The following is a 227876-nucleotide window of genomic DNA, read 5'->3' as shown; positions in this document are numbered from 1 at the left end:
GGTGCAGGGCGAGCAGCCCGCTGAAGAACGTGGCGTTGGCCCAGCCGTTGTCGCCGGGGTCCGTGTGGGCGCCGATCCAGTGGTCGGCGACCCGGCGCAGGTCCCGGGTGATCGCGGCTCTGGACGGGAGGGCCGGTGCGAGGGTCGGTGCGAGGTGCGGGGTGGGGGGCGCGGGAGCTTCGGCGGCGGACGCGGACGTGGGGAGCAGAGCGGCGGAGGCCGAGAGAGCGGCACCGCCGGCCAACAACTGACGTCTATCCATGTGAACGACTCCTCTCCATGTGAAAACCATGTGAGGCACATCCTGAACTCCCGCCCCAGCGGTGTCCACGGCCCGGACTCGACTTGGTCAACTTGGCCTGAACCAAGTCGAGTTCACGGCACCGGCCGATGTTCACATCAAGGGACGTCCACCGTGGACGTCCGGTCGCAGCGCAGACTGTCGAGGTCGACCGAGTCGGCCATCGCCTGCATGCCCTTGTCGTTGGGATGCAGCCGGTCGCCGCCGTCGAAGACCGGCATGATGCGCTCGTGGTCGTAGGGGCTGCGGAGGATGCGGTCGAAGTCGGTGACGGCGTCGAACTCCCCGCTGCTCCTGATGAACTGGTTGACCTCCTGCCGTACGGACTCGGCGGCCGTGTCCCATTCGGACCAGCCCTTGAAGGGTGCGACGGTGGCGCCGACGACACATTTCCCCGCCTGATGGGCGCGGGCGATGATCTCGCGGTAACCCGCGATCATGTCGGCGCCCGTGACTCCGGTGTGCGCCTTGATGTCGTTGACCCCCTCGAAGAGGAACACCGTACGGACGCCCGGGTGGGACAGGACGTCACGGTCCAGCCGGTTGAGCGCGCTCTGTCCGGCGCCGTCGGCCAGGACCTTGTTCCCGGAGATCCCTTCGTTGGCAACTCCCCTGACCGGGCTGTTCGTTGCTCCCAGGCGCCGGGCGAGATAGTCGGGCCAGCGGCGGTTCAGGTCGCCGCTGGACTGCCAGCCGTCCGTAATGGAGTCCCCGAGCGCGACGACCGCGCCGACGGCGGCGCTCGTGCGTACGGTGACCGCGTCGAGGTAGAACCAGGAGCCGGTGCGTTCGGTCCAGTTGGCCGCCCCGTCCTCCCCGGTGTGGTCGCCGGTGGCGGCGTACGACGTCTGCATGGCCATGCCGTGACCGGTCGCCGGGCCGCCCCCGGTCCGCGTGTGCACGCTGACGACCAGGTCGGCCGCGGCGGGCAGTCCGCCGGGCAGCGGGTCGCTGTACGCGGTGGCCCCCGCCGGGACGGTGACGGAGCTCGCGCCGCCGAAGGTCAGCCGTTCGTTGGTGCCCGGGACCAGTTCCGCACCCGTCCGGCGAAGACCCGCGTAGGCGCTGTCGAAGGTCAGCGGCCGGTCCCCGAGGGCGTTGGAGAGCCGGACGCGCAGGTTGTCCCCGGCCACGCTGGTGCGCACGACCATGCGGTAGCTGTGGTCGGCGACCGCGTCTCCCACCCGGTCCGCGCTCGCGCCCCAGGTGACCACGTCGTGCCGGTCGGCGGGGGCTGCCGGGGCGGCGGTCGCGGGGGTGACCTGGACGGCGGCGGCGACCACCAGGAGCGCCACCGGAGCCACGAGACGGCCCGCTCGACCCGCCCGAGCCGCCCGGGAGGGGCCGGCCCTCATCGGGTGAAGTCCCGCAGCGTGACGGAGGCGCCCGGCTTCAGGGTCACCGTGCGCGACGAGCGGCCGTACGCGACCGTGGTCGTCCGGCCGCCGACACTGCGGATGCGCGCCTCGGTCGGTCTGCCGTCGCGCCAGCGCAGGTCGACGACGAAGCCGCCCCGGGCGCCGACTCCCGTGACGGAACCCGACTTCGCCCATGCGTCGGGCAGGGCGGGAAGCAGTTCCAGATGTCCCGGACGGGAGTAGAGGAGCATCTCGATCATCGCCGCGGGGGTGCCGAAGTTGGCGTCGATCTGGAAGATGCCACGCCCCTTCTCGACCTCGTAGATGTCGAAGAGGTTCGGCGCGGAACCGTTGCCGCCGTCGGTCGAGGGACGGAGGTTGTTGACGATCAGCTGATAGGCGTTCTCCGCGTTCTTGAGCCGGGCCCAGCACAGGCTGCGCCAGGCGTTCGCCCAGCCGAAGCTCTCCATGCCGCGCGCGGTCAGCAGGGCCGTCGCGCCCTTGACGATCTCGGGCGGGGTGGAGTCGTCGGGCCGGATGCGGTCGCCGGGGAAGAGTCCGATGAGCGGGGACAGATGCCGGTGGGTGGTCTCGCCGAGGTTGTCGGGCGACATCCACTCCTCCAGCCAGCCCGTCCTCTCGCTCACCTTCGGCAGATACAGCCGTTCCTGGAAGCCGCCGATGGTCTTCGCGTAGGCGGTGTCCTTCTTCAACTCCTCAGCCGCCGTGCGGTAGTTGTCGAAGAGCGCCCACACCAGTTCCTGGGCGTAGGTGATGCCCTTGGCGTCCTGCGGGCCGTGCTCGGGCGACCAGTCGCTGTCGTCGACGAGCACTTCCTTCGAGGTGCCGGGGAGTGTCGTGGTGATCAGCCGCGCCTCCCAGAACTCGCAGGCGCTCTTCAGGAGCGGGTAGATCCTCGTCAGATGGGAGCGCGACCGGGTGAACTCGTAGTGCTCCCACAGGCTCGCACACAGCCAGGCGTTGCCCGCCGGATGCCACCACCAGCCGCTGCCGCCATGGATGTTGGTGGAGAACGCGACGGCCCAGCCGGCGACCTTTCCGGTGGAGTTGCGGTAGCGGTTGCGCGGGTCGTTGAAGAGGTCGTGGGTGAGCTTCCGCCACGACGGGAACTGGGCGAGGCAGTAGTCGGTGAGTGCGTCGAAGCTCTGCGACAGGCCCGCCCGGTCGGCCATCCAGTAGTTCATCTGGATGTTGATGTCGGTGTGGTAGTCGCCCATCCAGTCCGGGTCGTTGCCGTCCAGCCACAGCCCCTGGAGGTTCAGCGGCAGACTGCCACGGGACCCGGAGATCATCAGATAGCGGCCGAACTGCAGGTAGGCGGCCTCCAGTTCGGGATCGGGAACGTCGTCGCGGGCGCGCGCCCTGATCCGCTCCCAGGTGTCCAGGGAGCGCTGCTCGGCCGACGAGGTGCCGAGCGAGAGGTCCAGCTGCTCGAACAGCGCCTTGTGGTCGGCCACATGGGTGCGCAGGAGCGTGTCCGCCGGGTGGGCCGCCGCGGTGGCGACCTTGGTGCGGGCCAGTTCCTCCGGGTCGAGGGACGGATCGCGGTAGTGGGCGGAGGCGTCGGGCGCATAGTTGGTGCCGCCGCTCACCACCACGGTGAGGTCCTTGCACCCGGTGAACTCGATCAGCGCGCCCTTCACCCGGACGCTGCCACCGGTCCCGTACGCCTTCACGGCCGCCCCGTAACGCAGCCCGTTCGGGAAGGCGGCGCCGAAGGAGGTGCCCTGGACGGTCTCCTTGTGCGTCCCGTCCAGGGTCACGCTGCCGGTGTAACGGCCGCCGCCGGACTGGGTGAAGTGCAGCACGATCGCGTCGTCGGGGCGGCTGGCGAACACCTGCCGCTCGTAGGTGACTCCGGAGCGGACGTACGACGTGCCGATCACGCCCTGGGCGAGGTCCAGGGTGCGGCGGTAGCCGGAGACGGCGGACAGGTCGTGGTCCGGGATGTCGACGGTGAGACGGCCCATCAGGGTGAAGGAGCCGAAGTTGTCGCGGTCGTAGGGGAATTGACCGTCGGAGTCGAGGGTGTCGTTGAGTCCGCCGGTCCACATCGTGGCATCGGTGATGAGCAGCAGTTCCCGGCCGGGGTCGTTGCTCGCGAGGGCGCCGAGCCGGCCGTTGCCGATGGGCAGGCCCTGCTCGATCATCGAGTGCTCGCCGGCGGGCGCCTGCCACCACAACTGGTTACGCGAATTCCCTTTCAGGGGCGCCGAGTCGGTGGGGCGTTGCGGTGCGGCGGTCGCGGTGAAGGCGGGCAGGCCGCCGAGGGCGGTGGCGACGCCGGTCGCGGCGGCGAGGGAGAGGAGTCTTCGTCTGCTGGGCTCGGCGGGGCGGCTCTTGTCCATGGTGCGGCTCCAGGGGAAGAGAGGTGGGGGGAACGGCGATCAGGACGACTTCGGTACGTCGATGCGGTCGATGTCCGGGGCGTAGCCGGAGCCGCTGTCGAAGGTGATGGTGTTAACGCCGGCCTTGAGCGAGACGGGCACGCTGACGGTCTCGGCGGTCCCCCAGTCCCCGGTGGAGGGGAACTTGTGACTGGTCGAGCCGTTGCCGTTGGCGGACACCTCGACCGAGCGCGGGTCACCGCTGACGTAGGCGACCTTCACCTGGTACGTGCCGGCCTTGGCGACGACGACGTCGTTGAAGCGGAGCGAGCCGCCGACGTAGAGGTTGCCGACCTTCTTGCCGCCCGAGCAGGCGGAGCAGTCGGCCGACGAGGCGTTTCCGCCGAGGGTGTTGGCGGCGGCCTCGGCCTCGAAACCGGTCGTGGTGAGTGCGGTGCCGCGCGGGGTCACGGTGAACAGCCGGGAGCCGTGCGCGGGCAGCGCCTGGGTCACCTTGTCCTTGTAGGTGCCGAGGTTCTCGCGGTTCCACAGGTCCCGTACGGCGGCCTTGCCGGTGAAGCCGAGGGCGGCCCAGTCGGCGGAGACGGCGGCGGGCCTGTCGGCGAGGTTGAACAGGGCCACGGTGTAGCTTCCGTCGGCGTTCTTCGCGGCCCACACCTGCTGCGGGTCGGACGGGGTGATCGGCCGGGCGGGCGGCATGCTGCCCTGGTTGAGGGCGATGACCTCGCGGTTGGTGAGCAGCGACACGCCGTAGGAGTCGAGCTTGGTCAGGTCGTCACCGGTGTACAGCGGGGACTTGGCGATGGCCCACAGGGTCGCGTAGCTCTGGCGCTCCGCCTTGGTGAGGCCGTCCATCTCGCCGTTGCCGACGTCCAGGGAGTCCAGGTCGTTCCAGCCGCCGGGGCCCGCGTGGCGGGTCCAGCCGGGGAGGTCGTCCCAGCGGTCGTCGACCGAGTTCTCCCAGCTGACGAGGGTGTTGCAGTAGCACTCGACGTCGGTGTCGATGCGCCAGCCGTTGGAGTACTTCTTCCAGTCGGCGATCCGGCCTATGTCCAGCGACCAGGACACCTCAAGGTGGATGGGCCGGCCGGTGGCGGCGATGGCCTTGTTCCAGGCGGCGACGTCGGCAACGTTGTCGTACTGGTCGCCGTTCTTGCCGGAACCGGGTCCGACGCCGTCCAGTTTCAGGAAGTCGTAGCCCCAGTCGGCGAAGAGCCGCGCCTGCGAGTCGACGTACTTCTGCGCGCAGGGGTCGGAGAAGTCGAGCTTGTAGGCGCTGTCCCAGCCGTTGGTGGTGCGCAGGTCGCCGTACACGACATCGGCGGTCGTGCAGTCACCGGCGTTCCAGATCGGGACCCTGCCCTCGCCGTACGCCTCCTTCTGCAGACCGACGGGCAGGTAGATGCCCGCTTTGAGGCCCTTGCCGTGGATGTGGTCGGCGACGGGCTTCATCCCGCGCGGGAAGCGTCCCGGGTCCGCCTTCTGGCGGCCGTACGCGTCGAAGCCGGGCTTCCAGGCCTGGTCCATCCACCAGCCCGCGTCGAGGTTGACGTACTCGTAGCCGAACAGCTTGAGCTTGGCGGCCAGCGCGTCCGCCTGCTTGAGGACGTTCTTCTCGGTGAGGTAGCTGTAGTCGCCGTCGGGGTTGAGCCCCGGGTACTTCGAGGACTGCATGCTCCAACTCGACCAGCCCATGTACGGCTTGGCCGCGAGGGCCGACGTACTGGCGGCCGGGGTGACGGTGGGGGTGGCCGTCGGGGTCGGCGTGGCCGCCTGTGCCGACGGGAGGGCGGCGGCCGTCGCGGCGGTCAGCGCCAGGACGAGGAGGGCTCTGAGGGAACGGCGGGCGAGGGCTGTGGGGGCGTTCGAGGATGACCGCATGGGTCGGAACCTCCTGTGAGGGGTCGGGCTGTGCGGGGGTGCGGTGCTGCGGCTCAGCGACCGCGTCGGGGTGGACGGCGTGCACGGCGTGCACGGCTGCGCCAAGAGGGGCGGCGGCTCATCCCGTGCCGTGGGGCGGGCCGCCGATGAAGGACTGGATCGCGGTGGCCGCGGCGCCGCGGGCCCACTCGTCGAAGGCCAGCGGCCGGGTCAGCAGGTCGCAGCGGGCGGCGGTGCCGAACGAGGAGGCCGCGAAGGCGTCGCGGATCTGCTCGGCGAACAGGTCGTACGCCGCCAGGCCCTCACCGGAGATGATCACGCGTTCGGGCCCCATGAGGTTGGCCACGGTCGCGATGGCCCGGCCGATCGCGTCCCCGGCCCGTGCGTAGACCTCGCGGGCGCCGGGGTCGCCCCGGCGGGCCAGTTCGACGGCCTGCGTCGCGTCGGCCACCGGGAGGCCGGTCGCGTCGCGTACCGCGGCGACGATCGCGGGGTCGGCGGCGATCGCCTCGGCGCAGCCCCGGTTCCCGCAGTGGCAGAGCGGGCCCGTGGGGTCGATGACCACGTGCCCGATCTCACCGGCGACGCCGTGGGCCCCCGAGACGACCTTGCCGTGCACGACCAGGCCGCAGCCGATGCCCGCTCCCACCGTGACCACGGCGAAGTCGGACAGGCCGACGCCCGCGCCGAACCACTGCTCGGCGACGGTCAGGGCCCGTACGTCGTTGTCGACGGTGACCGGCAGCCCGGTCGTCATCTCCACCAGCTCGGCGAGCGGCAGATCGCGCCACTCCAGGAAGGGCGACAGACGCACCTCGCCCGCGGCCCGGTCCACGTCGCCGGAGACGGCGACACCGATCCCCTGCACCTGGACACCGAACCCGTCGGCCTCCGCGAGGAGTTCCTGGACGAGGTCGGCGATGGCGGTCAGCACGGTCTGCGGTTCACGGGCCCGCAGGGGCACATGGCGGGCGCCCCGGATCCGGCAGCACAGGTCCGTCAGTACGGCGATGATCTCGTCGCCGGTCACCTTGACACCGATGAACAGGGCCCGGCCGCCGTCCACCCGCACGGAGTTGGCGGGCCGCCCCAGCGCGGGGCGCGCCTCGTCCCCGGCCTCCTCCACCAGGTATCCGGCCTCGATCAGGGGCCGGACCGCCTTGGTGACGGCGGCGGCCGACAGCCCCGCCCGGCCGGCCATGTCGGACCGGGTGAGCGGGCCGTGGGACAGCACGGTGGTGAAGATCTGGGCAGCGGCCGGCGTGTGGGCCGGGAACGCCTCGGTGCGAGGAGTCGAGCGCATGCCCGGAACCTAGGGTGATTCTTTTCCGTCGTCAATGAAAGAAACAAAGATCGTTTTAAGTGAGGCTGTACGACCCATCTGGCTTCTAAGTCTGCGAGCAAGTCGTCGAGTTGCCGGTGGAACGAAGGCGATGACGATGTCCCTATCCGATACGGGTCCGTCGTCGACGTCCGCCTGACATGCTGCCCCCATGCCGACGACACCGACAGGACTCCGCGTTCAGGCTCGTCGGCTCACCCAGCGGGTGCGCGGAGCGGGGCGCGTACTGCACGACGTGTCGGTCGACATCGCCCCCGGGCAGATCGCCGTGATCGCGGGCAGCAGCGGGGCGGGCAAGACGGTCCTGCTGGAGTCACTGGCGGGACTGCGCGCCGCCGACGAAGGAGCAGTACTGCACGACGGCGCACGACCGGGCGCGCCAGGACCGGAGTTCGGGTTCGTCCCGCAGGAGGACGTCCTGCACCGGGACCTGCCACTGCACCGGACCCTGGTGTACGCGGCCGGTCTGCGCATGCCCGTGGGAACCTCCGCCGCGGCGGTCACCGCGGCCGTGGACCGGGTCCTGGTCTCCCTGGGTCTCTCCGACCGGGCGGGCACGCCGGTGCGCGCGCTGAGCGGCGGGGAGCGCAAACGGGCCGCTGTCGCCGCCGAGTTGCTCACCGGCCCGCGGGCGCTCTTCCTCGACGAACCGACCTCCGGGCTCGATCCGGTGACCGGCGCCGCCCTGCTGCGGACCCTGCGTTCGCTGGCCGAGGGCGGCACCACCGTCGTACTGACCACCCATGTCCTCGCCGATCTGCTCCGCGGCGACCACGTCGTGTTCCTCTCCCCCGGCGGGCAGGTCGCGTACGCGGGTGAACCGGGCGACCTGTGCGGGGCGTTCGGGGTGGACACGGTGGAGGACGTGTACGGCGTGGTGGCCGAAGGTTCCGTACGCGTCGGTGCCGTGGCCGCCGGTGGCGTGACCGCCGGAGCCCTGCCCGACGGCGCTGTCTCCGACGGCACGGTCTCCGACGGCGCTGTCCCCGGCGGTGTGCGGGTCGAACCGGTGCCGGGCGAGCCGGTCGTGCCCCTGACCGGCCCGGCTGCGCGGCCCGTCCCACGGCGGCGCGTCGGTGCCGTACGGCAGTGGTCCCTGCTCACGCGGCGCGGCACCGCCCTGCTGCTGCACAGCCGGCTCTCGGTAGCCGTGCTGGCGGGCTCGCCCGTGATGATCGTGGCGATGTTCGCGGTGCTGTTCCGGGCGGGGGCGTTCGACCCGGCGGACCCGGACCCGGGGTCGACCGCGATGATCATGTTCTGGATCGCGTTCGGCGCCTTCTTCTTCGGCCTGACGTATGGGCTGCTGCAGATCTGCACGGAACTTCCCGTGCTGCGCCGCGAATGGCTGGCGGGCCTGCGGATCGGCCCGTACGTCGCCTCGAAGCTCACCATCATGCTGCCGGTGCTCGCCGTCGCGGACGCCCTGCTGCTCGCCGTACTGCGCGTCCTGGACCGGCTGCCCGCGGCGGGCTGGGACACCTACCTCTCCCTGTTCGTGTCGAGCGTGCTGGCCTCCGCCGCCGCGCTCGCGCTGGGCCTGCTCGCCTCGGCCGCGGTGACCGATCCGGGGCAGGCGACGCTGATGCTGCCGCTGCTGTGCTTCCCGCAGGTGCTCTTCTCCGGGGCCTTCGTGCCGGTTCCCCGGATGACGGCGGCCGGGGAGGCGATCAGCTGGGCGATGACGAACCGCTGGGCGTTCGAGGCACTCGGCGCGGGCGTCGGCCTGGAAGCACTGTGGCGCGACGGGGCCTCCCGGCTGGGCCCGCCGCTCCTCGATGCGTACGGCGACTCGTTCGCCGGGCCCGCCCGTCACGGCTGGCTGATCCTGACGGGGTTCACGCTGGTGTTCCTGGCCGCGACCTGGGCCGTCCTGGTGCGCAAGTGCCGGGGCGGTGTGGTGCGCGACCGGGCGGGAGGCTGAGGCGCGCCGCGACCCGCCTCCGGCCCCCGTCCGCTGTCCGCCTGTCCGCCATCCGCTTTCTGCCGCCCGTCTGTCAGCAGCCGGCCCTCGCCTCCAGGCCGGTCGCGCCCGGCACCCGGTCCCGGTAGGTCTCCCGTACGAACCTCAGGAACGTGTCGATGTCCCTGGGCTGTGACGACAGGCCGAGCGAGACCCGGACCGCCCCCGCCGACGGAAGGTGCAGCAGCTCCAAGTAGTCCTCCAGGGAGGTGAGTCGGCGGCGGGCGGCCGAGCGCAGCAGCCGCAGGGGCAGGGCGAAGGCCGCCTCGCCCGCGCCCGGATTGCAGAAGCAGCCCGTGCGCAGCGAGATGCCCCGCGAGGCGCTGTCGCGGGTGACGACCCGTTCGTCGACGACCCGGCCGTCGGCGTCCAGGAGGTTGAGCGCGACGGTCCCGCCGCGGGCCACGAGGTCGCGCGGACCGTACACCCTGACCAGCGGGGAGCCGTCGCTGTGCCGCAACTCCTCTAGCCCCGCCAGGAGTTGGACGGTCAGCGCGGTCACGTGCGCGTGCACCCGTGCCATGCCGACGGCGTCGATCCACTCCAGTCCGGCCGTCACGTCGGGAACGGAGAGGAAGTTGACCGTGCCGTCCTCGAAGGCCGCCTCGTCGTCGGCGAGGACGTGCCACTGCGCCTGGGCACTGACCGCGTAGATCGTGCCGCCGGAGAACCAGGGCCGGCGCAGCCGGGCGAGCGCGTCCCTGCGGGCGATCAGACTGCCGACGCCGGTGGGGTGGCCGAAGACCTTGTACCAGCTGACGACGGTGAAGTCGGGGTGGTACCGGCTCAGATCCAGGGAGTTGGCGGGAACGAAGGCGGCCGCGTCGAGCAGCACGTCGTAACCGCGCGCCTGGGCCGTCTCGATCCAGGCGAGCGGATGCTGGACGCCGGTGAAGTTGCTCTGCGCCGGATAGGCGAGCAGGCCCTGTCTGCGCTCGCCGGGTCGTGCGGGGCCTCGGCGGACACCGCGTCCGCGTCCGCGCTCGGGCAGAGCGGCCCGCAGCCGCTGTTCGTCCACGCGGAGACCGGGGCCGCCCACGGGTACGTACGTCGTGCGCGCGCCGCGTGAACGGGCGTACTCCCGGAGGCCGTTGACCGAGTTGTGGTTGTCCAGCGGCATGACCAGTCTGCTGCGGCGGCTGAACGGGTAGGCCTCGCCGACCAGGCGCAGGGCGCCCGTCGCGTTCGGGGTGAAGATCACGGCGTACTCGGCCGGGTCGGCACGGAAGTGGCGGAGCACCGCCCGGCGTGCCCGGGCCAGCAGGAGCCCCGAGGCGCGGGAGGCCGGGCTCTCGGAGTGCGGGTTCCCGAAGACACCTCCGGTGATCCGTGCGGCGCTCCCCCGGACGAGTGAGACAGGTGCGAGGCCGGCTCCCGTGTGGTCGAGGTAGGTGTGGCCGTCAGCGTCGAGATAGCCGAACTCCTGGCTCCTGAGTTCCGCGAGACCGGCTGGATCGGCGAGCACCACTGGATCGGCTGGCTCCGCGAGATCGGCGGGGTTCGTCAGGTCCGCGCGTTCCGCGCGTCGCGCAGGTTCCGCCGCGTTCGTCGTGCGGGCGTCGCCGTCGGGTATGCGGCCGGTGGTCCCTGTCCTGTCCACGGATCCTCCCCCATGAGGCCGGGCCCTCCCCGCGTGCCAGGGCGGGGCACGGTTCTCCTCACATCATGCTGAGATCCGCCCGGACAGGAAGGGGTTGCCGATGATCGGCGCGTCCACCCTCACCCGGGCACACGGACGACCGCCCGGTCGCGGGGTCCCGTGGCCTGCGCGACGATGCGTAGAGGTCAGGGGAAGGGGCCGGACGAAGGAGTGAGCGGCGATGACCGACCTTCTGGGCTCCCTGCCCGAGGACCAGGCGCGGCTGCTCCGTGACGCGGCCCCGGGCATCGAGTCGGCCTCACGGCCGATGCTCGCCACGCTCAGCGACCGGCGCGACTTCCCCGGCGACTGGGTCTTCGAGCGGAAACTCGACGGCGTCCGCGTACTGGCGGTGCGCGAGGGGGAACGCGTCCATCTGCTCTCGCGCGCCGGCAACCGCCTCGACGAGACCTACCCGGAGATCGTGGACGCGCTCGCCGCCCAGTCCCGCACGGACTTCACCGTGGACGGGGAGATCGTCGCGTTCACGCACGGCCGCACCGACTTCGGCCGTCTCCAGCAGCGCATGGGACTCACCCGCCGCCGGGACGTCGAGGCGAGCACGGTCGCCGTCACGTACTGCCTCTTCGATCTGCTCGGACTGGAGGGCGCGGACACGACACGACTGCCGCTGCGCGCACGCAAGTCACTCCTCCGCCGCGCCCTGACCTACCGCGCGCCGCTGCGCCTGACGACACACCGCAACGAGGGAGGCGCCGAGCTTTTGGCCGACGCCTGCGCCCGGGGCTGGGAGGGGCTCATCGCCAAGCGCGCCAACAGCCCTTACCAGCATCGCCGTTCACCGGACTGGCTCAAGCTGAAGTGTTCCCTGGAGCAGGAGTTCGTCATCGGCGGGTTCACCGAACCGGGCGGCAGCCGCGCCGGGTTCGGCGCCCTGCTGCTGGGCCACTTCGAGGGCGCGGACCTGCGGTACGCGGGCAAGGTCGGTACGGGGTTCGACCACCGTACGCTCCTCGCACTGCGCGGCGCCCTCGACGAACTCGCCCTGCCCGCCTCGCCGTTCACCGACCGGGTGCGTGAGGCGGGTGCCCACTGGGCCGAGCCGGTACTGGTCGCGCAGATCGCGTTCGCGGAGTGGACGCGGGACGGCATGCTCCGGCATCCGCGCTTCGTCGGACTGCGCCACGACAAGCCGGCCCGGGACGTCGTCCGCGAGCGGCCCGCTCCTTGAAGCGCCCCCGGCGGTCAGCAGTCACCAGGTCGCGGCAGTCACCAGGGCACTGCGGTCACCGCGGTCAGCACGTCACGGCGGTCAGCACGTCCGCTCGGCCCTGATGATCACCAGTTCCTCGTTCTCCTCGCGGGCCGCGATCCGGCCGGACTCCCTGAGCCACGGCAGACGTGAGCGGAGCACGGGCCCGAACGGGACGTACGCCCGCTCGCCGATCGTGGCCCGCAGTCCCGATGCGGCCAGCCGGTCCAGGGTCTCGTCGGTGCCGCTGAGCCCCGACTGGGCGATGAGCAGCACACCGGCGGGCCGCAGGACGCGCGGCACATCGGCACAGATGCGGTCCAGGATCGCGCGCCCGTCGAGCCCGGCGTTCCAGGCGCGCTCGCGGCCCCGGCCGGCCGACGGCTCCGACGGCGGTGTGGGAACGTACGGCGGATTGCTGATGATCAGGTCGAAGGACCGTCCCCGTACGGGTTCCAGGAGGTCGCCGCGGTGGACCGTGAGGCGCTGCCGGGACCGCACGGCGTTGAGCCGGGCGGTGAGCACGGCCCGCCAGGCGATGTCGACCGCCGTGACGCGGGCGCCCTTGCGCGCGGCGCAGATCGCCAGGGTTCCGGTGCCGGTCCCGAGATCGAGGACGTCCATGCCGGGGGCGGGGCCCTCACGGTAGAGCGCCCGGGCCAACAGGAAGGTGTCGGCCTGCGGCGCGTACACGCCCGGAGGTGCCATCAGGGGGCCGGGCGGGCGCGTCGGGTCGACGAGAAAAGCCATGAGGGAAGTCCTCCGTCCGGGCGCCCTGTCGGGTGCGGGAGGTAAGTGCACACGGCCGCTGAACGCCTGGTCGGGCACGTCTTTTCAGCAGCCGAGTGCCCATGGATCACTCCTCCACACCTCTTCCGCCACGGAAGCCCCGCAGGTGGCGGCAGGTGGCAGCAGGTGACGGCCGACAGCGTGCCGCCGTGCGGACGCGGGAACGCCCCCGGCGGTCGCGGTGGGAACGGGCGATCGTCCGGGGGCGTACGCGCGATGGGCAGACACTCTGGCGCCTGCCTCACAGACAGGCCCTAGCGTCCGGACTTCTTCATGTGGCCGGCGGCCCGGTCCTTGAGCTCCTCGGCCTTGCCCGTCATCTGCTCGCCCCGGCCCTCGCCCTCCATGGACTTGTCGTCCATGGCCTTGCCGGCGGCCTCCTTCATCTTGCCCTTCATCTGCTTGGCCTTGCTCTTCGCCTTGCTCATGGTGTTCCGCCTTCGTACGGGGGTTGGACTGCCGTCTTCACCCTGCGCCCGGCAGCCGACCTTCGCAATCCGTGAGGATTCATGACACAGGGTGACGGCCGCTCATCGTGACCGGTCGGCGCACTGGCACGCGCCCGGCGGAGTGGGGACGATGGACTACGACCGTGATGTGCCGCGACCCCGGAGGGGACGAATGACGCCAGACGCCGGTTCGGGCACCGACGAGCCCGGCGGCGGCCGGCAGGGCCCCGCGCCGTCCGACGAGGACACACCCCGGATCGTCGAGCTGGAGGAGGAGATCGGCCAGCTCAAGGAGGCCGTGACCTCGCACGCCGTCGTGGACCAGGCGATCGGCATGATGGTGGCTCTCGGCCGGGTGACACCCGATCAGGGATGGTGTGTGCTGCGGGAGGTGTCGCAGCACACCAACCTCAAGCTGCGGAACGTCGCCGAGCTCATCATCGTGTGGGGTCAGCGGGGCGATCTCCCGCCCGATGTGCTGGCCGCCCTGGAGGAGACGCTCGACCGGTACGGACCCGCCCTGCGGCCGGGATATGACCCACCGCCGTGACAAGGGCGTTTGCTTCAGGCCCAGTTGGTTACTTCGATGAGTGGCAGGCCGCTGGCAAACCGCTCCCGGGAGGGTTCGGCAGTGAGCTCGCCGCGCAGCCGCCCGGCTCGGGAGCACCACCCCGGGACGGGCGGCTGGGTCCGTGGGACGCATCCGTCCGGCCGTGCCCATGCCCATACCCGTGGTCGCCCCCGTCCTCGTCGTCGTGCTCGTGATCGGCGAGCGCCTCGTCGCGCACCTTGGCGCAGCAGCCGCTGAGCAGCCGGGAGACATGCATCTGCGAGATGCCCAGATGCTCCGCGATGCGCCCCTGGGTCATGCCCCTGAAGAAGCGCAGATAGAGGATGGTCCGCTCGCGCTCGGGGAGCGCCGCGATACAGGGCTTCACCGCCTCGCGGTCGACGACCAGGTCGAAACCGGTGTCGGACTCACCGAGGGCGTCCCCGAGCGCGTAACCGTCGTCGCTGCCGGGCAGTTCGGCGTCGAGGGACAGGGCGGTGAAGCTGTCGAGGGCTTCGAATCCGGCCCGTACGTCGTCCTCGGTCATCTGCGCGTGCGCGGCGATCTCGGCGATGGTCGGCCTGCGGCCCGGGATGGTCTGCGACAGGTCCTTCGCGGCGGCGCGGACCCGGTTGCGCAGATCCTGGACGCGCCGCGGGACGTGCAGAACCCACATGTGGTCGCGGAAGTGGCGCTTGATCTCACCGGTGATGGTCGGGATGGCGTAGCTCTCGAAGGCGTTGCCGCGCGCGGGGTCGTAGCGGTCGACGGCCTTGACGAGGCCGAGCGCCGCCACCTGGGCGAGATCCTCGGTGGACTCACCTCTCCCCCGGTACCGCATGGCGATCCTGTTCGCCATGGGCAGCCAGTCCCGCACCAGATCGTCGCGCAGGGCCTGTCGGTCGGCCCCTTCGGAGAGGGCGGCGAGCCGTTCGAAGGCCGCGGCCGTGTCGGGGGCGTCGTCATGGGGATGCTGCTTCGTCCTGACGGTGATTGGCATGCTGCGTGCATCTCCCTCAGAGGGTGCTCACGGAAACAGTCACCGTGGGAGGGCGCACGAACGTGCCCGGCCGGGACACAACCGAGGTCTGGTTCACCAGCTCCCGCGGACGTGCCTCCAGTCCGAAGCACTACACATAATTTCCCCCGAAACAGACATCTCCAAACTATTCATTTCATAACATGACTTTATGATTCTCGCCGGTTGGGCGAATTAACGCCGCAATACCCCGTATCGACCCGGTTCGGCGCGGTAGTGGACATGCTTTCGGGGAACTCAGCTCCCAGGAGGTGGAGGCCATGGTTCCGATTCTCTTGGTCCTGCTGCTGGTCCTGATTCTTTTCGGGGTCGGATTCGCCGTGAAAGTGCTCTGGTGGGTCGCGATCGCGGTGCTCGTCATCTGGTTGCTCGGCTTCCTGATGCGCGGCACGACGGGCACGGGAGGCAGGTCACGCTGGTACAGATGGTGAGGGAGAGCCCCATCGAGTCGGCTCCTGGGAACCGACCGCCCGGGAGCCGCTTCTCGTGCCGGTCCGGGACGAGAAGTGGGGCCGCCACGGGAAACCCCTGTTTCGGCTGGTGGGGCAGGGTACTCGGGAGAAATGGACTTCAACGCGACACCCCTGGCCGCTTCCGGCGCCGCCGTGGGCGGGATCGTGCCGTTCCTGATCGGCGTCATCCTCGTCGGCGGCCTGATCTGGGCCGTGGTGTGGGGCCGTCGACAGCGCTCCCGCCAGCCCGCGCCGCCCCGCCCCGAGGAGCAGCCCCGGCTTCCCGACTCCGGGCCCGTCGGGCCGGTGACCGAGCGGCGTGAGCCCGACGAGTTCGGCAAGGGCCAGGACCGCCTGACCCCGCACCAGTTGGGCGGCGACTCCTCGCACCGCGCGGCCGACCAGGAACGCCCCACCTGGAGCGACAACGACAGCGGAGGCTTCGGCAGCGGAGGCCCCGGGCGCACCTGACCCGTCGCCGCCCCTGCCTTCACACCCGCGTACAGCACGCATGCACGTACGTGCGCAGGCATGTAAGCAGTCACGTACGCAGGCCAGCGCGCCGGACGGCGAAAGAGCCACCCAAATCCCCCGGACCCCCCGGATCCCCCGGACATCTGCTTCACTCGGCGCATGCTGAAGATCGGGTCCGTTGTACTGGGTGTGTCGGACGTCCGGCGCGCTGCCGCGTTCTGGACGCAGGCGCTCGGCTACGAGCCGCGCGAAGAGGCCGAGGACTCCTGGGTGGTGCTGGTCCCCGTCGACGGCACCGGCCCCCAGGTGGCCCTCGGCCTGAGCGACACACCGGTGCAGGAGCATCCCCGCGTCCACCTCGACCTGTACGCCGGCGACGCCGCCGACCAGGCCGCCGAGGTCGAGCGGCTGGTGTCCCTCGGCGCTCAGCGGGTCGACTGGGACTCGTATCCCGAGGACCCGGACTTCGTCGTCCTCGCGGACCCCGACGGGAACCGTTTCTGTGTCATCGACACCGGGCGCGACTGATCCGGTGACCGCCGCCCTCCTGACGTGAAGCCCGGAGCGCGGCCGGGTCGGGTCCCGAGCGGGCCCGGGGTGAGTCCGCGCAGGTGAGGGGTGCCCGATCACGGGTACCCAGTACGCATGGAACCAGCAGCCGAGCGCCCGTACGCGGAACCGGACCTCCCGCCGAGCCGGGGAGCGATCTCCGCGGCGCTCATCGGATATCTGCGCGGCACGGGACCGCTGCCCGGCGATGCCGTTCTCGCCGGCGCCGAGCCGCTGGGCGACGACCTCCAGCTGGCGCTCTACCTCTGTTACGAGCTGCACTACCGGGGCTTCGCAGGGGTCGACGGCGCCCGCGAGTGGGACCCCGAGCTGCTGCGGGTCCGCGCGGCGCTGGAGAAGCCGTTCCTGGCGGCCCTGCGCGCCGGGGCGACCCGGCACACCCGCGCGGACGAGGCGCTGGACGAACTGCTCGTGGAACCCGTCGACGGTGAGGGTGTCTCCCATTTCCTGCGGGACGAGGGCGAGTTGTGGCACCTGCGCGAGTACGCCGCCCAGCGCTCGGTCTACCACCTCAAGGAAGCCGATCCGCACGCCTGGGTCCTGCCGCGCCTGTGGGGGCGTGCCAAGGCGGGCATGGCTGCGGTCGAGTTCGACGAGTGGGGAGCCGGGCGGGCCGAGCACGTGCACGCCCAGCTCTTCGCCGACCTCATGACCGACCTCGGCCTGGACCCGTCGTACGGGCGCTATCTGGACGCGAGCGGCGCCGAGGCGCTGGCCGTCGTCAACCTGATGTCCCTCTTCGGTCTGCACCGCGAGCTGCGGGGCGCGCTGGTGGGTCACTTCGCCGCGGTGGAGACCACCTCCTCCCCCGGCTCCAGGCGGCTCGCGAGCGCGATGCGGCGCACCGGGGCGGGCCCGGCCGCCGAGCACTTCTACGCCGAGCACGTCGAGGCGGACGCGGTGCACGAACAGGTCGTACGCCGTGAGGTCGTCGCAGGACTGCTGGAGGAGGAACCCCATCTGGACGCCGACATCGCCTTCGGTGTCGAGGCCACCGGCTGGGTCGAGGACCGGCTCGGCGACCGCCTGCTGGCGGCCTGGCGGTCCGACCGGTCCTCGTTGCGCACCGCCCTGTGACCAGCGCGGGACGGCCCCTTCCGAGCGCCCGCAGCAGCTCGTCCGGAGAAGCGAGAGAGCCGAGAGAGAGGCGGTGAACGGCCGTGCCGGAGAGCCCCGCCGAACGCCCGCGCCGGATCGTCGCCCGCCGCGAGGGCCCCATGCTCGTCGAGGGGCCGGTCGAGATCGTCCTGGAGGACGGCACGACCGTGACCTCCGACCGCTTCTGCGTCGCCCTGTGCACCTGCCGGCGCAGCCGTGTCTTCCCCTGGTGCGACACCAGCCACCGCCGCCATGCACCGGCCGCGCGTCCTGACGCCGATCACTGAGCGAGGCACGTCCCCCGGGGCCTGATCAGCCCCTCACCACGCGATTAGCACACACATTCGAATCACGGGGTAGCCTGGAGGCATGTCCACGCACCTTCAGGGATCACTGTTCGACCAGAGCGACGCCATCCGCCTCGGCCCGCTCACCGGGCTGCGCCGGACCGTGCTCGGCGACGGGGCGTGGATCGACCTGCTGCCCGGCTGGCTCCACGGGGCGGACCCGCTCTTCGCCCGGCTCGCCGAGGAGGTCCCCTGGCGGGCGGAACGGCGACAGATGTACGAGCAGGTGGTGGACGTACCGCGGCTGCTGGCGTTCTACCGTGCGGAGCATCCACTGCCGCATCCCGTGCTGGACGAGGCGCGGGACGCCCTGTCCGGCCACTACGCGGACGAGCTGGGGGAACCGTTCACCACGGCCGGGCTCTGCTACTACCGGGACGGCCGGGACAGCGTGGCCTGGCACGGGGACCGGACGGGGCGCGGCGCGCTCCGGGACACGATGGTCGCGATCGTCTCCGTGGGAGCCCCGCGTGATCTGCTCCTGCGGCCCCGGCGCGGCGGCGGCACTCTGCGGCGTCCGCTCGGGCACGGCGACCTGATCGTGATGGGCGGCTCCTGCCAGCGCACCTGGGAGCACGCCGTCCCCAAGAGCGCGCGGGCGGCGGGCCCCCGCGTCAGCATCCAGTTCCGGCCGCACGGCGTGCAGTGAGCAGGAGAGCGCCGGGACCGTGGGGGCGCCGCCTCGGCGGGCGCCCCCGACGCGTCACGGACGGCCCACCGACTCCATCGGCTGCGCCGGCTTCACCGGCCCCCGATCGCGGCGGAACCACGTGCGGGGACGGCGCGGCTCCTGGTCCGGCAGCCAGCCGAAGGCGAGACAGCTGCCGACGACACCGAGGAGGAGACCGATGAGGAATCCGCCCAGGTTCGAGGTGATCCAGGAGCCCAGGGAGAACAGGACGCCGAGGATCGAGTAGAAGAGCCGCTGCGCGGGGTTGAAGAGGATCAGCAGTCCGCAGATCACCATCAGGACCGGCAGGAGATAGCCGGCCAGGCCCTGCATGCCGATGTGCATGACGACCTTCAGCGACGCCTTCTGCGTGAGGAGGATCTCCGCCCCGCCCAGGGTGAGCAGCAGCCCGCCCAGGAACGGGCGGTCCGCCCGCCAGCGCCGGAAGGCGGCCATCAGCAGCCCTTGTCGCTGAAGCTCAGCTTCAGACCGGGAAGCTTGAACACCGCCGCCGTGGTGGCGTAGTTGGTCTGCCGCAGGTTGCCGATGTGGACGGTGTCGGCCTGCTGGCTGAAGACGCCCTTCGGGCCGCGCGTGTGGGACTTGTCGAGCGTGCTGGCGTCGTTGCCGATCTCGATGTTGTCGAAGGACGCGTTGCCCGACAGTTCGGTGGAGTCGGTGGTGAGGTTGGTCGCGGAGACCTTCTGCGACCCCTCCCCGGCCCTGATGAGCAGGTTGGTGCCGCCGAGGTCGACGCTCTGGCAGAGCTTCTCCAGGGTCGCCTTCTTGATCGCGGAGACCACCACGAGGACCTGGCCGCCGGTGTCGCCCTCGTTCGGGCTGCCCTCGGCCATCTGGTCGAGGCCGCCGAACTGGGCGAAGCCCTCACCGTCGAGGTTGGTCGCGGTGACCGTGAACGGCATGCCGGAGATCGCGAACTGCACACCCAGGGCGCCCTGGGCGGTGAGGATCATGAGACCCGCGGCGATCACGGTGGCGGGAACCGCCATCACCGCGGCGCGGCGCGGACGGACCCGCCCACGTCTTGCGGGGCTTGCGGGCATCTCTGCCGTGGAACCGCTTTCCGGCACTTCGGAGGGCTCGGGGGTGGAACCGGCGGACGAGCTGGCGTCCGAGAACGAGGCCATATTTCTGCTCCCAGGGGCATGGTCAACGCTAGGTAGGGCTTCGGTCGGCACGTTGTCCTGGCGCGGACAGCGGATGCGGCGCACGTCTCCCCACAACTCCCGGCGGGTGCAAGGGCTTTCACGTTACGCAGCAGTAGCCGCGACGGAAGTTACCCGCGGTAAGCAGGGAGGGTCAAGCACCTTGTGCAAAAAGGAAGTCGGAGATGTGGCGAAGCGATGGAGGGCCGCTGATTGAACGTCAACTTCCTTACTGCGTCTTGACGTTGAACATCGTTCAGGTCTACAACTCTCCCTGGCTGCGCATGGATCCGTGGCGCCGGATCCGATCGACGGCGTACGCCGTTCCCGGGCTTCATCCCGTTCGCACGGCACCGCATCCCGTTGCACGGCGCTCCGGACCGCCACTCGGCCGCCCGAGCGCCTTTCGCGGACCGACCAGCTGCGCGCTCCGCGTTCACCCCGCCATGGCACCGGCACGGCCACTTCCCCCCTGGGCCGCGTCCGGCCGCCCTGACCGCCGGTCGGTGCCGGAGGCCGTCCTTCGACGCCTCCGGCCGGCCTCCCGGCAGCCGCCGTCGACCCGTCGCGTTCGGAGAAGGCGCGACGGGCCGGCGGCGGCCACCTCTCCCACCCCACTCCCGAAAACGAGGCACCCGCATGCGTACTCGGACTTCCCTCGCCCTGGCCGCCGCCGTCACGGCCCTCGCCCTCTCGGCGGCCGGCCCGGCCTCCGCGGCCGACGGCTCGGTCCTGACCACCGGCGGCGCCGGCGGAACGGCCGTCGCCGCCGGCGACGTGCTCAGCGCGTCGCTGGCCACCGGCACGAACGCCACGCTCTACTCCAGCGCCACCGGTACGAGCGGCATCTCCTGCTCGTCGTCGGCCTTCGTCGCCACGGTGGTCGACAACCCGGCCGCGCCCGGCACGGCCACCGAGTCGGTCACCAGCCACACCTTCGACAGCGCGAGTTGCTCCAGCAACGTGATCGGCGTCCTCGGTGTCACCAGCATCAAGGTCGACAACCTGCCGTACACCACCGCCGTGACCTCCGGCGGCTCCCTCACCATCACCCCGGCCGCCGGTTCGTCCATCCAGACAACCGCCGTGCTGCGTACGCTGCTCGGCAGCATCACCTGTGTCTACCGGGCGCCCAGCCTGTCGGGCACGGCCAACAACGCCGACAACAGCATCTCGTTCACGAACCAGCAGTTCACGAAATTCTCGGGCTCGTCGCTGTGCTTCAGCAACGGCTTCTTCACGGCCAAGTACGCCCCGGTCACCGACACCACGCAGAGCGGCAGCCCGACGGTCTACGTCAACTGACACCGGCCGGCGGCCCTATGCACGGGTGCGGGGCAGGGAGACGGATCTCCCTGCCCCGCACCCGTGCGTGCCCCGCTTGCGGGACCTACTTCAGGTCCTTCTCCTTGATGTAGCCCGAGTCGACGAGCACCTGCTTGTAGTTGGCCTTGTCCACGCTCACCGGCTCCAGGAGGTACGCCGGCACGACCTTCTTGCCGTTGTTGTACGTCCTGGTGTCGTTGAGCGCCGGCTTCGTCCCATGGACCATGGAGTTGACCATGTACGCGGTGACCAGCGCCAGCTCGCGGGTGTCCTTGTAGACGGTCTGCGACTGCTCGCTGTCCATGATCGACTTGATCGAGGGCACCTCGGCGTCCTGGCCCGTGACGAGGGGCAGCGGCTTGGCGGCGGTGCCGTAGCCGTGCGCCTTCAGCGCCTTGATGATGCCGAGCGACATGCCGTCGTACGGGGAGAGGACGGCGTCGATGCTCTGGTCGGAGTACTCCGCGTCGAGCAGCTTGTTCATGCGCTTCTCCGCCGTGGGGCCGTCCCAGCGCAGGGTGGTGACTTCCTTGAGCTCGGTCTCCCCGGATCTGACGATCAGGTCGCCGCTCTGGATGTACGGCTCCAGGACCTCCATGGCGGCCTCGTAGAAGTACTTGGTGTTGTTGTCGTCGGGGGAACCCGCGAAGAGCTCGACGGTGAACGGGCCCTTGCCGCTGCCGTTGACGAGCCCGAGGCCCTCCGAGATGTAGTCGGCCTGCAGGGTGCCGACCTTCACGTTGTCGAAGGTCGCGTAGTAGTCGACGTTCGGGCTGCCGAGGATCAGCCGGTCGTAGGAGATCACCGGCACGTTGGCCGAGTTCGCCTTCTCCAGGACGTCGGTGAACACCTTGCCGTCGACCGAGGCTATGACCAGCGCGTCGACGCCGCTGTCGATCATGGCCTCGACCTGTGCGACCTGGTTCTTCGGGTCGTTGTCGGCGTACTTGAGGGTGGTGGTGTAGCCGAACCCCTTGAGCTCGTCGACCATGTTCTGGCCGTCGTTGATCCACCGCTGGGACGTCTTCGTGGGCATGGCGATACCCACGGACGCGGCCTTTCCGTCGCTCCCGCTGTCGGATCCCTCGCCACAGCCGGCGAGAGAGAGGGACAGGACCGTCGAAAGGGCCGCAGCTACGGTGGTGCGGGCGCGCATGCTCATTGTTCCTCACTGGATGAAAGGCAGTCGGCGGATCTCGGCGGCCGGCTGTGCACCTGAGGGCGTCCGATCCCGGCCGGACCTTCAGGTCCTGTTGGAGCCGTCCGCGGCGCACGGTTCCTGGCGGAGTCCGTGGTGCGTTCTTTCGGTGCCGAGTTCGAGCCGAGGCTGCCCTGACGGGGTTCGGGACGCCCTGCCTGACGGACCGCACTGCACGTACGGACCGACGGGGGACGCCAAGTTTGATCGGTGCCCGGCTGCGTGGAGCCTTCCGGGGGTGGACTGGTTCACCGGGTTGCGGTGAGGGGTGGAACGTCAGACCGGACGGTATGTCTCTCGCGTTGGGGCTCTGCTGAACCCGCACACGAGCAGGCCGGGATGACCGGCCCCCCACGTGCGCGGACTCGAACGTGGGGTGCGCGGGGCAGCGTATCCCGCCGTGGGGTCACTGTGGCGTTCTTTGGTCACATTAGTTGCGCCGGCGCACGATCAGTACTGTCAAGGCGCGTGACGCTTGGTGCGTTTTACGGACGATCCAGCCCCAACCGCCGCGCCACGGCTACGCGTTGTCCGACCACTCAAACGCCATGTGTCCGGATGTTGCCGCGAGGTCGCACGCGACCGCGGGGGCGTGCGCCGGAGCCGGCGCCGAGCGCGGGCATCACAACTCGTTCGAATAGCTTGGCCTGCCGTTCGACACAGAGCAGGACAGTCGGACCGATGACGGACATTCACACCGGATCGCGGTCCTGAGCCGGCGGGGCCGGCCTCAGAAGCCCGTGTCGCAGCACCCCTCACGTCGCATCAGCCGTCCCGCCTCCAGCCAGTCCACCTCTTGCGCCGCACGACGGTTGGCGGGCGCGGACACGGGCTCGTACGCGGCCACGAGGTCGTCGGTCGTGTACGGGACCCCGCCCCGGAGCACGGCGACGGTACGGACGAGGGTGTCGAAGTCGGTGAAGGGATCGCCGTCCACCACGGTCAGGTCGGCGAGCCTGCCCGGCCGGACCGTGCCGAGGTCGCCTTCGAGGCCGAAGAGCCGCGCGGGCAGCACGGTGACCGTCCGCAGGGCCTCGGCCGGGGACAGGCCGCCCCGGTGCAGGGCGCGCAGGCCGAGGTGGAGGGAGAGGCCGACCGGCACGAGCGGCTGGTCGGTGCCGAGGGCGACGAGTCCGCCCGCGGCCAGGATCCGCCGGTAGATGTCGGTCTCCGTGCGCAGGGTGGCGAGTTGGGCCGCGGTGGGCGGGACGGTCGCCCCCTGCTGGACCAGCGTGCTGTCCCAGGGCGGCATCACGGCGGTCACCCTGGGATCGTCCGCCAGCCCAGGGTCCGCGCCGAGGAGGGGCGCGGAGGTGAAGGGGGTGGCGATGAGTCCGAAGTCGACGCCCCGGGCGGTGTAGATCTCCAGCAGATCCTGGTAGGCACGCCCGGTCGAGGTGGTCGCGTGGCCGAACTCGTAGCGCTGGGTGGCCTGCAGATGGGTCGTCAGGTCCTGGCCCAACTGGACGCCGGGCGACAGCAGATGACTGCCCGAGCGCACACCGAGCCGCTCGTGCCCGAACCGTGCCGCCTCCTCCATCACCCAACCGGGCGCCCGCACATAGGTCTTGACGACGTCCCAGTCCAGCGCCGCGCCCCGCTCCAGCGAGCGCCGCAGCCCGTCCCTCGTACGGTGGGCGCGACCCATGCTGTAGGCGACCCGGGAGCCGTCGAGGAGTTCGCCGGTGGTGAGCAGCCTGGGCCCGGCGAGCTGACCGGCCGTCACCGCCTCACGGATACGTGCCTGTTCGTGGGCGAAGCCGCCGAGGGACACGGCGGTGGTGATGCCGTAGGTGAGCTGGCCGACCGTCTGGCGGCCTCCGTAGGTGGTTTGCCAGGGGTGGGTATGGGTGTCCCACAGTCCGGGGACGACGGTCTTGTCCGAGGCGTCGATGCCGGTCGTCGCCGCGCGTCTGCGGTGCGGCTCGACGGCGGTGACACGTCCGCCGCGGACGACGATGTCGACGTCCTCCCGCACCGACTCCCCCGTGCCGTCCCAAAGCCGCCCGGCGTGCACCACGGTGTCGGCGGGCACGGGCCTGCGCCGGTCCAGCGGCACCCGGACGGTGCGGGCCGGTCCGCCGCCGACGCCGATCAGCCGCAGTGCGGCTCCGGAGAGGTACAGCAGGGTCTGCGAGTCGCCGGACCAGGAGGGGTGGTCGGCCGGTTCGGTGGTGAGGGTGCGCAGGGCGCCGCGCGGGGTGCCGTCGGGTGTGACGGGCAGCAGGCAGAGCGCCGATTCGACGATCACCGCCATCCAGCGGCCGTCCGGCGACCAGACGGGGCCCGAGTCGTACCGGTCGGCGATCGACACATGTGGTGCCACCGCGTGCAGCCGGTCCTTCCCGGTCGTGGTGTCGACGACCCGGACGAGGTTGTAGCCCTCCCGGAAGCGGAGGTTGAGCCGGTTGCGGTCGCAGAACGCCACGTACCGGCCGTCGGGCGACCAGCTGGGCCGGCCGGGCAGCCCTCCGGCGCCGAGCGGGTTCGCGAGCACCTTCTCCGTGCCGCTTCCGAGGTCGCGGACGACGAGCCGGCCGGTGAGGTCCAGGCAGGCGAGATGTGTGCCGTCGGGCGAGAGCGCGGGATGGACCCGCCCGCCGGTCGCGACGGCGCTCTCCTCGCCGGTGGCCGGATCCAGCCGGTACACACCGAGCAGACCGTCCCGGTCGTCCGCGTACAGCAGCGCCCGTCCGTCGCGCGACCACGAGGGCCCGAGCAGATACTCCGTGGCCGCCGCCCGGCGCAGCCGCTTCGGCGCCGCGCCGCCCGAACTGTGCGCCAGCCAGAGCGAGTTGAGCGCGGCGAAGGCGATGTGCCGTCCGTCGGGCGAGAGCGCGGGCAGATGGATTCCCCGCACCGGCCGGGCCCGCCCCTCCCCCAGGTCGTACTCCTTGACCTCGTAGCGCGGCCGGTCCACGGCCAGCACCCCCTCGAAGGGGACGGTGTCCGCCTCCGACGGCTTCTCCGGCCGTACGAGGGTGAAGTCGCCGTCTACGGTGAGCAGCAGCTCGCCCTCGGGCGTCCAGCGGGGTGGTACCGGTGCGAGGTCCCCGGCGAGCGGCACGGGACGGCCGTCGACGACGAGTGTGCAGGAGCCGTTGGGGGCCGCGGTGGTCCGCAGATAGGCCAGCCGGCGACCGTCCGGTGCCAGGGCGGGAGTCATGAGCTGGGCGGTCGTGGTGTCGGTGTGCTCCACGACGACCGGTCCTGTGCCGGAGGCGGGGACGGCGGCGACGGTCCGGGCGTCGAGTCCCACGCCGTTGGCGGTGGTGACACCCTTCGCGCGCACGAACAGGATGCGCTCCCCGTCCGGCGACCAGGTGGGGTCGAAGTCCTCCCAGGCCCCGTCCTGCACGGGGCCGGTCTGGCCGGGCAGCCCCGTCACCCGGCGGATGCCGCCGGTGCGCAGGTCCAGCACGTGGATGCGGTACGGGCTGCCGGCCACCGGGTCGCCGCCGCGCTCGGAGGCGAAGGCGATACGGGTGCCGTCGGGCGACCAGGCCGGGCCGCGGTCGTCGAAGGGCCCGTCGGTGCGCCGGCGTACGTCGGATCCGTCGGGCCGCATCGTCCAGAGGTGGAAGCCGCCGCCCCGGTAGGCGCAGAAGGCGACGAGGCCGCCGTCCGGCGCGTACACGGGCCGGTTCGGTTCGAGGCCCGCCGGGGTGAGCGGGACGGCCCTGCCTCCGGTGCGCGGCAGCGACCACAGGACGTTCTGGATCTCGGCGATCAGCCGGTCCCCGCCGGGCGCGAGGGTCGCCGCGCCGTTGGTGGCCCCGGTGAAGGACAGGGAGAGCCCGGTACGCGGCTGCGCGGCGGCGGGTGCGAGGCCGATGGCGGTGACGGCACCGGCGGCGCCCGCGGCCGCGAGGAGCCGGCGGCGGGAGAGGGAGAGGGCGGCGTCGCCCGGGTCTCGGTCCATGACTCAGCACGCTCGCGCATCATCCGGCCCGTGGGCAACACCGCCATTCCCGCCAACCGGGTGCCGTGTTGACGAGGTGTCAGCTCCTGGTTCCGCTGCCGTGCAGGGTGCGTGCCAGCTTCGGGCCCAGCCAGCGCTTGAGCCTGCGCAGGGATTCGAGCCGTCCGGCCGCCCGGTCGAGCCGGTAGTAGAGCTGCGGCGGCACGTACGGCAGCAGCGGCGAGTGCCGCTGGCCGAGGAGCGCGAACATCTGCGCCGGAGGCAGGTCGATGTACCGCGGCAGGTTCTCGTACCACTGGGCGCTGTGGCGGGCCGCGCTCTGCACGGACAGCAGCTCGGCCTTGCGCACCTTCTCGTACGCGGCCAGGGCCGGGGCGAGTTCGGTCTGCCCGGACGCTGCCCCGGACCCGGTCCGCCCGCCGAGCGCGTCGGCCAGGGCGATGGCGTCCTCCAGGGCGAGGGTGGTGCCCGCGCCGATGGAGTAGTGCGTGGTGTGGGCGGCGTCGCCGAGCAGGACGACGTTCCCGTGGGACCAGGTGCGGTTGGTGAGGGTGCGGAAGGTGAGCCACTGCGCGCTGCCGCCCGCGGTCGCCCGTCCGATGAGCCGGTGGCCGTCCAGCAGCTTGACGAAGAGTTCTTCGAGGCGGGCGAGCCCCTCGGCCTCGTCGGCCCGGTCGAGGCCCAGGCCCGTCCAGGTCTCGGGCGAGCACTCGACGACACAGGTGCTGCGGTCGTCACCGAACCCGTAGGCGTAGCACCAGATCCAGCCGTGCGGTGTCTCCACGAAGGCGAAGGTGAACGCCTCGAAGACCTTCGTGGTGCCCAGCCAGATGTACCGGTTCCGGCCGAACGCGGTCTCGGTGCCGAACTGGGCGGCGTGGCGCTCGCGCACCCCGCTGCGCACGCCGTCGCAGGCGACGACCAGGTCGGCTTCGGGCAGCGCGGCTCCGTCGGCGACCTCGTCCTCGAACTCGACGCGCACGCCGAGGGAGCGGGCCCGTTCGGCGAGGAGGTCCAGCAGCCGTCCGCGTCCGATGCCGAAGCCCTCGTCGCCGTGGTGCGTGGTCGTACGGTCGCCGACGTGCGCCACACCGTCGCTCCAGCGGACCGAGTTCTCCCGCACGGCCCGCGCCGACTCGGGATCACCCGCCTCCAGCTTGTCGAGCAGGCTCGCCCAGTACGTCACCCCCCAGCCGTAGGTCGAGCCGGCCGGGTTCCGTTCATGGACGGTGATCTCGTGGCCCGGGTCCTGGCGCTTCAGCAGGATCGAGAGGTACAAGCCGGCGGGCCCACCGCCGACGCAGGCGATCTTCACGCGCACATCCCACATTCATCAGTCGAGTGTCACTCTTTGTCGTCGATCGACGACAAAGAGTAGGGGTGCGGCGGGCGGCCCCAGGACGCACCGCGCCGTATGCCGGACCGGCCCGACTGTGATGACAGAGTGAACCTGGGCATCCGGACCACAGCACCGGACGCGCCTGGGAAGGGCTCATGGACACCAACTTGTGGATTCTGGTCATCGTCGCCGCGGTCGTACTGGCGGCGGCGCTCGCGGGGGCGGTCGTCCTGACCGTCCGCCTGGTCCGCACGCGGCGGAACCTGCGCCGCGCCGGGCTGCCGACGGGCCCGCGCTGGGTCTTCTGGGGAGCGATCGCCTACGTCGTGCTGCCGACGGACCTGATGCCCGACCCGGCCTATTTCGACGACATCGCCGTACTGCTGCTGGCGCTGAGGTCGATGCGCGCTTCGTCCGCCCCGCTGCGCCGGGACAGCCGCGAGCCTGCTTGGCTGGCCCCGTCAGACAAGGACCTCTAGGGTCGGGACGATCATGCAGGCAGACATCCGTCAAGTCGCCGACGGCATCCATCTCGTGCACGGCAGCAACACCAACTGGGTGATCCTCACCGAGGGGGACGCCGTCACCCTCGTGGACACGGGCTACCCCGGTGACCGCGAGAAGGTGCTCGCGTCCCTGGCCGCCGTGGGCAGTTCACCCGAGGCCGTCACGGCCGTTCTCGTGACGCACGCCCACAACGACCACCTCGGGTCGGCCGAGTACCTGAGCAGTACCTACGGCACGCCCGTCTACACCCATGAGGCCGAAGTCCCGCACGCGCGCCGGGACTTCCTCCACCAGGTGACCGTCGGACAGGTCCTCAAGAACGCCTGGCGGCCCGGTGTGGTGCCGTGGGCCGTGCACGCGCTGCGGTCCGGCGGCACCGCCCACGTGCCGGTCGCCGAGCCGCGCGCGTTCCCCGGTGAGGGGGCGCTCGATCTGCCCGGCCGTCCCGTGCCCGTGCACACCCCCGGGCACACGGCCGGCCACTGCGCCTTCCATCTGCCCGAGGCGGGCGTGGTGATATCGGGCGACGGGCTGGTCAACGGCCACCCCACCTCACGGGTGGCGGGACCGCAGCTGCTGCCCGTCATGTTCCATCACGACCGGGGCGGCGCGCTGGCCTCGCTCGACGCGTTCGAGGCACTGCCGGGCGACATCCTGCTGCCCGGACACGGTCCCGTGCACCGCGGCTCGGTACGGGAGGCGGCGGGGCGCGCACGGGAACGGGCGCTCTGACGGGTCCTCACTAGAACCCGACGTGCCGCTCGGATCAGCCCGGTTCGGCACCGCTCTGTTCAGCTCTGCTCTGTTCGGCGGCGGGCGGGGCGTCGCCGCGTACCGTCGCGAGGTACGCGGCGATGGCGTCCCTGTTGCGGGCGAGACAGTCGATACGGCGGGTCATGCGGTCGAGTTCGCATTCGAGGGTGGCCAGCATCTCCGGGGTCGGGTCGGGGAAATGGATGGCGCTGGGCTTGTCGAGGCAGGGCAGGATCTGCTTGATGATGCGGGTCGGCAGTCCGGCGTCGAGCAGGCCCCGGATCTGCTGGACGCGGTCCACGAGGCGTTCGTCGTAGGAGCGGTAGCCGTTCGTGCAGCGTTCGGGGGTGATCAGCCCCTGCTCCTCGTAGTAGCGCAGCAGCCGTGGGGGCGTCCCCGTGCGCTTCGACAGCTCTCCGATCCGCATACGACCGACCTCGCGCTTCGCCACTTGACCTTCACACTCATGTGAGGGTTCGAGCATACGCGGCATGACCACTCGGATCACTGGAACCCGTCACTCCGAACCGACCGCTCCTCCACCGCGAGTTGCTCGTGACGGCCTGCCCCTGGCCGCTCTGCTGGCCCTGGCCACCGCCGTGTTCGTCACCAGTCTCACCGAGACACTGCCCGCGGGGGTGCTGCCCGCGATGAGCGCCGACCTCGGGGTCGGCGAGTCCGCGATGGGACAGTCGGTGACCGTCTACGCGGCCGGGACCGCGCTCACCGCGATCCCGCTGTCCGCGGCCACCGCCGGATGGCGGCGCAAGCGCCTGCTGCTGACGGCGATGGCGGGCTTCGCCGTCGCCAACACCGTGACCGCCGTGTCCGCGAACTATCCCCTCACCATGGTCGCGCGGTTCGTCGCCGGGGTGGCCGCGGGGCTCGCCTGGGCGCTGCTCGCGGGGTATGCGCGCGGGCTGGTACCCGCACGTCTGCAAGGACGGGCGGTCGCCGTGGTGATGACCGGGATTCCCGTCGCGCTGTCGCTGGGAGTGCCGGCGGGGACCTTCCTCGGCGAGACGCTCGGCTGGCGGGTGACGTTCTCGCTCATGACCGTCCTCGCCCTCGTCCTGCTCGGCTGGATCGGCGCGGCCGTGCCGGATCTGCCGGGCCGGCGGCGGGAGCGGCGGGTGCCGGTGCTGGGGGCGCTGCGGGTGCCCGGGGTCTCACCGGTGCTGTTCGTCACGCTGGCGTTCGTACTGGCCCACACGATTCTGTACACGTACATCGCCACGTTCCTCGACCGGCTGGGCATGGATGGGTCGACGGATGTCGTGCTGCTGGTGTTCGGTGCGGCGTCCCTGGTGAGCATCTGGTTCGTGGGGGCGCGGATCGACCGGTGGCTGCGAGCCCTGACGCTCGCGAGCGCACTGCTGGTCGCGACGGCCGCGGCACTGCTGGCGGTGCCGGCCGACAGCCCCGTACTCGTCTACACGGCGGCGGCGCTGTGGGGACTCGGGTGGGGCGGCGCGCCCACGCTGCTGCAGACGGCGGTGGCGGACGCGGGCGGGGACTCCGCGGATGCGGCGCAGGCCCTGCTGGTCACTCTGTGGAACGCGGCGATGGCAGGGGGCGGGCTGGTGGGAGGCGCCCTCCTGAACCACTTCGGCGCGGGGGCGTTCCCTTGGAGCGCGGGGCTGTTGCTGGTGCCGACGATTGTGGCGGTGGGGGTGGCCCGGGGACACGGGTTCCCGCCCCGGGCGGCGCGGTAGCTGTACGCGCGCGGTCCGGTGGGGGTTGCCCGCGCCCCATTGGGTACGTACCCGTCTGCGGCCCCGCCCCACATGGTCTCGCTACCAGCGAGCTTCCACCTGGGACTTGATCCGGTGGTCGTACAGCGTCGAGATCGCGGACAGCGTCTCCGCCGGCAACGGCGCCAGCTTCCCCGCCGCCGCATTCGCCCGCGCCTGCTCAGGCGTGCGCGCGCCGGGGATGACCGACGTCACGCCCGGCTGCTGCACGATCCACGCCAGCGCGAGCTGCGCCGGAGTGACCCCCTCCGGCGCGAGCGCGGAGAATTCCGCCGCCGCCTCGACACCGGTCGCGTAGTCGACACCGGAGAAGGTCTCGCCCTGGTCGAACGCCTCCCCGTGCCGGTTGAACGTCCGGTGGTCGTTCGCCGCGAAGACCGTGTCCTTCGTGTACTTGCCGGACAGGAGCCCGGAGGCGAGCGGCACGCGGGCGATGATGCCGACCCCGGCCTCCCGCGCCGCCGGCAGCACCCGCTGCAGCGGCTTCATCCTGAACGGGTTGAGGATGATCTGCACGCTCGCCACGCCCGGCCGGGCGATCGCCGTCAGCGCCTCGTCGACGGTCTCGACGCTCACGCCGTACGCGGCGACGCGCTCCTCCTCGACCAGCGTGTCGAGCGCGTCGAACACCTCGTCCGACGAGTACACCGGGGTCGGCGGGCAGTGCAGCTGCACCAGGTCGATGCGGTCGACACCGAGGTTGCGGCGTGAACGGTCGTTCCAGGCGCGGAAGTTGTCGAGGACGTAGTTCTCCGGGACCTGGTCGAGCCGGCGGCCCATCTTCGTCGCGACCAGCACATGCAGGTCGGGCCGCCCGCTGAGGAACGCGGCGATGGTCTCCTCGCTGCGCCCGTCGCCGTACACGTCCGCCGTGTCGAAGAACGTCACCCCCGACTCCGCGGCGGCCTCGAGGACCGCCAGGGCGTCCTTGTCGTCCACGTCGCCCCAGTCGGCACCGAGTTGCCAGGTGCCGAGTCCGACGACCGATGCGTGCTGTCCTGACCTGCTGAATTCGCGCTCGTCCATGGGGTCAGTCTGGCACCCGTCCGGCGCCGCGCCGGACGCCGCCCCCGTGCGGCGGGGCCGTTCAGGCGACGGTCGCGGGCAGGGCCACGCCGGTCAGCCGCTCGGACTCGGCCCACAGCCTGCGGTTGGTGCCGGTGTCGAGGGCGCGGCGGGTGACCCGGGTGGTGGCGGTCGGGCCGACCAGGCCGAACCTGCGGCCGGGTCCGTAGTAGCCGCCGGCCGTCGCGTCGGGGCTGGTGGCCGCGTACAGGAGCGGTTCGGTGCCCTCCTCGACCTGCTGCTTGGGCAGGAGGAGGCCGAGCCGGAGCATCAGGGTGCGCTCAGGCTTGTCGCGGCCGAGCGCGGCGCCCGCCGTCTGGAGGTTGGTCACGGTGTAGCCGGGGTGGGCGGCGGTGCTGAGGAGGTTCCAGCCGCGCTCGGCGGCGATGCCGGCCAGGTGCCCGGCCATCATCAGGTCGGCGAGTTTGGACTGGGCGTACGACCGGTTGGGGTTGTAGCGGCGGCGCTCCCACTGGAGGTCGTCGAAGTCGATGCGGCCGAAGTTCGCCATCCCGCTGCTCATGGTGGTCACGCGGGGCGCCGGTGCGGCGAGCAGGGCGGGCAGCAGGCGCAGGGTGAGGGCGAACGGGCCGAGGTAGTTGCTGCCCATCTGGAGCTCGAAGCCGTCGGCGGTGGTCAGCCGGGTGGGCGGGGCCATCACTCCCGCGTTGTTCGCCAGCAGGTCGAGCGGGGCGCCGTCGGCGAGGATGCCGTCGGCGAACGCCTCGACGGAGGCCAGGTCGGCGAGGTCGACGCGCCGCACCTCCAGCTGTGCGTGCGGATGCCGGGCGAGGATCTCGGCGCGGGCCTGTTCCCCCTTGGCGACGGTGCGTACGGCGAGCACCACGCGCGCTCCGGCCGCCGCGAGACGCCGTGCGGCCTCCTTGCCCGTGCCGCTGTTGGCGCCGGTGACGACGGCGGACGTTCCCGTCCGATCAGGGACGACGTATGACGTGGGCACAGGGACTCCTTGTGTGTGCGGCACTCCCGGGATTAGGAGACCGGCGGTCTGATGCAATTGAAGCTAGCAGACCGACAGTCTGATAACAACAGACCAGGGGTCTGCTGTCCGGCGCGGACAGATCGCCGATCGGTAGACTGCGGCCATGGCAGACACCTTCCAGCGCGCCCGCAGCGAGGAGCAGCGCGCCGTTCGCCGCAGGGCGATCCTCGACACCACGGCCGCGATGCTCGGTGAGATGCCGGTGGCGCAGGTGAGCCTGAACGAGCTGAGCCGCCGGGTGGGACTCGCCAAGTCGAACGTGCTGCGCTACTTCGAGTCCCGTGAGGCGGTCCTGCTGGAACTGCTCGCCACCGCCACGCAGGAGCTGCTCGACCACCTCGCCACCGCGCTCCCCGAGGCCGTCGACGCTCACGCCCCCGTCGCCGAGCGGGCGGACCAGCTCGCGGCGACCCTCGCGGAGTCCCTCGCCGCGCGCCCGGTGCTGTGCGACCTGATCAGCGCCCAGGCCGCGGTCCTGGAGCGGAACGTGTCGACGCAGGTGGCCGCCGAGCACAAACGCTCCTCCATCGGCCACGCGTTCGCCCTGGCGCACCGGGTCCGCCTGCACGTACCCGAACTGGACGAGCGGGACGCCGTACGGTTCATCGCCGGGGCGCTCATGGTGACCACGGCGGCCTGGCCGCACGCGCATCCGTCACCCGCCGTGCTCGCGGTCTACGAGTCCGAACCCGAACTGGCCGTCCTGCGCATCGACTTCACCACGGCCCTGCGCGAGTCGCTCGAAGTCCTGCTGTCCGGGCTGCTGGCAAGAGCTTCACACTGACCGGCGGAAATTCACTCCCGCCGATGCAACCCGCAGGTGAGTCCTGCGCGTAGAGATGATGACGGCACCGTGATCCGCGGTGCCGCCTGCACGTGTTCCGCATCGCGGACGACTACGGGGAGAACCACACAGATGGTCTCAAGAATGATGGGCCGGGGTAAGGCGAGAGGCACGGCGGCACTGGGAGCGGTCCTGCTGTCCGTGCTGGCGGTGCCGGCGCACGACGCGACCGCGGCACCCGCCGACACCGGTGACCGTGCCGTGAACGGCAGCCGGGCGACGGCCGAGAACCTCGCGGCGCCCGACGTGGAGGGGCTGCGCGAGGTGCTGCGGACGGCGCTGACGCAGGGGGCGCCCGGTGCCATGGCGCGGATCGACGACAACGGCACGGTCCACAAGGTCGCCGAGGGCGTCGCGGACCGGACCACCGGACGGGCCCTCGACAACGCCGACCGCTTCCGCGTCGGCAGCGTCACCAAGAGCTTCACGGCCGTGGTCCTGCTGCAGCTGGTCGACGAGGGCGTGCTCGACCTGGACACCTCGGTCAACACCTACCTGCCGGGCCTGCTGCCCGACGACGGCATCACGGTGCGCCATGTGCTGAGCCACCGCAGCGGTCTGTACGACTACACCAACGACATGTTCGCCGACACGGTCCCGGGCTTCGAGGCCGTACGCAACAAGGTTTTCAGCTACCAGGAGCTGGTGGACCTGTCCCTGAAGCAGCCCCTCGGCAACGCGCCGGGCGCCGCCTACTCGTACTCCAACACCAACTTCGTGGTGGGGGGCATGCTCATCGAGAAGCTCACCGGGAAGTCCGTGCGGTCCGCGTACAAGAGCCGCATCATCAAGCCGCTCGGCCTGAAGGACACCTCGTACGTGCACCCGAGCACGGCGATCGCCGGCCGGCACACCAAGGGCTACCTGCCGCCCGACGTGGCCGACGGGACGCTCGTCGACTCGACCGAGCAGACGGTGTCGTGGGCACAGAGCGCGGGCGCGGTCATCTCCAGCACCCGGGACCTGGACACCTTCTTCTCGGCCCTGCTGCGCGGCAGGCTGACCTCGGCCGCACAGCTCGCACAGATACAGCAGTGGACGCCGGTCAACAGCACCCAGGGGTACGGACTGGGGCTGCGCCGGCGCGACCTGTCGTGCGGGGTCTCGGTGTACGGCCACACGGGCACCGTGCAGGGCTACTACACGTACGCGTTCACGTCGAAGGACGGCGCGCGCACCGTCACGGCGCTCGCCAACACCTCCAACAACGGGACCGTGCTCAACACCATGGCCCGCACCCTGGAGTCCGCCTTCTGCGGCAAGCCGGTCAAGACCGCCACGGCCCGCAGCCAGGCGCCCGTGGAGCGGTACGAGGACATCGCTCCCGGGGTCGCCCTCGACTGACCGCCAACCGACACATCGGTGACTGACACCTGGTGCCGGATCCCCGGTACCAGGTGTCAGGAACCCGCGCGCACCCGTGGGGCGTTGTCCTGTCGACGCCCCACGGGGCGCGCACAGTGATCCGGCACCTGGACGGGCGGCACGATGGACGAGTTGGTACCCGGCGGCAATCTGCCCCTGCCCGGCGGCGCCCTGACCCTCGGGGTGCCCGGCCCGTTCGACGTGTCGGCGCTCGTCACCGACGACAGCGGCAAGGTGCGCGGGGACGGCGACTTCGTGTTCTACAACCAGCCGGCCGCCCCCGGCGCGCGGCTGAGCGGGCAGACCCTCACGGTCGATCCGGCCGCGCTGCGGGCGGGGGCCAGCCGCGTCACCGTGGTCGTCAGTCCCGCCGAGCCCGGCACCCCGCTCGGACGACTGCGCGCCCCGACCTTGCAGGTGACCGGCTCGGGCGGCCGACTCCTCGCCCGTTTCACGCCGTCGCGTCCGCAGCGGGAGACCGTGCTGCTGCTCGCGGAGATCTACCGCCGCGGAACCGCCTGGAAGCTGCGCGCCCTGGGCCAGGGCTACGCCGACGGGCTGGCCGGGATCGCACGGGACTTCGGTGTGGAGGTGGCCGAGGACACCGACGCCGGCACGGGCCCGGGGACGGAGGTCGGCGCCGGTTCCGGGGCCACCGGGGCCGGGCCCCTCGCGGACGGCTTCCTCCCGCTGGTGAACTCCGCCCGCGCCGCCGTCGGCTCCCGGGCCGTCGTCCTCGACGGGCGGCTGACCGCCGCGGCGCGGGCGCACGCCGCGGACATGGCGGCGCGCGGCCGTCTCGGGTCGGAGGGGGCCGACGGGCTGTCCGTGCACCAGCGCGTGACCGCCGCGGGCTACGCGTATCTGACGGTCGGCGAGCATCTCGTCTCCGGGCCGCGGGACGCGGCGGAGTTCGTGGAGTACTGCCTCTCGGGCGAGCGGACCCGGCGGACGGTCCAGGACCCGGCGTTCACCGAGGCCGGTGTGGCCTGCGTGCCCGAGAACCGGTCCGGCACGCTCTACTGGACGGCGCTGTGGGCCGCTCCCCTGACCCCCGGCGGGCTGGCGCGGACCGCAGCCGAGGTCCTCGCGCTCACCAACGCCGAGCGGGCCGCGGCGGGTCTGCCCCCGCTGGCCGAGGACCCCCTGCTCACCCGGGCGGCGCAGGCGCACAGTGCGGACATGGTGGCGCGCGCGTTCTACTCCCACACGGCCCCCGACGGCAGCGAGCCCTGGGACCGGGCCGCCGCCGCGGGCAGCACCCGCCGCACCATCGGCGAGAACATCGCCTGCGGCCAGCGCTCCCCCGCCGAGGTCGTACGGGGCTGGATGGACAGCCCCGGCCATCGCGCCAACATCCTCAAGCCCGCCTTCACCCACCTGGGCGTCGGTTTCGCGGGCGGCGGCTCGGCGGGCACGTACTGGACACAGCTCTTCGGCGCCTGACCCGGGCCGCCCGGCCGTCCCCCACCCACCTCCACCCGTTTCACATCACCGCAGTTCAGCGGCGTACTAACGATGATGACAACGGTCACCGATGCAGCCTTTGCCGATCTCCGCGAGGTGCGCTTCACTGCGGGTGTCGGACAGCCGTCGGACACCGCAACGAGGGGGACTCTCATGAGCGCGCACCACGGCCACGAGCACGGGTCGGGCGGGCACGCGGGGCACTCGCACGGTGTCACCGCGGACGCGGACCGCCGCTGGCTCGCGATCGCGCTGACACTGATCGCGACGTTCATGGCGGTCGAGGTCGTCATCGGTGTAGTCGCCCAGTCCCTCGCGCTCATCTCCGACGCCGCGCACATGCTCACCGACGCCGTGTCCATCGTGCTGGCCCTGATCGCGATGCGGCTCGCCGAGCGTCCGGCCCGCGGCGGATTCACGTACGGCCTGAAGCGGGCCGAGATCCTCTCCGCCCAGGCGAACGGACTGACGCTGCTGCTGCTCGGGGCCTGGCTGGCGTACGAGGCGGTGCGGCGGCTGTTCGATCCGCCCGCGGTCGAGGGCGGGCTGATGTTCTACACGGCGCTCGCGGGCATCGCGGTGAACGTGGCGGCGGCCTGGTGCATCTCGAAGGCCAACCGCACCTCGCTCAACGTGGAGGGTGCCTACCAGCACATCCTCAACGACCTGTTCGCGTTCATCGGCACCGCGATCGCCGGCCTCGTGGTCCTGCTGACGGGCTTCGCCCGCGCCGACGCCATCGCCACGCTGGTCGTGGTGGCCCTGATGTTCAAGGCGGGCTACGCGCTCGTACGGGAGTCGGGGCGGATCTTCCTGGAGGCGGCGCCCGCGCATCTCGACCCGGACGCCATCGGGGACCGGCTGGCCGCGCACTCCTCGGTCGCCGAGGTGCACGACCTGCACGTGTGGACGATCACGTCGGGGACGCCCGCGCTGTCCGCGCACGTCCTGGTCGAACCGGTCGCGGACTGCCACACCGTGCGCCGGGACCTGGAGAAGATCCTGCAGTGCGACTACGACGTCAGCCACACCACCCTCCAGGTCGACCACGCCCCCGAGAACGTCCTGGACGTCCGCACCGGCGGCGGCCCCACCGACGACACGCACTGCGAGGCCGCGCACGGTCCGGTGCACCGGGACGAGCCACATCTGCACTGACGAACCTCATCCGCGCTGGGGCCGGTACCGGTGATTCGCCGAGGGCAGAACGCGGCGGGGTCCCCGAAACGGGCCGGACTTCCTAGGGTGGAGGCGTGAGCAGCCACGCGTCGAACCGAGCCCGCGTCATTCCCCTGCGACCCGTCCCGGCCGAGTCGGCGGCACCTTCGGAACCGGCCGAACCGGCGCCCAGGGAGCCCCTGTGGCGGGACGTCGTGGGTGAGGTCCTGCGGCGGGAGCGGCTCGCGCAGGAGCGGACGCTCAAGGAGGTCGCCGAGGCGGCCCGTATCTCGATGCCGTACCTCTCCGAGCTGGAGCGCGGCCGCAAGGAGGCCTCGTCCGAGGTCCTCGCGGCCGCCGCGCACGCGCTCGGGCTCGGCCTGGCCGATCTGCTCGCCCTGTCGCACCGCCGTCTCGTGCGCCAGGAGCGGCCCCGCCCCCTCAGGTCGCGTACGGCGCCCCGGCGCACGGAGGCCACCTCCCGGTACGGCGAGGTCCGGCTCGCCGCCTGACGCGCGCCGCGCCGCCCGGGGGCGGGCTCCCGGCTCGTCGGAGTACGGACGGCTCTCAGACAGCGACCGCGGACCGGCGCCGGCTCAGCACCTCGTCGGCGAGTCCGTACGCCACCGCCTCCTGCGCGGTGAAGACCTTGTCGCGGTCCATGTCGGCACGCAGGGTCTCGACGGGGTGGTGGGTGTGCAGGGACAGGACCTCTTCGACCTGGGAGCGGATCCGGATCATCTCCTTGGCCTGGAGGCCCAGGTCGGAGACGGTGCCCCGCGCGCCGCCGCTCGCGGGCTGCCCGAGCAGCACCCGCGCGTGCTCCAGGATGAAGCGCCGGCCGGGGTCCCCGCCCGCCAGGAGCACCGCCGCGGTCGAGGCGGCCTGGCCGACGCAGAACGTCGAGACGGGCGCGCCGACGAAGCTCATCGTGTCGTAGATCGCCATCAGCGAAGTGAACGAGCCACCGGGTGAGTTGAGGTAGATGGCGATCTCCTGCTCGGGGGCCGCCGACTCCAGGTGGAGCAACTGCGCGATGACGACGTTGGCCACGCCGTCGTCGATCTCGGTGCCGAGGAAGATGATCCGCTCGGAGAGCAGCTTGCTGTAGACGTCGTACGCGCGCTCGCCCTGCGGGGTGCGCTCGACGACGTTCGGGATGGTGTAGGAACTCATGCGCGTCGTGTACCGGTCCATGTCAAAGTCCCATCCGTCGCTTCGAGGAGGCCGGTCGGACGTCGTCGAGCGACTCCACGACCCGGTCGACCATGCCGTACTCCCTGGCCTGTTCGGCCGTGAACCAGCGGTCGCGGTCACCGTCGCGGGAGATCGTCTCCGCGCTCTGGCCGGTGTGTTCGGCGGTGATGCGCTCGATGGTCTCCTTGGTGAACTGGAGGTTCTCGGCCTGGATGGCGATGTCGGCGGTGGTGCCGCCGATGCCCGCGGAGGGCTGGTGCATCATGATCCGCGCGTTCGGGAGCGAGTAGCGCTTGCCGGGGGTGCCCACGGTGAGCAGGAACTGGCCCATGCTCGCGGCGAATCCCATGGCCAGGGTCGCCACGTCGTTGGGGATGAGCCGCATGGTGTCGTAGATCGCGAGGCCCGCGTGGACGGAGCCGCCGGGGCTGTTGACGTAGAGGCCGATGTCGGTGCGTGGGTCCTCGGCGGAGAGCAGGAGCAACTGCGCGCAGATCCGGTTGGCGGAGACCTCGTCGACCTGGGTGCCGAGGAAGATGATGCGCTGGTTGAGGAGTTGGGCGGCGAGGTGGTCGTCGAACCGCGACGGAGGGGTGTCCCCCTCCTCGGCTCGCGGCCCTGGGTGGAATCCGGTGCTGCTGAGTGCCATCGCTCCTCCTGGTGGTGGCGCGGCCCGGTGAGCCGCGGTGCCTCCACCCTCGGTCCGCCGTCGGCGGCACGGAAGGAATCTCGGCCCTCAGCAGATTCGCCGACGGCAGAGCGGACCGGGGGCGGACCCGGGGGGGCGGACCGGGAGAGCGCACCGCGTCACACCGCAGGCGCGGGCTCTACTTGGTCACCACCAGCGAGAACTCGTACAGGTCGCCCCGGCACAGGGATTCGCCGTACTCGACGACGTGGCCCGTCCCGTCGAACGCGGTACGGCGGACCAGCAGGGCGGCGGAGCCCTCCTTGACGCCGAGCAGCCGGGCCTGGCGGCCGGTGACGTTGACCGCGCGGATCTGCTGGGTGGCCCGGACGACGCGGACGCCCTGGGTGTTCTGCAGGGCTTCCGAGAGTGAGCCCGTCAGCAGTGACTCGTCCAGGTCGGGGAAGCGTTCGGCGGAGAGGTAGACGGTCTCCAGGCAGATGGGGAAGCCGTCACCGAGGCGCAGGCGTTCGATGCGGTGGAGGGTGGTGCCGGGGTCGACGCCCAGGGCCGTGGAGTGGTGCAGGTCGGCCTCCACCAGCTCCGCGGCGAGGAGTTCGGCGCTGGGCCGGTAGCCGCGCGAGCGCAGGTCCTCGGAGAACGAGGTGAGCGTCGACGTCTTGGTGACATGGGGGTGGGAGACGAACGTGCCCACGCCCCGCACACTGCGGATGAGGCCGTCCTCGCGGAGGGCCTGGAGCGCGCGCCGGGCGGTCGCCCGGCTGACGTCGTACCGCTCGGCGAGCCGCCGTTCGGTGGGCAGCGCCTCGTCGGGGCGCATCCGGGCGATGTCGGCCTGGAGCCGCCGCCGCAGCGCCTCGTGCTTGAAGGAGTCCGCCTCAAAGGAATCCGTTCCGCCGGAGTCCGCCTCAAAGGAATCCGTTTCGCCGGAGTCCGCTTCGACGGAGTCCGTCCTGAGGGAGTCCGTCGCCGGGCCGTCGTCTGAGCGCCTGTCCTCGACCGTCACATTCACTCCGCGGTTCGCACCTGTCCGCCATCTCCGCCTCCTCCGAGGACGCGGTAGCGGGGCATCAGAGTACGCACCACGTCAAGGGTCGTTCCGGCGGTGTCCGCTTCCGGTGTCGTCGGCCCGCTCCGGCCGGCCACCCACCGCTCCTCCTGGGCGAGCAACGACGCCTCGAACTCCTCGGCCCGGTAAGGGTTTCCGGTCTCCAGCGCCCGCGCGATGTGCTCGTACCAGCTGCGCCAGCGGGGCAGGTGGAACGTGCCGACCAGGCCGGCCCAGTGGCGGCCCGAGTAGTCGTGCAGCTTGCTGCGGCTGTGGCCCCAGAGGGTGAGCAGGCGGCGTGCGTCGGTCTCGTACAGGTCGGCCTCGGCCGGGGTGGTGGCCCAGGCGCGGGCGTCGGCCAACCAGCCGTCCAGCCGGTGCTCGGGGCGGGTGGCCAGCAGCGTGTCCAGGTCCTCGATGGTGGCGAGCAGTGCGCGGGCGGCCCGGTGGAAGCCTTCGGCGTCCCGGGCGAAGGCCGCGTCCGCCGCCCGCCACTGCCGCTCGCACGCCGCGTGGGTGAGCACCTGCGCGGTGACGTCGCAAAGGTCCCGGCCGAGCGGTCCCGCACTGTCCTCCTGGCCGGCCTCGTCGGCCAGGAGCACCCATGCCTCGGCCAGGGCCGGTGGGACGTGGGGCGACGGCGGGTCGGCCAGGTGCACGGGCAGCTCGTGCCGCAGGTCGCCTTCCAGCGTGGGCCGGCCGATGATCACCGAGCCGGGCGGTCCGGGCCCGTCGGACGCGTACACGCTGTCGTGCAGCAGGTCCCAGGCCCGCAGCAGCCCGGGAGTCGTCCGCCCGTACCGGGCCCGCGTCCACGTCCCGAGCCATGCCTGTACGTCGTCGACGGCGCCCTGCCAGGCGACGTCGGCCAGTAGCTCGTACAGGACCGGGTCGGCGCCGAAGGCCTCCATGCTCGCGCCGATCCCGGACAGGGAGCCGCCGCGTGCGTCGGCGTGCGCGCGGGCGGGTCCTGTGGCGATCTCGTCCAGTTTTCCGTAGAGCCCGGGCCGGCCGCCGAGGCTGTGGAGCATGCACCACACCCAGGGCTTCTTGCGGTAGCCGTCGGTGCGCTGCCAGACCGGCCGGTGTTCCGCCCACAGGTCGAGGATGAGCATTCCGTCGTCGGGGATGGCGTCGAGGAAGGCGCGGGTGCGCTCCGGTGTCCAGTAGCGGGCGCGGTAGGAGAAGGGCCAGGCCTGGAGCACCCAGGTGGCCCGCTCGTCCACGGCGGTCATCACGCCGTGCACCGCGCGCGCGACCTGGGCGAGACCGGCGGGGTCGGTCACCGGTGGGGTCGTCTCGATGAACGGGTCGGCGGCGTAGAGGTGGTCGGTGCCGAACAGCCGGTTCTGCTCGGTCAGCAGGGTGGTGCCGAACTCCTCGAAGAGCGGGTCACGCGGGTCCAGCATGCCGACCTCGAAGTCCCACCAGGGCAGGGTCGTCGACCGGGCGCCCCGGCTCGCGATCAGCTCCTGCGGGACGTGCCCCGAGAAGCCCTGGAGGACCGGCCGCATGCCCAGGGCGCGTTCCCGGCCGAGGATGCGGCGGCCGAGGTCGATATGTCCGTCGATCCAGCTCTGCGGGAGCGGGCCGGACCAGCCGTCGAGCGAGGCGAGCCAGTTCCACGGCAGGTAGGCCGGTCCGCCGAGGAAGCTCCGCGCGGTCGGGTCGTCGAGGCCGGTGGTCATGAGGGCGCGTTGCCAGGCGGCTTCCAGGCCGGTCATCGCGAGCGGGGTGGTCACGCCGTGCAGGGCCATCCAGTCGATGTGGCGCTCCCAGCGCGCCCAGTCCCAGTACGCGGTGGTGTAGCCGAAGGTGCAGACGTTGAAGTGGTAGCGGTGCGGATGGGGGGAGGTCGTGCGGGGTGTCGTGCCGGTGCGCGGCAGCCGGTCGGGCAGCCGGGGCACGGGGGCGTCCCAGGTGATCTGCGTCCCGCACACGGTCCGCAGGTACCAGCGCAGCGCCGCGGCGACCGCGACCCCGCTGGACCCGCGCAGGGCCACTCCCCCGGGCCCGGCGTCGACCTCGTACCAGTCGGGTCCGCCGCCTCCGGGGACCACTTCGGCGGTGAACTCCGCGGCCCGGTCGCCCAGGAGGCGCCTCAGCAGCTGCCGGGCGGCCGGGGTTCCCGCGCCCGCTTCCTCGGGAGGTGTCATCGTCCGGACCACTCCTGTGAGTCGTGGTACGTACCACAGAACTCTCGAAGCTAGCCGCGCCACTCGGGGTGGTCAAGCAAGTCGACCGGAACGAAGGCGGATCGGTCGCAGGGCTGGGCATCCCCATACCCCTCTGGTACGGTCCACAGCCACATCAGCGGCTCCGTTCGACACCTCAGGTGGCCTCGACACGATGAACGCCGATCTCGTCTACTTCGCCGCTCTTCAGGAGAACCTCACCGCGATGGCCACCGCCGAGCGGCCCGCGATCGAGCGTGCCGCCCGGGCCGTCGCGGACAGCATCGCGGCCGGAGGAGTCGTCCACTACTTCGGCAGCGGCCACTCGCAACTCGTCGCCGTCGAACCGCTGCAGCGCGCCGGCGGACTCGCGCCGGTCAACGTCATCGCCGACCCGGCGCTCTCCCCCGCCGCCCCGCGCCACGCCGGCGCGGCCGAACGCGTCAGCGGCTACGCGGCGGCCGTCCTCCGTACGGCCGACATCAGGTCGGGTGAAGTGGTGATCGTGATCTCCAACTCGGGGATCAACGCCGTGCCCGTCGAATTCGCCCTGGGCGCAAGGGAGTTGGGGGCGACAGTCGTCGCCGTCACCAGCCGGGCGCACTCCCTGGCCGCCGCGTCGCGACACACCGGCGGACAGCGGCTGCTCGACGTCGCCGACATCGTCATCGACACCCACGGCAGCCCCGGGGACACGGTGGTGCCCCTGGGCGACCTGGCCGTGGGCGCCCTGTCGACCGTGCTGGGGGCGGCTCTCGTCAACGCGCTGACCTGCAGGGCGGCCCAACTGCTCGTCGAACGCCACGGGCAGGCACCGCCGTTGATCGTCAGCCAGAACACGGACGGCGACGCCCTGCGGCGCAACGAGGAGCTGCTGGAGCGGTACAAGGACCGCTGCCCGAGAGACTGACGTACCGATCCGACCGACGAGGCCACGCAAGGAGGCCGATGATGGACAGCACACACCGGGTGCGCCGCCGCATCGCCGCGACGGTCTGCGCCGCCGTCCTCGTGCTCCCGCTCGCGGCGTGCGACGCGCTCACCCCGGGCAGCGCGACGGCGGTGCCGGGACCCACCAGCGTGCCGTCGTCGACCGCCGTGCCGGCCGGGGACGTCACGTTGCATCTCCAGTTCGCCGACGCGCCGTTGATGGTCGACGCGCTGATCGCCGCGTTCGAGAAGGACCACCCCGACATCGACGTGGAGCCGCAGTACAAGACGTTCTCGGACTACGTGCAGAACCTGAAGCTGACCATGACCTCCGACACCGCTCCCGACATCGCGCAGTACGCGGTCGGCATGACGGACCTCGCGGCGGACGGCCACATCCTCGATCTGGCGCCCTACCGGGAGGCGTACGGCTGGGACAAGGCCATTCCGCCGGTCAGTCTCGACCAGCTCACGGCGGGGCAGACCAGTGAGGCCACCGGCGGGCGGGCCCTGTTCGGGGTCCCGGCGGGCCTGTCCATGACCGGCATCTACTACAACAAGGAACTCGCCGAGAAGGCCGGGATGGACGCTCCACCGAAGACGCTGGACGAGTTCGCGCAGCAGCTCGCCGCGGCCGAGGACGCGGACCTCACCCCGCTCGGGGTCGGTGCGCTCGACTCCGGCGGACTGCATCTGTGGGCCGCCCTGCTCAATCAGCTGATGCCGACGGACGAGTACTGGGACTGGGTCAACGGCAAGAAGGGCGCCACGATAGAGAACCCGGCCGCGGTCGAGGCCAGCGAACTCGTGATCGACTGGGGCCGCAAGGGGTACTACAACGAGTCCGCGAACGGCACCGCGCAGGTCGACTCGACCGCCCAGTTCGCCAAGGGCGACAGCGTCTTCCTGATCAACGGCAACTGGGCGGCCGGGCAGCTCGCCACCGTCATGGGCGACAACGTCGGGTTCTTCCCGATGCCCGGCGAACAGGCCGGCTCCCCCACGGTGGCCTCGGGGTTCAGCGTCTCCTACGCCGTGTCGGCCAAGACCGAACACCCCGAGGCGGCAGGCGCGTTCCTCGACTTCCTGACCTCTCCCGAGGCGGGCCAGATCATCAGCGACAACGGCTTCATGCCGCCCAACCCCGACGCCGTGAAGAAGCCGACGGGCGTGCTCGCGGACATCGCGGAGGGGCACCGGCGGGCCGTCGCCGACGACGGCATCACGACGTTCCCCGACTTCGCCGCGCCCGCGATGCTCGACCGGCTGCGCTCCGGCGTCCAGAAACTCATCGCGGACCGCGTGAAGCCGGCCGACTACCTCGACTCTCTTCAGGACGAGTGGGAGGACCATCATGGGGAGTAGGCCGCCCGTCCGGAACCGGGAGGCGCGCAGGCGGTGGCGCGGGTACGTGTACGTGCTGCCCGCGTTCGCCGTCTACGTCGCCTTCGCGGTGCTGCCCGCCCTGCACACGGCGTACCTGTCGCTGTTCGAGTGGGACGGGGTCACGCTCGGCGAATGGGTCGGGCTCGGCAACTACGCGGAGATCTTCCAGGACTCGATCCTGCGCCGCTCGGTGTTCAACGCCCTGGTGCTGGTGGTGTTCTTCTCCTTCGTGCCGATCGTGCTCGGGCTGCTGTCGGCGGGCCTGCTGGCCCGTTACCGGCGGCCCGGCATGGGCGCGTACCGCTTCCTGTTCATGCTGCCGCAGGTCGTGCCGCTCGTCGCGGTCGGTGTGACCTGGCGGTGGCTGTACGGGGACGACGGCGTGGTCAACCAGGCGCTGCGCGCGGTGGGCCTCGACAGTGTGGCGCGGGCATGGCTCGGCGACTTCGGCTTCGCGCTGATCGCCGTGGGGCTCGTCGGCACCTGGGTGCTGAGCGGGCTGTGCATGATGCTCTTCCTCAGCGGTGTGCAGAAGGTGGACCCCAGCCTGTACGAGGCCGCCCGGATCGACGGGGCGGGCCCGGTCCGGGAGTTCATGTCCGTGACGCTGCCGCATCTGCGCGGTGAACTGGCCGTCGCCATGACCGTGACGACGGTGGCCGCGCTGGCCAGCTTCGACATCGTGTACGTGACGACGAACGGTGGTCCCGGCGAGCAGACCACGGTCCCCGGCCTCCTCGTGTACCGGCTGGCGTTCTCCGAGGGCAAGGTGGGGCTCGCCGCCGCCCTGGCCGTCGTGCTGGGCGTCCTGATACTCGCGATCGTCTACCTCATCAACCGACTGTCGAGGGATCGGACATGAACACCGTCGCGCGCTCGGAACGCTGGTCCGGCTATGCGCTGCTGACCGTCATGGCGATCGTCGTCGTGATCCCGTTCCTCAGTGTCTTCCTCGCCTCGCTCCAGCCCGCGGGCACGCCGGTGGTGGGTCTGACCTGGCCGGAGCGGTGGAGCTGGGACAACTACGAGACGGCGTGGTCGGTGGCCGGGTTCTCTCATCTGATCCGGCACAGTCTGATCATCGCGGTCGGCGTCGTGCCCGCCTGTCTGGTCCTCTCCGCGCCGGCGGGGTACGCGCTGGGCACGATGAAGCTCCCCGGGGGCAACGCGATGGCGGCGTTCTTCATCGCCGGCCTCACGATCCCGGTCGAACTGATCGTGGTGCCCCTCTACTTCGACCTGCGCAACCTCGGGCTGACCAACTCGTACCTGGGCGTGATCCTGGTGGAGATCGCGCTGTTCATGCCGTTCAGCGTGTTCTGGATGCGTACGCACTTCCTGTCGACGCCCATGTCCCTGGTGGAGGCGGCGCGGATGGACGGTGCCTCGTCGGCGACGATCCTGGTACGGATCCTGCTGCCGCTGGCCCGGCCGTCCCTGATGACGCTCGGGCTGCTCGTCTTCATGTGGTCGTGGAACCAGTTCCTGCTGGTGCTGGTCCTCATCCAGGACACCACGAAGCACACCGCGCCCGCGGGTCTCGGGTTCTTCGTCGGTCAGAACAGTACGGACATCCCCACACTGGCGGCGGGGACGATCATCGTGATGCTGCCGATCCTGATCCTCTTCGTCGTCTTCCAGCGCAGCTTCCTCGCGGGACTGCTGCAGGGGGCGATGAAGGGCTGAGCGGTGCGGGCCGAACGGTGAAGGGGCGGGCGGAGCAGCGGGGTCGTCGACAGGGCTCGGAGGCGGACCGGGCGGTCAGGCCGCCTGCGAGGAGTCGGCGTGCGCGTCGGGCCGGGGGGCGGCTGCCGCCCACTCCAGGACCAGTCGTTGGTAGTCCCGCCGCTGCTCACCGCTCAGTGTTCCGCCGGCCCGGAGCCACAGGGCCCGGATCTCTTCGTTGACCTCGGCGGCTGATCTTTGCGTGGCTCCCGGCGCACGACGGTGAGTGGTGGACATAGCGTGAATCATACGGGGCTCTGCGTGAAGACCATGTGAGTGGAGACTGTGATCCTTACCGCCTTCCGGCGGCTGTGACAAGGGCCACGGCGTCAAGACCCCGTATGGCACGGCGGTGTCGGGCGGACCGTCAGACGGAACCGGAGCCAGGGCCGGAGCCGGGCCCGGAGTTGGAGTCGGAGCCCAGGACCAGCGTCTGGATGGCCAGTACGGCGCCGCCGCGCGCCCAGTCGTGGAAGTCGGACACCTTGGTCTCCAGGTTGACCGGGTCTGCCTGCGGATGCCGGTTGGCCAGGACCGCCTGCTCGACCACCGGACCTGCCACGTCGACCAGACCCACGCCCTCACCGGCGAGGAGGATCTTCTCGGGCATGGCGAAGTTGGCGATCTGCGCGACGAGGGTGCCCAGGGCGCGCGCCGCCTCGTCGACGATCCGGGCGGCCATGGGTTCGCCCTCGGCGGCCAGCGCGAGGACCTCGTCGTACGAGACGTCGCGGCCGGTGGCGGCCCGGACCTGGTAGCGGATGCTGGGGATGGTCAGCAGGGAGATGGCGCTGCCGCGCTCGCCCTCGGGTGTGAGCGGGCCGTTCGGGTTCACCATCCAGAAGCGGCCGACCCCTCGTCCGTCCTCGGCGGTCACCACCCGCTTGCCGCCGCTGACCAGGCCGTAGCCGAGGCCCGCGCCGATGGTGAGGACCGCGAACCGGTCGAGGCCGCGGCCGGCGCCGAACCAGCTCTCGGCCTCGACGAGCGCGTTCACGTCGTTCTCGACGACCACGGGCAGGCCGGTGCGCTCCTCCAGGAGGCGTGCCAGGGGGACGTCGTGCCAGCCGAGGAAGGCCGACTCGTCGACGACCGAGCGGTCCGAGGCGCGCCCGCCCAGTCCGATGCCGATCCCGGCGAGGCCCGGGAAGTGCCGGGCGAACTCCTCCGTGACCGCCCGCAGCACCTCCACGACGTGCTGCGGATCGTGGCCGGACAGGGGCAGGTCGTGGCGGGCGACGATATCGCTCCTGAGGGTCGTGACGACCCCGTAGACCATGTCCTCGGTGATCTTGAAGCCGATGAAGGTGCGGGACTCGGCGACGATGTCGAGGGGCTGGGAGGGCCGGCCCTGGCGCACCCCGGCGTCGGGGAGCGCGCTGCCCTCGGGGACCTCGACCAGCAGTCCCGACTCGATGAGCGGCTTGGTGAGCCGGGTCAGGCTGCCCGCGGACAGGTCGAGCCTGCGGGCGATGTCGCTGCGCGACAGGGGGCCGCGGGTGAGGACCTCGATCGCCACGGAGCGCTCACCGGGACTGAGCGGCAGCCAGCTGGCGGCGCGTGCGGTCATGACCGACCCCCTCGTCGTTTCTTTCGGTGCAGAAGTAATCATGCCATCCCAGGCCACGTAAGCCCATCCGATCCAGGAAGAAAAAGTTATGCGCAGACCTCTTGACGGCCGGATTCTTTCGGCCCAAAAGTAAGTAAGGCCCGAGGACGAGCCGCAGACGAGGGAGTCTCCCGATGACCGTCGCCTCAAGCAGCCCACCGTCGCGTCTGTCACCGCGCGACGTCGAGGGGACAGCTCCGAAGCCGAGGAGCGGCAGGAAGCGAGAACGCGACGGCGGCGGTGACGGGGCCCTGGCGGCACTGTTCATCGCGCCGGCCATGCTGGGTTTCCTGGTCTTCCTGCTCTGGCCGACCCTGCGCGGCATCTATCTGAGCTTCACCCGCTTCAATCTGCTGACCCCGGCCGAGTGGGTCGGCCTCGACAACTACCGGCGCATGGTCAACGACCCCATCTTCTGGGACTCGCTGAAGGTCACCGTCGAGTACGTGTTCATCAACATCGGCATCCAGACGGTCTCCGCGCTGGCCATCGCCGTCCTCCTGCAGCGCCTCACCCAGTCCGCGGTGCTGCGAGGGGTCGTGCTCACGCCGTACCTGATGTCGAACGTCGTCGCGGGCATCGTCTGGCTGTGGATGCTCGACACCCAGCTCGGCATCGGCAACGAGATCATCGCGGGCCTGGGCTTCGACCGCATCCCGTTCCTGGCGGACGAGACATGGGCGATCCCGACGATCGCGCTGATCAACGTGTGGCGGCACGTCGGCTACACCGCGCTGCTGCTCTTCGCCGGACTCCAGGCCATCCCGAACGACATGTACGAGGCCGCGAAGGTCGACGGCGCGAGCGAGTGGCGGATGTTCTGGCGCATCACCATGCCGCTGCTGCGGCCGGTGCTGGCGGTGGTGCTGATCATGACGGTGATCGGCTCGTTCCAGGTCTTCGACACGGTGGCGGTGACGACGAACGGCGGTCCCGCGAACGCCACCAACGTGCTCCAGTTCTACATCTACGGCTCGGCGTTCGGCCGCTTCCAGTTCGGCTACGCCTCGGCGATGTCCGTGGCACTCCTGGCCGTGCTCAGCGCGATCACCATCCTCCAGTACCGGCTCACCCGAGCCGGTCAGACCGACCTCGGCTGACGAAGGGAGCGACCGACATGACCGCCGTGACGGCAACGACGACGAAGGTACGGCCGGAGCGCCGAAAGCTCTCTCCCGGGAAGGTCCTGGCCTGGACGGTGATGGCCGCGATGGTCCTCATCACCCTGCTGCCGTTCTACTGGATCCTGCGCACCGCGCTGTCCTCGAACACGGCGCTCGCGGCCCACCCCGGTGACGTGCTGCCCGTGGACCCGACGACCGGTGGTTTCGAGCGGGCGCTGGGCCTGCAGTCCACCGAGGAGGCGATCGCCCAGGGCGGTTCGGGCGGCGGGCTGAAGTTCTGGCGCTATCTGCTCAACTCGGTGATCGTGTCCACCCTGATCACCGTCTGCCAGATCCTCTTCTCCGCCATGGCCGCGTACGCCTTCGCCCGGCTGCGGTGGCGCGGCCGGGACAAGGTGTTCGGGCTGTTCCTGGCCGGGCTGATGGTGCCCACCATCTTCACGCTGCTGCCGAACTTCGTCCTCATCAAGCAACTCGGCCTGGTGGACAGCCTGCTGGGCATCTCCCTGCCGACGATGTTCATGACCCCGTTCGCGGTGTTCTTCATGCGCCAGTTCTTCATGAACGTGCCCCGGGAGGTCGAGGAGGCGGCCCTGCTCGACGGGGCCGGGAAGATCCGGATCTTCTTCCGCGTCATGCTGCCGATGGCGTCCTCGCCCATCCTCACCCTGGGCGTACTGACGTACATCACCTCCTGGAACGACTACTTCTGGCCGCTGATGGTCTCCTACAGCGACAGCTCGCGCGTGCTCACCGTGGCCCTGGCCATCTTCCGGGCGCAGACACCGCAGACCGGCTACGACTGGTCCGGTCTGATGGCGGCGACGCTCATCGCCGCCCTCCCGATGCTCGTGCTCTTCGGCTTCTTCGCGCGCCGCATCGTCAGCACCATCAGCTTCACCGGCATCAAGTAAGGGGACGGGCATGCGAATTCGTACGCGGACGGCCGTGGCACTGACCGGGGCGCTGGCGCTGTCCCTGGTGACGGGCTGCGCGCAGGGCGGAGCCGCCGGGGCAGGCGCGAACACGGTCACGTACTGGCTCTGGGACTCCAACCAGCTGCCCGCCTACCAGGCCTGCGCCAAGGACTTCGAGAAGCAGAACCCGGGCCTGGACGTGAAGATCACACAGATGGGCTGGGCCGACTACTGGACCAAGCTCACCGCGAGCTTCATCGCGGGCACCGAGCCCGACGTGTTCACCGACCACATCCAGAAATTCGGGCAGTTCGCCGACCTGAACGTGCTCGAACCGCTGGACGACCTGGGCATCGACGAGTCCGCCTACCAGCCGGGGCTCGCCGCCAACTGGACCGGCCGGAACGGTCACCGCTACGGCGCCCCGAAGGACTGGGACACCGTCGCCCTCTTCTACAACAAGAAGCTGACCGAGAAGGCCGGGCTGGCCGCCCGGGAGATGGGCGACCTCTCCTGGAACCCGGAGGACGGCGGCACCTTCGAGAAGGCCATCGCGCACCTGACCGTCGACAAGAACGGCAAGCGCGGCGACGAGGAGGGCTTCGACAGGAACAACGTCGAGGTGTACGGACTCGCCACCGGCGGCGCCGGCGACAGCGACGGGCAGACCACCTGGAGCCCGTTCGCCGCCTCGGCGGGCTGGAAGTACACGGACAAGGCGCGCTGGGGCACCGAGTACCAGTACGACAGCAAGACCTTCCAGAAGGTGGTCGACTGGTACTTCGGCCTCGCGAAGAAGGGCTACCTCGCCCCGTTCACCGACTACACCGACGGCGCCAACCCGGCCAACGCCCAGGTCGCCTCCGGCAGGGCGGCGACCGCCTTCGACGGCGCCTGGATGATCTCCACGTACTACGGCACCAAGGGGCTCGACGTCGGTACGGCCGTCACCCCGGCCGGTCCGACCGGCAAGCGCGCCACCATGATGAACGGCCTCGCCGACTCCATCACCAAGAACGCCCACAACATGGCGGGCGCGAAGAAGTGGGTGCGGTACCTGTCCTCCGACGAGTGCCAGCGGGCCGTCGGCGGCTACGGCATCGTCTTCCCCGCGACCCCGGGCGGCACCGAGGCGGCCGTGGCCGCGTACAAGAAGAAGGACATCGACGTGTCCGCCTTCACCGGGCCGGTCGCGGACAAGAAGGACTTCACCACCTTCTCGTTCCCCGTCACCGACTACGCGGCGGACGTGTACGCCCTGATGCGTCCGGCGATGCAGGACGTCTTCGCCAACAACGCCCCGGTGAAGGGCCTGACCAAGACCAACGACCAGATCAACTTCATCCTCGGCCAGTGACCCGGACACAGACCCGGACAGTGAAAGGCACACACTCCATGACGTTCTCCCTCGGCATCGTCGGCGCCGGCCAGTTCTCCGGCCAGTTCGCGAAGCTGTTCCTTGCCCACCCGGGTGTCGGCGACGTGTACGTCACCGATCTGCTGCCGGAGCGCGCCGAGCAACTGGCCGCCGCCGAAGGGCTGGCGGGCACCTTCCCCTCGTACCAGGCGATGCTGGAGTCGGAGGCGGTCGACGCCGTCGCGATCTTCACCCAGCGCTGGACCCACGGCCCGCTGGTGATCCAGGGCCTGAACGCCGGCAAGCACGTCTACTCGGCGGTCCCGATGGCGATCACGCAGGAGGAGATCGCCTCGATCATCGACACGGTACGGGCCACCGGGCTCACCTACATGATGGGTGAGACCAGCCAGTACAACCCGGCGACCGTCCACGCCCGCAACCAGATCGCGGACGGCTCCTTCGGCCGGCTCTTCTACGCCGAGGGCGACTACGTGCACGACATGGACCTCGGGTTCTACGAGGCCTACCAGTACAGCGGCGGCGAGAACTGGAAGGCGACCGCCAGCTATCCCCCGCTGCTCTACCCCACGCACTCGGTGGGCGGGGTCCTCGGGGCGTGGCAGACGCACGCGGTGAGCGTGTCCGCGATCGGCGTCAGGGACGACCGAGGGGACGGGGTCTTCGACGAGGAGATCAGCCAGTTCGGCAACGACTTCTCGAACGCCACCGCGCTGTTCGAGGTCGCGGGCGGCGGCTCGTTCCGCACCAACGAGTTCCGGCGGGTGGGCTACCCCTCGCACATCCGGGAGTCGCGTTTCCGGTTCTTCGGGACGGACGCCAGCATGGAGCAGCTCGCCACGGTGGCCTTCTGGCAGGACAAGAAGGGGGTCAAGGACATCAGCGAACTCCTTGAGCCCAAGCCCACCATGTCCCCCGACGACCCCTCCCTGCAGCACATCGCGCCGGAGCTGCGGGCCGCCTTCACCTCGGGGTCGGCCCCGGTGCACGACCGGTCGCGGCTGCCGAAGGAGTTCGAGAACCTGCACAACGGCCACGAGGGCAGCCACCACTTCCTGGTGGACGACTTCGTGATCGCCGTCAACACCCGCACCCTGCCGTCGGTGAACGCGTGGGTGGCCGCCCGCTACACCCTCCCGGGCATCATCGCCCACGAGTCGGCACGGCAGGGCGGGGCCCGCCTGGAAATCCCGGACTTCGGGGACGCGCCTCAGGCGTGACGTTTCTGTACGGTCCGGCCGTTCCCGGGAACGGCCGGACCGGGCCGGTCAGGTGCCCGGCTTGCGGCCGTACACGTAGACGTCGTCGTTCTTCTTCAGGAGCGACCAGTACTTCTTGGCCGTCGTCTTCGTCATGTTGACGCAGCCGTGCGAGCCGGGCGGGTTCCACATGCTGACGCCGACCGAGTGGAAGGCCTGGCCGCCGTCGAAGAACTGGCTGTAGGGCATGGGCACGTCGTAGATGGACGAGACGTGGTCGATGTGCCGCCAGTAGATCTTCTTCAGGCCGGTACGGGTCTCGTATCCGTTGCGGCCCGTGCGCACCGGCACCGGTCCGTACACGAGGTTCTTGCCGTCCTGGATCCAGCTGAGCTGGAGCGTCAGGTTCACGCAGGCGATACGGCCCTTGTTGACCGGGCATTTGCCGTCTTTGTTCGGGTTCGTCCCGACGGCCTTCTGCTTGGTCATCAGGTCCATCACGCCCCAGGTGATGGAGCCGGCGTAGCCGATGTTCGGGGTGATGCCGTGCTTGGTCTGGAAGGCCTTGATCGCCTTGCAGTCGTTGGCGGACTGCTTGCCGTCGACCGGCCGGCCGAGGAACTTCTCGACCTTCTTCTGGTACGGGCCGCTCGAAGTGGTGCAACTGGCCGCCTGCGCGGGCGTCACGCCCAGTGCGACGGTCAGCGGTACCACCATCCCGGTGATCCCCAGTGCGACGGCTGCCCGTCTGCGCATGTCCCCCATGATCAGGCCTTTCCTCTTCGATTCCGCGTCGGTTCTTCTTCGGTTCTGCTTCGATCCGGTCGATCTCTGCCAGCTAGACACGCGGCACGGGAGATCGGTTGTGGTGCCGGACCGGCTGGAACGAAACGGTGACATGATCTTGAACCGGGTCATTCGGTACGGGACGCTACGCGAGCGAATCCCCCGGCTGCGAGGCGGGGCCGGTTCGCCGGGAGGGGGCCAGTTCTCTGCGATTGGCTCCTGCTGCCCCGTCGGCTGCCCGCCTACGCTGCCGCCATGCATCCCGCACTCGCCGACGATCTCTCCCGGCTTCCCGAACTCCTCCAGTCAGCCCGTGACTTCGCCGCCCGCGAGGTGTCGGAGGTCGCGGCACGGCCCGTGGTCCAGCAGGGCAAGGCGCCGGATCCGCGGCCTCTTCCGGCGGAGGGCGCCGGTGCGGAGGGCGCCCTCACCCGGTTCGCCGAATCGTGGGCGCCCGGCTTCGCCGCCACCGCGGGACCCCGCTATCTCGGCTTCGTGACCGGCGGCGCGACCCCGGCCGCGGTCACCGGGGACTGGCTGACCAGCGCCTACGACCAGAACGCCGCCGGCGGGGACGGTTCCTCGGCGGCGGCCCTGGAGCGGGAGACGCTGGGCTGGCTGCGGGAGCTGTTCGGCCTCGGCGAGGCACACAGCGGCGCCTTCGTGACGGGCGCGACCATGTCGAACACCGTCGGTCTCGCCCTGGCGCGCGAGTGGCTGGGCGACCGCAAGGGGATCCGCGTGTCCGAGGCGGGCGCCGCCGCGCTCGGCCCGGTCGACGTGCTCTCCGGCAGCCCGCACTCCAGCATCCCCAAGGCCCTGTCCGTCCTGGGCATCGGCCGCGACCGGCTGCGTACGGTGCCGGTGCTGCCCGGCGGCCGGGAGGCGGTCGACGTGGCACGGCTGGCCGAGGCGCTCGAAGCGCTGGACGGACGCCCGGCCGTCGTCGTGGCCAACGCGGGCACGGTGAACACGGTCGACTTCGACGATCTGCGGGCGATCGCGGGACTCAAGGAGCGGTACGACTTCTGGCTGCACGTGGACGCCGCCTTCGGCGGGTTCGCCGCGCTGTCCCCCGAGCACGCGCACCTGACCGACGGCATCGACGCCGCCGACTCGGTCTGCGTCGATCTGCACAAGTGGCTCAACGTCCCGTACGACGCGGCCGTTCAGTTCACCCGCCACCGGGAACTGCAGGTGCGGGTCTTCCACAACGCGTCGCCGTACCTCGGACTGCCCACCGGGGAGCCCGACTTCGTGCATCTCACACCGGAGAACTCGCGTCGGCTGCGCGCACTGCCGGCCTGGTTCTCGCTCGCCGCGTACGGCCGTGAGGGGCATCGCGAGATCGTCGAGCGGAACGTGGCCGAGGCCCGGCGGCTCGGCGAGGGGATCGCGCGCGTACCGGGGCTGCGCCTGCTCGCGCCGGTCCGGCTGAACGTCGTCTGCTTCACCCTCGCCGGGTCCGCCACCGAGGAGCGGGTGCACGCGCTGGGCCGGGCGGTCGCCGAGTCCGGCGAGGCGTTCCTGACGCCGACCTTCCTCGACGGGACCCATGCGCTGCGGGCCGCGTTCAGCAACTGGCGGACGTCCGCGGCCGACACGGACCGGGTGCTCGCGGCCGTGACGCGGGCGGCCGGCGCACCGGAGGCCTGAACAACGGGGTCCCGGCAGGCGCCGGCCGCCCCAGCTCTTCCGCCTTGCGGCCCCCTGTGCTTGTCTAGGGGCCGTTTTCGGTGGCTGGGGCGGGAGTTGCCGTATGAGCAGGCCGTGGACCGGTGGAGTGCTGGCGGGATTACTGCTGCTCACCGCGTGCGGAGATCCCTCGTCGGGGCCCGAGACCGCGTCCACGCCCTCGTCCCCCACCACCGCCTCGACCACGCACCGGCGCCCGGCCGCCACGCCCGCGGCGAGCAGCGGAGCCGACACCGGAGGGGCCGGCACCCGGAAGCCCGACACCGAGGGAGCACCCGCCGAGCGCCCCACCGTCCTCTACCTCGGCGACTCCCTCGCCATGGAGAACCAGAAGGTCCTCGGCGGACTCCTGCGGGACGAGGAGAGCGCGCGCTACACCAGTGCCCCGTACTCCGGGACCACGCTGTGCGACTACCTGGAGGGCAGCGGCGAGGACTCCCTCGTCCCGCCGAAGGACAAGGCCGCAGCCCTGGTGCGCCGGCTGCGGCCGGACTTCGTGGTGCTCCAGTTCTGGGGCAACGCGTGGGGCTACACGCCCTGCATGGACGGCATCACGTACGACAAGCAGCGGGACAGGTACTTCGCGCGCTACACCGCGGACGCCGGGCGGCTGACGGACCAGATCGCGAACGCCGCAACCGGATCGAAGATCGTCTGGGTGCTCCAGGGCCCCGACCCGATCACTCCCGACCGGGTCCGGCGAGTCAACGCCGTGTACGAGCGGCAGGCGCGGGCCTCCGGCGATCTGCTCGCGGACGCCGGAAAGGCGGTGAGCGCGGCCTCGGCCCGCTACACCTGGACCCAGTACCTGCCGTGCACCGCGTACGAGCGTGAGCACGGCGCGTACTGCACCCAGCCGGGCAGTGGCCGCACCGCACTGCACCGCGACGACGACTACCTGCACTTCTGCCTGGCACCCACCACGTCGACGCCCAAGCCCTGCCCGGTCCGCTCCCCCGGCATCCTGCGCATCACCCGGGCGATCAGCCAGGCGATCGGCCGGGCCGTGGCCGCGCCTGCGGGCTGAAGAGCAGGGCACCGGACTCGGGTACCGGAGTCAGGTACCGGCCTCGGGCACCGGCCTCAGCGTCCGCCGGTTCCCAGTTCCGTCTCCACCAGCCGGTACATGTGCCGGCGCGCGTCCTCCGTGCTCAGCGGCGGTGCCTGCCGCAGCCGCTGCAGGGCCAGGCCGTCGGAGAGGGCGGCGAAGCGGACGGTGAACCCGGCCGGGTCGGCGCAGACGAACTCGCCGTCGGCGACGCCCCGTTCGACCAGGGCGCGGATCTGGCCGTGCCAGTCCTCGTACCGTTGGGCCTGGCCGCCGGCGAAGGCCTGTTCGGGGTCCTGGTCCCGGTCGCCCGCGCTCCAGTAGTCGAACCACATCCGCCAGTGCCGGTCGGTGTCCTCCGTGAACAGCGCGTCGATCAGCAGCCGCAGCGCCTCGGCGCCGCCGGACGCCTCCTCGGCGGCCTCGTTCAGTGCCGCGTAGTAGCGCTCGATGTTCAGCACCATGGCCTCGGACAGGATCTCCTGGACCGAGCCGAAGTGATAGGTGACCGTGCCCACCGACACCCCGGCCGCGGCGGCGACGTCCCGTACGCCCACGGACGCGTAGCCGCGCTCGGCGATGAGCGGGACGGCCGCCTCCACGATGAGCCGACGGCGGACCTCGGTGGGCTGACGCGTGCGGTCGGCCGCGGCGACCGCACGGCGGGGCGTCTTCGCGGCCTTCACGCGGACGTCCTCGGGGTGGTGCGGTGCCATGCGCGCTTGACCACTGTCTCTCCGTCCGACCGTGCTTCCATCCGGCTGTCCATGATGAACTCCGTGGCCGTGGCCCGCAGCTCCGTACGCGTGATGATCTCAGCGTCCCAGTCGTCGCCGCGCCGCAGCCGGATCGCCCACTCGGAGACCGCTCGCGCGGACAGGGGGTCGTCGGAGCGGATGCGGTACGTCTCGCGGGCGCTCTCCTCGTAGCGCAGCCCGTCCGGATAGACCCGGGAGCCGCCGTAGTTGGGGTCGACCTCCAGCGTCCACTCCCCCTTGGCGACGTCGTGCGTGACCAGCCGCTCCGGCCCCGGATCGGCGGCCCGCTCGTGCTCGACGGCCAGCGGCACGGCCTGCTCGGGCTCCTCGAAACGGATGGGTGCGCGGCCCTCGTCGGACGCGGGGTCCCGCACGGGGAGGAGTACGGCGCTCTCGGCGGGCAGCACGGTCAGCTCACCGCGCTCGCCGTGCGGCCACACCCAGGGCCAGTAGGTGTCGGAGACGGCGACCCTGACACGGTGTCCGGGCGGGAAGGCGTACCCGACACCATTGAGCTCGAACTCCACCGTCTCGTACGTCCCCGGGGTCCACTCCTCGGCCCGGTCGCGCCCGTGCCTGCTGAGCAGGTTGAGGACACCGCGGGTGACCAGCGTGGACGAGCCGTCGGGGGCCACGTCGCAGATCCGGGCGATGACATGGGCGCGGGGTGTCGTGCTGTCGAGGCGGAGCCGGACGCGCGGGCGGCCGAGGATCTCCACCCGCTCGGGCAACGGCTCCGAGTCGAAGCACACCGAACGGCCGTCCTCCTCCCGCTGGTCGGGCGGCAGATCGCTCGCGTTGCCGAACGGGAAGAACCGGCCGGCGTCGAGCCCGGTGTGCTGGGGCGAGCGTACGAGGACGGGGGCGGCGCCCCGCCCCAGGGGCCGCGCGTCCCAACTGACGTTCGGGGAAGGCCAGTCGGACTCGCCGACCCATCGTCCCGGCATCACGTCGTACGAAGTGGACGGCGGGACCGGGTCGTTGAGCCAGGCGCGCAGCAACGGCTCGCGCATGACGCCGGTGTCCTCGTCCTTCAGGTGCTGGTCCCACCAGCGCAGGGTCTCCTGGAGGAAGCCGATCGCGGGGCCGGGTGGCAGACCGCGGTCCGGGTACTGGTGCGACCAGGGTCCGACCAGCCCGCGTACGCGGTCGTCGGGCAGGTGCTCCACGAGGCGCAGCACGGTGTCCCGGTACGGGTCGTTCCAGCCGCCGACGGCGAGGACCGCCGCGTCGATCGCCGCGTAGTCCTCGCAGACGCTGCCGTGCTTCCAGTAGTCGTCGCGCTGCTGGTGGGCCAGCCAGGTGTGCAGAAAGGGTTCGAGGGCTTCGAGGCGTTCGCGCCACATCGGCAGCCAGCGGTCCGCGCCCACGCTGGTGGGGTCCGGCGGGCGGGAGGCGAACGCGAGCATCGTCCCCGCCCAGGCGAGCATGTCCACGCCGAGGACCGCGCCGCCCATGTAGTGCACGTCGTTGTCGTAGCGGTCGTCCGTCGAGCAGACGGTGACGATGGCCTTGAGGGGTTCGGGGGCGAGGGCGGCGATCTGAAGGGCGTTGAAGCCGCCCCAGGAGATGCCGAACATGCCGACCTTGCCGGTGCACCAGGGCTGCTCGGCCAGCCAGTTGACGACGTCCACGCCGTCCGCGAGTTCCTGGGCGTCGTACTCGTCGCCGGGGGTGCCCTCGCTGTCGCCGTGGCCCCGGATGTCCACGCGGACGGAGGCGTAGCCGTGGCCCGCGTACCAGGGGTGGCGTTGGGCGTCCCTGGGGGCCGTCCAGTCGGTCTTGCGGTAGGGGAGGTATTCGAGGAGGGCGGGGACGGGGGCCGTTTCGGCGTCCGTGGGGCGCCAGATGCGGGCGTGCAGGGGGGTGTGTCCGTCCCTGGTGGGGATCCACACGTCCTCGACCATGACCTGCCGGTCGAAGTGCTCGCGGTATTTCAACTTCTTGGCTCCTTGTGTTGCTCGGGCACAGATGCGGTGTTCTCGCCCCCGCCGCCCCTACCCGTTCCCGTCCACGCATGGGGGCTGCGCCCCCTCGCCCCCTTTGTCCTCAAACGCCGGACGGGCTAGGGATCAGCCTCTCCGGCGTTTGAGGAGCGGGGGTTCGGGGGCTGGCCCCCGAGTCAGTGACGGGAACGGGTAGGGGCGGCGGGGGCGAGAAAAGTCCGTTACCCCACCGCCCGCCACCGCCGCACCCGATGCCCCCGGACAGGGGCGAGCCCGTCGTGGGCGACCCACAGGTCGCCGGGTTCCGCCGCGTCCACCCACTCCGGCAACGGCCCCACAACGAACCGCGCCTCCGGATCGGGTTCCAGCACCGCCGCCATCAGCTGACGCGTGTACGGATGTCCGGGCGAGGAGAAGACCGAGTCCGTCGGCCCCTCCTCCACCACCACACCCCGCCACAGCACCACCACCCGATCCGCGATCCCCCGCACGACGGCCAGGTCGTGGCTGATGAACAGGCACGCGAGCTCCCGCTCCCGCCGCAGATCGTCGAGCAGCCGCAGCACGTCGGCCTGCACGGACACGTCCAGTGCCGTCGTGATCTCGTCCGCGATGAGTACGTCCGGCTCACCCGCCAGCGCCCGCGCGATCCCGATCCGCTGCCGCTGCCCGCCGGAGAGCTGCGCGGGCAGCCGTTCGGCGAGGGCGGGGTCGAGGCGTACGTCGGAGATGAGCTGCCGGGCCCGTACCGCGGTCTCGGCGCGGGAGTCCGTCGTGCCGAAGAACCGCAGTGGCCGCCGCACCGCGTCCCCGACGGAGCGGCGCGGGTTGAGGGAGGTGTCGGCGTTCTGGAAGACGAGCTGGACCCGCCGCCGCAGCGCCGCAGGCCGCTTCCCGGCGGGCCGGGCGAGGTCACCGGAGCCGGAATCCGAACCGGAGCCGGAGCCAGATCTGGTACCGGTACCGGAGCCGGAGCCGTGCGTCATCGTGCCGCCGGACGGCGTCCGCAGCCCCGCCAGCGCCCAGGCGAGCGTGGACTTCCCGCTCCCCGACTCCCCGACCAGCGCGAGGACTTCCCCCCGCCGGACGTCGAAGGAGACACCGTCCACGGCACGACTGGACCCGTAGTCGATCGTGACGTCCCGGGCGGCGACGGCGACGGGAGCCTCCTCGGGGATCACCGCCCGGGGCCGCACCTCCCGCTCGCCCTCCTCGCCGACGCGCGCGAGCCCTTCGTCGTCTAGGCGGGGCACGCTGGCCAACAGGCGTCTGGTGTACGGGTCCTGGGGCATCGCGAAGAGCCGGCCCGTCGCAGCCGCCTCCACGATCCGGCCGGACCTGAGCACCACCACCTCGTCGGCCATGTGCGCGACGACGCCGAGGTCGTGGCTCACCAGGACGGCGGACAGGCCGAGTTCGTCGCGCAGTGTGCCGATCAGGTCGAGGACACCGCGCTGGGTGACGACGTCGAGTCCGGTCGTCGGTTCGTCGAGGACGAGGACCTTGGGGCGGGCCGCGACGGCCATGGCGATGGCGACGCGCTGCTGCTGGCCGCCGGAGAGTTCGTGCGGGTAGCGGCGGGCGAGTTCGGCGGGGCGGGGCAGGCGGACCTGTTCGAGGAGGTCCACCACGGGTATGTCACCGCCGGCCTCCGCGATCTGGCGTCCGATGCGCATGGAGGGGGTCAGGGCGTGGCCCGCGTTCTGCGCGACCATGGCGACCGTGCCGCCCCGCAGCCGCCTCAACTCCCTTGCGGGCAGGGCGAACACGTCGGCGCCGTCGACCCGTACCGAGCCGTCCGTCACCCGCGAGCCGTGCCGCAGATGCCCGAGCAGCGTGGCCGCGACGGTCGACTTGCCGCTTCCCGACTCGCCGACCAGGGCGAGGGTCCGGCCCGGCAGTACCTCCAGGGACACCTCGCTCACCACCGGTATGTCACGGCCGCCCGAACGGTAGGCCACGGACAGCGAGTTCACGGACACCAGCGATGTCGTCGAAACGACGGCGGCGGCAGTCATCAGGACCCCTCCCTGATCCGGTCGACGCCCCATGCCTTGGAGAGGCCGTCGGCCGCGAGGTTGAGCCCCACCACGAGTGTGGCCAGGGCGATGATCGGTGCGAGGCTCGCCATCGGGACGACGGTGATGGCGGTGCGGTTCTCGGCCACCATCAGGCCCCAGTCGGGCGTCGGCGGGTCGGCGCCGAAGCCGAGGAAGGACAGTGACGAGATCAGCAGCACGACCCAGGAGGCCCGCATGGCGAACTCGACGCACACCACGTCGGTGATGTTCGGCAGGATCTCCCGGCGCAGGATCGCCCAGGTGCTCTCGCCGCGGGCCCGTGCCGCGGTCACGTAGTCGGCGGGTGCGACCGCGAGCGCGGCGCCCCGGACGACGCGTACGACCTGGGGCACGTACACGACGGCGATGGCGAGGACGATGACCGACGGGCCCGTGCCCAGTGCGGTGACGACGACCAGCAGGGCGAGCACCGACGGGATGGAGAGCACCGCGTCGAGCACCCGGCCCAGCACGTCGTCGAACCAGCCGCCCCGCAGGGCCGCGGCGCAGCCGACGACCGTGCCGATCAGGAGGGTGACGAGGGTCGCGGCGACGGAGACGCCGATCGCGTACCGGCCGCCGTACAGGACGCGGGCCAGGACGTCACGGCCGTACTGGTCCGTGCCCGCCCAGTGGCTCCCGCTGGGGCCGAGGAGCGCCTGGTCGGCGTTGTTGGCGATGGGATCGTACGAGGTGAGGACCGGTGCGAGCAGGGCGATGAGGACGTGGACGGCGACGATCGCGAGGCCGATGGAGGCTGCCCGTGAGGAGCGGACGGTGCGCCAGGCGCGGGCCACGGCGGACGGTGGCGCGGCGGGGGCCGCGGGTGTGTCCGCCGGGGTGTCGAGGGTGGTCATCGGGTCCTCCCGCGCGTACGGAGCTTGGGGTTGAGTGCCATGGCGCCGAGGTCGGCGGCCAGGTTGCAGACGACGTACACGACCGCGCTGATCAGGGCGATGGCCTGGATGACGGGCAGGTCCCGGTTCTGGACGGAGGAGAGCATCAGCTTTCCGATGCCGGGGTAGTTGAAGACGTTCTCGACGACGGCGACTCCGCCCGCGAGCCAGGCGACGTTCAGGGCGATGACGTGCAGGGTCGGCAGCAGGGCGCTCGGCAGCGCGTGCCGGGTGACGACCCGCCAGGTCGAGAGTCCCTTGAGGCGGGCCGTGGTGACGTACTCGCTCGCCATGACGTCGATGACCGAGGTGCGGGCCATCCGGACGATGTAGGCGGCCATGACGATCGCGAGGGCGAGGGCGGGCAGCCAGACGGCGGGCATGAGCTGGCCGACGGTCGCCTCGGGGCCGTACAGGACGACCGCCGGGAACAGGGGGAGGGCGACCGAGAAGCAGAGGACGAGCACGGTGGCGACGACGAACTCGGGGACGCTCATCCCGACCAGGCTGACCGTGGAGATGAGGTGGTCCGGCCAGCGGTCGCGGTAGAGGCCGGCGAGGATGCCGAGGACGATCGAGCCGGTGACGGCGAACAGGACGGTCACCAGGGCGATGAGCGCGGAGTTGCCGAGGTACATGCCGACTTCGCCGCCCACCGCTTTGCCGGAGACGAGGGAGAGTCCGAAGTCGCCGTGCACGGCGCCGCCGATCCAGTCGGCGTACCGCTCCCAGGCGGGCTGGTCGAGTCTGAGTTTTTCGCGCAGGGCGGCGACCGCGTCGGGGGTGGCGTCCTTGCCGAGGACCTGGGTGGCGACGTCGCCGGGCAGTGCCTGGACGGCGAGGAAGACGAGGACGGAGGAGAGGACGAGGGTGCCGAGGGCGGCGAGGACGCGGCGGGCGATGAACGAGAGCATGGTCAGGCTCCCTTCAGGCCGATGCCGAGGTAGTCGAACTCGAAGCCGTGCTCGGCGTATCCGCGTACCTTCCGCGAGATGCCGACGAGCCGGTCGGCGAACATCGGGGTCATCGCCCCGCCCTTCTCGACGACGAAGGTCTGCGCCTCGCCGTACAGTTCGCGCCGCCGCTCGTCGTCGGTCTCCTGCCGGGCCCGGTCGAGCAGCGCGTCGAACGCCTTGTCCGACCAGGCGGTCTCGTTGTAGGAGGAACCGCCGCGGAAGACCTGCGTGAACAGCTGGTCGACGGGTCTGCCGGTGTACCAGTAGGTGGCCATGAGCGGCTTCTTCATCCAGATCTGCGTGTAGTACGAGTCCGCCGAGGCCGTCTTCACCCGCACCCGGATACCGGCCCGCTTGGCCGAGTCCTGGTAGGCGAGGGCCATGGGCGTGAACACCGGGTCGTACGAGGAGGTGTAGAGGTCGACCGTCAGGCCCTCGTGGCCCGCCTTCTTCAGCAGGTGGCGGGCCTGTTCCGGGTCGTGCTCGGGATGGGTCGCGAGGTGGGCGGGGTCGCTCGGCGGTACGGGGTTGTCCCAGCCGGGCGTGCCCGCGCCCTGGAGGGCGACCTTCACCACGTGCTCGGGGTCGTAGGCCAGTTTCATCGCCTGCCGGACCCGTACGTCGGTGAAGGGCTTCTCCGTGGTGAGCATCGGCAGCACGTACCACTGGGCGTTCTCGACGCGGGCGATCGTCGCGCGGTCGGACGCGGCGACGACGCGCGCGGTCGCGAAGTCCAGGTTGGTCTGCGAGAGGAGGTCGACCTGGCCCGCGAGCAGGGCGTTCGAGCGGGCCGACATGTCGGCGACGGAGTAGAAGTCGATGGCGTCCAGGACCGGGCGGCCCGCCCAGTGGTCCGTGAACGCGGTGATCCGGCCGGGCCCCGCGGGTGCGAAGGACTCCAGCTTGAAGGGGCCCGTGCCGATGCCGATGCGGCCGATACCGCGGGCGCTGCCGTCGGGGATGACGTAACAGTTGTAGTGCGTGAGCAGGCTCGGGAACTCCGCGTTGGGGGTCTTCAGCGGTACGACGAGCGTGTGGGCGTCGGGGGTTCGCAGCTTCGCCGGGTCGATGAGCGGGGCGAGGACGGCGGCCTGCGGGGACGCCGTCGCCTTGTCGAGGATGTGGCGCAGGGTGTACGCGGCGTCGGCGGAGGTGAGGGCGTGGCCGTCGTGGAACGTGACGCCCTTGCGGAGGCGGAAGGTCCAGGTACGGGCCTTGGCGTCCGGCTCCCAGGACTCGGCGAGGTCGGGGGCGAGATCGCCGTCCGTGCCGATGCGGACCAGCCGGTTGTAGAGGGCCCCGAGGTATTCGTACGCCGACAGGGCGCTCGCCGGGTCCAGGGTCTCGGCCTCGGAGGCGGGCGGCCTGGCGATGCGGAGGGTTCCGCCGCGGTCGGGGGTGCCCGCCTTCGCGCCTTTGGGCAGAGCGGGGGCGGCCGAGGCGCCCGTGCAGCCGGTGAGCAGCCAGGACGCACCGAGCGACGCGCTGCCCGCGGCTGCCGCGGCAAGGACGGAACGCCGTCCCGGGTGATGGATGTCGGGCATGGGCCGACCGTCCCTCTCGCTATGCGTTCGCTATTCGTTCAGCGGAACGATTGAGTGAAGTGCGTGAACGATAACCAGCCGGAAGTGGTCCGCCAACCCTCGGAACGCGGAAATTTACGTCGGAAACCGAGCCGTTACCTGGCCTGAAGCGGCCGGAGGAGGCCGGTGGGGGCCGGACGCCGGCGGACAGGTGATCGTGGAGCGGCGGGTGCGGGTGATCGCGGGGCGGCCGGTGAGGGGTATCGCGGGGCGGTGGGTGTAGGTGATCGGGAGATGGGGAGAAAGCGCTTGCTCCGTATTCGCCACTCCCTGGGGAGGGACGGCCCGCATGGCCTCGTGGGAGAAACCGCTCGACCACCGCTACCGCGGCGAGCACCCGGTCCGCACCCTCGTCTATCTGTTCCGGGCCGACCGGTGGAAGCTCGCCGCCGCGTTCGCCGTCTTCACCGTCAAGCACAGTCCGGTCTGGCTGCTGCCCCTGATCACCGCGACCATCATCGACACGGTCGTGCGGCACGGACCGATCGCCGACCTCTGGCTCAGCGCCGGAGTCATCCTGGCGATCCTGGTCGTCAACATGCCGCTGCACCTGCTGTACGTGCGGCTGCTCTACGGCAGTGTGCGCCGCATGGGCACGGCCCTGCGCTCCGCGCTGTGCACCCGTATGCAGCACCTCTCCATCGGCTACCACTCACGCGTCAGCGCGGGCGTCCTCCAGGCGAAGGTCGTCCGTGACGTGGAGACGGTCGAGCAGATGGTCCAGCAGACCGCCGAGACGGGGCTCGGCGCGGTCACCGTGCTCACCGGCGGGCTCATCATCATCGCCGTGCGCACACCCGAGTTCGTCCCCGTGTTCCTGTGCGTGGTGCCGGTCGCGGCGCTGCTCGTGGCGCGGCTGCGGGGCCGGTTGCGCGTCCACAACGAGGACTTCCGGCACGAGGTCGAGCAACTGTCCTCGCGGGTCACGGAGATGACCCGGCTCATCTCGGTCACCCGGGCGCACGGCCTGGAGGGCAAGGCCCTGCGGCGTATGGACGGCACGCTGCACAAGGTCCTGACCTCGGGCCTGCGGCTCGACCTCCTCAACGGCCGCTTCGCCTCCCTGGCCTGGGTGTTCCTGAACATGATCGGGGTCGTCTTCCTCACCGCGGCCGCGCTGGTCGCGTACTACGGCGTGTGGGCCGTCTCCCCCGGTGACGTCGTCATGCTCAGCGCGTTCCTCACCACCCTCACCAACTCCACGACCACGCTGGCGGGGCTGACCCCGGTCATCACCAAGGGCCTGGAGTCCGTACGGTCCGTCGGCGAGGTGCTGCAGGCCCCCGAACTGGAGGACAACGAGGGCCGGGCGCGGCTCGAATCGCTGCGCGGGGCGGTCGAGTTCGAGGGCGTGGGCTACGCGTACGAGGACGCGGACCGGCCCGCCGTACGGGACTTCAGCCTCTCCGTCGCGCCGGGCGAGACGATCGCGCTCGTCGGCGCGTCGGGCGCGGGCAAGTCCACGGTGCTCAGTCTCGTCATCGGGTTCATCCGGCCGACGTCGGGGCGGGTGCTGCTCGACGGGGCCGACATGAACACCCTGGACCTGCGGACCTACCGGCGCTTCGTGTCGGTGGTGCCGCAGGAGTCGATCCTGTTCGACGGAACCGTGCGGGAGAACGTCGCGTACGGCATGGACGACGCGGACGCCGACGAGGCGACCGTGCGCGCGGCGCTGCGGGACGCCAACGCGCTGGAGTTCGTGGACCGGCTGCCGCGGGGGCTCGACACGGTGGTGGGCGAGCACGGGGCGCGGCTGTCGGGCGGTCAGCGGCAGCGCCTCGCCATCGCGCGCGCCCTCATCCGCAATCCGCGCGTCCTGATCCTCGACGAGGCGACGTCCGCGCTGGACACGCGGTCAGAGGCGCTGGTCCAGCAGGCCCTGGCCCGTCTGGTGCACGGGCGCACGACCTTCGTGGTGGCGCACCGCCTGTCGACGATCCGGGGTGCGGACCGGATCGTGGTGATGGGGGACGGCGCGGTCCGGGAGATCGGATCGCACGAGGAACTGATGTCCCGGGCGGGCGCGTACACGGCACTGCACGGCGGCAGCGGCCTGCCGGCCTGAACGCCGGGTGGGGGGCGGCGGCCGGACCGAGGGAGCGGCCGGGTCCACCCCTCTGTCCGGGCCCGCGGGGCCGACCGGGCCCGGGGGTTGGACGTCGGCCGTCGCACGGCATGTACCGCACGTGCCGTACGTGCCGTACGTGCCGTACGTGCCGGACAGCTGCCGTCGCGGCGGACATGCCGGGAGGCCGCCGCGGTGCCGGACCCACCGGCCGGCGACCTCCGCGCCGCACGTCCCGGACGGCCACCACCGCCTCGCACGTCCCGGACGCGACCTGCGCGCCGCGCCTGCCGGACGGCCACCCGGCAGGACGTGTCGAAAGCGGCCGTCGCGCCGGGCCTGCCGGCCGGCGGCCCGCACGCCGCACGGCCCGAGCGTTCACCGCCGTGCCTGACGTGCGGGAGGCCGCCCGCCGTTGTGCCGGACCGCCGCCGTCCTGCGGTGGCGGGCGCCTCCCCGGCGGACGCCCCCCCTGATGGGCGCCCCGCCCAGGCGGGCGCTCACTCCCCGGCGTACGCCTTCTCCAGGGCGGCGAGGTCGAGCTTGTGCATCTTGAGCATCGCCGCCATGGCGCGGCCCGCCTTCTGCTGGTCCGAGTCGCTGATCATCTCGGTCAGCCTGGTCGGCACGACCTGCCAGGAGAGGCCGAACCTGTCCTTCACCCAGCCGCAGGGGCCCTGCTCGCCGCCGCCCTCGATGAGCGCGTTCGAGTAGAAGTCGACCTCGGTCTGGTCCGCGCAGTCGATCGTGAACGAGATGGCCTCGGTGAACTTGAACTGCGGTCCGCCGTTCAGCCCGACGAACCTCTGGCCGTTGGCCACGAAGTCGACGGTGACGACGGAACCGGCGGGGCCGGGACCGGCCTCCGTGGCGCGGACCGTCCTCCCCAGTTCGGAGTTCTTGAAGAGCGACACGTAGAAGTTCGCGGCCTCCTCGGCCTTGCCGTCGAACCAGAGACACGTGGTGAATCCGTCGGTGCTCATGAGTACCTCCTGGAGCGGAGCGGGAACGCTGTCATCTGTACCGACCGGCCCCCGACGGAAAACTCATCGGTGGCGCGCAGGCTTTTCCAGCCGCTTCTTATGCACAGGACCGATCTCCACGACCGAACTAGCATGGGCCGCCATGATCTCCCCGCACGACGACAGCGTTCAGCCCGGCAGCCGGCTCCGTCCCTTCCGTATCGACATTCCCCAGGCCGACCTCGACGATCTGCACGCGCGCCTGGATCTCACGCGGTGGCCGGACGAGCTGCCGGGGGTGGGCTGGGCGTACGGGGTTCCGCGGGCGTATCTCAAGGAGCTGGCGGAGTACTGGCGGCACTCCTACGACTGGCGGGCGGCGGAGGCCCGGCTCAACGCGTGGCCGCAGTTCACGACGGTCGTCGACGGGGCCGACCTGCACTTCGCGCACATCCGCTCGCCGGAGCCCGACGCGACCCCGCTGATCGTCACCCACGGCTGGCCCGGCTCGATCGCGGAGTTCCTGGACGTCGTGGGCCCGTTGACCGATCCGCGCGCCCACGGCGGTGATCCCGCCGACGCCTTCCACCTGGTGGTGCCGAGCATCCCCGGGTTCGGTCTGTCGGGGCCCACGCGCGACACCGGCTGGGAGTACCGCCGTATCGCCGCCGCGTTCGCCGTGCTGATGGACCGGCTCGGCTACCGGCACTTCGGTGCGCAGGGCGGCGACTGGGGCGCGGCGATCTCCCGCGAGCTGGGCCGCACCCACCCCGACCGGGTGATCGGCGTCCATCTGAACCTGCTGCCCGGCGCCCAGGCCACCACCGAGCCGACCGCCGGGGAACTGGCGGCGCTGAGCCCCCGGGAACGCGAACGCACCCTCGCCTCCTGGCGGCGCCACCAGGAGTGGTCCCGCGAACGACAGGGTTACGCCGACATCCAGTCGACCCGGCCGCAGACCCTCGCCTACGGGCTCACGGACTCGCCCGTCGGCCAACTCGCCTGGATCGTCGAGAAGTTCAAGGAGTGGACGGACTCGGACACATATCCCGAGGACGCGGTCGACCGGGACCAGCTGCTCACGAACGTGATGCTGTACTGGCTGACGGGCACGGCGGGTTCGTCCGCGCGGGTCTACTACGAGCGCGCCCACGCCGTCGGCGGGAACGCGCTCGCGCAGCCGTCGACCGCGCCGACCGCGCTCGCCGTCTTCCCCCGTGACAACTTCATCCCGCTGCGCCACCACGCGGACCGCACGAACGACATCGTGCGCTGGACGGAGTTCGACCGGGGCGGACACTTCGCGGCGATGGAGCAGCCGGACCTGCTCGTCGGGGACGTACGGGCGTTCTTCCGCCAGGTGCGGGGCGACGGCGCGCGGTGATGCGGGCCTAGGGCCTGTCTGACAATTCCCGTCTGCCGGGCGACGACGGGAATTGTCAGACAGGCCCTAGCGGACCCGCCCGCCCGGCGGCCCCTGACCGGCACTGCGACCCCTGCCCGGCACCTCGACTGTGAACGGCGTCGGAATTCCCGTACAACCCTTGGGCCCCATGCGATGTCGAACAGGGCGCCGGACAAGGAACGGGGCCTTTCCGGACACCCCCGCGCTGCCCTGCCGTTCTTCCTGACAGGAGCCGACTCATGCGCAAGAACCGATCCACAGCACTCGCCGCGGCATCATTTCTTCTGCTGGCGGGACTGGGCATCGCAACCGCGCCCTCCGCGTACGCGGGCACTCCCGGCGGTACGCAGGCCGCCGACCGCAACAGCGACTTCAACGGCGACGGGTACGAGGACGTGCTGGTGGGCGCCCCCGGGGCGACCGTCAGCGGCAAGAAGGGCGCGGGACTCGTGACCGTGCAGTACGGCTCGTCGAGGGGCATCGGGACGACCGGTGCCGCCCTCTTCAGCCAGTCCACCGCGGGCGTCGCGGGAGCGGCGGAGACGGGTGACGGCTTCGGCAAGGCGGTCGGCACCGGTGACCTGGACGGGGACGGGTACGACGACGCGGTCGTCGGCATCCCCGGCGAGGACCTCGGTACGGTCGCGGACGCGGGCGGTGTCGTCATCCTGTGGGGCTCGAAGGCGGGCCTGACCGGGGCGGCCAGCGACTGGCTGGAGACCCAGGAACCCGTCACGGGCGAGCAGTTCGGTGCGGGCCTCGCCGCGGGGCACTTCACGGACGAGACGCCGGCCGACCTGCTGGCCGTCATGGACCACAACGGCCTGGAGCTGTTCGCCTACGACGCCGCCGCGGCCGGTTCGATGGAGCGGCGCTCGACCGCGCCGCTCTCCGCCCGGGCGCAGCAGCGGAACATCCTGCCCAAGTCGCTGACCACGGGCGACTACGACAGGAACGGGTTCGCGGATCTCGTCGTGTCGGGCGTGACGGCCGGTGACGAACCGGGGCACGGCTGGTCGACGTACCTCTCCGGGCAGGCGGACGGGCTGACGTACGAGCGGGATGTGCGCGGTGGCCCGGTCACCGCGTCCGGGGACATCGACAACGACGGTTACGACGACCTGGTGACCGGCGAGCCGAACTCCCCCGACGACGGTGGCGAGACCATGACCGGCGGTCTGGTGGGCGTGCGCTACGGCGGCGAGAACGGGCCCGCCGACGAGGTCCAGTGGTGGACGCAGGACTCCCCCGGCGTCCCCGGCACGGCCGAGCGGGGCGACGGCTGGGGCACGGACCTCTCCGTGGCGGACACGGACGGGGACGGGTACGCGGACGTGGCGATCGGCGCCGCGGGCGAGGACATCGGCACGGTCGCCGACGCGGGCGCGGTGTGGGTGCTGCGCGGAACGTCCACCGGTCTGACCGCGACGGGCGTCAAGTCCTGGGACCAGGACTCCGCGGATGTGTCCGGGGTGCCCGAGAAGGGCGACAAGTGGGGCGGCCAGGTCCGTCTCACCGACCCGAACGCGGACGGCCGCTTCGGGCTGCTGGCCTCGGCACCGGGCGAGAACGCGGGCGACGGCTTCGTCTGGGTGCTGTCGGCCGGGACGGGCGGCATCACGGCCGCGGGTTCGTGGACGTACGGGGCCGACACCCTCGGCGCGCCCTCCCTGGGCGCCGCGTTCGGCGCCGCGATCGACGAGTAGCCCGCGGGAGGCCCCTCACAGTCCCGGAGAGGTCGCGGCCGACTCCGGGACGCTGTGACTCGCGGCCGACTCCGTCGTCGTACCGGACGCGTCGTCGGGCGCCGGCTCGGAGGACTCCGGCGCCGGCGCTTCGGACGACGGCGACCCGGACTCCTCGGAGGGCGACGACGGCGTGGCCGGGGAGGTCGAGGGGCAGGGGCTCGCCGACCCGCCCGGTGGCACGGTCGCGCCGTCCCCGACGGACACGCAGGGAGACGGGGAGTCCGAGGAGGACGACGACGGTGAACTCGTCGACGGGGACGGCTGGTTCGCCGGGGGATCGGTCCTGCGGTCCTTGCCGCCGGTGTCGCCCTTGTGCCGGGTGAACCAGTCGCCGCTGTCCGCGTCGAAGAGCACGAAGATGTTGACGACCTGGGTCGCGGGCGAGACGACCACGACGTTCGAGGGCCGGTACGACGGCCAGGAGTCACCGGTCGTCCTGGGTGTGGTCTTCAGCGCGACCGGCGGCAGCAGCGGGTTGCCGCAGGCGCAGCGCACCCGGGGAACACCGCGGTCGTCGACGAGGACCGCGGTGCCGGCCTGCAGGACCGCCTGATAGCTCGTGGCCCTGCCGTCGCGGTAGCCGTGGTTGGTGACGCGGGTGTCCATCCGCAGCTGTACGGGGGTGAGCGAGCGCAGATAAGAGGGCACCGCGGAGGTCTTGAGGTCCAGCACCGAGGCGAACGCCTGCTTCTTGTCGGGGGCCCGGTCCAGCGCGGAGATCTGCTTCTCGACGTCGCAGCTGGCCACGTCACGGGATCCGCCGTAGAGGCCGGGGGCCGAACCGTCCACGCCCCGCGTCACGTTGGCCGACCCGGAGGTGTCCGTGGGTGAGGGCGTCACGGGTGCGGCGGAGCCGTCCCGTGCCGTCGACCCGGTGAACGGATCGGGCCCCGCCTTGCCCGCCGCCTGGAGGAAGACCTCCCCGTCCGAGGTCTTGGCGGCGGTCGTGCCGTCGGGCCGGGTGAGGACCACGGCCAGGACCACGGCGACGACGGCCGCGGCGGCGATGAGGGCGACCCGCGGCACCGACTTCCACCAGGGCCGTTCGGGGCCCCGGCCCGCGCCCGGGCCGGACGGTCCGGAGGGCCCGCCGCCCGACCCGCCCCCTCCTCCGGCTCCCGCACCGGCTCCGGCCCCCTCGCCCGGTCCGCCGATCGACGAGCCCGTGGGGCCGCGTCCGTCCGGTGGGGGTACGGGGTTCGGCCGGGTCGGCCCCGACAGGGGGCCGGAGGGCGGTCCTGTGGGGCGGCCTGAGGACGGCGGTTCGACGCTCACGAGCTCCTCTTCCCGGCGTAGCGACACTGCGGCACCGCGATGATTTAGGCACTTTGCGACGCTCTGTCACGTTTGATTCTGCAACGAACCCATTGTGTGCTCCGGTCCCGTATCGCCCGCAAGCCGACGCGGTCGGCCCTCCCGGCAGGCGCGCCGCCGCAGGCCTGCCTAGCGTGACAGCGTGAGCCTCTCTACAGCCCCTGACCAGGCAGTGTCCCGGCACGGCTGGGCCCAGGCCCTGGCGACGGTCCTCGCCGGGCTGATCGCCATGCTCGTGGTCGCCGCACTCGGACTGTGGGCGGCTGGGGCCGCCGACCTGCCCGACGGCGCGTTCCCGCGGGTCGTCGCCGCCACGATGGTGACCGCGGTCGGCGGTTCGGTGAAGATCGCCGGGAACGCCGGAGCGATCGCCGAGACCCGGGCGGGCCTGACCGTGCTCCCGCTCTCGGTCACGCTGACCGGAGCCCTGATCGTCGCCGCCGGTTTCCTGCGGCCGCTGCGCCACCGGGCCGTCGCGGGCCTGCCCGAACTGGCGGGCTGGGCCGGCCGTATCGCCGTCCTGTGGCTGCTCGCCCTGACCGCGCTCGCACTGTCGGCCCGCCGGACCTTCGCGGTCTCCCTCGGGGAAGGCAGACTCTCCGAACTGGGCGATCTGTTCGGCGCCCCGTCGCCGCGGGTCGGGTTCGAGACCGACGTGCCGGTGACCCTGCCCTTCGGCCTCCTGTGGCTGGCCGGCGTCCTCGTCCTCGCGCTGCTCGTCTCGCCCAGGGCGCCGCTCCCTCCCCGGCTGCTGCGCTTCCAGGAGTCGGTACGACCGGCCGCGTACGCCATGGTCGTGCTGCTGCTCGCGTACGTGGTCCTGGGCGTGGTCATCGCGCTGGTGGTGGCGGTGACAAGGGGGCATGCCGCCCAGACGCTCGCCGTGGTGCTCCTGGGGCTGCCGAACCTGGTCTGGCCCGTCTTCACGATCGGGCTGGGGGCGACCTGGGACGGGCGGGTCGAGGGGCCGTTCGGGCTGCCGATGCCGCAGGTACTGGACCGGGTGCTGCGTACACCGGACCTCTCGACGCTGAATCTGAGCACGCTCTCGGAGCAGGACGGCAGGGTGTGGTGGCTGGTGGTCGTCGACGCGGTGCTGCTGCTCGCCGTCGCCTTCCTGATGGCCTCGCGCTCACCGGCCCGGATGCGGGCCTGGCGGCACGGCCTGCACATGGCCGTCGCACTCGCGCTCACCGTGCTCGCCGTCTGCCTGCTCGGCCGGATCGACGCGCACTACGGGCTGTCGCTGTTCGGCATCGGAGACCTCGGCGGCGGCCTGTCCGGCGAACTCTTCCTGCGTCCGCGGCTGTGGGGCGCGCTCGGTCTCGCCCTGCTCTGGGGACTGGTCACCGGCTTCCTGGGCGCGCTGCTCGCCTCCCGTACCCGTCATCACGGCGAGTTGGAGAATCCGAAGGACTGACGGCCGCGGGCCGTACTACAGTACGCATCCATGATCGAGCCGGACTTCCTTGACCCCACCCGAACGGCCTACGACACCTGGGCCGCCCGTTACGCCGAGCTGTTCGCCAACGGTCTGGAGGACTTCCCGCTGGACCGGGCGATGCTCGGGGCGTTCGCCGCCTACGTGCACGCGGACGGCGGTGGTCCGGTGGCCGACCTCGGCTGCGGTCCGGGGCATGTGACCTCCCTGCTGGACTCGCTCGGCCTGGACGTGTCCGGCATCGACCTGTCTCCGGAGATGATCGCGATCGCCCGTGCGGCCCGTCCGGACCTGCGGTTCGAGGTGGGGTCGATGACCGCGCTGGATCTTGCGGACGGCAAGTTGTCCGGTGCGGTGGCCCGTTACTCGATCATCCACACCCCGCCGGAGCAACTGCCGGGGGTGTGCGCGGAGTTCCACCGCGTACTGGCTCCGGGCGGTCACCTGCTGCTCGCGTTCCAGGCCCACGACGACCCCTCGGAGTTGGCGGAGTCCTTCGACCACAAGGTGGCGCTCGCCTACCGCTGGTCCCCCGACCACGTGGCCGCCCTGCTGACGGAGGCGGGCTTCACGGAGAAGGCCCGCCTCGTCAGGGCCCCCAGGGAGGACGAACGCCAGTTCCCCCACGCCCACTTGCTGCTCAACAAGGCCCCCGCGCAATAGATCTCGCGCCCACCATCGTCCCTTGAGGGGCGCGGGGAACTGCGCGACCAGCCCCCACCGGCCCGCACCCGGCAATCGACGCCTACGGGCCCCCGGCCCCGGGAAACACGGGCCGAGCCCACGCCGGAGGCAAGGGCGGGGCCCAACCCCGCTCGGGCTCCCCCACGACGGCCGCCCGCAACGCCGCCACGAACGCGAGACACGACCCGTACCGGTCATCGGGACTCTTCGCGAGAGCCTTCGCCAGGACGCCGTCGACGCCACCGGCGAGGTCGGGCCGCTTCCCGGACACCGCCGGCGGCACGTCGTACTGGTGCGCCCACAACAGCGCCATGTCGTCGTCGCGCCGGAACGGCGGCCCGCCCGCCAGGGTCTCGTACACGACGCACGCGAGGCTGTAGACGTCGCAGCGGCCGTCGACCGGGCGCCCGGAGATCTGCTCGGGCGCCACGTAGTCGAGCGTGCCGACGAACTGGCCGACGGTCGTGAACCCGGTCAGGGACAACGACTTCTTCGTCAGCCCGAAGTCGGTGAGGTAGACGTGCTCGGGGTGGTCGCTGTCCGTACCCGCCGCGACCAGGATGTTGCCGGGTTTCACGTCCCGGTGGACCAGCCCGTGGTCGTGGGCGGCGTCGAGCGCGGACGCCACCTGTACGGCGATGCGGGTGGCTGTCGTGATGGCCAACGGCCCCTCCTTGTCGAGGAGATGACGCAGGTCGCGGCCCGCCACGTACCGCATGGCGATGTAGAGGACGCCGTCCGTCTCTCCCGCCTCGAAGACCGGCACGATGTGGGGGTGGTCGATCGCGGCGGCCACCCGTGACTCGTAGGTGAAGCGTTTGCGGAACGTGTCGTTGCGGGCGAGTTCGGGGGCGAGCAGTTTCAGGGCGACCGTGCGGTCCAGACGCAGGTCCTTGGCCCGGTAGACGACAGCCATGCCGCCCCGGCCGACCTCGCGCTCGATCCGGTAGCCCGCGATCTGCTTCCCGACCAGCCCGGAGGACCGCCCGGCATGCGGACCGGTGCCGTACGCCATCACGGGTCACCACGCCCGACACGGTCCCCGCCCCCGTCCCCGGCGACAAACCGGGTCGGAGCATGCCGAACGCCTTCGGGACCCTCGTCTCCCACACCCCGGCCGGATTCCGACTCGCCACTCGGCACGACCTGAGTCGGCTCGGGCTCGGCCTCCCGCACGACCCGAGTCGGATCGGGGCGGACTCCCCGCACGGGCCGCACCGGCTCGGACTCGGTGCTCCACACAGCTTGCGTAGGCTCCGGCCCGGCCTCCAGCCCGGCCGGAGGCGACTCGGGTCCGCTCGCCGGAACGGCTTGAGCCGACTCCGACACGGCACTGAGCACGCCGAGTGTGGGCTCCGCCTCCGCGAACGGTGAGGGCTCCGGTCCAGCTCCCCGCACCACCTGCGTCGGCGCATGGCCACCCGCGACAGGCGGCTCGGGGTCGGTCCCAGCCGGGACGGGGGCGGGGCCGGTGGGTGGCTCGGGTGGGAGTTCGGTGGGTGGGGGGTCCGGGGCGTCCGGCGTCGTGGACGGTGACTGGTTCGTCGCGTATGTGCTCGTGCGGGTGCCGTCGCAGTACACCCACCGCTCGTGTTCGGCCTCGTACAGCCAGACGGCCTCCCCCTCCACGACGATCCCGACCCGCATCCCCGTCGTCAGGTCGTGGAACGCCTCCCGGTCGAGGCGTCCGGCCGCCAGTTCCTCGACGTGCTGCCGGTAGCGGCGCAGTGTCTCCTCGGCGCGGGCCAGCAGCGGGCGCGGATCGGCGGTGCGGGCGAGCGGCTGTCCGGCGGCGGGCGGGTCCTGCGGGACGGCGACCAGCAGCCGGCCGTCGACCCACGCGGACCAGCCGTTGGCGCACAGGACGTGCCCCCAGTCGCCGCGCCGCTCGACGAGCCGGACGGGCAGGAGGGCGTCGAGGGGCACGGTGGGCCGGGCCGGATCGGGGGCGTCCCAGGCGGGCAGGCCGTCGCGCGGAACCACGTGGGTGGGGCGGAATCCGGGAGTTGTCGTCGTCATCGCGTCCGGCTCCCCCTTCCTACTTCCGCATGACCGCGGGTTCGTGCCGTCTGAGCAGCCGGGCCACGAGGTAGCCGAAGACGGCCGAGAGGACGACGAGCATGCCCATGTTGAGCAGCCACACACCGGCCGAGTGCCGGAACAGCGGGTCGGCGGTCAGGTCGCCGGGGACGAGCCGGGCCAGTCCGACCGTGCCGGCCATGGCGCCGAGCGCCCAGCGCGAGGGCACCAGCCACGAGAGCTGTTCGATGCCGGGGACGCCGTCGAGTCTGAGCAGCGCGCCGCAGAACACGACCTGCACGATGGCGAGGAGCACGAGCAGCGGCATCGTGACCTCCTCCTTGCGTACCAGCGCGGAGACGAGAAGTCCGAGCATCATCGCGGTGAAGGCGAGCAGGGCGACGGCGACGGTGATCTCGACGAGGGGTGGCAGGAGGACGCCTTCGCCGCCGGGCGCGTTCAGGTCGACGCCGAGCAGCGCCACGAGCGTCAGGACGACGGCCTGGAGCACGGTGACCGTGCCGAGGACGACGACCTTGGACATCAGGTACGCCGATCTGGACAGGCCGACGGCCCGTTCCCGCTGGTAGATCACCCGTTCCTTGACTAGTTCGCGCACGGCGTTGGCCGCGCCCGTCAGGACTCCGCCGACGCAGAGGATGAGCAGCGCGTTCATCGCGGTCTCCTGCGTGAGCCTGCTGCCCGCCAGGGCCCGGGCCATCGCCCCCATCACGAAGGGCAGGGCGATCATGATGGCGAGGAACGTACGGTCGGCGCCGAGCGCGGCGGCGTACCGGCGCACGAGGGTGCCCAGCTGTGAGCCCCAGCTCTGCGCCTTGGGCGGCCGCACGACCCCGCCGGGGGCGGGTGCGGCCTGCGGCAGGCGGGGCTGGGCGGTGGAGTCGACGATGTATCGGCGGTACTGGGGCGACGCGCGATAGTCCCCGGCCCAGTCCCTCTCCCGGTCGCGTTCGAACGCCTCGAACGCCTCCGGCCACTGCTCGTATCCGAAGAAGGCGAGGGTCTCGTCGGGCGGGCCGTAGTAGGCGACCTTGCCGCCGGGCGCGAGGACGAGCAGCCGGTCGCAGACGTCGAGGCTGAGGACGCTGTGGGTGACGACCACGACGGTCCGCCCGTCGTCGGCCAGCCCGCGCAGCATGTGCATCACGGAGCGGTCCATGCCGGGGTCGAGCCCCGAGGTCGGCTCGTCGAGGAAGAGCAGGGAGGGCTTGGTGAGCAGTTCGAGGGCCACGCTGACGCGTTTGCGCTGGCCGCCGGAGAGGCTGTGGATGGCCTGCCCGGCACGTTGTCCGAGGCCGAGTTCGTGGATGACCTCGTCGACGCGGGCCTCGCGCTCGGCCTTCGCGGTGTCCTGGGGGAAGCGCAGCTCGGCGGCGTAGGTGAGGGCGCGCCGCACGGTCAGCTGGGCGTGCAGGATGTCCTCCTGCGGTACGAGGCCGATGCGCCGGCGCAGCTCGGCGTAGTCCCGGTAGAGGTCGCGGCCGTCGTACAGGACCGTGCCCCGGTCGGCGGGGCGCTGTCCGGTCAGGGCGTTGAGGAGCGTGGACTTGCCGGCGCCGCTGGGTCCGACGACGGCCAGCAGGCATTTCTCGCCGACGGGGAAGGAGACCCCGTCGAGGAGCGTCTTGCGGCCCCGGTCGACGGCGACGACGAGGTCCTGCACGTCGAGGGAGACCTCGCCGGTGTCGACGTACTCCTGGAGCTGGTCGCCGACCAGGCAGAACGCCGAGTGGCCGATGCCGACGATGTCGCCCACGTCGATACGGGCGCGGGTGACGGGCTGCCCGTTGAGGAACGTGCCGTTGTGGCTGCCCAGGTCGACGATCTCGTACGTGCCGTCCGGCAGCGCGCGCAGCTCCGCGTGACGGCGGGAGACGCCGAGGTCGTCGACGACGAGGTCGTTGTCGTCGGCCCGGCCGATCCGGACGGTGCGGGAGGGCAGCGGGCGCACGCTGGTGGGTTGCCGGAAGGTGCCGGTCGCGGCGGGCAGGGAGACAGCCGAGGGCCGTTCGGGGGCGGGCGGGGCCCGGTCGGCGAGCACGGCGCACGGGCCGTCGGCGGGGGCGCCGAAGCGCAGGACGCTGCCGGGGCCGACCTCCCACTCGTGGACGCGGCGGCCGTCGGCGTACGTGCCGTTCGTGCTGTTCTCGTCCTCCAGCGTCCAGTGGTCGGTGCCCGGCCGCAGGACCGCGTGATGCCAGGAGACCCGGGCGTCCTCGATGACGATGTCGCACAGCGGGTCCCGGCCGACGTGGTACGCGTGGTCCGGGGTCATCACCGTGGAGCCCGTCTCCGTTTCGAGGACGAGTTCGGGCACCGCGGACCGCTCTTCCATGCCTGAATTCTAGCTATTCGTCCACATGTGCGCCTGCTGCGGGCGCCGAGCCCGGCCATCGAGGGAGGGGCGGCTCAGGCGGCCGGGGCCGACAGGAAGGGGAGGGTCCGCTGCATCCGCAGGGCGTCGACGGACTCCGCGAGCAGTTCGTACTCGGTCGTCTCGTCGCTGGTGGCGATGCGCACCAGATGTCCGGCGGCCAACTCCTCGGCGGTCAGCTCCTGTTGGGCGTCGTCGCCGCACCATCGGCGGAGCAGGCCGGGCACATCGGGGGTCGTGCCCGCGACGGGCGCCATCGAGTTCGGCGGGAAGTAGGGGGCGTCGGGGTCGGGGTCCAGGCGCTCGGCGATCCAGGACGCCCGGTCCCGTAACCACCACATGGCCAGGGCCAGAGTGGGCGCCCGGTAGGTGCCGAGCGGTACGCCGACCCACATTCCGCCACAGACTCCGTACGCGGTGACGTGGCACAGGAATTCATCGTGCACGATCACTCCCCATCGCAGTGGCTCGCCGCCTGTCGGCCTCTCTTTCCGGTCTTTCGCGCGGCTCGTTCCGGCGTGCACCGTGGCGCTGTTCCGAGGAGTGGAAGGGTGAATTGCCCTAGCCTTTGAGTATCGCCACTCCTGACACAGTGTCACCACGCCTTTCCAGCCGGTCTCTTGGCATATTCACAGCTTTGTTTGGCCGAAACGGCTCGGACCGTCTCCGTCCGTACGGAATCCGTACTCGGAGGCCCCTTACCCGCGGGGTAATCGACGGTCCCGGGGGCGCCCGGCATGGTTGCGGTACCGCATCCCGAAGACCTCGATGGAGGCTGATTCCTCATGTCCGTGAACGTGTCCGCGAACGAGAACCGTTACGAGACCGCCGTCACCCGTTACTTCGAGGCGTGGAACGCGGACGGGGCCGAGGCCCTGGCGAAGGCGGTGGCCGCCGCCTGGACCGCGGACGGCGGGTACACCGACCCGCTCGCCGATGTGCGCGGGCACGACGCGATCGCGACGGTGATCGCGGCAGCCCACGAGCGGTTCCCCGGTTTCGTCTTCCGCCCGGCCGGTCCGGTGGACGGCCACCACGACATCGCCCGTTTCACCTGGGAACTGGTGAACCCCACGGACGGCTCGTCCCCGGTAGCCGGCTCCGACGTCATCACCCTGACCGAGGACGCCCGAATCCGCACGGTATCCGGCTTCCTGGACCGGCTCCCGGCGGCGGAATAACGCGATCCGCGCACCACCCGCACCCCAAGGGGCGCGAGGAACGGCGCGCCCAGCCCCCACCGGCCCGCAGCCAACCCACCACACCAGCCCCCCCCAAGGGGCGCGAGGAACTGCGCGGCCGACCCCCACCGGCCCGCAGCCAATCCCCGCACCCCCAGCGGAGCGTTACCGCTGGACGAGCGCGTCGATCCGGTCCAGCTCCTCCTGCGAGAACTCCAGATTCCCCGTGGCGGCCACGCTGTCCTCCAGCTGCTGCGGACTGCTCGCACCGATCAGCGCGGAAGTGACCCGCCCACCCCGCAGCACCCAAGCGAGCGCCATCTGCGCGAGGGACTGCCCGCGGGACTTCGCGATGTCGTTCAGCGCGCGCAGATCGGCGACCAGTTCCTCGGTCAGCTTGTCCGCGCTCAGGAAGGGGCTGTCGCTCGCGGCCCGCGACCCCTCGGGGATCCCGTCGAGGTAGCGGCCCGTGAGCAGGCCCTGCTCCAGCGGCGAGTAGGCGATGGACCCGATCCGCAGCTCGTCGAGCGCGTCCAGGAGCCCTTCCTCCTCGGGGCGCCGGTCGAGGATCGAGTAGCGCGGCTGGTGGATGAGGAGCGGGGTGCCCAGCTCGCCCAGGATGCGGGTGGCGTCGCGGGTCTGCTCCGGCGAGTAGTTCGAGACACCGACGTACAGCGCCTTGCCCTGCTGGACGGCCGAGTGCAGCGCGCCCATGGTCTCCTCGAGGGGAGTCTCCGGGTCGGGGCGGTGCGAGTAGAAGATGTCGACGTAGTCGAGGCCCATGCGGTTCAGGCTCTGGTCGAGCGAGGACAGCAGGTACTTGCGCGAGCCCCACTCCCCGTACGGGCCCGGCCACATCAGGTAGCCGGCCTTGGAGGAGATGACCAGCTCGTCGCGGTACGGCCCGAAGTCCGCCTTCAGCGCCTCACCGAGGGCGGACTCGGCGGCACCGGGCGGGGGTCCGTAGTTGTTGGCCAGGTCGAAGTGGGTGACACCCAGGTCGAACGCTCGCCGCAGGATCGCGCGCTGGGTGTCCACCGGCCGGTCGGGGCCGAAGTTGTGCCACAGGCCCAGGGAGAGCGCGGGCAGCTTCAGGCCGCTGCGTCCGGTGCGCCGGTAGGGCATGTCCGCGTAGCGGTCGGTGTGTGCGGTGTACAACGCGTTCTCCAGAGGGGTCGGTACGGAGTGGACCACGGTCCACTCTCGCCTGCCCCACCGACAGTGGTCCAACAGGAGAATCGGATGGGATTCAGCGGATACGCTTCTCAATCATGGAATTGCGCCACCTTCAGCACTTCGTCGCGGTCGCCGAGGACCAGCACTTCACCCGGGCGGCCGAACGCCTCATGGTGTCGCAGTCCGGCCTGTCCGCCTCCATCAGGGCCCTGGAGCGCGAGCTGCGCGCGCCGCTGTTCGTCCGCACCACCCGCCGGGTCACCCTCACCGAGGCCGGACGGGCCCTGCTGACCGAGGCGGAACGCATCCTGGCGCAGGTCCGCGCGGCGCACGACGCGGTGGCCGCCGTCCAGGGCGTGCTGCGCGGCACGCTCTCGCTGGGCACCGAGCAGTGCATCGCGGGCGTGCACGTGGCTCCGCTGCTGGCCGAGTTCCGCAGGCGCCATCCGGACGTGGAGATCCGGCTGCGGCAGGCCGGCTCCGGCGCGCTCGCGGAGGACGTCGCCGCGGGCCGGCTGGACCTGGCGTTCGCGGTGACGACCCGCGCCGACACGGAGCAGCTGCGCAGTCTGCCGCTGACCCGCGAGCCGATGACGGTCGTCTGCCATCCCTCGCACCGGCTGGCGGGCGGCGGCCCGGTCACCCCGTACGAGCTGGGCGGCGAGGACTTCGTCGACTTCCATCCCGACTGGGGGCCGCGCCGCACCACCGACGCGGCCTTCGCGGCGGCGCGGGTGCAGCGCACGGTCACCCTGGAGGTGAACGACGTGCACAGCCTGCTCGACCTCGTCGAGGAGGGCCTCGGCATCGCCGTCGTACCGCGTCACTTCGCCCACAAGCGGCCGGCTCTCCCGGCCTTCCCGCTGAAGGCGGACACCGAGACGCCGTACGAGACGGTCGCGATGCTGCCGCCGCCGGAGGCGACCAGCCCGGCGGCGAGAGCGTTCATGTCCTTGCTCGACACGGAGGTTCTGGCCGTCGAGACGGTCGGCGCATCGGCCAGGATCAGCGGGTAGTTGGCTGAAAATGCACCTCATTGATCGAAGCTGACGAAGTTTCGAACACGCCTCGCGGGCGGCAAAGTGCATGAAAATGCCGACTGCCGCATCTCGGCGCCCAGTTGACGGCAACTCAGTTCGTCTACCACACAGTGGTTACGAGGTAGCCATTTCCCGACGATGTGAAGTCAATGGGGGGATGAGAGCCCTGCCGGGCCCGACAGCCAGGTCCGGTGACTAGCATGAGCGACGCGCTTGATCCGGAGGGCGGCCCACCGCCTTCCGGGCTCTCAGCGACGTTTCACCTGTGGACGTACTCCTGCTCGCACGGACCGAGGGACCGCGGAATGCCAGTGCCTGCTCGCCCCCGTCAGCGCCGATCTGCGCAGAAGACGGGTTCCACTCCGGTCGTGTTCCCCGCGGTCCTGGTCGTCACGGCGGCGGGTGCCGGAGCGGCCGTCGGCCTCGCCCCCGAGGGAGCCCGCCCCTGGGTGGCGGGTACGGCGATCGCCGCCTGGGGCTGCATGGCGGTCCTCGTCGCCTTCGCCTCCGCCGGGTTGCGCAGGGCCCACCGCCAGACGGTGTCGCGCACCGGCGAACTGGAGATGACCAAGAACAACTGGAGCCAGCACGGCGCCGAGACGGACCAGCTGGTCAACGTGACCCTGCCGGCGGTGGCCGAGCAGCTGAAGAACGGTGTCGGGGCCGACAAGGTCCTGGCCGGGCTGCCCACCCCCTCCGACCCGTATCTGCGCCGGATGCTGCACGTCTTCACCACCGAGGTCGCCCAGTCCGTAGGGCGCACCACCGACTCCCAGTCGGACCTCGCCATGATGCGGCGCGAACTGGCCAACGGCACGCAGGAACTTGAGCGCCTGACCAACGACACCCTGCCCGCCGCGGTGTCGTTGCTGCGCGAGGGCAGTTCCGCCGACACCGTGCTCGCCAAGCTCGACTGGCCGTCCAACCCGCTGCTGCGCTCCCCCGCGGAATCGTTCATCCGTGAACTGGCGTACAGCGAGCGGCGGTCCGCCGCCGCCCAGGCCGCCTCCGCGAAGGCGCTCAGCCGGGTCCAGGCCAAGACCGTCGGCATGCTCGCCGACCTCCGGGACATGCAGGACCGCCACGGCGGCGAGATCTTCGGCGACCTGCTGCGGCTGGACCACAGCACCTCCCAGCTGGGCCTCATGACCGACCGGCTCGCCCTGCTGATGGGCGGTCGCTCCAGCCGCGTGTGGAACAAGCCGATCGTCATGGAGAGCATCCTGCGCGGCTCCGTCGGCCGGATCGCCGCGTACCGGCGGGTGCGGCTGCACAACTCCAGCAAGGCCTCCATCGCGGGCTTCGCCGCCGAGGGCGTCATGCACCTGCTGGCCGAACTCATGGACAACGCCGCCAACTTCTCGCCGCCGATCGACGAGGTCCACGTGTACGTGGAGGAGCGCAGCGCAGGTCTCGTCATCACCATCGAGGACAGCGGACTGAAGATGTCCGACGCCTCCATGCGCCGGGCCGAGGAGTCGGTGTCGGGCCGGGTCACCGACCTCGCCTCGCTCCAGGGCACCCGGCTGGGCCTGAGCGTGGTGGGACGGCTCGCCGCCAAGCACGGCATCAGCGTCAACTACCGCCCCTCCTCACGCGGCGGCACCGGTGTCGTCGTCCTGCTGCCGCCCCAGCTGGTGGCGCAGCAGCGCGAGCCGGTCGGTCCCGAGCGTCCGCTCCCCGGAGCCAATCTCCCGACCGCCGCACCGGCCGCACCCCAGGACCCGGCGCCGGCCCCCGAGCCCGAGGAATCGTTTCCGATACGCATTCCGCAGGCGACCGCGCCCGTGGACGAGGCGCCCCCGGTGGACATCCCCCGCCGGCGCGGCGCGGCCACTCCGGGCGGACTGCCCGTCCGGGCTCCCGGCCGCACCATGGCCGAGGCGGAACGAGGACGGACGAAGAACGTCCCCGAGCCGTCCAGGGCGGAGCCCGACGTGAACGGTCCGGCGCGCGACGCCGGAAGCCGGTTCGGCGCCTTCCACCGCGGCCGGCACGCCGCAGGGGCCACCGGCGGCTCCCCCGCCGCTCCCGCCGAGGACGCCGGACCCGAGACCGGACCCGGGACGGACGGCTAGATCCCCTCCGTCCCTCGCACAGCTCCGCAAGACCACCCGCACTGATTCGCCGCACCCCGTTGGATTGGAGGAACGGGCCGGGTGACCACCGACTGGTCATCACCCGACCCGCCCATCATGGAGACCACTGACAACAGCCTCACCTGGCTCTTGATGAACCTCTTGGAGCGCACGCCGGGCACCCGCCACGCACTCGTCCTGTCCCGGGACGGTCTGAAACTGTGCTGGACGGAACACCTGACCCTCGACCAGGCCGACCAGCTGTCGGCGATCTGCTCCGGCATCCAGGCTCTCGCCCAGGGCGCGTCCGTGGAGTTCGGCGACGGAACCGGCGGCGTCCGGCACTCCATGACCGAGTTCCACGGAGGCCTCCTGTTCATCGTCGAGGCCGGCCAGGGCGCGCACCTCGCGCTCGTCGCCGAGGAGAGCGCCGACCCGGGCGTCGTCGGCCATCAGATGACCGAGCTGGTCGAGCAGATCGGCGACCATCTGCGGGCCGAACCCCGTACGCCCGTCACCACCAGGGGTGCCTCGGCGTGAGCCGCAAACCCGTGGACATCGGCGACCCGGACCGGCTCTACACGGTCACGGGCGGACGCAGCGAAGCCGATGACGCCTTCGACCTGGTCACGCTGATCGTCAGCGAGTGCGAGCCGACCGCCGGCATGCAGTCCGAGCACGTCCGGATCCTTGAGCTGTGCCGGCACCCCACGGCACTGGTCGAGGTCTCGGCCGAGCTGAAGCTGCCCATCACCGTCGTACGCATCCTCCTCGGCGACCTCCATGCCATGGGCAAGGTGAGCGCCCGTCACCCCCGCGCGGCCGATTCCGTCGCGGCCCTCCCCGAAACCGCACTGCTGCAGGAGGTGCTCCATGGGCTCCGCAACCTCTGAGCTGCCCGCCCAGCGCACGCCGCTGGCCGATGCCGCCGAGACCGGACTGAAGATAGTCGTCGTGGGCGGTTTCGGCGCCGGCAAGACCACCCTGGTCCGCTCGGTCAGCGAGATCCGGCCGCTGAACACCGAAGAGGTGATGACGCAGGCGGGGCAGGGCGTCGACGAGACGGCGGGTGTGGAGCGCAAGACCACGACCACCGTCGCCTTCGACTTCGGGCGCATCAGCCTCAACCAGCGGATGGTGCTCTACCTGTTCGGCGCACCGGGCCAGGAGCGCTTCTGGTTCCTGTGGGACCGGCTGTTCTCCGGCACGCTCGGCGCGATCGTCCTCGTCGACACCCGGCGCATGGAGGACTCCTGGTACGCGATAGACCGCCTCGAACACCACAAGACGCCGTTCGTGGTGGCCGTCAATCGCTTCGACGACGACGAGCAGCGGTTCTCGCTCGACGAGATCCGGCAGGCACTCGCGCTGGGCGACCATGTGCCCATGGTCGACTGCGACGCGCGTGTCAGGTCGTCGGGCAAGGAAGTCCTGATCACTCTCGTGGACCATCTCTACGCACTGGCCCTGTCCCAGGAAGGGACGTCGTGAGCGACACCACCGGCTCCACTTCGTCGAAGACCCCTCCACCGGGCTGCCCGGCACACGGTTCCGCCGTGCAGCTGGGCGGTCTGGAGTACCAGCAGACGCCCTCGCAGCTGTACCGCACGATGCGCAGGGACCACGGAGCGGTGGCTCCGGTCTTCCTCGACGGCGACATCCCGGCCTGGCTCGTCCTCGGCTACCCCGAGGTCAGCTATGTGACCAGCCATGACGAGCTGTTCGCGCGGGACTCCCGGCGCTGGAACCAGTGGCCGAACATTCCGGCGGACTGGCCCCTGATGCCGTTCGTCGGCTACCAGCCGTCCGTGCTGTTCACCGAGGGCCCGGAGCACCAGCGCCGGGCCGGTGTCATCACGCAGGCGCTGGAGGGCGTCGACCAGTTCGAACTGGCCCGCGAGTGCCAGTCGATCGCCGAGCAGCTGATCTCCGCGTTCGGCGGCAGCGGGCAGACCGAGCTGATGAGCACGTACGCGCACGCCCTGCCGGCCCGTGCGGTGCTGTGGATGTGCGGAATGCCGCAGGGCAGCGCGGACACCGAGCAGCTCGTCGACGATCTGCGGATCTCCCTCGACGCCGGCGAGGGCGACGACCCGGTGGCGGCGTACATGCGCGTCGGGGAGCGCATCATGCAGCTGGTGAAGGAGAAGCGGGACCGGCCGGGTCCCGATGTCACCTCCCGGATGCTGCAGGACGCGGCGGGGCTCAGCGACGAGGAGATCGTGCAGGACCTGATCTCCGTCATCGCCGCGGCCCAGCAGCCGACCGCCAACTGGATCTGCAACACCCTGCGTCTGCTGCTGACCGACGAGCGGTTCGCGGTCAACGTCTCCGGCGGGCGGGTCAGTGTCGGCGACGCGCTGAACGAGGTGCTGTGGCTGGACACGCCGACCCAGAACTTCATCGGCCGCTGGGCCGTACGCGACACCCAGCTCGGCGGGCGGCTCATCCGTGAGGGCGACTGCCTCGTCCTCGGCCTCGCGGCGGCCAACACGGACCCGCAGATCTGGCCAGAGTCGCACGTCGGCGCGGAGAACTCCTCTCACCTGTCGTTCAGCAACGGCGAGCACCGCTGCCCGTATCCGGCGCCGCTCCTCGCGGACGTGATGGCCCGTACGGCGGTGGAGACGCTGCTGGAGCGGCTGCCCGACCTGGTGCTGGGGGTCGATCCCTCGGAGCTGACGTGGCGGCCGTCGATCTGGATGCGCGGCCTCAACTCCCTGCCGGTGCAGTTCACTCCGGCCGTGCACTAGCGCTCCGCTGGGTTCGGCTGGTCGTCTGCGGGTGCGTTGTGTGCCTGCTGGTGCGTCGTGTACCTGCGGGTGCGTCGTGGCTGGGCGCGCAGTTCCCCGCGCCCCTTCGGGGCGCTGGCCTTCGGGGCGCCCAGCCTTCCGCGTACCCGGAATCCGGGTACACGGAAGACCCCTGGTCCGCGCTCAGGCGTCGGTCGGGGTGAACTGGACCGGTAGTGACTGGGGGCCCCTGGTGAAGACGCCCTGTTCCACCGGGTCGAAGCCGTCGGCGAGGCGCAGGTCCGGCATCGCGTCGAGCAGTTGGTTCATGCCGATCTCGACCTCCGCCTTGGCGAGCAGCGCGCCGACGCAGAAGTGCCGGCCCAGCGCGAACGCGAGGTGGTCGGCCGCGGCCGAGAACGCCGAGGTCGTGGTGAGGTCGTCCCGGAATATGTCGAACCGGTCGGGGTTGCCGTAGCGGCGCTCGTCACGGTTGGCGGCCCCGATGAGGCACGTCACCGTGGCCCCCTGCGGGATGGTTCCGCCGGACACCTCGACGTCGGTGGCCGACTGCCGCATGATCATGTGGACCGGAGGGGTGTAGCGCAGCGTCTCCGCGAAGGCCGCGGGTATCAGGCTCCGGTCCTCGTAGACCGCCGCCAACTGCTCGGGATTCATCAGCAGGTTGGCGAGAATGCTGGCGATCGCCTTGTCCGTGGTCTCCCCGCCGGCGGCGAGCAGCAGGCTGCAGAACGCCTTGATGTCCTCGTCGCTCATCCGGACACCGTCGACCTCGGCGGCACAGAGCGTCGACAGCAGGTCGTCGCCCAGGTTGTCGCGCCGGTCGCGGATGATCGGGATCATGTACTCGGCGAACTCCCGGCGGGTGCGCTCACCGGCGGCGGTCACCTCGGCGTCACCGGAGAGGTTGCCGAGGAAGGCGATGACGGCGGTGTACCAGCCGTGGAAGCGGGCGTGGTCGGCCTTGTCCAGGCCCAGCATGTCCGCGATGACGTTGACCGGGAACCGGGTCGCGTAGTCGGTGACGATGTCGGCCGAGCCGGTCTCGCGGAACGCGTCTATGAGTGCGAGCGAGTTGCGCTCGATGACCGGCAGGAACTTCTCCTGGAGGTCGCTGCCGCGGAACGCGGGGGCGACGAGTGCGCGCCGCACCGCGTGCTCACGGCCGCTGAGCTGGAGGATCGTCTTGCCGTGGACCGGCTCCAGCTGCCAGTCGTAGTTGCCGGTCGTGAACTCGGACTTCTTGTCCTTGAAGACCCGTTCGACGTCGTCGTAGCGGGAAATGATGTAACTCTGGGTGGCCTCGTGCCAGATCAGGGGATTTTTCTCTCGCATCGCCGCGTACGCGGGGTAGGGATCCGCGGCGAACTCGGGAGAGAGGATGTCGGGCGCCTGCTGGGCAGTGGACACGGAACTCCTCGTGTTGGATGCGTGCCGTCGAGGAACAGGTTAATGATCTTTCGATGGCTCAAACAGTCCAGTCCTGGCCGAAGTTGAACGCATGACCTTCCAGTGCCTCGCATGCCTCCCGATCATGATTTACGGCGGAATCTCTCCCATGATCCGGGGGTTTTGCACCGCTATGCCGGAGTGCGGTGATCGTCCCGCCGCCGGGAGAGCGGTGGTTCACCCCGCGGCGAACCACCGCTCCCGGAGTCGGCGAAACATATCGGCCACGACTCATTCGACACGTGTCAGCCAGGACGTGTCAGCGCGGGACCTGTCAGCGCGACGCGAGGTCGTAGCCCGGCAGGACCACGTCCCGGATCAGCGCGTTGCGCTCGTCGAACGGGATGAACGCGCTCTTGAGGGCGTTGACCGTGACCGTACGGAGGTCGTCGAGGGTCCAGCCCGCCTCTTCGACGAGCAGGGACATCTCGCGGGTCATGGTCGTGCCGGAGACCAGCCGGTTGTCGGTGTTGAGGGTGACGCGGAAGCCCAGGTCGCGCAGTCGGGTGATCGGGTGGTCCGCGATCGAGGTGGCCGCGCCGGTCTGGAGGTTGGAGGTGGGGCACATCTCCAGGGCGATGCGGCGGTCGCGTATCCACTCGGCGACGCGGCCGAGCTTGCCGTCCACGATGTCGTCGGTGATCCGGACGCCGTGGCCGATGCGCTGGGCGCCGCAGACCTGGAGTGCCTGGTGGATGCTGGGCAGGCCGTGGGCCTCACCGGCGTGGATGGTGAACGGGACGTTCTCGGCGCGCAGGTGCGCGAACGCGTCGAGGTGGTCGGCGGGCGGGAAGCCGTCCTCGGCGCCCGCGATGTCGAAGCCGACGACACCCGCGTCCCGGAACGCCACGGCCAGGTCAGCGATCTCGCGGCTGCGGTCGAACATCCGCATCCCGCACAGCAGCGTGCCGACCCGGACGGGCGTACCGGCGGCAGCCGCCTTCGCCATACCGGCGGCCAGGCCCTCCTGCACGGTCTCGACGACCTCGGGCAGGGTGAGCCCGCCGTTCAGCATCAGCTCGGGGGCGTAGCGGACCTCGCCGTAGACGACACCGTCCGCGGCGAGGTCGAGCACGTACTCCTCGGCGGTGCGCAGCAGGCCCTCACGGGTCTGCATGACGGCCAGGGTGTGCTCGAAGGTGGCGATGTAGCGGACGAGGTCGCCGGAGTTGGCCGCCTCGTAGTACCAGGCGGCGAGCGCGTCCGGGTCGGTGGTGGGGAGGGTGTGGCCGACCGCGGCGGCGAGTTCGACGAGCGTCGCGGGGCGCAGACCGCCGTCGAGGTGGTCGTGCAGGACGGCTTTGGGGAGCCGGCGGACGGTGTCGGCGTCGAGACGGAGAGCGGTGCTGGAGTCGGTGCGGGGCGCGGTCATGCGGTGTTCCTCGGCGGGTTGTGTGTGGGCGGAAGGGGGCCGGGCCGGGTTACTTGTCAGGCCCGTCAGGGGCGGCCGGCTGGAGCAGGTCCCACCGGTTCCCGTACAGGTCCTGGAAGACGGCGACCGAGCCGTACGTCTCGTGCCGCGGCTCCTCCAGGAAGGTCACGCCGGCGGCGGTCATCCGGGCGTGGTCGCGGGCGAAGTCGTCGGTGTGCAGGAAGAAACCGACCCGGCCGCCGGTCTGGTCGCCGATCCGCTCGCGCTGCTCCTCGTCCTTGGCGCGGGCCAGCAGGAGTCCGGTGCCGGGTCCGGCGGTGTCCGGCTCCACGACGGCCCAGCGGGACCCGTCGGGTCGCGGGGTGTCCTCGGCGAGCCGGAATCCGAGCGCCTCGGTGTAGAAGCGGATCGCGTCGTCGTAGTCGTCGACGACAAGGGTGACCAGGGCAACGCGTCGCATCGGGGCCTCTCCGGGGTTCCGCGGCACCAAGGGGCCGCCGGCAGGGACGAGCAGGGGGACGGGACAGAGGGAGGAACAGCAGGGGTTATACGTAACACGCGAGGATACGCCATCGCCGGGGGGTCGCCTGCCCGCACGGCACCCGCCTCCTGCATGCTGGAGGGAGGATCAAGAGACAGGAGTGACACACCATGTCCGAGACGCCCAGGTCGACCGGGGCACCCGCCCACCAGAACGTCACCTTCCCGAGCGGCGGCACCACCGCGCACGGTTACCTGGCACTGCCACCGGCCGGACGAGGGCCCGGTGTCATCGTCATCCAGGAGTGGTGGGGGCTGACCGACCACATCGCCGACGTCACCGAGCGGCTGGCGAAGGAGGGCTTCGTGGCGCTGGCCCCGGACCTCTACGGCGGCAATGTCGCCCACGAGAGCTCCGAGGCGTACCGCATGATGCAGGAGCTGCCCGTACCGCGCGGTGTCGAGCTGCTGTCCGGCGCGGTCGACCATCTGCTGGCCATGCCGGAGGTCACGTCCGACACCGTCGGCTCGGTCGGCTTCTGCATGGGCGGCGGTTTCGTCCTCTACCAGGCGGCCACCGACCCCCGGGTCCGCGCCGCCGTCCCGTTCTACGGCGTCATCCAGGGCGAGGCCCCGGACTTCTCCGGCCTGAAGGCCCAGATCCTGGGCCACTACGGCGAGCATGACTCCGCCATCCCCGTGGACTCCCTCACCACGCTCGCCGAGACGATCCGGGAGCAGTCCGGCATCACCCCGGACCTGCGCGTCTACCCGGCCGACCACGCCTTCTTCAACGACGGCCGCCCGGAGGTACACGACCCCGAGTCGTCCGCGCAGGCCTGGCGGAGCACGGTCGAGTTCCTGCACGCGCAGCTGGGCTGAGCGCGCGCCACGCCACGCCTCGCCGAGCAGTCCGTGCGCCGCTGCCCCCGGTCCCGCCGGGGGCAGCGGCGCACGTTGTTACGTGCGTGTCAGTACGTGCAGTTACGTGCGTGTCAGTACGTGCACATGTTCAGTACGTGTACGTGTTCAGCGTCGCCACCGCCGAGGCCGGTGAGCCGAGGTCGTACCGGTCCACCGCGAGGAAGTTGGGCTTCTTGCGGGCGGCGGGCTGGCAGAACCGCTGCGCCCGGTCGGTGAGTTTGGTGTTGTCGGTGGTCGCGGTCGAGGCGATCGCCGCGTCCCGGAAGTGGTTCATCACGAAGAGCGGGCGGAAGGGCGAAGCCGTCGCCGTGAGGGGGACATTGGTGTTGGCGTCGTACCAGCGGCTGTAGCAGGACCAGTCGGAGCTGCCGAGGCCCGAACCCATGGACCAGTAGTTCTCCACGGTCCACTCGCGCTGGTACATGACGCCGAAGCTGTCCCGGGTGAGACCGGCGGACTCGTCGGCGGAGCGGCTGTGGTCGGTGAAGAGGAGCAGCCGGTCGTTGGCGGCGACCAGATCCGCCACCTTCGGCCAGCCGTTCGCGCGTACACCGGTCTGGTCCGGGCGGTAGAGGACGTCGGACAGGCCGTTCACCTTGGCCAGTTCACTGCGCAGGACCCCCGGGTCGACGTAGTCCTCCAGGAACACCGTGACGATGTCAGTCGGGTTCTGCCGCAGGAAGTCGACCATGCGCTGGAGGTCCACGTTCAGGGCCACCGGCCGGCTGACGAGGGTGCAGCTGTTGTGGCAGAGGATCGCGCCGTCCGGGGTCTGGTGGATGTCCAGCATGAACCCGCGTACGCCGTCGGTGAGTTGCTGGTTGATGCCCCGGCTCTGGTTCGGGACGAGGTTGACGAAGGGCGGGGCGAAACCGCCGTCGACGCCGTTCGCGTAGGCGTTGTGGGAGGTGAGGAACGTGACCTGGTCCAGGGTGCGCTGGCCCGCGGCGGGCATCGGGGAGGTCGGGGACGTCACGGGGGTCAGGTACCAGGCGGCCGGGTCGCCCGCCGCGCCGACGACGAGCTGCGCGGGGTAGTTGGCGCCGGAGGCCTTGGCACCGACGGTCAGGTACTGGTCGGCGCCGGGCACCTTGAGCCGGTAGCGGTCGGTGCCTGTCGGCGTGATCTCCCACGAGGCGTCGGCACTCGCACAGGCCACGGTTCTCGCCTGGCCACCGGACCGGCCCAGGCAGCTGCCCGCCGTGTCGGTGCTCTCCAGGACGTACGAGGTGCCGGTGGCCCGGAGCGTCCACTGCTGGCGGTCCTCGTTGCCCTTGGGGTTGCGCTGGAGGACCGCTCCCCCGCTGTCGGCGGCGTTGAGGCCGGTGACCGCGCTCTGTACGTAGAACACGCCCGCCGTCGGCACCTCCGCGGCGTGCGAGGGAACGGCCAGGGCGGTGGTCAGTGCCGCTCCGGCGGCGGTGAGGGCGAGCAGGGGGCGGAATCTCCGCATGGTGATGAGGTCCCTTCGGCAGCGCGGCGGCGCCTGGTCGGCGGCCGGGAAAGTGGGGGGTCTGCGCGGGACACTCAATCGGGTTGGTATGTACCGGTCAATAGCGCGGTGTTTCGCGGGGCCGATGCCGGGCACCGCGTTACTCCTACGGGGAAAGAAATGATCACCGCGCCGGGAGGCCGAACATGAGCGACGACAACATGGCCGACGACGTCTACCAGCCCACGGGGACCAACGAGGAGCAGGCGGACGCGGCGCCGCTGGATCTCCAGGACGCGGTGGACGAACGTACGTACGACGATGTGCTCGACGAGGGCTATTCACCGCCCGAGAAGCCGCTGGGGGTCACCAAGACCGGCGTCACGGCGGCCGAGCAGCACGAGGGCGAGAGCCTGGACGAGCGGCTGCGCCAGGAGGTCCCCGACGAGGAGACCCCGGCCGGTGACGGCACCGGCGACCTGCCCTACGGCGAGGGCGAGGCGACCGACTCCGCGACCGGTGCCGAGGAGGCCGCGGTCCATCTCATCCCCGAGGAGGAGGAACCGCCGCCGACGCCTCTGCGGCGGGACTGACCCCGCGGCCGGTCAGTGCTGGAAGGCGCCGGCCCGCACGTGCTTCATGACGGCGCTCGCCACCCGGTACCGGCCGTTGGGCAGGTCCGGTGACCGGGTGACGTGCACGGTCAGCGGGCCGGCCCATTCATAGCCCTGCTTCTCGCCGTGGCGCAGCAGGCTGTCGGTGAGCACCTGGTCTATGCGCCCGCCGTTGCGCTCCAGCTCCTCGTGGGCGAACTCGGCCAGCTCCACGTCGTAGGCGTTGGGCACGACGGTCCGGCTCTCGCTGCACACCACGATGTGGTCGTCGCACTCCTTGTGCAGGGCCTCGATCAACTCGACCGGCTCCTTGTGGCGAAAATGCGCGAGCAGGGACCCTCCGAAGCGTTCCATGGCTCGTTCCAGACCAGTGAGTGTGCTCACGCTTCAACTTCTCCTCGATGGTGTCGTGGCATTCCGTGTCGCGGTGTGCCGTGCAGCGGTGTGCCGTCTCGTGGTGTGCCCGTGCGGCGCTTCCTCTCCTCCCCCGGGTGCCCGGCCGGTGGAAAAAGACGCGTCCGGCCTCCTACATCAGGTCCCGGGGCACGGTCTCGTTCCAGGTGCGGGAGAAGACCCGACGCTCGCCCTCGTAGGCGCGGCGGCCGACGTCGAGGTCGATCTCGTCGAAGTGGACGAGTCCTTGGTCCTTCACGATCCGTTGTCGGCGCCCTTGAGCCTGACGCCGCTGGAAGCTGAGGTGTCGGACACCTCGCCGCTCTGCAGTTCCCCGATCGTCAGCAGTAGGTGGTAGCGCAGCGACTTGGCCGCCGCTGCCGCTTCGAGGGTGGGCAGGTTGGCGTCGTCGAGGCCCATCACGAAGACGTTCTTCACGTCGTCGCGCACATCGGTCAGGTTCTTTTCGCGCACCGGCAACCTTCCAAGTCTGCGTGGGTCGAGCGGAAGACCGTGGGGTACCCCTGAGTGACGGGGCGAATCTTCGCCACCGGCCGAAAGTGTTCGCAGGTGTGACGCCGGGCCGTCGGGACACCCGTATCCACATGCTCATGAAGAGGCGATCCATAACGTTGCCCGTGTCCCCGCACGAACGGGAGCAGACGTGATCTTTCTGGTCGTGGCGGTCCTGGTGCTGGCCGTCCTGCTCGGTTCGGCCGCCTATCTCCCGCTGCCCGTGACCGTGTTGGCCGGTGTGGCCATCGCCGCGTGGCTGGCGGTGTTCGCGGTGCGCGAGCGGCGCAGGCACGGCAATCGGACCGGAAGGGCGTGACGTGGTGCGGCTGACAGAGTCCCGGCGACGGGAGACCGGTGAGCGGGAGAGCGGCGAACGGGAGAGCGGCGGGCGTCCGACCGGCAGGCGGGACACCGAGGGAATGGCCGTGGCCTCCTTCGTCCTCGGCCTGGTCGGACTCCTCGTCCTCAACTTCTTCCTTGGACCCGTCGCCATCGTGCTGGCCGTCATGGCCCTGCGGCGGGGCACGCCCCGCCGCTTCCGGGCGCTGCTCGGGCTGTGGCTCGGCATCGCGGACATCGTGGTGCTCGCCGTCCTCATGGCGGTGAACGGCGGCACGTCGTGGAGCATGCTCGGCTGACTCCGCACATGCGAAAGCGCTGTGGGGCGGCCGGTGGTTGGCCGGCCGCCCCACAGCGCTCAAGGGGTGTGTCAGCAGTACAGGTTGTTGCCGGCCGTCGTGCCGAGGATTCCGACGAACCGCTGGTAGCTGTCCACCCGGCTCTGCACCTGGGCCGGGTTCTTGCCGTCGCACTCCAGCGAACCGTTGATGGAGCGGATGGTCTGGCCGAAGCCCGCGCCGTTGACCATCGCGTTGTGGCCGGTCATGGAGCCGGGGCCGGACTGGGTGTTCCAGTACCAGAGGCCGGTCTTCCAGGCGACCGCCGAGTCGTTCTGCACGAGCCAGGGGTTGTTCAGGAGGTCGATGCCGAGCGCGTCGCCCGCGGCCTTGTAGTTGAAGTTCCAGCTGAGCTGGATGGGGCCGCGGCCGTAGTACGCGGCCTGGCCGGCCGGGCAGCCGTAGGGCTGGCCCCAGTCGCAGTAGTGCGGGTAGTTGGCGGTGTTCTGCTCGACGATGTGGACCAGGCCGCCGGTCTCGTGGTTGACGTTGGCGAGGAAGGCCGCGGCCTCCTGCTTCTTCACCGTGTCGCTGCCGGTGTTCGCGAAACCCGGGTAGGCGCTCATCGCGGCCTTGAGCCCGCTGTAGCTGTAGAAGGAGTTCCGGTTCGGGAACATCTGGTTGAACTGCGCCTCGCTGACGACGAACCCGGAGGGGTTGGTGGGTCCGTTGTCGCAGGCGTACGGCTCCCAGTACCAGGTGCTGATGATGGGGTCGTAGCCCGGGTTGTCGTGCTCGGCTATGTAGGCCTTGCCGTCGGTGTAGCGGACGATGTTGCCGGTCACGTAGGACTTGCCGGCCACCCAGCTCGGGTAGCTCGAACAGGCCGCGGCTGAAGCGCCCGAGGCCGGCAGGAGCACCGGTGCGGCGGTTCCGAGGACGATCGCGGCCACGAACGCGGAGATACGGCGCCTGGACACAGGGTCAACTCCTTCACGGAGCACGGCCGCGGACCCGTACGAGGGCAGCGCGGGGCGGACCTTGTACGCACGTGCCGGGAGACCGGCCGCGGCGTACGGGGCGGCCGTGGTGGGGGGTAGTGAGGCACACTCCACCACCTTGGTCTGGACCAGTCAAGGGTGTAGACCAGTCAACTCGCCCCGGCGCCGCGTCGCTTGAGGTCGGAGGGTTCTGCCCGTCGGCCGCCTCGGCTCGCCTCAGCTCAGCGGCTTCTCCAGTACCGCCTTGCGGTGGCTGAACGTCTCGATCGAGTAGCGGCCGTGGTAGTTGCCCATGCCGCTCTCCCCCACTCCGCCGAAGGGGAGGTCGGAGACGGTGAGATGGGCGAGCGGCAGACCGAGGCCCAGGCCGCCGGACGAGGTCTCGGCGGCGAGCCGCTCGCGGGTGGTGTCCGACTCGGTGAAGGCGTACAGGGCGAGGGGCTTGTCGCGGTCGTTGATGAAGTCGATGGCCTCGTCGAGACCGGGGACGGTGACGATCGGCAGGACCGGGCCGAAGATCTCCTCGCGCATGACGGGCGCGTCGGGGTCGACGTCGGCCAGGACGGTCGGCGCGATGTACTTCGTCGCACGGTCGGTGCCGCCGCCGACGACGGTCCGGCCGGAGTCGAGCAGCCCGCTGAGCCGGTCGAAGTGCCGCTCGTTGATGATCCGCCCGTACTCGGCGGAGGTGGACGCGTCGGACCCGTACAGCTTCTCGACGGCCTCGGTCAGTACGGGCTCCAGGGCGCGGGCGGTCTCGGGGTCGGTCAGGACGTAGTCGGGCGCGACACAGGTCTGTCCGGCGTTGAGGAACTTGCCGCGCGCCAGGCGCTCGCCGACGACGGTCAGGTCGGCGCCGCGGTCGACGAAGGCCGGTGACTTGCCGCCGAGTTCGAGGGTGACGGGGGTGAGGTGCTTGGCGGCGGCGGCCATCACGATGCGGCCGACCGTGCCGTTGCCGGTGTAGAAGATGTGGTCGAAGCGCTCGGCGAGCAGGGCCGTGGTCTCCGGGATGCCGCCCTCGACGACGGCGACGGCGTCGGTGTCGAGGTACCGGGGCAGCAGCCGGGCCAGTTCGGCGGAGGTGGCGGGGGCCATTTCGCTGGGCTTGACGACCACCGCGTTGCCCGCGGCGAGCGCGCCGAGCATCGGGGCGAGCAGGAGCTGCGCCGGGTAGTTCCAGGGGGCGATGACCAGGACGACACCGAGCGCGTCGTAGCGCGTCCAGCCCGTCGCGTCGGCGCCGAGGTGCGCGGGGACCGGGGCGGGCTCGGGGCGCAGCCACTCTTCGAGGTGTTCGAGGGTGTGGTCGATCTCCCGCACCACGAAGTCGATCTCCGTGCGGAACGCCTCGGTGGAGCTCTTGCCCAGGTCGGCGTGGAGGGCGGCGGCGAGTGCGGCACCGTCCGTGGTGAGCATCTCGCGCAGGCGGCTCAGCTGGCCGGTGCGCCACTCGACGGGCCTGGTGCGGCCGGAGCGGAAGGTGGCGCGCAGCCGGGCCACGACGTCGGAGGGCTGCTCGGGGGTGGGCTGGTTCACGGTGCCTCGCTGGTCGGGACGGGTTCGTGACCCGCACTCGGTACACGAGCGGCAAGCTCGATGTATATGCCAACCATTTATACGGCATCGTCATTCCACCCTGAGGGAAGACACCGCCTGTGATCGTGAGGTCACACCAAGGGGATGGGGGGGGTCCGCTCAGACGGACGATTGCGCCGCCGCTCCGTCGAGCTCGTCCACCAGCCGGAGCAGCAGGCCGCGCAGCAGTTCCTCGTCGCCCTCGCCGCCGCTCAGGGCGGGCCACCGTGTGCGCACCTCGCGGTCGACGCGCCGCCAGTACGTCTCGCCGCGCGGGGTGAGGTGGGCGAGGATGCGCCGCCGGTCGAGGGGGTCGACCCGTCGGTGGACCAGGTTCTGGTCGACGAGGTGGTCGACCAGTTTGGTGAGGGTCGCGGGCGGCAGGAAGGCCTCTTCGGCGACCGCCGTCATGGGGTGCCCCTCGCCGTCGGAGAGCAGGGAGAGCACGCGCCAGGCGTCGAGGGTGCAGCCGTGTTCCTCCAGGGCGCTCTGGAGGAGGCGCGCCGCCAGCCGTTCGGCCCGTGTCAGGAGGTGTACGAGGTCCTCGGACCGGCGCGGGGACGGGGTCGGCATCCTGCTCCTCACTCCCGGGACGGACGCTCCAGGGGCCCCGGCAAGGGGCTCTCACATCGTACAAGTCCCGCTTTCCCCGGGGATCTCCCCCGTGCGGCGCGTGCGGGGCCGACCGTACCCCGAGACGGACTGGAGTTCACCGGACGTTCCCGGAATCATGCCCCCATGGTCCGGCCCGACCCGCTTCCGCCCGCCTCCTCCCCGCTCGGCTCCCTTCCGCCCGACTGGTTCACGGCCGACGACTCGGTCGTCAGCGTGGCACTGGTCTTCCCCCTGCAGGGCGCGGCCGGAATCTTCGGACCGACCTGCGAGTTGTGCGCGCGGCTCGCCGCGGAGGAGGTCAACCGCTCCGGCGGAGTGCTCGGCAAGGAGTTGCGGCTGCTGCCGGTGGACGGCGGCGCCGAGCCGCGGCGCGTCGCCGAGAACGTCGAGGCGCTGGTCGGTCTCGGCATCGTGCAGGGCGTCACCGGCTGGCACATCTCCTCCGTACGCCAGGCACTCGCGCCACGGATCGCCCATCGGGTGCCCTATGTGTATACGGCGCTGTACGAGGGCGGGGAGCACACGGCGGGCGTGTTCCTCACGAGCGAGACACCGGACGACCAACTCCGGCCCGCCATGGACCTGTTGGCCCGCGAGCACAAGGTGCGCCGCTGGTTCGTCGTGGGCAACGACTATGTGTGGCCGCGCCGTACGGCCAGGGCCTCGCACCGATACGCCCGCGAGTCGGGCGGCGCCGTCTGCGCGGAGGCGTATCTGCCGCTGGGCACCCATGACTTCGACGGCGTGCTGCGGCGCATCGAGCGGTCGGCGGCGACCGGGGTGCTGATGCTGCTCGTGGGCAGCGACGCGGTGCGCTTCAACCGGGCGTTCGCCGCGTCGGGGCTCGACGAGCGGTGTCTGCGCCTGAGCACGCTGATGGACGAGAACATGCTGATGGCGAGCGGCCCGACGGCCACCGCCGGCCTCTACAGCACGGCCGGGTTCTTCGCCTCCCTCGCCAACCAGGACACGCTGGACTTCCACGGCCAGTACGCCGGGCGGTACGGGGTGGAGGCGCCGGCGCTCGGCAGTCTCGGTGAATCGTGTTACGAGGGCGTGCTGTTGCTCGCCGCGCTGATCGACCGGGCCGGGACCCTGGACGTCACCGCGATCGGCGCCGCCGCGGACACCGTCTCCTACGAGGGCCCGCGCGGGCTGCTGAGGCTGCGCGGCGGCCATGTGCGCCAGCGGATCTACCTGGCGCGGGCGGACGGGGTGGACTTCGACGTGGTGGCCCAGCTGAATCCGCACGCGTCCCGGTCTTGACATGTCCTCGCTTGCGCGAAGATACTTCCCACAGGAAGTAATGAGAATACCTCGGGTGAACTGTGAATTCATTTACTGAATTCCGTCCGAGGTATTTTTTGTTTCGCGGCGAAAACCGGATGAGAGTCGGAAGATACCGCCGGGAAAGTAATGCGAAACACCTTGGAAACAGGCTGACTTGAGGCTGTGGACCGCACGCCAGGAGGAGGTTGTCCTCCCAGCCCGAGGGGGTCCATTTGTCCAGCGGTTCCAGTGGTTCCAGCGCTTCCCTTTCGTCCGGTTCCAGCGGTTCCCGTCCGCTCCGCCGCCGGGTGATCGCGGGCACCGCCGCATTCGCCGCCGCCGTCGCGCTCACCGCGTGCGGCGCCAAGACCGACGCCGCGGGCGGCTCGTCCGACCAGGCCGCGAAGGCCGACACGAGCGGCGACACCGTCAAGGTCGGCCTGCTCAACTCGCTCTCCGGCACCATGGCGATCAGCGAGGTGACCGTACGCGACTCGCTGAAACTGGCGATCGAGGAGATCAACGCCTCGGGCGGAGTGCTCGGCAAGCAGATCAAACCGGTCAGCGAGGACGGCGCCTCCGACTGGCCGACGTTCGCCGAGAAGGCGGCCAAGCTCATCAAAGAGGACCGGGTCGCGGCCACCTTCGGCTGCTGGACCTCCGCGAGCCGCAAAGCCGTGAAACCCGTCTTCGAGAAGAACAGGTCCCTGCTGTTCTATCCCGTGCAGTACGAGGGCCTCGAGGAGTCCCCGTACATCTTCTACACGGGGGCGACCACCAATCAGCAGATCGTCCCGGCGCTCGACTATCTCAAGAGCCGGGGCGAGAAGAGCATTTACCTCGTCGGCAGCGACTATGTCTTCCCGCGCACCGCCAACAAGATCATCAAGGCGTACGCGAAGGCCAACGGCATGAAGGTGCTCGGCGAGGACTACGCGCCGCTGGGCTCCACCGAGTTCAGCACGATCGCCAACAAGGTGAAGGCGTCGAAGGCCGACGCGGTCTTCAACACCCTCAACGGCGACTCGAACGTGGCCTTCTTCAAGGAGTACAAGTCGGCGGGCCTGACCGCCAGGAGCATGCCGGTCGTCTCGGTGTCGATCGCCGAGGAAGAGGTCAAGTCGATCGGATCGCAGTACCTGGCAGGGCAGTTGACGGCCTGGAACTACTACCAGACGACACCCGGCGCCGCGAACACCGAGTTCGTGAAGGCGTACAAGGCGAAGTACGGCCAGGACAAGCCGACCAGTGACCCGATGGAGGCCGCGTACACCTCGGTCCACCTGTGGAAGGCCATGGTCGAGAAGGCGAAGTCCTTCGACCCGGAGAAGGTCAAGGCCGCCTCGGACGGCATCACCTTCGACGCCCCCGAGGGCACGGTCACCGTGGACGGCGCGAGCCAGCACATCCACAAGACCGCCCGGATCGGGAAGATCGGCAGCGACGGGCTGATCGAGCAGGTGTGGGACTCCGGCAAGCCGATCGCGCCCGACCCGTTCCTCAAGGGCTACGACTGGGCCTCCGGCCTCTCCTGACCGACCGCGCGTGGGGGCCTTCCCGCGGGGCCCCCACGTCCTGCCTCCTCGGAGCCGCCGTATGACCGTGATCCTCGGTCAGACCTTCACCGGCATCAGCATCGGTGCCGTCCTGCTGCTCATCGCGCTCGGACTCTCGCTCACCTTCGGCCAGATGAACGTCATCAACATGGCCCACGGCGAGTTCATCATGGCCGGCGCCTACACCACGTACGTCCTCCAGAAGTCCGTCTCCGGTGCAGGCCTGTCCCTCCTCGTGGCGCTGCCCGTCGCCTTCCTGGTGGCGGGCGCGCTCGGCGCACTGCTGGAATGGGTGCTCATCCGGCGTCTGTATCTGCGCCCGCTCGACACGCTGCTCGTCACCTGGGGTGTGTCCCTGATGCTCCAGCAGCTCGCCCGGGACATCTTCGGCGCGCCCAACGTGCAGACCCGCGCACCGGACCGGCTGACGGGGAACATCACCGTCCTCGGCGGCGCCGACCCGCTGACCTTCGCCAACAGCCGGCTCTTCATCCTCGGTCTCGCGGTCGCGGCCGTCGTCGCCCTGTCGCTGACACTGCGGCTGACCTCGCTCGGCCGCCGGATCCGCGGGGTCGTGCAGAACCGGGACCTGGCCGAGGTGTCCGGCATCTCCACCTCACGGGTGGACCGGACCGCGTTCTTCCTCGGCTCCGGCCTCGCCGGGGTCGCGGGCGTCGCGCTGACACTGGTCGGCCCGATCGGCCCCACGATGGGCACCAACATCATCATCGACGCGTTCCTGGTGATCGTGGTCGGCGGCATCGGACAGCTCAAGGGCACGGTGATCGTCGCGTTCGCCCTGGGAGTCATGCAGTCCGTCCTGGAGTACTCCACCACCGTCAGCGTGGCGAAGGTGCTCGTCCTCGTGGCCATCGTCGCCTTCCTCCAGTGGCGGCCCCAGGGGCTGTACACGCTGCGCACGAGGAGTCTCGTATGACCCTGTTGAAAGGTGCCTCGACGGTCAAGGGCCCGTCGGTGTTCAGGGGCCGCTCCGCCCGCGCCCGGGCCGGATTCGCCGCCGCGGCCGTCGCGCTCTTCGCCCTCGCGCCGCTGGCGCTCTCCGACTTCCGGCTCGGGCTGCTCGCCAAATACCTGTGCACCGCGATGGTCGCCGTCGGCATCTGTCTGGCCTGGGGCCGCGGCGGCCTGCTCACCCTCGGCCAGGGTGTGTTCTTCGGGCTCGGCGGCTACGCCATGGCGATGCATCTGAAGATCGCGGACGCCGGTCCCGGCAACCTCCCCGACTTCATGCAGCTGTACGGCACCGCCACCGAACTCCCTTGGTGGTGGCGGCCGTTCGGGAACCCGCTGTTCGCCCTCGCGGCCACCGTGCTGCTGCCGATGGCCGTCGCCGCGATCCTCGGTTCGTTCATCTTCCGCCGCCGGGTCAAGGGCGCGTACTTCGCGATCCTCAGCCAGGCGCTCGCCGCGGCCTTCGCGATCTGGCTGATCGGCCAGCAGGCGACGACCGGCGGCACCAACGGACTCACCGACATCCAGGGCTTCTTCGGCTACGACCTCGACGACCCGGTCAACCAGCGGATGGTGTACTTCGTCATCGCCGCCGTCCTGCTGCTCCTGATCGCCCTGGTCCGGCAGCTGATCCACAGCCGCTACGGCGAACTCCTCGTCGCCGTACGGGACTCGGAGGAACGGGTGCGCTTCCTCGGGTACGACCCGGCGAACGTGAAGCTCGTCGCGTACGTCGTGGCGGCCGGTACGGCGGGGCTCGCGGGCGCGCTGTTCGTGCCCGCGGTCGGCATCATCTCCCCCGCGATGATCGGCATCGTGCCGTCGATCGAGTTCGTCATCGGCGCCGCAGTCGGCGGCCGGGCGAGCCTCGCGGGGGCGGTGCTGGGCGCGATCGGGGTGGCGTGGGCGAAGACGGCCCTGTCGGAGGAGTTCCCGGCGGGCTGGACGTACTTCCAGGGGCTGCTGTTCATCGTGGCCCTGGCGTTCCTGCCGGGCGGTCTCGTCTCCCTGGCCGGGATCGTGCGGCGGCGCAGGGCCGCGCACACGAGCGGGGACGCCGACGACGAGGACACCGATACGGACTCGGGCAGGGGCACGAACTCGGAGACGGAGACGGATGGGGGCGTCGGCAGGGAGAAGTCGTCCGCCCTTCCGCTGGGAGGAGCGGTATGAGTGAGCTTTCCGGGCTTCGGATACGCGGACTGCGGGTGTCCTTCGACGGGTTCACCGCGGTCGACGGGGTGGACCTCGACGTACGGCCGGGCGACCTCCGCTTCCTGATCGGACCGAACGGCGCGGGCAAGACCACGCTCGTCGACGCCGTCACCGGACTGGTGAAGGCACAGGGCTCGGTCCTCTTCGGGGGCGGGGAACTGCTCGGCCGGAGCGTGCACCGGATCGCCCGGTCGGGCATCGGCCGGACCTTCCAGACCGCCACCGTCTTCGAGGAGCTGACGGTCCTTCAGAACCTGGACATCGCGGCCGGCGCCGGGCGCGGCATGCTGACGATGCTGCGGCGCCGCAAGGGCGTGCCGGAGCCCGTCGCCCACGCGCTGGAGACGGTCGGGCTCACGGACCTGGCCGACAGCCCCGCCGGGACACTCGCCCACGGCCAGAAGCAGTGGCTGGAGATCGGCATGCTGCTCGTGCAGGACGTACGGCTGCTGCTGCTCGACGAGCCGGTCGCCGGGATGAGCCACGACGAACGGCAGGCCACGGGCGAGTTGTTGGAGCACATCAGCGAGGAGCGGACCGTGGTCGTCATCGAGCACGACATGGACTTCATGCGGTCCTTCGCGCGCAGCGTCAGCGTGCTGCACGCGGGCAAGGTGCTCAGCGAGGGGACCGTGGCGGAGGTCCAGGCCGATCCCCGGGTGCAGGAGGTGTACCTCGGTCACGCGGCGGTCGGGGACGCGGCGCCCGGGGACACAGGATTGCAGCTGCCGGACGAGCCCGAGCCGTCCGGCGGGGCCGCACCCGGCAGGACCGCCGCCGTACAGGAGGTGTGAGGCGTATGAAGCTGGAGATCGACGACATCCGGGTCGGCTACCACCGCAGTCTCGTCCTGCACGGAGTCTCCGTCGACGTGCCGGACGACGGCGTCGCGGCGGTGCTCGGACACAACGGCGCGGGCAAGAGCACCCTGCTGCGGGCTGCCGTCGGCCTGCTCACACCGTCGAGCGGGGCGATCAGGCTCGACGGTGAGGACATCACCCGCCGCAAGCCGCACGAGCGCGTGGCGCGCGGTATGGCGTACGTGCCGCAGGGACAGCAGGCGTTTCCCCATCTCACGACGGCGGAGAACCTCCAGCTCGTCGCCGACGGCCGCAGACGGGGGAAGGCCGCCATCTCGGAGGCGCTGGACCTGTTCCCGGTGCTGCGCACCCTGTCGACGCGGCGGGCGGGGCTGCTATCGGGCGGCCAGCGGCAGCAACTCGCCATCGCACGCGCCCTGGTGACGGACCCTCGGATCCTGCTGCTCGACGAACCGACCGAGGGCATGCAGCCCTCGGTCGTGGCGGAGATCGAGGAGACGGTCCTCGCCCTCGCCGCGCGCGGCGGACTCTCCGTGCTCCTCGTCGAGCAGCACGTCGGTTTCGCGATGCGGGCGGCCCAGCGGTACTACGTCCTGGAGGCGGGGCGAGTCACGTCGTCGGGCGAGGGAGGTCAGGAGGCCGAGCGGTCGGTGCGGGAGGCGCTGAGCGTGTGAGCGGGGCCGGTCACGGTCCGGACCGCGTGTAGTACGCGGCCCGGACCCGGCGCAGCCAGGCCTCGGCGGGAGCCTCGTCGGCCTGGTCGGGCAGGGCGCTGCGGGTCTCGTCGAAGGCCGCCTCGTACCGCTGGAGCAGGGGCAGCGCGACCATCGCGTCGGCCGCCACCTGCTCGCCGAAGCGGTGGTAGTCGTCGGGGTCCTCGACACGGATGGTCAGGGCGCCGGTGGCGTACAGCTCGAAGCCCTGGTGGCACAGGCGCCGCAGATGCCGGGCGTGCTTGGCGGTGCGCCTGCGGGTGTCCGCGGAGGCGGAGCCGGCCCCACGGTCGTAGAGCCGCTTGAACTGCTGGGTGGCGTAACCGAGGTAGGCGTCGCGGACCCGTTTCGCGGAGAGCAGGGTCGTGCGGATGCCGATCAGTTCGTCGCCGAGCGGGGTGCGGACCTCGTACAACTCGTCGGGCAGCCAGACCAGTTCGGTCACGGTCGGGTTGCCGCTCAGGGCGAGCCTGCACCACTTGGCCGCTTCGTGCAGAGTGTTGTCGGGCTTGGTCGTGACGTGGGTCTCCTTCGGCCGGTGCAGGCCGTGGAAGTCCTCGGTGGGGGCGGCGAACATGCCGAGCCGGTCCACGTCGGAGCCCTCGCGGGCCAGTCCGTACGCGGTCGAGCCGACGATGCCGGACAACAGGATGTTCTCGGTGTGCACAGCCGTCCCCCTTCTCCCCCGCCGCCCGCTGCCTTGTGCGAGCCGGGCGGCTCGCACAAGGTCATCACCCGGAGGACGGTCGCGTACAGCGAATTTCCCGGGAGTACGGGGCGCTGGGGCGGGGTGCCGGGGACGGCGTGCTGAGGACCCCGGGGGGGCCGGGGACGGCCCCGGTGCTCAGCTCGCGAACGGGACCTGTGCCGAGGGAGCCGGCCGGGCGGCGAACGGGTGCTGCCACAGGCCCTGCGCGGCGAGCCGGGGCAGGACGCCCTCGCCGAACCAGTACGCCTCCTCCAGGTGCGGGTAGCCGGAGAGCACGAACTCGTCGATGCCCAGGCGGTGGTACTCGGTGATGCGTTCGGCGACCTCGTCGTGGCTGCCGACCAGGGCGGTGCCCGCGCCGCCGCGCACGAGGCCGATGCCCGCCCAGAGGTTGGGGTGGATCTCCAGCCCGTCCCGGTTGCCGCCGCCGTGCAGGGCGAGCATGCGCTGCTGGCCCTCGGACTCGCTGCGGGCCAGTCCCGCCTGTACGGACTTCACGGTCTCGGGGTCGAACCCGGCGAGCAGCCGGTCCGCCTCCGCCCACGCCTGCGCGGAGGTGTCCCGGGTGATGACGTGCAGCCGGATGCCGAACCGGACGGTGCGGCCCTCCTTCTCGGCCAGCGCGCGCACCCGGGCGATCTTCTCGGCGACCTGCGCGGGCGGCTCGCCCCAGGTGAGGTAGACGTCCACGTGCTTGGCGGCGACCTCACCGGCGATGGGTGAGGAGCCGCCGAAGTAGACCTCGGGGACCGGGTCGGGCACCCGGGCCAGCCTGGCGTCCTCGACCTTGAGGAACTCGCCGTCCAGGTCGACGGTCCTGCCCTCCCACAGGCCCCGGACGATCTCCAGGAACTCGCCGGTACGGCGGTAGCGGGCGTCCTTGTCGAGGAAGTCGCCGTACGCCCGCTGCTCGTGGCTCTCACCGCCGGTGACGACGTTGAGGAGGAGGCGTCCGCCGGACTGGCGCTGGAAGGTGGACGCCATCTGCGCGGCGAGCGTCGGCGAGACGAACCCGGGCCGGAAGGCGACCAGGAACTTCAGCCGCTCGGTGTGCTGGCTGACCATCGCGGTGGTCAGCCAGGCGTCCTCGCACCACGCGCCGGTGGGCGTGAGCGCGCCGACGAAGCCGAGGTCCTCGGCCGCGCGGGCGATCTGGCTCAGATACGCGACCGTCGGCGGCCGGTCCCGGCCGGACACCGTGGCGGGGGTGCCGTGGCCGCCCCCGACGACATGGCGGCTGTCGCCGTTGGTGGGCAGGAACCAGTGGAAGGTGAGGGACACGGGTGCGTTCTCCGATCGGGCGCGGGGCGGGGCGGGGCGGTGTACGGGGCGGCTCTACGTTTTCGGATCCGCGGCTTCGGATCCGCGGCTTCGGATCCGCGGCTTCGGATCCGCGGCTTCGGCTCTTCTGATTCGGCTCTGCTGATTCGGCTCTGCTGTATCGGCTCAGAGGAGTCCGTGGCGGGGCGGCAGGGTGCCGTTCAGGACGTACCGGCCGATGTGCTGGATCTTCCAGCGGGCCGGGTCGTGCAGGGTGTGGGTGCGCGCGTCGCGCCAGTGCCGGTGCAGATTCAGGGAGTCGAGGGCGGACCGGGTGCCGGACACCTCGAAGAGCGCGCTCGACACCTCGACGGCGGTCGCCGCCGCGTGCGCCTTGGCGGCGGCCACCGCGACGGACGCCTCGGCGGCCGACTCCTCGGTGAGGCCCGCGCGGGCCGAGTCGACCTCGCGGGCCGCCGCTCCGAGCAGCGCCTCGGTGGCCCGCACCTGGACGGCCAGTTCCCCGAACCGCTGGATGAGCAGCGGGTCCTCGGCCGCCGTCTCGAAGCCGCTCTCGAACCACGGTCGGCTCTTGGTGCGGACGAAGTGCACGGCCTCCGAGAGCGCGCCCGCCGCGATCCCAACGTCGATGGCCGCGTGCAGCAACTGGGCCACGGCGCCGTGCAGTTGCGGTCCCTGGAAGGTGAGGTGGTGCGGAAGGACCCGGTCGGAGGGGACGGGCACGGCGTCGAGGCGGACCGTACCGCTGGCGGTGGTGCGCTGGCCCATGCCGTCCCAGTCGTCGACGACGGTCAGGCCCTCGGCGTTCCGGGGTACGTACGCGACGTGCAGGGTGTCGTCCTCGGTGCGGGCGAGGACGGGGATCCAGTCGGCGAAGAGGGCACCCGTGGAGTACTGCTTGACGCCGGTGAGGAGGTACGAGCCGTCCGGCTGCCGTGCCAGGCGGGTGCGGATGTCCTGGACGTGTTTCGTGCCGGCCTCCGACTGCGCGTTGCCGAAGCGGCGCCCGGCCAGCACCTCGCCGAAGAAGAACGCGTGCTGCTCCGCGGTCCCCTGCCGGCGGATGACGTTGACGTAGACGAAGTGGCTCTGCGGGATCTGGGCAAGGCTGGCGTCGGCGGACGCGAGGAGGCGGAAGATCTCGGCGAGCGTCTCCTGGGTCACGTCGGCGCCGCCGTGCTCGGCGGGCACCGTGACGGCGAGCAGGCCGGAGCCGGAGAGCCGGTCCAGCTCCGCGCGCGGGAGCCTGCGTTCGGCATCCCGGTCGGCCGCCCCCGCCCGGAACTCGTCGGCGAGGGCGGCGGCCACGGACAGGGCTTCGACGTCGTCGGCGATGACCTTGGCGGCGCCTCCGCCGGCGGCTGCTGCTGCTTCGGAGGAAGCCGTTTCGGAGGCGCCTGTTTCGGAGGCGTGCGCGGAGGCCGCTTCCGCGGAGAGGTTCGCGGACATGGTCAGCTCGCCGCGGCCAGGACCGGCCGGCGGCCCAGCGCCTCGGAGAACTGGTCGAGCACCTGGGTCAGCGCCTCGGAGACCGCAGGTGCCACGGTGAGGCCGCCGTCCTCACCGACCACGATGTCCTTGTCGAGGGTGAACCAGCCCTGGACTATGTGTTGGGCACCCATGGAGCTGAGCACCGGGCGCAGCGCGTAGTCGATGGCCAGCACATGTGCGGTCGTCCCACCCGTGGCCAGGGGCAGCACGGTCTTGCCGGTGAGGGCGTACTGCGGAAGCAGGTCGAGCAGTGCCTTGAGCACCCCGGAGTAGGCGGCCTTGTAGACGGGCGTGCCGATGACGACGCCGTCGGCCCGTGCGACGAGGGAGGTGGCCTCGACGATGGCCGGATGCCGGAAGTCGGCGCCGAGCAGCGCCTCGGCGGGGATCGTACGGACGTCGAGAGGGATCACCTCGTGGCCCTGTGCGGTCAGCCGGTTGTCGAGGTGGCGCAGCAGGCGGTTGGTGCGGGAGGAGGCGGAGGGGCTGCCGGAGACGGACAGGACGGTGGCCATGGGTCCTCTTTCGGGACGGGGCGGGTTCGGGCAGCTGCCCTTCGGGTGGGCCGGCGGAAGGGGACCGGCTCAGACGTGGAGGGATGCGGCGGGCGCGGATTCGGTTGCGCCGTACGGGAGTTGGGACTCCAGTTCACGTACGAGGGGGAGCACGCGGCGGCCGAAGTACTCGACCTCCTCGTGGTAGTGCAGGAAGCCCAGGAGCAGGAGGTCGACGCCGAGGCGCTTGTAGGCGACGATCCGCTCGGCGATCTGCTCCGGGGTGCCGATGAGTCCCGTACGGAAGCCGTCGTTGTACTGGACCAGGTCCTCGAAGGAGGAGTCCTGCCACATGCCCTTTCCGTCGCCGGTGGACCGTCCGGCCTGCTTGACCGCGGCGCCGAAGCCCTCGACGGCCTCGTGGTCGGCGTGCGCGACGATCTCGCGGAGGGTCTCGCGGGCCTCGGCCTCGGTGTCGCGGGCGATGAGGAAGCCGTTGAGGCCGGACTTCGGTGGCGTACGGCCGGCTTGGGCCGCCGACGCCCGTACGTCCGCGAGCTGTTCGGTGACTCCGTCGAAGTCCTTGCCGTTGGAGAAGTACCAGTCGGAGACCCGGCCCGCCATGGCGCGCGCGGCGCTGGAGTTGCCGCCCTGGAAGATCTCCGGGTGCGGGCGTTCGGGGGTGTTGAGGGGCTTGGGCTTGAGGGAGAAGTCGCGCAACCGGTAGATGTCACCGGCGAGTTCGGTGTGGTCCTCGGTCCAGATCTGGCGCAGGGCCCGGATGAACTCCTCGGAGCGGTGGATGGGGGCCCCTCCCGGTTCGAGCGGAGCCGAGAAGTGGGGGAGCTCGTCGTGCTCCAGCCAGGGCTCGCCGAGGGCGGTGAACTCGTCCTTGAACCAGCCGGACACGACGTTCACCGCGAAGCGGCCGTTCGACAGGTGGTCGGCGGTGGCGCCGAGTTTGGCGAGGACACCGGGGTGCCACAGGCCGGGGTGGACCGCGGCGATGACCTTCAGGCGCTGGGTGGCGAGCAGCAGGGCGAGGCTGAAGCTGGTCGACTCGTGCTGGAACTCGGCTCCGTAACTGGCCATGTAGCGGACCTGGCTGAGGGCGTAGTCGAAGCCGTTGTTCTCGGCGAGGACGGCGAGTTCGCGGTTGTAGTCGTAACCCCAGTCGGTGCGCTGTTCGATCGAGCTGGTGACCAGGCCGCCACTGACATTGGGCACCCAGTAGGCGAAGCGGACGGGGTCTGCGGAAAGGTTCTCGGCAGGCATGGGGAACTCCTGTTGCGGGAATTCGGGCAGGCCGAATTCAGGGGGTCGATTCAGCGGCGGCAGCGGCGTTCGGTGAATCGTCGAATTCGGGCGGCGGAATGCGTCGCACGGCGGTCGACGGCGATGAGCCGCGGCCGGGACCGTGGAGGGAACGTCGTGGGGTGCGGCGGACCCGGTGAATCGGGCCGCGGATCCGGGGGATCAGGCCACGGAGCAACAGGCGGCGCTGGAGACACGCGCGAGGTCGACATGGCGTCGCCGCGTGAGGTCCAGTCGCATCATCATGTGCTCGATCGTGGCAGCCGGTGGTCCGGACCGTCAAGGAATACCCGATCGGTCTCGTATCCCGGACCGGCGAATTTCACGAAGGCGTGACAGGGCAACCCTTGAACAGGGCGGTACGGGCCCCGCATTCTGGCCGGGTGCGAATAGAGCAGCTGGAATACATCACGGCGGTCACCCGGCTCGGCTCACTGCGCCAGGCCGCCGAGGAGCTCCACCTCTCACAGCCCGCGCTGAGCGAGACCGTCCGCAATCTTGAGCGGGAACTCGGCGTCGACCTCCTGGAGCGGAAACGCTCCGGGGCGAAGATGAGCGCGGAGGCTCGGGAACTGCTGCCGCACATCATTCATGTGCTGGAGGCGGTGGACCGGCTGCGGGGCGCGGCGGGCGAGCAGCACCGCATCAGGCGCATGGTGCGCGTCGGCACGGTGAACGCGGCGACGGTCCCTCTTCTGTTCCCGGCCGTGAGCGAGTTCCGGGCCTCGCATCCGGAGACGCAGGTGGAGGTGGTCGGCGCGCAGCAGTCCGACATCCACCGGACCCTGCTGGAGGGCGGCTTCGACCTGGGTCTGGTGAACCATCTGGAGGGCGACGACGTGGCCGCCGACTTCGAGTACACGGAACTGCTGTGGGGGCGGCCGGTGGTGTGCGTCCGGCCGGACAGTCCCCTGGCGTCGCTGTCCGTGGTGACCGTGCCGGACCTGCTCGCGCAGCCGCTCATCGCGATGCGCTCGGGCTATGTGATGAACCGGTTCGTGCACCGGCTCCTGGGCGACCGTGAGCCGTCCTTCTCCTACTCCACCGACGGCGCGGAGATGGGGAAGCTGATGGTCGCGGAAGGGCTGGGTGCCACGGTGCTGCCCGACTTCAGCGTGATCGACGATCCGCTGACCCGGCAGGGCGCGATCACCTGCCGCCCGCTGGCCGGCGACTCGACACGGGTGCTGCTGATGCTCCAGCGGCGCAGGGCGGACTCGGTGCCGCGGGCCGCGCACGATCTGCACGAGGTGTTCGTGCGCCGGGCGGCGGCACTCGGCGGAACGATGACCCGGGCCGTCTGACAGCCTCTGCCCCTCGGGGGACGGCGGCGGGCGGTCAGTCCCCGTCGTGCGCCGGGACGACCACGAGGAACGCGTCCGACTCCAGGTCCATCACCACGGCCGCGGGCTCGCCCTCGGCCCGGCGACGCGCCGCGTACTCCTCCGCGGGCCACGACCCACGCGGGGCTCCCGCGGGAAACTGCTCCAGCACCTTCGCACCCATGACGGCCGACCTTCCGTGGGAACCGACGCCTCTGTGGAAGCTCGTCTGCCCCCGATCTCCCCGCACATGTAACCCAAGTGGCCCACACGGCGCATCCGCTGAAGGCCGACACGGGGAAGGGATCACGAGGAGGACATCGAACAGAGCTGCGCACAGTCGCACAGAGCCGAAGAGAAGGGCCGGAACACCATGAGCGGTGACGACACCGGAGCCGGGCTGCGCTGCCTGGTGACGGGCGCGACGGGGTACATCGGGGGCCGTCTGGTCCCGGAGCTCCTCGCCGAGGGGCACCGGGTGCGCTGTGTGGCCCGCTCCCCCGGCGCGCTGCGGGACCATCCGTGGGCCGGTGACGTCGAGGTGGTCCGCGGGGACGTCACGGACGCCGACTCGGTCGCCGCCGCGATGCGGGACATCGATGTCGCGTACTACCTCGTGCACGCGCTGGGCACGGGCAAGGGCTTCGAGGACACCGACCGCAGGGCGGCACGGATCTTCGGCGAGCAGGCCCGCGCTGCGGGTGTGCGCCGGATCGTCTATCTGGGCGGGCTCACCCCCGCCGGGGTGCCGGACAGCGAGCTCTCGCCGCATCTGCGGTCCCGCGCCGAGGTCGGCCGCGTCCTGCTGGACTCCGGTGTCCCGACGACCGTGCTGCGGGCGGCCGTCATCATCGGTTCGGGCTCGGCCTCCTTCGAGATGCTGCGCTATCTCACCGAGCGGCTGCCGGTGATGGTCACGCCCAACTGGGTCCACACCCGGATCCAGCCGATCGCGGTGCGGGACGTCCTGCGCACGCTCGTGGGCAGCGCGCGGATGCCGGACGACGTCAACAGGGCCTTCGACATCGGCGGCCCGGAGATCCTGACGTACCGGCAGATGATGGTGCGGTACGCGGCCCTGGCCGGACTCCCCCGGCGGCTCATCGTGCCCGTGCCCGTCCTGACGCCGAGGCTCTCCAGTCACTGGGTCGGCCTGGTCACGCCCGTGCCGCGGTCCATCGCGCGCCCGCTGACCGAGTCGCTGCGCCACGAGGTGATCTGCCACGAGCACGACATCGCCCGGTACGTGCCCGACCCGCCGGGCCGGCCGATCCCCTTCGACGAGTCGGTGCGCCTGGCCCTGCAGCGCATCCAGGACGCCCGGGTCACCACCCGCTGGTCGTCCGCCTCGCTGCCCGGCGCCCCCAGCGACCCCCTGCCCACGGACCCCGACTGGGCGGGCGGCAGCCTCTACACGGACCGCCGCGAACGCGCCGTCGACGCCTCGCCCGACGCCCTGTGGCGGGTGATCGAGGGCATCGGCGGCGACAACGGCTGGTACTCCTTCCCCCTCGCCTGGGCGGCCCGCGGGCTCCTCGACCGGCTGGTGGGCGGGGTCGGCCTGCGCCGGGGGCGCCGCGACGCGGCACGGCTGCGGGTCGGCGACTCGCTCGACTTCTGGCGCGTAGAGGAGATCGAACCGGGCCGGCTGCTGCGCCTGCGCGCCGAGATGCGGCTGCCGGGTCTGGCCTGGCTGGAGATGTACGCGGAGACGGACGACGACGGCCGTGTCCGCTACCGCCAGCGCGCCCTCTTCCATCCGCACGGGCTGCTCGGCCACGCCTACTGGTGGAGCGTGTCGCCGTTCCACGCCGTCGTGTTCGGCGGCATGGCCCGCAACATCGCGCGGACCGCCGAGAAGACGGGTCCCCCGGCAGCAGCGCCGTCGCGCACACCCGCCGGCTGAGGCGGGGCCGCCGCCCGCGGCCTCCCTCGGACTGCCGCATCCCGCCGACTGCCGCATCCGTCGGGCGTCCCGGTCCGGAAGTACTTGATGGCCGCAGGCAACCACGGCCCGGTCCGCCCTCTCTCTGCCCGTCCCGTCCCGGAGCTCCGGAGTCCCGTCATGAACGTCTCGGTCGTCCTGTTCACCTCCGACCTTCGGCTGCACGACCATCCGCCGCTGCGCGCGGCGCTCGACGGCTCGCGCACGGTGGTGCCCCTCTTCGTGCGCGACCGGGCCGTCGACAGGGCCGGTTTCGCCGCCCCCAACCGGCTGGCGTTCCTCGCCGACTGTCTGCGGGACCTGGACGCGGGTCTGCGCGAGCGCGGCGGCCGGCTCGTGTACCGCTCGGGCGACCTCGTCGACGAGGTGTGCAAGGTGGTCACCGAGACGGACGCCGACGAGGTCCACATGGCGGCCGGGGTCTCCGCCCACGCCCACCGGCGCGAGGAACGGCTGCGTGCCGCACTGGAGAGCGACGGGCGCCGGCTGCACGTCCACGACGAGGTGGTCACCGCGCTGGCACCGGGCGAGGTCACACCGGCCTCCTCGGACCACTTCGCCGTGTTCACCCCGTACTTCCGGCACTGGGACCGCCACCACCAGCGTCAGGTGCTCGGCGCGCCCCGCGCCGTCCGCGTACCGGAGGACGTCGGTTCGGAGCGCCTCCCCGAGCGCGGGGAACTGTCCGGCCTGTCCGAGGGGCTCGCCACGGGCGGCGAGCGGGAGGGCAGGAAGCGGCTCACGGCCTGGCTCAGGAGCGGCATTCACTCGTACGTGGACGGCCACGACGATCTCGCCGGGGACGCCACCTCGCGCCTCTCCCCGCACCTCCACTTCGGCACGCTGTCCGCCGTGGAGGTCGTCCACCGGGCCCGGAAGGCGGGCGGTCCGGGCGCCGACGCCTTCGTACGGCAGATGGCGTGGCGGGACTTCCACCACCAGGTGCTGGCCGCGCGGCCTGCCTCGTCGAGGAAGGACCTCCGCACCCGCAACGACCAGTGGCGCTCACCCGACTCGGCCGCACAGGAGATCGAGGACTGGAAGGAGGGGCGGACCGGCTATCCCGTCGTCGACGCGGCGATGCGGCAGCTGCGGCACGAGGGCTGGATGCACAACCGCGGACGCCTGCTGACCGCGAGCTTCCTCGCCAAGACGCTGTACGTCGACTGGCGGGTGGGCGCCGACCACTTCCTCGGCCTGCTCGTCGACGGCGACATCGCCAACAACCAGCTCAACTGGCAGTGGGTGGCCGGAACGGGCACCGACAGCCGCCCCAACCGGGTCCTCAACCCCGTCATCCAGGGCAAGCGGTACGACCCGCAGGGTGCGTACGTACGGCGCTGGGTACCCGAGCTCGCAGGGCTCGCCGGGGCCGCCGTGCACGAGCCGTGGAAGCTCAAGGGACCCGAACGGGCCGCCTACGACTACCCCGAGCCCATCGTCGACCTCTCCGACGCGCTGGCACGCTTCAAGCACGCCCGCGGACGCGACTGAGCCGGCGCGTCGGCCCACCGCCGTGTCAGCCCACCGCCGTGCCGCTCTCCCAGCGGGCCGTGAGGACGGACAGGGCCTCGTTCAGGCTCGGCGGGCGCAGCATTCCCTGGGCCGAACGGCCCGCCCAGCCGGGGCCGCCGAGCACGACCATCGGATGCCTGCGCGCCCCTCGCACGCCCCATTGCGTGGCGGCGACGTGCCGGGCCAGCGGGAGGCTCGCCGTGGAACGGGCCTGGGCCCACAGGACGACGGCCGCGGGTCCGAGGCGGCGGACCGCCGCGGTGAGTGCTTCCGCCGGTACCGCGGCGCCGAACATCCTGGTGGGCATGCCGTGTTCCGTGAGTCCGGCGTTGAGCGCCTCCAGGGGCAGGGTGTGCTGCTCGCCCGGTACGCAGGCCAGGACCACGGGCCCCGGCGCACTGTCCGGTACGGCCGTGCGCGAGACCGGCGTGACCCGGCGGAGCACGGTGGAGATGTGCCAGGACAACATGTGTTCGACCTCTACATAGCGGTCGCCGGACGACGCCCATTTGCGGCCGACGGCGTGCAGGGTCGGCACCATCACCTCCTCCCAGGCGACGGCGAGGCCGTACCGCTGGACGGCCGAGGTCAGCTGGCTGTCCACGGCGGGGGCGTCGAGGCGCACCGCCGCCCTGGCCAGTCCGCGGCACTCCTGGCGCACGTCGCCGAGGGGCAGGGTGGCCGCCGCCTGCGAGCGCCGGCCGCCGCCGGACGGCCGGTCGTCGGCCGGGAGCGCCGCCGGGGACGCGACCGGGGGCGGTGCCGAGCGCGGCGGGGCCTGCGCCTCCGGGGCCGCTCCGCGCTCCTGGGTCACCGTTCCGGTGGCTGCCTCCCGGGCGGCGCGTGCCGCCTCGGCGGGCGGCACTCCGGCCGAGGTGAGCCGGCACATCGCCTCCAGCACCGCCACGTCCTGGGGTGTCCAGCGGCGGTGCCGTCCGTCGGCGCGGACCGCGGGACCCAGTCCGTACCGGCGGTCCCACGAGCGGAGCGTGGTCGGCGACACCCCGAGACGGCGGGCGAGGCCGCCGGTCGTCATCCCCGTACCGCCCGCCGCGGTCTCCTTCGTATCGGGCTCCGGGGACCCCGGCTCCCCCGTCGGCTCATCCATGGAGCGACTATACGACGCAGAATCGACGCGGTTTGAAGCCTTCGCCCCATCGCTCCCAGGATGACCGGACCGGAGCCGCCCCGCGCGGCAGGGACGCCGACGTCCTAGGCGAGGAGCCGTGAGCCATGACCGGACAACCGATGCCCGTGCAGCCGGCCGTGCCCCGGCGGGTGCTGCTGGAGGAACCGCTCACCGACGACGAGGTGGCTCAGGGGCTGGTGCGCGGCGACGAGGCCTGTCTCGCCGCCGCCCATGACAGGTGGTCGCCCCTGGTGCACACGCTCGCCCGGCGGGCGCTGGGCGACGACAGGGAGGCCGAGGACGTCACCCAGCAGGTGTTCCTGGGCATGTGGCGGGGCCGCCACGGCTACCGGCCCGAGCGCGGCGCCATCGCCGGCTGGATCGTGGGCATCACCAAGCGCAAGATCGCCGACGCCCTCGCGGCCCGGACGCGCCGCGCCGAGCTGGTCGCCTCGGCGGGGGCCGTGCTGGTGCTCGCCGATCCGGTGGCGGAGCGGCCCGAGGCGGTGCTCGACCGGGTGCTGGTGGGACGCGAGATGGCCAAGTTGCCCACCTCCCAGCAGCGGGTTCTGCGCCTCGCCTTCTACGAGGACCTCACCCAGACCCAGATCGCCCGGCGCACCGGCCTGCCGCTGGGGACCGTCAAGAGCCATGCGCGCCGCGGGCTGCACCAGCTGAAGCACGGGCTGCGCCGCGAAGCGAGCGGCTGACTCGACAGCTGTCGAACGGGTACACGACTCTGGTGATCCAGTTCGACGCAGAAACGATGCAAGATTTTTACTGCCCTCACAAACCGGACCAACTTCGCTTTGCTTCGTGTCGTTTTTGTTTCGAAACTTGCCTCATTCACTTCGGAAAAGATCGACGTCGCTCCGATGCATCCGTAGGCCCCGTATCTCCGGAAGAGCGGACGACGAGGGGTGGCACGGCCCTGGACTTCGGGCCGCGGACACGGGCAGCCGTGACATCACCCCTTCGAACCCTCCTCCCGGGGCAGTCGGCTGTCCCGGGAGGGGAGGCCGCCTCGGCGTTCGGCCCGCCGGCGCGGCCCAACAGCCCGGGGCGCCGTCCCGGACCCTCGACGGCGCCCCGGACTCGGGCTTCGGCCGACGCGTCCCTGCGGACGGGCGGACAGAGAGATCCACCCCGAACCAATCCGCCGGCGCCCCGGCAACGGATTCCAGCCGTACGAAGCTCGCCTCCCGGAGGACCCTCTCGTGAAAGAAGCCGTGCACATCGGCAAGAACCCCTCGGCCGAACCGGATCTGCAGGAGCTGATGGGCAGTGTTGCCCTCGGTGACCAGCAGGCCTTCGCCGGGCTCTACGACGTCGTGGCGGGCCCCGTCATCGGCGTCGTGCGCGGCGTGCTGCGCGATCAGGCGCAGTCGGAGGAAGTGGCCCAGGAAGTACTGGTCGAGGTGTGGCGGTCCGCCGCCCGCTACCGGCGCGAACGCGGTTCGGTGATCAACTGGGTGCTCACGCTCGCCCACCAGCGTGCCGTCGACCGGGTCCGCTCGGTCGAGGCCTCCGCCGCACGAGAGCACAGGGCGGCTCTGCTCGACCACGCCCCCGAGTACGACGAGGTGACGGAACAGGTGGAAGCCCGGCTGGAGCGCGAACAGGTACGACGCTGTCTGCGCACACTGACGGAACTGCAGCGTCAGTCGGTGACGCTGGCGTACTACCGCGGCATGACCTACCGCGAGGTGGCCGAGTCGCTGGCACTGCCGCTCGGCACGGTCAAGACCCGGCTGCGCGACGGCCTCATCCGCATGCGTGACTGCCTGGGGGTGACCGCATGAGCACGGTCGACCTGCACACACTGACGGGCGCGTACGCACTGCACGCGCTCTCCGACGACGAGCGGGGCGAGTTCGAACGGCACGCCGCGGACTGCGAGGCCTGCACGCAGGAGGCTCTCGAACTGAGCGAGACCGCGGCCCGGCTCGGCCTGGCGGTCTCCGCCCCCTCGCCCGCCGCTCTCAAGAGCAAGGTCATGCGGCGGATCACGACGGTCCGCCAGGACAGCCCGCGCGTCGTACCCCTGACGCGGCCACCGGGCAGCGGCGTCCGCGCCCGCCGCCTCTCCCGGTGGGCGCTCGCCGCCTGTGTCGCCGGGGTGGCCGCGTTCGGCGGCACGACCGTGTGGCAGTACGACCGGGCGCAGGACGCGAACGAACAGGCACGGCAGTCGGAGGAGCGCACGGACGCGATCGCGTCGGTGCTGGCCGCCTCCGACGCCAGGACGAAGAGCGCCGAACTGGCGGACGGGGCCCACGGCACGGTCGTGGTCTCCAAGAGCCGTGACGAGGCGGTCTTCATCGCCTCGGGCATGGCGGCCCCGCCGAGCGGCAAGGTCTATCAGCTGTGGTTCAACGACGGGGGCACCATGCGGTCCGCCGGGCTGATGGACTCCCACCGGACGGCCGAGGCGGTCCTCATGGAGGGGGCCGTGGACAAGGCGTCCGGCATGGGCATCACCGTCGAACCGGCCGGCGGCTCGGCCGAACCGACCTCGGATCCCATCGCCCTGATGACGTTCCCTGCCTGACCCCGAACCGACTGTGCCGTTCCCTTCCCGGCGGGGGAGAGGAACGGCACAGTCAGTTGTGGGCAGGTACTCAAGAGGACATCAGAAGGACTTCAGAAGGACTTCAGCCGCGCCGCTTCGGCGGTCGCGGGAAGAACCCGCTGGTCCTCGCCCGGTACTCGGCGAATCCCGGACGCTCCGACATATGCCGCTCCAGCATGGGCTTCCCGCTGCCGTTCATGAGCAGGAAGCTCATCACGAGGGGGGACACCACGGTCACCGCGGCGGCCACACCCGAGTCGCAGACCAGCAGGAACAGGCCCCACCACACACAGAAGTCGCCGAAGTAGTTGGGGTGCCGGGTCCAGCTCCACAGACCGCGGTCCATGATCTTTCCCCGGTTCGCGGGATCGGCCTTGAAGCGGGCGAGCTGGAAGTCGCCGACCGTCTCGAAGAACATCCCGAGCGCCCAGAGCGCGACCCCGGCCCACACGAATCCGCTCAGCGATCCGGACACGTACTGCGCGGCCTGGACCGGCAGCGACACCAGCCAGACCAGGGCGCCCTGCAGCAGGTAGACCATGCGCAGCGCGTAGAGGTCGCGGTTGCCGGGGGCCTTGGCGAGCATCGCGTCGTAGCGCGGGTCCTCGCCGTGGCCCCGGCCGCGCCAGGCGATGTGCCCGGCGAGGCGCAGCCCCCACACCGCGGTCAGTACGGTGACCAGGAGGCGCCGTCCGTCGTCCCCCTCACCGGCGGACGCGAGGAACGACACGAGGGCGACGGCGGTGAAGCCGAGCCCCCAGGCCACGTCCACCACGCGGTGCATGCCCTTGCGGACGGCGACGGCGAACGTGACGAGCATGACGGTCAGTGCGGCGCCGGCCGCGAAGGCGAGGTTCTGGGCGAAGGCCGCCCAGGGGAACCCGTTCATCGTGCGTCCAGTGCCGTGTACCAGGAGCGCTGCGAGGGCGGCATTCCGCTGTCCCCGCCGGGCGCGGGACGGGTGCTGAGGATCTGGTCGACTCCCATGCGCCCCTCCTCGAACGCGAGGGCGGCGCCGACCATGTACAGCCGCCACACCCGGGCGGTCTCCTCGCCGACGAGGCGGACGAAAGCGTCCCAGTTCTCCTCAAGGGTGCGGTGCCAGCCCTCGATCGTGCGGACGTAGTGCTCGCGCATCGACTCCACGGCCCGTACTTCGAGTCCGGCGTCCTCCAGCAGGCCGACCGTCTGTCCCATGGGCCGCATGTGCATGTCGGGCGCGATGTACGCCTCGATGAACTCGCCGCCGCCCGGGGCGTTGCTGCCCCGCGACATCTGCTGGACCAGGACACGGCCGCGCGGTCGCACCATGCGGTGCAGGGCGGCGGCGAACGCCGGGTACTCGGCGTCTCCCACGTGCTCGCCCATCTCGACGGTGGCGACCGCGTCGTAGGCGCCGCCCGTGATGTCGCGGTAGTCCTGGCACACCACGTCGACCTGGTGCTCCAGACCGCGCTCGCGGACCTGTTCCCGGATGTACGCGGCCTGTTCGCGGGCCAGGGTGACGGCGGTGACCTGCGCCTTGTGCTGTTCGGCGGCGTACAGGGTGAGGGAGCCCCAGCCGCAGCCGATGTCGAGCAGCCGGGCGCCCGGGACGAGATCGAGCTTGCGGCAGATCAGTTCCAGCTTGGCGCGCTGGGCGTCGGCGTCGGTGAAGTCGGCCTCGTCGCCGGCCCAGTAGCCGCACGAGTAGGCCATGGTCTCGTCGAGGAGCAGCCGGTAGAAGTCGTTCGACAGGTCGTAGTGGTGGCTGATGGCGGCCCGGTCGCGGGCCTTGCTGTGCAGTCCGCCCCGCAGACGTGCCTGGGAGGCGGGGGTGGCGGGGCGCGGGCCGACGGCTCCCAGCCGCACGGCGGTCCCGGCCGCCCTGATCAGGTCGGCTGGGGTGAACCGGGGAGCGTCCCCGCCCCGTTCGCGTGCGGCTCCCCAGATGGCCCGCAGGCCCTGGGCGAGGTCGCCCTCGACGTCGAGTTCGCCGGTGACGTAGGCCTGGGCCAGGCCCAGTTCGCCGGGCTGCCACAGCAGCCGGCGCAGGGCGCGCCGGGAGCGTACGACGACGACGGGGGCGTCGGCGGGGCCGGTCTCGCTGCCGTCCCAGGCGCGCAGCCGGACCGGGAGCCGGCCGCCGAGCGCTTCCTCGGCCAGCGCGGCGAGCCGGTGGGCGGCCCCGGGTCGGGAGGGGCGGGCGGTACTCATCGGGACGGGTTCTCCTTCGTGAACAGGAAGTGCTGGACGTCGAGGTAGCCGGAGCGGAACCCGGCTTCCGAGTAGGACAGGTAGAAGGTCCACATCCGGCGGAAGGTCTCGTCGAAGCCGAGCGCGTCGACCTCGTCCGCGCGTTCGGTGAACCGTTCGCGCCACAGGCGGAGGGTCTCCGCGTAGTGCGCGCCGTGGGCGTCGCGCCGGGCGACACCCATCTGCGTGTGATCGCGGACGGTCTGTTCCACGGCCTCGACGGAGGGCACCTGGCCGCCGGGGAAGATGTACTTCTGGATCCAGGTGAAGGTGTGCCGGGCGGCCAGCATCCGCTCGTGCGGCATGGTGATGGCCTGCAGTGCGGCGCGCCCGCCGGGGGCCAGGCGGGCGTCGATCGTACGGAAGTAGACGGGCCAGAACTCGACGCCGACCGCCTCGATCATCTCGACGCTCACCACGGCGTCGTACGTGCCCGTGGCCTCGCGGTAGTCGCACAGCTCGACGGAGACCCGGTCGGCGTGCCCGGCCTCGCGGATGCGCTCGCGGGCCAGGTCGCGCTGTTCGCGGGAGAGGGTGAGGGAGGTGACGTGTGCGCCGCGGGCGGCGGCGCGCAGGGCCAGTTCGCCCCAGCCGGTGCCGATCTCAAGGAGCCTGGTGCCCTCGCCGACCTCGGCCAGGTCGAGCAGCCGGTCGATCTTGCGGTGCTGTGCGGTGGCCAGGAGCGGCCAGGTGGCGGGGAAGCCCCGGAAGAGGGCCGCCGAGTAGCTGAGGGTGTCGTCCAGGAAGAGCGCGAACAGGTCGTTGGACAGGTCGTAGTGGCGGCTGATGTTGTCGCGGGCGCCGCCGGGTGTGTTGCGCTGGGCGCCCGGCTGCTTGGGGGCCCACAGTCCGCGCAGTCTCTGGAGCGGTGCCGGGATCAGTTCCGCCAGGCTGCCGGCGAGCACGGTCAGCGCGGCGACCAGGTCGGGCGCGTCCCACTCCCCCGCCATGTAGGACTCGCCGAAGCCGATCAGGCCCTGGGTGCCGATGCGGCGGTGGAACGCGTCCGGGTCGTGGATCTCGACGAGCGGTCCGCCCGCGCCGAGCTGGGTCCCGTCGGGGAACCGCACGCGCAGCGGCAGGCGTTCGAGCGCTCTGCGCACCAGGGCCCGGGTGAGCGCGGTCCGGGCGCGCGAGGCGTCCGGCCGGTCGACCACGTCCGGCCAGAGCTCGGGGTTCACGTCCATGCGCCGTCCGGCGATGGAGCCGGGCTCTGCTGTCCTCATTCGGCACTCTCCTGGGATCGATGACGGGGGCGGGGCTGGACGGGCAGTCCCCGCAGGAAAAGGCGTACGCCGTGGAAGCGGATGGCGGCCGAGACGACCGCGGTGGACCAGGGGTGGCGCAGGGCCTCGCGCACCAGTGCGCCGCGGGTGGCGGGGCGGCGGGTGCCGCGGACGGTCGCGGTGAACGGCCGGCCGCCCTCGCGCTCCAGCCGCACGCTCAGGTCGAGCCGGTCGCCGGGCGCGGGCAGGCGCATGCGGTAGGCGCCGTCGACGGGGAAGAAGGGCGAGACGTAGAACTCCTTGTCGGTGCGCGCCACACCGGCCTCGTCCGGGGTCAGCAGATAGCTGTGCCGCTCCCCGTAGGTGTTGTGGACCTCGGCGACGACACAGCGCAGTTCACCCTGCGGGCCGTGGCACCAGTAGAGGCTGAGCGGGTTGAAGACATGGCCCAGTACGCGGGCGTGGGCGAGCATCACCACAGGGCCGCCGTCGAGGTCGACGCCGCGCGAGGCGAGGAAGCGGTCCAGGCCCGCGCGGATCGTCGGCGCGCCGCCACCGAAGTGGTCGCGGGCGTCGAACCGGGCCAACGGGCGCAGGTACCACGGCAGTTCGGGCGGCCGGTCGGGGTCGATGAGCCACAGATAGGTGCGGTGGCGCATGGAGTACCGGCTCGGGGCCGTACGGACGTGGGTGACCGTGCAGGGGTAGAGGGCGGGCGTGGCCGTGCCCGGTCGGGCGGCGGGCCTGCCGGTGTCGGGGTGCGGGGCGGGCTTGCCGGTGCCGGGGTGCGGGGCGGGTGCGTGGGTCACCAGGTCACCCCCAGTGCCTCGGCCGCCGTCACGCCGGAACGGCAGCCGTCCTCGTGGAAACCCCAGCCGTGGTAGGCACCGGCGTACGCGGTGACGGCGGTGTTCAGGGCGGGGAGCCGCCGCTGGGCGGCCACCGACTCGGGGGTGTAGACGGGGTGTTCGTACACCATGCGGGCCAGGACCTGGTCCGGGTCGACGCGGTCGAGACCGCCCAGGGTGACGACGTACGTCTCGGGTGCGTCGAGGCGCTGGAGCCGGCTCATGTCGTAGCTGACCCTGACCCGGTCGGCGCCCGCGGCGCAGGACGGCATCAGGTAGTTCCAGGAGGCGCGCGCTCCACTGGCGCGCGGCAGCGGTGAGGTGTCGGTGTGCAGGAGGGTGGTGTTGCGGGAGTAGCGGAACGCGCCGAGCACCTCCCGCTCCTCGTCGGTGGGGTCGGCCAGCAGACGCAGGGCCTGGTCCGGGTGGACGGCCAGCACCACCGAGTCGTACGTGTCGGTCGTGCCGTCCTCCGCGGTGATCTCGACGCGGTCGTGGTGCCGGCGGATCGCGCGGACCGGGGTCGAGGTGTGCACCGCGTCGATGTGTTTGGCGACCCGGTCGACGTATTCGCGCGAGCCGCCGGTCACGGTGCGCCAGGCCGGCGAGTCGCCGATCGACAGCAGCCCGTGGTTCGCCAGGAACCGGAACAGATAGGCGGCCGGATAGCGCTGGGCGGTCTCGGCGTCGCAGGACCACACCGCCGACACCACGGGCGTCATGAAGTGCGCGACGAAGTAGGCGGAGAACCGCTGCTGCGCCAGGAACTCACCCAGGGTGAGGGTGTCGCCCTCTCCCCCGGTGCCCGCGTCCGCATCCGCGCGGGCCAGCAGTCGCCGCGCGGCCCGGTGGAAGCGCGGGACCTCGGCGAGCATGCGCAGGTACGGGCCGCGCAGGGCGTTCCGGGGCTGGGCGAAGAGTCCCTTGGGGCCGCGCGCGCCCGCGTATTCGAGGCCGCAGCCGTCGCAGCGTACGGACATGCTCATGTCCGACTCCTGCGTGGCGACGCCGAGTTCGGCGAACAGCCGGAGCAGGTGGGGATAGGTGCGGCGGTTGTGCACGATGAAACCGGAGTCGACCCGGTGCACCCGGCCGTCCGACGAGGTCAGCTCATGGGTGTGGGCGTGTCCGCCGAGCCGCTCGTCCGCCTCGTACAGGGACACCCGGTGGGTACGTCCGAGGATGTACGCGGCGGTGAGCCCGGCGACACCCGAGCCGACGACGGCCGTACGTGTGGTCCGCCCCGGTATGTCCTCCCCGTCCCCCGCCGTGGCGTCCGGTGACGCTGCTGCCATCGTGCTTCCTCCCAGCCGTCTCCACTCGGAGCCGTCGTGGGTATTCCGAAGCTGCGGCGGACCTGGATTGGCCGGGTGGCCTGCGGATATATCTCCGGCCGGGTGGCCCGCAGATATATCCGCAAATCTCTACACATAAGGGATGAATAAGAGCAAACTGGATTCAAGCGGCGTCCATCGCAGATCGCCCGGTCTCGGCTGGGCCCGCAGAGACAGCGGAGACAAAGGAGTCGAGTCATGGCCAACGTCTCGAACACCAGAGGTGACATCACCCGTCACCCCGATGTGCCCGAGATGCGGGATCGCTATGCCCGCATGCTCGGTGGTCGCGATGTGGCGCTCGTGGACGGACCGGTGTTCCTGCTCGGTCTGTACTGCGCCGCTTCCCCGTGGATCCTCCACTACACGGCGAGCCAGCCCGCCATGATGACGCACAACCTCATCATGGGCATCGCCATCGGCCTGCTGGCCCTGGGATTCACCGTCAACCCGGCACGGATGTACGGCCTGAGCTGGGCCATGTGCGCCATGGGTGTGTGGATGATCGTCGCGCCCTGGATCGTGGGCAGCAGCCCCGACGCGGGCGTGGTGCTCAACAACATCGTCATCGGCGTCCTGGCCGTGGTGATGGGATTCCTGTGCGCGACGGCCGCGGCGAAGAGCACACCGCAGACCTAGAGGACAGGACGGATGAGGGCGGTCGGCCGGTCCGCGTGCCCGGCGCCGCGGACCGGCCGACGCACGGCCCTCACCGCACCGCCGCGGTCAGTTCTCGGGGACCAGCCACGGCTCCTGCGGCAGCGGCTTTCCGGTCTCCAGGAGCGACTTCAGGTTGGCCAGGACAGCCGGCCAGCCAAGGGAGACCTGCTTGACCGCGGTCTCGTCGGCCAGGTCCTCATGGGTGACGGTGAGCCGGACGATGTCGCCGTGCGGCCTGATGTCGTAGGTGACCCTTGAGTGCTTGTCCTCCTGCCCCTCCTCCTCGGGCGAGGCCCAGGTGGCGACCAGGCGGGTGGGCCGCTCGCTCTCCACGACGGTGCCGACCACGTCGGCGACGCCGGTTCCGTCCGTACGCCGGTGCTCCCACCGCGAGCCGGGGCGCCAGTCCTCGGAGACGTTGCTGTGGCCCCAGTAGGCGGCCGTCAGATCGGCGTCGGTGAGCGCGTCCCAGACCTTCTCCGGCGTACTGGCGATGTAGGTGACGTACACGAATGTCGGCTTGTCGGTCATGTCTTCCTCGGCTCGTCGCTTGAGTGCGCTCAGCGCGCGAAGGCGCGGACGCTCGAACTTGTCGATCCACCGCTCCTGGATCTCATGGAGCGGTACGGGATTGAGGTAGTGCAGCTTTTCCCGTCCGCGTCGCACCGTGGCGACCAGGTTGGACGCCTCCAGCACGGACAGGTGCTGGGTCACCGACTGGCGGGTCATGTCGACGTGCTCGCAGAGCTCTCCCAGCGTCTGCCCGCCGTGCTCGTGCAGCCTGTCGAGCAGCCGTCTGCGTGTCCCGTCGGCCAGCGCCTTGAAGACCTGGTCCATGTCCGGGCCCCTGTTCGGGCCCGGCTCACTCTCCGCCTCTGTTCCCTCGTCCGATCGCACACTCAACGTTATGCAGGCAATTGCCTGCATGTCAATCGACGGAGCTCGGGAGAGGTACGGGGCGCCGAGGCCGGGAGGCGTACGGGGCGGAGGGCGCCCGGGCACAAATTCGCTGGCCACGCGCGGCTCCGCTCGCTCACACTGTCGCGGTGAGCCGAACTTTCAGCGCGTGGGTGACATCCGGTGAGGACTTTCTCGGAGTCGTCGGCCCCTTCGCCGTCGACGTGCCGTGGTGGGCCCAGGTCGAACCGGTCGTCCTGCGACTGCAACAGGCCCTGAACGTCAGGGTCCTGGTACTGCGCCTCCTGACCGTCGACGGCGGGGAGGGCGGGCGCGACGGTCATGTGACCTACCACGTCGAGGTGTTGGAGCGACCGCACGTGCTGCTCCAACTGCCCGCAGATCCAGGACTGTTGGACGGTCCCGAGGCACTGCGGGCGCCGTGGGCCGACATCGACGGGCTGCGGGGGCTCCTCGACTGGTCGACGCGCACACTGGCCGCGGCGGGCCGGCCGGTGACCGGGCCGGTGGAGCAGAAGCGCACCTGGAACCTCGCCGGGCTCTTCCGGCTGCCGACCGACCACGGGACGGTCTGGCTCAAGGCCACGCCTGCCTTCGCCGCGGACGAGGCCGAGGTGATCGCCGCGTTCGCCCGCGCCGACCCGGGGCTCGTGCCGACCGTCGTGGGTTCCGCCGAGGGGCGCCTGCTGATGGAGCACATCCCGGGCGAGGACTGCTGGCAGGCGTCGTCGCGGACCGCCGCCTCGGGGGTACGGCGGTTCGTCGCCGCCCAGGCCGCCCTCGCGCAGAGGCCGCGGGAACGGCCCGCCTCCGTACCGGACCGCCGGGTGCCCGTCCTCGCCGAACGGGTGGCCCGGCTGCTCGACGGCCCGGTGTCCGCCGAGCTGACCCCGCAAGAGGCCGGCGCGGCCCGGAAGTTGGCCGATCGCTGGCGGCTGCTGACGGAGTGCGGCCTGCCGGACACGGTCGTGCACGGCGACTTCCACCCCGGCAACTGGCGTGCGGACAGCGGGCCGCCGGTCGTGGTCGACTTCGCCGACGCACACTGGGGCAACCCGGTCCTCGACGGTCTGCGCCTGTGCTCCTTCCTGCCCGAGCCGGTGCGCGCGAGCGCCGCGCGCGCCTGGGCCGGCGCGTGGCGGGAGCGAGTTCCGGACAGTGATCCGGCCCGCGCCCTGGCCGTCGCCGAACCGCTCGCGCCCCTCGCGTCCGCGGTGCGCCACCAGGAGTTCCTGGACGGCGTCGAACCGTCGGAAAGGGCCTACCACCAGGGAGATCCCGCGTCCGCGATCCGCGAGGCGGTGCGCCGTGCCGCCACTCCCGACCCCTGCCTCGCAGGACCGGGGCGCACCCTGACGGGGCGGGCGTGAGCCACGCGCCCTTGGCCGCCCACCCGTGCGCGGGGCAGGATCACCCCATGGACAGTCCGCTGACACTCGACACCCCCTCGCACCTCCGCCTCGAAGGGGAGGGAGTTCACCTGCGCGAATGGTCCGAGGACGACCTGGACGCGCTGATCGCGCTGTACGACGACCCCGAGATCGCCCGCTGGACGCCGGTGGCCTCGCCGTTCGACCCGCCCGCCGCGCGGGTCTATCTCGCCGAGGCGCAGGAGGCCCGGGCACAGGGTCGCAAGGTGCAACTCGCCATCACCACGGACGGTGGTCTGCCGCGCGGCGAGGTGCTGCTGTTCCCCAGCAAGGCCGACGAGCGGGACGCCGAGATCGCGTACGGGGTCGGCGCCGCCCATCGCGGCCGGGGGCTGGCCTCCCGGGCCGTCCGGCTGCTCTCCTCCTACGCCCTGGGTCACACGGGAGCCCGCCGCGTGGTGCTGTGCATCGAGGAGGCCAACGCGGCGAGTGCGGCCGTCGCCCTGCGCGCCGGATTCGTCCTCACCGACGACGAGCCCCTCCTGCGGATGTCACGAGGACGCGAGATCGCGCTGCGGACATGGAGTCTCACCAGCGCCTCTTGAGCGCCCGTGCCCGGCAGCCTGCGCCCAGGGGAGCCGCGGTGGCTCTGCTCCTCGCCCACTCCCCACCTGCTTTTCGTCTGCTACTCGGCGGGTGGGCCGGTGAGTTGGGAAACGGCTCGGACTGCACTCGTCTCCAGGGGGAAGTCCTTTGTATAAGGAGAACGACGAAAAGGGGCTGAGATGGAGATCTCGGGCATCATCAGTGCCATCCTGATCGGCATCATCATCGGTGTGCTGGGCCGGCTCGTGGTTCCGGGCCGTCAGCGGATCGGCATTCTGTGGACGATCGCGGTGGGCATCGTGGCCGCGCTCATCGGCTCGGTGCTCGCGAACGCGTTCGACGTGGGCGACACCGACGGGGTGGACTGGATCGAGTGGCTGATCCAGATCGGGCTCGCGGCGCTCGGTGTCGCGGCGCTGGACCGTTCGAAGGCGGGCCGCCGCTGACGCGAGCGGACACGGGAGCGGACGGCGGCGGCGCACCGCACGCCGTTCGGCCCCTTCCTACCGCGAGGTCACGGTTCCTACCGCGGGATCACGGCTCCTGTCGCGGGCTCACGGCGCCGCGTGGACGTACGGGACGGTCGTGGTGAGCGGGGCGAAACCCAGCCGCTGGAGAATGGGGCGGCTCTGGTCGGAGGCGTCCACCTGGAGATAGGGGTAGCCGCGCTCGGCGGCGATCCGGGCGCGGTGGGCGATCAGGGCACGGTAGATGCCGCGGCCCCGCCAGCCCTCGACGGTGCCGCCGCCCCACAGCCCCGCGAACCGCGTGCCGGGGACGAGTTCCATCCGGGCCGAGCTGACCGGTACGTCACCGGCGAGGGCCACGACCGCGACGACGGTGTCCGGGGCCTCGTCGAGCAGGGCGAGCAGTTGGTGGCGCAGCCCGGTGCCGGGGGCGCCGAAGGCCTGCTCGTGGACGTCGACCATGAGGTCGACCCCGGCGGCGTCGGTGACGGGCCGCAGCTCCACGCCCGGCGGTGGCTCGGCGTCGAGCTCCAGTTCCCCCGCCTCGATGATCATCAGGGTTTCCGCCGGTTCGGCGGTGAACCCGGCGGCCAGCAGGCGCTGTCCCAGATCCTGCGGCCGGTCGTGCCCGTACAGCTTCCACTCGAACTCGCGGCCCAGCTGTGCGAAGTAGCGGCGCTGCTCGGCGATCGCCGCGTCCGCGTCGGCCTCCGTGAGGTCCGACCAGAGCACTCCGTTCCAGCCCTGCTCCGATCCCACGTGCCGGACGACCCCGCCGACGCGTTCCACGACGGAGTCGGTGCCGAAGGGACGCGCGTGCTCACGCATGTCCCGGTCGAACAGTGCCAGTACCGCTGTGTGATCCATCCCGCCACTCCAGCATCCGCGGCCCGGCCGGGCAACGGAGTTTCGGGGGGCGCGGCGCCCGGTGTCAGAGGAGCGTCGGCTGCAGTGCTCCTTCGTGCGTGAGCAGCCGGACCTTGCGCTCGACGCCGCCGGCGTAGCCGCGCATGGATCCGTCCGCGCCGATCACCCGGTGGCAGGGGCGCACGAGGAGCAGGGGGTTCGCGCCGATCGCCGCGCCCAGGGCCTGGATCCGCTCCCGGGGCAGACCGAGTCGCTCCGCGAGGGTTCCGTACGTGGTCGTCGTGCCGTGGGGGATCTCCTCCAGGGCGTGCCACACACGCCGCTGGAAATCCGTGCCCGTCGGGTTGAACTCGATGTCGAAGCGGGTGAGTTCGCCGGCGAAGTAGGCGGCCAGCTGCGGTGCCACGGCCTCGAAGCGGTCCGGGTCCCGCCGCCAACCCGCCCTCAATTTAGGGGCGTTGCGCTGTTCGGGCATGGTCAGCGAGGTAAGTGTGACGCCGGCCCCCGTCTCCTCACCGACCAGCAGCAGTTCGCCCAGCGGGCTGTCGGTCGTCGTCCACGCGGTCATCGTCGCCTCCCGTTCCTGAACTTCGCTTCATGAGCTTCGGTTCATGAGCTTCGGTGTCACTTCCCATGGTGGGCCCGGACGATCAGGCGTGCTGGCGGGATTCGGACGTGGAGAGCGACGCCTTGCCTTCACACCGATGTGAGTGTTCCAGCCTGGCCCGATGACGACCGCCTCTGTCTCCGGTGGCACCGGTACGCCCGCCGCCACCACGCCCCGGCTGCCTCTCTCCGGGCTCCTCGCGCTGTCCACGGTGGCCTTCACCGCCGTCCTCACGGAACTGCTCCCGGCGGGTCTGCTGCCCCGGATGGCCCCGGACCTCGGCGTCCCCGAGGCACGGGTGGGCTTCCTGGTCACCGGGTACGCGCTCGCGTCGTTCCTCGCCGCGATCCCGCTGACGACCGCGCTGCGGGGGCTGCCCCGGCGTCCCGTACTCATCGGCGCGCTCCTCGGTCTCGCGGCGGCCAACACCGTCACCGCGCTGTCCTCGTCGTACGGGCTGACGTTCGCGGCGCGGCTGACGGCCGGGGTCATGGGCGGCACGCTGTGGGCCATGCTCGTCGGGTACGCGGCCCGGATGGTGCCCGCGGAGCGGCGCGGCCGGGCCATCGCCCTCGTGCTGGCGGGCATCACCCTCGCCCTCTCGCTGGGCCTTCCCGCGGGCACGGCGCTGGCCGACGCGCTCGGCTGGCGTGCCGCGTTCGCCGCGCCCGCGGTGTCGGCCGCGCTGCTCGTGGTGTGGATGCGGCGCCGGGTGCCGGGCTTTCCCGGCGAACCGTCCGGTGAGCGCGTGCCGTTGCTCCGCGTCGCCGCGCTGCCCGGGATCGGCACGGTCCTGTCCGTCACGCTGACGCTGCTCGTCGGCCATCAGGTGATGTACACGTACGTCGCGCCCTTCGCGGAGGACGCCGGTTTCGGCCGGACGGGGCTCGTGCTGCTGGTGTTCGGGGCCGCGACCGTCGCCGGGATCTGGCTCACCGGCGTCCTGGTCGACCGGCACCTGCGGCGAACCCTGCTGGGCGCGCTGGCCCTGTTCGCGGCGACGATGCTCGCGCTGGGCGCCTGGGCCGGACAGCCCGCCGTCCTGCTGGGCGCGGTCGCCCTGTGGGGTGCGGCGTTCGGCGGGGCGCCGACGCTGATCCAGACCGCCCTGGTCGACGCCTCCGGGACCGCGAACGCCGACGTGGCCACCTCGCTCCAGACCACCGTCTACAACGCGGGCATCGCGGCCGGTTCCCTCACCGGCGGCCTGGTCCTGGAGAGTTCCGGCGCCGCGGCGCTGCCCTGGACGACGCTCCTGCTGGTCACCGTGACCCTCGCGACCGTCGCGGCGGGCCGCCGCCGGGCCTTTCCGCCCCGCCGCCCCTCGGACGTACGCGCGAACGCGGGAGACGACTGAGCCGTACGTGAGGGGGCAGGCGGGAGAGATCGGCTCACCGCCACCGAGGCCAGGAGATGTGGTGTCGCACGATCTGTCAGCCCCCGCGCCGACCGCGCCACGGGGAAGCCTCACCGCGATCCCTGCCGGGCCGGCGTCCGCCCGCAGGGATCCGTACTTCGACAACGCGAAGTACCTCACCATCGTGCTGGTGGCCTGTGGCCACGCCTGGGAACCCCTGACCCACGGAAGCCGGTTCGCGACCGCCGCGTATCTGACCGTCTACGCCTTCCACATGCCCGCGTTCGCCCTCGTCTCCGGCTACTTCTCACGGAGTTTCGACATGGCGCCGGGCCGGGTGCGGCGGCTCCTGACGAGCGTCGCCGTGCCGTATCTGGTCTTCGAGACCGCGTACACGCTGTTCTACCGGTGGGCACAGGACGACCCCGGCTATCCGCTGAGCCTGCTGGACCCCTGGTACGTGATGTGGTTCCTGCTCGCGCTCTTCATCTGGCGGATCACCACTCCTCTGTGGCTGACGCTGCGTCACCCGGTGCCGGTCGCCCTGGCGTTGGCCGTGCTGGCCGCCGTCTCACCGGATCTGGGCGGGGACATCTCCATCCAGCGGGTCCTGGGATTCCTGCCGTTCTTCGTGCTCGGTCTGACGCTGCGCGCCGAGCACTTCGAACGGCTGCGGACCTGGCGCGTACGGCTGTTCGCGCTGCCGGTGGGAGCCGCGGCGCTGATCACGGCGTACCTGGTGGCGCCCTGGTTCAGCGCCGGCTGGCTCTACCACCGGGGCAGCGTCACGGGCCAGGGCGTGCCGAACTGGGTGGGGCTGTTCACCACCCCCGCGCTGTTCTGTCTCGCCCTGGTCCTGACGGCCTGCTTCCTGTCCTGGGTCCCCGGGCGGCACCTGTGGTGCACGGCGCTGGGCGCGGGCACGATGTACGGCTATCTGCTGCACGGTTTCGTCATCAAGGCGTCCCGCTTCTGGGACTGGTACGACCACCCCTGGCTGCACACCGCACTGGGCGAACTGGCCGTCACCGCGGCGGCCGTGGGCCTCATCACCGCGCTGTGCACCGCCCCGGTCCGCAGGGTGTTACGGTTCGCCGTCGAGCCGCGCATGGAGTGGATGTTCCGCCGCCGCGACGAGGTCCCGTCGGGGCGAGCGGCCAAGGACGGCTAGCCGAGTTCCAGCGTCGTGACCACGTACACGCGGTCCGTGGCGTACGGCCGGACCGGGCCCGTGTACATCCGGGCCGTCTCGAACGACGGGGTGAGGCCGTGCTCCTCGGCCAGGGCGACGGCCGACGTGTGCGTCTCCGGGATGTCGGCGCAGACCCGCCGGCCGGCGGACTCGCCGATCAGTGCGGCGAAGAGCGCTCGGGCGTCGTCCGGGCTGTCCGCGAACAGCGGGCCGATGCGCAGGGAGTCCGCGGCGGGCCGGATCACGCCGTAGCCGGTGAGCCGCCCGCCGACCACCCGGACCAGGGCGCGATGCCCGGTGGCGCCGAGCCAGCTCTCCACGAAGCGCGGCCGGTCGGCGGGGTGGCAACGGCTGTCGTACGCGATGATCGCGTCGAGGTCGGTCGCCTCCGCGCCGCGGACACCGGAGGCGGCGGTCGTGATGGCGGCGGTCGCGGTGGCCGCACCCGCCGTCGGGACTCCGCCGTAGCGGAAGGTCTTGTGGGCGAACTCGAATCCCGACCGCCGGTAGTTGCCCTGCTGCGCGACCACGCCGTCCAGGCCGACGGTCCGCCCGCCCGCGTGCGCGAGCGCCGTCCTCCAGGTGGTGAGCCCGTAGCCGCGGCCGCGCAGGTCGGGACGGACGAGGTAGCAGCCCAGGAACGCGTAGTCGGCGCCGTAGTTGACGACGGAGATCGCCGAGACCGGTTCACCGTCGATGCGGCCGAGGAAGAAACCCTCCGGGTCCTGGGCGAAGAAGCACGGCCCGTCCGACACGCCCGGATCCCAGCCCTCGTCCGCCGCCCATGCCTTGATCACCGGCCAGTCGCCGAGCGCGGCCCGGGTGACGACGAGGCCTTCGGGGTGCGAAGAGGGGGAGGTCATCGAGCCGCTCCGTTCTTGACCGGACACACAGAACCATGGCACGTACGGGCCCGGGATCGTGCCCGGACCCGTATGTGCCGGCGACTTCGGGTCAGTGCCCGTCCCGGCGCCCGGACCGCTGTGCGGCGGGCCGGAAGCGGCGGTGCAGGGCGACTCCGCCCAGCAGCAGCGCGGCACTCGCGGCGGCCGTCGGGCCCAGCAGGTCCGTACCGGTCTGCGCGAGGGCGGCCCTGGGGACCGCCTGCGGCAGGATCTGCGGCCCCTCGGCCTCCACCGGGTCGGCGGGGTCGGCGGGGTCCGCCGGGTCCACGGGCGGCTCCGCCGGCTGGGCCGGCTTCGAACCGGACGGTGTCTCCGGGAGTTGCGGCCCCTCGCCCGAGGTGTTCGTGGATTCGTTGCCGACGGCGGGGTTGCCGATGCCGACCACGCTCACCGAGTTGCCGGTGACGTTCACGGGGAGCTGGACCGGCAGGTGCACGCCGTTGCCGGAGATCAGGCCCGGGGAGTCCTTCTCGGCGCCCTCGGCGACCGCCCCGGCGGAGCCGTCGTGGCCGCCTCCCTTGCCGTCGCCGCCCTTGTTGGCGCAGCTGTTGCCCGCCGCGGGGTTGAGGAGCCCGACCACGTTGACGGTGTTCCCGCACGCGTTCACCGGCACGTCCACCGGGAGCTGGACGGTGTTGCCGGAGATCACCCCGGGCGAGTGGGCCGTGCCGCCGTCGGCCGCGGAGTCCGCGAACGCCGGCATGGTCACGGCCACGGCGCCGGAGGCGGCGGCCACGATGATCAAACCACTTCGGGCAACCCGTTTCATAGGTTCCCTGCCTTCCAGGACATGATCGCGAGCAGGCGCCCGCACCGTTTAAACGCGGGCAAACCACGCAGGTTATGGCTCATCCGGCAAACGCCCCCCTTCGAGCGGACGACCGCACGCGGCCGAACACGGCCCGGCGGACAGCGGTCGAGAGGACCCCGCCCGAGCAGGCGTCGGCCGGGCGGGCGGCGCAGGATAAGGCCTGTTCCGGCGCCCCGCTCGCCGAGAGGCGTGGCCGCAGGTGCCCCCTTATCGTGATCGAGGGGGAAATCCCGGCCGTGGGCCGGGGCGTCCCGGGAGGCCTGATGCTGTCAACGCGCCAACGCCGCGCCTTCACCTGCGCCATGACGCTGGCCCTGCTGGGAGCAGGGCTGCCGTCGCTGGCCGCGGCTGCCGCCGACCGACCCGACCTGTCCCGCTTCCACGACCAGACGATCAAGTGGTCGGCCTGTCCGGGCGACGGACTGCCCGACGGCCTGCAGTGCGGGAAGGTGACCGTACCCGTCGACTACGCGAACCCCGCCGACGGGACGCTCGACCTGGCCATGGCCAGGTTCCGGGCGACCGGCAAGTCCAGAGGCTCGGTGCTGCTGAACTTCGGCGGCCCCGGCGGCCCGGGGGTCGGCGAACTCGCCGACGGCGGCAAGGACTTCATGGGTCTCACGAACGGCTACGACGTGGTGACCTTCGATCCGCGCGGCGTCGGCCGGAGCTCGCCGGTCAGCTGCGGCGAGGGCATGGACGACGGAACGCAGGCCCCCGACCCCGACGCGGAGACCGGGGCGGAGCCGGACGGGAGCGACGATCCGCGGGCCGCTCTCGAAGTGCTGCGCGAGCTCGCCGCGGACTGCACCGAGCACTCCGGGCCGGTGCTGCGGCACATCGGCACGGTCGACGCCGCGCGCGACCTCGACGTGATGCGCGCGGCCCTCGGCGACAAGAAGCTCAACTACCTGGGCTTCTCGTACGGAACGCGGCTGGGCGCGGTGTACGCGGCCCAGTTCCCCGGCAGGACCGGCCGGATGGTCCTCGACGGCGTGGACACCCTCACCGAACCGCTGAGCGAGCAGGGCGTCACCGGCGCCCAGGGCCAGCAGACCGCCCTGGACGACTTCCTCGACTGGTGCACCGAGGACGTCAACTGCGCGTTCGGCCAGGACCCGCGCTCGGCCCGGGAGGAGGTGCTCCGGCTGATCGGCTCGCTGGACGCGGACCCGGTCCCGTCGGACTTCGGCATACCGTTCTCCGGCCAGGACCTGGTGGGCGCGATAGGGCAGGCCCTCTACAGCAAGGAGCTGTGGCCGGCCCTCTCGCAGGCGCTCACCTCGCTGGTCCAGGACGGGGACACGCGGGGCATCATGGGGTTCTACGTCGGCGGCAGTTCGCGCCCCCATGACCGCCTCCCCCGCCAGAACTCCCCGCGTGAGGACGGCGGTCTCGTCGACGAGGGCGAGATCCCGCTCGACAACCTCCCGGCCGCGCTCATGGCCGTCAACTGCGCCGACGACCCCGACCGGCCCACCGCGGACCAGGTCGTCGGGAACCTCGGCAGGCTGCGTGCCGCGTACGAGCAGGCGTCTCCGGTCTTCGGCCGGTACCGGCTCGCCCAGGCCCTGATGTGCTACGGACGCCCCAAGGGCACCTCGTACATCCGTGACGAGGTACGGGACGTCGACACCCCGAAGATGCTCCTCGTCGGCACCCGCGGCGACCCCGCCACGCCGTACCGCTGGACCACCGAGACCGCGGACCGGCTCGGCCCGTCCGCCGTCGTCCTCGACAACAAGGGCGAGGGCCACACCGGTTACTCCTCCTCGAAGTGCGTGCACCGGAAGATCGACGACTTCCTGCTGTACGGGCGACTGCCGGCCGACGGCAGCTCGTGCGGCCCGGAGGAGTGAGCCACGTACGACACACCTGGGGGGGAAGGGGTCGAGAAGTCGATCCGCCCTCAGAAGTCGACCGGGTCGCGCACGATCGGGCACGTCATGCAGTGCCCGCCGCCCCTCCCCCGCCCCAGTTCGGCGCCGACGATGGTGATGACCTCGACGCCCGCCTTGCGCAGCAGGGTGTTGGTCTGGGTGTTGCGGTCGTACGTGAAGACCACCCCTGGCTCCAGCGCGACGGCGTTGTTGCCGCTGTCCCACTGCTGGCGCTCCGAGGCGTAGACGTCGCCGCCCGTCTCCACGACCCGAAGGGCGGGGAGCCCGAGGGCCTTGGCCACGACGTCCACGAAGGGGCGGGAGCCCTCGTCGGTCAGTTCGACGCCGGGTGCCTTGTCGGAGGGCCGCAGGGAGAAGGTGTGGACCTTGTCCATGATGGTCGGGTACAGGGTCACGAGGTCGCGGTCGGCGAAGGTGAACACGGTGTCGAGGTGCATCGCGGAACGCAGTCTGGGCATGCCCGCGACGATGACGTGCTCGGCGGCCCCGTGGGCGAACAGGGCCGCAGCGACCTGGGTGATCGCCTGGCGGGAGGTGCGCTCGCTCATGCCCATGAGGACCACGCCGTTGCCGACGGGCATGATGTCACCGCCCTCGAACGTGGCCTGTCCCCAGTCGAGTTCGGGGTCTCCCCACCACACCGCGGAACCCCGGTAGTCCGGGTGGAAGGTGTAGATCGCCTTCATGAGGAGCGTCTCGTCGTGCCGTGCGGGCCAGTACAGCGGGTTGAAGGTGAGTCCGCCGTAGAGCCAGCAGGTGGTGTCGCGGGTGTAGAGGGTGTTCGGCAGCGGCGGCATCAAGTACTCGCGTGCGCCGGTCGATTCGCGGGCCAGGGACACGTAACCGTCGCGGAACTCGTCGGGCAGGTCGACGGTGGACAGGCCGCCGATCAGGTACTCGGCGAGTCTGCGGGGCTCCAGCGACTCCAGGAAGGCGCGGGTGTCGTCGAGGAGTCCGAGGCCGACCTCGTTCGCGGTGATCTTGCGGTCCAGGAGCCAGGCGCGGGCCTCCGGGTCGGCCATGGTCTGTGCGAGCAGGTCGTGCAGTTCGACGACGTCGACGTCCCGTTCGCGCATCTTGTTCACGAAGTCGGCGTGGTCGCGCTGGGCGTTCTCCACCCACATGACGTCGTCGAAGAGGAGGTCGTCGGAGTTGGTGGGGGTGAGTCTGCGGTGGGCGAGGCCGGGTGCGCAGACCAGTACCTTGCGCAGTCTGCCGACCTCGGAGTGGACGCCGTACGCGGGCCGGGTCGGGGTGTCCTGTCGGGTCACGGTCTGCCTTTCGCGGAGTGTGTCGGTGTCTGCGGGGTCAGAGGCTGATCCAGCCGCGCGCGAGCGCGACGACGCCCACGACGGCGCCGGCCACCGAGACGGCGAGGATGACGAGTTCGCGGGGGGAGAAGAGCCGGCGGCCCTGTTCACGGCGGGCCATGACGAACAGGACCGTGGCGGGCGCGTAGATGATGAGGGACACGAGGAGGTACTTGAGGCCGGCCGCGTAGATGAGGAACGCGGTGTAGACGGTGGCCAGGGCGGCGACGGGGAGGTCCCATCGGCCCGCGCCGCCGGACCGCGCGACCATGACGGCGAAGGCGGCGGCCAGCAGGAACGGGATGAGGGTCAGGGCGCTGGTCAGATCGAGCGCGAAGTTGAACGCGTCGTCCGAGAAGAGCGTGACGACGAGCACGATCTGGGTCAGCACGGTGGTGATCAGCAGGGCGGGCACGGGTACGTCGGCCGCCGTGGAGCGCCCCAGGAAGCGGGGCATGTCCTCGTCCTTGGCGGCGACGAAGAGCACTTCGGCGGCCATCAGCGTCCAGGCGAGGTAGGCGCCGAGGACGGAGACGATCAGGCCGACGCTGACGAAGACCTTGCCCCAGGTGCCGACCGCCTCCTCCAGGACGCCCGCCATGGAGGGCTGGCGCAGCTCGGCGATCTCGCTCATCGGCAGGATGCCGTACGACACGATGGTGACCGAGGCGAAGATCGCGAAGACGCTCAGGAAGCCCAGGACGGTCGCGCGTCCGACGTCCTCGCGGCGCTTGGCGTGCCGGGAGTAGACGCTGGCGCCCTCGACCCCGAGGAACACGAAGACCGTGGCCAGCATGGTGCCCTTGACCTGCTGGAACAGTGATCCGGCGTAGTCGGCGCCGGCGAAGTTCTCGGCGAAGACGCTGGGCTTGAGGCAGAACAGCGCGATGAGGACGAAGACGAGGATGGGCACGACCTTGGCGACCGTGACGATCCGGTTGATGGCCGCGGCCTCCTTGACCCCACGGCTGATGAGCAGGAAGAACGCCCACAGGCCGGCGGAGGAGAGCAGCATGGCGAGGACCGTGTCGCCGTCGCCGAGCGCCGGGGCGATCGCCCCGATCGTCGACATGATGAGGACCCAGTACGTCACGTTGCCGACGCAGGCGCTCGCCCAGTAGCCGAACGCGGCGAAGAAGCCGAGGTACTCGCCGAAGCCGGCCTTCGCGTAGGCGTAGACACCGGCGTCGAGGTCGGGTCTGCGCAGCGCGAGCCGCTGGAAGACGAAGGCCAGCATGAGCATGCCGGCGCCGGCCACCGCCCACGCGATGAGCGCGCCGGCGACGCCGGTCTCCTGGCCGAAGCGCCGGGGCAGCGAGAAGACGCCCGCGCCGACCATGGAACCGACGACCATCGTGGTCAGCGTGGGCAGGGTCAGTTTGGCTGCGGGTGTCCGGGGCTCGGTTCCGTTTCCGGCACCGGTTCCGGTCTCGGCCTGGCTCATGGAGGTCCTCGGGCGTGGCAGGGAGACACGACGCGACTGCCCGGCGACATTAACAGCCAATTGCCCCTTTTGCCCGACCTGGTTCCTCCGAATGACTCGCCGCCGATTCAGTCATATGGTGCATCTATGGAGCATCTTCTGAGCCCCGCCACCCTCACCGAGCTGCGTCGGCCGCGGCCCTACCCGGCGGTGTCGGTGCTGACACCGACGCACCGCAGGGAGCCCGACAAGGCGCAGGATCCCGTCCGGCTGCGCAATGTGCTGGCCGAGGCGAAGAAGCAACTCGAAGCAGATCCCGCGGTCACCCGTGAGCGGCGGACGGACGTCGTCGAGCAGCTCGAACAGGCGCTGGCGGAGATCGATCTGAACCACTCCGAGGACGGCCTCGCGATCTTCGCGGCTCCCGGGGAGCACCAGGTGTGGTCGCTGGCCCGGACCGTGCCGGAGCGCGTCGTCCTCTCGGACACGTTCCTGACCCGCAATCTCGTCGCCGCGCAGGCCGCCGAGAGCCCGTTCTGGGTGCTGACGGTCTCCGCCGACCGGATCTCGCTGTGGAGCGGCGGCGGGGAACGCGTCGTCGAGGCGGACACGGCGGGGTTCCCGATGACACGGAGCCTGGAACCGCAGGACGTCGAGCGCGAGGAACGGGTCGGCGAGGTGCCGAGCACCTTCCGCGACGAGGAGACACGTCACTTCATGCGGGACGCGGACACCGTCCTCGCCGCCGTCCTGCGCTCCGATCCGCGTCCCGTCTACGTCGCCGGTGAACAGGCCGCGCTCTCGCTCCTCGGCGAGGTCGGCAACGTCACCAAGAGCACCGTCCATGTCCCGCACGGCGGGCTCGGGCACGCCGGGGCCGAGGCGGTGTGGCAGGCGGTCCGTCCCCTGGTCACGGCGGAGGGCCTGCGGAACATCGACACCGTGACGACCGAGCTGGAGAGCGCCAAGGGCCGCAGGGCGTTCGCGGCGGGCGTCGACGAGGTCTGGCAGAACGCGACCGCCGGCCGCGTGGGCCTGCTGGCCGTCGAGGAGAACTACCGCGTGACGGTACGCGACGACGGCGGCGACCATCTCGTCCCGGCCGACGGCGACGATCTCGACGCCCGGCACGACATCGTGGACGAGATCGTCGAACAGTGCCTGGACACCGGCGCCCAGGTCCGCTTCGTACCGGACGGGACGCTGGCCGAGGCGCAGGGCATCGCGGGAGTGCTCCGGTACTGAGACCCTGCGCGCTCAGGCCAGTTCGGCGCTTCCGAGGTGCTGCAGGAGCTGGTCGGTGGTGAGCGGGTGGAACGGTCCGCTGCGCGCGTCGCGGTACAGCCTCTCCAGCGGATGGCCGCGGCGGTAGGCGCCGCCACCGACCAGGCGCATGCCGATGTCGACGACGCGGATCGCGTTCTCGGTCGCCACGACCTTCGGGATCTCCAGCGCGCCGAGCCTCAGCGCCGGGTCGTCCGGCAGGTCGCGCCGCTCGTTGAGGCGCGCGGCGGCGACCTCGATCGTGTTGGCGGCGGCCTCGACGAGTACGCGCATCTCCCCGACCCCGACCTGCACCAGCTGCTGGTCGCCGACCCTGACGTCGGCGGCCTCGGGCACCGCGCCGAGTCGCTTCGTCCGCAGGATCGCGCGCGTCTCGTCGTACGCACGGCGGGCGAGCCCGAGGTACACCGACGCGAAACTCAGCGTCTGCCATTCCAGGTTCGCGAACAGACCCGGCCGGAACTCCGAGGACACCAGGTCGCCGGCCGGTACGAACACGTCGTCGAACACCACGGTCTCGGTGCCCGTCGCGCGCATGCCGAGCGCGTCCCAGGTCTTCTCGACGCGTACGCCCTCGGCGGAGGCCGGGCAGACCAGCAGCACCTCGCGCGTCGCGCGCACCGCGTGGTCGGCCGGCAGTTCGCCGTCGGGCTCGGTGATCGTCGCGTTCAGCGTGTGGAAGTCGGCCACCGGCGCCAGGGTGCCCCAGCTCTTGCGGCCGCTGACACGGAACCCGCCGTCGACCGGCACGGCACGGGTGTCGGCCAGTCCGATCACGCCGGCGCGGGTCTCGCTGTACGCGCCGTCGAACAGGTGTCCGTCGCGTGCCACGCCCGGGAAGAAGCGCTGCTGGTGTTCCTCGCTCCACATCCCGCGGAAGAAGCCGATCACGCCCCAGTGCATGTTGAAGGCCAGCGCGATCGCCGGATCGCCGTACGCCAGCAGCTCCACGCACCGCGCGGTGGTCGCGATGTCGGCACCCCACCCGCCGTACCGCTTAGGGATGTTGAGTCCCGGCAGTCCCAACGCCCTTACGCGCTCGGCCAGTTCGTACGGGAACGTGTTCTCCGCGTCGTGCCGCGGCCCGGCCTTGCTGAACTCCTCGGCCAGTTGGCGGCAGATCTCGAACGCCCGCTCGCGCTCGGCGGAGTCCATCTCGACGACGTGCACCGGTGGAGCCATCGAGTCCTCCTCGCTCACGGCGGCGCGGAACGTCGCCGGACTCTGCGGGGCTGGGGGCTGCGGGGCTGTGGGACTGCGGGGGACCGTGCGGAAAGCGCCTACAGCAGAATCAAATACAGCAGACCTCGCCGACGCCGCAAGGACGCCTGTCCGAAACGGCCTTCCGGCCGGGCCGGGTCAGTCGCGTTCCGCGTTGAGCCGGTCCACCGCGGCCTTCGCGTCACCGACGGTCAGGTAGTCGATGGCGACGAAGTTGACCGGCGCGCCCCTCACCCGTTCGCACGTGTGTGCCCGGTCCAGTACGGCCCGGCGGGTGTTGATCTCGCCCGCGTCGAGACGGCTGCCGCCGTCGGCGGTGATGAAGTGGTTGAGCAGGAACAGCCGCTTGCCCGTGCCGCCGCGGTGCGGGACACAGCTCAGTTCGGCGGGGGCACGGAAGGCGAACGGCGTCTCCATGGCGTACCGGTAGAAGTTGCGGTACCAGGGCGCCGGCCCGTCGGCCCGCTCGGCGAAGACCACGAGGCGACGGCCGCTGTCGATCATCTCGCCGAGCGTCGGCCAGGGCCGGTCCGGATCCTCGTCCGGTGTGAACAGCTGGTCCCGCAGACCCGCTTCGCGGAACGCGCCCTCCGTCTCCTCGCCGCTGAGGGCGTCCTGGACGATCAGCGTGACGACGTCCCCCGGGTTCGCTCGCAGCCAGTCGCCGATCTGCCGCAGCGTCGGCACCAGTTCGATCGCGCCCGCACGGCAGACGGAGTGGCAGAGCCACAGGCCCGGCCTCGGCGGGTTGAGCCCCTGGACGGCAGCGGTGATCTGACGGCGCAGCTCGGGCGGGAAGTCCGACTCGTCGAGCCGGCCGGTCACTTCCTCGGGGCGCTCCCAGCGGTAGGTGTCGAGCTGCAGGGCCCGTACGCCCGCGTCGAGCTGATCGGCGATGAGCGGGTCCTGGAGGGGGCCGATGAACTTGTCGGCGGTGGTGGACATGGCGTTGTGCGAGGTGAGCTGGGCGACCTCGTCGTACCGCCGGTCGCACAGGCGCGGGCTGCCCTGGCAGCTGCGCGGGGTGTCGTCGGAGAAGGCGATCGGCACGAGTGCGACGCCCGCGAGGGCGAGGGCCGTCGCGCCGGCCGCGGGCCAGAGCCCCGGCCGCCATGCGCGTACGGGCGCCCTGCGCCGCTCCCCCGCCCAGGCCAGGCCGACCAGGAGGGCGCCGGCCACCACCGGCACGAGGGCGGCGGTCAGCATTCCCGCGAGGAAGCGGTCGACGGCGGTGGCCTGCAGGTCGTCGAGCAGCCGGGCCGCCGACTCCGGCCAGGCCGCGGAGATGTCGACCGGCCTGCGGCCCACGGTCCACAGGATCACGAGCGCGACGAGCGCCGTGCACAGTCCGCCGGCCGCGAGCGCCCGGCCGAGGTGCCGCAGCCGCCGGGGCCGGGAGTCGGGGCCGGTGAACCAGAGTGCGGCGAGGGCCGCGATGCCGAGGGCGGCGGCCAGGGGTTCGACGACGTCGAGGGTGAGGTGGGTGGCCGCGCGGACCTGACGCACCTCGTCGAGTTCGAGGTCGGCGGCGATGTCCCAGGTCCCGCCGTCCGCGACCGTGCGCAGCCGGGCGGCGGCGGCGCGGGTGCGCTCCGAGAAGGCGGCCGGTCCGACGGCGGCGAGGGCGGTGGCCACGTCGCCGTTCTGCAGGGCGACCGTGACCTCCGGGCGCAGCGTGCCGCGAACGTCCTCGGGGGCGGCCCGCAGCAGGGCGTCCGCGGCGGTGGCCGCCTGGGCCTCCGTCAGGGCCAGCGTCGGCAGGCCTTCCGGGGGCCGGCCGGCACCGACCTGCCCCACCGCATCCTTCAGGTCGGCGAGGAAGGCCGGAAAGTCCGGTTCCTGCTGTTCCTGGAGCGAGGAGACCATGTCGCCGAAGTACGCCCTGGTCAGGCCGGTGATGTTGGCGATGACCGGCCGCAGGTCTACGGAGAGACGCAGGTCGTCCCTGTTTCCGCGCAGGTAGTCGACGAGATGCCCGATCTGCTGGTCCGTCAGCGCGCGCAGGGTCTCGGGCGGGAGGACCGTCTTGAGGTTGGAGGTCAGCACCGCCTCGGGCACCGGGAGCCGCCCCAGGAGGTCGCGGGTGACCGGCGTGATCCGCGGGTCGACCAGCACCTGGTTGTAGAGCCGGTCGTACGCGTGTTCGTCGGCCAGCACCGAACGGTGGAAGCCCGCGCTCAGTACGGTGCTGCGCGCGGTGGCCGTCAGCGCGACGACCGCGACGCACAGGACCGCGCAGATCCAGGCCACGCAGCGCAGCGCTCGTATCCGGGTCGACCCGACCATGCCCTCATGCTGCGCCAAGGGGCGCGCGGTGGCGAGCCGTGCGGCGGAACGGGTGAGGCGTTTTCGGACGGACCGGCGGCCTGCGGGCCCGCACGGCATGCCTCGTTGAATTATCCGACATAAAGTTCATTTCGACCGCCCGGCCGCTCCGGCTCATCGACACCGACACCGATAGCGACAGCGACAGCGAGGACAGCACTCGATGAACACATCACCGTCCCAGGGGCCCCACGGGCCCCGCCGACAGGGCCGCACGCGTTCGACCGTCGTCGCGGTGGCGGCGCTGGCCGCGGTTGCGAGCGCCGTCACCTCGTGCAGCACGGGCAGCGACTCGGACACCTCCACCCCCTCCTTCAGCGAACGCCCCTCGCCGCCCGACACCGCGTCCTTCTCGGGGACGGCCCCCTCCATGAAGGAGTCGGTCGTCGAGTCCGCGCGCGCCGCGGCCTCCGCGGCGGCGTCCTCCGCCTCGGCCGCGGCCTCCTCCTTCGAGGCGTCCGTGTCGGCGGAGGTGGAGCGGGCCAACCGTGCCGCGGAGAAGGCGCTCAAGGACGTGGACGGCCAGGGAAACGCCATGTCCGACGTCTCCATGACCGGCAAGCCGCGGTCCGGGACCGGCGGCCTGCTCGTCGTCCTGGTGAACATCACCAACAAGACCGACAGCAAGGCCTCGTACGCCGTGCGGGTCGATTTCGCCGACTCCTCCGGCAAGACGGTGGAGACCCGGTATGTCGGCGCCGAGGACCTCGCGCCGGGCGAACGCGCCCAGCCACTGGCGGTAAGCCGCAAACCGGCCGACCCGCCCCTGACTCCCAAGCTGTCCCAGGCCCAGCGGTACTGACCTGCCACGCAGCTGAGGGCACGGTGCGGCGCGCGGCCATTGCCCGTGCCGCGCGGAGCGGCTAGGAAGATCGGATGACTCGCTCCCCGCTCCCGGTCTGCGGCCCCGAGGGGCCACTGCGCGCCACGCCCTCGGCACAGGGCCCGTCCCCCGTCCGGGCCGTGCTGTTCGACTTCGGCGGCACGCTCTTCCAGATGGGCTCCTACGCCGACCGGATCCGTGCCGTGGTGCAACGGCCGGTCGGTGAGCGGGAGATGGACGAGTTCCTGAACGGGCTGGAGAAAGGGCTGGCCGATCCGGACGTCGTCGAGGCGCAGCGCGGGCGCGATGTGTCCTCGCGCGCACACCGGCGCGCGTTCACCACGTGGTACGCGTCGGTACCGGAGCTCGCGCCGCACGCGGACGCGCTCTACGCGCAGTTGCAGGCACCCGAGCACTGGGTGCCGTACGCGGACACACGGTCCACGCTCGCACGGCTGACCGACGAGGGGATCGCGCTCGGCGTGGTCAGTGACGTGGGCTGGGATCTGCGGGCGACGTTCGCGCACCACGGACTCGATCAGCATTTCTCGTCGTGGGTGCACTCCTACGCGTACGACACGGAGAAGCCCGACCCGGTGCTCTTCGGGCGCGCCTGCCGCGAGTTGGGGGTCACGGCCGCCGAAACGCTGATGGTCGGTGACCATCCGGCGAAGGACGGCGGGGCGGCGGGCGCGGGGCTCCGGGCCTATGTGCTGCCCGCCGGAGCCGCTCCGGGCGCGGTCCGGGGGCTGGACGCCGTGCTGCGGCTGGCGGGACCGGCCGGGGCGAGTCGCACCCCTTCGACTCCCCCGGGTTGAGTACGACTGTCGAGTACGCCTGTTGAGTACGCTCCGGCCGCCGATCCGCGTACCGGATCCGTCCCGGTCAGCTCCCCCGGGAGGACAGTGGCACGTGCCAGCGGCACCACCCTGTCGTGTGTTGCCGAATCCCTTACAGCGCGTCGCAGGCTGTGCAACAGTCGTAACGGACCTTCCCTCTGCCTTGGTCGTACCGTGCCTGTATCGGAGTACGTCATGCCGTCCCCTCTCTCGGCGGACCACCCTGCCGCCCAGCCGCCTCCGCGCGGCGCGGTCGACGCGCTCATCTCGCAGACGCGCCGGCTCCGGGGCGACATGGACGCCGTCCGACGCGACGCGCCGGCCGACGGCACGGACCCGGAGGGACGCTGGCAGCGTGCTCTGTGCGACCTGGCGATGCATCAGATCGACGACCTCGACGCGCACTTGTCGCAGTTGAGGGACGGCCCCTCGACCGTGCCCGCCGAACGGGAAGCGGCACCCGCCGCCGTACGGGCCGCGCCGCCCGCGTCCCCCGGGCGCGGCTCACTGATCAGCCGGGTCGGCAGCGCCGAGTGGAACCTGCTGACGGACGAGGCCACGTGGTCCGGTGAGCTGTACCAGATCCTCGGCAGGGACCCCGCCGCTCCCCCGCTCACCCTCGACGAACTGCCCTCAGTGGTCCTCGACGAGGACCGGCCGAGGCTGACCTCGATGGTCACGGACTGTCTGATCGACGGCAAACCGATCGACGGGGAGTTCGGCATGGTCCGGCCCGACGGCAGTGTACGGACCGTGCACATGATGGGCGAGCCGGTGCTCGACGCGGACGGCAGCACCGCCTCGATGTGGGCCGTCCTGCGGGACGTCAGCGAACTGCGCCGCAGCCAGCGGACCGTCAGTGAGACCAGGGACTCGCTGCAGCGCCAGCGACAGGCCGCACAGACCGAACACCGCCTCGCGGTCGAACTGCAGGAAGCCGTCCTGCCACCGTGGCGCGGCGCCCCGCCGCTCCCGCAGCAGGGCCCGGGAACGCTGGACCTGGCCGCCCGCTATCTGCCCTCCTCGACCAGCACCCTGATCGGCGGCAACTGGTACGACGCCCTCGACATGCCCGACGGACAGACACTGTTGAGCGTCGGCGACCTCACCGGCCACGGCGTCGCCGTCACCTCGGGCATGGCGATGCTGCTCGGCGCACTGCGCGGCATGGCCGTGGCGGGCACCGAACCCGGCCAGCTCATGTCCTGGCTCAACCAGTTACTCGACTCCTCCGCCCAGCCCGCCCTGGGCAGCGCGGTGTGCTGCCGCTACCGGCCGCAGAGCCGGACCCTCGTGTGGGCGCAGGCCGGACACCCCGCCCCGCTGCTGTTCCGCAACGGGACGGGGCGCATGCTCGCTCCGCCCGACGGCGTCCTGCTCGGCGCCACCTCGGGCGCCGTCTACGGGCAGGCCGAAGTGGCCCTCGAACCGGGCGACCTGCTGCTCCTGCACACCGACGGACTGGTCCCCCCGCGGTCGGGATGCCTCCGCCCGGACGCTACCGGGACGGTGGAGAGCACCGCGGACGTCAGCCGCCTCCTCGACCTGGCCCCCCGTTTCCAGGAGGCCCGCAGCGCCCAGGACTGCGTACGGACCGTGGTGGAGGAGTTCGGTGAGACGGAACGCGAGGACGACGCCTGCGTCCTCGTGGCCCGGGTCACCACCTGAGGAGTCCTGAGGCGGGCGGCCCGGGTCGTCGGTCGCAGCGCACACGTCCCGGCGCGCGGGGCTCGGCGCACAAGTCCCCTACGCCCGTGCGCCGTTGCCGCCCCTCGGCTTCAACGGACCTGACTTCAACGAGCCCTTGGGCAGCGACAGTTTGATCTCCTCACGCAGATCGTGGATCTTCGGATAGCTGGAGTACTGCCCCGTCAGCCGGTACATCTCGCGGAGCCGGTCCCAGGTGCGATGGGAGGAGTTCGACCCCATCGACGTCAGGGCCAGGCGTGCGTACCGGTCGGCCTGTTCGGGGTCGTCGGCGATGAAGCAGGCGGAGGCGAGCGAGAGATGGTCGAAGATCTTCGACCGGTCCCGCCCCTTCTCCCGGAGCGCCAGGGCCTCCTTGGCGTGGCGCTGCGCGACGGCGGCCGCGGCCGGGTCGTGCTCCGCCAGTGTCCGGTACGCCAGCGCCTGCATGCCGTGCATGTCCGCCTCGTCGAAGAGCTGCATCCAGCTCGGCGGCGGCACGTCACCCTTGTCCGAGACGAAGAGGTCCTCCGCCTCGCCCAGGGTGCGCCGCATGGCCTGGCCCTTGCCCAGTGACGCCTGTGCCCAGGCCTCGATGGTGTAGAGCATGGCCCGCGTACGCGGCAGGACCTCGTCGCCCGATCCCGACTTGGCGAGATTCATGAGGTCGAGCGCGTCGTCGGGCCGGCCCAGGTGCAGCATCTGACGGGCCGCCCGGGAGAGCGCCTCGCCCGCACGGGGCCGGTCACCGCCTTCTCGGGCCGCGTGCGCGGCGATGATGAAGTACTTCTGAGCCGTGGGCTCCAGGCCGACGTCGTGCGACATCCAGCCCGCGAGCACGGCGAGATTGGCGGCGACGCCCCACAGGCGCCGCTGCAGATGGTCGGGGTGCCGGTAGGAGAGCATGCCTCCCACTTCGTTGAGCTGTCCTACGACAGCCTTTCTCTGCAGGCCGCCACCGCGGGCCGCGTCCCAGGCCCGGAACACCTCGACCGAGCGCTCCAGTTCCTCGATCTCCTGCGACCCGATGGGGGCGGCCTCGTAGCGGTCGAACCCGGCGGGGTCGGCGTGCAGGGGATCGTCGGTTTCAGGGGCGTCGGCCACCAGGGCCGGATCGGTGTGCAGCCACTCGTGCATGGAGCTGCTGATTGCGGATCCTGCGGCGAGCGCGGCGCCCGCGCCCACCAAGCCGCGTCGGTTGAGCATGAGGTCCATTCCCGTGAATTCGGTGAGGACCGCGGCAGTCCGCTCGGGCGCCCACGGCACACCGTCGGGATGTTCAGCACTCCCGCCGCTTGGCCGTTTCCCCGTACGCCCGTGCCGGACCAGACCGAGATCCTCGATGGTCACGACACGGCCGAGACGCTCGGTGAACAGTGCTGCCAGCACCCGTGGCACCGGATCGCGCGGGATCTCTCCCGTGTCGATCCACCGCCGCACCCGTGAGGTGTCCGTCGCCAGCTGGGGGTGGCCCATGGCCGCCGCCTGCCGGTTGACCAGCCTCGCGAGTTCGCCCTTGGACCAGCCGGCCAGGCCGAACAGGTCCGACAGTCGGGTGTTGGGTTGTCCGCTCACGTCAAGCCCCCAGGTTCTCGGCTGAGTTGACAGTAACCGTCTGTCAGTTGCTGAGCGACTATTCGCCAGGGTTCGCCAGGGCACGCCAGATGGTGTGCCAGTGGGCGCCGGGTGTCAGGTAGGAACGCGCCACCCCGACCCGGTCACCGAGGGACATTCCCCAGGGTGTACCGGCGCGACCGGGGCGGGTAGCGCGGCAACTCGCCGGCACACGAAGGGATCTGTTTCGCCCATGTACACAGCATCGTCCTCCGTGTCCGCCCCACCCCGGTCGCTGCACGCCCGCCCGGTCGGCGGCGGCCCCTACCTCGACCCCGCGCGTCCCGCGGCGGCTCCCGTACTCGGTGCCGGCCGGACGCGGCGCATTCCGGGGCTCGGGACGCCACCGCTCAGCGGGAGACTCGACTTGTCCGGCCCTCAGGGCGCCCAGCTCCGTACGGCGATCGCTTCGGTGCACCGGATCTGCCCGGAGTTCGCTCCGGTGCAGGTGCTGCGCCGCAGCGGACGCTCCGTGCTCCTTGTCGGTACGACAGGGCGCAGCACCGCCGTGGCCAAGTGTTTACTGGACCACTCTCCCGTGTGGACCGAGCGGATCCGGCACGAGATAGCGGCATACCGCTCCTTCGTGCGGCACCGGCCGCCGGTGCGGGTGCCCCGGCTGATCGCGGCGGACCCGGACAACTGCACCCTGGTGATCGAGCGGATGCCGGGACGGGTGGCGGCGCTGAACCGGCATCCGGTGGAGGCTCCGCCCCGCGCGGACATCAGGGCGGCGCTCGGCGCGATCTGCCGGCTCAACGCGTGGCGGCCACCGGCGGGGACGTTCGACGCCCCGCTGGACTACGCGGCGCGGATCTCCCGGTATCACGAGCTGGGACTGCTCACCGACCGGGACATGGGTGACCTGCAGAAACTGGTGCACGGCATCGCACACTCGGCCGGCCGTCAGGGCATGGGCCAGTTCTGTCACGGCGATTCCCTCCTGTCGAACATGCTCCTCTCACCGGCCGGTCCAGTGCTGGTGGACTGGGAGCACGCGGGTTGGTATCTGCCGGGGTACGACCTGGCGACGCTCTGGGCGGTCCTCGGGGAGGCGCCCGTCGCCCGCCGGCAGATCAGCCAGCTGGCCCAGTCGGCGGGACCCGCGGCGCGGGACGCGTTCCTGGTCAATCTGATGCTCGTCCTGACCAGGGAGATCCGTACGTACGAGACGGCCGTGCAGCGGTCGATGCAGGATGCGACTCCGGCGGCACCGGGACCGGCCCACCCGGGCGCCGCGCCGTCAGGTGAGGAACAGCGGCTGCTGCTGAGGCGGCTGCACGACGACTGCCAGATGGCCCGCAAGGCCGTTCGCGCGGCGGTCGGTACTCGCTGACGGAGACGAAGGCCCGCGGTACGCCCAGGGACAGGGCGCACCGCGGGCCTTCTTCGTGTCCGCCGCCTCCTCCTGTGCCTCTACCGCGGCCTTTTCATCAGAGGTCCACTCCACTGACGCCTCGCAGGCCGGGTCACCACCGCACCGAAATCGGTGAACCACCCACCGCTGACGTGGGAAATCGTCAGCCTCTGGGAATGATTGACGGATCGTCGGAGAGCCGGTACCACTGACGCACGCCCGCCCCCGTACGCACCGTCACGCCCGATCGTCCCAGGAGGCCAGCTTTGCGAGGATCCCCCACCGACCCCAGCCCTTCCGCCCGGCACAGACGTGCCCGCCGGACCGCGGGTGCCGTCGCCTCGGCCGCACTGCTGCTGCCTCTGCTCGGCGCGGCCCCGTACGACGGCGTCGGCGGCGGCAGGACGTCCGCGTCCTCCGCGCAGCCGTCCTCGCTGCCCTCCGCGCGTCTGCAGAATGCTTTCGCCAAGGCCGCCGACACGTACGACGTGCCGCAGAGTGTGCTCCTGGCCGTCTCCTATCTGCAGTCCCGGTGGGACGCGCACGAGGGGGCTCCGAGCGTGACGGGCGGCTACGGCCCGATGCATCTGACCGACGCCCGCACGGCGATCGCCCGGACCGTGGCACCGCACCACAGCGACGGTACGGAGGACGCGCGGGGCGACGACTCGCGCGGCCCCCGCCTGCCCGACACGAAGGATCCGGACACGCGGGTGCCGGAGAACGCCGAGCTTCCGGCGCGCCTCAAGACGCTGGCGAAGGCCGCCGAGCTGAGCGGCATTCCCGCGGAGCGGCTGCGTTCGGACGCCGCCGCGAACGTGGCGGGCGGTGCCGCGCTGCTGGCGGCGGCCCAGAAGCAGCTCGGCAGGCCGCTCACCGACGACGCGGCCGACTGGTACGCGGCGGTGGCGCGCTACTCGGGTGCCGACGACACGGCGACGGCGGCGACGTACGCCGATGACGTCTTCGACGTGATCCGTCGCGGCGAGGAGCGCACGACGGACGCGGGGCAGCGGATCACGCTCGCCGCGCAGCCGCGGTTGCGCCCGGCGACGGCCCAGTTGAAGGCGGCGGGGCTGCGGGCGCCCGCCGCGGGCACCACCGAGTGTCCGTCGACGGTGTCCTGCGAGTGGATTCCGGCGCCGTACGAGGAGTTCGGGGACGGCGACTACGGCAACCACGACCTGGGCGACCGGCCGACGTCCCAGAGCATCAAGTACATCGTCGTCCACGACACCGAGGGCGCCTGGGACGGCGTCCTCAACCTGGTGCAGGACCCGACCTATGTGTCGTGGCAGTACACCCTGCGCTCCACCGACGGGCACATCGCCCAGCATGTGAAGGCCAAGGACGTGGCCTGGCACGCGGGCAACTGGTACATCAACGCCAAGTCGATCGGCCTGGAGCACGAGGGGTTCCTGACCGCGCCCGACACCTGGTACACGGAGGCGATGTACCGGTCGTCGGCGCGTCTGGTGACGTACCTCGCCAAGAAGTACGGCATCCCGCTGGACCGGCAGCACATCCTCGGCCACGACACCGTGCCCGGTACGACGACCGCGACCATCCCGGGGATGCACACGGACCCGGGCCCGTACTGGGACTGGCAGCACTACTTCGCGCTGCTCGGCAAGCCGCTGCGCGCCACGGCCGGGCCGAAGGGCGGGCTGGTGACCGTCGCGCCGAAGTTCGCCGCGAACAAGCCGGTGTTCACCGGCTGCGTCACGGCGGGTCAGCCCTGTGCCGCCCACGGATCGAGCGCCGTACGCCTCTACACCGAGCCGCGCGAGGACGCCCCGCTGATCAAGGACATCGGTCTGCGGCCCGGCGGCGGCGACTCCACCACCGATGTGAACGACCTGGGTTCGCGGGTCTCCACCGGTCAGCGGTACGCGGTCGCCGGGCGCGACGGCGACTGGACCGCGATCTGGTACCTCGGCCAGAAGGCCTGGTTCAAGAACCCGGCGAAGCAGCCGACGGCGGTGAACGCGACCGGTGCCGTCATCACCCCGAAGGCCGGGCTGACCGACATCCCCGTGTACGGGCGCGCGTACCCGGAGAAGGAGGCCTACCCGGCGGGTGTGCCCGTCCAGACGGTCTCGCCGCTGCCGTACAAACTGCTCGCGGGACAGAAGTACGCGGTGGGTGACAAGGTGCCGGGCGAGTACTTCTACGCGCCGACATTCGACACGACACCGCACCGGGTGGTGCGGGGTGCGGACATGTACTACGAGATCCAGTTCGGGCACCGGGTGGCGTTCGTGCGCGCCGCCGATGTGCGGGTGACGCCGTCCGCGTGACCGGACGGGCGGGCTGCGCCGGGTCTCAGGACTCGATCCGGCGCAGCCGCTCGGCGTCGCAGGTGCGCGGGCAGGTGGCGCAGGCCTCGGCGGGGCGGATCGTGTAGTAGAGGCAGCACCCCATCCGGGTACGGGTCGGGTGCTGCCGGCCGTCGGCGCCGGTGAGGTGGCGGAAGTCCGCCCCGCCGGGGAAGGGCGTGACGGCGGAGGGCAGCAGCGCGGTGGCGGCCCGTACGGAGTCGGGTTCCCGGCCCAGCATGCGGCCGAGGTACCAGATGCCGGAAACCAGGTCGTCGGTGACCAGGCCCCACAGCGCGCGCGGGCCGCGCCGGATGTAAGGGCCGATCGCGGTGAGCAGCGGCTCCATGTGGTCGGCGACGGCGACCCTCAACTCCGCTCGCAGCGCCTCCTCGTGCGGGACCGTCAGGACCCCGGGGAGAGAGCCGGCCGAGTCCCCCGGCAGACAGGCCAGGTCGGATCCGGGAGTGATCTCGAACGTGTCGGACGACAGATCGATCCGCACGTCCTCGGGGCGGACACGCGGCACCCGGCCGGTGAGGTACCAGACGCCGCTCATCAGCAGGCCGACCGACCACGCGTAGTCGTGCAGGGCGCGGGAGGCGGCGACATCGCGGCGCGGGACATGGTCGTGGCGTTCCCGGATGCGGGAGTCCTCGGCCGCCAGGAACGCCTCAAGGGCCTCCTGATTTTTCGTCAACTCCGCGCCGCTCAGGCCCGTTCGGGTGAAGTCCGCCGCCGGGTCCGCCACGCGCACCGTCAACGCCGGGCACACCCGGGCCAGTTGCCGATACGTGTCGGAGAGCAGGCCGGACACGGTCGTGGGCGCACCGGTCGACACGGTCTCCAGGGCCACGGTCATCGGTACTCCTGTGCATGGGGGAAAGCAAGAAAAGCAGGTAAGCCTTACCTTAGTATAGAGATCGCTAACAGCAGTGCGTGACGACACCCCCTGAGCAACGATCAAGGGAGGCGCACGTCACAGCACCTCCATGGCCGGTCGAGAAACAGAACATGCCTCACCTGATTTCACTTAATGTGACTGCGACCGGACAGGCCGCGCCTGCGCGGGCAGAGCACTGCCTCACCACGCCCCACCGGCGCCGGCCGCTCGTCCTCACCCGCCCACCCACGAGCGGAAGTTGTTCCCCCGCGTGCGTATGTACCTGCTTGCCCGCAACCCCACCGACTCCGTCACGGAGGGGTTTCTGCCCGCCGCCGCACGGCTCGGCCTCGACGTGACCGTCCTCACCGACCAGCCGGACGCCCATCGGCGCGTGTATCCGGAGAGGGAGATCGTGGAGTGCGACGTCCGCGACTTCCGTTCCGTCGTCACCCGCGTCTCGACGCTCGGCCGTCCCGACGCGATCTTCTCCAACAGCGACCATCTGCAGACCCAGACCGCGCTGGCCGCCGACTACTTCGGGCTGCCGGGCAAGGACTGGCGGGCCGCCCTGCGCACCAAGGACAAGGCGGAGATGCGACGCCGTCTCGCGTCCGCCGGCGTGGACACGGTGTGGTCGGCGGAGATCACCGAGGACACGGACGTGGCCGCTCTCGACGTGCCGTACCCGTGTGTGGTCAAGCCGCGTGAGGGCGTGGCCAGCGAGGACGTCGTACGTGTCGAGGGCCCCGGGGAACTGGTGGCCCGCTGCGCGGAGATCCGTGCCCGTCGCCCCGGGGCCGCCCTGGTCGTCGAGGAGTATCTGCCCGGCGAGCTGTACACCCTGGAGACACTCGGGGACGGTCGTGTCCGCCATGTCCTGGGCGGCTTCCACACCGTGCTGTCCCCGCCGCCGTACTTCATCGAGGAGCGGCTGACCTTCGTCGCGGCCCATCCCGGGACGGTCGTCGACCAGGTACTGGCCCAACTCGACGCTCTCGGCGTCGGTTTCGGCGCCAGCCACACCGAGTTCGTGGTGCACGGGGGCCGGGCGAGGATCATCGAGGTCAACTACCGGGCCATAGGCGACCAGTGCGATCTGCTGCTCGCCCATCTGCTGGAGATTCCGCTCTTCGAGCACATCCTGCGTACGCATCTGGGTGAGCCCCTGCCCGCCTCGCTCGGAGCGCGCAGCGACGGCGTGGCCCGGCTGGACTACCCGTGCGCGGAGAGCGCGGGAACGCTGACGGCGGCTCCGGCCGCGACCGAACTCGACGCAGACGGAGTGCGGTTGACCTACCGGCCGCTCCGCCAGATCGGTGAGCGGCACGAGGTGTACCGCACCAACCGCGACTTCCTCGGCGTGGTGAGGGCCACCGGAACCGTCCAGGAGGACGTGGACAGTGCGGTGGCCGGGTTCCTGGCCGGTCAGCGGTGGGAGATCCGGCCGTGACCGGTTCCGAGGGCGCACTGGTGATCCGGGTGCTCGGTGCCCTGCTGCGCGAGGACGTCGTCGGCCTGCGCTCGCTGGGCCGGCTCGTGCACCGGCCGGACGGCGCCTGGCTGCGACGGGACACCGGCGAGGGGCAGTCCCTTCTGCTGCCGGTCGTCGAGGACGGGTTCCAGTGCGAGTACGCGGCCCGACTGCCGCAGCTCGTAGCGGAGTTCGGCGGATCCGAGAAATCCGTGTCCTACGAGACGTGCGACACGATCCTCGCCGCCCTGCGCGATCTCGACCACCCTCTCGACCGGGACGGATTCGACGCGTTCGCCGAGGAGTGCCGCCAGACGCTGGCCACCATGCGGCTGCACGCGGCGGTCCGCGAGAAGGTGACCAGCGAGCTGACGGACACGCATGGGCCCGCGCCCGCCCGTTGGTCGGGGATGTCCGGAGGGCTGGCGTACGACACCCTCGCCGCCCACCTGGACCATCCCGTCTACCCCACCGCACGCGGCCGCTCCGGACTGGACGAGCGGCACCTCCGCGCCTACGCACCGGAGTTCGCCCCACGCTTCGCTCTGCGCTGGCTCGCGCTGCCGCGGGACGCCGTCGCGGTCACCGGAACGCTTCCGGACGGCTGGCCCTCCCCCGCGCGGCTCGGGCTCCCGGGGCTCGACGGCACGCATGTGGCCCTGCCCGTACACCCGTTGACCGTCGGGCCCGCGCTGGAGGAGGCCCTGCGTGCCACCGGGCTGGCGGACCGGGCCGTACTCGCCGACCGCGCCCACCTCGACGTCGTGCCGACCCTGTCGATGCGTACCGTGGCCCTGTCCGCGCAGCCGCTCCTGCACGTCAAACTCCCCCTGGACACCGCCACCTTGGGGCTGCGCAACCGGCGGACCATCAAGCCCGGCACACTCCTCGACGGGGCCGCGGGACAGCGTCTGATCGAGCAGATCATCGACCGCGAACCGCGCTTCCGGAGCACGATCCTGCATGCCGACGAGACCGTGTACGCGCATGCCGGGCACGAACTGCTCGCCGCGCTGTTCCGGCGGTACCCCGACGGACTTCAGGACTCCGTCGTCGTACCCATGGCCGCGCTCCTGGCCGAGGCGCCCGGCGGACGACTGGTCGTCGACCATCTTGCCGACCGTTTCTACGCCGGTGGCGTCCTCGGGCTGCTGGACGCATGTCTGACCCTGCTCTTCGACTGGCAGACCACCCTGTTCGGGTACGGGATCGCGCTTGAGTCGCACCAGCAGAACATCTCGCTGGTGCTGGACCGGCCGGACGACGGCCGTACCCGGCTGCGACTGCTGTTGAAGGACAACGACGGGCCGCGCATCAACGGCATGCGGCTGAGCGAACGGCTGGGGGCCGCGGCGCCGGGACCCGCGGACTTCGCCGACGCCAGGACCTTCACCGAGGGCGACCGGCCGGTCGTCGACCTGTTCACCACCATCACGGTCCATCTGTGCGCGGGCGCCTACGCCTTCGGGCTGGCGCGGCACGGTCGCGCACCCCTGCCGGTGCTGCTGCGGCTCGTGCGCGACCGGCTCGCCGAGGCGATCGAACGGCTCGGTACGGGAGCGGGCGAACCCGGTGCCGTGCTGCGGGCCCGGGTCCTGGACGCGCCGCGCCTGCCGGTCAAGGCGATGGTCACCGCCGGAACGCTCCTCAGCAAGGAACGCTCGGGCGCGGCGGACATCAACAAGCACTACACCAGCGGGCCCAACTACCTGCTGAGCGTCGGGACGTCGGTATGAGCGCCGAGGCGAGGCGCTGCCGGCCCCCTCCCCGGCCGACGCCCCGATTCTTTGACGCGCGACCGTACTTCGCTCTCATCGCACTTGCTGGAGCCGCACATGCCCTCGCTGACCGAGTCGCTCGGTAGCACCTCTCTCGACACCCCCCGCCGCACCCCCGGCCCCATTCCCGACCTCACTCCCGACCCCGCGACGCAGGGCCAACTCCCGTCCGCGGACGAGGTCGTGGCCCACACGCTCCTCAACTGCCTGTTGCGCGAGGTGTCGGCCCCCGAGCACCAGACCGCCGTCACCGACCGCCAGTTGCTGCTGCGGCTGCCCCGCCGCGGTGTGCTGCTGCGGGTCGCGCTGCGCCGTACGTCGATGCTCGGCGCGCACCGCTTCACCGGACCGGTGAGTGAGCGGACGGCTGACGGCGACTGGAGCGAGATCGGCTGGCGGCGGCTGGCGGAGCACACTCAGGACGAGCTGTCCCTGCGGACCGGTGTGCGCAACGAGGAGTTCCTGGAGCAGATCGATTCCAGCCACCGGAGCATCGCCGCGTCCTTCGCCGTACGGACCGGAGCTCATCACCTACAGCGCGGGACCGGTCCGGCCGCGGACGGGCCCGTCGCCGCCTACCTCGCCTCCGAGCAGTCGCTGCTGTTCGGGCACCGCTTCCACCCCACGCCCAAGGCCCGTACCGGGGACGCGGACTCCTGGCCCGCCTACGCGCCCGAGGCCGGTGCGGCCTTCCCGCTGCGCCACCTCGCCGTACGCGACCACCTGATCGCCGAGGAATCCGCGGAGCCCGGCGCCCTCGCCGCACTCGACCGGCTGTCCGCACCCGGCTCCCTCCCCGAGGGGTACCAACTGCTGCCAGCGCACCCCTGGCAGTTCGAGATGCTGCGCGAGCACCCGACTCTGCGCGCGGCTCTCGGACGCGGGGACATCCTCGACCTGGGGCAGGCCGGCCGGCCCTTCGCCGCCACCGCCTCCGTCCGGACCCTGTACGACGGCGAGTCGTTCCTGAAGTTCAGCCTGAACATCAGGATCACCAACTGCCTTCGCAAGAACGCCAGTTACGAGCTGTCCGGCGCCGTCGCGCTCACCCGGGTACTGGGTCCGGTCCTGGCCGACCTGGCCGAACGGTTCCCCGGCAGCGCGGTGCTCCGCGAGCCCGCCTACCGCAGCCTCGCCCTGGCAGGACCCGACGGCACACCGGACCGTGACCTGCTCGAAGGCTTCGGCGTCATCGTCCGCGAGGGCCTGGCCCACCGGCTCCTGCCCGGCACCACCCCCCTGCTCGCGGCGGCCGTGGCGGACGAGTACCCCACGAGCCCCGCGCACATCTCACGGCTCCTCGACGCGGCCGGGCCGCGGGCAGCACTCGACTGGTGGGCGGCCTACCTCAGGCTCCTCGTGCCGCCCGTGCTCGCCGCCTACTTCGACCACGGTCTCGTGCTGGAACCCCATCTGCAGAACGTGCTGATCTGCGTCGACGGTGACGGCATGCCCGCCCAGGTCCTCTTCCGCGACCTGGAGGGCACCAAGCTCGTGCCCGAGCGGCACGCCGAGACCCTCGCCTCGCTGCCGCCCGAGGTCGCGGGCCCGATGACGTACGACGCGCAGCGCGGCTGGGACCGGGTCGTCTACTGCCTGCTCGTGAACCACGTCGCCGAGCTGCTCGCGGCCGTCGCCGATCTGCATCCCCGTGCCGAGGCGGCGTTGTGGGCCGAGGTCCGCGGCGCCCTGCGGACGTACGCCGACCGCTACGGCTGTCCGCCGCCGCTGGCCGCGCTGCTCGCGGGAGTGCCCCTGCCCGCCAAGACGAACCTCCTGACCCGCTGGGCGCGCAAGGCCGACCGCGAGGCCGGTTACGTCCGTCTGCCCTCGCCCCTCGGCGAGCCGATCACCGCCGCTACCGCTACCGGGGGCACCCGATGACTGATCCCACCGACGCCGTACGGGACCGGGTGCTCTCCCTGTCCTCCGGTGAACTTCCCGCGTACATCTACGATTTGGCGGCACTGCGCGGGCACACGGCTGCCGTACGAGCCTGTCTGCCCGAGCGCGTCGAGCTGTACTACGCGGCGAAGGCCAACCCGGAGCCGGAGATCCTGGCCGCGCTGAGTGCGTACGTGGACGGGTACGAGGTCGCGTCGGGCGGCGAACTCGCCCATGTCGCCGAGGCGGTGCCGGGCCGCCCGCTGGCCTTCGGCGGCCCCGGCAAGACCCCCGCCGAGGTCGTGGCCGCGTTGGAGCTGGGCGTGGAGCGCTTCCATGTGGAGAGCGCGTACGAGCTGCACATGCTGGCCGAACTGGCCCGGCAGGTGCGCCCTGACGGCCGGGTGGGCGTGCTGCCGCGCTTCAACCTCCCCGTGGCGGCGGGCTCGTTGGCGGCGAGTTCCCTCGCCATGGGCGGGCGCCCCTCGCCCTTCGGCCTGGACCCGGCCCAGGCGGACACCGTCATGGGTCTGCTCACCGACGGCACGTATCCGCAGCTCGAATTCAAGGGTGTGCACGCCCATCTGGCGAGCGGGCTCCGGGCTCCGGAGCAGCTCGCGATGGCCGAGTCCATCGTGGACTGGGCCGTTCGGCTGGCGGAGCGGCACGGGGTGCGGCTGGCGGAGGTGAACGTCGGCGGGGGCATGACGGTCGACTACGCGGCCCCCGACGAGCGCTTCGACTGGGCCGCGTACGGGACTGGACTCTCTCAACTTCTTTCGGGTCACAGCGATCTGACGTTGCGTATCGAACCCGGGCGGGCACTGACGGCGTACTGCGGCTGGTACGCGACCGAGGTGCTGGACGTGAAGCCGAGCCACGGCGAGGAGTTCGCCGTGGTGCGCGGCGGCACACACCACCTGCGTACTCCGGCGACCAAGGGACACGACCAGCCCTGCACCCTGCTCGGGGTGGAGGACTGGCCGCATCCATGGGCCCGGCCGATCGCGCGAGGCGAACTCGTCACGCTCACCGGCCAGTTGTGTACTCCCAAGGACGTCCTGGCCAGGAACGTCCCCGCTCCGAAGCTGCGTGCGGGCGATCGTGTGGCGTTCGGGCTGGCGGGTGCCTACGCGTGGAACATCTCCCACCACGACTTCCTCATGCACCCACGACCCGGTTTCCACTTCCTCGGCGGGCCGGGACAGGTACCCCGCCGATAGCGGGTTCTTCAATTGCCGGGCTGTGCGCCCCAGACGTAGGTCCGGCCCGCGATGGCCTTGAACGTGGCCTCACCGGCCGGCACCAGCTCGCTGCGGACGGTGAGGCGTCGCGTGCGGGCGGCGGTCAGGGTGACGCGGGTCGCGCGACCGTCGGCCCAGGCGATGCCGACGGTGGCGCCGCCGCGGGCGCGCAGGCCGCGGACCGAGCCGTACCGCCAGGCGGCGGGCAGCGCGGGAAGAATCTCGATGACGTCGTACTGGCTCTGCAGCAGCATCTCGACGACTCCGGACGTCGCCCCGAAGTTGCCGTCGATCTGGAACGGCGGATGCGTGTCCCAAAGGTTCGGCAGCGTCGAGGACTTGAGCTGTTCGGCGAGCATCTTGTGCGCGTGGTCGCCGTCGCGCAGCCGTGCCCAGAAGTTGATCTTCCAGGCCTTGGACCAGCCGGTGCCACCGTCCCCTCGTGCCGTGAGCGAGACTTTCGCGGCGTCGGCCCATGCGCTGCCGGGCTCGATCCGCCGGCCGGGGTGCAGCGCGTAGAGGTGGGAGACGTGCCGGTGGTCGTCCTTCGGGTCGTCCAGATCCGCCTTCCACTCCTGGAGCTGCCCCCAGGAGCCGATCCGCAGGCCGGGGTCCAGATCGGCGAGGGTCTTCTCCAGTTCCGCGCGGAACGCGGGGCTGTCGCCCAGGGTGCGGGCGGCCTCAAGGGTGTTGGTCAGCAGGTCGTGCACGATCTGCTGGGACATGGCCGCGCCCGCGGTGAAGTCGCCGTGCTCGGGCGAGTAGCTGGGTGTGACGACGAGCGTGCCGTCGCGGGGATCGGTGCGCAGGTTGTCGAGCCAGAACTCGGCGGCCTCCTTCATCACCGGGTACGCGGTCGAGCGCAGATACTCCACGGAACCGCCGAACCGGTAGTGCTCGTACAGCTGTTGGGTCAGCCAGGCGGCAGCCTCGGGGAACCAGAAGGCGGTGGCCCAGTCGTGCACGCCGGTGAAGCCGTAGGGGTTGGTCTCGTTGTGCACGACCCAGCCCCGCGAGCCGAACATCTCCTTCGCCGTACGGCGTCCGGGTGCGCGCAGCGCCTCGACGAAGCGGTCGTAGGGCGCCGTGGTCTCGGCGAGGTTCGCCGCCTCGGCGGGCCAGTAGTTCATCTGGAGGTTGATGTTGACGTGGTAGTCGGCCGACCAGGGCGGTGACGTGCTGTTGTTCCAGAGCCCCTGAAGGTTGGCGGGCAGTGAACCGGGGCGCGAGGAGGCGATCAGGAGGTAGCGGCCGTACTGGAAGTAGAGCGCTTCCAGGGCGCGGTCCGTGGCCGTGGTGCCGCCGGTGTAGCGCGCCAGCAGCTGATCCGTCGGGATGTCGGGGACTTCGGCGCGTACGTCCAGCGCCACGCGGTCGAACAGGGCTCGGTGGTCCCGTACATGACGGGCCATCAGTGACTCGTGGCGTTCGCCGCCCGCCCTGTCGACGGTCCGGGTGACGGCCGTGTGCGGGTCCTCGCCCCGGTAGCCGGGGTACGTGTCGGCGTAGTCCGTACCGGCGGCGAGCACGAACCAGGCGCTGTCGGCGTCCGCCATGGTGAGGGTGCCGTCGGGGTTCGCGGTGACGGTGCCGCCCTTGCCGCTCACACGGACGCGGAGCTGCACCTCGAAGCGCAGTCCGTTGTCGGCCAGGGCGCCGCGCACCGTCAGCCGTCCGCCGGCCGCGGTGGTGACGGAGGTGACGGTGAAGTCGTCGCGGGGTGAGGTGTAGCGCAGGGTGAAGGCGACGCTGCCCGGCCGGTCCGCGCTCAGCCGTCCCGCGATCACCCCGTCGGGGTACGAGGCGAAGAACTCCCGCCGGTGGCGTACCTCTTGGTGGGTGTACACGACGGACGCCACAGCGTCGGCGATGTCGAGTGCACGTCGGTACGTGTCCGGGGGCGCCGCCGGTGCGTCCGGCATGTCGAGGTGGAGGTCGCCGAGGGTCTGGTGGGCGCCGTACCCGGTCTTCGGCTGGCCGAGCTCGTCGGCCACGGCCTCGGGGTCGAGGCGCGTCCCGGCGTCGATGCGGTCCTGCACCGCGCTGATCGCGCCGGGGCGGGCGTCGCGCCAGTTGCCGTGGTCGTACCCCTGCACCGAAGCGGGGCCGCCGGTCCAGAGCGTCTTCTCGTTGAGCTGCAGTCGCTCCGAGGCGAGCGTCCCGAAGACCGTGGCACCGAGGGCGCCGTTGCCGATGGGGAGCGCCTCACGCTCCCAGTCGTCGGCCGGGGCGGTGTACCAGAGCGACGCAAGCCCGGGTGCCGGTGGTGGCGCCACCGCCGACACATCCGATGTATCCGGCGCTTCCGCAGCCATCGCTTCGGCGGAGCCGAGAGCCCCGGAGCCCAGGGCGATACCGGCCGCGCCGCCAACTGCGGTCCTAAGTGTGGCTCTTCGGGAGAGGTCATGGGTCGCGGGTCGGGACGGCTGCGCATCGTGTGGTTCAGGTGACTGAAACGACATGACCCGTGACGCTAGAGGTCCGATCACCCGAACGGCAAGGGTCATGACAAAGACGGGGGACGGCGGAGAGGTGGCTCACCGCCGGAGGGTTCAGGAGGTTCAGCCCTGCTGGAACAGCTCCGCGGGCAGCGGCTTCAGAAGCGCGTACAGGTCGTCGGTGATGGGGCGGTCCCAGGCGGCGATCGTCACGAGGACCTTGTCGCTGCGGTCGAACTGCACACAGGAGATACGCGTCTCGGACAGCTTGAGGCGGCGCACGATGAGGAGGTTGTCCCCCTGCATGACCGGCATGTCCTCGGCGCCGGTGACGACGACCTCTTCGTCGTTCTCCAGCGCCTGCAGCAGCTGGGCCACCTCGAAGGGGACCTCTCCCTCGGCGACCTCCCGGGCCGGTGAGCCCTCCGGCAGATTGCCGATGATCATCGCCGGACCGCGCCCGCCGAACAGGTCGTAACGCAGGAACACACCCTGGCAGCTGCCATCGGGGGCGGGCAGCAGGCCCGCGCCGAGATTGCCCGGCCAGTCGCCCGGATCCATGGCCAGAACGTCGAAGTCTGGCCCGGCGGGAGTGGCGCTACGGCGGCGGAGGAAGGACATGCCGCAATGGTACGTGCATCGGAGGGCGTACGGCCGTGGGGTCGGCGGCCACCGACCCCGGAGATCCGTCAGCAGCCCCCGGCGCTGTCCTGCGCCCCGGCGCTCTTCCTCCTCGCCGTCCCCAACGCCGCTCCCAGTCCCGTCCGCTCCGTTCCCACCTTCCGGTACACCGCCGACAGCAGCCGTACCACCGTCGTCTCCTCCGTGCGGAGCTGTTCGGCGATGGTCGCCGTGGCGAGACCCCGCGCGGCCAGTTCCGCGACCGCGCACTCCCGGGCGGTGAGCGTGTCCGTCTCGGCGCTGCGCAGACGGCGGGGCCGCAGCCCGGCGGCCTCCAGTTCGTCGCGCGCCGCCCCGGCCAGCCCGTCGGCGCCGCACTGCACGGCCGCGTCGAGCCCCCGGTAGAGGTGCTCGGCGGCCTCTCCGGGACGGCTGCTGCGGCGCAGCTCCGCGCCGAGGGCGACCAGCGCGCAGGCCAGTTCGTACGCCGCCGGGGAACGCTCCAGCTGGTCGACGGCTTCTTCGAGGAGGTTGACGCGGGCCAGGCCCGAGGAGACGTCGGCCGCCGCGCGCAGCGCCTGGCCGACCGCCGACGGCGCTCCGTACAGCCGGGCCCGCCGCACCGCGTCGGCCGCCGTGGCCACGGCCCGCTCCGGAGCGTCGTGGCTCTCGGCGCGGGCCAGGTGCAGCTGCCACGGGCACCAGGCGGGGTTGCGCATGCCGCGCGGATCGAGGCGGCGCCCGGCCGCCGCGAGTTCGGCGGCGGCGTCCTTCGTCAAGCCGCGGGCCAGCAGCAGCTCGCCGTGCACGGTCTGGGCGTCGGGGAAGACGACGGCGGCGGGGAACGGTGCCTCGAAGGCGTGGTCCTCGGCGAGCCGTGCGGCCTCGGTGAGACGGCCGCGGGCGAGCAGGACCTCGACGAGGATGCCGACCGCGTACCAGTGGGCCGGGGTGCCGGGGCCGACCCGTTCGGCGAGCCTGAGCCCCGCGCGGACGAAGTCCTCGGCCTCGGCGAGCCGACCGCGGCGGAAGCGCACGTACGCGAGCAGGGTGTAGCCGAAGGAGAGGTGGGCGCCGTGCCAGCCCTGCCGTTCGAAGTCGGCGATCCCGGCGGCGAACAGTTCCTCGGTGCGCCCCGGCCGGTCGGCGTACATGAAGGTGAGGGCGACGAGGACGGGTACCTCGAAGCCGCGGTCGGCCTCGGCCCAGCCGAAGCCGCCGGCCAGGGCGCGCTCCGCGTGATGGACCGCGATGTGGGCGGGTTCGCCGCGCAGGGTGGCGTCCCAGGCGCGCAGGCCGATCACGTAGCGCTCGGTGAGGTCACGGCCGGTGAGGCGGTCGGCGAGCCGGGCCAGCCGGCGGGAGCGGGCCGGCGATTCGGGTTCGTCGGCCCGGAAGGCGTCCCACATGAACTGCTCCGACTGCATCCGCAGCCGTACGCGTACGTCTCCGGTCACCTTGATCTCGCGGGCGAGGGTGTCGGAGGCCTCGCCGAGCCGGTCGCTGTGGGCGAGGACCTGGGAGAGCCGGTAGACGATGTTGTGGCGCAGGCCGGGGTCGTCGATCGGCTCTTCGAGGGCGGCCCGCAGATGGTTGACGGTGGTCGCCGGCTCGGTGAGCAGGGAGGCGCAGCCGAGTTCGTAGAGGACGGCGGCGCGTTCCGCGAGGGGCGGGGGTTCGCGCAGGGCGCGGGCCAGGTGGCGGCGCGCGGCGTCGGGTGCTCCGGCACGCAGGGTCTCGCGGGCGGCGGCGCGCAGTTGCTGGACGACCCAGGTGTCGCCGTCGGGGTGGGTCTCCATGAGGTGGCGGGCGGCGGCGGACGGGCCGAGCCCCGCGTCGATGACGCACCAGGCGGCCTGTCCGTGCAGGGCGACCCGGAAGCTGCCGGGGATGGCCCGGTAGACGGCGGTGGCGATGAGCGGGTGGACGAATTCGAGAGTGCCCTCGCCCGTCCCTGCGCCGGTGAGGATACGGGCGTCACGCAGGGCGTCCGCCGCGTCGGCCGCCTCCTCGGAACCGAGGCCCGCCACGGCCGCCGCGAGTGTCGGGGGGATCTCGGTGCCGAGGAGGGCGCAGGCCCAGGCGAAGCGGACGGTGGAGGTGCCGAGGCGTTCGAGACGGGCGACGAGTCCGCTGCCCTTGACGGCGGCGGCCAGGTCGCGCAGGAGGTGCGCGCCCGGTTCGGTCGGGGCGAGGCCTCGGTCGTGTACCTTCGCGGTGAGTTCGACGGTCTCGAACGGGTTGCCCGCGGTGACGGCCCAGCACTCGCGGCAGAACGCGTCGTCGGCCCGCGTACCGAGACTCTCGCGCACCAGACGGGCGACGGCGTCGGCGCTCAGCGGTTCCAGGTCGAGGGGGCGCCCGCCCGCGCGGCCGGGCAGACCTCTGAACGCCTCGGCGTGGTCCGGGAGTTCGTCCGGGCGGTAGGCGACGACGAGGAGCAGGGGCAGTTGTTCGGCGCGCGGCGCGAACGCGGCGAGCCACTGCAGCGACTCCGGGTCGGCCCAGTGCGCGTCGTCGAGGACGAGCACCATCGGGGCGCGGCGCACGGCGAGATGGGTGAGGACCCAGTCGAGTCCGTCACGCAGGCCCTGCTGGTCGGGCGGCGAGCCCTCGGTGGTCGCGCACAGTCCGAGCGCGGGACCGACGATGGCGTACCAACTGCCCAGCGTGGTACGGAGTTCGGCCTCCGGGACGCCCGCCAGCTGGGGTTGGAGGAGCTGGCGTGCGACGTGGAAGGCGACGCGCTGTTCCTGGTCGCCGCCTCGTGCGGACAGGACCGTGCAGCCCTTGACCTCGGCGCGCCTGCGTACTTCGGCGAGGAGGCTCGTCTTGCCGATTCCGGCACGTCCGGCGAAGGCGAGCAGTCCGCCCCGGGGCCGGTCGGGCGACTCGGCGCCGTCCCTGAGAGGAGCGGTGTTCCCGGGAAGGACGGTGTTGTGGGGAGAGGCGGTGTTGTGGGGAGGGGCGGCGTCCTGCTGCGGCGCGGCTTTTCGGTGGGGCCCGGCGCCGGGCGGGTGGGTGCGGTGGGTCCCAGGGGTGTCCGTGCGGACGCCGGTGACGATCGCGCGGAGTCCGAGAGGGTCCGCGCCGAGTTCGAAGACGCCCGTGCGCAGCCCGGTGACCTCACCCAACGCCTCGTCCACCGCGGTGAGTTCCAGCTCGCGTTCGAAGAGCGTTCTGCTGCTCCTCATGCCCTGCCGCCCCATGACGCACCCCCTGTCACGGTGGTGCGGCCGACGCGGGGAGACGGTGCACACCGTGACTTACAGGCACATCAGCGTACGCCGGGGGCGGGTGCCGCGGGCCCGTCCGGTGTTACCGACCGGAGCGTTCGGCCAGCCGTTCGAGCAGGGCCACGGCCTCGGCTGCCCGCTCGTGCGGGACGAAGAGGTGGTCGTGGTGGAAGCCCGCGACGACGTTGCAGCTCAGACCCTCTTCGGCGAGGGCATGGGCGACGGCGGCCGTGAGTCCGACGGCGTCCAGCGCCGAGTGGATGCGCAGAGTGATCCATCCGGCCACATAGTCGTAGGGCAGGCGTGCCGCGTCGGCGTCCTCCTGTGCGACGACGAGGGTGAGGCCCTCGTCCTCGACGACGGTGACGACGGGTGAGAGACCGGGGGGTGCCGTGCTGCCGGGGACGGTGGTGAAGACGTAGCGGCCGGGGTGCAGGGCGGGTTCCATACCGCTCAGCAGCCGCCCGAGATCACGTTCCGCGCCCGTTGCACCGCTCGCTCCACCGCTTGCTCCGCTCATGCCAGGAGGTTATGCCGTTTTCTTGTGCCGCTCGTGGTGCCGGGCGACACGGGCACGGTTTCCGCACGAGGGCTTGCACCACTCCTGACGCGGGTGGTCCTTGAGGAAGTAGCGCACACAGCGCGGGGCATGGCAGGCGCGCAGCCGCTGCCGGTCGGGACTCGCGAGGAAGGCGATGGCGGCGCGGGCCAGGGCCGACGCGAGAGCGGAACCGTCGTGCGCGGGCTCCTGACGTGCGAGGGGTTCGCCGCGTACGAACGGTTCTTGGCGTACGACGGATTGCTGGCGTACGAACGGTTCCTGGCGTACGACGGGTTCGGCGCCCTCTGTCCACGAGAGCACCGGGACGGTCGGGACCAGGGCGGCCCGGGCGTTGAGCAGTTCGACGGCGTCGCGCAACGGGATCAGCCGGCCCGCGTCGGCCGGGCTCGGCTCATCGGGGCGCACGGCGTGGGCGAACAGGGCGCGCACGGCGGCGCGTACCTCGCGGACGGCGGCCAGTGCGGCGGCGTCGGCCTGAAATTCGGCGGACCTGATCCCTTTGATTCCGGCGGGCCCGGCCGACCCGACGGTCTCCGTGGGCTCGGTGGCGCCGGATCCGGGCGCGACGGCCGCGACGGTCGTCACGGCCGAAACCGCCTCCGGATGCTCGGCCACCCACGCCGCAAGGCCCTGCGCGGTGGCGAGATCGTCGGCCACTCCGCCCCGGCCGTCGTGGCGGACGGTCAGGGCGAGGTCCAGGGCGAGCCGTGCGTCCGCGCTGAGCGAGTCGGTCATGGCCTAATGATACGGGCCGCCGCAACCATTAACTCCCGGATACCGTTGGCTCCCGGATACCGTGACGCCGGTCCTCGGGCCTGTTCAGCTCTCCGCCGCTTCCGTCCCCTCCGTCCCCTCCGGCGGAATCACCGCCACCGGGCCCGCCGCGTGCAGCAGGACCGCCTGTGTGACCGAGCCCATCATGCGGGCGGGTGCGAGCAGGCGTCGGCGATGGCGGCCCACCACCACGAGGTCCGCTCCCCGGGAGGCCGCGACGAGTTGGCCCGCCGCGTCGCCGGGCAGTACGTACAGATCGACGCCGACCCCGGGGTGCCGCTCGGCGTGCGGTGCGACGAAGCCCGCGGTCAGGGTCCTCGTCTCGGACTCGATGGCGTCCTCGTCGACGACCGGCGGCGGTACGAGGTCGCCGGACTGCACCGGCCAGGGGAACACGGCGAGCACCTGGAGGCGTGCCTCGCGCCGCGCGGCCTCGGCGAACGCGAACGCGAGGGCCTCGTTGTTCGGGCTGTCCACGTGCAGTCCGACGACCACACGCGGCCCGGGGGTGACGAGTTCGGAGTCGTGCACCTCCCGTCCGGGCCTGGGGACCACCACGACGGGGCACTCCGCGTCGCGCGCGGCGGCCGTGCCGTTCGAGCCGAGGAGCAGGCTCGCAAAACCGCCCCGGCCTCGGGAGCCGAACACCATCAGCTGTGCGTCGGAGCCCAGGCCGGGCAGCAGACCGGCGGGGGCGCCGTCCAGCGCGAGGTACTCCGTGACCGGCGCGTCCTCGCCCAGATCCTTGAGCCGGTCGCGGACCAGGTCGAGCACCTGATCGGTGTCCGGCTCGGGCTGGACGGCGGCGAGCGTCTCCGGCCGCAGCAGGAGGGGCCCGTACTCCCGCACATGGACCACGCGCAGGGGCGCCTCGCGTCGGCGGGCCGCGTCGAGGGCCCAGTCGAGGGCGCGCAGGCTGTCGTCCGATCCGTCGACAGCAGCGATGACGGGCAGGGTGTTCATGGGATTCTCGCCTCCGGAACGTCTTCTTCCGCTTCCTGTGGCCAGCCTCGCTCAGGCAGGACCCCAGGAAGGGGTCGAAGATCGCGTGTCCGGAAAAAGGGGCGGGAAACTCCCCCTCTTCGGGCGGGATCGGATCTCGCACGAGGTCGAATCCCGGCCGAGGCCGGATCTCAGGTGAGACCGGAGCTCAGGTGAGGTCGAACTCCCCCTCCCGCGCCCCCGACACGAACGCGCCCCACTCCGCGGGCGTGAAGATCAAGGACGGGCTTTCCGGCCGGCCGCTGTTGCGCATCGCGATGAAACCCTCGACAAAGGCGATCTGGACATCCCCCTGCCCACGGCTGCTCGAATGCCAGTCGGCGCTGCTGAGGTCAAGCTCCGGCTTGTCCCAGCCCGCGAGCGGGTGCTGCTGGATGGTGCTCTCGGCCACGTCCGTGCTCCTCCCGGTTCGTCGTCCGCGGCCAGCCTAGCTTTCGGCACCTGCCGCGCACAGGCCACGTAAGAAGGACATTCACGAGGTGGGCGGCGCGGCTCCGACCAGCCACATCGAGAAGAACTGGGAGCCGCCGCCGTAGGCGTGCCCGAGGACCCGGCGTGCGCCGTCGACCTGGTGTTCTCCGGCCTGTCCACGTACCTGAAGTGCGGCTTCGGCGAAGCGGATCATCCCGGAGGCCCCGATGGGGTTGGTGGAGAGCACCCCTCCCGACATGTTCACCGGAAGGTCGCCGTCCAGTTCCGTGACCCCGGATTCGGTGAGCTTCCAGCCCTCGCCCTCGTCCGCGAAGCCCAGATTCTCCAGCCACATGGGCTCGTACCAGGAGAACGGGACGTACATCTCGACCGCGTCGATGTCCCGGCGGGGGTCCGCGATGCCCGCCTGCCGGTACACGTCGGCCGCGCAGTCCTTGCCGGCCTGCGGGGAGACGAAGTCCTTGCCCGCGAAGAGCGTCGGTTCGCTGCGCATCGCGCCGCCGTGCATCCAGGCGGCCGGCCGCGGCGAACGGGCCGCGCCCGCCCGGTCGGTGAGGACCATCGCGCAGGCGCCGTCGGAGGACGGGCAGGTCTCCGAGTAGCGGATCGGGTCCCAGAGCATCGGCGAGGCCTGGACCTTCTCCAGCGTGATGTCGTGCTCGTGCAGATGCGCGTACGGGTTCTTGAGCGCGTTGCGGCGGTCCTTGTACGCGACCAGGGAGCCGACCGCGTCGGGGGCACCGGTACGCCGCATGTAGGCGCGCACGTGCGGGGCGAAGAAGCCGCCCGCGCCGGCGAGCAGGGGCTGCTGGAAGGGGATCGGCAGGGACAGGCCCCACATGGCGTTCGACTCGGACTGCTTCTCGTAGGCGAGGGTCAGTACGGTGCCGTGGACGCGGCCCGCGATCAGGTTCGTGGCGACGAGCGCGGTCGAGCCGCCGACGGAGCCAGCGGTGTGGACGCGCAGCATCGGTTTGCCGACCGCGCCGAGGGCGTCGGCGAGGTACAGCTCGGGCATCATGACGCCCTCGAAGAAGTCGGGCGCCTTGCCGATGACGACGGCGTCGATGTCGGCCCAGGTCAACTCGGCGTCGGCGAGAGCGCGTTGAGCGGCCTCGCGGACGAGTCCCGCGATCGACACGTCCCGTCGGGCCGCCACGTGCTTGGTCTGGCCGATCCCGACGACGGCCACGGGCTCCTTGCCCGTCGCGGGGCTCGTCACCGGGCTCGCCGCCCGGCTCGTTGCGGGGCTCATCGCGGGTCTCCTTCCAGTACGGCGACCAGGTTCTGTTGCAGACAGGGCCCCGAAGTGGCGTGCGCCAGTGCCCGGTCGGAGTCGCCGCGCCCGATCCGGGCGGCGGCTTCGCCGATCCGGATGAGCCCGGCGGCCATGATGGGATTGGCGGCGAGCGCTCCCCCGGACGGATTGACGTCGACGCCTTCGTCCAGGCGCAGGGCCTTGCGCAGCACCACTTCCTGGGAGCTGAAGGGCGCGTGCAACTCGGCCGTGTCGACCGGTCCTTCGAAGGCGCCCGCCCGTTCCGCCGCCAGCCGCGTGGAGGGCGAGTCGGTCAGATCCCGTACCCCCAGGCCGTGCGCCTCGATGCGGTGGTCGATGCCCCGAATCCAGGCGGGCCGCTCGCACAGTTCACGGGCCCGCTCCCCCGCGGCGAGGATCACGGCGGCGGCCCCGTCGCCGATGGGCGGACAGTCGCCGGTGCGCAGGGGGCGTACGGCGTACTCGCCCCGCGGCACCGAACCGCGCAGCTGCGCATGGGAGTTGCCGGTGGCCGAGGCCCGGCTGCGGGTGGCGACGGCGGCGAGCGCCGGCTCGTCCGTGTCGCCCGCGTCGATGAGCGCCTGCGCCTGGAGGGCGGCCAGCGCGACGGAGTCGGGCCACAGGGGGGCCACGTAGTACGGGTCGAGCTGCCGGGTCAGCACATCGCGTACGGAGCCGGGGGACGACTTGCCGTACGCGTACACCAGTGCGGTGTCCGCGTCACCGGTGAGGAGCTTCGTCCAGGCCTCGTAGAGGGCCCACGCGCCGTCCATCTCCACGTGCGACTCGGAGATCGGCGGCCAGGCTCCCACGCCGTCCAGGGCCATGGTGAAGGAGAAGGCCCGGCCCGCGAGATAGTCCGTGGAGCCGGAGCAGGTGAAGCCGATGTCGCTGGTCTTCAACCCGGTCTGCGCCAGCACCCGGTGCAGGACCGGCATGAGCATCTCCACCTCGGAGAACTCGTCGCTGGTGCGCCGGTGGTCGGTCTGCGCGAAGGCGACGACAGCGATGTCCCGGAGCGGGCCGGGTACGGACCTCGGTGCGGGCATCTACAACAGCTCCTTGTACGTCTCGTAGTCCGCGTCGGGTTCGCCGGTGGGCCTGTAGTGGTCGGGGTGGCCGCCCCCGTCCGACCACACGGGTTCGACCCGCAGTCCCATGCGCACCTGGTCGTAGGGGATGCCGCCGATCCGGCCGTGCAGGGCGAGGTCGGCGCCGTCGAGAGCGATGTGCGCGTAGACGTACGGCACTTCGATGTCGAGGTTCTTCGCCTTGATGTTGACGATGCAGTAGGTCGTCACTGTGCCACGTGGACCCACTTCGACCCGTTCCAATGTGGCCACACCACATGTGGGGCACGCACCCCTGGGCGGGACGTACACCTTGCGGCACGACGGGCAGCGCTCTCCGACGACCCGCCGCTCGGCGAGCGCGTGGATGTAGGCGGTCTGGGCGCGGCCCGGCGAGTACGTGTAGTCGAGCCGGGCGGGCGCGACGATGCCGGTCACCAGGTCCTCGAACCGCCCGTCGCTGCCGGTGAGTGTGGCGGTGCCGTCGTCGTGGGGCTCGAAGCAGGCGATGTCCGTGATGGCGCCGGAGCGTTCGCCGGCCCAGCGGACCCGTACGCGCATACCGGTGCGCACGGAGTCGGGGCCGCCGGGGGCGTCGAGAGCGTGCAGCAGCCCGGTGTCGGCGCCGTCGAGCCGCACCAGCACCCAGGCGAACGGCCGGTCGAGCGGCTGGCCCCGGCGGGGTTCGGGGTTCCAGGCCCAGGTGGTGACGGTCCCGGTGGCCGCGACCTCGACGAGTTCGCTCAACTCTTCGGAGGTGACGGGGTCGTACTCGACGGGCGGCACCAGCGTGCGCCCGTCGACGGTCCTCACCCCCAGGACGACCCGCTCGCGCAACCCGGTCAGAAACGCACTCTGAACGGGCCCGAGGGACCGCGTAAAAGGAAACTCGACGACAAGGGGAGCTTTGAGAACTTCGGGCACGGATTCTCCTCACACACAGGGGGCTTTCGGCCCCGTCAGGGGCAGCACCCCGCCAGGGGTGGCGCCCGTCAGGGGCGCGGGGAACTGCGCGCCCAGCCACAACGGACCCGCAACGACGAACCGTCCTCCGCGAGGCGGGTAGAGCGGCGGTACACGATGGGCCACGGCGGGACTCACTGCCGCCGATACACCGCGGGCCGCCGCTCGGCGAAGGCCCGAGCCCCCTCCTTCGCATCAGCGGTGTCAAACACCGGCCACCCCCGCTTCAGCTCGGCGGCCAGCCCCTCCGACTCGCTCATCTCCGCGGTCTCGTACACGGACGCCTTCACCGCCTCGACGGCCAGCGGCCCGCACGCGTTGACCTGCTCGGCGATGGCCAGGGCCTTCTCCAGCGCGGTCCCGTCGGGCACGACATGCCCGATCAGCCCGATGCCGGCGGCCTCCCGCGCCGAGTACGGCCGCCCGGTCAGCAGCATCTCCAGTGCGTGCGTCCGCGGAATCTGCCGCTGGAGCCGCACCGTCGAGCCCCCGATCGGGAACAGCCCGCGCCGCACCTCGAAGAGCCCGAACGTGGCGGACTCCCCCGCGACCCGGATGTCGGTCCCCTGGAGGATCTCGGTGCCGCCGGCCACACAGTGGCCCTCGACCGCGGCGATCACGGGTTTGCGCGGCCGGTGATGCCGCAGCATCGCTTTCCAGTGCAGATCGGGGTCGGCCGTGAGGCGCTCCCGGTGCTGCTGCCCCTCCATCCCCTTGCCCGCGAGGGCCTTGAGGTCCATGCCCGCGCAGAACGCGCCGCCCGCGCCGGTCAGGACGATCGAGCGGATGGCGTCGTCCTCGTCGGCCTCGACCCAGCCGTCGTACAGGCCGACCAGCATCGGCAGCGAGAGCGCGTTCTTGGCCTCGGGCCTGTTGAGCGTGAGCACCAGTGTGGCGCCTTCGCGCTGCACGGTGAGGTGTTCCGTCCCACCCATAGCCGTCCTCCCGTCTCAGGAACGAGAACAGGTTGCAGGAGGCGCCGAAGCAGTTCAAGGGTTTTCTGACAGACAGTCAGATTTCTTCTGCGCGGACCCTTCACAGTTGTGGCGGGCTTTGCTCTGATGACCGGCGAAGCGATGACGCACGTCCCTTCATCGACGCGCGGCCGATACGTCCCATGCCCGTCTCGGCGCACGCCGGTGTCCGTCGATGCTTGCCGGGGTCTGGAGGAGCGGTGGAGTACAACCTTGCCGACCTGTTCGAGTCGGTGGTCGACGTGGTCCCCGACCGTGAGGCACTGATCCACATCGACCATCCCGGTACGGGAGCCGAGCGCCGCCTCACCTACGCGGAGCTGGACGCGGCGGCCAACCGCGTCGCCCACCATCTGATCGACAGCGGCATCCGCCCCGGTGAGCACCTCGGACTGCACCTCTACAACGGCATCGAGTACCTGCAGACCGTCCTCGGGTGCCTGAAGGCACGGATCGTGCCGGTCAACGTCAACTACCGTTATGTCGAAGAGGAGTTGATCTACCTCTACAAGGATGCCGACCTGGTGGCGCTGGTCTTCGACGCGGAGTTCACCGAGCGGGTTGCGGCGGCCCTGCCGCGCACCCCGGCGCTGCGCCTCCTCATGCGGGTGGGGGTTCCGGCCCTGGACGCGCCCCCGCTGCCGGCGCTGGACTTCGCGGCGGCCGAGGCCACCGGATCCCCCGGGCGGGGCTTCCCTGCACGGTCGGCCGACGACCAGTTCATCATCTATACCGGCGGCACGACCGGGATGCCGAAGGGCGTGATGTGGCGTCAGGAGGACCTGTTCTTCTCGGGGTTGGGCGGCGGTGCTCCGACCGGCGATCCGGTGAAGAAGCCGGAGGAGCTGGCCGAGCGGGTGGCGGCCGGCGGCGACGGGATCACCTTCTTCCCCACGGCTCCGCTGATGCACGGCACCTCGACCCTCACCGCCTTCATCGGTTTCCACTTCGGTCAACGCATCGTGATCCACAGCAAGTTCGTGCCCGACAAGGTGCTGCGGACCATCGAGAGGGAGAAGGTGACCAGTGTGTCGCTGGTCGGCGACGCGATGCTGCGGCCACTGATCGACGCGTTGAACGGTTCCATGAAGGGCACCGACTGCTCCTCCCTGTTCAGCGTCTCCTCGTCCGGCGCGATCATGTCGGAGACGGTGCGGGCCCAGTTCCAGGCCCTCGTCCCAAACGTGATGCTGCTCAACAACTTCGGCTCCTCGGAGTCCGGCTTCAACGGCACGGCGACCGCCGACTCGGGTCCCGGACGCGGTTTCCGCATCCAGGTCAACTCCCGTACGCAGGTGGTGGACCCGGCGACGTACGAGCCGGTCGCCGTCGGTGAGCCGGGGCGCATCGCGCAGCGCGGACACGTGCCTCTCGGCTACTACAACGACCCGAGGAAAACCGCCGAGACCTTCTTCGAGAAGGACGGCGAGCGCTGGGTGCTGCTCGGCGACATGGCGACGGTCGACGAGGAGGGCATCGTCACCGTGCTGGGCCGCGGCTCGCAGTGCATCAACACCGGTGGGGAGAAGGTGTATCCGGAGGAGGTCGAGCAGGCGCTGAAGTCGCACCCCGACGTGTACGACGCGCTGGTGGCCGGGGTGCCCGACGCGACGTGGGGCAACCATGTGGCGGCCGTGGTGCAGCTGCGCGAGGGCGGCGGGCGGCTCTCCCTGGACGAGATCCAGACCCACTGCCGTACCCATCTGGCGGGCTACAAGATCCCGCGCCAGCTGGTGATCACCGATTCCATCCAGCGGTCACCGAGCGGCAAGGCGGACTACCGCTGGGCACGGTCGGTGGCGGCCGAGGCGTCGGAGACTGCACGCTGAAAAGGCGGTTCATGCGTTGGAGGGGTCGGTGGTCGGTTCATGTGTTGAAGGGCCGGTAGTGGACGAGGGCGCGGCCGTCGCTCCCGTCCCGCACCGTCAACTCCACCGCCACGGCGCCTCCTTCGGCGTACGGGTCCAGGGTCAGGCCCCCGCAGCGGTCGGCATCCTCCTCGACGCAGTCCGTACGCAGTTCCAGGTCGGGGTAGGTGTCGGCCAGCCAGGTGTCGAGGTCGGCCCGGGCGATACGGAACCGGATGTCGTACAGTGTGTCGATGCCGTGCTGCACGACGCAGGCCGCGTCCTTCGCCCCGGACGGCAGCCGCTCCTGGTCCGCGAACCGCAGCGCCTCCCGGCACGGCACCTTCACCCCCGCGACCCGCGGGTCACCGGCCTGCGTGTCCCCGCTCCGCGCTCCGCCGGACCGCGTGTCCTCGCCCTCGTCGGGCCCGGCGGAAGCCGTCGCCCAGACCGCCCAGCCGAGACAGGCCAGCGCCAGCGCGGCGACCAGCCCGCCCACCCCGGCTGCCCTTCCTCCAGTACGTGACACCCGCACCCCTCCGTCTCTTGCTCCGGGGCACCGATCGCCCGCTCGTCCGCCCGTCTGCTCGTCCACTCGGCAGGGAAGAGGGGTGATCGGCGGACCCGGTTCCCGCCGCACGCCTTGACGGCCGCCCGTACGGCTGGATTACTTGATCCCCGAGGACACGACCGAATGATCGGTCGCCCGAAATGACCCAGGGGTGAGGGAGAAGGCCTGTGGCGGATGTGACGGACCTGCTGGACGCGGGCGAACGGCTCGACGCCGACGGCCTGCGCGCGCTCCAGCTGGAGCGGCTGCGGACCACCCTGCGGCACGCGTACGAGAACGTGCCGTTCTACCGCGACTCCTTCGACAAGGCGGGGCTGCGGCCCGAGGACTGCCACTCGCTCGCCGATCTGGCCCGCTTCCCCTTCACCACGAAGGCGGACCTGCGCGACAACTACCCGTACGGGATGTTCGCCGTGCCCCGGGACCGTATTCGCCGCATCCATGCCTCCAGCGGCACCACGGGGCTCCCCACGGTCGTCGGATACACCGAGAACGACCTCTCCATGTGGTCCGACATGGTGGCCCGCTCGATCCGCGCGGCGGGCGGCCGGCCCGGTGACATCGCACATGTGGCCTACGGCTATGGCCTGTTCACCGGTGGGCTCGGCGCACACTACGGCGCCGAACGGCTCGGCTGTACGGTCATTCCGGCGTCCGGCGGCATGACCGCGCGCCAGGTCCAGCTGATCCAGGACCTGAAGCCCGGGATCATCATGGTGACGCCCTCCTACATGCTGACGATTCTCGACGAGTTCGAGCGTCAGGGTGTGGATCCGCGCCACACCTCGCTCCGCGTGGGCATCTTCGGTGCCGAGCCCTGGACCGAGGAGATGCGCCGGGAGATCGAGGAACGGTTCGCCATCGACGCGGTCGACATATACGGGCTGTCGGAGGTGATCGGCCCCGGGGTGGCCCAGGAGTGCGTGGAGACGAAGGACGGACTGCACATCTGGGAGGACCACTTCTTCCCGGAGGTCGTCGATCCGCTCACGGGCGAGGTGCTGCCGGACGGCGAGGAGGGCGAGCTGGTGTTCACCTCCCTCACCAAGGAGGCCATGCCCGTGATCCGCTACCGGACCCGGGACCTGACCACGCTGCTGCCCGGCACGGCCAGGGGCTTCCGCCGGATGCGCAAGATCACCGGCCGCAGCGACGACCTGGTCATCGTGCGCGGGGTGAACCTCTTCCCCACCCAGGTCGAGGAGATCGTCCTGCGCACCCCGGGCGTCGCCCCGCACTTCCAGCTGCGGCTGACCCGCGAGGGCCGCCTCGACTCGCTCACCGTCCGGGCCGAGGCGCGCGCGGGCGCCACCCCGGAGATCCGCGACGCGGCCGCGCGCTCCATCGCGGCGGCCGTGAAAGACGGCATCGGCGTCTCGGCGCGGGTCGAGATCGTCGAACCGGAGTCGCTGGAGCGGTCGGTGGGCAAGATCCGGCGCATCGTGGACCTGCGCCCGCGATAGCCGACTGCAGCGGCGACGGCGACCCGGCACGGCCCGCGCTGCCCATCCGGCCCATGTGGTCCCGAACCGGCTGGGTCCGGGCCACATGGGCCCGGACCACATGTGTCCGGGCTAGGGCCTGTCTGACAGGCCCTAGGGGTGGGGTGTCGAGCCGTACGCCATCAGGAAGCGGTCGCGGAAGGAGTCCATCCGCCAGACCGGGGCCGTGTCGTCGGGCTTGAGGCCCTCGGTCCAGTTCCAGTCGTCGATCTTGTCGAGGACGGACTTGTCGTGGGCGACGATCGAGACCGGCACGTCCCGGTTGGCGTGGTCGCCGCTCACCCTGGCGAGGGGCTGGTGGTCGCCCAGGAAGACCAGCACGGTGTTCTTGTTGCCGTACTTCACCACGTAGTCGATGAGGCTGGTCACGGAGTACTGGATGGACTTGCCGTACTCCTCCTTGACCTTGGTCGAGTCGTAGAAGACGTCCGCGGGCTTCTTGCCGTCCTTCTGGATGTCCTTGTAGACCGAGCCATCGCCGACCTCGTCCCAGGGGATCGTCTTGGGGATCGGCGCCCAGGGCTGGTGGCTGGAGGTCAGGATGATCTCCGACATCAGCGGCTTGTCGCGCTTCTTGCCGTGCTCAAGGCGCTGGTAGGCGCTCAGGGCGTACTGGTCGGGCATGGTCGACCAGCTGAACTTGGGTCCCTTGTAGCCGAGTTCCCGTGAGTCGTAGACGTTGTCGAGGCCGTAGAACGAGCCCTCGGGCCAGTTCTTCTGGACGCCCGGCATGATGCCCACGGTCCGCCAGTCGCCGGTGCGCTGGAAGGCGCCGGTGAGCGTCAGGTGATCGCCCGCGGTGACGGTGCGGTAGCGGGCCTGGTTGCTGATCCACAGCCCGGACAGGAACGTGGAGTGGCCGAGCCAGCTGCTGCCGCCGTACGTCGCCGAGGTGAGCCAGCCGCTCTTGGCCGCGTACCCGGCCTCGGTCAGCTCCGCCGTCTTGTCGTCGAGCGTGGCGTCGACCCCGGGCGCCATGATCGGATCCTCGATGGCGCTGCGGCCGTAACTCTCGATGAAGGCGAAGATGACGTCCTTGCCGCGCAGGTCCGGGACGAGCTGGGCCGGTGGTGTCTTCGCGAACTTGTCCCTCTTGGCGATCTTGGCGAACTCCGCCTCGTCCTTGAGGGTCGCCTGCACGCGGTCCACCCGGTTCTGGACGGCCCCCGCGGTGCTGCGGGCCGCGAACTGCACCCCCGCGAACTGCACGCCGAGCGCCGAGCAGGCCAGCCAGACCGTGCCGGCGACCAGCGTGGCACGGGTCGCACGCCCGCTCTGGCGGGCCAGCAGGTTGCCGAGCCGGACGACGGAGAGGGCCATCAGCGCGAATATGGCGATGACGAGCACGATGACCGCGATCACGACGGCGACCGCGCCGGTCTTGCCCATCGAGTCCTCAAGGTACGTCCGGGCGTCGTTGAACAGGGTCCAGTCGAGTACGACGTTGAAGCCGCGTCCGAGGAATTCGTTGAAGCCGAGGTCGAGGAGGTTCAGGACGGTCATCGCGCCCAGGCTCAGACCGGCGAGGACGGCCGTGATGAGCCTCAGCGTCTTCGGCAGGACCATGAGGACGGCCGCGCCGAAGATCGCCTCCACCGGCAGCCGGAGGAACACGGCGGGCCGGAAGCGGTCGGGATCGTTCGGCATGAGCAGCGCGAAGAGCACGAGCAGGGCGGCGAGGGAGGTGATCGTCCAGGTCACGGTCCGGGCGGCGCCGGGGTGCTTGGCGCGCCAGCCGCGGGGGGTGGGGGGTGCCTCGGCCGCCTCCTCGGTACCGGCCGAGGCGTCCTCGTCGGCGTCGGGGACGGCGGACGTGCCCTTGCCCTCGGCGGTGGACGCTTCCCCGACAGCGGACGCATCCGCGGCGGCGGATATGTCCGCGCCGGCGGGGGCGGCCTCGTCGGCGGCCGGGTCCGTCTGCTCGGCGGGGGCGTCCGCCTTCTCGGCGGCCGGGGCCGCCTTCTCCGTGGGCGTGCTGTCCGCCGGAGGCACTGCCTCGGGCATCTCGGGTTCCTTCGGGGTCGTCCGGTCCAGGTCCGGCAATGAGTGAGAGTTCGTGGTGCTAGACAACCCGAAGGTCCTTCCGTGCGAAACCCGGTGGTGGCTGGGCGGACCAGGCTCGGGTGGTCGGACCGCCGTAACGTAACTGGTACGGCCCACCAGCGTGTTCAGTTCAGCGGGGCGGGGGTTCGCCCGGCAAAGGTTCAGTCACCGGTGGGTCAAGGTCACGAGGGGTCGCCGCCGGGGAGCCCTCCCCGAACCGGTCCCGCAGTTCCCGCTTGAGGATCTTCCCGCTCGCGTTGCGCGGCAGTTCGTCCACGAACACCACCCGCTTCGGCGCCTTGAAGTGGGCGAGCTTCTCGCGGGCGTGGGCGAGCAGTTCGTCCTCCGTGACCTCGCCACGGCGTACGACGACCGCGGTGACGGCCTCGATCCACCGCTCGTCGGGCAGGCCGACCACCGCGGCCTCGGCCACCTCGGGATGGGTGTAGAGCGCGTCCTCGACCTGCCGTGAAGCGACCAGTACGCCTCCGGAGTTGATGACGTCCTTCACCCGGTCGACGACGGTGAAGTATCCCTCCGCGTCCCGCACCACGAGATCACCGGAGTGGAACCAGCCGTCCCGGAAGGCCTCGGCGCTCTCCTCCGGCTTGTCCCAGTAGCCCTCGCAGAGCTGCGGCGACCGGTAGACGACCTCGCCGGAGGTGCCGTCGGGCACGTCCTTGCCGTCCTCGTCGACCACCCGCGCGTCCACGAAGAGCACCGGACGTCCGCAGGAGTCCATCCGCTTCTTGCGGTGCTCGTGCGGCCCGAGAACCATGGCCAGCGGACCGATCTCGCTCTGGCCGAAGCAGTTGTAGAAGGCCAGCTTCGGCAGCCTGGAGCGCAGTCGTTCCAGCACGGGCACCGGCATGATCGACGCCCCGTAGTACGCCTTGCGCAGTCCGCTCAGGTCACGGGTGGCGAAGTCGGGACGGTTCGACAGGCCGATCCACACGGTCGGCGGCGCGAAGAGGCTGTCCGCCCGGCCGGCCTCGACGAGGTCGAACAGCCGGTCCCCGTCGGGGGCGTCGAGAATGGTGTTGGTGGCGCCGACCGCGAGGTAGGGCAGCAGGAACACGTGCATCTGCGCCGAGTGGTAGAGCGGCAGCGAGTGCACGGGCAGATCCCCCGCGCTCAGGTCGAGTGCGGTGATCGCGCTCAGATACTCGTGCACCAGCGCGCGGTGGGTCAGCATCGCGCCCTTGGGCAGGGCCGTCGTGCCCGAGGTGTAGAGCAACTGCACCAGGTCCTCGGTGCGCGGCTCGGGGCCGTCGTAGGGGGGTGTCGACTCCAGCCGGGCGAGCAGCGAGTCATCGGCGTCGCGCAGCGGCAGCACGCGTACGCCGTCGGGGAGCCGGTCCGCGAGGTCCGGGTCCGCCAGCACCAGGGTGCTGCCCGACTGGCCGACGATGTACGCGAGATCGTCGCCGGTGAGGTTCTGGTTCACCGGCACATGGACGAGTCCGGCGCGGGCGCAGGCCAGGAAGCCGATGAGGTACGCGTCGGAGTTGTGCCCGTAGGCGCCGACGCGGTCTCCCGGGGCGAGTCCCGAGGAGCGCAGGACCTCGGCCGCGCGGGAGACCGCCTCGTCGAGTTCGGCGTAGGTCCAGGTGCGTTCGCGGTAGGTGACCGCGGCGCGAACCGGGGTGCGCCGGGCGCTGCGTCGCAGCACCCCGTCAACCGTGCTGCCGTGTCCAGGCGTCATGGGACTTGATCCTGGTTCCGTCCAGGTCGCAGGTCAAGCCGGGCGGCACGGGCTCCGGAACGTGCGATGAGGACGGTCTCTTGTGGCATGGGACCACACAGGACCGGCGCACATGTGGTCCGGAGCCACATGGCACCGAACCACATGTGCGCCGAGGCCTCACACCGGTCGCGTACGACCCTCCCAGTACGGCTCCCGAAGCCGTCGTTTGTAGAGCTTCCCGTTCGGGTCGCGGGGCATCGTCTCGATGAAGTCGACGCTCCCGGGCCGCTTGTAGCCGGCGAGTTGCTGTGCGCAGTGTTCGAGGATTCGCGCGGCCAGCGCCTCGCCCGGCTCGAAGCCGGGAGCGGGTTCGACGACCGCCTTCACCGCCTCGCCCCAGTCGTCGTGCGGGATCCCGAAGGCGGCCGCGTCGGCGACGGCGGGGTGGGTGAGGAGCGCGGCCTCTATCTCGGCGGGATAGATGTTGACCCCGCCCGAGATGATCATGTCGATCTTGCGGTCGCGGAGGAAGAGATAGCCGTCCTCGTCGATGTACCCCAGGTCGCCGACGGTGAAGAAGTCCCCGATACGGTTCTTCCTCGTCTTGGTCTCGTCCTTGTGGTAGGAGAATCCGCCGGTACTCATCTTCATGTAGACGGTGCCGAGTTCGCCGGGCGGCAGCCTGTTGCCGTCGTCGTCGAAGACGGCGAGCTCGCTGATGGGCCACGCCTTGCCGACCGTGCCGGGTTTCTTCAGCCAGTCCTCGGCGGTGGCGAAGGCCCCACCGCCCTCACTGGCCGCGTAGTACTCCTCGACGCTGTGGCCCCACCACTCGATCATGGCCCGTTTCACATGGTCCGGGCAGGGGGCGGCACCATGGATGGCGTGCCGCATGGACGACACGTCGTACGCCTCTCTGGTGTGTTGAGGCAACGCGAGCAGGCGGTGGAACTGGGTCGGCACCATATGGGTGTGGGTGCACTGATGGGTGTCGATGAGCCGGAGCATCTCCTCGGGCGTCCACTTGTCCATCAGCACCAGCCGGTGCCCGATGTGCAGGGACGCGCCCGCGAACTGCAGGACCGCCGTGTGGTAGAGCGGCGAGCACACCAGATGCACGTTGCCGTCGAACGGTTTGATGCCGAAGATGCCGAGGAAGCCGCCGAGATACGTCTCCTCGGGGAGCTTGCCGGGCAGCGGGCGGCGGATGCCGCGCGGGCGTCCCGTGGTGCCGGAGGTGTAGTTCATGACCCAGCCGAGCGTCCGGTCCGCGGGCACGGTCCCGGGCTGTCCGTCGAGGAGGTCGCCGTACGGCCGGAACCCCTCGATCGAACCGGCCGTGCCGACCGCACCCACCGCGTACCGCCGGTCCGCGGGGAGCTTCGCCTCGTCGGCCGCGTGGCGTGCGGCGTCGCCGAACCGCTCGTGCGCGATGAGCGCCTTGGCCCCGGAGTCGGCGACGATCCAGGCGATCTCGGGGCCGACCAGATGGTGGTTGACGGGCACGAGGTAGAAACCGGCCTGGGAGGCGGCGAGGTAGACGGTGAGGAACTCGACGCCGTTGGGCAGCACGACGGCGAAGGAGTCGCCGCGTTCGAGCCCGGCGGCGCGCAGTCCGTGGACCAGGCGGTTGGCCTCGGCGTGCAGCCGTCCGGCGGTCCACTCCTCGCCGTCGGTCGCGACGAGCACGACGCGTTCGGGGTCGGCGGTGGCCTGGGACCAGAAACCGTTGGGGGGCTGGCTCACTCGTGGCTCCTTCCGGCGATGCGGTCGAGTCGGTCCACGGCCTCCTCGAAACCGCGGGTGAGGTCGTCGACGACCTCCTGGACACCGCGTTCACTGTTCATACGGCCGACGATCTGTCCCACGGGGGTGCCGAGCAGCGGTTCCACCTCGTGCTTCTGGATCCGTGAGACCGCCTCGGCGACCAGGATTCCCTGCAATGGCATGGGGAGCGTGCCGGGTCCGTTCGGGTCGTCCCAGGCGTCGGTCCATTCGGTACGCAGCTGCCGTGCGGGTTTCCCGGTCAGGGCGCGCGAGCGGACCGTGTCGCCGGACCCGGCGGCGAGGAGTTTGCGTGTCAGGGCGCGCGAGTGCATATCGGCCTCTGTGGTGGTCAGCCATATGGAGCCGAGCCATACACCCTGGGCGCCGAGTGTGAGGGCGGCGGCCATCTGCTGTCCGCTGCCGATGCCCCCGGCGGCGAGCACGGGCAGGGGCGCGACGGCTTCGACGACCTCGGGCGTGAGCACCATGGAGGCGATCTCACCGGTGTGGCCGCCGCCCTCGTAGCCCTGGGCGACGACGATGTCGATGCCCGCCTCGGCGTGCTTGCGCGCGTGCCGGGCGCTGCCCGCGAGGGCGGCCACCAGCACGCCCTTCTCATGGGCGCGCGCGATGACGTCGGCGGGCGGCGAACCGAGCGCGTTGGCTAGCAGCTTGATCGGGTAGTCGAAGGCGACGTCCAGCTGGGTGCGGGCGACCTGTTCCATCCAGCCGGTGATGCGCCAGCCGGAGGCCTCGCCCTCGTCGAGTTCGGGGACCGCGTACTTGGCCAGGGTGTCCCTGACGTACTGCCGGTGCCCCTCGGGGATCATCGCCTCGACGTCGGCCTCGGTGACGCCCTCGACCTTCTTGGCGGGCATGACGACATCGAGCCCGTACGGCATTCCGTCGACGTGTGCCTCGATCCAGTCGAGGTCCCGTTTGAGCTCGTCGGGGTCGGTGTAGCGGACCGCGCCGAGCACGCCGAGTCCACCGGCCCGGCTGATGGCAGCGGCGACGGCGGGGAACGGCGTGAAGCCGAAGAGGGCGTGCTCGACTCCCAGTTTCTTGCTCAGCTCCGTCTGCATGGGCGCAGGATGCCGCAGTCCCGTGGACGAGGGAAGACCTTTTCTGATGGGCCGTCAGTTTTTTGAGACCGTGGACGAGTCGGAGCGCCACCGTTGACACCGCCCCCCTCTGACACAAAAGTTTCACCGGGCACGGTGTGGGCGGAAAAATACTTTCAAGCGGCGTGACGGCGTGACGGGAGGCTCTTCAATGGCATCGATGTCATCGACGGGGGACAGAGCGGGCGGCGGGCCGACCCGTCGTCAAGTGGGGCGCGGGCTGACGGCGTTGGGAGGCGCACTGATCCTGGCGCCCCTGCCCGCGGCCTCGGCGGCGCCCGGCACGGCCGAGGGCGACGGAGCCGGCCACAGGCACCCGACCCTGCGCCACGGCTCCGCCGAACGCGCCGGTCTGTTCCCCGCTCCTCTGCGCCAACTCGTCACCGAAGCCGAGTCGTTCCTCGCCCCCTCCCCCAAGTACCCCTGGTACGCGGGTGCCGTCCTGCTCGCGGGCCGCGGCGGTACCGTCGCCCTGCACGAGCCGATCGGCAAGGCGGTGCGTTATTCGGCGTACGACGAGAAGACCGACACCGCCGTGGAGTTCCCCCCGGAGCAGCAGATCGCGATGGCCGAGGACACGGTCTTCGACCTGGCCTCGGTGTCCAAGCTGTTCACGTTGATCCTCGCCGTGCAGCAGATCGAGCGCGGCACGCTGGAGCTGGAGGCCAGGGTCGCCTCGTACCTCCCCGACTTCGGCGGCGCGGGCAAGCAGGACATCACGATCCGCCAACTGCTCACCCACACCTCGGGGTTCCGCGCCTGGATCCCGCTCTACAGCGCGCCGACGTACGAGGAGAAGCTTCAGCTCATCTGTAAGGAGGCGCCTCTCAACCCGCCGGGCACCAAGTACCTCTACTCGGACCTCAATCTGATCTCACTGCAACTGGTCCTGGAGAAGGTCACCGGCCGCGCCCTGGACGTCCTGCTCCGCACCGAGATCACCGCTCCGCTGGGCATGAAGCGCACCCGCTACAACCCGCCGCCCTCCTGGAAGCCGCGGATCGCCGCCACCGAGGACGCGCGCAAGCCGTGGTCGGGGCTCGACCGAGGGCTCGTGTGGGGCGAGGTGCACGACGAGAACGCGTACAGCCTGGGTGGTGTCGCGGGGCACGCCGGTGTCTTCTCCACCGCGTGGGACCTGGCGGTCCTCGGCCGGACGCTGCTCAACGGCGGGGTGTACGGCGGGGCGCGCATCCTGGAGCCGGAGTCCGTGGACCTGATGTTCACCGACTTCAACACGGCCTTCCCCGGCGACGAGCACGGTCTGGGCTTCGAGCTCTACCAGCACTGGTACATGGGCGCGATGGCCACTCCGCGCACCGCGGGCCACACGGGCTTCACGGGCACCTCGCTCGTCCTCGACCCGACGACCGACTCGTTCCTCGTCCTCCTCGGCAACTCCGTCCACCCCGTGCGCAGTTGGCGCTCCGGTTCGGCTCCCCGAGTCGCCGCCGCCAACCACCTGGCCCGCGCTGTTCCGGTCCGGCCCGCGCGGGGGCGTACGGCCTGGTTCTCCGGCATGGCGACCGCGGCCTCCGCGACGCTGACGCTGCCCGCGCTGGACGTGGGCGCCGGCGGGCGGCTGCGGTGCGCGCTGTGGTGGGACACCGAACCGCAGGCCGACACGCTCTTCCTGGAGTCGTCGGCGGACGGCGGGGAGACGTGGGAGGCGGTGCCGTTCACGACCGTCCGCGACGGGGAGGCTCCCGCCGGGCATCCGGCCGGGTCGGTGACCGGCTGGTCCGGCCGGGTGTGGCACCGGGTCGGCGCCGACCTTCCCGCTGCCGCGCGGCTCGTCCTGCGGTGGCGGTACACGACGGATCGGCTGTACGTGGGACGGGGCGCGTACGTGGATGCGCTACGGGTCGGTGACGCCGGGCGTGTCCTGTTCGACGACGGCCGTCCGGCGGACTCCGCGCGCATCGAGGCCGTGGGGTGGGTGGCGTCCTCGGGCTGAGGACCCGGCCCCCACGACCCGCAGCCGCAACCGCCGCGGGCCCTGCCGTAGCGGATGCGACTGCGGGCCGTGGGGGTGGCCCGCGCCGTTCCCCGCGCCCCGCAAGCGCCCGCCCACCGCCGGCCCTGCCCTAGCGCCGCGGAGGCTGCCCGCGCCCCTGAAGCGCCCCTACGGGGCTTCCAGTAGAGCCATGGCGGCGTTGTGGCCCGGTACCCCGCTCACGCCTCCGCCCCTCACCGCGCCCGCGCCGCAGAGGAGGATGTTGGGGTGGGCCGTCTCGACGCCCCAGCGGCCGGTCTCCTCCTGGGTGTGGGGGAAGGCGAGGTCGCGGTGGAAGATGTTGCCGCCGGGGAGCCGCAGATCGCGTTCCAGGTCGAGGGGGGTCTTCGCCTCGATGCACAGGCGGCCGTCCCCGTCGGTCGCCAGGCAGTCGACGATCGGTTCGACGAGGTGTGCGTCCAGTTGCGCGAGGGTCGACTTCAGCAGCTCGCGGCGTACGCCGTCGTTGTCCTGGGCGAAGAGGCGGGCCGGTGTGTGCAGCCCGAAGAGGGTGAGCGTGTGGTAGCCCTGCTGCACCAGGTCGGGACCCAGGATCGTGGGGTCGGTCAGCGAGTGGCAGTAGATCTCGGAGGGCGGTGCCTCGGGCAGCACACCGGACGAGGCCTGCGCGTGCGCGGTCGCCAGTTGCTCGTACCCCTCGGCGATGTGGAAGGTCCCGGCGAAGGCCTCGCGCGGGTCGACGGAGGTGTCGCGCAGCCGGGGCAGCCGCTTCAGCAGCATGTTGACCTTGAGCTGGGCACCCTCGGCGGGAGTGGGCGCTTCGTCGCCGGTCAGCCGCGCGAGTTCCTGCGGGGAGGCGTTGACGAGCACGTGCCGGGCAGCGACGGTTCCCTCGCCGTCGGCGGTCCGGTAGGTGACCTCGGCGGCGCGTCCGTCGGTCTCCACCCGCAGCACCTCGTGGCCGGTGGCGAGGACCGCGCCGGCGTTGCGCGCGGCGGTGGCCAGCGCGTGGGTGAGGGCGCCCATGCCGCCGACCGGGACGTCCCAGGCTCCGGTGCCGCCGCCGATCACGTGGTAGAGGAAGCAGCGGTTCTGCCGCAGGGTCGGGTCGTGGGCGTCGGCGAAGGTGCCGATGAGGGCGTCGGTGAGGACGACTCCACGGACGAGGTCGTCGGCGAAGGTGTCCTCGACGGCGATCCCGAGCGGCTCCTCGAAGAGGATGCGCCAGGCGTCCTCGTCGTCGATGCGGCGGCGCAGTTCGTCGCGGGTGGGGAGCGGTTCGGTGAGGGTGGGGAAGACCTTCTTGGCGAGGCGGCCGGTCATGCCGTAGAAGCGCTGCCAGGCCTGGTACTCGCTGCCCGAGCCGGTGAGCTTGGTGAAGGCCTCCCGGGTGCGCCGCTCGCCGCCCCCGACGAGCAGTCCGGCGGGCCGGCCGCCGCGCTCGGTGGGGGTGTACGAGGACACGTTGCGGCCGCGGACCCGGAAGTCGAGGCCCAGGTCCCGGACGATCTTCCGGGGCAGCAGACTGACCAGATAGGAGTAGCGCGACAGCCGGGCGTCGATCCCGGCGAACGGCCGCGTGGACACGGCGGCGCCACCGGTGTTGGCCAGCCGCTCCAGAACGAGCACGGACTTGCCGGCGCGGGCCAGGTAGGCGGCGGCGACCAGCCCGTTGTGCCCTCCGCCGACAATGACGACGTCGTGTTCCCGGTATCCCTCGTGAGCACCCATCCCCCTAGGTAACACGCAAAGATCCACACCGACCACCCCCACACGCACCCGGCGGGCACCCATATGAACCTATTGGCAGCACAGGGAACAGCACGCCCACCCCCACCCTCTGAGGGGCGCGAGGAACGGCGCGACCAGCCATGGCCGGCCCGCACCCAGAAGAACCGGCCCACCCCACCCTTAAGGGCGCGGGGAACTGCGCGACCAGACACGAACAGCCCGTACCCCCCAAACCCGCCCGGCCCCCACCCACCCAGGGGCGCGGGGAACTGCGCGACCAGCCCCCACCGGCCTGCACCCAAGAACGGCTGGGGGCCGAGGGGCGCAGCCCCCGTTCACCGAGAGGCAGCGCGGTACGTCAGTACGCCCCGGAAACCCCCTGCCGCAGTGCAGCGACTTGCCGATACAACGACGCCGCCTCCCCCGCCCGCCCCAACTGCTCCAGACAGTGCGCCTCGTCGTTCCGGCTGGCCAGCGCATCAGGGTGGTCGGCCCCGAGCACCCGCTCACGCGCCCCGGCCACCTGCCGGTACTCCGCGAGCGCGTCCCCCCACCGGCCGAGCCACCCGAGCCCGACGGCGACCTCGCGACGGCTCACCAGGGTGTCCGGGTGGTCGGGCCCGAGGATCCGCTCCCGGATGGCGCACACGTCACGGGACTCGGCGAGCGCCTCCTCCCACCGGCCGAGGCGCCCGAGGTTGACGCCGAGTCCGTGCCGGGCGCGCAGGGTCTCGGGATGGGCGGGCCCGTGCACCCGGGTCCGGTCGTCGATCAGCCCCCGGTACAGCTCCAGTGCCTGCGTGCTGTGTCCGAGCCTGCCGAGGCTGATGCCGACCTCGTAGCGGGCGGCGAGTGTGTCCGGATGGTCGGGCCCGAGGGCCTGCGCCCGTGCCCCGGCGATCTCCTGGTAGGTGCCCAGCGCCTCGGTCCACCGCCCCAACTGGCCGAGCGCGTAGGCGACTTCGTATCGGGTGACGAGCGTGTCGGGGTGGTTCGCGCCGAGCACCCGGGCGCGGGCCGCGGCGACCTCGCTCGCCATCCGGTACGAGTCGTCGAGGCGGCCGAGCCTGCTGAGGTTGAAGGCGAGGTTGTGGCGGCAGCGCAGGGTGTCCGGATGGTCGGGTCCCATGGCGCGTTCCCGGGTGCCGAGCACGTCCGTATAGACCTGGTGGGCCTCGAAGTGACGGCCCAACTGGCCCAGTACGTACGCCATTTCCTGGCGGGCGGCCAGGGTGTCGGGGTGCTCGGGGCCGAGCACGTGTTCCCTGGTGCGGGCCACATGTGTGTATTCGCGCAGCGCGTCGGCGGGGCGGCCCGTGCCGCTGAGGGTGAAGCCGACCTCGTAGCGGCTGGCCAGGGTGTCGGGGTGGTCGGGCCCCAGGGCGTGTTCGCGTTCGGCGGCGACGGCGCGGTGCACCTCGCCGGCCTCCGCCCAGCGGCTCAGCCGCCCGAGGCTCAGCCCCGCGTTGTGGCGGCCGGTGAGTGCGGCGAGCAACTCCGGTGCCGGGGTGGGCCGTTCGGCGGGCACCGGGTCCGGGGCACCGCGGGTGTCGGTGCGGGCTATCCAGTCGCCGGTGAGGCCCGCGGCGGCGTCCGGCGGTGTGGCGCGCAGTCCCGTGCCGGTCCCGGTCGCCTTGTGGCCGGTGGTCATGCCGCGGGTCCAGGACGGCAGGCGCGCCTCCCGGGAGACGGGCCGCTCGGCCACCTCGGCGCCACCCGCCCCTTCGGGACGCGCCGCCACCTCGGGGCGTCCCGCCACCTCGGGCCACTCCCGTACCTCGGGCCATCTCACCGCCTCGGGCCGCAGGGGCGCCGACACCATGGTCGGTACGTACGCCGGTGTGGTGCGGCCCGCGCCGATGCGGCGGCCCAGTTCGCGGGCGTCGTGCGGTCGCCGGCCGGGCTCCTTGGCCAGCAGGTCGAGGATGATCCGGTCGAGGAACTCGGGAAGTTCGGCCCGGTGGCTGCGCGGTGGCCGGGGCGCCGTGTCGCGGTGTCCGACGAGGACCGCCCACGCGTCGTCGAGGTCGAACGGCGGGGCGCCGGTGGCGATCTCGTACAGGACGCAGCCGAAGGAGTAGAGGTCGCTGCGCTGGTCGACCTCGGTGCCGCCGATCTGCTCGGGTGACATGTAGTGCGGGGTGCCCATGGCGATACCGGTGCCGGTGAGGCGTGAGGTGAAGCCGATGTCGTGGCCGAGGCGGGCGATGCCGAAGTCGCAGATCTTCACCGTGCCGTCGTCGAGCCGCATGATGTTGGCGGGCTTCAGATCGCGGTGCACGATGCCCTGCTGGTGGGTGTAGGCGAGGGCGGCGGCGACCTGTTCGGCGATGTCCACGATGTCGGCGACCGGCAGCGGATGCTGTCTGTTGTCCTCCAGGAGCTGGCTCAGATTGCGGCCGTCGAGCAGTTCCATCACCAGGTACAGGACGCCGTCGGACTCGCCGAAGTCGTGGACGACGGTCACGCCGCGGTGCTGGAGGGCTGCGGCCACCCGCGCCTCGCGCCGGAAGCGCTCCCGCAGTACACGCGTGAACGCGTTCTCGTGTTGATGGCCCAGCGGTTTGAGGCATTTCACGGCGACCTGTCTGCCCAGCGACTCGTCCCGCGCCCGCCACACCTCTCCCATGCCGCCTCGACCGATCAGGTCGAGCAATCGGTACCGGCCCTGGATGAGCCTGGTCTCCCCCATCTGCCCCGATCGCCCCCGTCGTCCGGACCCGCCCTCCCCTGGCCCGCCCAGTATGACGAGCTATGGTCCGACTTTGTACGGTGCGGGGCGCGAGCCGGGGCCGAGCCGTGACATGGCGCGGATAATGTGTTTGGGCGGCAGTTGCCAGCGCAGACGTGCGGGAACGCAGCGCAGTACGGTGCCTGTGAGGCGTAGCCGCAGGGTCACCTCCCGGGGCGACCGTACGGATCTTCCGTACAACTCATGGGCGTGGGGCGGCAGTGAGGCGTACGCGGTCTGCGCCACCCAGCGCCACAGCAGGGCCCGCGCCGGGATCAGCAGCGGGTGGACGGGCGGTCTGCGCAAAAAATCGTCGACGTCCCGTGCCTCCGGACCGGCGGCCAGTTCGGGGCGGACCTTGTCGAAATACGCGGCCAGTTCGCCCTGATCGGACGGTACGTCGGCGGGGTCGAGGCCCACCAGGCGTGCGCTGACGCGGTGTTCGTTGATGTACCGGTCGGCCTGCGCGTCCGTGAGCCGGAGGCCGGAGCGGCGCAGGACGTGCAGATAGGAGTCGATCTCGGCGCAGTGGACCCACAGCAGCAGCGCGGGTTCGTCGATGCCGTAGCGCTCCCCCGTGCCGGGGTCGGTCGCCGTGAGCATCGAGTGGATCTTCCGCACGCGCGCACCGGCCTTCTCGGCCGCCTCCTTCGTCCCGTACGTGGTGGTGCCGACGAAGCGGGCCGTCCGCATCAGCCGGCCCCAGGCGTCCTTGCGGAAGTCGGAGTTCTGCATGATGCCGCGCACCGCACGCGGGTGCAGTGCCTGGAGGTAGAGAGCGCGGACCCCGGCGACCCACATCATGGGGTCGCTGTGCAGCTGCCAGGTCACGGAGTCAGGACCGAACAGCCCCGGATCGCCTGTGTGCCCCACACCTGTGTGGTCGACATCCATGTATGCAACCGTAACGGCCCTTTCTGCTTATGGACACGCATATGGCGCGGGCACCGTCACGGTGATAGCCATGAGTGGACGTCACCGATCGGCACAAGCCGGTGGTACGAGCCGGCACTCCATACGAAGGGGGACGGCACATGCCGCGTCTCGCCCGTTCCGAGTGGTACGACCTGACCCGTGACATGAACTGGTCCCTGTCCTACGTCAAGGAGGAGGAGGTCTGGCCGGCCGAGCTCTCCAACGGCTTCGGGCTGCCGGCCGAGGCGTGGTGGGTGTGGGACGAGCCGTACAAGGTCACGTACCCGGAGTACGTGCACAACCAGTACGGCAAGGACGCCGGTGTCTACGCCGTCAACGCCGTCATCGGGCGGTCGAAGGTGTACGAGCAGCTGGATCCGGGGTGGAAGTCGGCGATCATCGCGCACTACGGCGTGATCGCGATCCCGGAGTATCTGGCGAGTCTCGCGGAGTCCCGGATGGGCCGGTTCGGGCGGGCGGCGGCGTGGCGGAACATGGCGACCTTCGGCACCCTCGACGAGATCCGCCACGGCCAGATCCAGACCTATTTCCCCTACGGGCTGCTGGCCAAGGAACCGCGGGCCGACTGGGCGCACAAGGCCCTGCACACGAACGAGTGGGGCGCGGTCGCCGCCCGCAGTCTGTTCGACGACATGTTCACCGCGAACGACGCGGTGTCCACGGCCGTCCAGCTGACCTTCACGTTCGAGACCGGGTTCACCAATCTGCAGTTCCTCGGGATGGCCGCGGACGCCATGAAGGTCGGGGACGTGGACTTCGGGGCGCTGATCTCCTCGATCCAGACCGACGAGGCCCGCCACTCCCAGCAGGGGGAACCGACCATCAAGCTGCTGGTGGAGCACGGCCGCAAGGATGTCGCCCAGCAGCTGGTGGACCACATGTTCTGGCGGTCGTGGCGGCTCTTCGCCCTGCTGACCGGCTTGTCGATGGACTACTACACACCGCTGGAGCACCGCGGGCACTCCTTCAAGGAGTTCATGCAGGAGTGGATCTGCAAGCAGTTCCTGGACCAGTTCCGCGACTTCGGCCTGGAGAAGCCCTGGTACTGGGACGAGCACTTCCTGCCCGAACTCGACTGGTACCACCACGCCCTGCAGCTCGGCATCTGGTACTGGCGCCCGACCGTGTGGTGGAACCCCGACGCTGGTGTCGCCCCCGAGGAGCGGGAGTGGCTCGAAGAGAAGTACCCGGGCTGGCACGACACCTTCGGCGGGAACTGGGACGTCATCGCCGCCAATCTGCGGGCGGGCCGTCCGGAGGCCACCCTGCCCGAGACGTTCCCCATGATCTGCAACCTGTGTCATGTCCCGGTGGTGGCTCCTGCCGGGTACCGGGCGGGCAGGCTCGCCAGTCCGCTGCCGAAGATCCTCGACCGGGGCGGGCGGCGGTACGTCTTCTGCTCCGCGCCCTGCCAGTGGGTCTTCGAACAGGCTCCCCAGCGGTTCCAGGGGCACACGACCGTCATCGACCGGTTCCTCGGCGGGCAGATCCAGCCGCCGACGATGGAGGGCGCGCTGGCCTACATGGGGCTGTCGCCCGAGGAGATGGGCCGGGACGCCACCGACTACGCCTGGGCGCATGCCGCACCGCACGACCGCACCGCCGCCCGCGGCTGACACCGGGGCCGACTGCTCGGACGACTCGGACGGAAGGGAAGGCTCGGCGATGGCGCTGTTTCCTCTGCAGGCCCTGTTCGAAGGGGACATGGTGGTGCTGCTGGTACCGGTGGACGACGGGGACCCGATGACCGTGGTCGCCGGCAAGGTGGCCCACCATGTGGTCGACCACCGTGTGGCGGCGCAGGACCGGCCGCTGCGGGTCCGGCACGACGGGCGGACGCTGCCCGACGACGCCACCGTGGTGAGCGCGGGTGTGCAGCCGCTGGACGTGGTCGTCGTGGGGTACGCGTCATGAGCGACACTCCGGTGCGGTGGTTCGACGTGCCGGAGGCCGAGGGGCTGTGGGAGGGCGATCTCGTCGAGGCCGAGGTCGCCGGGGAGCGGGTGCTCGTCGTGCACCACGTGGACGGGTCCTTCGCCGCCTACCAAGGGGTGTGCCCGCACCAGGAGTTCCCGCTGGCCTACGGCAAGTGGGACGAGGAGGAGAACATCCTGACCTGCGCCGGACACGGCTGGGAGTTCGACCTGGGGTCCGGCGCGGGCATCAACCCGGCCGGATGCCGGCTCTACCGGTACGCGATCCGGGCCACCGGGGCGGGCGCCGTACGGATCGGCGTCCCGCAGGACGGCGAGGCCCACCACAACAGCTCCCGAGAAGCGTGAGGACGAGACGATGACCGTATCCGGCACCAGTGCCGACAAGGGTGTGGGCCCCGTGATCCGAGGCATCGACGGCGACCTCGCGGAGGCGGTGGCCGCCGCGATCGAGCAGGACAATCCCGACGCCGAGGTGGCGGTCGACGATCAGGGCGGATACGTACGGATCAGCGTCCCCCGGCGGTGCGTGCTGACCCGCGCCAGCCTGGAGGAGGAACTGGGCCGGGCGTTCCGGCTGAGTGAACTGGAGCCCGCGCTGGCGGCGTTCGCCGGGCGCCTCAAGCAGACCGAGGAACAGTTGGTCTGGTACCTGGAGAGGCAGGACTGAGCCATGACCGGTGCAGCGAACAGGCGGCAGCGGAAGACCTGGAGCATGTTCGGTGACGTCCGGCGCAGGCCGACGCCGTACGAGGTGGTCACCGGCAAATTCCACTACCACTTCCGGCGCGATCCGGTCCCGTTCGAGCTGGACCCCGAGTGGGCCCTGAACAAGTGGTACCTCGCGCACCGGGAGGGGTCGCCCCTGCAGGTGGACGACTGGGAGCATTTCCGCGATCCCGCGAAGCTGACCTACCGCGACTATGTCGCGCTCCAGCACGACCGCGAGATCTACCTGGACGCCCTCGTCGACCGGTACGAGGAGAACGGCACCGCGGCAACGCAGGACCCCGGCTGGGTGGACACGTTACGGACGCTGTTCGTCCCCTTGCGCTTCCCGCTCCACGTCCTGCAGATGGTCGGCCTGTACGTCGGGCAGATGGCGCCCTCGTCGTACATCACCAACTGCGCGCACTTCCAGGCCGCCGACGAGATGCGCCGGATCCAGCGCATCGCCTACTGGACCAGGGTGCTGGCCGACGCGCACGGCGACGACCTGGCGCGGACCGCCACCGCCCGCCGGGCCTGGGAGGACGGCCCCGCCTGGCAGCCGCTGCGGCAGACCCTGGAACACCTCCTGATCGCGTACGACTGGGGTGAGGCCTTCGCCGGGCTCAACCTCGCGGTCAAACCCGCGGTGGACACCCTCGTCAACGAGATGTTCGGGCAGCTGGCCGAAGCCAACGGGGACCGTTTCCTCGCCGAGCTGTGCACCGAGTTCGGCAGGGACACCCGCCGCAGCCAGGACTGGACGCAGGCTCTGACGGGCTACGCGATCGAGCGGCGGCCGGAACTGGCCGGGGTGCTCGACGACTGGGTGACGACGTGGCGTCCCCGCGCCGACGAGAGCGTCGAAGGACTGGCGGCGCTGTTCGCCGGCGCGCCCCGGCCGCTCGCCGCCACCGACGTCACCGCGCGCGTCCGCGCGGTCCACGACGAATTCCTCGTCGGAACCTCCGTCTGACGACACGACGGCGCCGCCCACCGCCCCGCCCGTCGCCGTGCGGGGCGGCCAGGGTCGTGGACCGGCCCACACCGCGGCGACGAACCCGGCGCTGGACCTGGACACGATGCACCGCCTGGTGAACACGGACGGACGCGGTGGGATCGGCTAGGACCTGTCCGGTCGATCACGGCGAAGACGCGGGGTGTGGCACGCACATCTGCGGCGTTGTCGTCGGTTGCCGACGCTCCGCGTCGACGCCCTCCTCCGCCTTGCAGCTGCACGCACCACACCCCGCTCACCGGCGCCCACACGGCACCGCAGCTTCCCTTCGCCGTGATCGACCGGACAGGTCCTAGCGCCGCACCCTCGGCATGCCCAGGCCGATCCACGAGATGATCTCGCGCTGGATCTCGTTGTTGCCGCCGCCGAAGGTGAAGATGACGGCCGAGCGGTAGCCGCGCTCCAGGTCGCCGTGGAGGACCGCGCCCGCCGACCCCTCCTTGAGGACACCCGCGACGGCGACGACCTCCATGAGCCAGGCATACGCGTCACGGCGGGCCTCGGACCCGTACACCTTGACCGCGGAGGCGTCCTGCGGGGTGAGGGTGCCTTCCTGGACGGCGTTCACCATCTGCCAGTTGAGGAGTTTCATCGCGTCGAGCCTGATGTGGGTCCGGGCGAGGGTCCGGCGTACCCAGGGCAGGTCGGCGACCCGGCGGCCGTCGGCGAGTTTGGTCTCCATGGCCCAGCGCTGGACGTCGTGCAGGGCGCGGACGGCCATGGTGCCGTGGGCGGCGAGCGTGACGCGCTCGTGGTTGAGCTGGTTGGTGATCAGCCGCCAGCCCTTGTTCTCCTCGCCGACGCGGCGGGAGGCGGGGACGCGGATGTTCTCGTAGTAGCTGGCGGTGGTGTCGTGCGAGGCGAGGGTGTTGATGAGCGTGCAGGAGTAGCCGGGGTCGGAGGTCGGCACGAGGAGCATGGTGATGCCCTTGTGCGGCGGGGCGTCGGGGTCCGTGCGGACGGCGAGCCAGACCCAGTCCGCCGTGTCGCCGTTCGTCGTCCAGATCTTCTGCCCGTCGACGGTGTAGTGGCCGGTCCCGACGTCTCCCTCCCTGACGGCCTTCGTCCTCAACGCGGCCAGGTCCGTGCCCGCGTCGGGTTCGCTGTAGCCGATCGCGAAGTCGATCTCACCGGAGAGGATCTTCGGCAGGAAGTACGCCTTCTGCTCGTCCGTGCCGAACCTCATGATGGTCGGGCCGACCGTGTTCAGCGCCATCAGCGGCAGCGGTACGCCGGCCTGGGCGGCCTCGTCGAAGAAGATGAACTGCTCCATCGGCGTCAGACCGCGTCCGCCGTACTCCTTCGGCCAGCCGACGCCCAGCCAGCCGTCGGAGCCCAGCCGGCGGATGGTGTCACGGTAGAAGCGCTTCTGCGCGGCCGGGTCGTCGTAGCGGGCGTGCACGTCGTCCGGTACGAGTTCGGCGAAATAGGCGCGCAGTTCGGTGCGCAACCGCTGCTGCTCCGGCGTGTATTCGAGATGCACGGCGCCTCCCTGGTTCCCCGGCCCGCTGCCGCGGGCGCCCGGACCTGACGGCGCACACCGTAGAACGTGTTCCAGAAATAGGGAATGCCGGTGACAGGCCCGGGTGGGTCACCGCAGCTGGGTGAGGAATTCCGTACAGGCGCGGGCGCAGTCGCGGCAGGCCTGGGCGCTCTCCTCGGAGCCGGGACCGGAACCCGGGCCGGAGCCGGGGTCGAGGGCGAGGTCGAGGTCGAAGACCTGGGCCGTTTCGAGGCAGACGGTGCGGCACCACTCCACCTGGGAGCGCATCGCGTCCTCGGACTGGGTGACCTGCTCCGCCAGGAGACGGCAGGTCGCGTCGCAGACCTCCGTGCACAGCATGCCCTTGCGCCGGATCAGTTGCTGGCTCTCGGGACCGTCGATGTCGGCGAGGCTCGCACGCAGGGCACACGCCCTCGCGCACTCCGTGCAGGCCTGCGCACAGGCGAACCGGTCCTCAAGGAAGCGAACGAGTTCCTGAAGCTCCGTTACTGACACATGGTCCGGGTAGCCGGACGCCGCCGCGCCAAACCCGGCGAGAACAAGCGCGCCGCGAGTGACCGGGCATGTCCAGCGGGTCGGGCGTGCCGAAGTTATTGACGTGGTCACGACCGCGCTCTACGTTCTGACCGGCTCGCCGAACCCCGTTCGACATATCGACAGACCTCTCCCTCGGCAACCAACCCGGTGCGGGCGACCACTGATCCGCGACAACGTACGGATCGGCAGACAAGGAGGCCTCGTGCGCACTGCGGGCATGCTCACAGGGACAGCGCTGAGTGCCATGCTGACGGCGATGGCGACGGCGACCGCGGTTCCGGCGACGGCCGCACCGGCCACGCCGACCGCGGCGACCACATCGGCCGCGGCGACCATCGTGGTGGCGGTCGACGGGAACGACTCCGCCGCGGGCACCCTCGGACAACCGCTGCGGACCATCCAGCGGGCCGTCGACAGGGCGGGGCCGGGTGACGTCATCGCCGTGCGCGGCGGCACCTACGCCCTGACCGACAACATCACCGTCACCACCTCGGGAACGGCGTCGCAGCCGATCTCCCTGGGCGCTTACCAGGGCGAACGGGTCGTCATCGACGGCGAGCAACTGCCGGCCAGTCACACACCGGTCGGCGGCAGCATCCCGCGCGCCGAGCGGGGCGCCGTCCACCAGGAGGCCTCGTACTGGAAGGTCTCCGGTCTGGAGATCGTCAACGGGCCGTACGGCTACTACTGCGACGGCTGCAACAACAACGTGTTCTCCCGTCTCACCACGCACGACAACTACGAGTCCGGCTTCCAGCTCCAGGGCGCCTCGGCGGGCAACCAGATTCTGGACCTGGACAGTTACGGCAACCGCGACCCCCGCAAGAACGGCGAGAGCGCCGACGGACTGGCCGTCAAGGAGGGCAGCGGGACCGGCAACGTCGTGCGGGGCGCGCGGCTGTGGAACAACGTGGACGACGGTTACGACGCCTGGAAGTTCGCCTCGCCGGTCGTGGTGGAGAACACGATCGCGTACGGCAACGGCTACAACCGCTGGAACTTCCCCGACTTCGCGGGCGACGGCAACGGCTTCAAGCTGGGCGGCGGAAGTCCGGCCCCGGCGGTGGCCCACACACTGCGCAACTCGGTCGCGTACGGGAACGCGGCGCACGGCGTCACCGACAACGGAAATCCCGGCGCGCTCGCCCTGAGCCGCAACACGACGTTCCGCAACTCGGGCACGGGCTTCGACGCGGACGGCTCGGGCGGGACGGCTGTCCTCACCGGCAACCTCTCCGTCGTGGACTCCCGGGCCGCCGCCCTCGGCCCCACGACCACGTCCTCGGGCAACTCCTGGGACCTGGGCGGCACTTGGGGCGAGGCGTCGGTCGTGAGCACGGACACGGGCGCCGTCACCGGCCCGCGTGCGTCCGACGGCTCACTGCCCCCGGCGCGGGACTTCCTGGTCCCCCGGGACGGCACGCCGATCGGCGCCAGGTTCTGAACCAGCCGCCTGACCCGGCCGCCTGAACCAGCCCTACGAGCCAGTCACCCGAACCGCTGCACCCGAACCATCGACCCAACCGGCCCCACCAGCCTCATCGGCCCCACCGAGCCCAACCGCCCAGCGCACCACGAACGGCAGGCACGCGCCCATCTAGGAGAGCCGCACATGATCACGCCAGACAGACCCGCCGGATTCACCGGACCCGCCCTCACGCCGGACGCGACCGGTTCACCCCGCCCCTTCGCCCTCTCGCGCCGCACCCTGTTGCGGGCCATGGCCGCCGTACCGGTCTCGGCCCTCGCCGTGGGCGGGCTGCCGGGCCTGCTCGGTCCGGCCGCGGCGGCGGCCCCGCCCAGCGGTTCCGCCACCCGCTACACCATCGTGCCGTTCCTCAACAGCAACGACGGCACCGTGAACGTCTACCAGTCGGACGACGCGACGGACTTCCGGCTGCTCAAGGCCTCCGCGTACACCCCGCCGGCGAACCGGATCCGGGACGCCAGCATCTTCAAGCACACCGACGGCTACTACTACATCACCTACACCACCCACACCTGGCAGGACACCAGCACCACCATCGGCTTCGCCCGCAGCTCGGACCGGAGCAACTGGACGTTCCTGTACGACTACACGGTCCCCATCGCCAACCTGTCGCGCGCCTGGGCGCCGGAGTGGTTCGTCGACAGCGACGGCAGCGTGAACATCCTGGTGTCCTGCTCGACCACCAACGACGAGTGGATCTTCACCCCGTACCGACTGCGGGCCACCAACTCGGCTCTCACGGCGTGGAGTTCACCCGTCGCACTGTCCGGCATCGGCACCAACCACATCGACACGTTCGTGGTGCGGACCGGCTCGACGTACCACGCTTTCACGAAGAACGAGACGTCGAAGTACATCGAGTACGCCACGGCCGGCGCGCTCACCGGCCCGTACACCATCAGCCGGACCGGCAACTGGGCTGGCTGGGGCGGCACCCGTGAGGGCGCCGCGCTGATCCAGCTCGACAACGGCGCGTGGCGCATCTTCTTCGACGGGTACGGCGACGGCAGTTACTACTACAGCGACAGCTACGACAGCTTCGCCACCTGGAGCGCACCCCGGGCCCTGCCGGGCATCTCCGGTACCGCGCGCCACTTCACCGTGATCAAGGAGACGGTCTCCGGCGGGGTGAGTCTGCCGACGGGAGTGACCCGTTCGCTCCGGTCGGGCAACTACACCACCCGCTACTGGCAGGACCAGTCCGCCCTGCTCAACCTGCCCGTGGTGACCGCGTCCAGCACGGCCGCGGAGAAGCAGGCGGCCACGTTCACGATCGTGGCGGGTCTCGCCGACGGGAACGCCCACTCCTTCCGCAACGCGGCCGGCAACTACCTGCGGCACTGGGACTTCCGGGGCCGTTTCGACGCGAACGACGGCTCGTCCACGTTCGCCAGGGACGCCACGTTCATCGCCCGTACGGGCACCGCCAGTGGCTCGGTCCGGCTGGAGTCGTACAACTATCCCGGCTACTACCTGCGCCACTACAACTACCAGCTGCGCGTGGACGCACCGGACGGCACGGACCTCTTCCGACAGGACAGTTCGTTCGTGGCCACGACCGCCTGGGCCTAGAGACGGCCCGCAACCGGAGGCAACGCGGCGTCACAGACACACAGCGGCTTTCGGCCGGACACGCGTCCGGCGGCCGGGCGAACCTCCATGGGGGAAGAGAGGTCCGTCCGGCCGCCGGATGTCAGCGCGCTCATGGGTGGTGTCCGGGTCGGCGCTTCCGGGTGGGGCCGGAGTCACCGTCCGGGGCGGAGCATCGTGCCGGGCTGAACTCGGTGGCGCTTCTCGCGTTCGCGGTGCCGGATGCAGGTCACGCTGATGAACCGGAACGTATTCGGTAAGCGCTTTCTAGTCAACGCCCCACGCAGTCCGCATCCGGCCAACTCCGCCCGACGCGTGGCCAGTCGCCCCGAAGGCTCTGCCGAACCCCACCCGCACCGGAACCCGGCCTCCGACGCGTGACACCAGCCGGGGTGTAATGGGAGGCCAGAGACCGAACCACCGGGAGTGTCCATGGCCGCCGACCGGCCCAGACTGCTGTACGTGACCGATCTGGCCTACCCCGCCAAGGGCCGCCGGTACTGCGACGAGGACATCTTCCTGACCTCCCGGCTCCGTGAGGACTTCGACCTCGCGCTGTGCCACCCGCTCGACGCGCCCGCGCTCATGGACTCCCCCGGCTTCGACGCGGTCGTGGTCCGCAACAGCGGGCCCGTCCTGCACCACCAGGCCGCGTACGACGCCTTCCGCGAGCGGGCGACGGGCCGCGGAACACCGGTCTGCACCCAGCTCACGGGCAAGGGTGACCAGGCCGGGAAGCAGTACCTCGTCGACCTCACCGCCCAGGGCTTTCCCGTGATCCCGACCGTCGACCGGCCGGAGGATCTCGGGCTGCTCCCGCACGCGGCCGAATACGTGGTGAAGCCGAAGTTCGGCGCGGACTCGATAGGCCTGGAGTTCGTCCCCCGGGAGCGGCTGCCGGCCCTGGCGTACGAGGACGGCCCCGGTCTCCTCGTCCAGCCGCGCATCGACTTCCGGTACGAGGTGTCGTTCTACTACGTCGACCACACCTTCCAGTACGCCCTGTACGCGCCCCGCCCCGACCGGCGCTGGCACCTCGAACGCTATGAACCGACGCCCGCCGACCTGGACTTCGCGGCGCGGTTCATCGACTGGAACGACATCGACCACGGCATCCAGCGCGTCGACGCCTGCCGCGCCCCGGACGGCGCACTGCTGCTGGTCGAGCTGGAGGACCTCAACCCCTATCTGTCGCTGGACCTCCTCGACGACGCGACCCGTGACTCCTTCGTGGTGAGCTTCAAGGCCTCGCTCCACCGCCTGCTCGGCCGCATCTGATCTTCGTCGTTCACCGCCGTTCCGCGCCGTACGCACCCGCGTGCAGGCGCCTGACCTGGCGCGACACGGGGCGGCGCGGCCCGTCACGGGCAATGGGGGTCCGCCCGGCGGCTCTTGACACGCCCGGACCAGGTCGCTTTACTCCATCCAACGCCAGCCGAGCACCTGGCGCGAGAGGGACGCCCAGCCGGTAGACGGTCCACGCACCGTGAGCCCGGACAAAGTCGCCAGGACGGCCGCACAGCGGCGGATTCCGAGGCGGGGACGTACCCCCCGGTCTCTGGAGCTCATCATGTTCCTCCCCCTCCCCCACCGGACGATCTCGTTCGGCGACCACGTGAGCGTGGCCGGGTGCCAGGAGCGGAACTCCCGGCGAGTGCGACGCCGTACGCGCTGATCGTCCCGGCGCCGCCCCGCGCTCCGCGCATCGCGCACTCCGTACTTCTGGGCAACCCGCGCTGCCGGTCATGCCGGTACCACCGTCGCCGCCGGTGGCAGCGCACGTCACCTCACCGACCCGCACCGCCGGCCGTGTCGTGGCGCCCCGCACCACCGTCCCGTACCGCCTCACGCACGCACTCCTGGGGGCTCATATGGCCGCAGCACATCGCCCGAGCGGCACTTCCGCACGACCGACCCGCCGCACGGTGCTGCGGCGGAGCGCGGCCGTGGTGGGAGGGGCCGCCGCGTCGGCAGCCCTGTCGGCCTGCGCGGGAGAGGGCAGCGGTGTCGACGCCGACGGCCGGGTCAGGATCGAGGTGTGGCACGGACAGACCGACACCGGCCGGGCCGCGATCGAGGACCTGACGGCCGAGTTCAACCGGACGCATCCGCGTATCCGGGTCGACCTAGGCGGCGGTGTCCTCTCGGACGCGATGCTGCAGAAGATCACCGCCGCCCTCGCCTCCGGTTCGTTCCCGGACATCGCCTACATCTTCGGCTCCGACCTGGCGAGCGTCGCCCGCAGTCCCTCCGTGGTGGATCTGACGGACACGTTCCACTCGGGGCCCGTCCCGTGGAAGGACTTCTGGGAGCCGGCCCGCGAGGCGGTCACCCTCAACGGCCAGGTACGGGCCGCGCCCGCGCTCATCGACTCACTGGCGGTCGTGTGCAACAAGAAGCTCTTCCGTGACGCCGGTCTGCCGCTGCCCCGGCCCGGCTGGAGCTGGGACGACTTCACGAGGACGGCGGCCAAGCTCACCGACCGTGCGCGCGGTGTCTTCGGGACGGGCTGGCCCGGCGTGGGCGACGAGGACACCGTGTGGCGGCTGTGGCCGATGATCTGGGACCTCGGAGGTGACGTCACCAGCCGGGACGGGCGGCGGATCGGCTTCGAGGACACCGGCCTGCGGGCCCTGCAGACGGTGGAGGCCCTGGTGAAGACGCGGAGCGTCTACATCGACGCCAAGCCCGGCAGCGAACAGATGTACCGGGTCTTCCTGTCGGGCCGTATGGGCATGGCCGTCACCGGCCCGTGGCAACTCCCCGACATCCGGCAGGCGAAGGTCGACTACCACGTCGTACCGCTGCCCAGTTACAGCGGCAGGCCCATCACCATCTCCGGGCCCGACACCTGGACCGTCTTCGACAACGGCGCCGCCCGCGTCGAAGCCGCCCGCACCTTCGTGACCTGGCTGTCGCAACCCGCCCAGGACGTGCAGTGGGACATCCACGCCGGCAGCCTGCCCATGAGCCGGGGCACCCAGGCGCTGCCCGAGTGGCGCAAGCAGGAGGCCGACACCCCGGGACTACAGGTGTTCACCAAGTCCCTGGAGTCGGCGCGGGTACGGCCGGTGCATCCGGCGTATCCGCAGATCTCGCAGTCACTCGGCCAGGCGATCACCGCCGTGCTCCTCGGCCGCAGCTCCCCCGCCGAGGCCCTGCGCGACTGCGTGGACGAAGCCAACGCCGCCCTGCTCATACCGCGTTGAGAGGACCTGTCATGCCCCGCCTGCCCACCCCTGTGACACTCCCGGACCGGGGCGAGAAGCGCAGTCCCCGTACGCGGACACGCCCTCTCCTCGGCAAGGGCGGTACGGCCCCCGACGCCCCGCCGGGCCGTCACTCGCCACGCCGGCGGCTTCGGCAGGAGACGGCGACCGCCTGGGCGTTCGTCGCGCCCTCCGTCCTCGTCATCCTCGGACTGAGTGTCGTCCCCGTGGTCTGGTCGCTCCTGCTGTCCTTCCAGGCCGACGATCTCGTGACGCCGAGCCGGTGGGTCGGCCTGGACAACTACCGGGCCCTCGCCCAGGACCCCCACTTCGACCAGGCGGTCCGCAACACCATCGTGTACACGGTGCTGTACGTACCGCTGAGCATCGGCTTCGGCCTGCTGCTCGCCCTCGCCCTGAACCGGCGCATCCGGCTCGTCGGGCTCTACCGGACCCTCATCTTCGTGCCGTTCGTCATCTCGGCCGCCGCGCAGGGTGTGCTGTTCTCCTTCATCCTCGACCCGGAGTTCGGAGCGGCCAACGCACTCCTGGACAAGATCGGGATCTCCCCCCAGGGCTTCCTCAACGACCCTGGCCAGGCGCTCGCCGCCCTGCTGGCGATCTCCCTGTGGAGCGGTACCGGTTTCTGTGTGGTGGTGCTGCTGGCGGCGTTGCAGGACGTGCCGCCCTCCCTCATCGAAGCGGCCCGTCTCGACGGGGCCGGACGGCTGCACCTGCTGCGCCATGTCGTCCTCCCCTCCCTCGGACCCGTCATGGTCTTCCTCCTGCTGTGGCAGGCCATCACCTCCCTCCAAGTCTTCGACCTCGTCTATGTCACGACGAAGGGCGGCCCTCTGGGGTCGACGACGGTGATCGTCTACTTCATCTGGGAGCAGGCGTTCAAGAACTTCACGGCGGGTTACGGCGCGGCGGCGGCGTACGCCCTGGCGCTCGCCCTGCTGGTGCTCGCCGCGGTGCCGCGGCTGACGCGCAGCGTGCGCGACCGGACCCGCGGGGACCGGCACCTCGAAGGAGCCGCACGATGACGACCGCTTCCTCCTCCCCGGCCTCTTCCTCCTCCCCGGCCTCTTCCTCCTCGCCTGCCGCGTCCGCTTCGGCCGCCGCGTCCGCTTCGGCCGCCGCGTCCGCCTCGGCCACCGTGTACGCGGATACCGCTGGTCCCGCGCCCGCCGGACCTGCCGAGGGACCGGGCCGGCGCCGGAAACTGCTGCCGTTCAGTCCCTGGCACCTCCTGCTCGCCCCGCTCTGTCTGGTCTTCGCGATCCCGCTGATCTGGCTGCTGCTCAGTTCCGTCATGAGTGACGCCGAGATCAACCGGTTCCCGCCCTCGCTGTGGCCGTCGGGGATCGACCTGGCGGGCTACCGGTACGTCATCGGCAACGCGATGTTCCCCCGGTGGTTCGCCAACTCGCTGATCGTGTCCCTGACGGCCGTGGCGTCCAACCTGGTGCTGGGCTCCCTGGGCGGCTACGCCTTCGCCCGGATGCGGTTCGCGGGTTCGCGCGTCCTGCTCGCCCTCATGCTGGCCACGATGGCGATCCCGTTCCAGCTGACGATGATCCCCACGTTCCTGGTCATGAAGCGGCTGGGGCTCATCGACTCGCTGGGCGCGCTGATCGTCCCCTCGCTGGTCACGCCGTTCGCGGTGTTCCTGCTGCGCCAGTTCTTCCTGTCGCTGCCCAGGGAGCTGGAGGAGGCGGCCTGGCTCGACGGCTGTTCACGGCTGGGCGTGCTCTGGCGGATCGTGCTGCCGCTGTCCCGGCCGGCACTGAGCACCGTGGCCGTCCTGACGTTCCTCACCACGTGGAACGACCTGACCTGGCCGTTGATCGCCATCAACCATGACACCCAATACACCCTGCAACTGGGGCTGACGACCTTCCAGGGCCAGCACCACACCAGGTGGTCGGCGGTCATGGCGGGCAACATGATCACCGTGCTGCCCGTGCTGCTGGCCTTCCTGTTCGCCCAGAAGACCTTCATCCAGTCGATCACGTCGAGCGGCCTCAAGGGATAGGCCCCCGTCCGGCGTCACCCCTACTCCGCCCGGTACTCCGCCGCCCAGTCCGCCGTCCGGCTGCCCACCGCGGTTCCGCCCGTACGCCCCCGCACCCGCACCCCCTCTTCAGGAAGACCGTATGCCGCACTCCTTCGACTTCGACCTGCTCGTCATCGGGGACGCCAATCCCGATGTCGTCCTCGGTCCCCTCGACGCGCCACTGTCCTTCGGGCAGCACGAACAACTCGTCGACTCCGGACTCCTCACCCTCGGTGGCTCGGCCGCCATCATGGCCTGTGGCGCGGCCCGGCTCGGTCTCAAGGTGGCCTTCGCCGGACGCGTCGGCGACGACGACGCGGGCCGGTTCGTACGGGCCGCTCTGCACGACCGCGGTGTGGACACCACCGCCCTGCGCGTCGACAGCACACTGGCCACTCCGCTGACCGTCGTGCTGACCCGGCCGGACGGCGACCGGGCGATCCTCACCTCGCCCGGCACGTTGACCGCCACGGGACCGGAGGACGTACCCGAGTCCCTGCTCGGCGCCGCCCGTCACGTCCACGCGGCGTCGTACTTCCTGCTGCCTCAACTAGCCGCCATGCTGCCGGAGTTGTTCGGTGCGGCCCGGGCCCGGGGAGCCACCACCTCACTCGACACCAACGACGACCCGTCGGGCGGGTGGGCGCCGGACGCACTGCCTGCCACGCTCGCCGTCACCGACTTCCTCCTGCCCAACGCACAGGAGGCGACGGCCCTTTCGGCCGCCGCCCGGTCGAGGGCCGCCTTGTCGAATGCCACCGCTTCGAGCGCCGCCGCTTCGAATGCCACCGCTTCGAGCGCTTCCTCTACCAGTGCCGCGTCTTCGAGTGCTGCGTCTTCGAGTACTGCCGGAGCAGCCGCGGAGTCCATCGAGGCGGCAGCCGCGGCTCTGGCGGCGCACGGACCGCACGTGATCGTCAAGAACGGTCCGGACGGGGCCGTCGCCCACGACGGCTTCACCGTGCTGCGTACGGACGGCATCCCTGCCGAGCCGGTGGACACCGTCGGGGCGGGTGACAGTTTCGACGCCGGATTCGTCGCCGCGCACCTGCGCGGTCTGTCCACCGCCGACGCCCTCGCCTTCGCCGCGGCCTGCGGCGCGCTGTCCACCCGCGCTCATGGCGGCACTCCGGCCCAGCCCACCTGGGACGAGGCCGTGGCCGCCCTCTCCCGTAACGGAAAGAACCTCTGATGACTCTCAGTACCCCGAAGATCGTGTTCATCGGCGCGGGCAGTGTCGTGTTCACCCAGGGCCTGCTGGCCGATCTGCTGGCCTTCCCCGAGCTGCGGGGTGCCCACATCGCGCTGCACGACATCGACACCGAACGCCTCGCCACCGCCGAGGGCGCGGCCCGGCAGATCGCGGACCGGCTCACCGGGACCGGGAGCGGCTCTCCCCACCCCCGGGTGACCGCTCACCTCGATCGCCGCGCGGCCCTCCAGGACGCCGACTTCGTCATCAACATCGTGCAGGTCGGCATGGGCGAGGCCACCCGGACCGACTTCGAGGTCCCGCAGCGCCACGGCCTGCGGCAGACCATCGGTGACACCCTGGGCATCGGCGGCATCTTCCGCGCGCTGCGCACCTTCCCCGTACTGAAGTCACTGGCCGCCGACATCGCCGAACTCTGCCCGGACGCCTGGCTGCTCAACTACACCAACCCCATGGCCATGAACGTCCAGTACCTGACCCGGGCGACCGGTCTGACCCGCGTGGTGGGACTGTGCCACTCGGTGTACTGGACCATCCACGACCTGGGCGAACTGCTCGGCGTCCCGCACGAGGAGATCACCTACCGTGCCGCCGGGGTCAACCACCAGGCGTGGGTGCTGCGCCTGGAGCACCAGGGCAACGACCTCTACCCGCTCCTCGACAAACTGATCGAGCAGGACCCGCAGTTGCGGCGCCGGGTCCGCGTCGACATGTACCGGCGCCTCGGTTTCTACCCGACCGAGACGAGCGAGCACTCCTCCGAGTACGTCCCCTGGTACCTGCACCACGACAGCGAGATCGAACGGCTGCGCCTCCCGATCGGCGCGTACCTCGGCATCGTCGACGAGAACGTCGCCGCCTACGAGGAGACCCGCCAGGCACTCGCCTCCGGTACGCCCCTCACGGTCGAGGGCACCATGGAGTACGCGCCGCAGATCATCCACAGCATCGTGACCGGCACCCCGCGCACGGTCTACGGCAATGTCCCCAACCACGGTCTGATCGACAACCTCCCGTCCTCCGGCACCGTCGAAGTGCCCTGCCTGGTGGACGGGCTGGGTGTCCAGCCGACCAGGGTCGGTCCGCTGCCCGCCCAGTTGGCCGCGCTCAACCGCAACTACCTGAGCATGAACGAGCTGGTGGTCCGCGCCGCCGTCGAGGACGACCCCCGGTCGATCCGCCAGGCGGCCATGGCCGATCCCGCCACCGCCGCCGCCCTGCCGGTCGAGCGCATCTGGGACCTGTGCGACGACATGGTACGAGCCCACGGAGACCTCCTCCAGCCGTCGCTGCGGGTCACCCTGGGCCACTGAGGACGAGCCGATGTAGTGCGTGGGCACCAGGAGTCGGGGGCCGCTGGTCCGTTCGCACCAGGGGAGGACGGCGGCGGGGAACGATGCCTGGCAGGGGCGCCGGAAGGAAGTCTGGGAGACGTGTGAACCGCACGCGTCTCCCCTTCCTCACGGTGTCTGGAGTGATCGACAGGTGGCAACTTTTCTCTACCGGATCGGACGGTGGGCCTTCCGGCGACGGCGGCTCGTGGGTGGTCTGTGGCTGGGTGCGCTGGTACTGGCCGTGGCCGCCGCCGCACTGGCACCGGCCGGGGAGGAAGAGGACCTCTCCATGCCCGGCACCGAATCGCAGAAGGCGTTCGACCTGCTCGACGAGCGCTTCCCCGAGAGCAACTCCCAGGGCGCCGAGGCCCGGTTGGTGTTCAGGGCCCCGGACGGGCAGCGGGTGACCGCCCGGAAGAACAGGACGGCCGTCGAGGACACCCTCGGCTCGCTCGACGGGACCGATCAGGTCGCGTCCACCTCCGACCCCTACGAGTCGGGCGCCGTCAGCGAGGACGGCACCATCGCCTACTCCACGATCACCTACGCCGTGGACGCCGTCGACCTGACCGAGCCGACGAAGAGCGCCCTCGAAAGCGCCGCGGGCCGGGCCCGGGACGCGGGGCTGACCGTGGAGACAGGCGGCTCAGCCCTGGACGCGGAGGAGGAGCCGGGCGGCACGACGGAGATCATCGGCGTGGCCGTGGCAGCGGTGGTGCTGGTCCTCGCCCTCGGATCGCTGGTCGCCGCCGGACTGTCGCTGCTGACCGCCGTCGTGGGCGTGGCCATCGCCTTCGGCCTGGTCTCCGCACTGGCGGTGCCGCTCGGCCTGACATCCACCGTCGCCATCCTGGCGCTGATGCTGGGCCTCGCGGTCGGCATCGACTACGCCCTCTTCATCACCTCCCGCTTCCGCGACGAGTGCGCCCGGGGCAGCGAGCCCGAGGAGGCCGCCGGGCGGGCGGTGGGCACGGCCGGCTCCGCAGTCGTCTTCGCCGGCGCGACCGTCTTCATCGCCCTGGTCGGGCTGGGCGTCGTCGGCATCCCCGAACTCACCAAGATGGGCCTGGGCGGCGCGGGCGCCGTGGCTCTCGCCGTACTCGTCGCGCTGACCCTGGTCCCCGCGCTGTTCGGCCTCTTCGGCCGGCGGGTGCTGTCCCGCGCCGTCCGCAGGTCCGGCCGGCCGGGCGGTGAGCACACGCACCAGGCGCCCGCCTCGGTCGGCCGCGATGGGCTCGGCACCCGCTGGGCGCGGTTCGTGCTGCGCCGGCCGGGCGCCGTGCTGCTGACCGCCGTACTCGGTCTCGGGGCGGTCGCCCTGCCGGCGCTGAGCCTCGAACTCGGGCTGCCCGGCGACGAGTCCAAGTCGGTGGAGACCACCCAGCGCCGCGCCTACGACCTGCTGTCGGAAGGCTTCGGCCCGGGCTTCAACGGCCCGCTGACCGTGGTCGTGGACACCTCGCGGTCCAAGGACGCCGGGACCGCCACGGACCTGGTCGCCCGGACCGTACGAGGAGTGGACGGGGTGGCGTCGGTCGGTGATCCGGTGCTCAGCCGGACGAAGGACACGGCCGTCCTCACCGCCGTCCCGCGGACCGCGCCGAACAGCGCCGAGACCAAGGACCTGGTGCAGGCGATCCGGGACGCGGTCTCCGGCATCGAGGCCGGCACGGACGCAACCGTCCTGGTGACCGGCACGACCGCCCTGAACATCGACATCTCCGAAGCCATGTCCGACGCCCTCCTCCCCTATCTGACCGTGGTCATCGGCCTGGCGGTCCTCCTGCTGACGGTGGTCTTCCGCTCGCTCCTGGTCCCGGTCAAGGCCGCGCTCGGCTTCCTGCTGTCGGTGGGTGCCGCCTTCGGCGTCCTGGTCGCCGTCTTCCAGTGGGGCTGGGCGGCGGACCTGCTCGGCATCGAGCAGACCGGACCGGTCATGTCGCTGATGCCGATCCTCATCATCGGCATAGTGTTCGGCCTCGCGATGGATTACGAGGTCTTCCTCCTCACCCGGATGCGGGAGGCCTACGTACATGGCGCGTCCCCCGGCGAGGCGGTCGTCACCGGCTTCCGGCACAGCGGACGCGTGGTGGCCGCGGCGGCGATCATCATGATCAGCGTGTTCGGCGGTTTCGTCGGGATGAGCAGCCCCACCATCCAGACGATGGGCGTCGGTCTGGCCGCCGCCGTGGCCTTCGACGCCTTCGTGGTCCGGATGGCGATCGCACCCGCGGTCCTCGCCCTGCTCGGCCACCGCGCCTGGTGGCTCCCCCGTATCCTGAACCGCGTGCTGCCGAATGTGGACATCGAGGGTGAGGCACTGAGCAGGCGTGCTCCGGCCTCCGCGACCGGACCGGGCACGGCGGTGCCGCAGTTCCCCGCCGGCCGGCACTGAACCGGCCATGGCGAGCACAGGCGGCGGTGGCCCGCGATCACACGGCCCGCGATCACCTCGCACGTGGTGGCGGCAGGGCGCGGTCCCGGCGACGGCGTTCGTGCTCTGTCTGCTCGGCGGTGTGATCCAGGTCGACGACACGCTGTCGGCGCCGCCTGTCGCCGCCTACTTCGTCGCCGTGGTGTCCTGTGCCGTGCTGCCGCTGCGGCACCGGGCACCCCTGGCCGCCCTCGCGGCCACCACCGCGGCCACGGTCCTCGTACAGCCCCTGGGCCTGCTGCTGAGCCCGCTCACCGCGGCTCCCGCCGTGATCAGCGCTTACTCCTACGCGCTCGCCGCCCGCACCGAACGGCGCGCGGCGGGCGCGGTGGCGCTCAGTGCCGCCGTACTGCTGGTGGCTTCCCTTCCCTTGACCGGGGACCTCTCGTGGCAGGACACGAGCCGGATAGGAGTGGTGTCGGCGTTCCCGCTGGTGGCCGGCGTGCTCGGGCACTCGGTGCGCAACCGCCAGGCCTACCTGGCAGCCGTGGAGGAGCGGGCCCGGCGGGCCGAGGAGACCCGGGACGAGGAAGCGCGTCGGCGTGTGGCCGAGGAACGGGTGCGTATCGCCCGGGAGTTGCACGATCTCGTGGCCCATCAGATCACCCTGGCCAACGCGCAGGCCACGGTCGCCGCCCACCTCTTCGACACGCGCCCGGAGCAGACCCGTAAGAGCCTCGGGGAGCTGATCGAGACCACCGGGCACGCGCTCGACGAACTGCGGGCCACGGTCGGCCTGTTGCGGCAGACCGGGGACGCTCCCGCGCCCGCCGAACCAGCGCCCGGGCTGTCCCGGCTGCCCACCCTCATCGAGTCCTTCCACCGCGCGGGCCTTGAGGTGTCGGTGCACCAGGAGGGCACGGCCAGGCCGCTGCCGCCGGGGGTCGACCTCACCGCCTACCGCATCGTCCAGGAGGCCCTGACCAACGTGACCAAACACTCCGGTACCCGCAGCGCCCGGGTGCGCCTCGCCTGGCACCGCGACCGCGTGACCGTCACGGTCGCCGACGACGGAGGGGGCACCCGTACGGCCCCGGCCGTGTCCGCGCGACCGGGTTCGTCCGCGGCTCCGGACCGTCCGTCGCCCGGTTTCGGTCTGATCGGGATGCGTGAGCGGGCCACCGCGGTGGGGGGTCACCTCTCCGCGGGCAGGCGCGCGGAGGGCGGCTTCCTGGTCTCGGCGCAGCTGCCGCTTCCGCCCGCCAGGGACACCGGGGATGGCGGGGATGCCGGTGGTGTCGGTGACATCAGTGGTGTCGGTCATATCGGTGACAGCAAGGTCGGCGGGGAGGCGTCGTGACGCTCAGGGTGCTCCTCGCCGACGATCAGGCCCTGCTCCGCGGTGCCTTCCGGCTGCTCCTCGACAGTGCCGACGACATCACCGTGGTCGGTGAGGCGGGCGACGGCCGGGAGGCGGTACGGCTCACCCGGGAGCTGCGCCCGGACGTGGTGATCATGGACATCCGTATGCCCGAGGTGGACGGTCTCACCGCCACCTCGGAGATCTGCGCGGACCCGGAACTGCGTACCAGCCGCATCCTGATCCTCACCACGTACGAGACCGACGAGTACGTCGCCCAGGCGCTGCGCGCGGGGGCCGGCGGCTTCATCGGCAAGGGCATCGGGGCCGAGGACCTGCTGGACGCCGTGCGGACGATCGCCGACGGAGACACTCTTCTGTCGCCCGCCGCGACCCGTTCCCTGGTGGCCCGTTTCCTGGCCACGCCGGACAACGACCTGCCGCAGCACGCCGAACAGCTCGCCGTGCTCACCCCGCGCGAACGCGAGATGGTGGCGCTGGTCGCGACCGGTCTGTCCAACCAGGAGATCGCCGAGCGGATGTTCCTCAGCCCGTTCACGGTACGCGCCCATGTGCAGCGCGCCATGACGAAGCTGGAGGCCCGCGACCGGGCCCAACTCGTCGTCATCGCCTACCGGACGGGCCTGGCCCACCCCGCCCCCGACGGCCTGTCGTGATCCGCCGCCGGGGGTCGGCCGTTCTCACAGCCACTGCTCACGGCTGGGTCTTGCGGCTGCTCCTCACGGCTACTGGGTGAACTCGGGCAGTGTGAGTGCCGAATGAGCCGGTCGGGCCGGGGCTGAGGGCAGGGTGACGAGGTCGCGCAGCCTGGCGTTGCGTTGCTCCAACGCCCGTGCCGTGGTGGGGAAGAGCGAGGCCGCGCCCTGGTCGACCAGTGCCTGGTTCATGGCCACGAACCCGCGGGTGTCGCGTTCGTAGGCGGCGAAGGCCGTGGTGTGGTCCCGGTGGGTGGCCAGTGCGTGGGCGAGCATGTAGGCGCCGGTCAGCGCGAGGCTCGATCCCTGTCCGGTGAGGAACGAGGGTGCGTACGCGGCGTCGCCGACGAGCGCGACACGGCCACGGGACCAGTGGGGCATACGGATCTGCCCGGCCGTGTCGAAGAACAGGTCGTCCGCGTGGCGCATGGCGTCGACGATGTCGGGGACCTTCCATCCCGCGCCCGCGAAGGCCGCGGCGACCAACTGCTTCTGGGCGCCGGGGTCGCGGAGGGTGCCGAACGGTGGTTGCGGCCGGTGGACGTTCAGGAAGGCGTGCAGTTCGTCGTTGCCCCCGACGGCGTACAGGGCAGCGGCCTTTCCCGGGGTGTTCCACAGCATGACTTCGCGGGAGAGCCCGAAGGAGTTCGGCATGGTGAACAGGGCGAAGCAGTAGCCGAGATAGTGGTGGAACTGTTCCTCGGGGCCGAACACCAGCTCCCGGGTGTGCGAGTGCATGCCGTCGGCGCCGACCACCAGGTCGAACGTACGCCGTCGCCCGCTGCGGAAGGTGACGTCGACTCCTTGCCCGTACTGGCCAGGGACGTGCGGGGAGTTGGGGGTGTTAAGCAGCGGGTCGAGGGTGTCGATGGAGTCGTCGAACAGGAACTCCACGTCGTCGCGGACCAGCGCGTGGAGCAGCGCGGCCAGATCCCCGCGGCGTACCTCAAGGTCCTGTCCCTCGACACTGCCGGCAACGGCGCTCGGACGCGCCGAAGTCACCAAGCTGCCGTCGGAGTCGAGGAACGTGCAGCGGCGCGAGTCGATGTGGGCGTCCCGCAACTGAGGCAATATCCCCATCCGCCGGACGACCTCGATCGCGGTGCCGCGGATGTCGATCGGGTAACCGCCGGCGCGCAGTGCGCCCGCCTTCTCCACCACGGTGACCGCGTATCCGGACCGGTGCAGCCAGTACGCCAGCGCGGGTCCGGAGATGCTGGCCCCGGAGATCAGAACGTTCCGCCTCACGGGACCTCTCGTGTTCTTCGTGAACCCCGTGATCCCCGTGTCCTTCCTGTTCGTGGTGTCTTTCCTGTTCGTCGTGTTCTTCACGTCCGTCGACGGACCGGTCGGCGTCGGTGTCGGTATCGGCGTCGGTATCCGTGTCATGCCTGGGCTCCTTTTTTCGTGAGACGGACAACGAGCAGTGCCGACGCGGCGACGAGACCGGCGACGGTGAACCCCGCGGCGAAGGCCGACTCGGCGGGCAGGCCCGTGACCGGTCCGGCCCCGGCGTCGAGGATCGCGCCGGCCACCTGGGCGCCCAGTGCGACACCGATCACGCGCGTCACCACGAGCAGGCTGGTGGCGATGCCGATGTCCTTGGTCGCGATGGCGGTGGCGGTCCCGGCGAGCAGGGCCGTGGTGCCGACGCCCGCGGCGAACGCGGTCAGCACCTTCGCGAGGACGAGCTGCCATTCCGCGCTGTGCAGCCAGGCCAGGGCGATCATCGTGACCGCCGTGGCGACGGAGCCCACGACGACCACGGCACGCGAGCCGAAACGCCGTACCGCGAGCCCGCCGACCGAATCGCTGACCGCTCCCGCGACGGCGCCGGGCAGCAGGAACAGACCGATGCCGGTGGTGTCCGCTCCGAAGCCGTAGCCGTCGGCCGAGACGGCGAACAGCTGCGGGAGCAGGAAGAGCACCATCCCGGAACTGACGGTCATGACGAAGGTGAGTACGCAGGCCTGCCACATCGCGGGCTTCGCCAGCATGCGCAGATCGACCATCGGCGAGGCCGCCCGGCGCTCGACGGCGACCCAGCCGGCCGCGAGGACGGCCACGGCCACCGCGACGGCACCGACCGCGAGCGGCGGCAGACCGCCGTCCCTCGTCACCGTCACGAGCCCGAGCATGAACGCGAGCAACGCGCCACTGAGCAGCACCACACCGGGCCAGTCGATCCCGTGGTCCGAGAAGGCCGGCGGATCGTGCGGCATCAACCGGCTCACGACCACCGTCGTCGCGATGATCGCGATCGTGGGCAGCGCGAACATCCAGTGCCAGGACAGCCCTTCGGCGATCGGCCCGGCGAACAGCATGCCCACCATGCCGCCGCCCGTGAACAGCGCGACGACGACTCCGATCGCCACCTGTGACTCCGCCGGCGGGAGGTGTTTACGTACCAGGATGAAGGAGAGGGGCAGCGCGCCCACCATCACGCCCTGCAACACCTGACCGAGCAGCAGTACCGGCAGGTTCGGCGCCAGACCGGCCAGCAGGCCACCGGCCGAGACCACTGCCATCAGCCAGATCAGCACGCGTTTTCCGCCGTAGCGGTCGCCGAGTTTGCCCGCGACGGGTGTGATGACCGCGCCCGTGACGAGTAACGCGTTGCCGACCAGCGCTCCTTCGGCGGGGCTGACTCCCAACTCGCCCTGCAACAGCGGGAGTGCGGGCTCCACGACCGACTGCAGGGCACCGAGGGCCAGTGCCAGGACGCCGAGGGCGGCGATCGACGGTCGTCCGAGGCGGACCGCGGGATGTGTGGCTTCGGACAGGTCGGACACGTCCGATGCATCGGATACGTCGGACGGAGACGTTCTTGCCATCACCTGTGGATCACTCCAGACACCGGGAGGGAAGTGTGGGATCACGTGAGATGCACGCGTCCCCCACACTCCCCTCGGGCGCCCGTGCCGGGCATCGTCCCCAGCCGCCGTCTCCCTCTGGTGCACCCGGACCAGGCACGCACCTGAGCTGGTGCCTCCGCACTACGGGCGTGCTGTGGACGCCCGTAGTGGACGCGTTCGTGGGCGCGTCATTGGTCCGACGTGGGCGCGTCATTGGTCCGACGTGGCCGCGTCAGGGGCCCACCCGCAGCACGCCGTCGAGGTCACCCGCAGGCAGCATCTTGGTCGAGTTGTGTTCGCGGACGATCCGCCAGCCGTCCGGTGTCCGGCGCCAGACCAGCGAGGTCGTGGTGCGGATGTCCGTGGTGCCGTCTGCCATGGTGATCCGCGCCACGAACGTCAGGGTGGAGGCGGCCAGATCATGGTCGGCCATCACATACGGTCCGTCGTCGACAACATGGTGTGCGGACACCATCTCGCGGAAGGCGGGCTCCCAGATCGAGCCGTACCGGGCGGCTGTCGTCGCCACGCGCTGCTCGGCGTCGAAGTCGTCGTAGAGGCGGACGTCCGGGGAGTCGAAGTCGTAGAACTCACCGAAGGTGCGCCGGAAGTCGAACGGGGCGTCCCCGTCGTCGCGCTCCCATCCGAACACCCATCGGCTGTGCAGTTCCGCGATCGCTTGTTCGTCGTTCACATCGGTCATGCCTCGACGCTAGGGCCTGTCTGACAATTCCCGTCGTCGCCCGCAGGGCGGCCGGGCGGCGTCAGGTGCGTGCTCTCGCCGTGCCGGGCACAGAGCCTCGTACTGGACGTACTTGGCTCTGTGCCCGGTGCGGCGAGAGTGCGTGCATGGCGTCGCCAGGCAGACGGGAATTGTCAGACAGGCCCTAGGGCCGCGGGCGGAACTCAGGCAGGGTCCGTCGCACCCACCCGGGGAACGGCCACGAGGTCCGAGGCGGGCAGTTCGGCGGCCACCGTGGCAAGCAGTGCGAGGGCCTGCTGGGAGGTGCTGCCGGGCTCGGCCTGGTACACGACGAGCTGCTGGTCCGTCGCGCTGTCGACGGTGAACGAGTCGTAGGTCAGGGTCAGTTCGCCGACCTCGTGGTGGTTGAAGGACTTGGCCTCATGGCCCTTGCCCCGTACGTCGTGCCGGGCCCACAGCGCGCGGAACTCCGGGCTCTTCAGGGACAGTTCACCGACCAGTTCGGTGAGCCGGGGGTCGTTCACCAGGTCGCCGCTGCCCGCGCGCAGGGCCGCGAGCCCGGACCGGGCGACCTGCTCCCAGTCGGGGTAGAAGTCCCGGGAGTCCGGGTCGAGGAAGGTGAACCGGACCAGGTTGGTCTCGTCCCGGTCCAGCATCGTGGCGAAGAGGGCGCGTCCGAGGCGGTTGCCCGCCAGCACGTCCAGTCGGCGGTCGAGGACCAGCGCGGGTGTGTGGTGCCAGCCGTCCATCAGGCGCAGCAGCCTCGGCCCGACGGGCACCCGGCCGCCTCGTCGTACGGAGCCACGCGCTGTCCGTGCCAGCCGGTGCAGGTGTGCCGTCTCCTCGGGATTCAGTCCGAGGGCGCGGGCCAGGGAGTGCACCACCTGCGCGGACGGGTGCTTCTCCCGTCCCTGTTCCAGCCGGGCGTAGTAGTCGGTGCTGACTCCGGACAACTGGGCGACCTCCTCCCGGCGCAGGCCCGGCGTCCTGCGCCGGCCCGACCAGGGCTGTTCGGCCCGGGACGGGTCGGTCATCTCTCGCCGGGCGCGGAGGAACTCACCCAAAGGGTTGCCACTGTCCATGCCGCAACGATAGGCGCGCACGGAAGCGGTTACCTGGGTGTGGCACACCCAGGATGAGACCGCCCTGGCCGGCCTCCGGCGCTCCGCACACGATCGCTCCCATGACAGACAACGCTTCGAACCATCTCTCCCAGTCCGTCGCCGACGCACCCGTGGGTCCGCTGGCCGGCCGGGTCGCGGTGATCACCGGGGCCGGTGCCGGGATCGGCGCCGCGACCGCACACCGCTTCGCCGCGGCCGGAGCGGCGGTCGCGCTGCTCGGCAGGCGGTCCGGACCACTCGACGACCTCGCCGCGACCCTGCGGAAGGAACACTCCGCCGACGTCATGGCGCTCTCGGTGGATGTCACCGACAGCGCCGCGCTGAACGCCGCCGCCGCACGCATCCGCACCGGCCTGGGCAGAACGGACCTGGTCGTCGCCAACGCGGGGGTGATGCTCGGTGCGCCGTTCGACGTGGCGGACACGGGCGAATGGGACCGGATGATCGACGTGAATCTGCGGGGCCTGCTGGGGACCGGCCGGGCCTTCGTCGCGGACCTGCTCGACGCGGCCGGGGCCGGTCGGCCCGCGGACCTGGTGCACCTCGGCTCGATCGCGGCGGAAGTGATCTTCGTCGACTACCCGGTCTACGGCGCGACCAAGGCGGCGGACGCCCAGCTGACCCGTAACCTGCGTGCCTCCCTGGGGCCCCGCGGTGTACGGGTGCGGTCCGTCGACCCCGCCTTCGCCGTCACCGGACTCGGCGCCGACATGGCACACGAGGCCACCCGCGCCGGGCTGGACGAGATGCGGTCGGCCCTCACCACCATCACCGCCGAGGACGTGGCCGACGCCATCACGTACTCGGTGGCGGTACCGGCCCGGGTCAACATCGCCGAACTGACGGTGGTTCCAACCGAGTTGGGCTGAGAGGGGCGGCCGGCCGTACCGGGGTGGCGCGTAGTTGCCGCCACCCCGGCACGAGGCCGGGCAGGCCGTCTTCGAGGCGACGACCGTCGCCGACCTCAGGGACACCGCGTCCCGCTATCCTCAGGGCGTCCAACTCGACGTGCGTGTGCGGGAGTTACCCCTGAAAGGCATCCCTGACAAGAGAATCTGACACTGTCAGGTAAATCTCCTCCTGCCAAAGACGTGCTTGTCTCACTAGCGTCGTTCTCGGCGACGAAGAGCGCGGCCCGCGCCCCCTTTCGACGGGGCGAAGGGGCTCTGCGACGCAGTGTGCCGACTTCGGTCCGGCCGACGCTCTCGCCTTTCACCGAGGAACATCGAAGGAGACATCCCGTGTTCGAACGCATGGCCGAATTGGCGATCCGCCGATCTCGGCTGGTCCTGGTCGTCGCCGCCCTGGCCGTGGCCCTCTTGGGCGTGGTGGGCGCAGGCGCCTTCGAGAAGCTGAAGGGCGGCGGCTTCGACGACCCCGCCTCACAGTCCACCCGAGCGGCGAACGTCATCGACGAGAAGTTCGGCGGCGAGGTCAATCTCGTCCTGCTGGTCCGCTCCCCCGACGGCCGTATCGACACCCCCGCCTCCCAGGAGAGCGGCCGGGCCCTGGCGGCCGACCTCAAGAAGGACGAGCGGCTCAGCAACGTCGTCTCGTACTGGGAGACGAACAGCCCCGATCTGCGTTCCAAGGACGGCCGCGAGGCCATGGTGCTCGCCCATGTGCGGGGCGACCCGACGGAGCAGCGGGAGAACGCCAAGGAGGTCATCGACGCCTTCAGCGGCACGTACAAGGACACGCTCACCGTCCAGGCGGGCGGAGGCGCCGCCGTCGGCGCCGACCTGTCGAAGCAGGTGGTCGACGATCTGATCCTCGCCGAGGCGATCGCCATACCCCTGACCCTCGTGCTGCTCCTGTTCGTCTTCGGCAGCGTGGTCGCGGCCCTGCTGCCGCTGGTCATCGCGGTCATCGCCATCATGGGTTCGTTCGCCCAGCTCTTCCTGCTCGGCAGTGTCACGGATGTCGCCGACACCGCGACCAACCTCACCACCGCCCTGGGTCTCGGACTCGGCATCGACTACGCCCTTCTGATGGTCAGCCGCTTCCGGGAGCAGCTCGCGGCGGGGGCGAGCGTGGACGACGCCGTCCGGCGCACGGTGCACACGGCGGGCCGTACGGTCGCCTTCTCCGCCGCGACGGTCGCGGCGGCCCTGGCGGCACTGCTGGTGTTCCCGCAGTACTTCCTGCGTTCGTTCGGCTTCGCCGGGGTCGGTGTCGTCGCCATCGCCGCCCTCAGCACCCTGTTCGTGATGCCCGCCCTGCTGAAGGTGCTGGGGCACCGGGTCAACAGCGGGCGCCTGCCGTGGGCCAAGGCGCAGCGGTCCGACGCCCGCACTCCGCTGTGGGGACGGCTGGCCCGTACGGTCATGCGGCGGCCCGCTCTCACCGCGCTGCCCGTCCTCGCCGTACTGCTGTTCGCGGCGAGCCCGCTGCTGAACATCACCTTCGGTACGCCGGACGAGCGCGTGCTGCCCAAGGACGCCGGGAGCCGCCAGGTCTCGCAGGTGCTGCGGGAGGACTTCGGGGGCAGTGAGGACTCGGCCCTGAACATCGCGATCGACCAGCCCGTGGACAAGGAACCGCTGGCGTCGTACGCGGGTCGACTGGCCGCGCTCAAGGGCGTGCTGCGGGTCGAGACCAGTGGGGGAACCTACAGCGAGGGCCGGGCCGCGGCGAGCGGCCCCGCCAACTCGGCGCTCGGCCGGCCCGACGCGCAGCGGATCAGCGTGGTGAGCGGCCTGACACCGAAGTCGGACGACGCCCAGGACCTGGTCGAGCAGGTGCGCTCGCTCGCCCCGCCCGCCGGGACGCACCCCCTGGTCGGAGGGCCGGACGCCGTACTCGTCGACGCCAAGCAGTCCGTGGCCGACCGGCTTCCCCTCGCGATAGCCCTGGTCGTCCTCACCACCTTCCTGCTGCTCTTCCTGTTCACCGGCAGCGTCGTGCACCCGTTGCGCGCGCTGGTCCTCAACGCGATCAGCCTGGCGGCCACGCTCGGTGTGATGACCTGGATCTTCCAGGACGGCAACTTCTCCTCGCCGCTCGGCTTCACCGCGCAGCCGATGGAGGTGTCGATGACCGTGCTGATGTTCTGCATCGCCTTCGGCCTCTCGATGGACTACGAGGTCTTCGTCACCAGCCGCATCAAGGAACTCCACGACCAGGGCGAGGACAACGAGTCCGCCGTGGTCAACGGTCTCGGGCACACCGGGCGCATCGTCAGCGCGGCGGCCTGCCTGCTCGCGGTGAGCTTCTTCGCCTTCGGCACGGCCAAGCTCAGCTTCATGCAGATGTTCGGCCTCGGCAGCGGACTCGCGGTCCTCCTCGACGCCATCGCCGTGCGGGGTGTCCTCGTACCCGCGGCGATGCGTCTGCTCGGCGACTCGGCCTGGTACGCGCCCGGTTTCCTGCGCGCCTTCCACGGAAAGTACGGCCTCAGCGAAGGCGGTCCCACGCCGGCGCCCGTGCCTGCCGGGCCCGCGGGGGCGGCTTCGACGGACACGAAGAGCTCAGCCGGGGTCTGACTCCCCTGATCCTCGTTTGCTCCTCGGCCTCGGGCGTCTGACGGCGCCCGGGGCCTGGTCACGAGCGGCGGCGACCGTGCCCGGTTGCAGCGCCGCGAAGGTGATGCGGCGCGTCCTACCGCCGAAGGAGTTCCTGGCCGGTGCCCGCAGGGACAGCGGCGCCGGGGTGGCCCGGTCGAGCGGGCCGACTACGCGGGCAGTGCGCCGTTCTGTGCCGCCTTGCGGTGGCGTGCGGACAGGCGGGAGCCGGACTCTCGGCGGGCGGCGCGGCGCAGCAGGGGCACCGCGAGGAGGAATCCGAGGACCGACCAGGCGGTCAACACCAGTGCGACCATGGGCAGTTCCCAGGAGCCGGCCACCTCGGCGGTCCGTGCGGTGTCCGGGAGCAGCGCCGAACGCAGGCCCTGTGCCATCCACTTGAGCGGGAAGACCGCGGCCACCTGCTGGACCGGCACGGGCAGCGCGGTGATCGGGAACACCGTCCCGGAGGTGAACAGGAGCCCCATCGTCGGCAGCATGATCAACGCCAGCGCCTCGCGCGGGTTGGGCAGCACGGCGCCGATGGCCGCGCCCAGCGGTACGACGGCCAGCAGTCCGAGGGTGGTGACCCACAGCAGCGTCAGCCAGCCGCCGGGCCCGTGCGGCAGTGGCCCGTCCGCCAGCAGCGCCGCGACCGCCAGGAGCAGGGCCAGGGTGCCGACCGCCACGACGACGACCAGCAAGGTCTTGGCGACGAGGTAGGCCGGTATCCCGCCGGGGGTGGTGCGCAGCCGCAGCAGGGTGCCCTCCTCCCGTTCGGTCACGAGTATCTGCGGGAGGTTGACCAGTCCGATCTGGAACAGCAGATAGGCGGCGAAGCCCGCGAGGAGGAGGTGTGCCATCGGGACATGGGTGCCGGGCACATCTCCAGTGACGTAGGCGGCGATCGCCACCGCGGCGACGACGTTGGCGAGATGGCCGGACAGCTCCTTGGGATTGCGCAGGAGGTGCCGCAGTTCGATACGGCCGCGCTGAAGCCCCGCACGCCAGGCGTTCGTCATGGGTGTCCCTTTCACGCGGCCTGTGCCGTGACGTCGGTGCTGTCGGGTTCCCGGCGCAGCATGTGCAGGTAGGTGTCCTCCAGCGTGGGGCGGCGGACCTCCAGGTCGGCGATCGGGCCGTCCGCGTGCCGGTGGAGTTCCCAGACCAACTGCGAGGGGTCCGCGGTGCGTTCACGGCGGGCCGTCCCGTCTCCGGCCGTCCAGCGGACCTCCGCGCGGGCGGCGGCCTGCCGGGCCAGTTCCGCGGGCGTCCCGCAGGCCCGGATCCGGCCGCCGACCAGCATGGCGATCCGGTCGGCGAGCCGCTCGGCCTCCACCAGGTCGTGCGTGGTGAGCAGCACGGTGACGCCTTCTTCCCGGGCCAGCCGTTCCACCAGTACGTGGAACTCGTGCCGTGCCTCGGGGTCGAAGCCGGTGGTCGGCTCGTCCAGGAAGAGGAGTTCGGGGCGGCCGACGATGCCGAGCGCGACGTCCAGCCGTCGGCGCTGGCCGCCGGACAGCCGCTCCACCTGGCGGCCCGCCTGCTCGGTGAGGCCGACCAGGGCGAGCAGTTCGGCCGGGTCGCGCGGGTCGGGATAGTAGGTGGCGAAGTGCGTGAGCAGTTCGGCGACCCGCCAGCGGCGGTGGTCGCGCCAGGACTGCAGGACCAGTCCGATCCGGCCGCGCCACGCGTCGTCTCCGCGCTCCGGGTCGACGCCGAGGACGCTCACCTCACCGGCGGAACGCCGCCGGAAGCCCTCCAGGATCTCGACGGTCGTGGTCTTCCCTGCGCCGTTGGGTCCGAGGAGCGCGAAGATCTCACCGCGGTGGATGTCCAGCTCGACGCCGTGCAGGACCTCGACGTCGCCGTACGCCATCGTCACGTCCCGCGCGCGGACGACGGGCTGGGCGGCACCGACGGGCCCGGCGGGTGTGTGCTTCGGTGTCATCGTCCAGCCCCCGAGTCGTGCCTCTGCCGTGGCGGTGTTTCGCTCGCCGACGCGGGACCGGCGCCCTCGACGATCGCGCGGAGGGCCGCGACGTGGCCCTCGAAGGCGGCACGGCCACGGTCCGTCAACCGCACTCTGGTACGCCGCTTTCGGCCGCCCCCTTCCTTCTGGAGCTCCAGATATCCGGCCTCCTCCAGGGTGTGCAGCTGCTTGGAGAGCGCGGAGTCGCTGAGCGAGAGGCTGTCGCGGACGAACGCGAAGTCCGCCCATTCGGTGGCGGCGAGCAGCGCGACCACCGACAGCCGGGTGGCGGGATGGATCAGCTCGTCGAACCCTGCGGGAATGCTCATCGCTCCGCCCCCGCGCCACCCGCGCCGGTGCCGGTGACCTGCGCGCCGTGGCCCCGTGCCGACCCGGCCGCCCAGCGGCCCGTCGGCCCGACGAACAGCACGAACACCGCCGCCGAGACCGTGGCCTGGATCAGACTGCCGGGCATCGGCTCCAGCGGGTCGACCAGCCGGCCGGACAGCAGGACCGTCCCGCCGGTCACCACCGCCCCCGCGACGAAGGTGGCGAACATCCGCAGGGTGCACCGGGTGTGGTGCAGCCGCACCCGGCTCCGGCGGTTGTGGAGCACCGCCACGCCGGCCAGCAGCGCGGCGTACGCGGCCATGGCCAGCCCGACGCCCCACCCGGGCAGGTCAAGGCCGAGCCCGGCCAGGAAGAGCCACATGAGTGCGGCCGTACCCCAGAGGTCTCCCGAGCCGCCCGCGGCGGACCGCTCGACCTCGTCGTACACCCGCTCCTGCGGCACCCGGATGCGCTGCAGATCCCGCCACGCCTGTTCGGCATCGATGGCCATGCCTCGCCCCCACTCACCCGTCACCACTCGACTTTCCCACCAGGAAAGCTATCTCCGACTTTCCCGACTGGCAAGTCGGCGAGCGGGGGCTGTGCGCGTGCCGGGCCATCGGCCGCGGCCACGGACGGCGTCTTCCGGACAAGAGGAACGCGGGACCGGAACGACGACCGCCGGGGTGTCGTTCCGGTCCCGCGTTGCTTTCTGCCTGCGGGTGCGGCTCAGGCCGAGGAGAGCTGGTTGGCTATCTCCTTCTCCCAGGCGGTCTGCTGTGCCGGGTCGTTGAGCGACGCCGCCCACTCCTCCGGCGACTGCTTGTGCTGGGTCGGGCCGGCTTTGAGGACCCCGAGCAGCGCACGTGCCGATTCCCGTACGCCGTCGGTGGCGTTCCTGCTCGCGGGGACGTCCGGGCCGGCCGCGAGCGCGTACAGCTTCTGCGCCATGAAGTGACGCTCGCCCTGCTGGACGGATTTCGTCACCTTGAAGAACTCCTTCAACGCGTCGCGGCGTGCGGCCGGTTCGGGCGCGGCCACCGAAGCGGCTGCCTCGGGCCGGTCCGTCCCGGTCTCGGCCTGCGCAGGCGTGGGCCTGGCCCACCGGTCGGGATGCCGCGCGGCGACATACCGGTTACTGCCCGCCCTTGATCCCTTGTAGAGAGCGCCACTGATCAGGAGGGCCGCTGCCGCACCGGCCACGGCAGGCGCCGCCGGGCCGGCGATCGCCCCGGCCGCGGCGGCGATCGCGAGGCCACCGCCCGCGGTACGCACCGTGTTTCCCCCGAGGCTGGCGACGCGCTTGCCCATCTTGGTGTGCTGCTTGTGCCGCGCGTACTGGATTATCTGGGCGAGTTCGGCATGCAGTTGCTGGTTGAGTTCAAGGACGCCCGCTCCCAGTTCCGTGGCGGCCGTGCCCACTTCCGCCGCGACGATGTCCGACTGGTCGCCCCCTCGCTCCCGCGAGGCCGCTCTCGCCGTCTGCTGCTGCACCTCTCCCAACCGGTCGCGTACGTCCTGGAGTTGGCCCTCGTTCCCCGGCGCCTCGCCGGAAGGTCCCCCTGCCAGACCTTTGAGTGCGCGGTTCTTGTTGTAGGTCTTCCAGATGACGGTGGAATCACGGGCGGCGATCACCGTGGAGTAGAAGATGCTGAAAACGCCGGTCGCCTCGCCGAGAGCGGCCACCCCGCCCAGTTGGCCGGCGTTCCGCACGGCGGCGTTGGCCATGCCGGTGGCATCGCCGGCGACCATGCCGACGTTCTGCACCACGCCGAGCGGCTTTCCCCGCATGTCCTTCCTGGGCTTGTGGGTCTCCGGCCCCACGCCCTTGCGGCTCTTGCGCGCGGCGTGCAGAGCACGCGCGTCGTTGACCACTCCCAGGACATCGGTCACCGCGTTGATCGCGGTGTCGACCTGGGTGACGATCGCGGTGGCCTGCACCTGAGCGGTGTCCCCCGTGGCCTGTCCGTCCATCCGGACGCCGCCCTCCGTGGGCGCGTTGATGCGGTTGGCCATCGTGTCGGGCTGGTCGAGGATCTTCTTGGCCTTGTCGGTCTTGGACGAGGTACTGAGGATCTCCCTTATCTTCCCGGCAACCCTCTTGAGCCGTCCCCCGGCACCGGCCAAGCGCCGCAGCCCACTTCGACGCTGCTTCGTCTCCGGCTGAGCCTGGTCCTGCGCGGCCACAGCCGCCGCAGTCGCTGCAGCCGCTGCTTCCTGCCGGCGCTGTTCCTCAGCCGCGGCTTCTTCTTCCCGCAGGCGCTGCTCGGCCGCAGCCGTCTCTTCTTCCTGCCGGCGCTGCTCCTCCACGGCAAGCACTTCACGCTCAGGCTGCTCCTGCACCTCGGCGATGTCTTGGCGCTCAGGCTGTTCCTGTATCTCAGCTACTTCTTGAAGCTCAGGCTGCCCTCGCGACGCCACGACGAATGGACCCTCGGGGGGTCTCGGCAGAGCCACGACTGCTTGACGCTCAGGCTGTTCCCGCGCCGCAGCCGCGGCCTCTTGCCGACGTTGCCCTTCCGCAGCCGCGTCCGTCGCCACCGCCCCAACCCGGCGCCGCCGCTCCTCCAACACCCCCGGCCGACGACCACCCTCAGCCGCCGCATCCACGGCCACCGCCGCAACCCGACGACGCTCCCCCGCCTCTTCCCCCCGACGACGACCCTCCGCAGCCGCGTCCGTCGCCACCGCACCGACCCGACGCCGCCGCTCCTCCAACACCCCCGGCCGACGACCACCCTCAGCCGCCGCATCCACCGCGACCGCCGCAACCCGACGACGCTCCCCCGCCTCTTCCCCCCGACGACGACCCTCCGCAGCCGCATCCGACGCCACCGCACCGACCCGACGCCGCCGTTCCTCCAACACCCCCGGCCGACGACCACCCTCAGCCGCCGCATCCGCCGCGACCTGTCGATGCGCCGCCGTCCGGCGTCTCTCCTCCGCAGCCTCCTGCTCCGCCCGCTCGCCCTGAGCGGACCGCGGCGGTTCGGCGACCGGGTTCAGGTCGGCGGGGGCGGAATTCGACCGGCCCCTGCCGGCCACCAAGGCGTCCATCTCAGAGGAGCCCGCCTCACGCTGCTCTCCCCCCGCCGAACCCGGGCGAGGACCACCCGACGCACGCTGGATCACTGCCGCGACGGCCCTGTTCCCCGCTTTGCCCTGCAAGGAGGCCAACGCGGGCTGCGGCTTCTGCGTGCGGCGTTTTGCCGGATCCGCAGCGTCCGTGCGACGTGTCTGTGTTTCGCGCGGGCGGTCCAGCACGGACAGCTCCTTCTGACTGAGGATTCAGGGGACAGCAAGACAAAAGGAGCATCAGACATAAATGGCTCTATACCGAAAGAGAACGCAACGTGAACAGAGGAACACGACAGCGTTTCGGGCAACCTACCCTTACTGAACGAGCCGCATGTTTCCTCTGTGTTTATTGTTGGCGCGGCCTTGTCTATTGCTGGGCGGCCTTCAGGACACGGTCGGCCGGAGGGATGTGGAAGGGGAGACAACTCCCTCTGCAGGAGCGATGTTCAGCGGCGAATCCACCCTGGTCGTCCTGCCGGAAGGGCACCGGGACGACGTAAGTCACCGCACCCGTCGGAACAACGCGGCGAGCGCCTGCCCGCCGCCGATGCACATCGTGACGATGCCGAGTTCGAGGTCGTGGCGGACCAGGTGCTTGGCGACCCGCAGCGAGAGGATCGCCCCGGTGGCGCCGACCGGGTGCCCGAGCGCGATCGCGCCGCCGTACGGGTTGGTCCTCTCCGGGTCGAGTTCCGCGTCGCGGATCACCGCGACCGCCTGGGAGGCGAACGCCTCGTTCAGTTCGACCGTGTCGATGTCACGGGGTGTGGTGCCGGTCTGCGCGAACAGCTTCCGCAGCGCCAGGACCGGGACGTAACCCATCAGTTCGGGCTCCATCGCCGCGGTCGCGACGGCCTCCAGGGACACCGAGCCCGTCAGCCCGTGCTCCCTGGCCACCGACTCCCGGGCCAGTACGACGGCGGCGCCGCCGTCGTTGATGCCGGAGGCGTTGCCGGCCGTCACGGTGCCGTCCCCGGCGAACGCCGGCCGCAACCCGGCCAGCGTCTCCACCGTGGTGCCGGGCCTGGGGTGTTCGTCCTCGGTCACGGTGTACGGTTTCCGGCCGCCCACCTCGACCGGGACGATCTCCTCCGCGAACGCCGCCCGCGCCTCCCTGGTCGCGGCCCGCCGCTGGGACTCCGCCGCGAACTCGTCCTGCTGCCGGCGTGACACGCCGTACTTCGCGGCCACGTTCTCCGCCGTCACCCCCATGTGGATGCCGTGGAAGGGATCGGTCAGCATCATCACCGTGCCGTCGACCAGCGTGCGGTCCCCGAGCCGGTAGCCGGCGCGCGCGCCGAAGTCGTAGAACGGCATCCGGGTCATCGACTCGTCGCCCCCGGCCAGGGCGAAGTCCACCCCTCCCCAGCGCATCTGCATGGCCGCCGACCAGATGGCCTGCAGGCCGCTGCCGCAGAGCCTGTTCACCGTGTACGCCGGCACGCTCTTGGGCAGCCCTGCCGCGATCGCCACCCGGCGGGCGTTGTAGGCGTCCGGGCCGACCTGGCCGATGCAGCCCATCACGACCTCGTCGACCAGCTCCGCCGCGACGCCGGAGCGCCGCAGGGCCTCCTTCGCGGCCGTCGCGCCGAGCTCGAAGCCCGGTACGTCCTTGAACGCCCCTCCGAAGCTTCCGACCGGGGTTCGGGCCCCGTCGAGAACGATGATCTTTTCCGCGTCAGCCATGTGCACATTCCCGTCCCACGCGCCGTCCGGCGCGAGCCTTCATGAGAAGTCCGCTGCGAGGAGTACGTCGCGAGATGCGACGGTCCCCCACCGATCCGTGAGATAGTAGGACGTCCTACTATCTGCCCGCCACCTGCCCGTCACCAGTCCGTTCCCGGGTGCACGCCGAATCCTCGACGCAAGCCGCCCCCGCCGACCCGCCCTGTTCTTCCAGTCACACCTGCTCGCCGAAAAATAGTAGGACGTCCTACTATCTTGACATCAGTACTCTTCCGAAGTGTCTTGGGAAGGCCCCCATGCATCCTCTGCACCGACCCGTGCATCCCGTCCGTCTGGTCACCGCCTCGGCCCTGTTCGACGGACATGACGCGTCGATCAACATCATGCGGCGGATCTTCCAGTCCCAGGGCGCCGAAGTGATCCACCTGGGGCACAACCGGTCGGTGCAGGAGGTCGTGGACGCGGCGCTGGAGGAGGACGTGCACGGCGTGGCCGTCTCGTCCTACCAGGGCGGACACGTCGAGTACTTCGAGTACCTCGTCGAATCCCTGCGCCGGCAGGGAGCGGACCACATCCGGGTGGTCGGCGGCGGCGGTGGCGTGATCGTGCCCGAGGAGATCACCCGGCTGCGGGCCAGCGGAGTGACCATCTTCTCCCCCGAGGACGGCCAGCGCATGGGCCTCGCCGGAATGGTCAACTCCGTCGTCAAGGACTGCGACTTCGACCTCTGGGACAGCAAACCGGCCGACGCCGCCGCGCTCCTCGCCGGCGACCGGTTCGCGATCGCCCGCGCCATCACGGGCGCCGAACTGGGCAAGCTGCCCGCGGAGCTGCTGGAGCGGGTGCGCTCCGCCGCGGCGGAGCGGGTCACGCCGGTCCTCGGCATCACCGGTACCGGCGGCTCCGGAAAGTCCTCGCTGACCGACGAGCTGGTGCGCCGCTTCCACCTCGACCAGCCCGGCAAACTACGGATCGCGGTGATCGCGGTCGACCCGACCCGCCGCCGGGGCGGTGGAGCCCTGCTCGGGGACCGGATCCGGATGAACTCCCTCGACGGGGACCAGGTCCTCTTCCGTAGTCTCGCCACCCGTGGCAGCCACGAGCTGCCGGAGCACCTGTCCGACGTGATCGACGTCGTCAAGTCGGCCAGCTTCGACCTGGTGATCGTGGAGACGCCCGGTATCGGCCAGGGGGACGCGGCGATCGTGCCGTTCGTCGACGCCTCGCTGTACGTGATGACTCCGGAGTTCGGAGCCGCCTCGCAGCTGGAGAAGATCGACATGCTCGACTTCGCCGACGTGGTCGCCATCAACAAGTTCGAACGGCGGGGCGCCAAGGACGCGATGCGCGACGTGGGCCGCCAACTGGTGCGCAACCGCGAGGCGTTCGGCAAGAAGCCGGAGGACATGCCGGTGTTCGGCACCTCCGCGGCGACGTTCAACGACGACGGCGTCACCGCTCTGCACCAGCACCTCAAGTCCGTGCTGGCCGAGCGGGGACTGCCGGTGTCCGAGGGCGCGCTGCCGCAGGTGGACGTACGCCATTCCTCGGGCATCCG

At 71.2% G+C, this 227876-nt stretch carries 195 protein-coding genes and 2 pseudogenes (2 of these 197 running past the window's edge); 95 read left to right on the top strand and 102 right to left on the bottom strand.

The window, feature by feature from the left end:
- The 5 genes from ACZ60E_RS34935 to ACZ60E_RS34915 form a co-directional block, all read right to left on the bottom strand.
- Positions 1-262 carry the 5' end (the start) of a glycoside hydrolase family 88/105 protein gene (locus ACZ60E_RS34935; protein ID WP_469445736.1) on the bottom strand. It extends 905 nt beyond the left edge of the window, so 262 of the gene's 1167 nt are visible here — the first part of the coding sequence; the start codon lies at positions 260-262; its stop codon lies off the left edge, out of view.
- Positions 263-399: 137 nt separating this feature from the next.
- A complete protein-coding gene (locus ACZ60E_RS34930) occupies positions 400-1656 on the bottom strand; it encodes an SGNH/GDSL hydrolase family protein (RefSeq protein ID WP_469445732.1) in 1257 nt (418 codons plus the stop codon).
- Positions 1653-4028, bottom strand: a complete 2376-nt coding sequence (locus ACZ60E_RS34925) for a glycosyl hydrolase family 95 catalytic domain-containing protein (RefSeq protein WP_469445728.1) — start codon at positions 4026-4028, stop codon at positions 1653-1655. Before ACZ60E_RS34925 ends, ACZ60E_RS34930 begins: the two co-directional genes overlap by 4 nt.
- 39 nt (positions 4029-4067) lie before the next feature.
- Positions 4068-5909, bottom strand: coding sequence for an alpha-galactosidase D (locus ACZ60E_RS34920; RefSeq protein WP_469445723.1), 1842 nt, complete (start codon positions 5907-5909; stop codon positions 4068-4070).
- A gap of 118 nt (positions 5910-6027) precedes the next feature.
- Positions 6028-7212: an ROK family protein gene (locus ACZ60E_RS34915; protein ID WP_469445719.1), complete on the bottom strand. Its 1185-nt coding sequence runs from the start codon at positions 7210-7212 to the stop codon at positions 6028-6030.
- Positions 7213-7402: 190 nt separating this feature from the next.
- Here ACZ60E_RS34915 and ACZ60E_RS34910 point away from each other — a divergent pair, with 190 nt between their 5' ends.
- The gene (locus ACZ60E_RS34910; RefSeq protein WP_469445715.1) at positions 7403-9175 is read left to right on the top strand and encodes an ATP-binding cassette domain-containing protein; all 1773 of its coding nucleotides are present in this window, start codon (positions 7403-7405) and stop codon (positions 9173-9175) included.
- A 73-nt stretch (positions 9176-9248) separates the two neighbouring features.
- Here ACZ60E_RS34910 and ACZ60E_RS34905 read toward each other — a convergent pair whose 3' ends face one another.
- The gene (locus ACZ60E_RS34905) at positions 9249-10682 is read right to left on the bottom strand and encodes an aminotransferase class V-fold PLP-dependent enzyme (RefSeq protein WP_469445790.1); all 1434 of its coding nucleotides are present in this window, start codon (positions 10680-10682) and stop codon (positions 9249-9251) included.
- A 352-nt stretch (positions 10683-11034) separates the two neighbouring features.
- Between ACZ60E_RS34905 and ligD the strand changes: the two genes are divergently transcribed.
- Positions 11035-12045: a non-homologous end-joining DNA ligase gene (gene ligD, locus ACZ60E_RS34900; protein WP_469445712.1), complete on the top strand. Its 1011-nt coding sequence runs from the start codon at positions 11035-11037 to the stop codon at positions 12043-12045.
- An 81-nt stretch (positions 12046-12126) separates the two neighbouring features.
- On the opposite strand, the gene ACZ60E_RS34895 is transcribed toward ligD, so the two are convergent.
- Together ACZ60E_RS34895 and ACZ60E_RS34890 are read right to left on the bottom strand one after the other, a co-directional pair.
- Positions 12127-12816, bottom strand: coding sequence for a HemK2/MTQ2 family protein methyltransferase (locus tag ACZ60E_RS34895; protein WP_469445708.1), 690 nt, complete (start codon positions 12814-12816; stop codon positions 12127-12129).
- Between the two features lie 293 nt (positions 12817-13109).
- Complete coding sequence (locus ACZ60E_RS34890) at positions 13110-13283, bottom strand: CsbD family protein (protein WP_384814368.1); 174 nt, start codon at positions 13281-13283, stop codon at positions 13110-13112.
- 193 nt (positions 13284-13476) lie between these two features.
- Here ACZ60E_RS34890 and ACZ60E_RS34885 point away from each other — a divergent pair, with 193 nt between their 5' ends.
- Complete coding sequence (locus tag ACZ60E_RS34885; protein WP_453791736.1) at positions 13477-13854, top strand: ANTAR domain-containing protein; 378 nt, start codon at positions 13477-13479, stop codon at positions 13852-13854.
- A 214-nt stretch (positions 13855-14068) separates the two neighbouring features.
- On the opposite strand, the pseudogene ACZ60E_RS34880 reads toward ACZ60E_RS34885, so the two are convergent.
- Positions 14069-14854: pseudogene (locus ACZ60E_RS34880) on the bottom strand (RNA polymerase sigma factor SigF); the annotation flags it as partial.
- A 299-nt stretch (positions 14855-15153) separates the two neighbouring features.
- Here ACZ60E_RS34880 and ACZ60E_RS34875 point away from each other — a divergent pair.
- The 6 genes from ACZ60E_RS34875 (at position 15154) to ACZ60E_RS34850 (ending at position 18483) form a co-directional block, all read left to right on the top strand.
- Complete coding sequence (locus ACZ60E_RS34875; RefSeq protein ID WP_384814374.1) at positions 15154-15324, top strand: hydrophobic protein; 171 nt, start codon at positions 15154-15156, stop codon at positions 15322-15324.
- A gap of 132 nt (positions 15325-15456) precedes the next feature.
- Positions 15457-15816, top strand: coding sequence for a DUF6479 family protein (locus ACZ60E_RS34870; protein WP_384814375.1), 360 nt, complete (start codon positions 15457-15459; stop codon positions 15814-15816).
- A gap of 162 nt (positions 15817-15978) precedes the next feature.
- Positions 15979-16347: a VOC family protein gene (locus ACZ60E_RS34865; RefSeq protein ID WP_384814377.1), complete on the top strand. Its 369-nt coding sequence runs from the start codon at positions 15979-15981 to the stop codon at positions 16345-16347.
- Between the two features lie 117 nt (positions 16348-16464).
- Positions 16465-17466, top strand: a complete 1002-nt coding sequence (locus tag ACZ60E_RS34860; RefSeq protein WP_469445698.1) for an iron-containing redox enzyme family protein — start codon at positions 16465-16467, stop codon at positions 17464-17466.
- 83 nt (positions 17467-17549) lie between these two features.
- Positions 17550-17774 carry a CDGSH iron-sulfur domain-containing protein gene (locus ACZ60E_RS34855; RefSeq protein WP_384814381.1) on the top strand — a complete coding sequence of 75 codons (225 nt, stop codon included), beginning with the start codon at positions 17550-17552 and terminating at the stop codon, positions 17772-17774.
- An 82-nt stretch (positions 17775-17856) separates the two neighbouring features.
- Positions 17857-18483 (top strand): alpha-ketoglutarate-dependent dioxygenase AlkB, encoded by a 627-nt coding sequence (locus ACZ60E_RS34850; protein ID WP_469445694.1) that lies wholly within the window; start codon positions 17857-17859, stop codon positions 18481-18483.
- Positions 18484-18537: 54 nt separating this feature from the next.
- Here ACZ60E_RS34850 and ACZ60E_RS34845 read toward each other — a convergent pair whose 3' ends face one another.
- On the bottom strand, positions 18538-18960 hold the full coding sequence (locus ACZ60E_RS34845; protein WP_469445692.1) for a DUF6114 domain-containing protein: 423 nt from the start codon (positions 18958-18960) through the stop codon (positions 18538-18540).
- On the bottom strand, positions 18960-19652 hold the full coding sequence (locus ACZ60E_RS34840) for a DUF6230 family protein (RefSeq protein ID WP_469445690.1): 693 nt from the start codon (positions 19650-19652) through the stop codon (positions 18960-18962). Before ACZ60E_RS34840 ends, ACZ60E_RS34845 begins: the two co-directional genes overlap by 1 nt.
- A 657-nt stretch (positions 19653-20309) precedes the next feature.
- Between ACZ60E_RS34840 and ACZ60E_RS34835 the strand changes: the two genes are divergently transcribed.
- Positions 20310-20975 (top strand): Tat pathway signal sequence domain protein, encoded by a 666-nt coding sequence (locus ACZ60E_RS34835; RefSeq protein ID WP_469445688.1) that lies wholly within the window; start codon positions 20310-20312, stop codon positions 20973-20975.
- A gap of 85 nt (positions 20976-21060) precedes the next feature.
- Here the strand turns inward: ACZ60E_RS34835 and chvE are convergent, their stop codons facing one another.
- The 3 genes from chvE to ACZ60E_RS34820 form a co-directional block, all read right to left on the bottom strand.
- Entirely contained in the window at positions 21061-22158 is a 1098-nt protein-coding gene (chvE, locus tag ACZ60E_RS34830; protein ID WP_469445686.1) for a multiple monosaccharide ABC transporter substrate-binding protein, read from the bottom strand.
- A gap of 766 nt (positions 22159-22924) precedes the next feature.
- Complete coding sequence (locus ACZ60E_RS34825; protein WP_469445682.1) at positions 22925-26116, bottom strand: amidohydrolase family protein; 3192 nt, start codon at positions 26114-26116, stop codon at positions 22925-22927.
- A gap of 79 nt (positions 26117-26195) precedes the next feature.
- Positions 26196-27431 carry an FAD-dependent monooxygenase gene (locus ACZ60E_RS34820; protein ID WP_469445789.1) on the bottom strand — a complete coding sequence of 412 codons (1236 nt, stop codon included), beginning with the start codon at positions 27429-27431 and terminating at the stop codon, positions 26196-26198.
- 179 nt (positions 27432-27610) lie between these two features.
- On the opposite strand from ACZ60E_RS34820, the gene ACZ60E_RS34815 reads away from it, so the two are divergent.
- Complete coding sequence (locus ACZ60E_RS34815) at positions 27611-27934, top strand: YkvA family protein (RefSeq protein WP_469445680.1); 324 nt, start codon at positions 27611-27613, stop codon at positions 27932-27934.
- Positions 27935-27947: 13 nt separating this feature from the next.
- Complete coding sequence (locus ACZ60E_RS34810; protein ID WP_384813766.1) at positions 27948-28694, top strand: MBL fold metallo-hydrolase; 747 nt, start codon at positions 27948-27950, stop codon at positions 28692-28694.
- A gap of 34 nt (positions 28695-28728) precedes the next feature.
- Here ACZ60E_RS34810 and ACZ60E_RS34805 read toward each other — a convergent pair whose 3' ends face one another.
- Positions 28729-29142 (bottom strand): MerR family transcriptional regulator, encoded by a 414-nt coding sequence (locus tag ACZ60E_RS34805; RefSeq protein WP_453791727.1) that lies wholly within the window; start codon positions 29140-29142, stop codon positions 28729-28731.
- A gap of 64 nt (positions 29143-29206) precedes the next feature.
- Between ACZ60E_RS34805 and ACZ60E_RS34800 the strand changes: the two genes are divergently transcribed.
- Positions 29207-30430, top strand: coding sequence for an MFS transporter (locus tag ACZ60E_RS34800; protein ID WP_469445678.1), 1224 nt, complete (start codon positions 29207-29209; stop codon positions 30428-30430).
- An 81-nt stretch (positions 30431-30511) separates the two neighbouring features.
- Here the strand turns inward: ACZ60E_RS34800 and ACZ60E_RS34795 are convergent, their stop codons facing one another.
- On the bottom strand, positions 30512-31495 hold the full coding sequence (locus ACZ60E_RS34795; RefSeq protein WP_385836861.1) for an aldo/keto reductase: 984 nt from the start codon (positions 31493-31495) through the stop codon (positions 30512-30514).
- Positions 31496-31556: 61 nt separating this feature from the next.
- On the bottom strand, positions 31557-32495 hold the full coding sequence (locus ACZ60E_RS34790; protein ID WP_469445676.1) for an SDR family oxidoreductase: 939 nt from the start codon (positions 32493-32495) through the stop codon (positions 31557-31559).
- A gap of 145 nt (positions 32496-32640) precedes the next feature.
- Between ACZ60E_RS34790 and ACZ60E_RS34785 the strand changes: the two genes are divergently transcribed.
- From ACZ60E_RS34785 to ACZ60E_RS34765, 5 genes are all read left to right on the top strand, one after another.
- A complete protein-coding gene (locus ACZ60E_RS34785) occupies positions 32641-33321 on the top strand; it encodes a TetR/AcrR family transcriptional regulator (RefSeq protein WP_384813755.1) in 681 nt (226 codons plus the stop codon).
- Between the two features lie 132 nt (positions 33322-33453).
- Complete coding sequence (locus ACZ60E_RS34780; RefSeq protein WP_469445674.1) at positions 33454-34725, top strand: serine hydrolase domain-containing protein; 1272 nt, start codon at positions 33454-33456, stop codon at positions 34723-34725.
- 144 nt (positions 34726-34869) lie between these two features.
- Entirely contained in the window at positions 34870-36192 is a 1323-nt protein-coding gene (locus ACZ60E_RS34775) for a CAP domain-containing protein (protein ID WP_469445673.1), read from the top strand.
- Between the two features lie 174 nt (positions 36193-36366).
- A complete protein-coding gene (locus ACZ60E_RS34770) occupies positions 36367-37371 on the top strand; it encodes a cation diffusion facilitator family transporter (protein ID WP_384813746.1) in 1005 nt (334 codons plus the stop codon).
- 95 nt (positions 37372-37466) lie between these two features.
- Positions 37467-37883 (top strand): helix-turn-helix domain-containing protein, encoded by a 417-nt coding sequence (locus tag ACZ60E_RS34765; RefSeq protein ID WP_384813744.1) that lies wholly within the window; start codon positions 37467-37469, stop codon positions 37881-37883.
- A 55-nt stretch (positions 37884-37938) separates the two neighbouring features.
- On the opposite strand, the gene ACZ60E_RS34760 is transcribed toward ACZ60E_RS34765, so the two are convergent.
- The 4 genes from ACZ60E_RS34760 to ACZ60E_RS34745 form a co-directional block, all read right to left on the bottom strand.
- Complete coding sequence (locus tag ACZ60E_RS34760) at positions 37939-38547, bottom strand: ClpP family protease (protein WP_469445670.1); 609 nt, start codon at positions 38545-38547, stop codon at positions 37939-37941.
- A gap of 22 nt (positions 38548-38569) precedes the next feature.
- Positions 38570-39217, bottom strand: coding sequence for an ATP-dependent Clp protease proteolytic subunit (locus ACZ60E_RS34755; RefSeq protein WP_384813741.1), 648 nt, complete (start codon positions 39215-39217; stop codon positions 38570-38572).
- 178 nt (positions 39218-39395) lie between these two features.
- Positions 39396-40223: a GntR family transcriptional regulator gene (locus ACZ60E_RS34750; RefSeq protein ID WP_469445668.1), complete on the bottom strand. Its 828-nt coding sequence runs from the start codon at positions 40221-40223 to the stop codon at positions 39396-39398.
- Positions 40224-40225: 2 nt separating this feature from the next.
- The gene (locus tag ACZ60E_RS34745) at positions 40226-42421 is read right to left on the bottom strand and encodes an alpha-N-acetylglucosaminidase (RefSeq protein ID WP_469445667.1); all 2196 of its coding nucleotides are present in this window, start codon (positions 42419-42421) and stop codon (positions 40226-40228) included.
- Positions 42422-42614: 193 nt separating this feature from the next.
- Here ACZ60E_RS34745 and ACZ60E_RS34740 point away from each other — a divergent pair, with 193 nt between their 5' ends.
- Genes ACZ60E_RS34740 through ACZ60E_RS34725 form a run of 4 tightly spaced genes read left to right on the top strand, consistent with a single transcriptional unit; the run spans position 42615 to position 46441 of the window.
- Entirely contained in the window at positions 42615-43349 is a 735-nt protein-coding gene (locus ACZ60E_RS34740; protein ID WP_469445665.1) for a sugar isomerase domain-containing protein, read from the top strand.
- Between the two features lie 41 nt (positions 43350-43390).
- Positions 43391-44734 (top strand): ABC transporter substrate-binding protein, encoded by a 1344-nt coding sequence (locus ACZ60E_RS34735; protein ID WP_469445664.1) that lies wholly within the window; start codon positions 43391-43393, stop codon positions 44732-44734.
- Positions 44724-45617, top strand: coding sequence for a carbohydrate ABC transporter permease (locus tag ACZ60E_RS34730; protein WP_469445662.1), 894 nt, complete (start codon positions 44724-44726; stop codon positions 45615-45617). Before ACZ60E_RS34735 ends, ACZ60E_RS34730 begins: the two co-directional genes overlap by 11 nt.
- On the top strand, positions 45614-46441 hold the full coding sequence (locus ACZ60E_RS34725; protein WP_469445661.1) for a carbohydrate ABC transporter permease: 828 nt from the start codon (positions 45614-45616) through the stop codon (positions 46439-46441). Before ACZ60E_RS34730 ends, ACZ60E_RS34725 begins: the two co-directional genes overlap by 4 nt.
- A 75-nt stretch (positions 46442-46516) precedes the next feature.
- Here the strand turns inward: ACZ60E_RS34725 and ACZ60E_RS34720 are convergent, their stop codons facing one another.
- Complete coding sequence (locus tag ACZ60E_RS34720) at positions 46517-46729, bottom strand: hypothetical protein (RefSeq protein ID WP_384813725.1); 213 nt, start codon at positions 46727-46729, stop codon at positions 46517-46519.
- Positions 46730-46847: 118 nt separating this feature from the next.
- On the bottom strand, positions 46848-48050 hold the full coding sequence (locus tag ACZ60E_RS34715; RefSeq protein WP_384813722.1) for an ROK family transcriptional regulator: 1203 nt from the start codon (positions 48048-48050) through the stop codon (positions 46848-46850).
- 173 nt (positions 48051-48223) lie between these two features.
- On the opposite strand from ACZ60E_RS34715, the gene ACZ60E_RS34710 reads away from it, so the two are divergent.
- The 4 genes from ACZ60E_RS34710 to ACZ60E_RS34695 are packed head-to-tail and all read left to right on the top strand — an operon-like array spanning position 48224 to position 52728.
- Positions 48224-49189, top strand: coding sequence for a carbohydrate ABC transporter permease (locus ACZ60E_RS34710; protein ID WP_469445659.1), 966 nt, complete (start codon positions 48224-48226; stop codon positions 49187-49189).
- Between the two features lie 17 nt (positions 49190-49206).
- On the top strand, positions 49207-50127 hold the full coding sequence (locus tag ACZ60E_RS34705; RefSeq protein WP_384813717.1) for a carbohydrate ABC transporter permease: 921 nt from the start codon (positions 49207-49209) through the stop codon (positions 50125-50127).
- Positions 50128-50137: 10 nt separating this feature from the next.
- The gene (locus tag ACZ60E_RS34700) at positions 50138-51487 is read left to right on the top strand and encodes an ABC transporter substrate-binding protein (RefSeq protein WP_469445658.1); all 1350 of its coding nucleotides are present in this window, start codon (positions 50138-50140) and stop codon (positions 51485-51487) included.
- 38 nt (positions 51488-51525) lie between these two features.
- Positions 51526-52728 carry a Gfo/Idh/MocA family protein gene (locus ACZ60E_RS34695; RefSeq protein ID WP_469445657.1) on the top strand — a complete coding sequence of 401 codons (1203 nt, stop codon included), beginning with the start codon at positions 51526-51528 and terminating at the stop codon, positions 52726-52728.
- 48 nt (positions 52729-52776) lie between these two features.
- Here ACZ60E_RS34695 and ACZ60E_RS34690 read toward each other — a convergent pair whose 3' ends face one another.
- Positions 52777-53472 (bottom strand): L,D-transpeptidase family protein, encoded by a 696-nt coding sequence (locus tag ACZ60E_RS34690; RefSeq protein WP_469445656.1) that lies wholly within the window; start codon positions 53470-53472, stop codon positions 52777-52779.
- Positions 53473-53748: 276 nt separating this feature from the next.
- Between ACZ60E_RS34690 and ACZ60E_RS34685 the strand changes: the two genes are divergently transcribed.
- Positions 53749-55149, top strand: a complete 1401-nt coding sequence (locus ACZ60E_RS34685; RefSeq protein ID WP_469445655.1) for a pyridoxal phosphate-dependent decarboxylase family protein — start codon at positions 53749-53751, stop codon at positions 55147-55149.
- A gap of 103 nt (positions 55150-55252) precedes the next feature.
- Positions 55253-56215: an SGNH/GDSL hydrolase family protein gene (locus tag ACZ60E_RS34680; protein WP_469445654.1), complete on the top strand. Its 963-nt coding sequence runs from the start codon at positions 55253-55255 to the stop codon at positions 56213-56215.
- Between the two features lie 56 nt (positions 56216-56271).
- Here the strand turns inward: ACZ60E_RS34680 and ACZ60E_RS34675 are convergent, their stop codons facing one another.
- The 6 genes from ACZ60E_RS34675 to ACZ60E_RS34650 all read right to left on the bottom strand — a co-directional run bounded on the left by ACZ60E_RS34675 (position 56272) and on the right by ACZ60E_RS34650 (position 64396).
- Complete coding sequence (locus ACZ60E_RS34675; protein ID WP_384813702.1) at positions 56272-56952, bottom strand: TetR/AcrR family transcriptional regulator; 681 nt, start codon at positions 56950-56952, stop codon at positions 56272-56274.
- Positions 56919-58934 carry a CocE/NonD family hydrolase gene (locus ACZ60E_RS34670; RefSeq protein ID WP_469445652.1) on the bottom strand — a complete coding sequence of 672 codons (2016 nt, stop codon included), beginning with the start codon at positions 58932-58934 and terminating at the stop codon, positions 56919-56921. Before ACZ60E_RS34670 ends, ACZ60E_RS34675 begins: the two co-directional genes overlap by 34 nt.
- A 227-nt stretch (positions 58935-59161) precedes the next feature.
- Positions 59162-60958 (bottom strand): dipeptide ABC transporter ATP-binding protein, encoded by a 1797-nt coding sequence (locus ACZ60E_RS34665; protein ID WP_469445650.1) that lies wholly within the window; start codon positions 60956-60958, stop codon positions 59162-59164.
- A complete protein-coding gene (locus ACZ60E_RS34660; RefSeq protein ID WP_453791712.1) occupies positions 60958-61857 on the bottom strand; it encodes an ABC transporter permease in 900 nt (299 codons plus the stop codon). The genes ACZ60E_RS34665 and ACZ60E_RS34660 overlap by 1 nt, the downstream gene beginning before the upstream one ends.
- Positions 61854-62810 (bottom strand): ABC transporter permease, encoded by a 957-nt coding sequence (locus tag ACZ60E_RS34655; RefSeq protein ID WP_469445649.1) that lies wholly within the window; start codon positions 62808-62810, stop codon positions 61854-61856. Before ACZ60E_RS34655 ends, ACZ60E_RS34660 begins: the two co-directional genes overlap by 4 nt.
- 2 nt (positions 62811-62812) lie before the next feature.
- Positions 62813-64396 carry an ABC transporter substrate-binding protein gene (locus tag ACZ60E_RS34650; RefSeq protein ID WP_469445647.1) on the bottom strand — a complete coding sequence of 528 codons (1584 nt, stop codon included), beginning with the start codon at positions 64394-64396 and terminating at the stop codon, positions 62813-62815.
- A gap of 328 nt (positions 64397-64724) precedes the next feature.
- Between ACZ60E_RS34650 and ACZ60E_RS34645 the strand changes: the two genes are divergently transcribed.
- Complete coding sequence (locus ACZ60E_RS34645) at positions 64725-66503, top strand: ABC transporter ATP-binding protein (RefSeq protein WP_453791710.1); 1779 nt, start codon at positions 64725-64727, stop codon at positions 66501-66503.
- Between the two features lie 500 nt (positions 66504-67003).
- Here ACZ60E_RS34645 and ACZ60E_RS34640 read toward each other — a convergent pair whose 3' ends face one another.
- Positions 67004-67486 (bottom strand): VOC family protein, encoded by a 483-nt coding sequence (locus ACZ60E_RS34640; protein ID WP_469445645.1) that lies wholly within the window; start codon positions 67484-67486, stop codon positions 67004-67006.
- A gap of 142 nt (positions 67487-67628) precedes the next feature.
- On the opposite strand from ACZ60E_RS34640, the gene ACZ60E_RS34635 reads away from it, so the two are divergent.
- Both ACZ60E_RS34635 and ACZ60E_RS34630 read left to right on the top strand, forming a co-directional pair.
- Positions 67629-68849, top strand: coding sequence for an epoxide hydrolase family protein (locus ACZ60E_RS34635; protein WP_469445643.1), 1221 nt, complete (start codon positions 67629-67631; stop codon positions 68847-68849).
- Positions 68850-69109: 260 nt separating this feature from the next.
- Positions 69110-70576: an esterase gene (locus tag ACZ60E_RS34630; RefSeq protein WP_469445641.1), complete on the top strand. Its 1467-nt coding sequence runs from the start codon at positions 69110-69112 to the stop codon at positions 70574-70576.
- Between the two features lie 15 nt (positions 70577-70591).
- Here the strand turns inward: ACZ60E_RS34630 and ACZ60E_RS34625 are convergent, their stop codons facing one another.
- Positions 70592-71893 carry a DUF6777 domain-containing protein gene (locus ACZ60E_RS34625; protein ID WP_469445640.1) on the bottom strand — a complete coding sequence of 434 codons (1302 nt, stop codon included), beginning with the start codon at positions 71891-71893 and terminating at the stop codon, positions 70592-70594.
- Positions 71894-72074: 181 nt separating this feature from the next.
- Here ACZ60E_RS34625 and ACZ60E_RS34620 point away from each other — a divergent pair, with 181 nt between their 5' ends.
- Together ACZ60E_RS34620 and ACZ60E_RS34615 are read left to right on the top strand one after the other, a co-directional pair.
- A complete protein-coding gene (locus ACZ60E_RS34620; RefSeq protein ID WP_469445638.1) occupies positions 72075-73352 on the top strand; it encodes a streptophobe family protein in 1278 nt (425 codons plus the stop codon).
- A gap of 30 nt (positions 73353-73382) precedes the next feature.
- Positions 73383-74036 (top strand): class I SAM-dependent DNA methyltransferase, encoded by a 654-nt coding sequence (locus tag ACZ60E_RS34615; protein WP_469445636.1) that lies wholly within the window; start codon positions 73383-73385, stop codon positions 74034-74036.
- Positions 74037-74118: 82 nt separating this feature from the next.
- Here ACZ60E_RS34615 and ACZ60E_RS34610 read toward each other — a convergent pair whose 3' ends face one another.
- From ACZ60E_RS34610 to ACZ60E_RS34595, 4 genes are all read right to left on the bottom strand, one after another.
- The gene (locus ACZ60E_RS34610; RefSeq protein ID WP_469445634.1) at positions 74119-75072 is read right to left on the bottom strand and encodes a serine/threonine-protein kinase; all 954 of its coding nucleotides are present in this window, start codon (positions 75070-75072) and stop codon (positions 74119-74121) included.
- Positions 75072-76076 (bottom strand): hypothetical protein, encoded by a 1005-nt coding sequence (locus tag ACZ60E_RS34605; protein ID WP_469445632.1) that lies wholly within the window; start codon positions 76074-76076, stop codon positions 75072-75074. Before ACZ60E_RS34605 ends, ACZ60E_RS34610 begins: the two co-directional genes overlap by 1 nt.
- 19 nt (positions 76077-76095) lie before the next feature.
- Complete coding sequence (locus ACZ60E_RS34600; RefSeq protein ID WP_469445630.1) at positions 76096-78432, bottom strand: FHA domain-containing protein; 2337 nt, start codon at positions 78430-78432, stop codon at positions 76096-76098.
- A gap of 74 nt (positions 78433-78506) precedes the next feature.
- Complete coding sequence (locus ACZ60E_RS34595; RefSeq protein ID WP_384813964.1) at positions 78507-78917, bottom strand: hypothetical protein; 411 nt, start codon at positions 78915-78917, stop codon at positions 78507-78509.
- A 351-nt stretch (positions 78918-79268) separates the two neighbouring features.
- Between ACZ60E_RS34595 and ACZ60E_RS34590 the strand changes: the two genes are divergently transcribed.
- On the top strand, positions 79269-79652 hold the full coding sequence (locus ACZ60E_RS34590; RefSeq protein WP_469445787.1) for a nuclear transport factor 2 family protein: 384 nt from the start codon (positions 79269-79271) through the stop codon (positions 79650-79652).
- Positions 79653-79817: 165 nt separating this feature from the next.
- Here the strand turns inward: ACZ60E_RS34590 and mgrA are convergent, their stop codons facing one another.
- Positions 79818-80810, bottom strand: a complete 993-nt coding sequence (mgrA, locus tag ACZ60E_RS34585; protein ID WP_469445785.1) for an L-glyceraldehyde 3-phosphate reductase — start codon at positions 80808-80810, stop codon at positions 79818-79820.
- A gap of 113 nt (positions 80811-80923) precedes the next feature.
- On the opposite strand from mgrA, the gene ACZ60E_RS34580 reads away from it, so the two are divergent.
- The 6 genes from ACZ60E_RS34580 (at position 80924) to ACZ60E_RS34555 (ending at position 86699) form a co-directional block, all read left to right on the top strand.
- Positions 80924-81844, top strand: coding sequence for a LysR family transcriptional regulator (locus tag ACZ60E_RS34580; RefSeq protein ID WP_385837285.1), 921 nt, complete (start codon positions 80924-80926; stop codon positions 81842-81844).
- Between the two features lie 329 nt (positions 81845-82173).
- A complete protein-coding gene (locus tag ACZ60E_RS34575; RefSeq protein ID WP_469445627.1) occupies positions 82174-83946 on the top strand; it encodes an ATP-binding protein in 1773 nt (590 codons plus the stop codon).
- A 117-nt stretch (positions 83947-84063) separates the two neighbouring features.
- Positions 84064-84486 carry a roadblock/LC7 domain-containing protein gene (locus ACZ60E_RS34570; protein ID WP_107019232.1) on the top strand — a complete coding sequence of 141 codons (423 nt, stop codon included), beginning with the start codon at positions 84064-84066 and terminating at the stop codon, positions 84484-84486.
- The gene (locus tag ACZ60E_RS34565; protein ID WP_469445626.1) at positions 84483-84839 is read left to right on the top strand and encodes a DUF742 domain-containing protein; all 357 of its coding nucleotides are present in this window, start codon (positions 84483-84485) and stop codon (positions 84837-84839) included. Before ACZ60E_RS34570 ends, ACZ60E_RS34565 begins: the two co-directional genes overlap by 4 nt.
- On the top strand, positions 84820-85437 hold the full coding sequence (locus tag ACZ60E_RS34560) for a GTP-binding protein (protein ID WP_107019020.1): 618 nt from the start codon (positions 84820-84822) through the stop codon (positions 85435-85437). The genes ACZ60E_RS34565 and ACZ60E_RS34560 overlap by 20 nt, the downstream gene beginning before the upstream one ends.
- Positions 85434-86699, top strand: coding sequence for a cytochrome P450 (locus ACZ60E_RS34555; protein WP_384813955.1), 1266 nt, complete (start codon positions 85434-85436; stop codon positions 86697-86699). The genes ACZ60E_RS34560 and ACZ60E_RS34555 overlap by 4 nt, the downstream gene beginning before the upstream one ends.
- 183 nt (positions 86700-86882) lie before the next feature.
- On the opposite strand, the gene ACZ60E_RS34550 is transcribed toward ACZ60E_RS34555, so the two are convergent.
- The 3 genes from ACZ60E_RS34550 to ACZ60E_RS34540 form a co-directional block, all read right to left on the bottom strand.
- Positions 86883-88109 (bottom strand): cytochrome P450, encoded by a 1227-nt coding sequence (locus ACZ60E_RS34550; protein WP_384813953.1) that lies wholly within the window; start codon positions 88107-88109, stop codon positions 86883-86885.
- A gap of 313 nt (positions 88110-88422) precedes the next feature.
- Positions 88423-89520 (bottom strand): adenosine deaminase, encoded by a 1098-nt coding sequence (locus tag ACZ60E_RS34545; RefSeq protein ID WP_469445623.1) that lies wholly within the window; start codon positions 89518-89520, stop codon positions 88423-88425.
- Positions 89521-89569: 49 nt separating this feature from the next.
- Positions 89570-89980, bottom strand: a complete 411-nt coding sequence (locus tag ACZ60E_RS34540) for a VOC family protein (RefSeq protein ID WP_469445622.1) — start codon at positions 89978-89980, stop codon at positions 89570-89572.
- 191 nt (positions 89981-90171) lie between these two features.
- On the opposite strand from ACZ60E_RS34540, the gene ACZ60E_RS34535 reads away from it, so the two are divergent.
- Positions 90172-90882: a dienelactone hydrolase family protein gene (locus ACZ60E_RS34535; protein ID WP_469445620.1), complete on the top strand. Its 711-nt coding sequence runs from the start codon at positions 90172-90174 to the stop codon at positions 90880-90882.
- 130 nt (positions 90883-91012) lie between these two features.
- Here the strand turns inward: ACZ60E_RS34535 and ACZ60E_RS34530 are convergent, their stop codons facing one another.
- The gene (locus ACZ60E_RS34530; RefSeq protein WP_469445619.1) at positions 91013-92377 is read right to left on the bottom strand and encodes an RICIN domain-containing protein; all 1365 of its coding nucleotides are present in this window, start codon (positions 92375-92377) and stop codon (positions 91013-91015) included.
- Positions 92378-92562: 185 nt separating this feature from the next.
- Here ACZ60E_RS34530 and ACZ60E_RS34525 point away from each other — a divergent pair.
- A pseudogene (locus ACZ60E_RS34525) lies at positions 92563-92913 on the top strand (DUF5709 domain-containing protein); the annotation flags it as partial.
- A 48-nt stretch (positions 92914-92961) separates the two neighbouring features.
- Here the strand turns inward: ACZ60E_RS34525 and ACZ60E_RS34520 are convergent.
- The 3 genes from ACZ60E_RS34520 to ACZ60E_RS34510 all read right to left on the bottom strand — a co-directional run bounded on the left by ACZ60E_RS34520 (position 92962) and on the right by ACZ60E_RS34510 (position 93837).
- Entirely contained in the window at positions 92962-93354 is a 393-nt protein-coding gene (locus tag ACZ60E_RS34520; protein WP_384813939.1) for a DUF3662 domain-containing protein, read from the bottom strand.
- A 142-nt stretch (positions 93355-93496) separates the two neighbouring features.
- The gene (locus ACZ60E_RS34515; protein WP_469445617.1) at positions 93497-93622 is read right to left on the bottom strand and encodes a hypothetical protein; all 126 of its coding nucleotides are present in this window, start codon (positions 93620-93622) and stop codon (positions 93497-93499) included.
- Entirely contained in the window at positions 93619-93837 is a 219-nt protein-coding gene (locus ACZ60E_RS34510; RefSeq protein ID WP_469445615.1) for a hypothetical protein, read from the bottom strand. The genes ACZ60E_RS34515 and ACZ60E_RS34510 overlap by 4 nt, the downstream gene beginning before the upstream one ends.
- A 190-nt stretch (positions 93838-94027) precedes the next feature.
- On the opposite strand from ACZ60E_RS34510, the gene ACZ60E_RS34505 reads away from it, so the two are divergent.
- Entirely contained in the window at positions 94028-94195 is a 168-nt protein-coding gene (locus tag ACZ60E_RS34505) for a hypothetical protein (protein ID WP_384813935.1), read from the top strand.
- 103 nt (positions 94196-94298) lie between these two features.
- Positions 94299-94517, top strand: a complete 219-nt coding sequence (locus ACZ60E_RS34500) for a DUF4190 domain-containing protein (RefSeq protein WP_384814000.1) — start codon at positions 94299-94301, stop codon at positions 94515-94517.
- Between the two features lie 71 nt (positions 94518-94588).
- Here the strand turns inward: ACZ60E_RS34500 and ACZ60E_RS34495 are convergent, their stop codons facing one another.
- The 3 genes from ACZ60E_RS34495 to ACZ60E_RS34485 form a co-directional block, all read right to left on the bottom strand.
- Complete coding sequence (locus tag ACZ60E_RS34495) at positions 94589-95476, bottom strand: glycoside hydrolase family 19 protein (RefSeq protein WP_469445613.1); 888 nt, start codon at positions 95474-95476, stop codon at positions 94589-94591.
- A 237-nt stretch (positions 95477-95713) separates the two neighbouring features.
- Complete coding sequence (locus tag ACZ60E_RS34490) at positions 95714-97036, bottom strand: aldehyde dehydrogenase family protein (RefSeq protein ID WP_469445611.1); 1323 nt, start codon at positions 97034-97036, stop codon at positions 95714-95716.
- A gap of 159 nt (positions 97037-97195) precedes the next feature.
- Positions 97196-97648 carry a MarR family winged helix-turn-helix transcriptional regulator gene (locus ACZ60E_RS34485; protein ID WP_384809161.1) on the bottom strand — a complete coding sequence of 151 codons (453 nt, stop codon included), beginning with the start codon at positions 97646-97648 and terminating at the stop codon, positions 97196-97198.
- A gap of 165 nt (positions 97649-97813) precedes the next feature.
- Here ACZ60E_RS34485 and ACZ60E_RS34480 point away from each other — a divergent pair, with 165 nt between their 5' ends.
- From ACZ60E_RS34480 to urtE, 6 genes are all read left to right on the top strand, one after another.
- Complete coding sequence (locus ACZ60E_RS34480) at positions 97814-98956, top strand: substrate-binding domain-containing protein (RefSeq protein WP_469445609.1); 1143 nt, start codon at positions 97814-97816, stop codon at positions 98954-98956.
- 311 nt (positions 98957-99267) lie between these two features.
- Positions 99268-100494: an urea ABC transporter substrate-binding protein gene (gene urtA, locus ACZ60E_RS34475; RefSeq protein ID WP_469445608.1), complete on the top strand. Its 1227-nt coding sequence runs from the start codon at positions 99268-99270 to the stop codon at positions 100492-100494.
- 61 nt (positions 100495-100555) lie between these two features.
- Positions 100556-101452, top strand: a complete 897-nt coding sequence (urtB, locus tag ACZ60E_RS34470; protein ID WP_469445606.1) for an urea ABC transporter permease subunit UrtB — start codon at positions 100556-100558, stop codon at positions 101450-101452.
- Positions 101449-102660, top strand: coding sequence for an urea ABC transporter permease subunit UrtC (urtC, locus tag ACZ60E_RS34465; RefSeq protein WP_469445604.1), 1212 nt, complete (start codon positions 101449-101451; stop codon positions 102658-102660). The genes urtB and urtC overlap by 4 nt, the downstream gene beginning before the upstream one ends.
- Entirely contained in the window at positions 102657-103496 is an 840-nt protein-coding gene (urtD, locus tag ACZ60E_RS34460; protein WP_469445603.1) for an urea ABC transporter ATP-binding protein UrtD, read from the top strand. The genes urtC and urtD overlap by 4 nt, the downstream gene beginning before the upstream one ends.
- Positions 103497-103501: 5 nt before the next feature.
- Positions 103502-104197, top strand: a complete 696-nt coding sequence (gene urtE, locus ACZ60E_RS34455; protein WP_469445602.1) for an urea ABC transporter ATP-binding subunit UrtE — start codon at positions 103502-103504, stop codon at positions 104195-104197.
- 10 nt (positions 104198-104207) lie between these two features.
- On the opposite strand, the gene ACZ60E_RS34450 is transcribed toward urtE, so the two are convergent.
- The 6 genes from ACZ60E_RS34450 to ACZ60E_RS34425 form a co-directional block, all read right to left on the bottom strand.
- A complete protein-coding gene (locus ACZ60E_RS34450) occupies positions 104208-104903 on the bottom strand; it encodes a nucleotidyltransferase domain-containing protein (protein ID WP_469445600.1) in 696 nt (231 codons plus the stop codon).
- A gap of 177 nt (positions 104904-105080) precedes the next feature.
- A complete protein-coding gene (locus tag ACZ60E_RS34445) occupies positions 105081-106226 on the bottom strand; it encodes an LLM class flavin-dependent oxidoreductase (RefSeq protein WP_469445598.1) in 1146 nt (381 codons plus the stop codon).
- Between the two features lie 165 nt (positions 106227-106391).
- A complete protein-coding gene (locus ACZ60E_RS34440; RefSeq protein ID WP_469445596.1) occupies positions 106392-107675 on the bottom strand; it encodes an SfnB family sulfur acquisition oxidoreductase in 1284 nt (427 codons plus the stop codon).
- 2 nt (positions 107676-107677) lie between these two features.
- Positions 107678-108232 (bottom strand): NADPH-dependent FMN reductase, encoded by a 555-nt coding sequence (gene ssuE / locus ACZ60E_RS34435; protein WP_469445594.1) that lies wholly within the window; start codon positions 108230-108232, stop codon positions 107678-107680.
- A 69-nt stretch (positions 108233-108301) separates the two neighbouring features.
- The gene (gene sfnG, locus ACZ60E_RS34430; protein WP_469445593.1) at positions 108302-109486 is read right to left on the bottom strand and encodes a dimethylsulfone monooxygenase SfnG; all 1185 of its coding nucleotides are present in this window, start codon (positions 109484-109486) and stop codon (positions 108302-108304) included.
- Between the two features lie 201 nt (positions 109487-109687).
- Complete coding sequence (locus ACZ60E_RS34425; RefSeq protein ID WP_356543944.1) at positions 109688-109765, bottom strand: putative leader peptide; 78 nt, start codon at positions 109763-109765, stop codon at positions 109688-109690.
- Between the two features lie 143 nt (positions 109766-109908).
- Here ACZ60E_RS34425 and ACZ60E_RS34420 point away from each other — a divergent pair, with 143 nt between their 5' ends.
- A complete protein-coding gene (locus ACZ60E_RS34420; RefSeq protein ID WP_469445591.1) occupies positions 109909-110829 on the top strand; it encodes a LysR family transcriptional regulator in 921 nt (306 codons plus the stop codon).
- A gap of 34 nt (positions 110830-110863) precedes the next feature.
- On the opposite strand, the gene ACZ60E_RS34415 is transcribed toward ACZ60E_RS34420, so the two are convergent.
- The gene (locus tag ACZ60E_RS34415) at positions 110864-111031 is read right to left on the bottom strand and encodes a hypothetical protein (protein ID WP_199854848.1); all 168 of its coding nucleotides are present in this window, start codon (positions 111029-111031) and stop codon (positions 110864-110866) included.
- Between the two features lie 189 nt (positions 111032-111220).
- On the opposite strand from ACZ60E_RS34415, the gene ACZ60E_RS34410 reads away from it, so the two are divergent.
- Both ACZ60E_RS34410 and ACZ60E_RS34405 read left to right on the top strand, forming a co-directional pair.
- The gene (locus ACZ60E_RS34410; RefSeq protein WP_384809142.1) at positions 111221-112753 is read left to right on the top strand and encodes an SDR family oxidoreductase; all 1533 of its coding nucleotides are present in this window, start codon (positions 111221-111223) and stop codon (positions 112751-112753) included.
- A 159-nt stretch (positions 112754-112912) separates the two neighbouring features.
- A complete protein-coding gene (locus tag ACZ60E_RS34405; RefSeq protein WP_384809140.1) occupies positions 112913-114286 on the top strand; it encodes a cryptochrome/photolyase family protein in 1374 nt (457 codons plus the stop codon).
- A 25-nt stretch (positions 114287-114311) separates the two neighbouring features.
- On the opposite strand, the gene ACZ60E_RS34400 is transcribed toward ACZ60E_RS34405, so the two are convergent.
- On the bottom strand, positions 114312-115343 hold the full coding sequence (locus ACZ60E_RS34400) for a MerR family transcriptional regulator (RefSeq protein ID WP_469445779.1): 1032 nt from the start codon (positions 115341-115343) through the stop codon (positions 114312-114314).
- Positions 115344-115540: 197 nt separating this feature from the next.
- On the opposite strand from ACZ60E_RS34400, the gene ACZ60E_RS34395 reads away from it, so the two are divergent.
- From ACZ60E_RS34395 to ACZ60E_RS34385, 3 genes are all read left to right on the top strand, one after another.
- Positions 115541-116146 carry a sigma-70 family RNA polymerase sigma factor gene (locus ACZ60E_RS34395; RefSeq protein ID WP_469445588.1) on the top strand — a complete coding sequence of 202 codons (606 nt, stop codon included), beginning with the start codon at positions 115541-115543 and terminating at the stop codon, positions 116144-116146.
- Positions 116147-116653: 507 nt separating this feature from the next.
- The gene (locus tag ACZ60E_RS34390; RefSeq protein WP_384809135.1) at positions 116654-117238 is read left to right on the top strand and encodes a sigma-70 family RNA polymerase sigma factor; all 585 of its coding nucleotides are present in this window, start codon (positions 116654-116656) and stop codon (positions 117236-117238) included.
- Positions 117235-117987 (top strand): anti-sigma factor, encoded by a 753-nt coding sequence (locus ACZ60E_RS34385; protein ID WP_384809133.1) that lies wholly within the window; start codon positions 117235-117237, stop codon positions 117985-117987. Before ACZ60E_RS34390 ends, ACZ60E_RS34385 begins: the two co-directional genes overlap by 4 nt.
- A 103-nt stretch (positions 117988-118090) precedes the next feature.
- Here the strand turns inward: ACZ60E_RS34385 and ACZ60E_RS34380 are convergent, their stop codons facing one another.
- The 5 genes from ACZ60E_RS34380 to ACZ60E_RS34360 form a co-directional block, all read right to left on the bottom strand.
- Positions 118091-118897, bottom strand: a complete 807-nt coding sequence (locus ACZ60E_RS34380; protein ID WP_469445586.1) for a DUF1295 domain-containing protein — start codon at positions 118895-118897, stop codon at positions 118091-118093.
- Positions 118894-120204 carry a class I SAM-dependent methyltransferase gene (locus ACZ60E_RS34375; RefSeq protein ID WP_469445584.1) on the bottom strand — a complete coding sequence of 437 codons (1311 nt, stop codon included), beginning with the start codon at positions 120202-120204 and terminating at the stop codon, positions 118894-118896. Before ACZ60E_RS34375 ends, ACZ60E_RS34380 begins: the two co-directional genes overlap by 4 nt.
- On the bottom strand, positions 120201-121469 hold the full coding sequence (locus ACZ60E_RS34370; RefSeq protein WP_385832809.1) for a class I SAM-dependent methyltransferase: 1269 nt from the start codon (positions 121467-121469) through the stop codon (positions 120201-120203). Before ACZ60E_RS34370 ends, ACZ60E_RS34375 begins: the two co-directional genes overlap by 4 nt.
- Entirely contained in the window at positions 121466-122128 is a 663-nt protein-coding gene (locus ACZ60E_RS34365) for a DUF1365 domain-containing protein (protein ID WP_384809168.1), read from the bottom strand. The genes ACZ60E_RS34370 and ACZ60E_RS34365 overlap by 4 nt, the downstream gene beginning before the upstream one ends.
- A gap of 146 nt (positions 122129-122274) precedes the next feature.
- A complete protein-coding gene (locus ACZ60E_RS34360) occupies positions 122275-123612 on the bottom strand; it encodes an NAD(P)/FAD-dependent oxidoreductase (RefSeq protein WP_469445582.1) in 1338 nt (445 codons plus the stop codon).
- Positions 123613-123849: 237 nt separating this feature from the next.
- Here ACZ60E_RS34360 and ACZ60E_RS34355 point away from each other — a divergent pair, with 237 nt between their 5' ends.
- Entirely contained in the window at positions 123850-124290 is a 441-nt protein-coding gene (locus ACZ60E_RS34355) for an SPW repeat protein (protein ID WP_210893633.1), read from the top strand.
- A gap of 87 nt (positions 124291-124377) precedes the next feature.
- Here ACZ60E_RS34355 and ACZ60E_RS34350 read toward each other — a convergent pair whose 3' ends face one another.
- Positions 124378-125148: an ArsR/SmtB family transcription factor gene (locus tag ACZ60E_RS34350; RefSeq protein ID WP_469445579.1), complete on the bottom strand. Its 771-nt coding sequence runs from the start codon at positions 125146-125148 to the stop codon at positions 124378-124380.
- Between the two features lie 209 nt (positions 125149-125357).
- Here ACZ60E_RS34350 and ACZ60E_RS34345 point away from each other — a divergent pair, with 209 nt between their 5' ends.
- From ACZ60E_RS34345 to ACZ60E_RS34335, 3 genes are all read left to right on the top strand, one after another.
- Entirely contained in the window at positions 125358-126599 is a 1242-nt protein-coding gene (locus tag ACZ60E_RS34345; protein ID WP_469445577.1) for an aminoglycoside phosphotransferase family protein, read from the top strand.
- 47 nt (positions 126600-126646) lie between these two features.
- Complete coding sequence (locus tag ACZ60E_RS34340) at positions 126647-127204, top strand: GNAT family N-acetyltransferase (protein WP_384809120.1); 558 nt, start codon at positions 126647-126649, stop codon at positions 127202-127204.
- A 180-nt stretch (positions 127205-127384) separates the two neighbouring features.
- Positions 127385-127651, top strand: coding sequence for a GlsB/YeaQ/YmgE family stress response membrane protein (locus ACZ60E_RS34335; RefSeq protein WP_384809118.1), 267 nt, complete (start codon positions 127385-127387; stop codon positions 127649-127651).
- Positions 127652-127759: 108 nt separating this feature from the next.
- Here the strand turns inward: ACZ60E_RS34335 and ACZ60E_RS34330 are convergent, their stop codons facing one another.
- Positions 127760-128539 (bottom strand): GNAT family N-acetyltransferase, encoded by a 780-nt coding sequence (locus tag ACZ60E_RS34330; protein ID WP_453791672.1) that lies wholly within the window; start codon positions 128537-128539, stop codon positions 127760-127762.
- 64 nt (positions 128540-128603) lie between these two features.
- Entirely contained in the window at positions 128604-129107 is a 504-nt protein-coding gene (locus ACZ60E_RS34325) for a methylated-DNA--[protein]-cysteine S-methyltransferase (protein WP_469445575.1), read from the bottom strand.
- 160 nt (positions 129108-129267) lie between these two features.
- On the opposite strand from ACZ60E_RS34325, the gene ACZ60E_RS34320 reads away from it, so the two are divergent.
- Positions 129268-130503: an MFS transporter gene (locus ACZ60E_RS34320; RefSeq protein ID WP_469445573.1), complete on the top strand. Its 1236-nt coding sequence runs from the start codon at positions 129268-129270 to the stop codon at positions 130501-130503.
- A gap of 61 nt (positions 130504-130564) precedes the next feature.
- A complete protein-coding gene (locus ACZ60E_RS34315; RefSeq protein WP_469445571.1) occupies positions 130565-131674 on the top strand; it encodes an acyltransferase family protein in 1110 nt (369 codons plus the stop codon).
- Here ACZ60E_RS34315 and ACZ60E_RS34310 read toward each other — a convergent pair.
- Positions 131671-132558 carry a GNAT family N-acetyltransferase gene (locus tag ACZ60E_RS34310; protein WP_469445570.1) on the bottom strand — a complete coding sequence of 296 codons (888 nt, stop codon included), beginning with the start codon at positions 132556-132558 and terminating at the stop codon, positions 131671-131673. The two genes, ACZ60E_RS34315 and ACZ60E_RS34310, sit on opposite strands and share 4 nt — an antisense overlap.
- A gap of 91 nt (positions 132559-132649) precedes the next feature.
- The gene (locus ACZ60E_RS34305; RefSeq protein WP_469445569.1) at positions 132650-133369 is read right to left on the bottom strand and encodes a chaplin; all 720 of its coding nucleotides are present in this window, start codon (positions 133367-133369) and stop codon (positions 132650-132652) included.
- 305 nt (positions 133370-133674) lie between these two features.
- On the opposite strand from ACZ60E_RS34305, the gene ACZ60E_RS34300 reads away from it, so the two are divergent.
- The gene (locus ACZ60E_RS34300; protein ID WP_469445568.1) at positions 133675-135270 is read left to right on the top strand and encodes an alpha/beta hydrolase; all 1596 of its coding nucleotides are present in this window, start codon (positions 133675-133677) and stop codon (positions 135268-135270) included.
- A 50-nt stretch (positions 135271-135320) separates the two neighbouring features.
- Here ACZ60E_RS34300 and ACZ60E_RS34295 read toward each other — a convergent pair whose 3' ends face one another.
- Positions 135321-136583, bottom strand: coding sequence for an arginine deiminase (locus ACZ60E_RS34295; RefSeq protein ID WP_469445566.1), 1263 nt, complete (start codon positions 136581-136583; stop codon positions 135321-135323).
- A 37-nt stretch (positions 136584-136620) separates the two neighbouring features.
- Positions 136621-138066, bottom strand: a complete 1446-nt coding sequence (locus tag ACZ60E_RS34290) for a basic amino acid/polyamine antiporter (protein WP_384809100.1) — start codon at positions 138064-138066, stop codon at positions 136621-136623.
- 126 nt (positions 138067-138192) lie between these two features.
- On the opposite strand from ACZ60E_RS34290, the gene ACZ60E_RS34285 reads away from it, so the two are divergent.
- A complete protein-coding gene (locus ACZ60E_RS34285; RefSeq protein WP_469445565.1) occupies positions 138193-139290 on the top strand; it encodes a baeRF3 domain-containing protein in 1098 nt (365 codons plus the stop codon).
- Positions 139291-139302: 12 nt separating this feature from the next.
- On the opposite strand, the gene ACZ60E_RS34280 is transcribed toward ACZ60E_RS34285, so the two are convergent.
- Complete coding sequence (locus ACZ60E_RS34280) at positions 139303-140511, bottom strand: acyl-CoA dehydrogenase family protein (protein ID WP_469445564.1); 1209 nt, start codon at positions 140509-140511, stop codon at positions 139303-139305.
- A gap of 177 nt (positions 140512-140688) precedes the next feature.
- Positions 140689-142836: a PI-PLC domain-containing protein gene (locus ACZ60E_RS34275; protein ID WP_469445563.1), complete on the bottom strand. Its 2148-nt coding sequence runs from the start codon at positions 142834-142836 to the stop codon at positions 140689-140691.
- A gap of 202 nt (positions 142837-143038) precedes the next feature.
- Here ACZ60E_RS34275 and ACZ60E_RS34270 point away from each other — a divergent pair, with 202 nt between their 5' ends.
- The 3 genes from ACZ60E_RS34270 to ACZ60E_RS34260 all read left to right on the top strand — a co-directional run bounded on the left by ACZ60E_RS34270 (position 143039) and on the right by ACZ60E_RS34260 (position 146205).
- Positions 143039-143677, top strand: a complete 639-nt coding sequence (locus tag ACZ60E_RS34270; RefSeq protein WP_469445561.1) for a hypothetical protein — start codon at positions 143039-143041, stop codon at positions 143675-143677.
- A gap of 74 nt (positions 143678-143751) precedes the next feature.
- On the top strand, positions 143752-144516 hold the full coding sequence (locus tag ACZ60E_RS34265; protein ID WP_469445559.1) for an HAD family hydrolase: 765 nt from the start codon (positions 143752-143754) through the stop codon (positions 144514-144516).
- Positions 144517-144732: 216 nt separating this feature from the next.
- Entirely contained in the window at positions 144733-146205 is a 1473-nt protein-coding gene (locus ACZ60E_RS34260) for a PP2C family protein-serine/threonine phosphatase (RefSeq protein ID WP_469445558.1), read from the top strand.
- 78 nt (positions 146206-146283) lie between these two features.
- Here ACZ60E_RS34260 and ACZ60E_RS34255 read toward each other — a convergent pair whose 3' ends face one another.
- A complete protein-coding gene (locus ACZ60E_RS34255) occupies positions 146284-147798 on the bottom strand; it encodes a DNA-binding protein NsdB (RefSeq protein ID WP_469445556.1) in 1515 nt (504 codons plus the stop codon).
- 232 nt (positions 147799-148030) lie between these two features.
- On the opposite strand from ACZ60E_RS34255, the gene ACZ60E_RS34250 reads away from it, so the two are divergent.
- Together ACZ60E_RS34250 and ACZ60E_RS34245 are read left to right on the top strand one after the other, a co-directional pair.
- A complete protein-coding gene (locus tag ACZ60E_RS34250) occupies positions 148031-149173 on the top strand; it encodes an aminoglycoside phosphotransferase family protein (RefSeq protein ID WP_210893660.1) in 1143 nt (380 codons plus the stop codon).
- Positions 149174-149460: 287 nt separating this feature from the next.
- A complete protein-coding gene (locus ACZ60E_RS34245; protein ID WP_469445554.1) occupies positions 149461-151494 on the top strand; it encodes an N-acetylmuramoyl-L-alanine amidase in 2034 nt (677 codons plus the stop codon).
- A 25-nt stretch (positions 151495-151519) separates the two neighbouring features.
- Here ACZ60E_RS34245 and ACZ60E_RS34240 read toward each other — a convergent pair whose 3' ends face one another.
- The gene (locus tag ACZ60E_RS34240; protein WP_469445552.1) at positions 151520-152374 is read right to left on the bottom strand and encodes a (2Fe-2S)-binding protein; all 855 of its coding nucleotides are present in this window, start codon (positions 152372-152374) and stop codon (positions 151520-151522) included.
- A gap of 292 nt (positions 152375-152666) precedes the next feature.
- Here ACZ60E_RS34240 and ACZ60E_RS34235 point away from each other — a divergent pair, with 292 nt between their 5' ends.
- From ACZ60E_RS34235 to ACZ60E_RS34220, 4 genes are all read left to right on the top strand, one after another.
- The gene (locus ACZ60E_RS34235) at positions 152667-153848 is read left to right on the top strand and encodes an ATP-grasp domain-containing protein (RefSeq protein ID WP_469445551.1); all 1182 of its coding nucleotides are present in this window, start codon (positions 152667-152669) and stop codon (positions 153846-153848) included.
- Complete coding sequence (locus ACZ60E_RS34230) at positions 153845-155605, top strand: IucA/IucC family protein (protein ID WP_469445548.1); 1761 nt, start codon at positions 153845-153847, stop codon at positions 155603-155605. The genes ACZ60E_RS34235 and ACZ60E_RS34230 overlap by 4 nt, the downstream gene beginning before the upstream one ends.
- Before the next feature lie 99 nt (positions 155606-155704).
- Positions 155705-157531 (top strand): IucA/IucC family protein, encoded by a 1827-nt coding sequence (locus ACZ60E_RS34225; RefSeq protein WP_469445546.1) that lies wholly within the window; start codon positions 155705-155707, stop codon positions 157529-157531.
- Positions 157528-158754 (top strand): type III PLP-dependent enzyme, encoded by a 1227-nt coding sequence (locus tag ACZ60E_RS34220; RefSeq protein WP_469445544.1) that lies wholly within the window; start codon positions 157528-157530, stop codon positions 158752-158754. The genes ACZ60E_RS34225 and ACZ60E_RS34220 overlap by 4 nt, the downstream gene beginning before the upstream one ends.
- Positions 158755-158762: 8 nt before the next feature.
- On the opposite strand, the gene ACZ60E_RS34215 is transcribed toward ACZ60E_RS34220, so the two are convergent.
- From ACZ60E_RS34215 to ACZ60E_RS34165, 11 genes are all read right to left on the bottom strand, one after another.
- Positions 158763-161090: a glycoside hydrolase family 95 protein gene (locus ACZ60E_RS34215; RefSeq protein WP_469445542.1), complete on the bottom strand. Its 2328-nt coding sequence runs from the start codon at positions 161088-161090 to the stop codon at positions 158763-158765.
- 246 nt (positions 161091-161336) lie between these two features.
- On the bottom strand, positions 161337-161834 hold the full coding sequence (locus ACZ60E_RS34210; RefSeq protein ID WP_107019075.1) for a hypothetical protein: 498 nt from the start codon (positions 161832-161834) through the stop codon (positions 161337-161339).
- Positions 161835-161902: 68 nt separating this feature from the next.
- Positions 161903-165028, bottom strand: a complete 3126-nt coding sequence (locus ACZ60E_RS34205) for an ATP-binding protein (RefSeq protein WP_469445539.1) — start codon at positions 165026-165028, stop codon at positions 161903-161905.
- Positions 165029-165152: 124 nt separating this feature from the next.
- Positions 165153-165590 (bottom strand): ACT domain-containing protein, encoded by a 438-nt coding sequence (locus ACZ60E_RS34200; RefSeq protein WP_384809072.1) that lies wholly within the window; start codon positions 165588-165590, stop codon positions 165153-165155.
- A gap of 9 nt (positions 165591-165599) precedes the next feature.
- Positions 165600-166367 carry a CGNR zinc finger domain-containing protein gene (locus tag ACZ60E_RS34195; RefSeq protein ID WP_469445536.1) on the bottom strand — a complete coding sequence of 256 codons (768 nt, stop codon included), beginning with the start codon at positions 166365-166367 and terminating at the stop codon, positions 165600-165602.
- Between the two features lie 84 nt (positions 166368-166451).
- Complete coding sequence (locus tag ACZ60E_RS34190; protein ID WP_469445535.1) at positions 166452-167369, bottom strand: universal stress protein; 918 nt, start codon at positions 167367-167369, stop codon at positions 166452-166454.
- A gap of 187 nt (positions 167370-167556) precedes the next feature.
- On the bottom strand, positions 167557-167799 hold the full coding sequence (locus tag ACZ60E_RS34185) for a DUF397 domain-containing protein (RefSeq protein ID WP_055617755.1): 243 nt from the start codon (positions 167797-167799) through the stop codon (positions 167557-167559).
- A gap of 81 nt (positions 167800-167880) precedes the next feature.
- Entirely contained in the window at positions 167881-169095 is a 1215-nt protein-coding gene (locus ACZ60E_RS34180; RefSeq protein WP_453791650.1) for a thiolase domain-containing protein, read from the bottom strand.
- The gene (locus tag ACZ60E_RS34175) at positions 169092-170168 is read right to left on the bottom strand and encodes a thiolase domain-containing protein (RefSeq protein WP_469445533.1); all 1077 of its coding nucleotides are present in this window, start codon (positions 170166-170168) and stop codon (positions 169092-169094) included. Before ACZ60E_RS34175 ends, ACZ60E_RS34180 begins: the two co-directional genes overlap by 4 nt.
- Positions 170169-171113 (bottom strand): Zn-ribbon domain-containing OB-fold protein, encoded by a 945-nt coding sequence (locus ACZ60E_RS34170; protein ID WP_469445531.1) that lies wholly within the window; start codon positions 171111-171113, stop codon positions 170169-170171. It abuts the gene before it with no gap.
- 173 nt (positions 171114-171286) lie between these two features.
- Positions 171287-172087: a crotonase/enoyl-CoA hydratase family protein gene (locus ACZ60E_RS34165; RefSeq protein WP_385832849.1), complete on the bottom strand. Its 801-nt coding sequence runs from the start codon at positions 172085-172087 to the stop codon at positions 171287-171289.
- Positions 172088-172326: 239 nt separating this feature from the next.
- On the opposite strand from ACZ60E_RS34165, the gene ACZ60E_RS34160 reads away from it, so the two are divergent.
- A complete protein-coding gene (locus ACZ60E_RS34160; protein WP_469445529.1) occupies positions 172327-173955 on the top strand; it encodes an acyl-CoA synthetase in 1629 nt (542 codons plus the stop codon).
- A gap of 37 nt (positions 173956-173992) precedes the next feature.
- Here the strand turns inward: ACZ60E_RS34160 and ACZ60E_RS34155 are convergent, their stop codons facing one another.
- Entirely contained in the window at positions 173993-174502 is a 510-nt protein-coding gene (locus ACZ60E_RS34155; protein ID WP_469445528.1) for a hypothetical protein, read from the bottom strand.
- Positions 174503-174711: 209 nt separating this feature from the next.
- Between ACZ60E_RS34155 and paaK the strand changes: the two genes are divergently transcribed.
- Positions 174712-176007: a phenylacetate--CoA ligase PaaK gene (paaK, locus tag ACZ60E_RS34150; RefSeq protein ID WP_469445526.1), complete on the top strand. Its 1296-nt coding sequence runs from the start codon at positions 174712-174714 to the stop codon at positions 176005-176007.
- 132 nt (positions 176008-176139) lie between these two features.
- Here the strand turns inward: paaK and ACZ60E_RS34145 are convergent, their stop codons facing one another.
- The 4 genes from ACZ60E_RS34145 to ACZ60E_RS34130 all read right to left on the bottom strand — a co-directional run bounded on the left by ACZ60E_RS34145 (position 176140) and on the right by ACZ60E_RS34130 (position 182628).
- The gene (locus ACZ60E_RS34145) at positions 176140-178050 is read right to left on the bottom strand and encodes an alkaline phosphatase family protein (protein WP_469445525.1); all 1911 of its coding nucleotides are present in this window, start codon (positions 178048-178050) and stop codon (positions 176140-176142) included.
- A 169-nt stretch (positions 178051-178219) separates the two neighbouring features.
- Complete coding sequence (locus ACZ60E_RS34140; protein ID WP_469445523.1) at positions 178220-179794, bottom strand: acyl-CoA synthetase; 1575 nt, start codon at positions 179792-179794, stop codon at positions 178220-178222.
- Between the two features lie 159 nt (positions 179795-179953).
- A complete protein-coding gene (locus ACZ60E_RS34135; RefSeq protein WP_469445522.1) occupies positions 179954-181522 on the bottom strand; it encodes an acyl-CoA synthetase in 1569 nt (522 codons plus the stop codon).
- Positions 181519-182628 (bottom strand): NAD(P)H-dependent flavin oxidoreductase, encoded by a 1110-nt coding sequence (locus ACZ60E_RS34130; protein WP_469445521.1) that lies wholly within the window; start codon positions 182626-182628, stop codon positions 181519-181521. Before ACZ60E_RS34130 ends, ACZ60E_RS34135 begins: the two co-directional genes overlap by 4 nt.
- A gap of 190 nt (positions 182629-182818) precedes the next feature.
- On the opposite strand from ACZ60E_RS34130, the gene ACZ60E_RS34125 reads away from it, so the two are divergent.
- Positions 182819-184624 carry a serine hydrolase domain-containing protein gene (locus ACZ60E_RS34125; protein ID WP_469445519.1) on the top strand — a complete coding sequence of 602 codons (1806 nt, stop codon included), beginning with the start codon at positions 182819-182821 and terminating at the stop codon, positions 184622-184624.
- 168 nt (positions 184625-184792) lie between these two features.
- On the opposite strand, the gene ACZ60E_RS34120 is transcribed toward ACZ60E_RS34125, so the two are convergent.
- From ACZ60E_RS34120 to ACZ60E_RS34110, 3 genes are all read right to left on the bottom strand, one after another.
- Positions 184793-186355, bottom strand: coding sequence for a phytoene desaturase family protein (locus tag ACZ60E_RS34120; protein ID WP_453791641.1), 1563 nt, complete (start codon positions 186353-186355; stop codon positions 184793-184795).
- Positions 186356-186713: 358 nt separating this feature from the next.
- The gene (locus ACZ60E_RS34115; protein ID WP_469445518.1) at positions 186714-189047 is read right to left on the bottom strand and encodes a serine/threonine-protein kinase; all 2334 of its coding nucleotides are present in this window, start codon (positions 189045-189047) and stop codon (positions 186714-186716) included.
- A 60-nt stretch (positions 189048-189107) separates the two neighbouring features.
- Positions 189108-189980: an oxygenase MpaB family protein gene (locus ACZ60E_RS34110; protein WP_469445516.1), complete on the bottom strand. Its 873-nt coding sequence runs from the start codon at positions 189978-189980 to the stop codon at positions 189108-189110.
- A gap of 140 nt (positions 189981-190120) precedes the next feature.
- Between ACZ60E_RS34110 and ACZ60E_RS34105 the strand changes: the two genes are divergently transcribed.
- The 5 genes from ACZ60E_RS34105 to ACZ60E_RS34085 are packed head-to-tail and all read left to right on the top strand — an operon-like array spanning position 190121 to position 193640.
- On the top strand, positions 190121-191638 hold the full coding sequence (locus tag ACZ60E_RS34105) for a ferritin family protein (protein WP_469445514.1): 1518 nt from the start codon (positions 190121-190123) through the stop codon (positions 191636-191638).
- 49 nt (positions 191639-191687) lie between these two features.
- On the top strand, positions 191688-191936 hold the full coding sequence (locus ACZ60E_RS34100) for a toluene-4-monooxygenase system B family protein (RefSeq protein ID WP_469445512.1): 249 nt from the start codon (positions 191688-191690) through the stop codon (positions 191934-191936).
- Positions 191933-192304 (top strand): Rieske 2Fe-2S domain-containing protein, encoded by a 372-nt coding sequence (locus ACZ60E_RS34095; RefSeq protein ID WP_384813299.1) that lies wholly within the window; start codon positions 191933-191935, stop codon positions 192302-192304. The genes ACZ60E_RS34100 and ACZ60E_RS34095 overlap by 4 nt, the downstream gene beginning before the upstream one ends.
- A 10-nt stretch (positions 192305-192314) precedes the next feature.
- Positions 192315-192626 (top strand): MmoB/DmpM family protein, encoded by a 312-nt coding sequence (locus tag ACZ60E_RS34090; RefSeq protein ID WP_384813302.1) that lies wholly within the window; start codon positions 192315-192317, stop codon positions 192624-192626.
- A 3-nt stretch (positions 192627-192629) separates the two neighbouring features.
- Entirely contained in the window at positions 192630-193640 is a 1011-nt protein-coding gene (locus ACZ60E_RS34085) for a ferritin family protein (RefSeq protein WP_469445510.1), read from the top strand.
- 334 nt (positions 193641-193974) lie between these two features.
- Here ACZ60E_RS34085 and ACZ60E_RS34080 read toward each other — a convergent pair whose 3' ends face one another.
- Positions 193975-195165 carry an acyl-CoA dehydrogenase family protein gene (locus ACZ60E_RS34080; protein ID WP_469445509.1) on the bottom strand — a complete coding sequence of 397 codons (1191 nt, stop codon included), beginning with the start codon at positions 195163-195165 and terminating at the stop codon, positions 193975-193977.
- A 108-nt stretch (positions 195166-195273) separates the two neighbouring features.
- A complete protein-coding gene (locus ACZ60E_RS34075; RefSeq protein ID WP_469445508.1) occupies positions 195274-195681 on the bottom strand; it encodes a four-helix bundle copper-binding protein in 408 nt (135 codons plus the stop codon).
- Positions 195682-195925: 244 nt separating this feature from the next.
- Here ACZ60E_RS34075 and ACZ60E_RS34070 point away from each other — a divergent pair, with 244 nt between their 5' ends.
- The 11 genes from ACZ60E_RS34070 to ACZ60E_RS34020 all read left to right on the top strand — a co-directional run bounded on the left by ACZ60E_RS34070 (position 195926) and on the right by ACZ60E_RS34020 (position 211028).
- A complete protein-coding gene (locus ACZ60E_RS34070) occupies positions 195926-197167 on the top strand; it encodes a right-handed parallel beta-helix repeat-containing protein (RefSeq protein WP_469445507.1) in 1242 nt (413 codons plus the stop codon).
- Between the two features lie 276 nt (positions 197168-197443).
- Complete coding sequence (locus tag ACZ60E_RS34065; RefSeq protein WP_469445775.1) at positions 197444-198784, top strand: AbfB domain-containing protein; 1341 nt, start codon at positions 197444-197446, stop codon at positions 198782-198784.
- Positions 198785-199234: 450 nt separating this feature from the next.
- Entirely contained in the window at positions 199235-200080 is an 846-nt protein-coding gene (locus tag ACZ60E_RS34060) for an ATP-grasp domain-containing protein (protein ID WP_469445506.1), read from the top strand.
- A 593-nt stretch (positions 200081-200673) separates the two neighbouring features.
- Positions 200674-202011 carry an ABC transporter substrate-binding protein gene (locus ACZ60E_RS34055; protein WP_384813376.1) on the top strand — a complete coding sequence of 446 codons (1338 nt, stop codon included), beginning with the start codon at positions 200674-200676 and terminating at the stop codon, positions 202009-202011.
- 11 nt (positions 202012-202022) lie between these two features.
- The gene (locus tag ACZ60E_RS34050; RefSeq protein WP_384813318.1) at positions 202023-203057 is read left to right on the top strand and encodes a carbohydrate ABC transporter permease; all 1035 of its coding nucleotides are present in this window, start codon (positions 202023-202025) and stop codon (positions 203055-203057) included.
- The gene (locus ACZ60E_RS34045) at positions 203054-204049 is read left to right on the top strand and encodes a carbohydrate ABC transporter permease (RefSeq protein WP_469445504.1); all 996 of its coding nucleotides are present in this window, start codon (positions 203054-203056) and stop codon (positions 204047-204049) included. The genes ACZ60E_RS34050 and ACZ60E_RS34045 overlap by 4 nt, the downstream gene beginning before the upstream one ends.
- A 121-nt stretch (positions 204050-204170) precedes the next feature.
- Positions 204171-205262, top strand: a complete 1092-nt coding sequence (locus ACZ60E_RS34040; RefSeq protein WP_469445503.1) for a carbohydrate kinase family protein — start codon at positions 204171-204173, stop codon at positions 205260-205262.
- Entirely contained in the window at positions 205262-206596 is a 1335-nt protein-coding gene (gene melA / locus ACZ60E_RS34035; RefSeq protein ID WP_469445501.1) for an alpha-galactosidase, read from the top strand. Before ACZ60E_RS34040 ends, melA begins: the two co-directional genes overlap by 1 nt.
- A 172-nt stretch (positions 206597-206768) precedes the next feature.
- Positions 206769-209012, top strand: coding sequence for an MMPL family transporter (locus ACZ60E_RS34030; RefSeq protein ID WP_469445499.1), 2244 nt, complete (start codon positions 206769-206771; stop codon positions 209010-209012).
- Between the two features lie 7 nt (positions 209013-209019).
- Positions 209020-210351: a sensor histidine kinase gene (locus ACZ60E_RS34025; RefSeq protein WP_469445497.1), complete on the top strand. Its 1332-nt coding sequence runs from the start codon at positions 209020-209022 to the stop codon at positions 210349-210351.
- Positions 210348-211028, top strand: a complete 681-nt coding sequence (locus ACZ60E_RS34020; protein WP_469445495.1) for a response regulator transcription factor — start codon at positions 210348-210350, stop codon at positions 211026-211028. The genes ACZ60E_RS34025 and ACZ60E_RS34020 overlap by 4 nt, the downstream gene beginning before the upstream one ends.
- A gap of 69 nt (positions 211029-211097) precedes the next feature.
- On the opposite strand, the gene ACZ60E_RS34015 is transcribed toward ACZ60E_RS34020, so the two are convergent.
- The 4 genes from ACZ60E_RS34015 to ACZ60E_RS34000 form a co-directional block, all read right to left on the bottom strand.
- Positions 211098-212315, bottom strand: coding sequence for an FAD-dependent monooxygenase (locus ACZ60E_RS34015; protein WP_469445494.1), 1218 nt, complete (start codon positions 212313-212315; stop codon positions 211098-211100).
- Positions 212316-212452: 137 nt separating this feature from the next.
- Complete coding sequence (locus ACZ60E_RS34010; protein WP_469445771.1) at positions 212453-213850, bottom strand: MFS transporter; 1398 nt, start codon at positions 213848-213850, stop codon at positions 212453-212455.
- A gap of 304 nt (positions 213851-214154) precedes the next feature.
- Complete coding sequence (locus ACZ60E_RS34005; RefSeq protein WP_469445493.1) at positions 214155-214625, bottom strand: YybH family protein; 471 nt, start codon at positions 214623-214625, stop codon at positions 214155-214157.
- Between the two features lie 203 nt (positions 214626-214828).
- A complete protein-coding gene (locus ACZ60E_RS34000; protein ID WP_469445491.1) occupies positions 214829-215707 on the bottom strand; it encodes a helix-turn-helix transcriptional regulator in 879 nt (292 codons plus the stop codon).
- A 101-nt stretch (positions 215708-215808) separates the two neighbouring features.
- Here ACZ60E_RS34000 and ACZ60E_RS33995 point away from each other — a divergent pair, with 101 nt between their 5' ends.
- Both ACZ60E_RS33995 and ACZ60E_RS33990 read left to right on the top strand, forming a co-directional pair.
- Positions 215809-216618, top strand: a complete 810-nt coding sequence (locus ACZ60E_RS33995) for an SDR family oxidoreductase (RefSeq protein ID WP_469445490.1) — start codon at positions 215809-215811, stop codon at positions 216616-216618.
- A 372-nt stretch (positions 216619-216990) separates the two neighbouring features.
- Positions 216991-219234, top strand: a complete 2244-nt coding sequence (locus ACZ60E_RS33990; protein WP_469445488.1) for an MMPL family transporter — start codon at positions 216991-216993, stop codon at positions 219232-219234.
- Positions 219235-219422: 188 nt separating this feature from the next.
- Here ACZ60E_RS33990 and ACZ60E_RS33985 read toward each other — a convergent pair whose 3' ends face one another.
- The 6 genes from ACZ60E_RS33985 to ACZ60E_RS33960 all read right to left on the bottom strand — a co-directional run bounded on the left by ACZ60E_RS33985 (position 219423) and on the right by ACZ60E_RS33960 (position 226318).
- Positions 219423-220274, bottom strand: a complete 852-nt coding sequence (locus ACZ60E_RS33985) for an ABC transporter permease (protein ID WP_469445486.1) — start codon at positions 220272-220274, stop codon at positions 219423-219425.
- Between the two features lie 11 nt (positions 220275-220285).
- A complete protein-coding gene (locus ACZ60E_RS33980; RefSeq protein ID WP_469445484.1) occupies positions 220286-221203 on the bottom strand; it encodes an ABC transporter ATP-binding protein in 918 nt (305 codons plus the stop codon).
- Positions 221200-221553, bottom strand: coding sequence for a transcriptional regulator (locus ACZ60E_RS33975; RefSeq protein ID WP_384813355.1), 354 nt, complete (start codon positions 221551-221553; stop codon positions 221200-221202). The genes ACZ60E_RS33980 and ACZ60E_RS33975 overlap by 4 nt, the downstream gene beginning before the upstream one ends.
- Positions 221550-222059 (bottom strand): hypothetical protein, encoded by a 510-nt coding sequence (locus ACZ60E_RS33970; RefSeq protein WP_469445769.1) that lies wholly within the window; start codon positions 222057-222059, stop codon positions 221550-221552. The genes ACZ60E_RS33975 and ACZ60E_RS33970 overlap by 4 nt, the downstream gene beginning before the upstream one ends.
- A 224-nt stretch (positions 222060-222283) precedes the next feature.
- Positions 222284-223864, bottom strand: coding sequence for a hypothetical protein (locus ACZ60E_RS33965; RefSeq protein WP_469445483.1), 1581 nt, complete (start codon positions 223862-223864; stop codon positions 222284-222286).
- Between the two features lie 1269 nt (positions 223865-225133).
- Entirely contained in the window at positions 225134-226318 is a 1185-nt protein-coding gene (locus ACZ60E_RS33960) for a thiolase family protein (protein WP_469445482.1), read from the bottom strand.
- 296 nt (positions 226319-226614) lie between these two features.
- Between ACZ60E_RS33960 and icmF the strand changes: the two genes are divergently transcribed.
- A protein-coding gene (gene icmF, locus ACZ60E_RS33955) for a fused isobutyryl-CoA mutase/GTPase IcmF (protein WP_469445481.1) crosses the window boundary here: on the top strand, positions 226615-227876 show its beginning. 1966 nt of this gene lie beyond the right edge of the window; only the first 1262 of its 3228 coding nucleotides appear in the window; it begins with the start codon at positions 226615-226617; its stop codon lies off the right edge, out of view.

The sequence above is a fragment of the Streptomyces sp. NPDC102514 genome (assembly GCF_055584525.1).
This window is presented reverse-complemented; position numbering and strand designations above follow the sequence as displayed.

Bases quoted from the DNA above. Each gene is read 5' to 3' on its own strand.
- ACZ60E_RS34305 (WP_469445569.1), bottom strand. From the start codon at position 133,369: ATGAAACGGGTTGCCCGAAGTGGTTTGATCATCGTGGCCGCCGCCTCC.
- ACZ60E_RS34335 (WP_384809118.1), top strand. From the start codon at position 127,385: ATGGAGATCTCGGGCATCATCAGTGCCATCCTGATCGGCATCATCATC.
- ACZ60E_RS34910 (WP_469445715.1), top strand. From the start codon at position 7,403: ATGCCGACGACACCGACAGGACTCCGCGTTCAGGCTCGTCGGCTCACC.
- urtD (WP_469445603.1), top strand. From the start codon at position 102,657: ATGAGTGAGCTTTCCGGGCTTCGGATACGCGGACTGCGGGTGTCCTTC.
- ACZ60E_RS34055 (WP_384813376.1), top strand. From the start codon at position 200,674: ATGGCCGCAGCACATCGCCCGAGCGGCACTTCCGCACGACCGACCCGC.
- ACZ60E_RS34730 (WP_469445662.1), top strand. From the start codon at position 44,724: ATGGGGAGTAGGCCGCCCGTCCGGAACCGGGAGGCGCGCAGGCGGTGG.
- ACZ60E_RS34710 (WP_469445659.1), top strand. From the start codon at position 48,224: ATGACCGTCGCCTCAAGCAGCCCACCGTCGCGTCTGTCACCGCGCGAC.
- ACZ60E_RS34665 (WP_469445650.1), bottom strand. From the start codon at position 60,958: ATGACTGCCGCCGCCGTCGTTTCGACGACATCGCTGGTGTCCGTGAAC.
- ACZ60E_RS33985 (WP_469445486.1), bottom strand. From the start codon at position 220,274: ATGACGAACGCCTGGCGTGCGGGGCTTCAGCGCGGCCGTATCGAACTG.
- ACZ60E_RS34535 (WP_469445620.1), top strand. From the start codon at position 90,172: ATGTCCGAGACGCCCAGGTCGACCGGGGCACCCGCCCACCAGAACGTC.
- ACZ60E_RS34610 (WP_469445634.1), bottom strand. From the start codon at position 75,072: ATGGCGTACGGCACCGGTCCGCATGCCGGGCGGTCCTCCGGGCTGGTC.
- ACZ60E_RS34110 (WP_469445516.1), bottom strand. From the start codon at position 189,980: ATGGATGTCGACCACACAGGTGTGGGGCACACAGGCGATCCGGGGCTG.
- ACZ60E_RS34425 (WP_356543944.1), bottom strand. From the start codon at position 109,765: ATGCGACTGGACCTCACGCGGCGACGCCATGTCGACCTCGCGCGTGTC.
- ACZ60E_RS34650 (WP_469445647.1), bottom strand. From the start codon at position 64,396: ATGCCCGACATCCATCACCCGGGACGGCGTTCCGTCCTTGCCGCGGCA.
- ACZ60E_RS34100 (WP_469445512.1), top strand. From the start codon at position 191,688: ATGGCGCTGTTTCCTCTGCAGGCCCTGTTCGAAGGGGACATGGTGGTG.
- ACZ60E_RS34360 (WP_469445582.1), bottom strand. From the start codon at position 123,612: ATGGCAGCAGCGTCACCGGACGCCACGGCGGGGGACGGGGAGGACATA.
- ACZ60E_RS34925 (WP_469445728.1), bottom strand. From the start codon at position 4,028: ATGGACAAGAGCCGCCCCGCCGAGCCCAGCAGACGAAGACTCCTCTCC.
- ACZ60E_RS34865 (WP_384814377.1), top strand. From the start codon at position 15,979: ATGCTGAAGATCGGGTCCGTTGTACTGGGTGTGTCGGACGTCCGGCGC.
- ACZ60E_RS34270 (WP_469445561.1), top strand. From the start codon at position 143,039: ATGAACACATCACCGTCCCAGGGGCCCCACGGGCCCCGCCGACAGGGC.
- ACZ60E_RS34355 (WP_210893633.1), top strand. From the start codon at position 123,850: ATGGCCAACGTCTCGAACACCAGAGGTGACATCACCCGTCACCCCGAT.
- ACZ60E_RS34560 (WP_107019020.1), top strand. From the start codon at position 84,820: ATGGGCTCCGCAACCTCTGAGCTGCCCGCCCAGCGCACGCCGCTGGCC.
- ACZ60E_RS34060 (WP_469445506.1), top strand. From the start codon at position 199,235: ATGGCCGCCGACCGGCCCAGACTGCTGTACGTGACCGATCTGGCCTAC.
- ACZ60E_RS34895 (WP_469445708.1), bottom strand. From the start codon at position 12,816: ATGGCTTTTCTCGTCGACCCGACGCGCCCGCCCGGCCCCCTGATGGCA.
- ACZ60E_RS34740 (WP_469445665.1), top strand. From the start codon at position 42,615: ATGAACGCCGATCTCGTCTACTTCGCCGCTCTTCAGGAGAACCTCACC.
- ACZ60E_RS34220 (WP_469445544.1), top strand. From the start codon at position 157,528: ATGACTGATCCCACCGACGCCGTACGGGACCGGGTGCTCTCCCTGTCC.
- ACZ60E_RS34500 (WP_384814000.1), top strand. From the start codon at position 94,299: ATGGCCGTGGCCTCCTTCGTCCTCGGCCTGGTCGGACTCCTCGTCCTC.
- ACZ60E_RS34770 (WP_384813746.1), top strand. From the start codon at position 36,367: ATGAGCGCGCACCACGGCCACGAGCACGGGTCGGGCGGGCACGCGGGG.
- ACZ60E_RS34640 (WP_469445645.1), bottom strand. From the start codon at position 67,486: ATGAGCACCGACGGATTCACCACGTGTCTCTGGTTCGACGGCAAGGCC.
- ACZ60E_RS34025 (WP_469445497.1), top strand. From the start codon at position 209,020: ATGGCGAGCACAGGCGGCGGTGGCCCGCGATCACACGGCCCGCGATCA.
- ligD (WP_469445712.1), top strand. From the start codon at position 11,035: ATGACCGACCTTCTGGGCTCCCTGCCCGAGGACCAGGCGCGGCTGCTC.
- ACZ60E_RS33960 (WP_469445482.1), bottom strand. From the start codon at position 226,318: ATGGCTGACGCGGAAAAGATCATCGTTCTCGACGGGGCCCGAACCCCG.
- ACZ60E_RS34845 (WP_469445692.1), bottom strand. From the start codon at position 18,960: ATGGCCGCCTTCCGGCGCTGGCGGGCGGACCGCCCGTTCCTGGGCGGG.
- ACZ60E_RS34290 (WP_384809100.1), bottom strand. From the start codon at position 138,066: ATGAGCCAGGCCGAGACCGGAACCGGTGCCGGAAACGGAACCGAGCCC.
- ACZ60E_RS34530 (WP_469445619.1), bottom strand. From the start codon at position 92,377: ATGCGGAGATTCCGCCCCCTGCTCGCCCTCACCGCCGCCGGAGCGGCA.
- ssuE (WP_469445594.1), bottom strand. From the start codon at position 108,232: ATGGCCACCGTCCTGTCCGTCTCCGGCAGCCCCTCCGCCTCCTCCCGC.
- urtB (WP_469445606.1), top strand. From the start codon at position 100,556: ATGACCGTGATCCTCGGTCAGACCTTCACCGGCATCAGCATCGGTGCC.
- ACZ60E_RS34860 (WP_469445698.1), top strand. From the start codon at position 16,465: ATGGAACCAGCAGCCGAGCGCCCGTACGCGGAACCGGACCTCCCGCCG.
- ACZ60E_RS34300 (WP_469445568.1), top strand. From the start codon at position 133,675: ATGCTGTCAACGCGCCAACGCCGCGCCTTCACCTGCGCCATGACGCTG.
- ACZ60E_RS34200 (WP_384809072.1), bottom strand. From the start codon at position 165,590: ATGAGCGGAGCAAGCGGTGGAGCGAGCGGTGCAACGGGCGCGGAACGT.
- urtE (WP_469445602.1), top strand. From the start codon at position 103,502: ATGAAGCTGGAGATCGACGACATCCGGGTCGGCTACCACCGCAGTCTC.
- ACZ60E_RS34835 (WP_469445688.1), top strand. From the start codon at position 20,310: ATGCGTACTCGGACTTCCCTCGCCCTGGCCGCCGCCGTCACGGCCCTC.
- ACZ60E_RS34870 (WP_384814375.1), top strand. From the start codon at position 15,457: ATGGACTTCAACGCGACACCCCTGGCCGCTTCCGGCGCCGCCGTGGGC.
- ACZ60E_RS34280 (WP_469445564.1), bottom strand. From the start codon at position 140,511: ATGGCTCCACCGGTGCACGTCGTCGAGATGGACTCCGCCGAGCGCGAG.
- ACZ60E_RS34125 (WP_469445519.1), top strand. From the start codon at position 182,819: ATGGCATCGATGTCATCGACGGGGGACAGAGCGGGCGGCGGGCCGACC.
- ACZ60E_RS34775 (WP_469445673.1), top strand. From the start codon at position 34,870: ATGGACGAGTTGGTACCCGGCGGCAATCTGCCCCTGCCCGGCGGCGCC.
- ACZ60E_RS34825 (WP_469445682.1), bottom strand. From the start codon at position 26,116: ATGGACCGAGACCCGGGCGACGCCGCCCTCTCCCTCTCCCGCCGCCGG.
- ACZ60E_RS34395 (WP_469445588.1), top strand. From the start codon at position 115,541: ATGACCGGACAACCGATGCCCGTGCAGCCGGCCGTGCCCCGGCGGGTG.
- ACZ60E_RS34805 (WP_453791727.1), bottom strand. From the start codon at position 29,142: ATGCGGATCGGAGAGCTGTCGAAGCGCACGGGGACGCCCCCACGGCTG.
- ACZ60E_RS34380 (WP_469445586.1), bottom strand. From the start codon at position 118,897: ATGAACGGGTTCCCCTGGGCGGCCTTCGCCCAGAACCTCGCCTTCGCG.
- melA (WP_469445501.1), top strand. From the start codon at position 205,262: ATGACTCTCAGTACCCCGAAGATCGTGTTCATCGGCGCGGGCAGTGTC.
- ACZ60E_RS34040 (WP_469445503.1), top strand. From the start codon at position 204,171: ATGCCGCACTCCTTCGACTTCGACCTGCTCGTCATCGGGGACGCCAAT.
- ACZ60E_RS34875 (WP_384814374.1), top strand. From the start codon at position 15,154: ATGGTTCCGATTCTCTTGGTCCTGCTGCTGGTCCTGATTCTTTTCGGG.
- ACZ60E_RS34705 (WP_384813717.1), top strand. From the start codon at position 49,207: ATGACCGCCGTGACGGCAACGACGACGAAGGTACGGCCGGAGCGCCGA.
- ACZ60E_RS34735 (WP_469445664.1), top strand. From the start codon at position 43,391: ATGGACAGCACACACCGGGTGCGCCGCCGCATCGCCGCGACGGTCTGC.
- ACZ60E_RS34180 (WP_453791650.1), bottom strand. From the start codon at position 169,095: ATGAGCCCCGCAACGAGCCGGGCGGCGAGCCCGGTGACGAGCCCCGCG.
- ACZ60E_RS34785 (WP_384813755.1), top strand. From the start codon at position 32,641: ATGGCAGACACCTTCCAGCGCGCCCGCAGCGAGGAGCAGCGCGCCGTT.
- ACZ60E_RS34850 (WP_469445694.1), top strand. From the start codon at position 17,857: ATGTCCACGCACCTTCAGGGATCACTGTTCGACCAGAGCGACGCCATC.
- urtC (WP_469445604.1), top strand. From the start codon at position 101,449: ATGACCCTGTTGAAAGGTGCCTCGACGGTCAAGGGCCCGTCGGTGTTC.
- ACZ60E_RS34095 (WP_384813299.1), top strand. From the start codon at position 191,933: ATGAGCGACACTCCGGTGCGGTGGTTCGACGTGCCGGAGGCCGAGGGG.
- ACZ60E_RS34005 (WP_469445493.1), bottom strand. From the start codon at position 214,625: ATGACCGATGTGAACGACGAACAAGCGATCGCGGAACTGCACAGCCGA.
- ACZ60E_RS34815 (WP_469445680.1), top strand. From the start codon at position 27,611: ATGGACACCAACTTGTGGATTCTGGTCATCGTCGCCGCGGTCGTACTG.
- ACZ60E_RS34320 (WP_469445573.1), top strand. From the start codon at position 129,268: ATGACGACCGCCTCTGTCTCCGGTGGCACCGGTACGCCCGCCGCCACC.
- ACZ60E_RS34250 (WP_210893660.1), top strand. From the start codon at position 148,031: ATGTACACAGCATCGTCCTCCGTGTCCGCCCCACCCCGGTCGCTGCAC.
- ACZ60E_RS34720 (WP_384813725.1), bottom strand. From the start codon at position 46,729: ATGATTCACGCTATGTCCACCACTCACCGTCGTGCGCCGGGAGCCACG.
- ACZ60E_RS34890 (WP_384814368.1), bottom strand. From the start codon at position 13,283: ATGAGCAAGGCGAAGAGCAAGGCCAAGCAGATGAAGGGCAAGATGAAG.
- ACZ60E_RS34240 (WP_469445552.1), bottom strand. From the start codon at position 152,374: ATGACCGTGGCCCTGGAGACCGTGTCGACCGGTGCGCCCACGACCGTG.
- ACZ60E_RS34350 (WP_469445579.1), bottom strand. From the start codon at position 125,148: ATGGACCAGGTCTTCAAGGCGCTGGCCGACGGGACACGCAGACGGCTG.
- ACZ60E_RS34760 (WP_469445670.1), bottom strand. From the start codon at position 38,547: ATGAGTTCCTACACCATCCCGAACGTCGTCGAGCGCACCCCGCAGGGC.
- ACZ60E_RS34215 (WP_469445542.1), bottom strand. From the start codon at position 161,090: ATGGCTGCGGAAGCGCCGGATACATCGGATGTGTCGGCGGTGGCGCCA.
- ACZ60E_RS34795 (WP_385836861.1), bottom strand. From the start codon at position 31,495: ATGGACGAGCGCGAATTCAGCAGGTCAGGACAGCACGCATCGGTCGTC.
- ACZ60E_RS34690 (WP_469445656.1), bottom strand. From the start codon at position 53,472: ATGGGGGACATGCGCAGACGGGCAGCCGTCGCACTGGGGATCACCGGG.
- ACZ60E_RS34325 (WP_469445575.1), bottom strand. From the start codon at position 129,107: ATGACCGCGTGGACGACGACCGACAGCCCGCTGGGCGAACTGCTGCTG.
- ACZ60E_RS34090 (WP_384813302.1), top strand. From the start codon at position 192,315: ATGACCGTATCCGGCACCAGTGCCGACAAGGGTGTGGGCCCCGTGATC.
- ACZ60E_RS34780 (WP_469445674.1), top strand. From the start codon at position 33,454: ATGGTCTCAAGAATGATGGGCCGGGGTAAGGCGAGAGGCACGGCGGCA.
- ACZ60E_RS34410 (WP_384809142.1), top strand. From the start codon at position 111,221: ATGAGCGGTGACGACACCGGAGCCGGGCTGCGCTGCCTGGTGACGGGC.
- ACZ60E_RS33995 (WP_469445490.1), top strand. From the start codon at position 215,809: ATGACAGACAACGCTTCGAACCATCTCTCCCAGTCCGTCGCCGACGCA.
- ACZ60E_RS34605 (WP_469445632.1), bottom strand. From the start codon at position 76,076: ATGACGACGACAACTCCCGGATTCCGCCCCACCCACGTGGTTCCGCGC.
- ACZ60E_RS34545 (WP_469445623.1), bottom strand. From the start codon at position 89,520: ATGACCGCGCCCCGCACCGACTCCAGCACCGCTCTCCGTCTCGACGCC.
- ACZ60E_RS34575 (WP_469445627.1), top strand. From the start codon at position 82,174: ATGCCAGTGCCTGCTCGCCCCCGTCAGCGCCGATCTGCGCAGAAGACG.
- ACZ60E_RS34695 (WP_469445657.1), top strand. From the start codon at position 51,526: ATGACGTTCTCCCTCGGCATCGTCGGCGCCGGCCAGTTCTCCGGCCAG.
- ACZ60E_RS34655 (WP_469445649.1), bottom strand. From the start codon at position 62,810: ATGCTCTCGTTCATCGCCCGCCGCGTCCTCGCCGCCCTCGGCACCCTC.
- ACZ60E_RS34920 (WP_469445723.1), bottom strand. From the start codon at position 5,909: ATGCGGTCATCCTCGAACGCCCCCACAGCCCTCGCCCGCCGTTCCCTC.
- ACZ60E_RS34210 (WP_107019075.1), bottom strand. From the start codon at position 161,834: ATGTCCTTCCTCCGCCGCCGTAGCGCCACTCCCGCCGGGCCAGACTTC.
- ACZ60E_RS34600 (WP_469445630.1), bottom strand. From the start codon at position 78,432: ATGGAAGAGCGGTCCGCGGTGCCCGAACTCGTCCTCGAAACGGAGACG.
- ACZ60E_RS34810 (WP_384813766.1), top strand. From the start codon at position 27,948: ATGCAGGCAGACATCCGTCAAGTCGCCGACGGCATCCATCTCGTGCAC.
- ACZ60E_RS34000 (WP_469445491.1), bottom strand. From the start codon at position 215,707: ATGGACAGTGGCAACCCTTTGGGTGAGTTCCTCCGCGCCCGGCGAGAG.
- ACZ60E_RS34140 (WP_469445523.1), bottom strand. From the start codon at position 179,794: ATGACGCCTGGACACGGCAGCACGGTTGACGGGGTGCTGCGACGCAGC.
- ACZ60E_RS34675 (WP_384813702.1), bottom strand. From the start codon at position 56,952: ATGGCACCGCACCACCCCGAGGACGTCCGCGTGAAGGCCGCGAAGACG.
- ACZ60E_RS34680 (WP_469445654.1), top strand. From the start codon at position 55,253: ATGAGCAGGCCGTGGACCGGTGGAGTGCTGGCGGGATTACTGCTGCTC.
- ACZ60E_RS34715 (WP_384813722.1), bottom strand. From the start codon at position 48,050: ATGACCGCACGCGCCGCCAGCTGGCTGCCGCTCAGTCCCGGTGAGCGC.
- ACZ60E_RS34265 (WP_469445559.1), top strand. From the start codon at position 143,752: ATGACTCGCTCCCCGCTCCCGGTCTGCGGCCCCGAGGGGCCACTGCGC.
- ACZ60E_RS33980 (WP_469445484.1), bottom strand. From the start codon at position 221,203: ATGACACCGAAGCACACACCCGCCGGGCCCGTCGGTGCCGCCCAGCCC.
- ACZ60E_RS34480 (WP_469445609.1), top strand. From the start codon at position 97,814: ATGGTCCGGCCCGACCCGCTTCCGCCCGCCTCCTCCCCGCTCGGCTCC.
- ACZ60E_RS34725 (WP_469445661.1), top strand. From the start codon at position 45,614: ATGAACACCGTCGCGCGCTCGGAACGCTGGTCCGGCTATGCGCTGCTG.
- ACZ60E_RS34340 (WP_384809120.1), top strand. From the start codon at position 126,647: ATGGACAGTCCGCTGACACTCGACACCCCCTCGCACCTCCGCCTCGAA.
- ACZ60E_RS34175 (WP_469445533.1), bottom strand. From the start codon at position 170,168: ATGCCCGCACCGAGGTCCGTACCCGGCCCGCTCCGGGACATCGCTGTC.
- ACZ60E_RS34275 (WP_469445563.1), bottom strand. From the start codon at position 142,836: ATGGTCGGGTCGACCCGGATACGAGCGCTGCGCTGCGTGGCCTGGATC.
- sfnG (WP_469445593.1), bottom strand. From the start codon at position 109,486: ATGCCTGCCGAGAACCTTTCCGCAGACCCCGTCCGCTTCGCCTACTGG.
- ACZ60E_RS34440 (WP_469445596.1), bottom strand. From the start codon at position 107,675: ATGTCCGCGAACCTCTCCGCGGAAGCGGCCTCCGCGCACGCCTCCGAA.
- ACZ60E_RS34375 (WP_469445584.1), bottom strand. From the start codon at position 120,204: ATGAGTACCGCCCGCCCCTCCCGACCCGGGGCCGCCCACCGGCTCGCC.
- ACZ60E_RS34190 (WP_469445535.1), bottom strand. From the start codon at position 167,369: ATGAACACCCTGCCCGTCATCGCTGCTGTCGACGGATCGGACGACAGC.
- chvE (WP_469445686.1), bottom strand. From the start codon at position 22,158: ATGAGCATGCGCGCCCGCACCACCGTAGCTGCGGCCCTTTCGACGGTC.
- ACZ60E_RS34800 (WP_469445678.1), top strand. From the start codon at position 29,207: ATGACCACTCGGATCACTGGAACCCGTCACTCCGAACCGACCGCTCCT.
- ACZ60E_RS34400 (WP_469445779.1), bottom strand. From the start codon at position 115,343: ATGACGACCGGCGGCCTCGCCCGCCGTCTCGGGGTGTCGCCGACCACG.
- ACZ60E_RS34145 (WP_469445525.1), bottom strand. From the start codon at position 178,050: ATGCCCGAGGCAGTGCCTCCGGCGGACAGCACGCCCACGGAGAAGGCG.
- ACZ60E_RS34225 (WP_469445546.1), top strand. From the start codon at position 155,705: ATGCCCTCGCTGACCGAGTCGCTCGGTAGCACCTCTCTCGACACCCCC.
- ACZ60E_RS34105 (WP_469445514.1), top strand. From the start codon at position 190,121: ATGCCGCGTCTCGCCCGTTCCGAGTGGTACGACCTGACCCGTGACATG.
- ACZ60E_RS34745 (WP_469445667.1), bottom strand. From the start codon at position 42,421: ATGACACCTCCCGAGGAAGCGGGCGCGGGAACCCCGGCCGCCCGGCAG.
- ACZ60E_RS34635 (WP_469445643.1), top strand. From the start codon at position 67,629: ATGATCTCCCCGCACGACGACAGCGTTCAGCCCGGCAGCCGGCTCCGT.
- ACZ60E_RS34930 (WP_469445732.1), bottom strand. From the start codon at position 1,656: ATGAGGGCCGGCCCCTCCCGGGCGGCTCGGGCGGGTCGAGCGGGCCGT.
- ACZ60E_RS34700 (WP_469445658.1), top strand. From the start codon at position 50,138: ATGCGAATTCGTACGCGGACGGCCGTGGCACTGACCGGGGCGCTGGCG.
- ACZ60E_RS34065 (WP_469445775.1), top strand. From the start codon at position 197,444: ATGGCCGCCGTACCGGTCTCGGCCCTCGCCGTGGGCGGGCTGCCGGGC.
- ACZ60E_RS34630 (WP_469445641.1), top strand. From the start codon at position 69,110: ATGCGCAAGAACCGATCCACAGCACTCGCCGCGGCATCATTTCTTCTG.
- ACZ60E_RS34370 (WP_385832809.1), bottom strand. From the start codon at position 121,469: ATGAGGACAGCAGAGCCCGGCTCCATCGCCGGACGGCGCATGGACGTG.
- ACZ60E_RS34660 (WP_453791712.1), bottom strand. From the start codon at position 61,857: ATGACCACCCTCGACACCCCGGCGGACACACCCGCGGCCCCCGCCGCG.
- ACZ60E_RS34570 (WP_107019232.1), top strand. From the start codon at position 84,064: ATGGAGACCACTGACAACAGCCTCACCTGGCTCTTGATGAACCTCTTG.
- ACZ60E_RS34120 (WP_453791641.1), bottom strand. From the start codon at position 186,355: ATGGGTGCTCACGAGGGATACCGGGAACACGACGTCGTCATTGTCGGC.
- ACZ60E_RS34885 (WP_453791736.1), top strand. From the start codon at position 13,477: ATGACGCCAGACGCCGGTTCGGGCACCGACGAGCCCGGCGGCGGCCGG.
- ACZ60E_RS34130 (WP_469445521.1), bottom strand. From the start codon at position 182,628: ATGCAGACGGAGCTGAGCAAGAAACTGGGAGTCGAGCACGCCCTCTTC.
- ACZ60E_RS34085 (WP_469445510.1), top strand. From the start codon at position 192,630: ATGACCGGTGCAGCGAACAGGCGGCAGCGGAAGACCTGGAGCATGTTC.
- ACZ60E_RS34755 (WP_384813741.1), bottom strand. From the start codon at position 39,217: ATGGCACTCAGCAGCACCGGATTCCACCCAGGGCCGCGAGCCGAGGAG.
- ACZ60E_RS34260 (WP_469445558.1), top strand. From the start codon at position 144,733: ATGCCGTCCCCTCTCTCGGCGGACCACCCTGCCGCCCAGCCGCCTCCG.
- ACZ60E_RS34385 (WP_384809133.1), top strand. From the start codon at position 117,235: ATGAGCACGGTCGACCTGCACACACTGACGGGCGCGTACGCACTGCAC.
- ACZ60E_RS34050 (WP_384813318.1), top strand. From the start codon at position 202,023: ATGCCCCGCCTGCCCACCCCTGTGACACTCCCGGACCGGGGCGAGAAG.
- ACZ60E_RS34405 (WP_384809140.1), top strand. From the start codon at position 112,913: ATGAACGTCTCGGTCGTCCTGTTCACCTCCGACCTTCGGCTGCACGAC.
- ACZ60E_RS34165 (WP_385832849.1), bottom strand. From the start codon at position 172,087: ATGGGTGGGACGGAACACCTCACCGTGCAGCGCGAAGGCGCCACACTG.
- ACZ60E_RS34415 (WP_199854848.1), bottom strand. From the start codon at position 111,031: ATGGGTGCGAAGGTGCTGGAGCAGTTTCCCGCGGGAGCCCCGCGTGGG.
- ACZ60E_RS34330 (WP_453791672.1), bottom strand. From the start codon at position 128,539: ATGGATCACACAGCGGTACTGGCACTGTTCGACCGGGACATGCGTGAG.
- ACZ60E_RS34580 (WP_385837285.1), top strand. From the start codon at position 80,924: ATGGAATTGCGCCACCTTCAGCACTTCGTCGCGGTCGCCGAGGACCAG.
- ACZ60E_RS34310 (WP_469445570.1), bottom strand. From the start codon at position 132,558: ATGACCTCCCCCTCTTCGCACCCCGAAGGCCTCGTCGTCACCCGGGCC.
- ACZ60E_RS34485 (WP_384809161.1), bottom strand. From the start codon at position 97,648: ATGCCGACCCCGTCCCCGCGCCGGTCCGAGGACCTCGTACACCTCCTG.
- ACZ60E_RS34915 (WP_469445719.1), bottom strand. From the start codon at position 7,212: ATGCGCTCGACTCCTCGCACCGAGGCGTTCCCGGCCCACACGCCGGCC.
- ACZ60E_RS34540 (WP_469445622.1), bottom strand. From the start codon at position 89,980: ATGCGACGCGTTGCCCTGGTCACCCTTGTCGTCGACGACTACGACGAC.
- ACZ60E_RS34615 (WP_469445636.1), top strand. From the start codon at position 73,383: ATGATCGAGCCGGACTTCCTTGACCCCACCCGAACGGCCTACGACACC.
- ACZ60E_RS34685 (WP_469445655.1), top strand. From the start codon at position 53,749: ATGCATCCCGCACTCGCCGACGATCTCTCCCGGCTTCCCGAACTCCTC.
- ACZ60E_RS34365 (WP_384809168.1), bottom strand. From the start codon at position 122,128: ATGCGCCACCGCACCTATCTGTGGCTCATCGACCCCGACCGGCCGCCC.
- ACZ60E_RS34285 (WP_469445565.1), top strand. From the start codon at position 138,193: ATGGAGCATCTTCTGAGCCCCGCCACCCTCACCGAGCTGCGTCGGCCG.
- ACZ60E_RS34115 (WP_469445518.1), bottom strand. From the start codon at position 189,047: ATGGGGGAGACCAGGCTCATCCAGGGCCGGTACCGATTGCTCGACCTG.
- ACZ60E_RS33975 (WP_384813355.1), bottom strand. From the start codon at position 221,553: ATGAGCATTCCCGCAGGGTTCGACGAGCTGATCCATCCCGCCACCCGG.
- ACZ60E_RS34645 (WP_453791710.1), top strand. From the start codon at position 64,725: ATGGCCTCGTGGGAGAAACCGCTCGACCACCGCTACCGCGGCGAGCAC.
- ACZ60E_RS34195 (WP_469445536.1), bottom strand. From the start codon at position 166,367: ATGACCGACTCGCTCAGCGCGGACGCACGGCTCGCCCTGGACCTCGCC.
- ACZ60E_RS34045 (WP_469445504.1), top strand. From the start codon at position 203,054: ATGACGACCGCTTCCTCCTCCCCGGCCTCTTCCTCCTCCCCGGCCTCT.
- ACZ60E_RS34840 (WP_469445690.1), bottom strand. From the start codon at position 19,652: ATGGCCTCGTTCTCGGACGCCAGCTCGTCCGCCGGTTCCACCCCCGAG.
- ACZ60E_RS34205 (WP_469445539.1), bottom strand. From the start codon at position 165,028: ATGAGGAGCAGCAGAACGCTCTTCGAACGCGAGCTGGAACTCACCGCG.